The sequence below is a fragment of the Zobellia nedashkovskayae genome (assembly GCF_015330125.1).
GTDB classification, from domain to species: domain Bacteria; phylum Bacteroidota; class Bacteroidia; order Flavobacteriales; family Flavobacteriaceae; genus Zobellia; species Zobellia nedashkovskayae.
This window is the reverse complement of record NZ_JADDXR010000002.1, coordinates 1,845,490-2,076,175: the sequence shown is the minus strand read 5'-3', so window position 1 is coordinate 2,076,175 and position 230,686 is coordinate 1,845,490. Positions and strand designations below refer to the sequence as shown.

The 230,686-nt window shown below is 37.4% G+C and carries 182 protein-coding genes and 3 tRNA genes (2 of these 185 running past the window's edge); 103 read left to right on the top strand and 82 right to left on the bottom strand.

Annotated features, from left to right (window positions below; genetic code table 11):
• The 4 genes from scpA to IWB64_RS08720 all read left to right on the top strand — a co-directional run.
• Positions 1–1,719, top strand: the 3' portion of a protein-coding gene (gene scpA / locus IWB64_RS08735; protein ID WP_194533651.1) for a methylmalonyl-CoA mutase. It extends 393 nt beyond the left edge of the window; only the last 1,719 of its 2,112 coding nucleotides appear in the window; its start codon lies beyond the left edge, outside the window; its stop codon occupies positions 1,717–1,719.
• A gap of 246 nt (positions 1,720–1,965) precedes the next feature.
• Positions 1,966–3,528, top strand: a complete 1,563-nt coding sequence (locus IWB64_RS08730) for a sensor histidine kinase (RefSeq protein WP_194533650.1) — start codon at positions 1,966–1,968, stop codon at positions 3,526–3,528.
• A 4-nt stretch (positions 3,529–3,532) separates the two neighbouring features.
• Positions 3,533–3,928, top strand: coding sequence for a response regulator (locus IWB64_RS08725; RefSeq protein WP_194533649.1), 396 nt, complete (start codon positions 3,533–3,535; stop codon positions 3,926–3,928).
• 164 nt (positions 3,929–4,092) lie between these two features.
• Positions 4,093–4,166 (top strand) — tRNA-Arg (locus IWB64_RS08720).
• Positions 4,167–4,549: 383 nt separating this feature from the next.
• On the opposite strand, the gene IWB64_RS08715 is transcribed toward IWB64_RS08720, so the two are convergent.
• From IWB64_RS08715 to IWB64_RS08675, 9 genes are all read right to left on the bottom strand, one after another.
• Complete coding sequence (locus IWB64_RS08715; RefSeq protein WP_194533648.1) at positions 4,550–5,593, bottom strand: ATP-grasp domain-containing protein; 1,044 nt, start codon at positions 5,591–5,593, stop codon at positions 4,550–4,552.
• A gap of 232 nt (positions 5,594–5,825) precedes the next feature.
• Entirely contained in the window at positions 5,826–6,455 is a 630-nt protein-coding gene (locus IWB64_RS08710; protein WP_194533647.1) for a sugar transferase, read from the bottom strand.
• 87 nt (positions 6,456–6,542) lie between these two features.
• Entirely contained in the window at positions 6,543–7,862 is a 1,320-nt protein-coding gene (locus IWB64_RS08705) for a phenylacetate--CoA ligase family protein (RefSeq protein WP_194533646.1), read from the bottom strand.
• A gap of 104 nt (positions 7,863–7,966) precedes the next feature.
• Positions 7,967–10,138 (bottom strand): xanthine dehydrogenase family protein molybdopterin-binding subunit, encoded by a 2,172-nt coding sequence (locus tag IWB64_RS08700; RefSeq protein WP_194533645.1) that lies wholly within the window; start codon positions 10,136–10,138, stop codon positions 7,967–7,969.
• A 2-nt stretch (positions 10,139–10,140) separates the two neighbouring features.
• The gene (locus IWB64_RS08695) at positions 10,141–10,635 is read right to left on the bottom strand and encodes a (2Fe-2S)-binding protein (protein WP_194533644.1); all 495 of its coding nucleotides are present in this window, start codon (positions 10,633–10,635) and stop codon (positions 10,141–10,143) included.
• Between the two features lie 16 nt (positions 10,636–10,651).
• On the bottom strand, positions 10,652–11,266 hold the full coding sequence (locus IWB64_RS08690) for a hypothetical protein (RefSeq protein WP_194533643.1): 615 nt from the start codon (positions 11,264–11,266) through the stop codon (positions 10,652–10,654).
• Positions 11,267–11,338: 72 nt separating this feature from the next.
• Positions 11,339–12,526, bottom strand: coding sequence for a M20 metallopeptidase family protein (locus tag IWB64_RS08685; protein WP_194533642.1), 1,188 nt, complete (start codon positions 12,524–12,526; stop codon positions 11,339–11,341).
• 59 nt (positions 12,527–12,585) lie between these two features.
• The gene (locus tag IWB64_RS08680; protein WP_194533641.1) at positions 12,586–13,119 is read right to left on the bottom strand and encodes a YceI family protein; all 534 of its coding nucleotides are present in this window, start codon (positions 13,117–13,119) and stop codon (positions 12,586–12,588) included.
• A 68-nt stretch (positions 13,120–13,187) separates the two neighbouring features.
• Positions 13,188–14,249, bottom strand: a complete 1,062-nt coding sequence (locus IWB64_RS08675; protein WP_194533640.1) for a formylglycine-generating enzyme family protein — start codon at positions 14,247–14,249, stop codon at positions 13,188–13,190.
• Between the two features lie 215 nt (positions 14,250–14,464).
• Here IWB64_RS08675 and IWB64_RS08670 point away from each other — a divergent pair, with 215 nt between their 5' ends.
• On the top strand, positions 14,465–15,145 hold the full coding sequence (locus IWB64_RS08670; protein WP_194533639.1) for a head GIN domain-containing protein: 681 nt from the start codon (positions 14,465–14,467) through the stop codon (positions 15,143–15,145).
• A gap of 2 nt (positions 15,146–15,147) precedes the next feature.
• Here the strand turns inward: IWB64_RS08670 and IWB64_RS08665 are convergent, their stop codons facing one another.
• The 7 genes from IWB64_RS08665 to IWB64_RS08635 form a co-directional block, all read right to left on the bottom strand.
• Complete coding sequence (locus IWB64_RS08665; protein WP_194533638.1) at positions 15,148–15,330, bottom strand: CPXCG motif-containing cysteine-rich protein; 183 nt, start codon at positions 15,328–15,330, stop codon at positions 15,148–15,150.
• A gap of 9 nt (positions 15,331–15,339) precedes the next feature.
• A complete protein-coding gene (locus IWB64_RS08660) occupies positions 15,340–16,359 on the bottom strand; it encodes a Gfo/Idh/MocA family protein (RefSeq protein WP_194533637.1) in 1,020 nt (339 codons plus the stop codon).
• A 108-nt stretch (positions 16,360–16,467) separates the two neighbouring features.
• Complete coding sequence (locus IWB64_RS08655) at positions 16,468–17,832, bottom strand: TolC family protein (protein WP_194533636.1); 1,365 nt, start codon at positions 17,830–17,832, stop codon at positions 16,468–16,470.
• A 2-nt stretch (positions 17,833–17,834) separates the two neighbouring features.
• Positions 17,835–21,140 (bottom strand): efflux RND transporter permease subunit, encoded by a 3,306-nt coding sequence (locus tag IWB64_RS08650; protein WP_194533635.1) that lies wholly within the window; start codon positions 21,138–21,140, stop codon positions 17,835–17,837.
• Complete coding sequence (locus IWB64_RS08645; RefSeq protein ID WP_194533634.1) at positions 21,140–22,276, bottom strand: efflux RND transporter periplasmic adaptor subunit; 1,137 nt, start codon at positions 22,274–22,276, stop codon at positions 21,140–21,142. The genes IWB64_RS08650 and IWB64_RS08645 overlap by 1 nt, the downstream gene beginning before the upstream one ends.
• A 174-nt stretch (positions 22,277–22,450) precedes the next feature.
• Entirely contained in the window at positions 22,451–23,320 is an 870-nt protein-coding gene (locus tag IWB64_RS08640) for a leucine-rich repeat domain-containing protein (protein WP_194533633.1), read from the bottom strand.
• Between the two features lie 184 nt (positions 23,321–23,504).
• A complete protein-coding gene (locus IWB64_RS08635) occupies positions 23,505–25,412 on the bottom strand; it encodes an ABC-F family ATP-binding cassette domain-containing protein (RefSeq protein ID WP_194533632.1) in 1,908 nt (635 codons plus the stop codon).
• 136 nt (positions 25,413–25,548) lie between these two features.
• Here IWB64_RS08635 and IWB64_RS08630 point away from each other — a divergent pair, with 136 nt between their 5' ends.
• Positions 25,549–25,965: a DUF983 domain-containing protein gene (locus IWB64_RS08630; RefSeq protein ID WP_194533631.1), complete on the top strand. Its 417-nt coding sequence runs from the start codon at positions 25,549–25,551 to the stop codon at positions 25,963–25,965.
• Here IWB64_RS08630 and IWB64_RS08625 read toward each other — a convergent pair.
• The 9 genes from IWB64_RS08625 to IWB64_RS08585 all read right to left on the bottom strand — a co-directional run bounded on the left by IWB64_RS08625 (position 25,943) and on the right by IWB64_RS08585 (position 38,970).
• Positions 25,943–26,995 (bottom strand): NAD(P)/FAD-dependent oxidoreductase, encoded by a 1,053-nt coding sequence (locus IWB64_RS08625; protein WP_194533630.1) that lies wholly within the window; start codon positions 26,993–26,995, stop codon positions 25,943–25,945. The two genes, IWB64_RS08630 and IWB64_RS08625, sit on opposite strands and share 23 nt — an antisense overlap.
• 91 nt (positions 26,996–27,086) lie before the next feature.
• On the bottom strand, positions 27,087–27,989 hold the full coding sequence (porN, locus tag IWB64_RS08620; protein ID WP_194533629.1) for a type IX secretion system ring subunit PorN/GldN: 903 nt from the start codon (positions 27,987–27,989) through the stop codon (positions 27,087–27,089).
• A 59-nt stretch (positions 27,990–28,048) separates the two neighbouring features.
• Positions 28,049–29,608, bottom strand: coding sequence for a type IX secretion system motor protein PorM/GldM (gene porM / locus IWB64_RS08615; protein ID WP_194533628.1), 1,560 nt, complete (start codon positions 29,606–29,608; stop codon positions 28,049–28,051).
• Between the two features lie 54 nt (positions 29,609–29,662).
• Positions 29,663–30,319: a type IX secretion system motor protein PorL/GldL gene (gene porL / locus IWB64_RS08610; RefSeq protein ID WP_194533627.1), complete on the bottom strand. Its 657-nt coding sequence runs from the start codon at positions 30,317–30,319 to the stop codon at positions 29,663–29,665.
• 259 nt (positions 30,320–30,578) lie between these two features.
• Positions 30,579–31,934 carry a T9SS ring complex lipoprotein PorK/GldK gene (gene porK, locus IWB64_RS08605; protein WP_194533626.1) on the bottom strand — a complete coding sequence of 452 codons (1,356 nt, stop codon included), beginning with the start codon at positions 31,932–31,934 and terminating at the stop codon, positions 30,579–30,581.
• 123 nt (positions 31,935–32,057) lie between these two features.
• Positions 32,058–33,215: a formimidoylglutamase gene (locus IWB64_RS08600; RefSeq protein ID WP_194533625.1), complete on the bottom strand. Its 1,158-nt coding sequence runs from the start codon at positions 33,213–33,215 to the stop codon at positions 32,058–32,060.
• Positions 33,216–33,326: 111 nt separating this feature from the next.
• Entirely contained in the window at positions 33,327–35,840 is a 2,514-nt protein-coding gene (gene topA / locus IWB64_RS08595) for a type I DNA topoisomerase (protein ID WP_194533624.1), read from the bottom strand.
• 121 nt (positions 35,841–35,961) lie between these two features.
• Positions 35,962–37,254, bottom strand: coding sequence for an LVIVD repeat-containing protein (locus IWB64_RS08590; protein WP_194533623.1), 1,293 nt, complete (start codon positions 37,252–37,254; stop codon positions 35,962–35,964).
• Positions 37,255–37,482: 228 nt separating this feature from the next.
• The gene (locus IWB64_RS08585) at positions 37,483–38,970 is read right to left on the bottom strand and encodes an FG-GAP repeat domain-containing protein (RefSeq protein WP_194533622.1); all 1,488 of its coding nucleotides are present in this window, start codon (positions 38,968–38,970) and stop codon (positions 37,483–37,485) included.
• A gap of 197 nt (positions 38,971–39,167) precedes the next feature.
• Between IWB64_RS08585 and miaB the strand changes: the two genes are divergently transcribed.
• From miaB to groL, 7 genes are all read left to right on the top strand, one after another.
• Positions 39,168–40,613, top strand: a complete 1,446-nt coding sequence (gene miaB / locus IWB64_RS08580) for a tRNA (N6-isopentenyl adenosine(37)-C2)-methylthiotransferase MiaB (RefSeq protein ID WP_194533621.1) — start codon at positions 39,168–39,170, stop codon at positions 40,611–40,613.
• Between the two features lie 28 nt (positions 40,614–40,641).
• A complete protein-coding gene (locus tag IWB64_RS08575) occupies positions 40,642–41,910 on the top strand; it encodes a sigma 54-interacting transcriptional regulator (RefSeq protein WP_194533620.1) in 1,269 nt (422 codons plus the stop codon).
• A 58-nt stretch (positions 41,911–41,968) separates the two neighbouring features.
• Positions 41,969–42,487, top strand: a complete 519-nt coding sequence (locus IWB64_RS08570) for an LptE family protein (RefSeq protein ID WP_194533619.1) — start codon at positions 41,969–41,971, stop codon at positions 42,485–42,487.
• A gap of 61 nt (positions 42,488–42,548) precedes the next feature.
• Positions 42,549–43,466: a hypothetical protein gene (locus tag IWB64_RS08565; RefSeq protein ID WP_194533618.1), complete on the top strand. Its 918-nt coding sequence runs from the start codon at positions 42,549–42,551 to the stop codon at positions 43,464–43,466.
• Between the two features lie 7 nt (positions 43,467–43,473).
• Positions 43,474–43,830, top strand: coding sequence for a preprotein translocase subunit SecG (gene secG, locus IWB64_RS08560; protein WP_155598097.1), 357 nt, complete (start codon positions 43,474–43,476; stop codon positions 43,828–43,830).
• Between the two features lie 150 nt (positions 43,831–43,980).
• Positions 43,981–44,259, top strand: coding sequence for a co-chaperone GroES (locus IWB64_RS08555; protein WP_038235730.1), 279 nt, complete (start codon positions 43,981–43,983; stop codon positions 44,257–44,259).
• 102 nt (positions 44,260–44,361) lie between these two features.
• Complete coding sequence (groL, locus tag IWB64_RS08550; RefSeq protein ID WP_194533617.1) at positions 44,362–45,993, top strand: chaperonin GroEL; 1,632 nt, start codon at positions 44,362–44,364, stop codon at positions 45,991–45,993.
• Between the two features lie 422 nt (positions 45,994–46,415).
• Here the strand turns inward: groL and IWB64_RS08545 are convergent, their stop codons facing one another.
• The 3 genes from IWB64_RS08545 to IWB64_RS08535 all read right to left on the bottom strand — a co-directional run bounded on the left by IWB64_RS08545 (position 46,416) and on the right by IWB64_RS08535 (position 49,657).
• Entirely contained in the window at positions 46,416–46,772 is a 357-nt protein-coding gene (locus IWB64_RS08545) for a heavy-metal-associated domain-containing protein (protein ID WP_194533616.1), read from the bottom strand.
• Positions 46,773–46,799: 27 nt separating this feature from the next.
• Positions 46,800–49,070, bottom strand: a complete 2,271-nt coding sequence (locus IWB64_RS08540) for a TonB-dependent receptor (RefSeq protein ID WP_194533615.1) — start codon at positions 49,068–49,070, stop codon at positions 46,800–46,802.
• 173 nt (positions 49,071–49,243) lie between these two features.
• Positions 49,244–49,657: an HYC_CC_PP family protein gene (locus tag IWB64_RS08535; protein ID WP_226975833.1), complete on the bottom strand. Its 414-nt coding sequence runs from the start codon at positions 49,655–49,657 to the stop codon at positions 49,244–49,246.
• Positions 49,658–50,023: 366 nt separating this feature from the next.
• Between IWB64_RS08535 and IWB64_RS08530 the strand changes: the two genes are divergently transcribed.
• The 7 genes from IWB64_RS08530 to rodA all read left to right on the top strand — a co-directional run bounded on the left by IWB64_RS08530 (position 50,024) and on the right by rodA (position 59,097).
• A complete protein-coding gene (locus tag IWB64_RS08530) occupies positions 50,024–51,091 on the top strand; it encodes a hypothetical protein (protein ID WP_194533614.1) in 1,068 nt (355 codons plus the stop codon).
• An 86-nt stretch (positions 51,092–51,177) separates the two neighbouring features.
• Positions 51,178–51,636 carry a GAF domain-containing protein gene (locus IWB64_RS08525; RefSeq protein ID WP_194533613.1) on the top strand — a complete coding sequence of 153 codons (459 nt, stop codon included), beginning with the start codon at positions 51,178–51,180 and terminating at the stop codon, positions 51,634–51,636.
• A gap of 174 nt (positions 51,637–51,810) precedes the next feature.
• Positions 51,811–53,340 (top strand): bifunctional phosphoribosylaminoimidazolecarboxamide formyltransferase/IMP cyclohydrolase, encoded by a 1,530-nt coding sequence (gene purH / locus IWB64_RS08520; RefSeq protein WP_194533612.1) that lies wholly within the window; start codon positions 51,811–51,813, stop codon positions 53,338–53,340.
• Between the two features lie 66 nt (positions 53,341–53,406).
• The gene (locus IWB64_RS08515) at positions 53,407–54,435 is read left to right on the top strand and encodes a rod shape-determining protein (RefSeq protein WP_155598089.1); all 1,029 of its coding nucleotides are present in this window, start codon (positions 53,407–53,409) and stop codon (positions 54,433–54,435) included.
• Between the two features lie 89 nt (positions 54,436–54,524).
• Complete coding sequence (gene mreC, locus IWB64_RS08510; protein WP_194533611.1) at positions 54,525–55,346, top strand: rod shape-determining protein MreC; 822 nt, start codon at positions 54,525–54,527, stop codon at positions 55,344–55,346.
• Positions 55,347–55,890: 544 nt separating this feature from the next.
• Positions 55,891–57,810 (top strand): peptidoglycan D,D-transpeptidase FtsI family protein, encoded by a 1,920-nt coding sequence (locus IWB64_RS08505; protein ID WP_194533610.1) that lies wholly within the window; start codon positions 55,891–55,893, stop codon positions 57,808–57,810.
• Between the two features lie 3 nt (positions 57,811–57,813).
• Positions 57,814–59,097 (top strand): rod shape-determining protein RodA, encoded by a 1,284-nt coding sequence (gene rodA, locus IWB64_RS08500; protein WP_194533609.1) that lies wholly within the window; start codon positions 57,814–57,816, stop codon positions 59,095–59,097.
• 40 nt (positions 59,098–59,137) lie between these two features.
• On the opposite strand, the gene IWB64_RS08495 is transcribed toward rodA, so the two are convergent.
• On the bottom strand, positions 59,138–59,944 hold the full coding sequence (locus IWB64_RS08495; RefSeq protein ID WP_194533608.1) for a DNA/RNA non-specific endonuclease: 807 nt from the start codon (positions 59,942–59,944) through the stop codon (positions 59,138–59,140).
• Positions 59,945–60,188: 244 nt separating this feature from the next.
• Between IWB64_RS08495 and msrB the strand changes: the two genes are divergently transcribed.
• From msrB to IWB64_RS08470, 5 genes are all read left to right on the top strand, one after another.
• Positions 60,189–60,653 (top strand): peptide-methionine (R)-S-oxide reductase MsrB, encoded by a 465-nt coding sequence (msrB, locus tag IWB64_RS08490; RefSeq protein ID WP_194533607.1) that lies wholly within the window; start codon positions 60,189–60,191, stop codon positions 60,651–60,653.
• Positions 60,643–61,200, top strand: a complete 558-nt coding sequence (gene msrA, locus IWB64_RS08485; protein WP_194533606.1) for a peptide-methionine (S)-S-oxide reductase MsrA — start codon at positions 60,643–60,645, stop codon at positions 61,198–61,200. The genes msrB and msrA overlap by 11 nt, the downstream gene beginning before the upstream one ends.
• Positions 61,201–61,306: 106 nt before the next feature.
• Entirely contained in the window at positions 61,307–61,720 is a 414-nt protein-coding gene (locus tag IWB64_RS08480) for a DoxX family protein (RefSeq protein WP_194533605.1), read from the top strand.
• Between the two features lie 120 nt (positions 61,721–61,840).
• Positions 61,841–62,323 carry a peptide-methionine (S)-S-oxide reductase gene (locus IWB64_RS08475; RefSeq protein ID WP_194533604.1) on the top strand — a complete coding sequence of 161 codons (483 nt, stop codon included), beginning with the start codon at positions 61,841–61,843 and terminating at the stop codon, positions 62,321–62,323.
• Between the two features lie 191 nt (positions 62,324–62,514).
• On the top strand, positions 62,515–63,855 hold the full coding sequence (locus IWB64_RS08470) for a polysaccharide lyase family 7 protein (RefSeq protein WP_194533603.1): 1,341 nt from the start codon (positions 62,515–62,517) through the stop codon (positions 63,853–63,855).
• Positions 63,856–64,042: 187 nt separating this feature from the next.
• Here the strand turns inward: IWB64_RS08470 and IWB64_RS08465 are convergent, their stop codons facing one another.
• Complete coding sequence (locus IWB64_RS08465; RefSeq protein WP_194533602.1) at positions 64,043–66,187, bottom strand: carboxy terminal-processing peptidase; 2,145 nt, start codon at positions 66,185–66,187, stop codon at positions 64,043–64,045.
• A 191-nt stretch (positions 66,188–66,378) separates the two neighbouring features.
• Here IWB64_RS08465 and surE point away from each other — a divergent pair, with 191 nt between their 5' ends.
• From surE to IWB64_RS08435, 6 genes are all read left to right on the top strand, one after another.
• Complete coding sequence (gene surE, locus IWB64_RS08460) at positions 66,379–67,155, top strand: 5'/3'-nucleotidase SurE (RefSeq protein ID WP_194533601.1); 777 nt, start codon at positions 66,379–66,381, stop codon at positions 67,153–67,155.
• A 67-nt stretch (positions 67,156–67,222) separates the two neighbouring features.
• Positions 67,223–67,507, top strand: a complete 285-nt coding sequence (locus IWB64_RS08455) for a hypothetical protein (RefSeq protein WP_194535838.1) — start codon at positions 67,223–67,225, stop codon at positions 67,505–67,507.
• 89 nt (positions 67,508–67,596) lie between these two features.
• Positions 67,597–68,715, top strand: a complete 1,119-nt coding sequence (lpxB, locus tag IWB64_RS08450) for a lipid-A-disaccharide synthase (protein WP_194533600.1) — start codon at positions 67,597–67,599, stop codon at positions 68,713–68,715.
• Positions 68,716–68,744: 29 nt separating this feature from the next.
• Entirely contained in the window at positions 68,745–70,595 is a 1,851-nt protein-coding gene (locus IWB64_RS08445) for a DUF885 domain-containing protein (protein WP_194533599.1), read from the top strand.
• Positions 70,596–70,659: 64 nt separating this feature from the next.
• Complete coding sequence (locus IWB64_RS08440; protein ID WP_194533598.1) at positions 70,660–71,208, top strand: C40 family peptidase; 549 nt, start codon at positions 70,660–70,662, stop codon at positions 71,206–71,208.
• A complete protein-coding gene (locus tag IWB64_RS08435; RefSeq protein ID WP_194533597.1) occupies positions 71,209–73,227 on the top strand; it encodes a ComEC/Rec2 family competence protein in 2,019 nt (672 codons plus the stop codon).
• Between the two features lie 21 nt (positions 73,228–73,248).
• Here the strand turns inward: IWB64_RS08435 and IWB64_RS08430 are convergent, their stop codons facing one another.
• Positions 73,249–74,619 (bottom strand): peptide MFS transporter, encoded by a 1,371-nt coding sequence (locus tag IWB64_RS08430; RefSeq protein WP_194533596.1) that lies wholly within the window; start codon positions 74,617–74,619, stop codon positions 73,249–73,251.
• 130 nt (positions 74,620–74,749) lie between these two features.
• The gene (locus IWB64_RS08425; RefSeq protein ID WP_194533595.1) at positions 74,750–76,927 is read right to left on the bottom strand and encodes a S9 family peptidase; all 2,178 of its coding nucleotides are present in this window, start codon (positions 76,925–76,927) and stop codon (positions 74,750–74,752) included.
• Positions 76,928–77,081: 154 nt separating this feature from the next.
• On the opposite strand from IWB64_RS08425, the gene IWB64_RS08420 reads away from it, so the two are divergent.
• Both IWB64_RS08420 and IWB64_RS08415 read left to right on the top strand, forming a co-directional pair.
• Positions 77,082–78,404 carry a hydroxymethylglutaryl-CoA reductase, degradative gene (locus IWB64_RS08420; protein ID WP_194533594.1) on the top strand — a complete coding sequence of 441 codons (1,323 nt, stop codon included), beginning with the start codon at positions 77,082–77,084 and terminating at the stop codon, positions 78,402–78,404.
• Entirely contained in the window at positions 78,401–79,315 is a 915-nt protein-coding gene (locus IWB64_RS08415) for a GYDIA family GHMP kinase (RefSeq protein WP_194533593.1), read from the top strand. The genes IWB64_RS08420 and IWB64_RS08415 overlap by 4 nt, the downstream gene beginning before the upstream one ends.
• Before the next feature lie 54 nt (positions 79,316–79,369).
• On the opposite strand, the gene IWB64_RS08410 is transcribed toward IWB64_RS08415, so the two are convergent.
• The 7 genes from IWB64_RS08410 to IWB64_RS08380 form a co-directional block, all read right to left on the bottom strand.
• Entirely contained in the window at positions 79,370–81,484 is a 2,115-nt protein-coding gene (locus IWB64_RS08410; RefSeq protein WP_194533592.1) for a peptidylprolyl isomerase, read from the bottom strand.
• 70 nt (positions 81,485–81,554) lie between these two features.
• Positions 81,555–82,844, bottom strand: coding sequence for a hemolysin family protein (locus tag IWB64_RS08405; RefSeq protein ID WP_194533591.1), 1,290 nt, complete (start codon positions 82,842–82,844; stop codon positions 81,555–81,557).
• A gap of 2 nt (positions 82,845–82,846) precedes the next feature.
• Entirely contained in the window at positions 82,847–83,050 is a 204-nt protein-coding gene (locus tag IWB64_RS08400; protein WP_194533590.1) for a hypothetical protein, read from the bottom strand.
• Positions 83,043–83,651, bottom strand: a complete 609-nt coding sequence (gene lptC / locus IWB64_RS08395; RefSeq protein ID WP_194533589.1) for an LPS export ABC transporter periplasmic protein LptC — start codon at positions 83,649–83,651, stop codon at positions 83,043–83,045. The genes IWB64_RS08400 and lptC overlap by 8 nt, the downstream gene beginning before the upstream one ends.
• A gap of 4 nt (positions 83,652–83,655) precedes the next feature.
• Positions 83,656–85,029, bottom strand: a complete 1,374-nt coding sequence (locus IWB64_RS08390) for a tetratricopeptide repeat protein (RefSeq protein ID WP_194533588.1) — start codon at positions 85,027–85,029, stop codon at positions 83,656–83,658.
• 240 nt (positions 85,030–85,269) lie between these two features.
• Entirely contained in the window at positions 85,270–86,556 is a 1,287-nt protein-coding gene (locus tag IWB64_RS08385) for a hypothetical protein (protein WP_194533587.1), read from the bottom strand.
• Entirely contained in the window at positions 86,556–87,284 is a 729-nt protein-coding gene (locus IWB64_RS08380; protein WP_194533586.1) for a type III pantothenate kinase, read from the bottom strand. Before IWB64_RS08380 ends, IWB64_RS08385 begins: the two co-directional genes overlap by 1 nt.
• Positions 87,285–87,386: 102 nt before the next feature.
• On the opposite strand from IWB64_RS08380, the gene IWB64_RS08375 reads away from it, so the two are divergent.
• The 8 genes from IWB64_RS08375 to IWB64_RS08340 all read left to right on the top strand — a co-directional run bounded on the left by IWB64_RS08375 (position 87,387) and on the right by IWB64_RS08340 (position 93,471).
• Positions 87,387–87,459 (top strand) — tRNA-Phe (locus tag IWB64_RS08375).
• A gap of 65 nt (positions 87,460–87,524) precedes the next feature.
• Complete coding sequence (locus tag IWB64_RS08370; protein WP_194533585.1) at positions 87,525–88,499, top strand: phosphotransferase; 975 nt, start codon at positions 87,525–87,527, stop codon at positions 88,497–88,499.
• A complete protein-coding gene (locus tag IWB64_RS08365; protein ID WP_194533584.1) occupies positions 88,496–89,800 on the top strand; it encodes an ADP-ribosylglycohydrolase family protein in 1,305 nt (434 codons plus the stop codon). The genes IWB64_RS08370 and IWB64_RS08365 overlap by 4 nt, the downstream gene beginning before the upstream one ends.
• A gap of 67 nt (positions 89,801–89,867) precedes the next feature.
• Positions 89,868–90,365: a rhodanese-like domain-containing protein gene (locus IWB64_RS08360; protein ID WP_194533583.1), complete on the top strand. Its 498-nt coding sequence runs from the start codon at positions 89,868–89,870 to the stop codon at positions 90,363–90,365.
• Positions 90,366–90,428: 63 nt separating this feature from the next.
• Positions 90,429–91,106, top strand: a complete 678-nt coding sequence (locus IWB64_RS08355) for a TIGR04282 family arsenosugar biosynthesis glycosyltransferase (RefSeq protein ID WP_226975832.1) — start codon at positions 90,429–90,431, stop codon at positions 91,104–91,106.
• Positions 91,103–91,918, top strand: coding sequence for a purine-nucleoside phosphorylase (locus IWB64_RS08350; RefSeq protein ID WP_194533582.1), 816 nt, complete (start codon positions 91,103–91,105; stop codon positions 91,916–91,918). The genes IWB64_RS08355 and IWB64_RS08350 overlap by 4 nt, the downstream gene beginning before the upstream one ends.
• A gap of 115 nt (positions 91,919–92,033) precedes the next feature.
• Positions 92,034–92,780: a DUF547 domain-containing protein gene (locus IWB64_RS08345; protein WP_194533581.1), complete on the top strand. Its 747-nt coding sequence runs from the start codon at positions 92,034–92,036 to the stop codon at positions 92,778–92,780.
• Positions 92,767–93,471, top strand: a complete 705-nt coding sequence (locus tag IWB64_RS08340; protein WP_194533580.1) for a TIGR04283 family arsenosugar biosynthesis glycosyltransferase — start codon at positions 92,767–92,769, stop codon at positions 93,469–93,471. Before IWB64_RS08345 ends, IWB64_RS08340 begins: the two co-directional genes overlap by 14 nt.
• Here IWB64_RS08340 and IWB64_RS08335 read toward each other — a convergent pair.
• The 4 genes from IWB64_RS08335 to IWB64_RS08320 all read right to left on the bottom strand — a co-directional run bounded on the left by IWB64_RS08335 (position 93,468) and on the right by IWB64_RS08320 (position 97,556).
• Positions 93,468–94,541 (bottom strand): N-acetylmuramoyl-L-alanine amidase family protein, encoded by a 1,074-nt coding sequence (locus IWB64_RS08335; RefSeq protein ID WP_194533579.1) that lies wholly within the window; start codon positions 94,539–94,541, stop codon positions 93,468–93,470. The genes IWB64_RS08340 and IWB64_RS08335 overlap by 4 nt on opposite strands.
• A 186-nt stretch (positions 94,542–94,727) precedes the next feature.
• A complete protein-coding gene (locus IWB64_RS08330; RefSeq protein ID WP_194533578.1) occupies positions 94,728–95,609 on the bottom strand; it encodes an AraC family transcriptional regulator in 882 nt (293 codons plus the stop codon).
• Between the two features lie 61 nt (positions 95,610–95,670).
• On the bottom strand, positions 95,671–96,714 hold the full coding sequence (locus tag IWB64_RS08325; RefSeq protein ID WP_194533577.1) for a flavin monoamine oxidase family protein: 1,044 nt from the start codon (positions 96,712–96,714) through the stop codon (positions 95,671–95,673).
• 95 nt (positions 96,715–96,809) lie between these two features.
• The gene (locus IWB64_RS08320) at positions 96,810–97,556 is read right to left on the bottom strand and encodes an SDR family NAD(P)-dependent oxidoreductase (protein ID WP_194533576.1); all 747 of its coding nucleotides are present in this window, start codon (positions 97,554–97,556) and stop codon (positions 96,810–96,812) included.
• A 138-nt stretch (positions 97,557–97,694) separates the two neighbouring features.
• Between IWB64_RS08320 and IWB64_RS08315 the strand changes: the two genes are divergently transcribed.
• From IWB64_RS08315 to def, 3 genes are read left to right on the top strand one after another with little or no spacing between them, the layout of a single operon-like run.
• Entirely contained in the window at positions 97,695–98,342 is a 648-nt protein-coding gene (locus IWB64_RS08315; RefSeq protein ID WP_194533575.1) for a VOC family protein, read from the top strand.
• Positions 98,343–98,348: 6 nt separating this feature from the next.
• On the top strand, positions 98,349–99,164 hold the full coding sequence (locus tag IWB64_RS08310) for a DUF6503 family protein (protein WP_226975831.1): 816 nt from the start codon (positions 98,349–98,351) through the stop codon (positions 99,162–99,164).
• 10 nt (positions 99,165–99,174) lie between these two features.
• On the top strand, positions 99,175–99,705 hold the full coding sequence (def, locus tag IWB64_RS08305; protein WP_194533574.1) for a peptide deformylase: 531 nt from the start codon (positions 99,175–99,177) through the stop codon (positions 99,703–99,705).
• Here the strand turns inward: def and IWB64_RS08300 are convergent, their stop codons facing one another.
• From IWB64_RS08300 to IWB64_RS08280, 5 genes are read right to left on the bottom strand one after another with little or no spacing between them, the layout of a single operon-like run.
• Positions 99,706–100,968 carry a POTRA domain-containing protein gene (locus IWB64_RS08300; protein WP_194533573.1) on the bottom strand — a complete coding sequence of 421 codons (1,263 nt, stop codon included), beginning with the start codon at positions 100,966–100,968 and terminating at the stop codon, positions 99,706–99,708.
• 38 nt (positions 100,969–101,006) lie between these two features.
• A complete protein-coding gene (locus IWB64_RS08295) occupies positions 101,007–101,726 on the bottom strand; it encodes a P-loop NTPase family protein (protein ID WP_194533572.1) in 720 nt (239 codons plus the stop codon).
• A 1-nt stretch (position 101,727) separates the two neighbouring features.
• A complete protein-coding gene (locus IWB64_RS08290; RefSeq protein ID WP_194533571.1) occupies positions 101,728–102,729 on the bottom strand; it encodes a glycoside hydrolase family 113 in 1,002 nt (333 codons plus the stop codon).
• A gap of 45 nt (positions 102,730–102,774) precedes the next feature.
• On the bottom strand, positions 102,775–103,665 hold the full coding sequence (locus IWB64_RS08285; RefSeq protein ID WP_194533570.1) for a hypothetical protein: 891 nt from the start codon (positions 103,663–103,665) through the stop codon (positions 102,775–102,777).
• Between the two features lie 30 nt (positions 103,666–103,695).
• Positions 103,696–104,415 (bottom strand): DUF547 domain-containing protein, encoded by a 720-nt coding sequence (locus IWB64_RS08280; protein ID WP_194533569.1) that lies wholly within the window; start codon positions 104,413–104,415, stop codon positions 103,696–103,698.
• A 238-nt stretch (positions 104,416–104,653) separates the two neighbouring features.
• Here IWB64_RS08280 and IWB64_RS08275 point away from each other — a divergent pair, with 238 nt between their 5' ends.
• The 22 genes from IWB64_RS08275 (at position 104,654) to IWB64_RS08170 (ending at position 138,393) form a co-directional block, all read left to right on the top strand.
• Positions 104,654–106,000: an NAD(P)/FAD-dependent oxidoreductase gene (locus tag IWB64_RS08275; RefSeq protein WP_194533568.1), complete on the top strand. Its 1,347-nt coding sequence runs from the start codon at positions 104,654–104,656 to the stop codon at positions 105,998–106,000.
• A gap of 13 nt (positions 106,001–106,013) precedes the next feature.
• Positions 106,014–107,594: a 4Fe-4S binding protein gene (locus IWB64_RS08270; protein ID WP_194533567.1), complete on the top strand. Its 1,581-nt coding sequence runs from the start codon at positions 106,014–106,016 to the stop codon at positions 107,592–107,594.
• A 140-nt stretch (positions 107,595–107,734) separates the two neighbouring features.
• Positions 107,735–108,196 (top strand): toxin-antitoxin system YwqK family antitoxin, encoded by a 462-nt coding sequence (locus tag IWB64_RS08265; RefSeq protein WP_194533566.1) that lies wholly within the window; start codon positions 107,735–107,737, stop codon positions 108,194–108,196.
• Positions 108,196–110,598: an alpha-L-rhamnosidase-related protein gene (locus tag IWB64_RS08260; protein WP_194533565.1), complete on the top strand. Its 2,403-nt coding sequence runs from the start codon at positions 108,196–108,198 to the stop codon at positions 110,596–110,598. The genes IWB64_RS08265 and IWB64_RS08260 overlap by 1 nt, the downstream gene beginning before the upstream one ends.
• 9 nt (positions 110,599–110,607) lie before the next feature.
• Entirely contained in the window at positions 110,608–111,303 is a 696-nt protein-coding gene (locus IWB64_RS08255) for a glycosyltransferase family 2 protein (protein WP_194533564.1), read from the top strand.
• A gap of 3 nt (positions 111,304–111,306) precedes the next feature.
• The gene (locus tag IWB64_RS08250; RefSeq protein WP_194533563.1) at positions 111,307–112,791 is read left to right on the top strand and encodes a cellulose synthase family protein; all 1,485 of its coding nucleotides are present in this window, start codon (positions 111,307–111,309) and stop codon (positions 112,789–112,791) included.
• A 79-nt stretch (positions 112,792–112,870) separates the two neighbouring features.
• Positions 112,871–114,232, top strand: coding sequence for a mannosyltransferase (locus IWB64_RS08245; RefSeq protein WP_194533562.1), 1,362 nt, complete (start codon positions 112,871–112,873; stop codon positions 114,230–114,232).
• A 214-nt stretch (positions 114,233–114,446) separates the two neighbouring features.
• Positions 114,447–115,079 carry a GNAT family N-acetyltransferase gene (locus IWB64_RS08240; protein ID WP_194533561.1) on the top strand — a complete coding sequence of 211 codons (633 nt, stop codon included), beginning with the start codon at positions 114,447–114,449 and terminating at the stop codon, positions 115,077–115,079.
• A 53-nt stretch (positions 115,080–115,132) separates the two neighbouring features.
• A complete protein-coding gene (argG, locus tag IWB64_RS08235) occupies positions 115,133–116,323 on the top strand; it encodes an argininosuccinate synthase (RefSeq protein WP_194533560.1) in 1,191 nt (396 codons plus the stop codon).
• Positions 116,316–117,290, top strand: a complete 975-nt coding sequence (gene argC, locus IWB64_RS08230; protein ID WP_194533559.1) for an N-acetyl-gamma-glutamyl-phosphate reductase — start codon at positions 116,316–116,318, stop codon at positions 117,288–117,290. The genes argG and argC overlap by 8 nt, the downstream gene beginning before the upstream one ends.
• Positions 117,291–117,362: 72 nt before the next feature.
• Positions 117,363–118,163, top strand: coding sequence for a pyrroline-5-carboxylate reductase (proC, locus tag IWB64_RS08225; RefSeq protein WP_194533558.1), 801 nt, complete (start codon positions 117,363–117,365; stop codon positions 118,161–118,163).
• Positions 118,164–118,217: 54 nt separating this feature from the next.
• On the top strand, positions 118,218–119,342 hold the full coding sequence (locus IWB64_RS08220) for an aspartate aminotransferase family protein (protein WP_194535835.1): 1,125 nt from the start codon (positions 118,218–118,220) through the stop codon (positions 119,340–119,342).
• Positions 119,342–120,541, top strand: coding sequence for a glutamate-5-semialdehyde dehydrogenase (locus IWB64_RS08215; protein WP_194533557.1), 1,200 nt, complete (start codon positions 119,342–119,344; stop codon positions 120,539–120,541). The genes IWB64_RS08220 and IWB64_RS08215 overlap by 1 nt, the downstream gene beginning before the upstream one ends.
• A 45-nt stretch (positions 120,542–120,586) precedes the next feature.
• Positions 120,587–121,375 carry a glutamate 5-kinase gene (proB, locus tag IWB64_RS08210; protein WP_194533556.1) on the top strand — a complete coding sequence of 263 codons (789 nt, stop codon included), beginning with the start codon at positions 120,587–120,589 and terminating at the stop codon, positions 121,373–121,375.
• Positions 121,376–121,429: 54 nt separating this feature from the next.
• Positions 121,430–122,365 carry a Rossmann-fold NAD(P)-binding domain-containing protein gene (locus tag IWB64_RS08205; RefSeq protein ID WP_194533555.1) on the top strand — a complete coding sequence of 312 codons (936 nt, stop codon included), beginning with the start codon at positions 121,430–121,432 and terminating at the stop codon, positions 122,363–122,365.
• Between the two features lie 2 nt (positions 122,366–122,367).
• Complete coding sequence (gene argB / locus IWB64_RS08200; RefSeq protein WP_194533554.1) at positions 122,368–123,141, top strand: acetylglutamate kinase; 774 nt, start codon at positions 122,368–122,370, stop codon at positions 123,139–123,141.
• Between the two features lie 2 nt (positions 123,142–123,143).
• Positions 123,144–124,208, top strand: coding sequence for a M20 family metallo-hydrolase (locus IWB64_RS08195; RefSeq protein ID WP_194533553.1), 1,065 nt, complete (start codon positions 123,144–123,146; stop codon positions 124,206–124,208).
• A gap of 76 nt (positions 124,209–124,284) precedes the next feature.
• Entirely contained in the window at positions 124,285–125,565 is a 1,281-nt protein-coding gene (gene argH, locus IWB64_RS08190) for an argininosuccinate lyase (protein WP_194533552.1), read from the top strand.
• 27 nt (positions 125,566–125,592) lie between these two features.
• Positions 125,593–127,197, top strand: a complete 1,605-nt coding sequence (locus IWB64_RS08185; RefSeq protein ID WP_194533551.1) for a M1 family metallopeptidase — start codon at positions 125,593–125,595, stop codon at positions 127,195–127,197.
• Positions 127,198–127,486: 289 nt separating this feature from the next.
• Positions 127,487–128,554: a cadherin domain-containing protein gene (locus IWB64_RS08180; protein WP_194533550.1), complete on the top strand. Its 1,068-nt coding sequence runs from the start codon at positions 127,487–127,489 to the stop codon at positions 128,552–128,554.
• Between the two features lie 82 nt (positions 128,555–128,636).
• Positions 128,637–137,447: a BspA family leucine-rich repeat surface protein gene (locus IWB64_RS08175; protein ID WP_194533549.1), complete on the top strand. Its 8,811-nt coding sequence runs from the start codon at positions 128,637–128,639 to the stop codon at positions 137,445–137,447.
• Positions 137,448–137,451: 4 nt separating this feature from the next.
• Positions 137,452–138,393, top strand: coding sequence for a PorP/SprF family type IX secretion system membrane protein (locus tag IWB64_RS08170; RefSeq protein ID WP_194533548.1), 942 nt, complete (start codon positions 137,452–137,454; stop codon positions 138,391–138,393).
• A gap of 47 nt (positions 138,394–138,440) precedes the next feature.
• On the opposite strand, the gene IWB64_RS08165 is transcribed toward IWB64_RS08170, so the two are convergent.
• The 5 genes from IWB64_RS08165 to IWB64_RS08145 form a co-directional block, all read right to left on the bottom strand.
• Positions 138,441–139,292, bottom strand: coding sequence for a pseudouridine synthase (locus IWB64_RS08165; protein ID WP_194533547.1), 852 nt, complete (start codon positions 139,290–139,292; stop codon positions 138,441–138,443).
• A 25-nt stretch (positions 139,293–139,317) separates the two neighbouring features.
• The gene (locus IWB64_RS08160; RefSeq protein ID WP_194533546.1) at positions 139,318–140,268 is read right to left on the bottom strand and encodes a carbon-nitrogen hydrolase family protein; all 951 of its coding nucleotides are present in this window, start codon (positions 140,266–140,268) and stop codon (positions 139,318–139,320) included.
• Positions 140,268–141,173 (bottom strand): geranylgeranylglycerol-phosphate geranylgeranyltransferase, encoded by a 906-nt coding sequence (locus IWB64_RS08155; protein ID WP_194533545.1) that lies wholly within the window; start codon positions 141,171–141,173, stop codon positions 140,268–140,270. The genes IWB64_RS08160 and IWB64_RS08155 overlap by 1 nt, the downstream gene beginning before the upstream one ends.
• A 12-nt stretch (positions 141,174–141,185) precedes the next feature.
• Positions 141,186–142,124 carry a mevalonate kinase family protein gene (locus IWB64_RS08150; RefSeq protein WP_194533544.1) on the bottom strand — a complete coding sequence of 313 codons (939 nt, stop codon included), beginning with the start codon at positions 142,122–142,124 and terminating at the stop codon, positions 141,186–141,188.
• 283 nt (positions 142,125–142,407) lie between these two features.
• Entirely contained in the window at positions 142,408–143,493 is a 1,086-nt protein-coding gene (locus IWB64_RS08145) for a diphosphomevalonate/mevalonate 3,5-bisphosphate decarboxylase family protein (RefSeq protein WP_194533543.1), read from the bottom strand.
• Positions 143,494–143,585: 92 nt separating this feature from the next.
• On the opposite strand from IWB64_RS08145, the gene IWB64_RS08140 reads away from it, so the two are divergent.
• Positions 143,586–144,062 (top strand): TspO/MBR family protein, encoded by a 477-nt coding sequence (locus IWB64_RS08140; protein WP_194533542.1) that lies wholly within the window; start codon positions 143,586–143,588, stop codon positions 144,060–144,062.
• Positions 144,063–144,067: 5 nt separating this feature from the next.
• Here the strand turns inward: IWB64_RS08140 and IWB64_RS08135 are convergent, their stop codons facing one another.
• From IWB64_RS08135 to IWB64_RS08105, 7 genes are all read right to left on the bottom strand, one after another.
• Entirely contained in the window at positions 144,068–144,607 is a 540-nt protein-coding gene (locus IWB64_RS08135; RefSeq protein ID WP_194533541.1) for a DUF1697 domain-containing protein, read from the bottom strand.
• A complete protein-coding gene (locus IWB64_RS08130) occupies positions 144,608–145,891 on the bottom strand; it encodes a BaiN/RdsA family NAD(P)/FAD-dependent oxidoreductase (protein WP_194533540.1) in 1,284 nt (427 codons plus the stop codon).
• Positions 145,891–146,640, bottom strand: coding sequence for a glycerophosphodiester phosphodiesterase (locus IWB64_RS08125; RefSeq protein ID WP_194533539.1), 750 nt, complete (start codon positions 146,638–146,640; stop codon positions 145,891–145,893). Before IWB64_RS08125 ends, IWB64_RS08130 begins: the two co-directional genes overlap by 1 nt.
• A gap of 6 nt (positions 146,641–146,646) precedes the next feature.
• Positions 146,647–148,425 (bottom strand): alpha-amylase family protein, encoded by a 1,779-nt coding sequence (locus IWB64_RS08120; protein ID WP_194533538.1) that lies wholly within the window; start codon positions 148,423–148,425, stop codon positions 146,647–146,649.
• A gap of 3 nt (positions 148,426–148,428) precedes the next feature.
• Positions 148,429–150,732: a glycoside hydrolase family 65 protein gene (locus IWB64_RS08115; RefSeq protein WP_194533537.1), complete on the bottom strand. Its 2,304-nt coding sequence runs from the start codon at positions 150,730–150,732 to the stop codon at positions 148,429–148,431.
• A 41-nt stretch (positions 150,733–150,773) separates the two neighbouring features.
• Positions 150,774–151,430, bottom strand: coding sequence for a beta-phosphoglucomutase (gene pgmB / locus IWB64_RS08110; RefSeq protein WP_194533536.1), 657 nt, complete (start codon positions 151,428–151,430; stop codon positions 150,774–150,776).
• Between the two features lie 78 nt (positions 151,431–151,508).
• A complete protein-coding gene (locus IWB64_RS08105; protein WP_194533535.1) occupies positions 151,509–152,540 on the bottom strand; it encodes a LacI family DNA-binding transcriptional regulator in 1,032 nt (343 codons plus the stop codon).
• 344 nt (positions 152,541–152,884) lie between these two features.
• Here IWB64_RS08105 and IWB64_RS08100 point away from each other — a divergent pair, with 344 nt between their 5' ends.
• Together IWB64_RS08100 and IWB64_RS08095 are read left to right on the top strand one after the other, a co-directional pair.
• Positions 152,885–155,974, top strand: coding sequence for a SusC/RagA family TonB-linked outer membrane protein (locus IWB64_RS08100; protein WP_194533534.1), 3,090 nt, complete (start codon positions 152,885–152,887; stop codon positions 155,972–155,974).
• Between the two features lie 17 nt (positions 155,975–155,991).
• Positions 155,992–157,605: a RagB/SusD family nutrient uptake outer membrane protein gene (locus IWB64_RS08095; RefSeq protein WP_194533533.1), complete on the top strand. Its 1,614-nt coding sequence runs from the start codon at positions 155,992–155,994 to the stop codon at positions 157,603–157,605.
• A 269-nt stretch (positions 157,606–157,874) separates the two neighbouring features.
• Here the strand turns inward: IWB64_RS08095 and IWB64_RS08090 are convergent, their stop codons facing one another.
• Positions 157,875–159,527: a solute:sodium symporter family transporter gene (locus tag IWB64_RS08090; RefSeq protein ID WP_194533532.1), complete on the bottom strand. Its 1,653-nt coding sequence runs from the start codon at positions 159,525–159,527 to the stop codon at positions 157,875–157,877.
• Positions 159,528–159,697: 170 nt separating this feature from the next.
• Here IWB64_RS08090 and IWB64_RS08085 point away from each other — a divergent pair, with 170 nt between their 5' ends.
• The 6 genes from IWB64_RS08085 to IWB64_RS08060 are packed head-to-tail and all read left to right on the top strand — an operon-like array spanning position 159,698 to position 172,859.
• A complete protein-coding gene (locus tag IWB64_RS08085; RefSeq protein ID WP_194533531.1) occupies positions 159,698–163,021 on the top strand; it encodes a VCBS repeat-containing protein in 3,324 nt (1,107 codons plus the stop codon).
• A gap of 1 nt (position 163,022) precedes the next feature.
• The gene (locus IWB64_RS08080; RefSeq protein WP_194533530.1) at positions 163,023–166,382 is read left to right on the top strand and encodes a VCBS repeat-containing protein; all 3,360 of its coding nucleotides are present in this window, start codon (positions 163,023–163,025) and stop codon (positions 166,380–166,382) included.
• Positions 166,383–169,688 (top strand): VCBS repeat-containing protein, encoded by a 3,306-nt coding sequence (locus IWB64_RS08075; RefSeq protein WP_194533529.1) that lies wholly within the window; start codon positions 166,383–166,385, stop codon positions 169,686–169,688.
• A 7-nt stretch (positions 169,689–169,695) separates the two neighbouring features.
• Entirely contained in the window at positions 169,696–171,048 is a 1,353-nt protein-coding gene (locus tag IWB64_RS08070) for a vanadium-dependent haloperoxidase (protein ID WP_194533528.1), read from the top strand.
• A 5-nt stretch (positions 171,049–171,053) separates the two neighbouring features.
• Entirely contained in the window at positions 171,054–171,959 is a 906-nt protein-coding gene (locus IWB64_RS08065; RefSeq protein WP_194533527.1) for a GyrI-like domain-containing protein, read from the top strand.
• 33 nt (positions 171,960–171,992) lie between these two features.
• Complete coding sequence (locus IWB64_RS08060) at positions 171,993–172,859, top strand: hypothetical protein (RefSeq protein WP_194533526.1); 867 nt, start codon at positions 171,993–171,995, stop codon at positions 172,857–172,859.
• A gap of 16 nt (positions 172,860–172,875) precedes the next feature.
• Here the strand turns inward: IWB64_RS08060 and IWB64_RS08055 are convergent, their stop codons facing one another.
• Positions 172,876–176,628, bottom strand: coding sequence for a metallophosphoesterase (locus IWB64_RS08055; RefSeq protein WP_194533525.1), 3,753 nt, complete (start codon positions 176,626–176,628; stop codon positions 172,876–172,878).
• Between the two features lie 12 nt (positions 176,629–176,640).
• On the opposite strand from IWB64_RS08055, the gene IWB64_RS08050 reads away from it, so the two are divergent.
• Positions 176,641–177,843 (top strand): Pycsar system effector family protein, encoded by a 1,203-nt coding sequence (locus IWB64_RS08050; RefSeq protein WP_194533524.1) that lies wholly within the window; start codon positions 176,641–176,643, stop codon positions 177,841–177,843.
• Here the strand turns inward: IWB64_RS08050 and IWB64_RS08045 are convergent.
• Positions 177,840–180,218: a GAF domain-containing protein gene (locus IWB64_RS08045; protein ID WP_194533523.1), complete on the bottom strand. Its 2,379-nt coding sequence runs from the start codon at positions 180,216–180,218 to the stop codon at positions 177,840–177,842. The genes IWB64_RS08050 and IWB64_RS08045 overlap by 4 nt on opposite strands.
• 115 nt (positions 180,219–180,333) lie before the next feature.
• Here IWB64_RS08045 and IWB64_RS08040 point away from each other — a divergent pair, with 115 nt between their 5' ends.
• From IWB64_RS08040 to IWB64_RS08000, 9 genes are all read left to right on the top strand, one after another.
• On the top strand, positions 180,334–181,236 hold the full coding sequence (locus tag IWB64_RS08040; RefSeq protein ID WP_194533522.1) for a metallophosphoesterase: 903 nt from the start codon (positions 180,334–180,336) through the stop codon (positions 181,234–181,236).
• Positions 181,237–181,281: 45 nt separating this feature from the next.
• Positions 181,282–181,932, top strand: a complete 651-nt coding sequence (locus tag IWB64_RS08035; protein ID WP_194533521.1) for a hypothetical protein — start codon at positions 181,282–181,284, stop codon at positions 181,930–181,932.
• Between the two features lie 99 nt (positions 181,933–182,031).
• Complete coding sequence (locus IWB64_RS08030) at positions 182,032–182,634, top strand: DUF1684 domain-containing protein (RefSeq protein WP_194533520.1); 603 nt, start codon at positions 182,032–182,034, stop codon at positions 182,632–182,634.
• A 190-nt stretch (positions 182,635–182,824) separates the two neighbouring features.
• The gene (locus tag IWB64_RS08025; protein ID WP_194533519.1) at positions 182,825–183,427 is read left to right on the top strand and encodes a TetR/AcrR family transcriptional regulator; all 603 of its coding nucleotides are present in this window, start codon (positions 182,825–182,827) and stop codon (positions 183,425–183,427) included.
• 52 nt (positions 183,428–183,479) lie between these two features.
• Positions 183,480–184,280, top strand: coding sequence for a haloacid dehalogenase type II (locus tag IWB64_RS08020; RefSeq protein ID WP_194533518.1), 801 nt, complete (start codon positions 183,480–183,482; stop codon positions 184,278–184,280).
• Between the two features lie 22 nt (positions 184,281–184,302).
• Positions 184,303–185,037 carry an SDR family oxidoreductase gene (locus IWB64_RS08015; RefSeq protein WP_194533517.1) on the top strand — a complete coding sequence of 245 codons (735 nt, stop codon included), beginning with the start codon at positions 184,303–184,305 and terminating at the stop codon, positions 185,035–185,037.
• Positions 185,038–185,224: 187 nt separating this feature from the next.
• Positions 185,225–186,802 (top strand): amidase, encoded by a 1,578-nt coding sequence (locus IWB64_RS08010; RefSeq protein WP_194533516.1) that lies wholly within the window; start codon positions 185,225–185,227, stop codon positions 186,800–186,802.
• A 34-nt stretch (positions 186,803–186,836) separates the two neighbouring features.
• On the top strand, positions 186,837–187,343 hold the full coding sequence (locus IWB64_RS08005; protein ID WP_194533515.1) for a GNAT family N-acetyltransferase: 507 nt from the start codon (positions 186,837–186,839) through the stop codon (positions 187,341–187,343).
• A 16-nt stretch (positions 187,344–187,359) separates the two neighbouring features.
• Positions 187,360–187,764: an OsmC family protein gene (locus tag IWB64_RS08000; RefSeq protein ID WP_194533514.1), complete on the top strand. Its 405-nt coding sequence runs from the start codon at positions 187,360–187,362 to the stop codon at positions 187,762–187,764.
• Positions 187,765–187,786: 22 nt separating this feature from the next.
• Here the strand turns inward: IWB64_RS08000 and IWB64_RS07995 are convergent, their stop codons facing one another.
• Both IWB64_RS07995 and IWB64_RS07990 read right to left on the bottom strand, forming a co-directional pair.
• On the bottom strand, positions 187,787–190,813 hold the full coding sequence (locus tag IWB64_RS07995; protein ID WP_194533513.1) for a DNA polymerase III subunit alpha: 3,027 nt from the start codon (positions 190,811–190,813) through the stop codon (positions 187,787–187,789).
• Positions 190,814–190,891: 78 nt separating this feature from the next.
• Positions 190,892–192,106 (bottom strand): DNA polymerase Y family protein, encoded by a 1,215-nt coding sequence (locus IWB64_RS07990; RefSeq protein WP_194533512.1) that lies wholly within the window; start codon positions 192,104–192,106, stop codon positions 190,892–190,894.
• 217 nt (positions 192,107–192,323) lie between these two features.
• On the opposite strand from IWB64_RS07990, the gene IWB64_RS07985 reads away from it, so the two are divergent.
• Positions 192,324–193,427 (top strand): acyltransferase family protein, encoded by a 1,104-nt coding sequence (locus IWB64_RS07985; protein WP_194533511.1) that lies wholly within the window; start codon positions 192,324–192,326, stop codon positions 193,425–193,427.
• Positions 193,428–193,552: 125 nt separating this feature from the next.
• On the opposite strand, the gene IWB64_RS07980 is transcribed toward IWB64_RS07985, so the two are convergent.
• The gene (locus IWB64_RS07980; protein WP_226975830.1) at positions 193,553–195,601 is read right to left on the bottom strand and encodes an autotransporter outer membrane beta-barrel domain-containing protein; all 2,049 of its coding nucleotides are present in this window, start codon (positions 195,599–195,601) and stop codon (positions 193,553–193,555) included.
• Positions 195,602–195,649: 48 nt separating this feature from the next.
• Complete coding sequence (locus tag IWB64_RS07975; RefSeq protein WP_194533510.1) at positions 195,650–198,478, bottom strand: TonB-dependent receptor; 2,829 nt, start codon at positions 198,476–198,478, stop codon at positions 195,650–195,652.
• Between the two features lie 178 nt (positions 198,479–198,656).
• Here IWB64_RS07975 and IWB64_RS07970 point away from each other — a divergent pair, with 178 nt between their 5' ends.
• From IWB64_RS07970 to IWB64_RS07930, 9 genes are all read left to right on the top strand, one after another.
• The gene (locus IWB64_RS07970; RefSeq protein WP_194533509.1) at positions 198,657–199,343 is read left to right on the top strand and encodes a response regulator transcription factor; all 687 of its coding nucleotides are present in this window, start codon (positions 198,657–198,659) and stop codon (positions 199,341–199,343) included.
• Positions 199,344–199,454: 111 nt separating this feature from the next.
• Positions 199,455–200,534 carry a sensor histidine kinase gene (locus IWB64_RS07965; protein WP_194533508.1) on the top strand — a complete coding sequence of 360 codons (1,080 nt, stop codon included), beginning with the start codon at positions 199,455–199,457 and terminating at the stop codon, positions 200,532–200,534.
• Between the two features lie 10 nt (positions 200,535–200,544).
• Positions 200,545–201,213, top strand: coding sequence for a tRNA (guanosine(46)-N7)-methyltransferase TrmB (gene trmB / locus IWB64_RS07960; protein WP_194533507.1), 669 nt, complete (start codon positions 200,545–200,547; stop codon positions 201,211–201,213).
• Between the two features lie 3 nt (positions 201,214–201,216).
• Entirely contained in the window at positions 201,217–201,846 is a 630-nt protein-coding gene (locus tag IWB64_RS07955; protein WP_194533506.1) for a LysE family transporter, read from the top strand.
• Positions 201,846–202,181 carry an MGMT family protein gene (locus IWB64_RS07950; protein ID WP_194533505.1) on the top strand — a complete coding sequence of 112 codons (336 nt, stop codon included), beginning with the start codon at positions 201,846–201,848 and terminating at the stop codon, positions 202,179–202,181. Before IWB64_RS07955 ends, IWB64_RS07950 begins: the two co-directional genes overlap by 1 nt.
• Positions 202,182–202,349: 168 nt before the next feature.
• Entirely contained in the window at positions 202,350–203,489 is a 1,140-nt protein-coding gene (locus tag IWB64_RS07945; protein WP_194533504.1) for an Mrp/NBP35 family ATP-binding protein, read from the top strand.
• Between the two features lies 1 nt (position 203,490).
• On the top strand, positions 203,491–203,733 hold the full coding sequence (locus tag IWB64_RS07940) for a NifU family protein (RefSeq protein ID WP_194533503.1): 243 nt from the start codon (positions 203,491–203,493) through the stop codon (positions 203,731–203,733).
• A 70-nt stretch (positions 203,734–203,803) separates the two neighbouring features.
• Entirely contained in the window at positions 203,804–204,862 is a 1,059-nt protein-coding gene (locus IWB64_RS07935; RefSeq protein WP_194533502.1) for an NAD(P)/FAD-dependent oxidoreductase, read from the top strand.
• A gap of 36 nt (positions 204,863–204,898) precedes the next feature.
• On the top strand, positions 204,899–205,228 hold the full coding sequence (locus IWB64_RS07930) for a 2Fe-2S iron-sulfur cluster-binding protein (protein WP_155597974.1): 330 nt from the start codon (positions 204,899–204,901) through the stop codon (positions 205,226–205,228).
• On the opposite strand, the gene IWB64_RS07925 is transcribed toward IWB64_RS07930, so the two are convergent.
• Positions 205,225–206,961, bottom strand: coding sequence for an ABC transporter ATP-binding protein (locus tag IWB64_RS07925; protein ID WP_194533501.1), 1,737 nt, complete (start codon positions 206,959–206,961; stop codon positions 205,225–205,227). The two genes, IWB64_RS07930 and IWB64_RS07925, sit on opposite strands and share 4 nt — an antisense overlap.
• A gap of 119 nt (positions 206,962–207,080) precedes the next feature.
• On the opposite strand from IWB64_RS07925, the gene IWB64_RS07920 reads away from it, so the two are divergent.
• Positions 207,081–209,255 carry an acylase gene (locus tag IWB64_RS07920; RefSeq protein ID WP_194533500.1) on the top strand — a complete coding sequence of 725 codons (2,175 nt, stop codon included), beginning with the start codon at positions 207,081–207,083 and terminating at the stop codon, positions 209,253–209,255.
• 44 nt (positions 209,256–209,299) lie between these two features.
• On the opposite strand, the gene IWB64_RS07915 is transcribed toward IWB64_RS07920, so the two are convergent.
• The 10 genes from IWB64_RS07915 to IWB64_RS07870 form a co-directional block, all read right to left on the bottom strand.
• Positions 209,300–209,959: a hypothetical protein gene (locus IWB64_RS07915; protein WP_194533499.1), complete on the bottom strand. Its 660-nt coding sequence runs from the start codon at positions 209,957–209,959 to the stop codon at positions 209,300–209,302.
• A 58-nt stretch (positions 209,960–210,017) separates the two neighbouring features.
• Positions 210,018–210,755 carry a GDSL-type esterase/lipase family protein gene (locus tag IWB64_RS07910; protein ID WP_194533498.1) on the bottom strand — a complete coding sequence of 246 codons (738 nt, stop codon included), beginning with the start codon at positions 210,753–210,755 and terminating at the stop codon, positions 210,018–210,020.
• A gap of 18 nt (positions 210,756–210,773) precedes the next feature.
• On the bottom strand, positions 210,774–212,090 hold the full coding sequence (locus IWB64_RS07905; protein WP_194533497.1) for a gluconate:H+ symporter: 1,317 nt from the start codon (positions 212,088–212,090) through the stop codon (positions 210,774–210,776).
• 101 nt (positions 212,091–212,191) lie between these two features.
• Positions 212,192–212,599 carry an ACT domain-containing protein gene (locus IWB64_RS07900; protein ID WP_194533496.1) on the bottom strand — a complete coding sequence of 136 codons (408 nt, stop codon included), beginning with the start codon at positions 212,597–212,599 and terminating at the stop codon, positions 212,192–212,194.
• Between the two features lie 222 nt (positions 212,600–212,821).
• On the bottom strand, positions 212,822–213,979 hold the full coding sequence (locus tag IWB64_RS07895; protein ID WP_194533495.1) for a PAS domain-containing sensor histidine kinase: 1,158 nt from the start codon (positions 213,977–213,979) through the stop codon (positions 212,822–212,824).
• A gap of 292 nt (positions 213,980–214,271) precedes the next feature.
• Positions 214,272–214,655: a DUF3037 domain-containing protein gene (locus IWB64_RS07890; RefSeq protein WP_194533494.1), complete on the bottom strand. Its 384-nt coding sequence runs from the start codon at positions 214,653–214,655 to the stop codon at positions 214,272–214,274.
• Positions 214,645–215,424: a HipA family kinase gene (locus tag IWB64_RS07885; protein ID WP_194533493.1), complete on the bottom strand. Its 780-nt coding sequence runs from the start codon at positions 215,422–215,424 to the stop codon at positions 214,645–214,647. The genes IWB64_RS07890 and IWB64_RS07885 overlap by 11 nt, the downstream gene beginning before the upstream one ends.
• 125 nt (positions 215,425–215,549) lie before the next feature.
• Complete coding sequence (locus tag IWB64_RS07880; protein WP_194533492.1) at positions 215,550–216,503, bottom strand: alpha/beta fold hydrolase; 954 nt, start codon at positions 216,501–216,503, stop codon at positions 215,550–215,552.
• A 61-nt stretch (positions 216,504–216,564) separates the two neighbouring features.
• Entirely contained in the window at positions 216,565–217,128 is a 564-nt protein-coding gene (locus IWB64_RS07875) for a TetR/AcrR family transcriptional regulator (RefSeq protein ID WP_194533491.1), read from the bottom strand.
• A 182-nt stretch (positions 217,129–217,310) separates the two neighbouring features.
• Positions 217,311–217,391, bottom strand: a tRNA-Leu gene (locus tag IWB64_RS07870).
• A 147-nt stretch (positions 217,392–217,538) separates the two neighbouring features.
• Here IWB64_RS07870 and IWB64_RS07865 point away from each other — a divergent pair.
• The 3 genes from IWB64_RS07865 (at position 217,539) to pth (ending at position 219,934) form a co-directional block, all read left to right on the top strand.
• Positions 217,539–218,480 carry a ribose-phosphate pyrophosphokinase gene (locus IWB64_RS07865; RefSeq protein ID WP_194533490.1) on the top strand — a complete coding sequence of 314 codons (942 nt, stop codon included), beginning with the start codon at positions 217,539–217,541 and terminating at the stop codon, positions 218,478–218,480.
• A 51-nt stretch (positions 218,481–218,531) separates the two neighbouring features.
• The gene (locus tag IWB64_RS07860; protein WP_194533489.1) at positions 218,532–219,170 is read left to right on the top strand and encodes a 50S ribosomal protein L25/general stress protein Ctc; all 639 of its coding nucleotides are present in this window, start codon (positions 218,532–218,534) and stop codon (positions 219,168–219,170) included.
• 134 nt (positions 219,171–219,304) lie between these two features.
• Positions 219,305–219,934 carry an aminoacyl-tRNA hydrolase gene (gene pth, locus IWB64_RS07855; protein WP_194533488.1) on the top strand — a complete coding sequence of 210 codons (630 nt, stop codon included), beginning with the start codon at positions 219,305–219,307 and terminating at the stop codon, positions 219,932–219,934.
• Here pth and IWB64_RS07850 read toward each other — a convergent pair.
• A complete protein-coding gene (locus IWB64_RS07850; RefSeq protein ID WP_194533487.1) occupies positions 219,921–220,601 on the bottom strand; it encodes a hypothetical protein in 681 nt (226 codons plus the stop codon). The two genes, pth and IWB64_RS07850, sit on opposite strands and share 14 nt — an antisense overlap.
• Positions 220,598–224,407 (bottom strand): reprolysin-like metallopeptidase, encoded by a 3,810-nt coding sequence (locus IWB64_RS07845; protein ID WP_194533486.1) that lies wholly within the window; start codon positions 224,405–224,407, stop codon positions 220,598–220,600. Before IWB64_RS07845 ends, IWB64_RS07850 begins: the two co-directional genes overlap by 4 nt.
• A gap of 53 nt (positions 224,408–224,460) precedes the next feature.
• Here IWB64_RS07845 and IWB64_RS07840 point away from each other — a divergent pair, with 53 nt between their 5' ends.
• A complete protein-coding gene (locus IWB64_RS07840; protein ID WP_194533485.1) occupies positions 224,461–225,387 on the top strand; it encodes a bifunctional riboflavin kinase/FAD synthetase in 927 nt (308 codons plus the stop codon).
• A complete protein-coding gene (locus IWB64_RS07835; protein WP_194533484.1) occupies positions 225,388–226,719 on the top strand; it encodes an HTTM domain-containing protein in 1,332 nt (443 codons plus the stop codon).
• On the opposite strand, the gene IWB64_RS07830 is transcribed toward IWB64_RS07835, so the two are convergent.
• Positions 226,716–227,096 carry a VOC family protein gene (locus IWB64_RS07830; RefSeq protein WP_194533483.1) on the bottom strand — a complete coding sequence of 127 codons (381 nt, stop codon included), beginning with the start codon at positions 227,094–227,096 and terminating at the stop codon, positions 226,716–226,718. The two genes, IWB64_RS07835 and IWB64_RS07830, sit on opposite strands and share 4 nt — an antisense overlap.
• Before the next feature lie 79 nt (positions 227,097–227,175).
• On the opposite strand from IWB64_RS07830, the gene serS reads away from it, so the two are divergent.
• A complete protein-coding gene (gene serS, locus IWB64_RS07825) occupies positions 227,176–228,447 on the top strand; it encodes a serine--tRNA ligase (RefSeq protein ID WP_194533482.1) in 1,272 nt (423 codons plus the stop codon).
• Positions 228,448–228,506: 59 nt separating this feature from the next.
• On the opposite strand, the gene IWB64_RS07820 is transcribed toward serS, so the two are convergent.
• On the bottom strand, positions 228,507–228,818 hold the full coding sequence (locus IWB64_RS07820; RefSeq protein ID WP_194533481.1) for a hypothetical protein: 312 nt from the start codon (positions 228,816–228,818) through the stop codon (positions 228,507–228,509).
• 204 nt (positions 228,819–229,022) lie between these two features.
• Here IWB64_RS07820 and IWB64_RS07815 point away from each other — a divergent pair, with 204 nt between their 5' ends.
• Positions 229,023–230,686, top strand: the 5' portion of a protein-coding gene (locus IWB64_RS07815) for a tetratricopeptide repeat protein (protein WP_194533480.1). The gene runs 121 nt beyond the window's last position; 1,664 of the gene's 1,785 nt are visible here — the first part of the coding sequence; its start codon is at positions 229,023–229,025; its stop codon lies off the right edge, out of view.

The window sequence follows — 230,686 nt, the reverse complement described above, 5'->3', positions numbered from 1 at the left end:
TCTATGACCATGAACGGAGCGGTACTCCCTATTATGGCGTTTTATATTGTTGCTGCAGAAGAACAGGACGTATCGCTTAAAGAATTGACTGGAACCATTCAGAATGATATTCTAAAAGAGTTTATGGTGCGTAACACCTATATCTACCCTCCTGCGCCTTCCATGGATATCATTTCCGATATTTTTAGATATACCAGTAAACACATGCCAAAATTCAACAGTATTAGCATATCTGGTTATCACATGCACGAAGCGGGTGCTTCGGCAGAACTAGAACTGGCGTATACCTTGGCAGACGGACTTGAATATATTAGAACTGGTTTAAAAGCCGGACTTGATATTGATAGCTTTGCGCCACGTCTTTCTTTCTTTTGGGGTATTGGCATGAATCACTTTACAGAAATTGCCAAACTACGTGCTGGTCGCCTTTTATGGGCCAAGTTGGTCAAGCAATTTAATCCAAAGAATAAGAAATCAATGTCCCTCCGTACGCATTGTCAGACTAGTGGCTGGAGCCTTACTGCACAAGACCCGTTCAATAATGTGGCACGTACAACCATAGAAGCACTTTCTGCCGTACTGGGTGGAACTCAAAGTTTACACACAAACGCATTAGATGAAGCCATAGCGTTACCCACAGACTTTTCTGCACGGATAGCCAGAAACACGCAATTATTCCTCAAAGAAGAAACAAAAGTCACCAAAACAGTAGACCCTTGGGCCGGTAGTTTTTATGTGGAAAAGCTAACAGAAAACCTTACTCATAAAGCATGGAAACTTATAGAGGAAGTTGAGGAAATGGGAGGTATGACCAAAGCTATAGAAGCTGGTATACCCAAATTACGAATTGAAGAAACGGCAGCAAAAAAACAGGCTAGAATAGATAGCTGCCAAGATACCGTTGTAGGTGTGAATAAATATCAGACAGAAGAAGATGATGGCCTTCAAATCCTAGAAGTAGATAATAATGCCGTACGTAAAAAGCAGTTGGAGCGTCTAGCGACAATAAAACAAAATCGTGATTCCAAGAAGGTAGCAGAAGCTCTTAGTAAACTTACCGATGCAGCCCATCAAAAAATGGTAGCATCAAAGGACACCACAGCTAAACCATCTCCTTCAGATGAAAATTTATTAGCTTTAGCAGTAGAAGCTGCAAGACATAGGGCTACTCTGGGAGAAATCAGTAGTGCCTTAGAGATTGTCTTTGGCAGGTACAAAGCAAACATTCAATCCATTTCAGGGGTGTATTCAAAAGAAATAAAAGAAGACGAAAGTTTTAAGAAGGCATGTAGGCTTTCAGACCAATTTGCAGAATTAGATGGGAGACGACCCCGTATTCTAATTGCTAAAATGGGACAAGACGGGCATGACCGAGGCGCCAAAGTTATTGCTACAGGCTATGCCGATCTAGGTTTTGATGTTGATATAGGACCACTTTTCCAAACTCCCGCAGAAGTAGCTAAACAAGCTGTAGAGAACGATGTGCACGTTCTTGGAGTTTCCTCTTTGGCTGGGGGCCATAAAACGCTAGTGCCCGAAGTTATCTCAGAGTTAAAGAAATATGGTCGTGATGATATTATGGTCGTAGTAGGAGGTGTTATCCCAAAGCAAGACTATCCTTTTTTGTTTAAAAGTGGCGCAATTGCTGTATTTGGCCCAGGTACAAAGATTACCGAGGCTGCCATTCTCGTTCTAGAAATCTTAATTAACGATGAGTAATCCCAAGCGTTAAAGTAAGTACTTTATTATTTCCCTTTCCGTGTATTGAATACAAACAATGATATTTTATTGTAATAAAACTTACAGAATTATTTGTTTTTGTAATAATAATACTACAAATTTAACATATCTTAAACTATCCTTTCTAGGATTTTAGATTAAATTTAAAGCTATCCTTTCACTTTAAGGAGAATTTTAGACTTACGAAATATTTAAATCGGGGTTTTATTTAGAACAGCATACATAATGGGGAAAAAACTAATAATCACATCCACTATACTCTTCATGATTACGTGTGTGATTATTTGGAATCTCTCTGTTCAACGCATAAAACTTTACCATAAAAATATTACCCTCGTTGAGGAGATAACCGAAAAGAACAAACTTAAAGATGCGGAAACACGCCTATTGGAGCTATATACTATTAGCAAGAAAAATGTAGTCTTTCTTAGAGATTTAATAGAACTAGACCTTAAAACAGGCATCCCACTAGCCATTACTCACAAAAAACTAGCCTATTTCCTTAATGCCGACCCTAATTATTTTCAAGCCAGGTATATAGATTTAAGAGGCATGGAGGTTATACGAGTGGAAAACAAGGACAGTACCGTAGCTAAAACTTATCAATATAAAGGAGACAGAAATTATTTTATAAAAACATTACACTTGAACAAAGGCGATGTTTTTGTTTCCAATATGGATCTCAACATTGAACATGACAAAGTTGAGGTACCACATAGACCCACCGTACGCTTTTTTACTCCAATATATATTGACAATGTGTTACAAGGCGTTGTAGGTCTTAACCTAAACGCCAAGAATTGGCTTGATAGTTTCAAAGGACAAAAAACCACTTTTCTAAACTCCAAAAATGAGGTTTTCTACAGTGGCGGAGACGAAAAACTATACGCACCATCTAAAACTGACCTTACTAAAAAAGACCGTTTTGGCAATGCTCATTACTACCAAAGAAAGATAAGTCTAGAAGGTAACCAAAACTGGACCCTCTTTACAGAACCTAATATTGTTTCCATTCAGAATCAATTAACAGAATACAAAACATCTACCTATAGCACTGCAGTTATTCTTACAATTGGGGTTATGCTATTCCTGAGTATTATTTATTCGCTCTATAAAAAAAATCAATATATAAATTCATTAAACAAAACTATACGAGATAGACTAAATGAACGCAATACTCTTTTAAAGGAAATACATCATAGGGTAAAAAACAATTTACAGGTCATAACAAGCCTCTTAAGTTTACAATCTAGTTTTATAAAAGACGATAAAATAAAAGGCCTTTTTAGATATAGCCAATACCGTATAAACTCTATGGCCATCATTCACGAGATGTTGTATAAATCCAAAGACTTAAGTAAAATAAACTATGGAGACTACGCACGGCGCTTGGCTTCTACCCTAATTTCTTCCATGAAAGGGACGAATAAAAAAATTGATTTAAAAGTGGAGGCAGATGAAATTCATTTAAATCTGGATACCTCCGTGCCCCTTGGGCTCATGGTGAATGAAATTATCACAAATTCTTTAAAATACGGATTCAAAAATATAGATGAAGGACTAATTACCGTCAAGTTTGAAAAATTACAATACCCAAATTTCTTAATGTACATAGGAGATAATGGTAGCGGTTTCTCTGATGAAATAGATTTTAGAAATACCAAATCATTAGGTCTAAAATTGATTCACATGCTAACATTGCAACTAAAAGGAAACATAGAAAAAGATAATACCGAAAGCGGTACACACTATATATTAACGTTTCAAGAAATTGAACAGATATCATAATACTATGAAACTAAAAGTCCTAATAGTAGAAGACAACCTGATTATTCAAATGTTCTTAGAGCACATCATTACCAATGCAGGTAAAACTAAAGTTAAAACTGCTGATAATGGCGAAGATGCCCTAAACATGATAGAACAATATATGCCAGATGTGGTTCTTCTGGACATTGGTCTTTCTGGAGCACTAAATGGTATTGAGACGGCTATGATATTAAAAGAAAAATATAAAACCCCTTTCGTATACATAACTGGAAATTCAGATTACACCACCTTAGAAAATGCAAAAAACACGGAACCTCTTCACATTCTCAGAAAACCTATTGATGAGTACGAACTCAACAAGGAATTTGAAATCATAAGGCAAAAACTATTAAAAGCAAAACTGGAAAATTCTAAATAATTTTAGTTACCGGAAAAAAACTTTCTTTTTTCGCACTGCAAACACTTTCAAACCTAGCGTTCTAAGTTTGCTGAGTTTCTTTTTTTAAATAAAAAGTATATTTTTTGAACTTTTGTGGGTTATTTTTCTAAGAAAATAAACTATCTTTGCACCGCTTTAAAAATGGTGGCATAGCTCAGCTGGATAGAGCACCTGCCTTCTAAGCAGGCGGTCCTAGGTTCGAATCCTAGTGCCATCACTTTAAATAAGTAACCACGCCCCTTTTGGCGTGGTTCTTTGTTTTATGGAAAGATGCAAGACCAACGGTCTTGTAATCTTGGAATAAACCGAAGAACCAGAGCGATAGCTCGTGGTTTATAATTTGCAACATTGAGCCGCCTAGGAAAACCAGAGGTAATCCTAGTGCCATCACTAAAGCTAAAAGGCTTCCAATTTCTTGGAAGCCTTTTTTTATGTCTTTAAATCAGGTCAATTTTAATGGCATAGATTGCAAGCGTTTACCGGTCAACCTTCTTACGCCATTGGCAATTGCCGCTCCAATAATATCTCAAAAATTAAATAGGGGAAGAGTAAAATGTGCAGAGCTTACATTATACGATGCATAAATAATATTTTTTTATTTTACGCTGGAGGGTAGGAATTGAGTTTTTCTTGTTCCACGACTTTAATAATCCTATCATATTTAGAAAATATACAACCTGGTCTATAGTCTATGTATTTTGATATATCCAAATCACCTCGCAACCATGCAAGGTATATAGCAGGTATGTTTACACCGGCCTCGTGCGAAAAGGGATATCCTCCACCAAACCTAGGGTTCATTTCCAAGAAATAAATTTCATTATCCACAACAAAAAAATCACAGTCCATAATTCCAATATGCTTTGTAGACTCTCCCAATTTTTGGGCTATTTCTAAAAATTTATTATCTATGACAGTTATGGCCTTATCGGTTTCTCCTGCACGCATAGCCAACTTTTTTCTTACGAATGCGCTATAGTAATTTCCATTGAAATCATTGAGTATATCCACACCATACTCTTGACCAACTATTTTTTCTTGAAAAATTATCGTATCAACAAAATCATCATCGTGCATATTGGCTATAACCGACCTCTTAATTTTGATTAAAAGCAACTTATAAGCATAGTACAATTCTTCTTCACTACGGACTTCCTCTATACCTATAGAACCAGAGCCCCACCTAGGCTTTAATATAATTGGATAACTCAAAATTTTCTTAGATAAGGCTTCCACTACATCCTCTATCTTTAGAAACGAAAGAGGTGTCTTTATGCTCAAGTCTTTGAAAAAATTATAAGTTTGCCATTTGTCCGCACAGAAGGATATAATGTTTGCTTCGGAAACAACAACCTTGGCCCTATGCGCTTCCAAGAGCTCTTTATTTTCGGACATTAAAAGCAGCTCAAGATCGTTTAGAGGAATAACTAAATCAACATTATAATCTCTTATGACATTATTGAGAACGCTCAAATAATCAGGGTGATATAGAGATGGCATCTTAATTGCTACATCGCCAGCAGCAAGCGCAGGGGCTGTATAATCAGAATCTACAACGATAATTTTACCATTGCCGCCAATTTCTTTTTTGAAATAATCTATCAAATAATTTCTTCTGCCAGCGCAGGTAAATAAAATATTCATAATCTAGTTTTATTTAATACGAAGTTTGGGAATAAAGGGGATGTTTCCGTATATGGAATTCCCCAAAAGAGTTTGATTAATCTAGATTATACTACACTACGTCAAAATTAAACAAGAGTGAAAAAATAAAAATTTTTATTACTAAAGCGTCAATTACTAAATCCTTCTAAATTAAATATTTAGCTAAATTTATTGTAAAAAAAATAAGCCAAAAAAAATAGTCTACACCCTATTATTCTATAGAACTATGTTTTACTTTATCACTTCTATACTCATCTAAACTATCAGGCCCATCGGAAAATTCAACAACCGAACTATCAAAAACTTTGACCAAAGTCTTTAAAAGAATTTTACAGTCAAATAAAAAGCTCATTTTCTCTGTGTACGCTGCATCAAGTTCCAATCTAAGGTCCCAAGATATGCCGTTTCTACCAGAAACTTGGGCAAGACCGGTAATACCAGGTTTTACATCATGCCTCAAATTTTCTCTAGATGAATAATAAGGCAAATACCTTACTCGCAAGGGTCTTGGCCCAACCAAACTCATATCTCCTTTTAGAACATTTATGAGTTGAGGAATTTCATCTAACGATGTTTTTCGCATTAATGCACCTATACGGGTAAGTCTTTTATCATCAGGTAAAAGTTCTCCCTTTAAGTTTTTTTCATCTGACATTGTTTTAAACTTAATTATATAGAAAACCTCCTCCTTCTTTCCGGGTCTGGGTTGATAAAACAAAGGCTCTTGATTCTTACCAAACTTTAAAATACAATATATTACAATAAAGATTAGCGAAAGCAAAACTAACGCAGTAAGAGCAACGCAAAAGTCGAAGAAGGGTTTAATAAAGGTTTTATACATTATTATATTGGATGGGTATTATCATTTAAAATTATCGTCTTAACTCTTAATAAATTAACGCATTTCAATTAAAAATTACTCTTTACATCAGTTACCTTTTTGATAATTATTTATAATTAATCTTCTTTTACCAGATGCAAGCTGTTTTATTTCTTCAACATAAACTATTTCTATGCTTGCATCAGTTCCTAAAAAGGTCTTGAAGTGATTAATAATTATCTCTTCACTTTTCAGACGATTTTCTGTCACCAGCTTTATACGATATTTTGCCCGGTCTTCTTGAACAAATTGAAATTGTTTTATATCAGGATACGATTCCAAGTGATGAATGTTGTAACCGGATATTACAAGACCTTGAGTATTATAAATAATATCCATTTTCCTACCCTCAACCCTTAAAAAAACAGGAGATCCTTTGAAGAAGCCACCATCTTGGGTCATTATGGCAAAATCACCTGTATCATATCGAATAAAAGGGGTGCAATAGTTGAATAAATCAGTAACCACTACCCTACCCAATTCCCCATACTCCACTGGAATATCTTTTTCAGGATGAAGAATTTCAATAAAATAGCTAGCCCAGTTTATCTGTAAACTGTTATTTATTTTAGAGAGTTGTAGTGATAAAATACCATTTTCTTGGTTCGAGTAACGTAAGTACACGTTTGTATTGAAATACTTTATGAGTTTGTCTCTTGTATCATCGCTTAAACCTTCTGCCATGGCAATTATAGATGAAATATTAGTTTCAATAGGTTTTGCACTTACACGCTCAAGATAATTGCAGATTTCCCGCAAGGCTGATGAATAACTTAAAAGCACCTTAGTTGAGGTATCTTTTCTTAGGGTTGTTATAAGTTTTTCTAAATAATTATCAGAGAAATCCGCTACGTTGACCATCTCTATATTGCGCATTCTTCGCGTCAAGTTATTCAACCGATATTTTTCTAACCATTGACGGATATAGTACAGGCGATATCCAATCTTGAAGCCTACTATGCCTTGAAGATAAATAGTATCCGCTCGGTTTCTGATTACTTTATTGCTATTTTGATATACCATGAACGGAGTGCCAGAAGACCCACTAGTAGAAACTTTCTGTTTAGATTTATCTATGTATTCTATAGACTGAAAAGCATCAAAATTGTCCCGGATAATACACTTATCTATTACAGGAAAATCCTCAAGATTCTCAAGGTTTTTATACTCTTTGTAAAACTCCGTAGTATCAGAAGCATGATTTAAAAGCTGTTTTAGAAGATTCGCCCTTCTTTTCTGGGACTCCGGCGTATCATAATTTTCCAATATTTGGGCAATATCCCTATAATGCGCAATAAGTTTACCTCTTTTAAGAGCATCTAATGACCAAAAGATTTTATTTCGGAGTTTCTCGGCAAGCTGCTTCATGATACGTACAATTCCCTGTAATTTTGTAGTTTGAAATATAGGGTTTAAACATTCTAAAAATTAACAAAATCTCTTCTAAAAACTTTAAACGATAGAAATTTAAACTAGGTCAATTTTAATGGCATAGATTGCAGCCGTTTCCCAGTCAATCTGCGTACCGCATTGGCTATCGCAGCTCCTATTGGGCCCAATGGTGGTTCACCAACGGCACCTGGTGTATCTTTACCTTGCAACAATACCACATCAATTTCTCTTGGAGCGTGTTTCATTAAAGCCATTTCATAAGGACCATAAATAGTTGGTGTTAACGAACCATCTACTACTTTCATTTGTTCGAAAAGAACCGCGCTCATTCCCATAATCACACAGCCTTCGCATTGCGCTCTTATTTGGTCTGGGTTTACCGCCAAACCAGGATCTAATACCACAGTTACTTTATGCACGCGTATATTATTATCCTCCACAGAAACCTCAACTACATGCGCACATGGTGTTCCCGCATCTACGGAAGCTGCAAAACCCATTGCTCTCCCATTTTTAACTTCCTCTGAATACCCAGCTTTTTCACCTGCCGTACGCATAACCTCCTTTAACCGTTTCCCAGCCTCATCATCATTAACATGTGCCAAACGGAATTCAATAGCATCCTTACCTGCTTTTAAAGCCATCTCATCAACAAAGCTTTCAATTGCAAAGGTATTAGCCAATAAGCCTAAACTACGCCACCAACTCGTTGCAAAAGGCAAATCTACATGCCAATACACCGAACGATGATTAGGTACTCCCGTATATTGAATAAATGCGCCTCTAATAGCACCTACATCTGCCCCTAAAATAGTAGGAACCACATTTGGCAGCAATGCTGAATTATTACCCACATCACCACTCACAAAATGGTGTTCAAGACCGCTTAACAGTCCTTTTTCATTTAAACTCCCTTTAAGAATATGATGGGTTGGCGGGCGAAACATATCATGTTGAAACTCTTCTTCCCTACTAAAAATATATTTTACCGGTTTCCCAACTGCTTTGGACATTACTGCCGCTTGTACGGCATGTGGCGTATGCAGTCGTCTTCCAAAACCACCGCCTAGATATGTTGGTATTACATTCACCTCTTCTACATCCCACCCTAAGCGGGAGGAAACTTCCTTACGGGTTATACCAACTACCTGAGTAGATATCATAATAGTAGCCTTAGATGCTTCAACGTAAGCGACAACACCGTTAGGTTCTATTTGTGCGTGTGCACCAATAGGACTCCTAAATTCCATCTGTACCTTATCATCACCTTCTAATGCAGCACCTTGTTTTTGAATTATGCTAGAGGTACCATTTCCCACTGTCATCATTGCTACAATCTCATCTTGCTGTAAATTGTCTGGGGTTTCCCATACCACCTCAATAGCCTGTTTGGCATTTTCCGCTTCCATATAAGATTCAGCAACTACACCTACAAAATCATCCTCACTAACAACCTTCACCACTCCGGGCATTTTTTCGGCCTTATCCGTTGTAGCACTTATAAACTTCGCCCCTATTTTTGAAGGCCTCACTACTGCCCCGTACAACATATTAGGCATTTCAGCATCCAGCCCAAACATGGGCGCGCCGTATACTTTATCCGCTAAATCTACTCTTGGCAATGGCTTTCCTACAAAGCGATAACTACTAATGTCCTTAAGAATTGGTTTTTTAGGAATCGTCCAGTCGGTTACTCCTTCTGAGATTTCGACATAAGTGAGGCTTTCGCCATTTGCAGAAACAACACCATCTTTTACCGAAAGCTGAGAAATGGAAACTCCTAATTTATTTGCAGCTTCAATCTTCATCATTTCACGAAAGGTTGCCGCTAATTCACGAAGCGGTTGCCACAATCCAGAAATGGAAGTACTACCCCCTGTGCTAAATTGATCAATATTGCCCGTATCCGTAGTAGCATGAACTACTTTTACATTCTCAAACGGAACATCTAATTCATCTGCAGCCATTTGGGCTATACCCGTAAAGGTACCCTGACCCATTTCTACTTTTGGAGAATGCAGAATAACTACATTATCCTTTCCAAGTTCAAACCACAACATAGGATTATCTGTACTGCCCAAGTATTCTATATCCATTGAATTCACCTTCTTCAAGATGGTTCTTCTAATAGGGTTTCTGAATAAATACGTACCTACGGCAAGTACTCCTAAGGTTCCAAAACCACCACGGACTAAAAATTTTCGTCTTGATAACTTCTTACGCTTCTTTTCTGAGGATTCATTATCTGCCATCACTAAGCTTTTGTTGGTTCGTTCATTGCATTAATAGCATTTTGTTTATCCGCAGCCTTATGGATGGCTTTCCGCATTCTATAATATGTGCCGCATCTACAAACATTTATAATATTATTATCGATATCCTCGTCTGTAGGGTTCGGAATTTTATTCAATAGCGCTGCAGTGGCCATCATAAATCCAGGTTGGCAATACCCACACTGAGGCACTATTTCTTCTAGCCAAGCTTGCTGGACAGGATGCGGATTCTCTGCATCTCCTAAACCTTCAATAGTTGTGACTTCTTTTCCTTCTGCGAATTTCACCGGATAAGAACACGAACGGACTGCCTCTCCGTCTATATGAAGCGTGCAAGCTCCACAGGCGGCTTTACCACAACCAAACTTAGTCCCTTTTAGCCCAAGTATATCACGAATAACCCAAAGCAAAGGGGTGTATTCGTCAGTAAGTTCAATAGCATGAGATTGACCATTGACTATCATTGAAATTTTCATAGTTGACTTTTTTCTATTATTTGGATGGTATGGTGTGACCACTTTCAAACCACGCTTCTACCGCACTGATAAATTCTTCTTTGGATACCGGTGGAAGTTCACGAGGCTCACCTTTAATATTAGCACCAGGCCCCCAGGCCCAAAGTACCAAGTCATCTTCCGTTAAGTGTTTAAGAATTTCCTCGGGAGAACGGCCACCATTACGTTCACCATCCATCATGGATTGTGCGATTTCAAATCTATCAAGCCCTTGCCAGCGCATAGAATGTGGAGCCAGAGACCAATGTGGCGCGCCTGGAGCGCCTGAATACGGATTGTTTTCAGATTGATGACAGGTAGCACATTTAGTAGCTTCAAAACCCACATTATCGTCTCCTCTAGCAATATCAAAGTAATGAGGATGGCTTTCTTCTCCCTGCTTTGGAATATTATCGCTCGGGTGGCAGTTTAAACAACGTGGATGCGTAAGCACGTCCATCATTTTATGGAAGGCAACATCTGATTTTTTTTCGTTTTCTTGTGCATTAACAGGTGCGGAAGTATACGCTGTTTCTATAGGAATATAGATTGAAGCCAATACAAACCCTGCCATCAAAAGAAAGAAAATTAGAAGGTAGTTTTTTATTTTCATAGCTGGAGTAGGCATTTGCCTATACCTATAAAGTTACTGATTAATTAAAGAAGTCAAAATTACCAAGCAGCGTTACCCTAAAAGTGTCTTAATGGCCAACCATGCCATGAGTCCACCACCTATTTCCAAGGCAGATTCATCTATATTGAAAGTAGGTGTATGCAACCCAGATTCAATATTTTTATCAACATTACCAACACCTAACATATAGAAACAGGCCGGATTGGCTTGCGTGTAGTATGCAAAGTCTTCCGCAGCCATCCATTGGTCCAATTCCTCCACATTTTCCGAACCCAAATAATCCTTTGCATAAATTCTTAAGTCCTCTGTTAAAGCAGTATCATTTTTTAAATGCGGGTACCCATGATTGATTTTAAGTTCACAGCTACCTCCCATTGCCTCTGCCATGGTAGTGACCAATTTGTGCAACTTTTCTAAAGCTATTTTCCGCCATTCTTCATCCAGAGTTCTGAACGTTCCTTCAATAGAAACCTCATCAGGAATAACATTGATGGCGCCATTGGCGATTACCTTACCAAAAGAAAGTACGGAAGGCGTTTTTGGATCTGCCATACGACTGACCAATTGTTGAGCGGCAACAATAATATGGGAAGTTATTAAAACTGGGTCTATTATTTTTTCGGGCATAGCGGCATGACCTCCTTTACCTTTGACGGTCAAAAAAAGTTCATCCATACTGGCCATAAATTTTCCTGAACGAAAACCTACCTTACCAACGGGAATATCTGGCCGTACATGTTGCCCCACATGGGGAATGGTTCCTAAAGCGATATACGCTTTTTCCTTCATGACGCTAATAGCTCCACCCGGACTAAGTTCTTCCGCTGGTTGAAATAGCAATTTTACACTACCAGAAAAATTACCTTTTAATTCTACTAAAATTTTAGCGCAGAGCAATAGAGAAGCACTGTGTGCATCATGCCCACAGGCATGCATGACTCCCTCTTTTTTGGAAGCATACGCTATATCATTCTGCTCCTGTATTGGTAATGCATCAATGTCTGAGCGTAAAAGAACCGTTTTACCTTTCTTGTTTCCGTTAATTGTAGCTAAAATCCCTGTTTCTGCAACAGATTCTATATCTGTTATCCCAAGTGACATTAACTGTTCTTTGAGGTATGCACACGTATTGTATTCTTGAAAAGATAATTCTGGGTTTTCGTGCAGATGCCTTCGAACGGCTACAAATTCAGGAGCATATTGTGTGGCAAGACTTTTAATTTTTCGGTAATCATCCATAAAAAAAGAAGGTTTAAAGTCTACTAGCTACCAAAATTGTGATTTAAAAAACTAGTATTCTAATTCTTTGAAAAGACCAAATCAAAATTAACGGTAACCTCATCTCCAACAATAATCTGACCGAACATTGCACTGGGCGGCTCCATCCCATAATCTTGTAACACTAGCTTCTTTTGTCCAGAAATCTTAAGATTTTCAGAGGCATTTTCCATTGTTATTGGGATTTCTACTGTTTTCTCTACGCCTGCAATATTTAACGAACCAACAAAAATAGACTTGTCCTTTATCTCGGTAAGTTTAAAAGTAACCTTTGGATGTTTCTCTTTCTTTAGCGCATCGTACATCTTTTGATCCATTGTTTCGCCCCGCTCACTTTTAATATCCGCAACGGCTACCTCTAAATCTATTTGCTTTGGCGCTGTTCCATCATAATTTAGTGTTGCCGCTACCGTGTTAGCAGTTACGACCCATTCATGCACCGTGGAAGAACCACTTATAGTCAGTTTACTGGTATCCGATAGGGAATAGTTATCCTGTGCTTTCCCTATATAGGTGAAAGCAATTAGAAATAATAATAGCGCTATATTTTTCATATTATCTAAATAGCCCAACTAACTGTTGGCGTTATCAATTTGATTTAAAATTGCCATAAGACCAATTACTATTCGTCCAAAACGGTTTTCCAGAACTTTTTCTGTTCTTCTGAGCTGGGTTGAACTTTAGGGCTCACTAATCTAAAACCTACATAATTGGAATCTGTAAACCACCAAAAGCTTTTTGGAATCTGTGGATCACGTTTTTGTTGCTTTAAACTTGATCCCGTTCTAGCGGAAGAACGTAATTTATCTGCATCATCATCCCACGAGCCTCCTCTAAAAGACCTTGGGTGAATTACCGCTGGTGTCACCCACGGATTCTTGTTTTCCGTTGTAGCATATGCATCTTCCTTATATTCGTCTAAGGTCCACTCTGCAGCATTACCGTGCATATCATACAAACCCCAAGGATTTGGTTTCTTAGAGCCTACTTTAGCATATTTATTTTCTGAATTTTTATAATATACTGCATACGCATCTATTTCAGAAACATCATCTCCAAAACTATAAGCACTATCCGTACCCGCTTTTGCAGCATACTCCCACTCAGCTTCTGTAGGTAATCGGTAAAATTTTCCTGTTACGGTACTCAGCCATTTACAATAGACCAAAGCGGAATATGCAGACATGCTAACCGCAGGAAAACCATCTTTCCCCATTCCATAAGAAGGATCTTCATACGGTGGGCTAGGACGTGTAATGGCGTCTATTTTTATAACTCGGTCGTTATCTAACTTAACGAAAAGTTCTTTGTTCTGTTTAAAGAAAAGTTCAAACAAATCCCAAGTTAATTCATGTTTAGCCATATAAAAGGCATCTAACTCCACATCTTTCTGTGGTCCTTCATCTGCTTTCCTATTGACTTCCGTTTCAGGGCTACCCATTTTAAAAGTTCCTTCAGGAATTAAAACCATATCAAAACTATTGTCGGTTTCAGGAACCGTTTCCGTATAACCGTTCGAAACGTCAGTAGATGCTTCCAAAGGTGTTTTTTTGGCTACTATTTCTTTGGTTGTATCAGCAACGGTTTTCTCTACAGTAGTAACTGATTGTGAAGATTTACAAGATTGGAACACCACCCCAAAGATACAGGCAGCTAAGGTAATTTTGGTTAACTGGGTTTTCATTTAAATAATGCTTTTGCTAAAAATAGTTTTTTTTATTTACAATAAGCAGACTCAACCTTCTTAAAACTACCTTATTTTCAACCCCACAACAACACCTACATCTTTTGTTTAAAAAAGCCACAATAGCAACGACAGCGTTACTTCAGAGATATTAACACTCTAGGGGAATCGTCTAAAATAGCGTATATTTGAAGGAACACTACAAAAATTGAAAGATGAAAAAATTTAAATTTCTAGCCCTTGCCCTATTCATATCTGCAGGCGTTTTAGCACAGAAGGAAAATACAAAAGACTTAGATAAATTTACAGAGCTTAAAGTATATGACCGGATAGTTGTTAGCCTTATTAAAAGCAACGAAAACAAAATTGTTATTACCGGCGATGACAAGGATGAGATAAGTATCTCTAACAAAGATGGTCTCTTAAAAATTAAAATGGAGTTCGGTAATTTTTTAGACGGAGACGAGGCTAAAGCCACCTTATATTACACTGAAGACCTCACTCTAATTGATTCAAACGAGAATGCAAAAATAAAATCTGATGAAACCGTTGAAGGTGATCGCGTTGAAATCAAAACCCAAGAAGGCGGGAAAATCGACTTAAAAATAAACTTTAAAGACCTTTACGCGAAATCTGTGTCTGGTGGAGAAGTAACCCTTACCGGTTCTGCTACAAAGCAAGAAGTCATGGTGAACACCGGAGGTAAAATTTATAACAAACAACTAGACACCAAAGAAACTACAGTGGTGGTTAACGCTGGAGGAAGAGCAGACGTGAACGCCTCAGACAAAGTAGTAGCCAAGGTACGTGCCGGTGGATCTATCTACATTTACGGAAAGCCTAGAAGTATTGAAAAAGATAAAGTCTTTGGAGGAAAAATTAAGGAGATGGATTAAGCTTACTGCTCTATATCACGAGCTTCAAAAGCGACCAGTTCGTTATCTTGAAATTGCGGGGTCACTTCTATAGGATTACAACATACCTCGCAATCCTCAACATAGGTTTGGCTTGAGATTGAAGGATCTATTAACATAGATATTTCTTCCCAGCAATATGGACATTGAAAAAAATGTTCGTACATAATTAAATCTTAAAGCTGAACCTGTTTTTTGTTTCTAGAGGATTCATAAATAGCGTTTATTAGCGCAACGGACTTCCTTGCTTCTTCCCCATTTACCATTGGTTTCTTGTTATATCGAATTGCCTCTACCATATCCTGAAGTACAATTTTATGGTTTTGATGCCCTATTGCAGTCGGGTCAGCTGCTCCGCTTCCTAACGATTCAGTGCTTAACTTAGGTGTCTCCTCATCTCTAATATTCCATGAAGTTATTTTACCTCCTTCCATAATGATGCTTCCCTTTTCTCCATACACCTCAACGCGCTCTGGATATCCAGGATATAAGGCCGTTCCAGCAGTAATAGTGCCTATTGCCCCATTTTTATAATTTATAAGTGCTGCTCCAACATCCTCCCCTTCTATTAAATGAACCCTAGTTTGGACATTAGCAAAGACCGATACTGCTGGACCCATTAGATTCATTAACAGGTCTACAGTATGAATACCTTGATTTATAAAAGCCGCACCACCGTCTAATTTTATTGTACCCCGCCAATTACTTTTTGAATAATAAGCCTCCGACCTGTACCAATTGATACTGGCGTTGCCCATAAGTAACTTACCTAGCTTTCCAGATTTCACAGCTTTTTCTACCTTTCTATAATCTGTACTACACCTATTTTGAAGCACGCATCCTAAAAGGACCCTTTGTTTATCACATAAGGCTATTAACGCATCTATTTTCTCTGTTGTTACTTCTAGAGGCTTTTCACTTAAAACATGCTTGTTAGCCATAGCAGCAGCCTCTATTGCTTCGCTATGTTTTCCGCTTTCATTACAGATGCAAACTAAATCTATTTCCGGAAGTGCTAGAAAAGAACCGTAATCACTGTAGACTGGCAAACCGAATTCAGCTTTAACCTGCTCTACCCTATCTGTAGATTTTGTACAGAGCCCAACAATCCGGACTCCATCCATCTCAGAAAGACATTTTATATAGGTGTGTACTATTGAACCTGTTCCGATGATTCCAACGCCAATATTAGCCATATGATAGTTCTATTTTTACAGAAACTATACTACGAAGAAATTATATGAATGACAAAGAATCACCCATTAAGAACAATCGTTCAATTCAAATTTTTAAATTGATTTTTCTTAGAACTCTACATTCAATAGTTGTCCCGTAAGCTGCAATAATTGAAGTTCTGCCAACTTGGCATCGTACTTGGCCAAATTCTTGTTGGTCTGGGCGTTCAAAAGGTTTATTTGAGCTTGACGAAATTCAATAGACGTAATCCTACCCAATTGAAACTGCTCTTTTGATCTTTCAAAATTGTTTTCATTGGTGAGTACGTTCTGTTCTTGAATCTGATAAATAGTCAATAGATTTTCATAGCTAGCCAAAGCATTAAGAATATCCCTATCCACCTCTATTGCAACTTGCTCTTGCATCAGTTCTTGATTCTCATAGGCAATTTTAGAATTACGTACCAAAGTGGTGGTGGTTCCTCCGTCAAAAAGGTTCCACGTAAGACTAGCTCCCAAACCTAAAGTTAGACTAGATCTATTACTACCAGGAATAACCTGCCCTGGCAAGAACGAATTAGGTGCACTTTGGTTCAAATTCCAACCATACGACCCCGTAAGACCAATTGTTGGTAAGTAGCCAGAACTATTTACCTTAATATCGTATTCATTAATAGCCAAATTACGCTCCGTCTGCAGTATGGTTACGTTATTTTCTTTAGCCTGACCTATGAGTTCATCTAATTGCAACCTAGGCACAAAACGAACAATAGTATCTACCTGAAACTTCTCACTAAGGCTTTGGTTAACTATTACATTTAAATCTCGCTTGGTATTTGCCAGTTGTTGTTTTGTATTCAATAAGTTAATGCTGTCATTAGTAACATCTACCTGTGCGTTTAAAATATCTAGCTTGGTATTCTGACCATATTCAAAAGAATATTCAGCTCTAGTAATACGGTCTGTAGAAATTGCAAGCGCCTCTTTAAATACATTTTCATTCTCGGTAAGTCTAGCTACTTCAAAATATATGCTGAATAACTGCAACAAGGTATTCTCTATAGTTTCCCTGGCCTGAAGCTCTGTAAGTTGATACTGCTCTTTTAGCCTTTTGTAATTATACAACCTACCTAAACCATCAAACAACGTATAATCCAGACTTAACCCTCCGTTGAACGACTGCGACTCCGCATGATCAATTTCTAGGTCTTCCCTAGGTGTCCCGTCCGTATTAAATTGGTCCGGGTAAGCAGTAGTACTGTTCAACTCACTATAATTGGCACCGGCCGTTCCTGTCAAACTAGGTAAATAACCTGAATTGAGCACCCCTTGATTGTTATCGGCAATTTTCACTTGATTACCAGCTACTTTTATTCCAAAGTTATTTTCTAAAGTCAAACGAACTGCCTCTTCTTTTGAAAGACGTTTTTCTTGCGCCGAAATCCCTACCGTGATAAAAAGAAAAATAAAGGCGGCTATAAATTGTTTAATCATTCCTATTCTGGTTTCTTTAGATTGGTGTTGGATGATGTATTGCCCGCTATTTCTGAATCTTTGACTACGTCATGAGCAGCACCGTTCAATACAAGCTTAGGTTTCTCTAGCATTTCACCCTCTTCCTTTTGCTCTTTTATGGCGCGTTCTACTTCTTCCTTGGTAATATCATTACCTGTTTTTAACCATTTAGTGGTCACTTTTATCCTATTACTGAATGCCAAGAATATAGGCAACAATAACAAGGTTAGAACTGTTGCAAAAGCAATTCCGTAGGCAATAGATATAGCCATAGGCTTTAAGAATTGCGCCTGTCTACTTCTTTCCAACAATAGCGGAGCTAAACCTGCAATAGTGGTTATGGACGTCAAAAATATAGCTCTAAAACGAGAACGGCCAGCCTCAAAAATAGCATCGTCAAATTTCATTCCGTCACGCAGGTTTCCATTGAACTTACTAATGAGAACCAGACCATCATTAACCATAATACCTATTAAGGCAATGATACCCAACATAGATAGAATGTTAACTGGGAAACCGTGAATCCAGTGACCCCAAGCAACCGCCGTTAAACTAAACGGCACCAACAAAATAAGTAACAATGGTTGACTGAAACTTCGGAATGTGAATGCGATGGTTATATAAATCAACAATAACACGGTTAATCCTACCACCTTTATAGAACTACTCATTTTGGCAGCCTCTCTGTTCTGACCCTCATAAGATGCGGTAACCGTAGGATATTTAGATTGAATTTCAGGCATTATCACTGTACGGATTTCACTCATGATATCCGTGGCACTTGTAGTTTTCTCATCCTTAATATCAGACGAAACTTGAATCTCACGTTGGCCCTCCAGGTGGTTTATAGCAACGTCTCCTCTTTCGATTATATAACTTGCTATTTCCTTAAAAGGAACTTTGTTTCCGTTTGGGGTTACAATACGCATTTCATCCAAATCCGTAATGGACGAACGGTTTTCTCTATCATACCTTACCCATACTTTAATTTCATCCTGACCTCTCTGAAAACGTTGCGCTTGAGAACCAAAAAATCCTGCTCTTACTTGATTCATTACCGTGCGAAGGTCTAACCCCAATAAATAGGCATTTTCTTTGAGCTCAAGTCTTATTTCCTTAATACCTGCTGGATCATTATCCGCTACATCTTTAAGTAACGCATTATTCTCTAATATTCCCTTAAGTTCCTTTTTTGCAGCTTTAAGTTCTGTAATATTATTTCCTAAAAGAGAAACTGAAACCGGACTACCACCAAAATTCCCTCCAGTACCGTAAATAAGGCTTTCTACACCAATTACCGGGCCCATCAACTCTTGAAGTCTATTGGTAACCATATCGGAACTGATAACATCAGGTCGCTCTTCACCCGGTAAAAGATTTATGTCTAACGAAGCCGCTGCACTACCTGGACCAATTCTTTTGATGGTATTTTCAAAAAGCTTTTTGCCAGTCCCTTTCAAGTACTTATCAGTAAGCTCTTGGTTTACAATGATAGATTTCTCTTCAATTAACGAGATTATAGAATCTGTTACTTTTTCATTAGTTCCATTAGGCATTAACAAATCAACAGAAACTCGGTCACTGGCAACCCGAGGAAAAAATGAAGTCCTAATAATCCCCCCACCTATTGATCCCAAAGTGAGAAAAAAGGCAACTATAAAAAAAGCGAACATTAGCACTTTATAACGTAATCCAAAACGTAAAGCAGGACTGTACGCTTTGTCTCGCATCCAAACCATAAAACGGTCTCCCATTTCGTTTATGACCCTTAATTTAGCAAAAGCTTTACCGATAGTTGTTTTAGGTTTCTTATCTATAGTCTTCAGAGCTTTTGAATGTGCCAAATGCGCTGGTAAAATAATTAGTGCCTCTACCAATGACACCACTAAAGTGAGAATTACAATAACGGACACCTCACTAAAAATATCACCTATTCTTCCATCTAAAAAGAGGAAAATCGAAAATGCCAACAAAGTGGTAATAATCGCCGAAACAATGGGAGGTATCACCTCCATAGTACCATCAATAGCAGCCTGTATCGGCGTTTTTCCTTTTTCGTAATGCTGATAAATATTCTCTGCAATTACAATACCATCATCCACCAGAATACCAATAACGATTATCATACCAAAAAGCGATAATACATTAATGGTTACATCAAAAAATCCTGCAAAAATAAACATCCCCAAAAAGGAAATAGGCAGACCAAAGGCTACCCAAAAGGCAAGACGTGTATTTAAAAACAGTGATAAAAATATAAGTACCAAAATCATACCCACAATGGCATTTTCGGTAAGCAATTGCGTACGTTGGTTAAGTGTGATACTACGGTCACTTACCACATGCAGCTGTATATTATTATGTCTGTGATTAAAATCTTCAATATAGTCTTTTACTTTTTCTGCGGAACCAAGAAGATCTTCAGTATTTGTACTCGTAATAGAAGCACTTACCGAAAGGTTACCATCATAGTAAGAAGCATTAGGTGATTCTTCAAAACGATCGCGGATGACCGCTACATCTTTTAATCGTATGGTACTACCGGAAGGATCAGCCCTAATAACCATATTAGACAACTCATCGCCATAATAAGACCTATTGTTAGCACGTATTAAATACTCTTCGGCATCGGTCTTAATATTACCTCCAGTAACCAATATGTTAGCATTGGCTACCGCCTGAGAAACTTCGCTGAAAGATATATCGTATGCCAGTAAATTATTTTCATTAACAGCTATCTCTATTTCTTCCAAGGGATAACCACTCATTTCTATTTGTGAAATACCTTCTATTGCACGAAGCTCGTTTTCTACTTGTCTGCCTATTTGTTTTAAAGTAGCAAGGGGTATATTCTCACCACTTACCGCAAAAGTTATAGTTTCTCGGACAACTTCTAATTTCGAAACGATCAACGGCTCCATTCCCGTTGGAAATGTAGGCACTCTATCTACCGCATTCTTGACTTCCAAAAGCATAAAGTCGATATCACGCCCTTTTTCGATTTCAACATTTATAACACCACTATTTTCCCTAGCAGTAGACGTAACCCTATCAACGCCTTCAAGACCTTTTAGGTTATCTTCAATCTGAAGTACAATACCTTCTTCTACCTCTTGCGGGGAAGCGCCTGGGTAAGTAATAGCAATTGTTATATTCTTAGAGTCCGTAAGCGGAAAATAGCTGGATTTTAAAGATAATGCTCCAAATATACCGAAAGCCATAAAAGCCAAAACAAAGACGTCTACCGCTACATGATACTTTATAAAATAAGAGATTATATTCCTCATTATTCGGCGGTTTTTATGTTGCTCTCATCAAAAACCTTGACCAGCATTCCAGCATAGGCACCTACCACTGGCTTAGAAACAATAGTAAGTCCGTCGGGTACATTTTTCAGTACCACCTTTCTATCAGAAAAATAAACCGGTTTTACGTCTATTATATCCAAAATGGTGTCACGTACAACAAAAATTTTATTATCCTCAAGTAAAAGGCCTCTGTCTATTTCAATGGCATCTTCTTCTTGCTTAGCATCTAAATTAGCCTCCAAATACATTCCTTCCCTAAGATTTTCGTCTGATACATCTATATAGGCCCTGATTGTCTGGGAAGCCAAATCAACACTCCCGTTTACACGCGCCACTTTTCCTGTATAAGTTTTAGTTCCGTTTAGATTTATTAACTCTACGTTTTCACCAACCTTTAACAGATCACTATATGCTTTACCAATGGCCACTTCCATTTCGTAAACATCTGTATTAATAAACTCACCAAGCTTTTGACCTGATCTTACTAATGTACCCTCTGTAACCAGAGCCTCTGTAAGAATACCACTAAACGGAGCTGAAATTCTATATTTTGACAACCGTTGTTCTAAATTCTTTACATCATAAAAATTGGATAGTATACCACGACCGGAAATAAAATACTTTTCCTTTTCATTAGTCATTTCAGGCAAGGCCGGAGTACTTTTCTCCATATCGAAGTCACTAAGATATTTTTGCCACTTTGGATATATCTCAGGATAATCTAGCCTTAAATCAGGCATTATGGACGTAATTAAATTGTAGAGGTTACTTTTAGCGGATTGAACACTGGCCGCATATTCCGATGCATCTATGCGAATAATAGTTTCGCCTGACTTATATGCCTGTCCAGCTTTAAAGAGTTTGTTACCCTTTCTGAAAACACCTTGAACTTCTGAGTATAATTCTACTCTTTGCTTTGCGCTTAGATTACCGTTTGCTGGAATGATAATAGGAACGTTTCCGTTTTTAACTGTATCTACAAAAACAGTTTTAATAACTTTTTCTGGTTTTGGTCTTAAGGTTTTCTTGCTTTTTACAATTGCCATTGCAGCAAATCCCGCGGCAATAATCAACAAAATACCAAGAACGGATAAGAGGATCTTACGTGTATTCATAAGTTAGGAGGGCATTTGGCCAGTTGGTTGGACTGCAAATCTATTTAATAGTTTAAGCGGCTTTAGTTAAATGTATCTTAAAACTACTTTTTTTGAAATTATCATAAAAAAAGGGATGCATATCTGCATCCCTTCAACCAAATTAACTAATAAATTATGGAAATCTATATTCTATTATTCGTCTTCAAATTTTGTGTCGGCCATTCTAGTTCTGCCGTACTCAACATTTTTGAAATCTATCTTATCTTCTTCTTTATCGTAGTCAAAAACCAAGAATTGCTTTTCGTTTAATGTATGAAGGCTTTTGAAAGAATCAAATTTGTTATTCTGAATCTGTAAAACCTCCAGACTGGCCAATTGACCAAACTCTTCTGGCACCTCACCACCTAATTGATTATTGGCTAGTACAAGTTCCTTTAATTTTGTTAGTCCACCTATTTCAGAAGGAATACTTCCTTCCAACGTGTTTTCAAAAAGACCTAAACTTTCTAACTGCGCTAAACCACCAACAGATTTTGGTATGTTTCCTTTTAAGCTGTTACTGGATAAGTTCAAAACTTTGAGATTTTTAATATCTCCTATACTTTCCGGAATACTTCCTGTAATGAAATTATTAAAAGCAGTAAGTTCCATTAAGCTTTTCATGTTCCCAAGCTCTTGCGGAAGCTCCCCTTTAATACGATTCATTTCAATCTTTAAAATACGAAGTTTAGAAAGTTCTGCTATTTCTTTAGGTAGCTCTCCTGTTATGCCATTAAAAGCTAAATTCAAGGATTCTAGCTTTTCCAGCCCACCAATACTACTTGGAATAACTCCTTGAAGATTATTATTGAAAAGATTGATTTCTACCACACGGTTATTTCTAATCGTAACACCCTCCCATGTACTAACATCGTCTGTTATATCCCAGGATCTTACCCATGAGTCACCATTTGTAGAATTATAAAGCGCCACTAGTGACTCCATCTCTTTGTTTGGAACTTCGGCCAAGACCGTATGCACCGTGATGCAAAAAAGCACTAAAAAACTAAATAGACTTTTCATACAATTGTTTATTTTTTTGGTTGACAGTTTGGGTTTATGCAATTCTTTGAGAATTACCCTACAAAAATAAGCCTAAATCCAGATGAAAAACAAAAAATATCGTTTAACTGCACTATATTGTTGTGAAAACCTAATAATCTGTTGTGAGTAAAAATTCACTACTATAGCTTACACAAAAAAACCATTAGTTTTCTAGTTCTAGGGTAATTTCTTCCCACTTAACCATCATTTGCTCCAACTGCTTTTTCTTCTTTTGATAACCATCAAAGAAGTTAGGAACCTCTATAGTTTTGTCGTAATCCATTAAGAGTTTATGATCTATATCAGCAATTTCCTTTTCCAGTCTAGAAATATCGGCCTCTACAGAGCTAAGTCTATTTTTTAGTGACTTTAACTTCTTCTGCTCTTTAAAATCTGTTGCGCTAGATTTTGGAACGGCGGTTTTCTTTTGTTGTTCCTGCTTTTTTTCGATTGCCCTAAAATCTTCAACTTTACGTTGATCTAAGTAATAATCTATATCACCTAAATATTCTTTAATGACCTTGTCTTTAAACTCATACACCTTATTGGTCAGCCCTTGAAGAAAATCCCTGTCGTGAGAAACAAGAACCAGCGTTCCATCAAAATTCTGTAATGCCTGCTTTAATACATTTTTAGATTGAATGTCCAAGTGGTTGGTTGGCTCATCCATAACCAATACGTTAAAAGGCTGTAAGAGCATTTTGGCAAGAGCTAAACGGTTTCGCTCACCACCGGAAAGTACCTTTACATATTTCTCTACCTCATCTCCTTTAAACAAAAAGGAACCTAGAATATCTCTTACCTTACTCCTGTTCTTCTCATTGGCAGCATCAATCATTGTATCTAAGATAGTTTTACTACCATCAAGATATTCAGCCTGGTTTTGGGCAAAATAACCAATCTGCACGTTGTGCCCCAGCTTCATTTTACCGCCATAGTCAAGATCACCTACCATGATTTTAGCCAATGTAGATTTCCCCTGGCCATTCTGCCCCACAAAAGCCGTCTTACTGTCTCGTTCCAAAAGTAGATTAACACCTTTCAAAACATCTTTTTCACCATAGCTTTTAGAAAGCTCATCTATTTCTGCTATTACTTTACCAGGAGTTATAGACACTGGAAAATGTAAATTCATTACCGCGTTATCATCCTGATCCACCTCAATCCTATCCATCTTATCTAATTTCTTGATAAGGGATTGCGCCATAGAGGCTTTGGAACTTTTGGCGCGGAACTTCTCAATCAAACGTTCTGCTTGTTGAATTTCCTTTTCTTGATTCTTTAGAGCATTCATTTGTTGCTCTTTTATTTCCCCCCTAAGAAGAAGAAACTGTGAATAAGGCTTACCGTAATCGTAGATACGGCCCAAAGAAATCTCTATGGTACGATTGGTAACATTATCCAAAAACATTTTATCGTGAGAAACAATTACAACTGCACCCGTATATCCTCTTAAAAACTGTTCCAACCAAATAATAGATTCAATATCTAAGTGGTTGGTTGGCTCATCCAGTAACAATACATCATTACTTTGCAGTAACAGTTTTGCTAATTCAATCCGCATTCGCCAACCGCCCGAAAATGTATCCGTTTTCTTATCAAAGTCTTCGCGGTTAAAACCAAGACCTAATAATATTTTTTCTGTTTCTCCTTGATAATTGTAACCACCCAGTATTTCATAATGATGGGTTATATCGCTCAAATCTACCATGAGTTGATGATAAATATCACTCTCATAATCCGTTCGCTCTGCTAATTGATGGTTTATATCATCTAATCTAAGCTCTAAAGCCTTTATTTCTACAAAAGCCTGATAAGCCTCTTCCAGTACGGTACGGCCTAAAACAAAATCTATATCCTGACGAAGAAAACCAATTTTAATGTTTTTCTCCATTGCAATTGTGCCCGAATCTATAGGCATGTCTTTGGAAAGCATTTTTAAAAGCGTTGACTTACCCGCTCCGTTTTTTCCGATTAGACCAACCCGATCACCACCATTCAAACGAAAGGATATTTCCTCAAAAAGATATTCTCCGCCAAAAGAAACGGAAAGGTTATGAATGTTCAACATACTTTAAAAAATTCTAGATTCAAATAGGCATCATGCCTAAAAGGTGGTTTACTGTTTGTGAAAAATAACAATATTTTGTAATGATCGTTACGTCCAAAGAAAAGTCAAAATTGTACTTTTACCTAAAGTTTTGCAAATGTTAAAAAAAGGAAACAAACTATACAGCATTTTAACAGGAAGTTGTCCCAAATGTCATGAAGAGAGCATGTATGAAGACAAAAACCCGTATCATTTGGGTAAAATATTCAATATGCACGAGCGCTGTTCTACCTGCGGAACTAAATATAAAATAGAACCCTCGTTTTTTTATGGCGCTATGTATGTTAGTTATGGTGTGGGAATTGCTTTTGCCGTGGCCGCATTTGTTATTAGCTTCTTATTTATTGGTGCCACATTGGTTCACTCATTTATAGCTATTGTGGTTACCATGATTGTTTTCATGCCCTTAATTGTGCGTCTTTCAAGAAACATCTGGATTAACTTTTTTATTCATTATGACCCAAAAGCCGCAGTTAAATATAAGGAAAAGCTTAGCGAAAAAATTTCTGAGTAAACCGGGCTATGTTTAATTCTGGATCTAATGATTCGTTGTTTTCAGCGTAGGCATATAATTGCTCTGACACTGAAGGACCTATTAATACCCCACGGGAACCAAAACCATTAAGCACATACAATTGTTTAAACTTAGGATGTCTGCCTACCAAAGGCTTCCTATCCGTTACAGTTGGCCTCACACCTGCCACCTGACCTACAACCGTAAACTCACACTTAAGTACAGTTCTCAATTTTGCCAAAAGACCTTCTTTTGCACTTTCTGTAGGCAAATTAGTTTTATCATGGTGTTCATAATTGGCACCCACGCGATATATATCATCTCCCTGAGGAATAACAAAAACGGAAGATTTTATGGCTCTTTCTTCTTTTAGTTCAGGAGCTTCAATAAAAAGATACTCTCCTTTGGAGCCTTGCATTGGCAAATAATTGAAAAAAGGATTGGTCTTCAATCCAAACCCCTCGGCAAAAACAATTTGCTTAGCAGAAAAGGAACCATAATCAACTCCATTTTCAGTAAGATGTAAATCATCAAAATCAAAAGTCTCCTCAGACAGCACGTCTTTTTCTTGAAGGTACTTTTTATAAGACAAAACCAGCTTTTTAGTATCAATCCTTCCGGTATGCATAACTTCTCCATATCCGAACGGAGCATCTATACTGCCATTCATATTTGGCTTAATCGTGGTATTTAAGAATACGTCCAAACCTTTTTTATCAGAAGCAACAAACCATTGATTTTGCTCCTCCACAGAATGAAACCGACGATAGACCGGAAGTGCATAATCTAACTTCACATCTAATTTACGCTCTAAATCCGCATAAAAGGACTTAGCTAGCTTAAGTTGTTCTTCTGCCTGCCAGGCCAATGTAAAACGTTTAAGGATAACAGGATTATACAACCCCCCTGCGACGATTGAAGAAGTTTGAGAAGCATCACTTACAACCTTAAAGGTTTTGTTGTTTTTTTCTAATTGTTCACAAAATGAAATACCTGCAAGACCAAGTCCTACGATTAAATAATCTACCATATAGCAAAGGTAGAAAATTGGCAAACAAAAAAACGCCCCGACAAAAATTGTCAGGGCGCTCAATACTATTTGAATTGGAATATTCTAGGGACTAGTAGGCCCACATGTCTTGTTCACGGTCTCTTATGACCTCTTGAATTCTACCGGCTTCTAACAACTGAAACAAGGCATTATCGGTAACATAATCATTTACCTTACGATCGCCATGAACGTTGTCTTCTCTATAGATTACACCATTAAATCTTCTTGCGTTTAACAACATATCAAAAGAGATAGGCTGTGCGGAGTTTCTCTGGTTGAAAACCTTAGCCTCGTGCAAAATCTGGCGTGCATCTGGGTACCATACCCAAAACAGCTCAACATTTGCATCACCTGGATTCATAGATTCATCATCGATAAAGTTAACGTCTGGTGCAACTGGAGCAATACCTAACAAACGATATTTTAATTCTCCTTGGCGTTTATCAAAATACCACATACCTTTTATACGGTATTCTTCGATATCTGCAGCAGAAAGGTCTCTCTTCATCACATACTCAGGAGAAAGTGCTTCACCTGCATTGATCTGTTCGTAACCATAATCTGTAGTATCTACCTTTTGCAACGTACTAGAAAGGTCGCTAAACTTACGCTTATCCGTAAAATAAGAATCTGCATAAACATCTTTTAGCTTACCGTTCTGAATGTTCTTCAAAAGAACATCGTACAATGACCTTCTATCTTTACCTATATCAATGGTGTCAGTAGGATAATATAAGGGAAAGTTTACCCTTTCATCTAAATCAATAACTTCCCAAACGGTCTTAGACCAAAGAATGTCACGATCATCTACATAACCATACTTGAGGGGAGCATCATTGTCCAAAGCTTTTTGAGCTTCGGTCTTAATGCCTATTTCCTCTGGCTTTTTGGCGTTCAAAATGTTCGCCTGAGCCATCATGGAAACTGGCAACAATGTTACTGCACCAATTACTAAAGCATTTTTCCAATTCATCTTTGTAATATTTTAAATTACCGAGCAATCAAAAGATTGCCCGGTTTTACTAGTTGTTATTAGTTTGTAATCTCCACTACAACCGGAGATACTTTCTTCAATTTATAACTCTTGTTATTTGTAATGTAAGCTTGGATATCAAATATCTGAACAGCATCACCTCTTTTAGCTCTCTTAAGGGCTGATTTGGCATTAGCGTTCAATCTACTTCCGTTAACACTTACAGTAGGCTGACCAGGAACTTTAAATTTGAAACCACTAACTTTTAGGTTCAAATCAAAATCAAAGTCTTCTAACATTGCGCCAATAGTAGCAATTTCCATGTTAGATCTTGGCATTTTAGTGCTACCTGTCTGCTTACTTACAGAACCTGAAGGTCTTGGGATATCCTTAATTCTAAATTCAGACTTAGAAGACACACCCTGACCATCTGGCAATGTACCAGAAGCTGTAATAGTAACCGTTCTACCTGTACCAGGATTCATAATGTACTTACTACCGCTTACAGATTTTAAACCTGGAGCACGAGCACTTACTTTGTTATTAGGTATACCTGGTATTGATATAGACATTGGGTTAGATACTCCACGATAAACAACGTTCATCTTATCAGCAGCAATTAAAGCAGCGTTAGGCTTGCTTATAGTTGCAAAACTGTTTTTTACTTCTACTGGAATCTCTTCTCCATCTTGCTTAAAGTACAATGTACCTTCTACAGTATGATCACCAGCAGAACCTGCTCCGATCAACATCTTAACACCACCAGCTTCTAATTTATAATCAGAACCTTCAGAAAGTTTTCTTCCGTCTAATGTTAATTCAGCTTTTACAGGAGTAGAAGAATTATCTGTTTTACTAATGATAATCTTACCATCATACTTCTCACCAGAGTAAAAAGCAGATTTACTAGCCTGCAATGATGTTGCGAAATTCTTAAGCGATACTTGGCTCGTTAATTCACCTTCCAACATTCTTTTAAGAGCGTCTTCTTCTGTAGCTTTTACGTCTGCTTGAAGCGCCGTAAGTTTTGCTAAAGAAGCTATTAAAGGGTAACCTTCATAGTGGTAATTGATCCAATCTTGCTTGCTACCATCTCTCTTTAATTCCTTACCGTTTTCATCACCGGTTGCGAAACGAGACTTTACAGATTCTTTCAAATCTTTTGGTACAATAGCCGCCACTTGTGTGCGGTAATCACTAATTCTACTCATGAATTCCTTTCCACCTTCCGATAGATTGTCTCCTTGAAAGAATTGCTGATCTAAGAAATCAGAATTATCCATTTTTGCATAGTCAGTAGCATCTTCTAAACCTTCTGTCATGCCATTTTTAAGGCCTTCTAGATAGTCATAATACTCTTGTGACATCTGCTTGATTTTCTCAGCATCTTTATAAAGCTTTCCGTATTTTTCGGAATCTTCTCCTGCTTTAGTTTCTAGACCACCTAAGAAAGCTAGGTTACTTTCTGTAGTCTTTTCGTTTGAAGTCTCCATCTTTTCGTTCATAATCCCGAAAGCTGCAAGTACTTCTTTGCTCATGTTTAGCGCCAGCATCGCGATGAAGATCAAATACATTAGATTGACCATCTTCTGACGTGGTGTTGCTTTTCCTCCTGCCATGTTTTTTTAATTAGGTTTGATTAATTAATTGATTTGGGGTTAACTAATCTCTAATTAGTTTCTAGTCATTGCGGTTAACATACCACCGTAAACTCCGTTTAAAGAAGAAAGGTTAGTAGATAAAGATGCCATTTGATCCTTAAGAGCAGATGCATTTTGTACAACTTCTTCATTAACTGAAGCTTGTTTACTAGCACTTTCTAATTGCACTTTATATAAGCTGTTCAAAGACTCCATTTGAGCTGCAGCTTGTACCATTTCATCAGAGTACTTTCTTGTAGACTCCATAGCGTCAACTGTTGGGGCAATACCCTTAGCTGCACCTTCGAAATTACGGATACTAGATCCAAGACTTTCCATTAAGCTAGCATCAACACCGGCTTCTTTTAATAAGTCGTCTAATTTACCAGACAATGAAGCTTCTGCTTCTTTAATTTCTTGAGCTTCGTTGCTTTTTGCAACTCCCATAGAAGCACCACCGGCTAATTCTGGATATACCAAAGACCAATCGTACTCGTCATCTACTGGCTCGAATGCACTAATTGCAAAAATAAGTGCTTCTGTAATAAGACCTATCGCGAGAAGAATACCACCGTTAAGCGGTCCAAGTTCCCAGTGAAGAATCTTAAACAAAGCACCAAGAATTACTACTGATGCTCCAAGGCCGTAGGCCATGTTGAATAATTTTTTTGTTGATTTTGACTGTGCCATAATTTAAGGTTTAATTTAAAAATTAATGTTAATAATAAAGATTTGGTTTACTGTTTGATTTGTTTATCGTCATCTTCTATGGCTAGAAGAATCTGATGGTGTATTTGTATTTGTGTATTTAAAACTTTTACTAAAGTAGTATTCCGACTTGATTTTTGAAATACTACTAATATTGTATTTTTATCTACTGGTTTTCCTGTACTGTAGGCAATACTTTTAGCCAGCTGTGTCATCTTTTAATCTACTCTACTCTTACTTTCTATTGAGTTGAATCTTCTTCACCCATGTAATCCTGAACGGTTCTAAAACCAATGTAACTACGGGCAGAATCTGCATATTCATAATCTCTTGTACTTACCTGCAAAAAGTAAGCCACATCTTTCCAAGAACCACCTCGTATTACTTTTCTAGCATTTGCCCCATCGCCACCGTTAGGGTTCATAGTAGAAACGAATTCGTAAGATGATGGATCATAACTAGAGTTTGTCCATTCAGACACGTTACCGGCCATGTTGTAAAGATTAAAGTCGTTTGGTTCATATGATTTGGCTTCTACAGTATATAAAGCTGCATCTGCTGCATAATCCCCCCTTTGCGGTTTAAAGTTTGCCATAAAGCAACCTGTATCGCTTATTACATAAGGTCCACCCCATGGGTAAGTTCCTCCTTCAATACCTCCTCTGGCAGCATACTCCCATTCAGCTTCTGTTGGTAACCTGAATTGGTTTACAAATTGCTTGCCTTTACTTTTTTGATCATCGTTCTTGAACTTTGTTCTCCAGTTACAGAAAGCTCTTGCCTGCTGCCAAGAAATACCGACTACTGGATATTCACTGTATGCATCATGCCAGAAATAATCATTATGCATTGGTTCATTGTACGAATATTCGAAATCACGAATCCAAACTGTTGTATCAGGATAGATTTCAAGTTCTTCTTGGCGGATAAAATCTTTTCTGCTTCCTGTTCTAGAACGTGCGGCAGCTTCAATATCCATCCAGCTATACTTGTACTTCAATTTTGTAACATCAACAGTACGCTGACCGTTATAAGACTCTTCTTCAGGAATATACAATGAATCCATAACCTCTGTATAGTACTCATCTGGATAATCCGAAATATCCCAAACAAGATCTTGGTCTTTATTCAATCCACGTCCTTCAAAACCAGTCTCGCCCATGCCGGCATAATTATCCAACATGTACTTGTCATAAGCCGAAAGTTTAGTCGTATCCGCATCTTTAAATGCATACTCGCCAATACCTTCATCCTCTGGCCCAAGACCTAATTCGTCTGCCAATATGGCCAATTTTGTTCTAGTTATGGAATCTTGCACCCATTCTACGAACTGGCGATACTCGCTATTCGTAATCTCAGTGTCATCCATGTAGAACGATCTGACCGTTACGGTCTTTGTTGGCGCGTTCAGAGTTTTTGCTTGGTCCTCTTCGGATTTTCCCATGATAAAGGATCCTCTTGGAATGAGTTCCATCCCATGAGGTTTCTCAGGATACCACTTCTTTCCTTGGACCCCAACTAGCTCTCCCTTTGTCTTTGATCCGCAACTGCTGAGCAAAAAAACAAACGCTATAGATGATAACAATAGCTTTTTCATACTTTAGGTTAAATTTCGATTCTGGTTATAAACTGCAAATACTATGATTTAATTCTACACTCTAAAACTGTGATTTAATCAAATTATTGTATCGATAGCAATTATACTATATATTTTTTTTACTCAATTAAAACCTTTTTTATAGGCCTTGAACCACCGCTCAGGAATGTTTTGGTCGCACGCTTCCAAATAGTCCTTTTTAGTGCATGGTAATAACGCCGATGAATTTGATTTAGTATGCGGCGTTAGTATAGAAGGCACCTCTACCCACCACCTATCTGTTAGGTGACTCTTGTGAAAGGTAAGCTCTTCGGTATCTGTGGGTACAATATACTTTGTAAAGTTTTCACTACTCTCAAAAGGCGATTCGTTTCTTCTAAAATTGTAACCTTCGATGAAATACCAAATTATCTGGGCCATCAGCTGGCACGATTGATTGGTATTTTCCATTTCATAGATGCCAAAAATACTCACTTTATCACTAATTCCCGAATATCTTGCTATGGCACATATCTCTCTTCCAGTAAATCCGTTGGGAGAAAAATCATTAGATAATCCAATTTCACTAGCTCTAACTGCTCGAGCATCCATACTTATCATATGTGCATTACGCAGGACTGGTTCGGCTAAAGAAATATCAGAACCCAGCTCACCTAAACGGTAGGCATCAAAAAAGAGGCGCTCCATTAGGTCTATTTCTTCTTGCGCATTAAAATAGCTTTGATACCCTATATTAGAGAAATTGAATAGATTATTGGGCTTATCAGTAATAATCTTGCTCATGTATGAATGTGATGAGATAAGCTCATCATCCATACCAAAGTCAAACCTACTGTCTACCGCAACCAAATTCACCAAGTCTACAATACCGTCAAACGAACGGTAGGCAGGATACGTAATATCTTGAGTTGCACCTATTATAATGGGAATTATTTTCTTTTCAAGAAGTGCCGAGAGTGTATTCTTTACTACAAAATAAGTGTCTTCTACTGTTGCCCCCTCCTCAATATCGCCCATATCGGCCAATTTTGAATTCCAGTTTCCTAGCAATAGCTTATAAAGCTGAATACGAATTGCTGAAACATCTAGCTTTTCCGTCTTCTTTTCAAAAGCGTTTCTAGACTCTTTTACCCCCAAAAGGGCAATGGAAACATTTTCCAGATCAGGAAGACCATCTCTTTTGTTATGTATTCTTGTATGCTTACCCAAAGATTGGGCGGCAAATAGTTCACAGTGAGCCATTACTTTGTCTTCTACTGGAACTAAAAAATCAAATGCCATTTATTCTTAAAGATTATTTATGTTTAAATCATAGAGACGCATATGATGCGCCTCTATTTTCTATCTTATAAAACTATTAATTCATAACCAATACGCACGTACTTAGGACTTTTACTTTTTTGCTTTTGGCTTCGCCTTAGCCTTGGGCTTCGCTTTTGCCTTAGTTTTTTTCTTTGGAGTTTTTTGCTCGATGAGCTTTTTAGCTTCGTCCAAAGATATTTTTGTTGCATCTACAGATTTCGCAATCTCTACCTTAATCTTACCTTTTAAGATATTGTGACGGCCCCACCTAGCTTTTTCGATACGAATACCTTCATCTGGCCAGTTCTGAACAACTTTATCAATCTCTTTCTGCTTTTTAGCCTCAATTAACTCAATAAGATCATCGTTCGAAAGATTATCGAAATCATATTTCTTATTAACATTAATGAACATACCATCCCATTTAATGAACGGTCCAAATCTACCGGTACCTTTAGTTACTTCTTTATCCTCATAGGTGTATATAGGTGCATCTGCCTTTTGTTTTTCCTTTATTAACTCAACCGCACGATCAAAATCTACATCAAAGGCACTTTCACCTTTCTCTAATGAGACAAATTTCTTACCAAAACGTACATAAGGTCCAAACCTACCTACATTAGCTTCTATCTCCTCCCCTTCATAAACCCCTAACTTTCTTGGAAGCTTAAAAAGTTCCATAGCCTCATCATAAGTAATACTGGCCAATGATTGTTCAGGCAATAGACTTGCAAACTTTGGTTTTTCTTCGTCATCAACAGTACCCATCTGAACCATAGGTCCAAAACGACCCAATCTAACGGATACCTGACGGCCTGATTTAGGATCTTCACCTAAAATACGTTCTCCACTAGCACGCTCAGCATTTTCTTGAACATCTAGTACGTTAGGATGAAAGTCTTTATAGAAATCTTTCATCACTTTTTGCCAATCTTCTTCTCCCTCGGCTATCTCATCAAAGTCTCCTTCTACTTTTGCCGTAAAGTTATAATCAAGAATAGTAGCAAAGTGACTTACTAAAAAGTCATTTACAATCATACCTATATCAGTAGGCACAAGCTTACCTTTATCGGAACCTACCATTTCAGAGAGATTTTTTACTTGTACAGCTCCTTCTTCTAAAAGTAATTGCACATAAGCTCTTTCCGTTCCTTCTATAGTACCCTTCTCTACATAACCTCTATTCTGAATAGTAGAAATAGTTGGTGCATATGTAGACGGTCTACCAATACCCAATTCTTCAAGCTTCTTAACCAATGATGCTTCTGTAAAGCGGTACGGTGGTCTTGAAAAACGTTCGGTTGCTGTAATATAATTATTCTGTAATGCCTCACCTACCTTCATAGCCGGAAGCATACCTTCTTGTTCTTCAGCAGTATCTTCTTCATCAAGCCCTTCCATATACACCTTTAAGAAACCATCAAATTTGATGACCTCTCCATTAGCGGTAAACTGTTCTGAATGCGTACTTGTTTGAATTTTAACATTGGTACGCTCCAATTGTGCATCACTCATTTGCGATGCTATGGTACGTTTCCAGATTAATTCATATAATTTGGATTGATCACGCTCAAGCGATGGAGACTGATTTGTAATTTCCGTGGGTCTAATGGCCTCGTGAGCTTCTTGCGCTCCTTTAGCTTTCCCTTTAAATTTACGAACGGTGCTATATTTCTCACCATAGTTATCTATAATAGCATCTTTAGTTGCCGTAATAGCTTCACTAGAAAGGTTAACGCTATCAGTTCTCATATAAGTAATAAGACCTGCTTCGTATAATCTTTGTGCAACTTGCATAGTTCTACCTACTGAAAAATAGAGCTTTCTTGAAGCTTCCTGTTGCAAAGTTGAGGTTGTAAAAGGTGCTGAAGGTGATTTTTTAGCCGGTTTCTTATCTAAATTCCCAACCGAAAAATCTGCTCCTATATTTTTATCCAAAAAGGCCTGGGCCTCTTTTTGCGAAGGAAATGTCTTATTCAGCTTTGCGGTAAACACACTCCCTTCTAAGGTTTTAAAAACTGCTGATATCCTAAAAGATGCTTCTGCAGTAAAACCTTCAATATCACGCTCACGCTCAACAATAAGACGAACAGCAACAGATTGTACCCTACCTGCGGAAAGGCCTGGTTTTATTTTTTTCCATAATACGGGAGAAAGCTCGTACCCCACCAAACGGTCTAAAACCCGTCTTGCCTGTTGGGCATTTACTAAGTTGTAGTTTATTTCACGTGGATTTTCAATCGCTTTCTGAATAGCCGATTTGGTAATGGAGTTAAAAACAATACGTTTAGTCTTGCTTTTATCCAATTTCAAAGTCTCTGCCAAATGCCAAGAAATAGCTTCACCCTCTCTATCTTCATCACTCGCGAGCCATATAGTCTCTGCTTTTTTTGCAAGGTCACCTAGTTTTTTAACGAGGGCCTTCTTGTCTGTATCGACAATATATTTTGGTTCAAAATTATTCTCTACATCTACACCCAGTTCTTTGGAAGGCAAATCTGCGATATGCCCAAAACTAGACTCTACCTTAAAGTCTTTTCCTAAAAACTTTTCTATCGTTTTTGCCTTTGCGGGGGACTCTACTATTACTAAATTCTTAGCCATTCATGGTTTGTTTGATAAAACAAAAGTAATTGAATTTTTTAATTAGAGGCCATACCTTATATAATAGGTATAAAAAAACGCCCATGTTTATCGGGGCGTTTTTAATTCATTTGGCAGTTAGTTACTTTAAACTGAACGTGCTGAGCAAGCTGATATCATTATTTAAATATTTATATTGAAATAGCTCCTTATCTCCTATCATCAGTAATGAGTCCTCAAGAGGTATAACATCATAGGTAATAATATCTTTGAAATGACTTACCAACTTCAAGTCGTTTACATTGGTCTTATCATATACCTTTAAACCATCGTCACCATCACAAACAAAAAGTAAATTATCTTTGAAACCTATCCCATAAGGACCTTCTAACGGATAAAACTTCTCCAGCTCGGGGTTTATCAAGTCCGAAACGTCTACTATATAAAATCCGCTTTCAGTACCACCGCACGAATTTCCACCTCTAAGGGTTACAAAAGCATAATCACCATCTACCACAACAGGGTCGCAGGCCGTACCGTGAATAAACTCTGAAACAAATTCGGGTTTTTCAGGTGATGAAATATCATATATATACATGCCTTGTGTTCCTCCTACAAATAAAATATCACCTTGATTATATATGGTCTCAATAGCACCGTTCGTATAAACGTCCTCAAGAGTCTTAGGATTATCTAAATCTGAAATATCAAATACGCTAATACTAGACCATTCTACCGCATATAAATAATCTTCAACAATTTTAAATCTAGCCAAGGACCCGCCTTGCCCGGTATCACCGCCAGATGTTGATTCCGCAGCACTATCATTGAGTGCTATATCAACATTAGAATCGTTAACCCCATATTTATCCTGAAGTTCTTCTTCTGAAAGACGTTGAGATTTTACTTCCCAACCCACAATAGCCTCTTTGCTAGCGTCAAAATCTCCATAATCATAAAAATCTGCTTGTGGCCAATCTACATCAAAACCAACGGTACACCAGAATTGCTGATAGATAGCGTCTTCTATTCTTTGTACCATTGTTATATTATTGATGTCCGAAATATTCATTATCACCAAATCACCATAACTATCCGCATACAAGCGGTCATTTTTTATAGAAATATCATAATTACCTTCAAGCTTTATGAATGAAATGGCTTCTGGATTTTCCGGATTACTATTATCTATTACATGAAAACCTCTATGCACATCATTAACGAAAATATAATCTTGATACGCATAAATTTTACCGGATTCTACCATGGAAACAGGTTCTGTAACCGCAACGGCCTCCTCCTTAAACTCAAGTAAATTTGTGGTTACAGGAGTTGCTACAAGATATTCATTGCCCTGAAGGTCATCTTTATCATCGTTACAGGAAGAAAAAGTGACTATAGCTGCTATCAACAGTGAACAAAGGTTCTTTTTCATAGTTTGGCTTTTATTTAAAAAACAGTCGATACGCTTACCGACTTATCTACAAATCAGATACACCAACTTAACATACGTTGCGTATGTAAATAGAAAAAACTTATTTATTCGTTGAACTGCCTAACAAAGTTTGCTCCCTTTTAAATATTAAGCCGGTTGAAATTGTTTCAAATATTATGGTATAAGAATCCCAAGACTACAGCTCATTTCTAAGTTCGTTAGAATGTTTTAGTCATTCGTTAAATTTTTGAGTCTCATCCATGATATTTTGTTTTCATCCGATGACATAGATTCTTTTGGACCAAGTTTTATCCCGAAAGCTCCAACAAAAACATCTACATCTCCATCTTTATCATAATCCTCTACATCTATAGTTTGCCAACCAATTTTTGGAGCATTAGCCACACTTGTTGGTTTATACTTATCTGCTCCCTCATTGATCAGCAAAACAATACTTTTAAAATTTTCATCTTTTAGATTTCCAAAATTAGAAACCGTAATAATATCTTTTTTACCATCTAAATTAAAATCTGCCACCCTTATTTTGCTTGCACCGTGGTAAGGATAAAAGTATGATTCCAAAAACCCCCCTTCATTTTGACTCACATAAACACGAACTCCATGATAATTCTTTAATACCTCAGAATAATCTGCGTTATCGCCATTACTAACGACAATATCTAAATCTCCATCATTATTCATATCCACAATTTCAAAATCATTCACTCCAAAAGCTGGATGAAACTGTAGAAGTTTTTTAGAAGTAACCTTATTCCCTTCAAAAGAAAAAGCAAGTAAAGATTCGCTTTCCTGTGTAAACAAGGCTAATAACTCCTCCTTGCCATCATTATCAATATCTACGAATTCAATTTTTATACTACCAGAAAGCTCTTGTATAACATGCCTCTCATAGAATAAATCGCCCTTGTTTTCATACCAAGCCAAGCTACCTACTGTATTTCCAAATTCACAGACTACAACATCTTCAAAACCGTCGCCATTAACATCATTTTGCAAAAAATCTACCGGTCTCCTTAATCCGTCAATAAATATGTTTCCTAATTTCAACACCCCACTCTCTTCGTCTGAGGGATATAAAGAACCTATAGCTAATAAAGATTGTTCCTCTTTGAGAAAAGACATCCTCACGGGTGGGCTTTCTAACTTTTCTTTTTTAATTATTTCTCCATCAACAGTAACTTGTATTAAAGAAGAATTTCTACCATCACCTAAATACAATTTTCTTGTTTTAGAATTATAATCTAGCATGGTAACTATTGAAGAAGGAATACTATCATAAGAAAATGTTTTAATTTTAAATATAGAATTGTCTTTTAATATAGGCTGCTCATAAAGCTCAATTTCCTTGGGCGCTGTTATTTTGTAATACATAACCAACTTTTCCCATTCTTTCTGAGATAATAATGGCTTACTTGGGTAGACATCTCCAGATGAACCTTTTTCATAATATTCAGGACCATGATTAGACATCCCTAATCGCAAACCCATTTCTGGTAATGTTTGAGAAAGCCAAATGTTTGAGGGCAGTAAAGATGGTTCCGGAAACATATGACATGAAGCGCATAGCGTTTTTGCTAACACTTCTCCTTCAGATTGTTTTTGCTTTGGCTCACAGCTTAATAGTGTACAAAGTAAAAAAGCAAGCAACAACCAATTGTAGGGATTCTTATAAACAATCGTAATCTTCAAACTCAAACAAATTAATTATGGTAAATGTAAAGATGATTAAAAATCAAAACATATTGTTTTTATTAAGGTGTTTTGTTTTTTCTTAAACTACTCAAACAGCCAATTTTAGAATTTTTATAAAAACTTTACACCTGTCAATTTGTCATCAGTTTGATTTTAGCGTTATCTTTGCTGCCCGTTAGTTTAGAAAGGTTACAATAGATATGGAGAAAATTATAGACGAGTCCCTTCAGGGTTCTGCCCTGGCACTTAAGAAGAAAAATGCTAATGGCAAGAAGCTTTACATTGAAAGCTATGGCTGCCAAATGAATTTTTCAGATAGTGAAATCGTTGCATCCATCCTAGCCAACGAAGGCTTTGACACAACACAAAATCTTAATGAAGCGGACCTAGTCTTAGTAAACACCTGTTCTATACGGGAGAAAGCTGAACTAACGGTTCGTAAGCGTTTAGAGAAATTCAATGCTATAAAAAGAGACCGTCCTCATATGAAAGTTGGTGTACTTGGCTGTATGGCAGAGCGTTTAAAGCATCAATTTTTAGAAGAAGAAAAAATAGTAGACATGGTCGTAGGCCCAGATGCCTATAAGGATCTGCCCAATTTAATCCAAGAGATAGATGAAGGCCGCAATGCCGTAAATGTTATTCTTTCTAAAGACGAAACCTATGGGGATGTTTCCCCTGTAAGGCTTCACTCTAACGGTGTAACCGCATTTGTTTCTATTACCAGAGGTTGTGATAACATGTGTACGTTCTGCGTGGTCCCTTTTACCAGAGGCCGCGAACGTAGTCGTGATCCACAGTCTATATTGGACGAAGTGCGCGATCTATCCCAAAGAGGTTTCAAGGAAATTACACTTTTAGGCCAAAACGTAGATAGTTATTTATGGTATGGCGGAGGATTGAAGAAAAATTTCGAAAAAGCTACAGATATGCAAAAAGCTACCGCTGTAAACTTTTCGCAATTATTGGAGAGAACAGCCTTAGCCTATCCTAAAATGCGTATTCGTTTTTCAACATCCAATCCACAGGATATGACGTTGGATGTTATCCACACCATGGCCAAACATAAAAATATTTGTAATGCCATTCACCTTCCTGTACAAAGTGGAAGCAATCGTATCTTAAAAGAGATGAATAGGCTCCATACTCGCGAAGAATATTTTGAACTTATTGATAATGCACGTAAAATCCTTCCTGATTGTTCTATTTCGCAGGATATGATTATCGGTTTCCCAACAGAAACAGAACAAGACCATAAAGATACCATGTCCTTAATGGAGTATGTAAAATATGATTTTGGTTATATGTTTACCTATTCTGAAAGACCAGGAACAATGGCCGAGCGTAAAATGGTAGATGATGTTCCCGAAGAAACAAAAAAACGAAGGCTTTCAGAAGTCATCGCCCTCCAAAGACAGCATTGCCAGGAACGCACGCAAAGACACTTAGGTAAGGTTCAAGAGATTTTGATTGAGAGCACTTCAAAAAAATCTGACGAACATTTTATGGGCCGCAACTCGCAAAATACGGTTGCCGTTTTCCCTAGAGAGAATTATAAAGTTGGTGATTTTGTTATGGTACGAATGGATGAATGCACTTCTGCCACCCTAATTGGGGAAGCCGTAGGATATTCAGAAAACAATTAAATACCAACACCCCGAACCACAGAGAACCATGGAAAATATACAAGCCATAAAACAACGATTTGAGATTATTGGCAATGACCCAAAACTCAATCGCGCTATAGAAAAAGCCATTCAGGTAGCCCCTACTGATATTTCTGTTTTAGTAACAGGTGAAAGTGGAGTTGGTAAAGAGGCTATCCCTAAAATAATTCATTCGCTTTCTCACAGAAAGCACGCCAAATACATTGCCGTTAACTGTGGTGCCATTCCAGAAGGTACTATTGATAGTGAACTTTTTGGTCACGAAAAGGGAGCCTTTACAGGCGCTACACAAACTAGAAGCGGTTATTTTGAAGTAGCCGATGGCGGAACTATTTTTCTAGATGAAGTCGGCGAATTACCCCTTACCACACAAGTTAGATTATTAAGGGTACTTGAAAACGGAGAATTTTTAAAAGTAGGATCTTCACAGGTTCAAAAAACCAATGTACGTATTGTAGCGGCAACGAACGTAAATATGTTCGAAGCCATTAAAAAGGAAAAATTTAGAGAAGACCTTTACTATAGATTAAGCACAGTAGAGATTAATATTCCGCCATTGCGCGAAAGACAGGGTGATATTCATTTGCTCTTTAGAAAATTTGCTTCGGATTTTGGACAGAAATACAAAATGCCAACCATCCGTTTGGATGATGATGCTGTAGACTTGTTGCTAAAGTACCGCTGGCCAGGTAACATCCGTCAGTTGAGAAATATTGCCGAACAAGTATCCGTACTTGAAGAAAGTAGAAGTATTTCATGGGCCACCCTTAACGGATACCTGCCAAATTCCAATAATTCCAACCTTCCTGCCGTTGTTGGACAAAAGAAAGCCGAAAGCGATTTCAGCAATGAAAGAGAAATTCTTTATAAGGTTCTTTTTGATATGAAAAGCGACCTTAATGACCTGAAAAAACTCACCTTGGAGCTAATGAAAAACAATGATGGCGAAAAGGTTCAAGAAGAAAATGAAGGCCTCATCAAAAAAATCTATGGTGACAATGGCGAAGAGCTAGAAGACGACTACAGGGACTCTCACGAAGTTCTGCGCTTGCCAGAGCCTAGAGCAGAAATGCCTGCGCCTAAACCCCCAACAGAAGATAAGTATCATTTTGCCGAAGAAATTCAAGAAGAAGAAACCCTATCTTTACAGGATAAGGAAGTTGAGCTCATAAAAAAATCATTAGAGCGCAACCGCGGAAAGAGAAAAGCTGCCGCTGCTGAACTTGGCATTTCAGAACGTACGCTATACCGCAAAATAAAACAATACGATTTGTAGCAGGCTCATACTATTAAATGAAACTGAAACGCCGCAACCTTAAATACATAATAAAATTTTGAAAAAGAACGCATACATAGTTTTTAGTTTAATTTTAGTCCTTACCCTAAACGGCTGTGGCGTTTACAACTTTACAGGAGGTAATGTAGGTACAGCCACTACTTTTACCATCCCTACTTTTCAAAACTACGCCACTCAAAACCCTGGCTCTACTTTTGAACCCGGTCTAGAAAGAGATTTCACTTTAGCGCTGCAAGACCGTATTTTAAACCAGACGACCCTTGACCTGGCTTCATCAAACGGAGATTTACTATATGAAGGTGAAATCGTAGAATACCGTATATCCCCAATGAGCGCAACGGCTGACCAGACCGCTGCCCAAAACCGTTTATCAATGGCGGTAAAAGTAAGGTTCTACAATAAAACCAAAGAAGATGCAGATTTTGAACAACGCTTCTCTTTTTTCTATGATTATCCTGCAAACTCACAACTTTCCTCAGTAAAAACCGAAGCTTTAGAAACAATTTTTGAAAGAATTACCCAAGACATATTTAACGCATCACTAGCGGATTGGTAAGTAGTATTCAGTTATAAAAACAAACCCTAAGAACCAACATACCTATTAGTAACCTTATAAAATGAACGTACAAGATTTTACATACCTCTTACAGCACCCAGATAAAGTGGTCTCCCCTATTCAGACCAAACAATTGGAAGATGTGCTAGAAGAGTATCCGTATTTTCAGGCAGCGCGGGCATTGCAACTAAAGGGACTTAAAAACCTAAATAGTTTTAAATATAACAATGCCTTAAAGGTAACCGCAGCCTATACAACGGATCGCGACGTCCTTTTTGATTTTATTACTTCAGAAGAGTTTTTACAGAATACCATTGCTGATAAAATATCTGGCAAGACGATAGCTTTGGTGGATACTGAAACAATCTCCGAAGAAATTGAGACTACTGCAAATAGTGATAGTTCAACAGAAACTCCAATCCCCCTAACCCCTGCCGATGCAGATAAACTATTAGACCCACAACTCTTTAGATCAAAGGACCCTAAGATTGACGAAGAAATTGCGGAAGCAAAAAGAAAAGCTTCAGAAAATCTAGAGTTGGGAGAACCCCTACCTTTCACCAAGCGAGAAAAATATTCGTTTGCAGAATGGCTGCAACTCACCACATTTAAATCGGTTAACAGAGATGATGAAGAAACACCGACGACAAAACCTGTTGAGGAGCCAGAGGCAATTGCATTTCCTTTAGAAGAAGAGATTTTAAAGAGAAAAAAGTTTGACCTAATTGATAAATTCATTGCAGATAATCCAAAAATCAATCCAAATAAAGACGTTCAAAAGGTTGTGATTGAAACTTCTGTCACCCTAGATAAGAAAGAGCTGATGACAGAAACTTTGGCCAAGGTTTATCTAGAACAGAAAAAGTATAAAAAAGCGATTCAATCTTATAAAATTTTAAGTTTGAAATATCCGGAAAAAAGTGGTTTCTTTGCAGACCGAATAAAAGCGGTAGAAAAGTTACAACAAGATAATAAGTAAAGTAGTTATGAGTACGTTTACCATATTTTTAATCCTCATTGTTATAGTCTGCTTTTTGCTAATCCTAGTCATCATGGTGCAAAATCCTAAAGGTGGCGGGTTATCGTCTTCTTTTGGTGGCGGTGGCAGTCAAATTGTAGGTGGTGTAAAAAAGACAGGTGATTTCCTAGATAAAAGTACTTGGACATTATCCATATTACTAGTAGTTCTTATATTGGCATCTAACGTTGCTCTTAAAGGTAACTTCAGTGACACCGATTCAAAACTTTTAAACGGAGACGGCATTGAGACCGTTGTTCCGGAAACAGTTCCAGAAGCTTTGCCAGAACAGGCACCTGCTCCGGTAAGTACGCCTGCCGAATAGCTTAGAAATTCCAAATAATAACATACAAAAATGCCAGCTTAGTGACAAGCTGGCATTTTTGGTTTAACAATGTGTCAGTTTTCATGTAATGGCATAATTTCTGCCCATTAGGATTCAAGAATATAATTTTTCAAACTAAAAACTAAAAATATGGCAAAAGTGAACATTAAACCATTAGCAGATAGGGTTCTTATCGAGCCTATGGCTGCTGAGACTAAAACAGCATCAGGTCTTTACATTCCAGATACTGCCAAAGAAAAACCTCAACAAGGTAAAATCGTTGCAGTTGGACCAGGCACCAAGGATGAAAAGGTGACAGTTAAAGTTGGCGATACTGTTTTATATGGTAAATACGCAGGCACTGAGCTTAAGCTTGAAGGCGTAGATTATTTAATGATGCGTGAAAGTGACGTTTTAGCTATCATATAGTTTCTTTCACATTCTAGTAACCACTAGAGTTCTTAAAGAAATACATAAGATTAATTTAAAATATTCTCACTTACGTGAGAAAAACAAATACTAATATTTATTATGGCAAAAGATATAAAGTTTGATATCGATGCACGCGACGGCCTAAAAAGAGGTGTCGATGCATTGGCAAATGCGGTAAAAGTAACATTAGGACCTAAGGGTAGAAACGTAATCATCAGCAAGTCTTTTGGTGCTCCACAGGTAACTAAAGATGGTGTAACTGTTGCAAAAGAAATAGAGTTGGCAGACCCTCTAGAAAACATGGGTGCCCAAATGGTTAAAGAAGTTGCTTCTAAGACTAATGACCTTGCAGGTGATGGTACTACTACAGCTACTGTTTTAGCTCAAGCTATCGTTAAAGAAGGTTTGAAGAATGTTGCCGCTGGTGCAAATCCAATGGATTTGAAAAGAGGTATTGATAAAGCTGTAGAAGCAATTGTTGCCAACATAGCAAAGCAATCTAAAAAAGTAGGTGATTCTTCTGAAAAAATTAAGCAAGTAGCTTCTATTTCAGCTAACAATGACGAAACTATTGGTGATTTAATCGCTAAAGCTTTCGGAAAAGTTGGTAAAGAAGGTGTTATCACCGTAGAAGAAGCTAAAGGTACTGACACTTATGTTGATGTTGTAGAAGGTATGCAATTTGACAGAGGTTACCTTTCTCCATATTTTGTTACCGATTCAGAAAAGATGGTATCAGAATTAGAAAGTCCTTATATCTTATTGTTCGATAAGAAGATTTCTTCAATGAAAGACCTTCTTCCTGTATTGGAGCCAGTTGCTCAATCAGGAAAACCACTTTTGATTATTGCCGAGGATGTTGATGGTGAAGCATTAGCTACTTTAGTTGTAAACAAATTAAGAGGTTCTTTAAAAATTGCTGCTGTTAAGGCTCCAGGATTTGGTGACCGTAGAAAAGCAATGTTAGAAGATATCGCTATTTTAACAGGTGGTACTGTTATTTCTGAAGAAAGAGGATTCTCTCTAGACAATACTACTCTAGATATGTTAGGTACTTGTGAAAAAGTACAAATAGACAAAGACAATACTACAATCGTAAATGGTGGTGGTGTTGCAAAAGATATCAAAACAAGAGTTAATCAGATAAAATCTCAAATTGAGACTACTACTTCTGATTATGACAAAGAAAAACTTCAAGAGCGCTTAGCTAAGCTAGCTGGTGGTGTTGCCGTACTTTATGTAGGTGCTGCTTCTGAGGTTGAGATGAAAGAGAAAAAAGACCGTGTAGATGATGCTTTACATGCAACGAGAGCTGCAGTTGAAGAAGGTATCGTTGCTGGTGGAGGTGTTGCATTGGTAAGAGCTAAATCTGTTCTTGCTAAAATAGCTACTGAGAATGAAGATGAAGCAACAGGCTTACAAATCGTAGCCCGCGCCATTGAAGCTCCTTTAAGAACTATAGTGTCTAATGCAGGTGGTGAAGGTTCTGTAGTAATCGCAAAAATCCTGGAAGGTAAAGGTGATTTTGGTTACGATGCAAAATCTGAAACTTATGTTGATATGATGAAAGCTGGTATTATTGATCCTGCTAAAGTAACTAGAGTAGCATTAGAAAATGCTGCATCTGTTGCTGGTATGATCTTAACTACCGAATGTGCTTTAACAGACATTAAAGAGGATACTCCTGCCGGCCCACCAATGGGTGGAGGCGGAATGCCCGGAATGATGTAGTGGCGAGGCGCCACAGCCAATTATTGATTAATTGGTTTGTGCTATCAATATTATAATATTAAACCGCTCTTGAATATCAAGAGCGGTTTTTTTATTCACTTCTACCAACAAAAAAACCATCCTTTTTTAAGAGATGGTTTTCCTGTCCGATGTCTAAATCCTATCGGGTTTACTGACTACTTCTTTTTAGGAGCAGCTTTCGGAGCGGCCTTTTTACCAGCTTTTGCTGATAACGGCTTAGCAGATGATTTACCTGCATTTTTTGCTTGTGCCATAATTTCGAGTATTAAATAAAACTAATCTAAGGTATATCACTTTTTGATTCGTGATATTTTCTTTGGCAAAAAATTAACTAAAATATTTTAAGCCATTTCAACTCAATTAAAATCAGCTTTATTATCCTAATGAAAAACTATTTACTCTTAATGATCAGCACCATCATCTGAATTATCTTCTCTATACCTGCAACAAGGATGAACACTTTCATATGCTTCTTCAGTTGCTTTTAATTCTTTGGTATCGTGACCAACAGCTACAATTGCCGTTTTAATTTTCATTGGGTCGGTTTTACGCTCATCCATAATTACCGCAAGTTGGTGTGTTGGAATGTCCCAAGAAGCATATTTTACACCTTTTACGTTAAGTGCAGCCTTCTCTATTCGTTCTTTACACATAGCACATTTACCGTCAACGTCAAAAGTCATTTTCTTATTCTTTTCCTGAGCAAACGTTACCAAGGTAATCAAGGCCATTGCAATTGATAAAATTGTAGTTTTCATATATCTTATTATTTGTTATTGTTATTGTTATTGAATTTTAATTCTAAAACCTCCGTAGAACATCCGGCCCATGATAGGTGAATATATAACAGTTGTATCAAAATTAGGGCCAAAAGGATTGTCAGCTCCTAAGACTGGATTATCCTGCTGTACGCCTGATAAATTCTCTCCACCTACATAAACTTCAAACGTATTAGAGAACACTTTTGTTATCTGAGCATTCATATGGTTATATGGAGATGATGTAGCCGCTAATTGATATGCTATTGGGTTTGAACTCGTATCCGGCAATCGCTTCTCTCCCACGCTGTGCAACGTATAATCAAACTTCCACTGTGAACCGTTATCCTTAGCTTTGGTCTCATACCCCAAGTTTGCAAAAAACAGATGCTGTGCCTGTAATGGCTTTTGAAGGTTCCCGCTTTGATAATCGGTACTTACATCATACTTCTTGTAGGCAGCGCGCAAATTTAAGCGAGGTAAAGGTTCATAATTTACTTCAACCTGAAAACTCTTCGCTTTACTATCTCCTTCTAGATTATAGAACGAAACTTCTTGTGGGTTTTCCCAATCCACCACTATTTGGTTCTTGAAATCAGTAATATAATAATCTACCGAAATATCACCTTTCCCATTTAGAAAATTAAACCCTTGCAAAAAACTTACACCGTAATTCCATGCATCTTCCGGGTCAAGACCATATACCTCCCCTCCAGAATTCAAGATTTTAATTTCCCGTGCCGAAGCGAACAATTGCTGGTTCTCCGCAAAAATATTGGCCGCGCGCTTGCCTCTGCCAAAAGAGCCTCGCAAACTTCCTTTTTCCCACGGAGTATAACGCATATGGAACCTCGGCGTAACGAACGTGCCTAACCTATTATGATTATCTACGCGAAGCCCCGCAGTAAGACTCACTTTTTCCAAATTCTCATAACTGTATTCAAAAAAAGCACCTACCGAGTGATCTTCCCTAGAATAATCCGTAGCAGTCACCATCTCATCATAACCATCATAGGCAAATGTCAATCCCGTTTTAAACTTGTTACGCGTATCTCCTAGTATGGAGTTGAAAAGTAAATTGGTATAAATGCTTTCATGGGTGATATCATATGTCCTAAAACCAAAATAAGAATCTTGCTTGTGCAGACTATACGCTGTTTGAAAACCAATACTCTGAAACGGAAGCTCAGGAAAGACGTAACCCAACTTTAAAGAAGCATCAAAACGACGGGTGTTGATTTCACTGCCCCATACTTCGGCTTCGCTCGGTATTGGTAGTACTGCTTTATTATCTACTCTATCCATAGCCGGGTTAAAATTGGTCTGGCCTACTTGCTTTTCATCGTTTAAGAATCGGACATTAAAAAAGCTGACCCATCCTTTTTCGGCATCTTGGTACTGCCAACGATTCATTACATTAATCTGATTGCCCAAAGGTGCATCTAGGAACCCGTCTTCATTATCATCTTCTTTCTGGGTTCTTTTATTTCCGTGTATATAAAGACCTGTACTCCACTTATCCGTTAGCTTTTTATTAAAATGTGTATTTAGCTCGTACCTGCCATTTTCGTTGAAATATCCATTTACAAAAACAGCATTATCGGTAAGAGGTTTGACCATTTCGGTATTGATTTGACCCGAAATACTTTCATAACCGTTCACTACACTACCCGCACCTTTCGTAATCTGAATGCTCTCTATCCATGTACCAGGTGTAAATGTTAGTCCGTATGCCTGCGAAGCACCACGAACCATAGGAATATTCTCTTGTGTAATCAACAAATACGGACTGGTCAATCCTAACATCTGTATTTGCTTAGTACCCGTTAACCCATCGGAAAGATTAACATCTATAGCCGGGTTGGTTTCAAAACTTTCGGCCAAATTACAACAAGCCGCCTTTAACAACTCTGCACTGTTTACGGTTACCGAATTCTGCGGACTAAAATAAGCCTTTTGTATAGGATCTCGCTCTTGTTGCACCACCACCTCATCTAATTCGTTAGATGGCTTTAGACTTACACGAATACTTTTAGGTTTATCTATAGTTAGCGTATCTGACTCATAACCCACATAACTAATGATTAATTTATTATATTCCTTTTTAAAGGGAATGGAGAATTTTCCATCCATATCGGATACCACTCCTATTTGGGAGTCCATCCAATACACATTTGCACCTGCAATCCCCATTTTTCCGGAATCTCCATCTTCTATGACTGTTCCTTCTACTTTTTCCTGAGAAAAAGAAAACCAAGGCAGCGCTAAAGAAATCAATACTACTATATATTTATTCATTTTTCTTTGATGAAATTTTATCAATTAACTTTTATCTATCGGCATACTCATATGGAAAACCGAAAACATGAAATAGAAATGAAGGCTGAAGAAAACTATACATTTGCTTCAACAAATTCAGTTTTATAAACCGAGGCCTGTTTCATGTAAAAACAATAAGAAATTGAAAAAAATCAAATCAAAAAAACAGCGTCAAGCAGCTGTATATCTTTGATAATATTAGGAGGAAGATAATGTGTATAATTAGAATTTTTTTCTACTACTGGCTCAAACAAGCCGACAAAGGAGTATATATATGAAGCCAGAAACACTTCCTGGTCCAAATCTAAATCGTTAAAAGATGGCTTAACATCGTTTTGCCCTTTCTTAGCGACCACTTCACTTTTACAGCAAGATTTTTTATCTATAGATGTAGTAGTTTCACTTTCTAAAAGCATGTTAGAACCACAATTTTCTGCTTCACCAAAAAAAGCTACATCTACCAAATGCCCCATACAATAGTGTTTCTCTACTTTCCAAGAGGTGGTAGTTGCCAGAAGCAATACTGCCATGACAAGCGAAACTATTTTATGTAACATATTTTTCATCAAGACAAAATTACATATTAATTATTCAAACAACTAAAACTGAACTCCATCAATACTGTTAAAACGTAAAACCATTGTACAGATTGCTCACTTTGGTCAAGACCTCAAAAAAAATCCGTACAAAAAAAGCAAACCATAAGTTTACCTCAGAATGTAAAGTCCCATGCTTTCAAAAGGGTACTTCAACCATAGAAACACTTGTACAACAGATGTATTCCAAACTCCTCATTTTCAGTTAAAATGCTCGATTTATCCGTTTTTTTTCACCTTTCACATACTTAACACCCCGTTTTTGAGTTATGACATGACGGATTAAACTTACAACACATCCGATTCACTAACCATATTGAACTTAAAATTTTAGTAATGAAAAAAAATATTAGAACAGTAGTAAAATCAGGATTTGCAATTTTTGCACTAGCATTTATGGTATCTAGCTGTAGTAGCGACGATGGCTCCGTGTTTGACACGCCTATAGATGAAGAACAAGACGACACAGATGAAGAAACCGTTGCTACACTTATAATTAACGACAGTGACTCTTCAGGCGACATTTTGTTTGCCGAAGCCTCTGGCGAAGTTAGCACAACAGTACCAGGACGTATCATTTATACATCTACCTCAAATCAAAAGAGGTTATATATTACCCAAAACGTATCTGGCAGTGGTGAAATGCCATTTAACAATTTCAACATAGAAGGTAAAGATCTTACACAAGCTCTAAAAGGTGATGGTTCTGTTGATTTAGATGGAGATACTCAGAAAGCTATTGATTTTACTTTTGAACTTCCTGTTCCAGATATTGATAACGGAGAGATTGTTTACCATTTTTGGACAACAACTGGAAAAGGAGATTTTAGAGATGCTAACAAAAGATTAGCTTTAGGGGTAGGAACTATCACTGTTAAAGTTGGTAACGGAGTTAACGCTGCAGCAGAAGTTCGTTCGTTTACAGATGTTAAACTATTTGCGCCGGCAGCAGACGGCACGACAGAATCATTCTTTTCTTTATTAGACGGAACCGTATACAAAATAAACAAAGGACCGGAATTCAGGGCTTTCTGGGATTTTGGATATTACTATACAACTGAAGCTTATTTTGCCTCAACAGCAACCTATGATGAGTCCTTTGGTTTTGACGTAGAAGGTTTAAAGCCTGGAGCGAGCGAAGAAAATGCTGCTAGCGAGACTTTGAACGAAACTTATTTTCAACTTTCTACAACAAACGGCACTGGTTTTGATGGAATTACTTTGTCAGGTGATTTAGACTTCGTTTCTCAATCAACTTTACAAACAACGGGTGTTTTAGCCGTAGGCGACGTTATTGAGTTCGTAGATAACTATGGTAAAAAAGGCCTTATAAAAATTACAGAAATCCAAGCAGGTTTTGACAACGATGACTATATTGTTTTTGACGTGAAAATCCAGCCTTAATACTATTCATATATCAAAAAGGGATGTCGTTAATTCGGCATCCCTTTTTTTGTTTTCAATAGTTTATTTTTGCATAAAAAATTAGCATGTTTAACGACTTACGAATCAAAACTAGCACTATACTTAACTCCGCCTCTTTAACCGTAGACGAACGCCTTCAGAACCTTTGCGAACTTCTTAAAGAAACTGTACCTCATTATGACTGGGTAGGGTTCTATTTTAAGAACGGAAACAAAGAAGAACTAAAGCTAGGACCATATGCGGGCGCTCCTACCGATCATATTATCATACCTTTCGGAAAAGGAATTTGCGGACAAGTAGCCGTATCTAATCAAAATTTTGTGGTGCCAGATGTAAAGGCGCAAGATAATTACATAGCATGCAGCATTACCGTAAAAGCAGAAATTGTAGTTCCTTTATTTATTGATGGTGAAAACGTAGGCCAGATTGATATTGACTCCAATACTCCTGACCCATTTACTGAAGAAGATGAGCGCTTTTTAGAGTTTGTAAATACCGAAGTCGCCAAAATCTACACCTTTTAATGTAACTTCAAGGACCTTTTTAGTTATCATAATGCCGTTTATCGATGCCGCCCCGTCTTATTTGACACAATCGGTTTAAAACTTTAGCAGTTTTGTTAATAACCTCGCCCATTTTTTCTTTCAAAAAAAGTATTTTTGCATGTCTTTAAAACTTAGTAACTACATCCCATTAAAATGAGCATCAAAAAAGCTTCTTCTGCACTGATTTCCGTATTCCATAAAGATGGATTGGAACCAATCATCAAAAAATTTCAAGAACTTGGTATTACTATCTACTCCACAGGAGGTACCGAAAAATTCATAAAAGACCTTGGTGTTGATGTCGTGCCCGTGGAAGATGTAACTAGTTACCCTTCTATTTTAGGAGGTAGAGTCAAAACGTTGCATCCAAAAGTTTTTGGTGGAATCTTAAACCGACAGGATAATGAAAGTGATGTTGCACAGTTGGAAGAATTTGAAATTCCTCAATTAGACATCGTAATCGTAGACCTCTATCCTTTTGAAAAGACCGTTGCAAGTGGCGCATCGGAACAAGATATTATTGAAAAAATAGACATAGGTGGCATTTCGTTAATTCGTGCAGCAGCAAAAAACTTTAAAGATGTCCTTTGTGTTTCCTCTATGGAAGATTACTCAGACTTTTTAAATGTTATCTCAGAAGGAAATGGTAGCACTAGCCTAGAAGACCGCAAACGTTTTGCTGCAAAATCGTTCAATGTTTCGTCTCACTACGATACGGCTATTTTCAATTATTTCAATAAAAATCATGACATCGCTGCTTTAAAGATAAGCGAGACCAACGGAAAAGTTTTACGTTATGGGGAAAACCCACATCAAAAAGGATTTTTCTTTGGTGATTTTGACGCCATGTTCGACAAATTACATGGCAAAGAGCTTTCATACAACAACCTATTAGATGTTGATGCAGCGGTAAATTTAATGCTCGAATTCAAAAATGACGAACCCACTTTCGCTATTTTAAAACATAATAATGCTTGCGGATTGGCACAACGCAGCACATTGCACCAAGCCTATGTAGATGCATTGGCGGGAGATCCTGTTTCCGCTTTCGGAGGAGTTCTAATCAGCAACAAAAAAATTGACAAAGCAACTGCAGAAGAAATTCATACGTTATTTTGTGAAGTAGTTATTGCACCTAGTTATTCAAGTGATGCCCTAGAAATTTTAAAAGGCAAAAAAAATAGAATTATTTTAATTCAAAATGAAGTCGAAATGCCAGAGATGACGGTTAGAACCTGTCTAAATGGAATATTGCTTCAAGAGAAAGACCACAGAACGGATACTTTAGAGGGTTTACAGTACGTAACTGACACCAGACCGTCAGAACAAGATCTTGAAGATTTAATTTTCGCTTCAAAACTATGTAAGCATACAAAATCTAACACTATCGTTATTGCAAAAAACAAGCAATTATGTGCTAGTGGAACAGGCCAGACCTCTCGTGTAGACGCCCTGAACCAAGCAATTCACAAAGCAAAATCATTTAATTTTGATCTTAAAGGAGCCGTAATGGCGAGCGATGCGTTCTTTCCTTTCCCAGATTGTGTAGAGATAGCCAATAAAAGTGGTATTTCTAGCGTTATACAGCCGGGCGGGTCCATTAAGGACCAATTAAGTATCGATTATTGTAATGAAAATAGCGTATCTATGGTTATGACAGGCACACGTCATTTCAAGCATTAATTTCATTACTTTTGTCGATGAAATACACCCCTTATCAAGCTAGTAACATAACCAAACAGATTACAAATGGGATTTTTTGATTTCTTGACTGAGGAAATCGCCATCGATTTAGGTACGGCGAACACCCTAATCATACACAATGACAAGGTAGTTGTAGATAGTCCATCTATCGTAGCCCGAGATCGTATTTCTGGCAAAATCATCGCCGTTGGTAAAGAAGCCAACATGATGCAGGGTAAAACTCACGAAAATATTAAGACTATCCGTCCCTTAAAAGATGGGGTTATTGCAGATTTTGATGCATCTGAGAAGATGATTAATATGTTCATAAAGAACATTCCTGCTTTAAAGAAAAAATGGTTTCCACCTGCATTGCGCATGGTTATATGTATTCCTTCTGGTATTACAGAAGTAGAAATGCGTGCGGTAAAAGAATCCGCAGAACGTGTAAATGGTAAAGAAGTTTACTTAATTCACGAGCCAATGGCCGCAGCTATAGGTATTGGTCTAGACATCATGCAACCCAAAGGAAACATGATTGTTGACATAGGAGGTGGTACTACAGAAATTGCCGTAATAGCTTTAGGTGGTATTGTTTGCGATAAATCTGTTAAGATTGCAGGTGATGTTTTCACTAACGACATTATTTACTACATGCGTACTCAGCACAACCTATATGTAGGTGAAGCTACCGCAGAAAGCATAAAAATAGAAATAGGTTCTGCCACAGAAGATTTACAGACTCCACCAGATGAAAAATCTGTGCAAGGTCGTGATCTATTGACTGGTAAGCCTAAGCAAGTTCAGATTTCATATCGTGAAATTGCTAAAGCATTGGATAAATCTATACTTCGTGTAGAAGATGCCGTTATGGAGACACTTTCACAGACACCTCCAGAACTAGCTGCCGATATTTATAACACCGGTATTTACTTAGCCGGTGGTGGCTCTATGCTACGTGGACTTGACAGAAGGTTATCACAAAAAACAGACCTACCTGTATACATTGCCGAAGACCCGCTACGAGCAGTAGTTAGAGGTACAGGCATAGCACTTAAAAACTTAGAGCGCTACAAGAGTATCCTTATCAAATAAAACCTAAAGATTTCGGGGCGATTTCAAAAGGTTTTAAACTTTATTTCCATTCGGAATTGCTTCGCAGGTTTCACCAAATCTAATAGTGAATGCAGCAGATCATCAATTTTATCATACGATATAAGAATTTCCTTCTTTATGTCTTTTTGATGATTGTTTCCTTGGGCTTTACGATTCAATCGCATTCGTATCACCAGTCGCGTTTTTTCAATTCTTCCAATTGGATAACAGGTAATATTTTAGAAACCTCCAATGAAGTTTCAACATATTTTGGACTCGATACAGAGAATCAAAAACTTATGCAAGAGAATAAAAACTTGCGCAAGTTACTATTCAACAGAAAAGAATTGGACACCATAGTCTTAGACTCAGTTCAACTAACCTACACTATTACAACTGGTAAAGTCATTAAAAATAGTTTTGCAGATCCACGCAACTACATTACTATAGACCAAGGGAGTAGAGATAGCGTTGCACCGGATATGGGTGTTATTACCAGTAAGGGTATTTTAGGAATTATAGAAAATACTTCCAAAAATTTTGCCACCGTACAGTCTATTTTAAACGAGAAATCCAACATTAACGCCAAGATAAAAAACACCGATCATTTTGGTTCCTTGGTATGGGACACAAAAAGGTATAACGTAGTTCAATTGGTAGATATACCCAGGCTAGTACCACTTACGATTGGTGACACCATTGTAACCGGAGGCATGAGCAGTATTTTTCCCGAAAACATTCCTATTGGCACTATTAGAAAATTTGATCTCAACACCTCTCAAAGTTTTTACACTATAGATGTGGCACTTTTTAATGATATGACCAATATTAAGAACGTCTATATAATAGACAATTCTTATCGCGAAGAAATTTTAAAACTAGAAAAACTAACGGAGACAAATGGTCAGTAATTATTACTTCTTAAATGTCATTCGTTTTATACTATTGGTACTAGTACAGGTACTGGTGTTCAATAAGTTGAATTTTTTCGGCTTCATCAACCCAATGGTTTATATTTTGTTTCTTTATTGGTACCCTATAAAGGAGAATAGAGCAGCATTCATTGGTTTGGGTTTTTTACTAGGGATTGCTATAGATTTCTTTTCGGACACTATGGCAATACATGCGGCATCTACCATTACTATAGCCTACATGAGACCCGCAATAATGAGATTTGTTTTTGGTGTAAACTTTGAATTTCAAAGTTTTAAATTAAGTAATACCACTAGGGTACAACAAATTACATATTTGGCGTTATTAATTATAGTACATCACCTTGTTTTCTTTACCCTGGAAATTTTTAGTTTGGCTAATTTCCTATTAATTTTGAAGAAAGTATTAGCTACGGGCACCGCAACTCTTATTCTTTGCTTATTATTCGGTTCACTTTTCAGTGTCCGTAAAGAGTAGAAAAGCAGAAAAGTATAAACTTCTTAAATTAAAATTTCATCTAAGATGAAAAAGCTGTTATTATCATCCATTATTGTAATCATTGGCATTACGTTTCTCGGCAGACTCTCTTATCTGCAGATATTCAGCTTTTCGCCAGACCAAGTATTGGAAGACCCCGCTATAAAAAGGGTTTATGATTATCCTGAGCGTGGTTATATATATGATAGAAACGGAAAGCTTTTGGTTGGTAATGACCCAGCATATGATGTAATGGTTATTCCGCGTGAGGTTCGTGAATTAGATACTTTAGAGCTCTGTGGACTTCTTAAAATTGATAAGGAAAAATTTAAAAAAGAATTACGAAAAGCTAGAATATATTCCCCAAGGTTACCATCGGTTTTTGTGCCACAGCTCTCCAAAGAAGATTATGCAATGCTTCAGGAGAAAATGCGCCATTATGCTGGTTTCTATATTCAAAAACGCTCTTTACGTTACTATGACACTAATAGTGGCGCTAATGTTTTAGGCTATATTAGTGAAGTAAACGAAAGAGACTTAACCAAAAATCCGTACTATGTTCAAGGTGAACTTACCGGACGTACCGGAGTAGAAAAGGTATATGAAGATATTTTAAGAGGTAGAAAAGGTGTACAGTACATTCAAAAAGATCGTTTCAATAGAGATATTGGTCCTTATAAAAATGGAACTTTGGATACCTTACCTGAACAAGGTTTTGAAATCAATATAACAATTGATAAAGAGCTACAGGAATATGGAGAAAGGCTTATGGTCGGTAAATGGGGCGGCATTGTTGCTATTGAACCTGCTACGGGTGAAATATTATCTATGATTTCCGGCCCCACCTATGACCCATCTCTTTTAGTGGGGAGAAAAAGATCTGCTAATTACAGCAAATTACATTACGACTCTATTTCAAAACCAACGTTTGATAGATCTATTTCTTTTGAAAAAAGTCCAGGATCTCCCTTCAAAACAATTAACGCATTAATTGCATTACAAGAAGGAGCAATCACCCCATCAACAACATTTACATGCCACCACGGTTTTTTTATAGGAAGACATAAAAAAGGCTGCCATTGCGGAGGTGGAACAAGAAACCTGAATAATGGGATATACCTTTCGTGCAATGCCTATTTTGTTGGAGCTTATAAAAAAATATTCGAGCAATTTCCATCCAATAGTGAAGCAATGGACGCTTGGGAAAAACACGTCAAAAGTTTTGGCTTAGGCTCATATTTAGGCTCTGACCTTTATACAGGGAGGCCAGGTAGCGTTCCCAGTACTGATCTCTATAACAAATGGTACGGAGTGGGAGACAAAAGGTGGTCTGCCACCACTACATACTCTAATGCTATTGGCCAAGGAGAAGTAAATGTTACGCCAATTCAATTAGCAAACATGACAGCTGCAATTGCCAATAGAGGCTATTTCTTTACCCCTCATGTTCTTAAAAAAGTAGATGGTAAAAAAATTGATATCCCGGATTTTGTAGAGCCTAAATATACCACCATAGACAAAAGACATTTTGAACCTGTAATTCAGGGTATGGCGGATGTTTACCACAAAGGAACAGCTAGGTACGTACAGATTCCGGATATTGAAATTGCCGGAAAAACAGGTACAGTAGAAAACTACGTTAAAATAGATAGCGTTAGAACTCAGCTAACGGATAACTCAGTTTTTGTAGCCTTTGCCCCTGTAGAAAATCCAAAAATTGCCATTGCAGTATATATTCAAAACGGATATTATGGCTCTAGATATGCAGGCCATATCGCCTCTTTAATGATTGAAAAATACATAAAAAGAGAGATTACCCGTACAGACCTTGAAAAAAGGATGTTAGAGAGAACTTTGGAGCACGAATATGCCAAGCCTTATAGCGGTAAGGAATTTAAAATAAACGAATACGATTGGAGTAAGCATTCGAGCGTATATAAAGCTCAAAATCAATCAGAAGAATAGCATATGACCGGCAAAAGTGTCCTCAAACGTCTTGATTGGCTTACTGTTTTATTCTACGTCCTCTTATTAACTATTGGGTGGGTAAACATCTATTCAAGTACCTTTTCCGAAAGCGATTCTTCCATATTCGATTTTGGGACGTTACACGGCAAACAGCTTTTCTTTATCCTTACCAGCTTTGCATCAATTGTAATACTATTGGCTCTGGAGGCTAACTTTTACGAACGCTTCTCTAGTGTACTCTACATCATATCCATGGTACTGCTACTGGGTCTGTTTGTTTTTGGTAAAACTATTGCAGGTGCTACTTCATGGTACGACTTGGGGTTTTTCAACCTACAACCTTCTGAACTTGCCAAAGTGGCAACAGCCTTGGCATTAGCAAAGTATCTAAGTGATATCCAAACAGATATAAAACGAAATAAAGATCAGCTGTACGCTTTCTTGATTATATTAATACCGGCTATATTAATTATACCACAACCGGATCCGGGTAGTGCGCTGGTTTTCTTCTCCTTAAGTTTTGTGATTTTTAGAGAAGGACTTCCTATTTATTATCTGGGCATAGCCTTTTTCGCTATCATGGTTTTTGTAACTACGTTGATGTTCGGTACTATTTGGATTACAATCAGTATTGCATTAATCTTGATAATTTTCTTTCTTCTAAAAAAGAAAAAATTCCGTGTCCCAGTCATTCCCACTGCAATAGCTGTGGTTCTGACCATTTTATTTTCGCTTTCTGTTGATTTTGTTTTCAACAATGTTTTTGAGCAACGTCACCGAGATCGTTTCAGTCTCTGGTTACGATTAGAGAAAGACCCTGCCAAATTAGATTACATTAGAAAAACTATAGGCTACAACACCTATCAATCGGAAAAAGCTATTGAATCTGGTGGTTTCTTTGGAAAAGGCTTTTTGGAAGGGACCCGAACCAAAGGTGATTTTGTACCCGAGCAACATACGGATTATATTTTTAGTACCGTTGGTGAAGAATGGGGCTTTTTAGGAACCGCAACGGTTGTCTTACTTTTTACTTTTTTATTATTGCGACTGGTCTATCTTTCGGAACGTCAAAAAACAGGATTTGCCCGTATGTACGGTTATGGTGTTATTTCCATACTGCTTGTCCACTACTTTATAAACATTGGTATGGTAATAGGCGTGCTGCCAACAATTGGTATTCCCCTACCCTTCTTTAGTTATGGTGGATCAGGACTCCTATTCTTTACGGCTTTACTATTTATTTTCTTGAAGTTAGATGCAAACCGATTAAAGGAAGGTATTTAAGCCTAGAAATCCATATACTTGGGAAAGCTAAATTTACAGCTTAGAATTTAAAGCTCCAGCTTCCGGTATCAACCTTGCTTTCTAATTGACCCTGTTGTTCTTTAGCGAGTTTCTCAAAAAAATCGATGCCTGTGCGTTTTTCAATCTCATCAACAGGAACACTAAATTGTTTTAAAGGTTTTGAGCTCTGTTTTCCTTCCATCAAAAAAGCTACCATTTTTAAATTATCACCTTTACCCCTAGCTATTATTTTATAATAATACTTAGGTACATCTACGTCTTCATCACCAATCTCCTTTAACCCGTTTTCTAGAACACCAGCTGTGACAACAAAAATTTCACCGTACTGCTTGGCCCACATACGTACCTGCATTTCCAACTCATTCCAAACACCGGCATTAAATTCGCGATTTTGCGGACTTATGTTACTGGTGTAAAAGGTTTCATTGTAAGCTTGCTTGGTAAACCTCCTATCGCCTGCAGGGCACAAATGTCCACGATCATAGCCAGAACCTTTGTAATTCCGCCAATCGGCAGATTTCGTTCTCACTTTTGGATCCTCAATAAAATAAGGACGTTTGCGGTCATCATGAGTTAAATGATCTTTTTTTAAAGTATATGCCACCCATTCTGCTTGTTCAAACGGTTCATTGTAAGAAAGCATAAAGTGGCTATGCTCTACTATTTCCCCTGTTGTAGAACTAGGCATTAAATTACCGGCAACGGAAGTTTTAGGTCCGTTTGCTGTTTGCTGTGAATAAGTATCCGGAGTATAAAAATTCTCGAACAACCAAAAACCTATCGCACAGCAGATGGTCAAAATGGTATAAATTGTTTTTCTTTTCATTGCGTTCAAAAATAGAACAAATTTTAGGTTAAGCCGGACATAGCGGACACACTATTTGTTTTTAAGGTTCAGATATATCCATAACACCATCAAATATAGAAGGCTATCCATTTTGGTGGCCTTTTCTTTTTTACTGTAAGGGAAAGCTAAAAATTTCGACAAATAAGCACACTTCATATAGTGCAATGTATTTATTTTGTATAATCTAATTCATGCAACGAATTAGTTTAAAGAAAGGAAAGCTATGCTTACATGGAAAGAGGTAATCAATTTTAGTATAAAAGGAAATCCAAAACCAGACAGAAGAGTTGAGAAGACAGAAGCCGAATGGCGCGAACTCCTAACTCCTGAACAGTTTAGAATTACAAGAAAGAAAGGTACAGAACAAGCACATACCGGTGCTTTATGTAGTGCACACGACGCAGGAAAGTATAATTGCATCTGTTGTAACACACCGTTATTTGATTCAACTATTAAGTTTGAATCAGGAACTGGTTGGCCCAGTTTCACACAACCTATAAAAGAAAACGCCATTAAGTATCATAAAGATTCATCTTTTGGTATGATACGCGTAGAGGTAATGTGTAACACTTGCGATGCCCACTTGGGACATATTTTCCCTGACGGTCCAGAACCTAGTGGACTTCGCTACTGTATAAATTCAGAATCAATGCAATTACAAAAAGAAAGCATTAAAAATGAGCAATAAAAATTTAGAAACAGCCACCCTTGGTGGTGGATGCTTTTGGTGTATAGAAGCAGTTTTACAAGAATTAAAAGGAGTAGAGAAATTAGTTTCTGGATATACTGGTGGCAACGCACCAGGTAAGCCTACGTATAGAGAAGTATGTTCTGGCTTAACTGGTCATGCAGAAGTAGTACAGGTTACTTTTGACCCTTCAGTAATTTCATATCAAGATTTGTTGATAGTGTTCATGACAAGCCATGACCCCACTTCTCTAAACCGTCAAGGTGGTGATGTGGGTACGCAGTACCGTTCGGTAATTTATTTTCATGACGATACTCAAAAAAAGGTTGCCGAAACTGTAATTAAAGAGCTGGCATCTTACTTTGATGACCCTATTGTTACGGAATTAAGCCCGTTACCTATTTTCTATGATGCAGAAGAGTATCACCAAGACTATTACCGCAACAATACCTCACAGGGGTACTGTAGCGCTGTAATTACACCCAAGTTGGCGAAGCTAAGGAAAATACACGGCGATAAGTTAAAACAGTCACAAACTAGCTCGTAACCAGTTTTAAGCAATTAGTCTACAGGAAACCGTATTTGGTCTGCCTGACTTCAAGAAATGGGTTTTAAGAAAGTAATTTTATCAAACAATCTTAAAACCCAATTCTATGAAAACCACACAACTTTACTATCGTATTGCGCTTACTTTGTTTTCATTGGCTATTATTTACGCCGTAGCCAATTCTTTCTTTAACTACGAGGCCGTAGTTACAAAGTTTGCTGAATTAGGATACCCTTTATATCTAATATTTGTATTAGGAGCTGCACAATTACTGGGATTAACCATTCTTATCTTCAATAAGAGCAATTGGCTCCGCGAATGGGCCTTTGCCGGATTTTTTCTAAACTTTGCATTTGGTATAATAGCACATCTAATGATTAGAGATGGAAACGGAGCGTCTGCCGTATTTTGTATTATAGCGCTTTATGTAACCTACATACAGAACAAAAGACTTAATGAACAACGTAAAATACCTGCAAAAGATATATATACTCAACCTACGCTAAAAACTGTAGCATGATTTGGGCGCTACAGCTTTATTTTTGCGACTTAAAAGACCTGCTATTCCAGCGGGTCTTTTTATTTTTAGAGCAACAGGAAGTATAGCCTGGACATTACGACAAAAGGAAAAATATCTTCTATGGATAAAATAGCTCTAGGCGGAGGTTGTCACTGGTGCACAGAAGCAGTTTTTCAATCTTTAAACGGAGTAAATAAAGTTGAACAGGGCTTTATTTCATCAACAGGAAATCATAGTGCTTTCTCCGAAGCTATTATTGTTCACTTCAACCCAATCGTCATCAGCCTAAAAGAACTTATAGAAATACATTTACATACTCACAAAAGCACATCTAATCATAGTATGCGCAACAAATACCGTTCTGCGGTCTACACCTTTTCGCGAGGTCAAACAACTAAAGTTCATAATATTTTAAAGGAACTACAAGCTAATTTTGATGACCCACTAATTACCACGGTATTCCCTTTTAAGGCTTTTAAATCATCTCAAATAGAGTTCAAAAACTACTATTACTCCAATCCCGAAAAACCGTTCTGCACAAAATATATTGCACCAAAATTAAAGCTTCTGAAAACCCAATTCAACTCATCGTTAAAGCTTTAAAGTACCTCGAAGAATAAACAATTCAGTTTTAAAAAGACAATTGAACATACTGCAAAAAGAAGTACAATTCTTTGTCATTTTGACGAATTTTCTTTCTAAAATTTTGACTTTACTAAAATAAGAGCTAACATTACGCAATTGGTTAACCAAAGTGGATAACCAATAAACCCTAAATTAAATAATGAACTATTATGAAAAAAAATGAATTAATGACCATTGTTTCGGTCACTGGAAATCTTCTTTCGAAGCTATTGCCCGTCTTTCTTTTAGCATATTGCCTTGGCAGTTGCTCAAATGAACAGGTAAACGATAATGAAGAACAAGTACTTACTAAGCTGTCAGCAAATTCAACTAAAATCGGAATATCTTCGGTCTCAGCAAGCACTTCACAATCACCAAACGTATCTGGCAATACGCTAGATGGATCAACTTCCTCCAGATGGTCAGGTTTTGGTGATGGTGCCTCAATTACATATGACCTTGGTAGCTCTGCTAACTTAGATTATGTAAAAATCGCCTTTTATAAGGGAGACTCTAGAAAAACGAAATTTGAGGTGTGGGTTGGCAACTCAACTTCGAACTTAACAAAAATCAAGTCTAAAACAAGCGCTGGGTCTACATCTGATTTTGAAACATTTGACCTGCCTAATACCAATGCTAGATACATAAGAGTAATCGGTAAGGGATATATTCTAAACAGTGGGGGCAGTACCACTTTTTGGAATAGTATTACCAAATTTGAAGCATGGGGTTCGGGTGGTTCCGTAGTTGTACCGCCTACAGGCGGAGATTACCCTGCAGATGTCCTAGGAATTAACAGTAATACATGGAAAATTAATAGTTTCACGGGTAGTCCAGGATCTTCCGCAACTTACTATGATGATATAACTGACGCAAGTGGTATTTCATACAACACCTATTCAGATGACAATTATTTTAATACCGATGGTGAATGGGTATTTTTTAAATGTTACAGAGGTTTGGGTGGTTCGGCAAATTCACAAAATCCAAGGGTCGAACTTCGTGAAATGAATAATGGCAACCTAGCAAGTTGGAGTGGAGATAGCGGTACTCACACTATGGAATGGACTGTTCAAGTCAACCAGCTACCTCAAGATACAGATGGAGATGGCGGAGTATTATGTTTTGGTCAAATACATGGCCCAAGTACTAACTCAGATGGAGTTGAAGTTGATGATGTTGTAAGAGTTCAGTTTATTGGTGATGAGAACCAATCATCCGGATCGGTTAGCTTAAAAATAAGTGGTTATGTTACGGAAAAACAAGGTGGTAGCCAAACCTTTAGCGGATATAGCCTAGATACTACGTACAATTGTAAGTTGGTCTATTCTGGGGGCTACATAGAACTCTATATGAATGGTTCTAGTGTATTTAGAAAAGAAATGGAAGTAGACGATTTATCTGAAAATTACTTTAAAGTCGGCAACTACTTGCAATCTGTTAAAGGAGCTAGTTATACGGGGTCTTATGGTTTGGTTCGCATTAAAAACTTAAGCGTAAACCATAATTAAAAAACTTAATTCTTTTTAAATTTAATTGAGAGGTAGTTGTTTTGAAAACAGCTACCTCTTTTTTAATGACGTCCTATACACCAATATTTTAGTGTTCAAATTTCTAACACCTTAATTTAGCTATAACATTTTTCATAAAAAAAAGCCCTGATACTTTACAGTACCAGGGCTTCTCAATTTAATATTATTATCCTTTTACAGCGGCCAATTTACCGTGTTTTAGACTATTGTTCTTTAAATCTTCAAGAACATTTACAGCTTCTTCAACATAAACATCTTTGGCTAAATTTTTGTGCCATCTGTCACGCTTTTCACGCAATACTGAATCTTTCGTAAACAATTCTTCTTCATACTTCAAGGATTCAAAAGACAATTTAGAATCATATTCGCCTATAGCTTTAAAGTAATCCATTTTTTTCTTGTGCTCTTGTTCATCTGCGCGATAGGCATCATAGTTTAAGGAAATTTCCATTTCATCACTTTCAGACTTCAACCATTTGGCATTCTCCTCAATCAATTTAAGCTGAGCATTTCCAGCCATTCTCTTAGCGCTATTAGCAACAGTTTGCTCATAATCTATATAACCGTCCCATGCCTTATAATCCGCTGGAGAAATTTTATCCCATTTTAAAGGGTTTGCTTGATCTCTTTCACCTAAATCAATATAACTATACTTGTCCGGAACGATTACATCACTCTTCACCCCTTCTAACTGAGTAGAACCACCGTTTATACGGTAAAACTTCTGAGTAGTTAATTTAATAGCTCCCAAGTCACCATGCTCATTGCTTCGTACTATATTATCCAAAGGGATTACATTCTGTACGGTTCCTTTGCCAAAAGTTTGCTTACTTCCAATAACAATTGCTCTCTTATAATCCTGCATAGCAGCAGCCAAAATTTCAGAAGCAGAAGCAGATAATTCATTAACAAGAATTACAAGTGGGCCATCCCATTGAATGCGCTCATCTTTATCATCATAAACATCCTTACCTTTTCCAGAAGAACGTACTTGAACTATTGGGCCATCCTTTATAAAAAGACCTGCCATTTCAACAACGGTCTTTAACGATCCGCCACCATTATCCCTTAAATCTATAATAAGACCTTCGGCTCCTTCTTCTTTTAATCTTTCTACTTCTTTAGCAACATCCGAAGCCGCGTTTCTTTCTGTGTAATCATCAAAATCAACATAGAATTTAGGTAAGTCAATAATACCGAATTTCTCATCGCTCTTGATAATATTTGCTGACTTAGCAAAAGACTCTTCCAACTCAACAACATCTCTTGTAAGTTCTACCGTATCTAAAGATCCGTCTATTTTACGAACTGTAAGTGCAACAACAGTCCCTTTTGGTCCCTTAATTAGTTTAATGGCATCATCTAGGCGCATACCGACAATGTCAATTGGCTCTTCGTCTCCTTGACCCACTTTCATAATTTGATCACCAACTTCTAAACGCGCATCTCTCCATACAGGACCTCCAGAAATAATATCTACAATTTTAGCTCCTTCCGGTTTTTTCTGCAAACGCGCACCAATACCTTCAAATTTTCCAGACATACTGGTATCAAACTTGTCCTTTTCATCCGGAGCAAAATAATACGTATGTGGGTCAAATTCATCTACAATAGTATTTATGTATTGCACAAACCAATCTTTACGTTCAAGATCATTTACAAAATCAAAAAATTCATCTAAAGTCTTCTGTGTAGATTCTCTGGAAGATTTTTCTGCTTCTTTAGGCGTCATTGGTTTTGACTTTTCAGAACCTTCTTTTCCATCACCAGTATCACCTCTTTTAACTCCTTTCATTTTAGAGTCATATGTTCCTAAAGTTGCATATTTTAGTTGTTGTCTCCAACGCTCTTTCAACTCCTTTTTGGAAGCTGCAAAACTCATTTTCTCGTAATCTATATTGATGCTTTCCTTCTTATTGTAATCAAAAGGTTTTTCCAAAACCTCTTTATACATTACTTTAGCATCCTCCATACGTTGTATAAGTCTATCGTATACAAGGTTGAAAAAAGAGATGTCCGTACTTTTGATTTGATCGTCTAATTGAAATTTGTACTGCTCAAATTCATTGATGTCCTCTTCCAAGAAATATCTTTTAGTAGGGTCTAAAACATCAATAAAATCCTCAAAAACACTTACCGAGAAATCATCGTCAATGTTCTTGGGCTCATAATGACCCTTTTCCAGTACATAAGTAATTAAGTCTAAAAGCAGTTTGTCCTTATCATCGGTTTCAAAAGACTGATTGGTAAAACTGCACGAAGCAACCGATATTAGCATTACCAAAAGAGAATAGGCAAGATTCCTTTTCATATATTTTTTTTTCGAAATTTTTAAAATGGCCAATCTTGGGGAAGATTGAGATTTTCATACTTAAAAGTAATGAATTCCCTAAGATACTGAAAAAACCATGCCACCTTTTGAGCTAATACACTAATTTTTTGTTAAACGAACTTAGGTCGTTGTGTTCTGTAAACGTATTTTTGTCCCATAAAGTATTTGGTATGAAAAAACCTTTAATTTTAGTTACGAATGATGATGGAATTACCGCTCCGGGAATACGCGCTCTGATACGGTACATGAAGGAATTAGGCGATGTTGTGGTGGTTGCACCAGACGGTCCACAATCGGGTCAAGGTCATGCCATAACAATAGATAATACATTGTTTGCAAATAAAATTGTGGTGGACGAAAAACACGGTGCCTTAGAGGAACATAGTTGTAGCGGTACACCAGCAGATTGTGTAAAAATGGCTCTCCAAGAATTACTGGACCGTAAACCAGATATTTGTGTAAGCGGGATTAACCATGGATCAAATTCTTCTATAAACGTTATTTATTCTGGAACAATGAGTGCTGCCATTGAGGCCGGTATTGAAGGTATTCCCGCAATTGGCTTCTCTCTTTGTGATTTCTCATGGCATGCCGATTTTGACCAAGCCGCAGAAATAATTAAAAAAATCGTTAGCGAATCTTTAGCTAATGGAATCCCAAAAGGCGTTGTACTGAATGTGAACATTCCAAAAGCTAAAAAAGAAGAAATTAAAGGAATAAAAATCTGCCGACAGGCACGTGCCAACTGGAAAGAGAAATTTGATAAACGGACTAGCCCAGGTGGAAAGGATTACTACTGGCTAACAGGTGAATTTGAATTACTGGACAAAGGAGAAGATACTGATGAATGGGCGTTAGCCAATAATTATGTATCTGTTGTACCTACCCAGTTTGATCTTACTGCACATCATGCAATTCAACAATTGAACGGGTGGCAATTTAAATAGCTTACCATTATTTACCCCAGAAGCATACCTTTGCAAGACCAAATACCATTGAATGAACTTAAAAAACATGAACGTTAAAAAAGAACTTGCCATTGGATTTATAGTCGGGATTATCGCCAACACCATTGGCACCCTGCTCTATATTTTACTATTTTCAGAGTTTGGTATAGCTGACACATTTAAGGCGGCAGTACAACAAGGTCATGTTGGCAGTCTTTTGGCCTTAGGGGCTATTTTAAATCTTGTTGCGTTCTTTGGCTTTTTGCGCATAAGAAGAGACAACAGGGCTAAAGGTGTTCTAATAGCCACACTTCTTACAGCACTGGTAATTCTATACTATAAAATATTTTAAGCTGTAAATTTAACGGAAAGGGACATACGAATCCCCCCCTAACCGAGTTCTCCTTTTAAAGGGCAGGTATAAACTGTATCTAATTTGTAATGAAATACTATATAATAGCAGGCGAAGCATCAGGAGACCTTCACGGTTCCAACCTCATGAAAGCCCTTTTAGCTAAAGACCCTAGTGCAGATATCCATTTTTGGGGAGGTGACCTTATGCAAAATGCAGGGGGCATTTTGGTAAAACATTACAAGGAGATGGCCTTTATGGGCTTTCTAGAAGTACTGATGAATTTGGGCACAATAGCTAAAGCCATTAAATTTTGCAAAGCCGATATTCAGAAGTTTCAGCCGGACGTTATTATTTTTATTGATTACTCTGGCTTTAATCTACGTATTGCCAAATGGGCTAAAGAACAAGGGTTCAAGACCAACTACTATATTTCGCCCCAAATCTGGGCTTCTAGGGAAGGCCGCATTAAAGACATCAAAAGAGATATTGATGCCATGCATGTTATTCTTCCTTTTGAAAAGGATTTTTACGAAAATAAACACAATTACCCTGTTAACTTTGTTGGCCACCCGCTTATTGATGCCATTGAAGATAGAAACCCGGTGGATGAGCAGCAATTCCGAAAGGATAATAATTTGGATTTAGAAAAACCAATTATTGCCCTATTACCGGGAAGCCGGAAGCAAGAGGTCCAGAAAATGCTGACCTTAATGCTATCGGTAGTTAAAGATTTTTCTGAGTATCAATTTGTAATTGCTGGGGCACCTAGTCTTGACCTAGATTTTTACCAACCTTTTCTCAAAAACCCAAACGTAAATTTCATAGCTAATAAAACATACGACCTTTTGAGTATATCTCATGCAGCTTTGGTCACTAGCGGCACTGCCACATTAGAAACTGCTATTTTTAAAGTACCTCAAGTTGTATGTTATAAAGCCAATTGGTTATCCTACCAGATTGCCAAGCGTATTATTACTCTAGAGTACATCTCTCTTGTGAACCTCATTATGAAAAAAGAGGTTGTAAAAGAGCTTATTCAAAACGATTTGACCACCAAGAATCTACGAACCGAGCTGAATAAAATACTTGAAGGACCATCTCGCGAAACACAAATTCAAGCCTACAATGAGCTAGAAAAAAAGTTGGGTGGCAGAGGAGCAAGTGTTAAAGCTGCCGAATTGATTGTTCAAAATGCCGAGTTTTAATAACTTCATTACCAGAAAAATACTTATCCATGAAATACAAAACTAGTTCGGTTCTATTAATTTTTGCTGTCCTACTTACCACTAATTGTAAACAGGAAAACAATAAGACGGAAACAGTATCACTTGAAGAAATGGCAAGTGCCTCCAAATCATTGAACGACTGGTTTCAGAAACAATGGGATGAAGACGTTGCATTATCTCCCATGACACAAACATATTTGGGCGACAAGACCGATTATGACAAATGGGACGATTTATCAAAAAATGCAGAAGAGAAAAAACTAGAACGTAGTAAATCTCGTTTGGCTTTCCTGAAAGACTCTACCTACCTAAATGTTTTAGATGAGCCAACAAAACTTAGCTATAGATTGGCGGTACAACATTTTGAGAATGAAATTGAAGACTACCAATATCGCCTATATACTTATCCTGTAAATCAAATGTTCGGAATTCATTCCCAAGTTCCTTCATTTTTGATAAACATGCATAAAATCACCAATAAAAGTGATGCCGAAGCATATGTCTCAAGATTAAATGGTGTTGGAATATTTTTTGACCAAACAATTGAAGGGTTAAAAGAACGCGAAGCAGCAGGTATAATGCTACCTAAATTTGTTTTTCCAAAAGTATTGGAATCATGCAATAATATATTAAAAGGACAGCCTTTTGAAACTGGCAATAAACAAAGTACGTTACTAAAAGATTTTTCGGAAAAGGTAAACGCTTTAGATATCAAAAAGGAAGAAAAAAACACACTCATACAAAGCGCCGAGAAAGCACTAGTGTCTTCAGTAAAACCTGCTTATGAAAAATTAATATCTTTTTTGCAAGAACAAGCCAAGAGAGCAAATAATGATGATGGTGCTTGGAAATTTCCAAACGGCGAAAAATTCTTCAACAATGCATTGGCTAGAACCACTACGACCAAGATGACTTCGGAAGAAATACATGAGTTGGGTCTTTCTGAAGTAGAACGTATTCATTCTGAAATGGAAGCTATCAAAAACAAGGTAGGTTTTGAAGGAAGTTTACAGGAGTTTTTCACCTTTATGAAAAACGACAAGCAGTTTTATTATCCAGATAGTAAGGAAGGTAGGGATGCTTACATGAAAAAAGCTACTATGATTATAGATAGCATGAAAAGCAGGCTAGATGAGCTTTTTCTAACCAAACCTAAAGCCAAAATGATTGTAAAGGCGGTTGAGCCTTTTAGAGAAAAGGCAGCTGGTAAAGCCTTTTACCAACAACCTGCCATAGATGGCTCTCGACCCGGAACCTATTATGCAAACATGTATGATATTATGGCAATGCCCAATTACCAAATGGAAGCCTTAGCTTATCATGAAGGTATTCCTGGGCATCATATGCAAATTGCTATTGCACAAGAACTGGAAGGCATTCCTATGTTCCGTAAAATGGGTGGCTATACTGCTTATATTGAAGGTTGGGGCCTGTACTCCGAAAAAGTACCCAAGGAAATGGGAATGTATAGCGACCCATATTCTGATTTTGGACGATTGGCCATGGAGCTGTGGCGTGCCTGTAGATTGGTAGTAGATACCGGAATACATTCCAAAAAATGGACACGAGAAAAAGGCATCGATTATTATGTGGAGAATACTCCAAATGCAAAAAGTGATGCCGTAAAAATGGTAGAACGCCATATTGTTATGCCTTCACAAGCTACTGCTTATAAAGTGGGAATGAATAAAATATTAGAGCTTCGGGAAAAGGCAAAAAACGAACTAAACGATAAATTTGATATTCGTGAATTTCACGATATAGTGCTTCTGAACGGTGCTCTACCTTTAAATATCCTAGAAGAATTAGTGAACGCTTGGATAACAGAAACCTCAAAAAAAGTAAATCAGGCGGCCTAATAACCCATATTTTTAAAAGATTATTTAATTAATTTTGAAAAACAAAATCCAATCCCTTCTGCCTGTGCGTAAGATTCTATATTTTATTCTCATTTGCCTAGTTACCAGTTGTGGGTCTTCTAAAAAGAAAACAGCACAAAGGCAACCTCGCAAAATAACAGTGGCGGCTAGAACCGAGACTCCAAAAAGAAAGCGGGTGCCGGTTAGAAAATCCGCTTCTAGCAGGCACTCTAAAGCAGATGACGTTATCCATTCCGCATTAAAATTTTCGGGTGTTAGATATAAGTACGGAGGGACAACTAAAAAAGGAATGGACTGCTCGGGGCTACTTTATGTAGCTTTTGGAGAAAATGACGTTAAACTACCACGTACCTCATACCATATGGCTGAGGAAGGCAAAAACGTTCGTAAGCGGGATGTCGTAAAAGGTGATTTGCTTTTCTTTAAAACCAGCAAACGTAGCAAACGTATTAATCATGTTGGCATGGTTGTTTCTGTGAAAAACGATGAAATTAAATTCGTTCATGCATCCTCGTCGCGAGGGGTAATGGTTTCATCCCTTCGAGAAGGGTATTGGAGTAGTGCATTTATAAAAGCTACTCGAATTCTATAAATGAAGTTACTACGCTTCATACCAATCAAACTTACATTAGTTCTGATTTTGGGTATTATAGCTGGCAATTATTTCAATTTAGACACACGCCTCCTCTTATCGACCTGTCTTGTTCTTCTTTTAATTATAGGTATTTTACGTTTTAGGGATAAAAAGAATGAATCCCCTATTTTTGGTTATTTAGCGATTCTTACAACGTTTTGCATTGGCATTTTAGCTTCATCGCTCTCTCTACCAGAAAACCAAGCCGACCATTATCTTAATCACGATTTTTCTGGCAACCACATCTGGCACATTAAAGTTTCTGAGGCATTGAAACCAACTTCCTTTTCCGATAGGTATGTCGCAAAAATACAGACACTAGACAAAAAATGTTCAGAAGGAAAAATTTTGCTCAGTTTCACGACTGACTCCACCATTCAAAAGCTTGAAGTTGATGACGAATTGGTTTTACACGGCTCTCCTAAGGAGATAAAAGACCCCCTAAACCCGAATCAATTTAACTACAAAGCCTACTTAAAAAATTTAGGGATATCACATCAATTTAGGCTAACCAAAGAAGAATTTATCCTAATTGACCAACCTTCAGTTACCGTATATGGTATGGCCGCAAAGGCGCGAACCCATATCATCACCCAACTTCGAAAAGCTAGTTTTGGAAAAGACGAATTAAGTATCATTCAGGCTTTACTCCTTGGCCAACGTAACGATATCTCAGAAGAGACTTATACAGATTACAAAAATGCTGGTGCCGTTCATATTTTAGCTGTTTCTGGACTCCACATCGGAATTCTTTTATTGTTACTGCAGTTTCTTTTACGACCTATTGAAAGGCTTCCAAAAGGCAAAACGTTAAAACTAGTTTTCATTGTTATTTTGTTATGGGGATTCGCTCTGCTTTCAGGGTTATCGGCATCCGTAGTTCGGGCTGTTACCATGTTTTCTTTTGTGGCCTATAGCATGTATCTGAATCGGCCTAAGAACACATTTAATATTTTAGCTTTATCTATGTTCTTCATCCTGTTGGTCATAAACCCAAACCTTCTTTTTCAAGTAGGTTTTCAAATGAGTTATGCGGCGGTCTTAGCCATAGTTTGGCTCTATCCTCTTTTCCAGAAATTGTGGTTCCCAAAGAACAAAATTGTCCGAAAAATTTGGCAACTACTATCCGTTAGTATAGCTGCACAATTGGGCGTACTACCTATAAGTTTGTTTTATTTCCATCAATTCCCGGGTCTTTTCTTTATTAGTAACTTGCTTATTGTTCCTGCATTGGGAGTTATTCTAGGAATGGGTATTCTAGTAATCTTGCTTGCTTTAATAGATGCTTTACCCAATTTTTTGGTGGTTATCTATGACACTTTAATCGGCTGGATGAATTGGACTATAGGCTGGGTTGCCCAACAGGAAGCTTTTATTTTTAAAAACATCTCTTTTGATGCTATTCAAATGGTACTGGCATATGGAATTCTCTTTTGTTGTGTGATTATATTCACCCGTCCCAACTTTAAAAAAGTTATCGCACTTGCCACTTTAGTTATAGGATTTCAATTATGGGGGATTTATACCGACTATCAAACTTCAGAAAAGAATCTACTATTTCTTGCTCATCAAACTAAAAACACAGTGCTCATACATCAAAACGGAAGAACTGTAGCTGTCACAGCGCACGACACCATGGGTCTAACTAACATAATTGAGGACTACAGCGTTGCTGAGCGAATTTCCAACATCTCCTACTCCACCATTCAGAACAGCTATTTGTGGCAGGATAAGACCGTTTTGGTTATTGATAGTCTTAGTGTATACCCAAATGAAGAAACCCCTGTTGATTATCTCATTCTTACCCAATCTCCCAAACTGAATCTTGAAAGAGCTATTACTACGCTAAAACCAAAATATATTATTGCAGATGGTAGTAACTATACCTCTTATATTAAAAGATGGAAGCAAACCTGTTCAAAAAGAAAACTCCCTTTTCACGCAACTGGCGAAAAGGGAGCTTATTATTTTAATTAAGATTTACTGTATCCTAGCTCCTTATAGAGCATCGGCATTTGTCATTTCTCTTTCGTCATCTTCTGCACCATGGGTTAGGGCTTTTAGTTTTTTGAAAAACACACCAACTAAAAGACCAAATAATATACAGAAAATTGCTATTCCAGTAAATACCTTATACTCACCAAACTGTGATGCAGACTCACCTAAAAGCCCTGCTACTTTATTTCCTAATCCAGTAGTAGCAAAATATAGACCCATCATCAATGAAGCATATTTTGCAGGAGCTAATTTGGTGACAAATGAAAGTGACACTGGTGACAAGCTAAGTTCACCAACAGTATGAAACAAATAAGCCAAAACCAACCAATACATAGCAGATGAACCCGTAGCCTGATATTGTGCAGTTGCAGCTGTCATAAATAAAAATCCTGTACCCATTATTATAAGGCCCATTATCATTTTAAATAATGAAGATGCTTCCTTCCCTTTTAATTTTCGCTTTGCCCAATAGCCCGCAACGGCGGTTCCTAATGTGATAATGAAGAATGCATTAGCAGCCTGAAACCATGATGCCGGTACTTCAAATCCAAGGAACATTCTATCGGTATAATCCTTTGCGTAAATATTCATTAAGCCACCAGCTTGCTCGAAGGCTCCAAAAAATACAATAACCATTAAAAAAGATATAATCAACACGATAACTCTGTCTTTCTCAATTTTTGTCAAAGGTCTTTTCAAAGATTCCCTATCTTCCTCATTTTCCGATTTACCCAAATAATCACCAACCCCATGGAGATATTTTTGACCAAGAATAAATTGAACAAGACCAAATAACATACAGATACCGGCTAGTCCGAATCCATAATGCCAGCCATATACTTCACCCACGTATCCAACTATCAAACTCGAAAGAAATGCACCTACATTTATTCCGATATAAAAAATCGTAAACCCTTTATCTCTTCTTATATCTCCTTTTTTGTATAAGCCTCCGACCATGGTGGAAATATTGGGTTTCAACATACCAACACCAGAAATGATGAATCCTAGACCTGTATAAAATGCCCACATTTCTTCAATTGCCAAAATACTATGACCAATAACAAGAAGAATTGCCCCCACGATAACAGCTTTCTTTTGCCCTAAAATTCTATCAGCTATAATTCCGCCTGGTATAGAAGCCACATAAACCAACATGGTATACCAACCGTAAAGTGCCAGTGCTTCATTATTAGTCCAACCCAAACCAGGATTTACCTCAGAAGTCTGAGTTACTAAGTACAAAACTAATATAGCCCTCATCCCGTAATACGAAAAACGTTCCCACATTTCTGTAAAGAACAGAATGTACAAACCTACCGGGTGCCCGAACAGCTCCTTTTCATGCGGTGCCTTTTCTACTAATGCCATAAACTTCGTTGTTTGTTAAATTGATTTCTATCGAGATTAGCTCAAAAACTGATTAAAGTACTCTTTTTTAATCTGGCTCACCTTCTTGTCTCCAAGAACTTCCTTCACTAATCTTTGTTGTTTTGGTCGTTTACTTTTTTGGCTGCAGAAGGTGCTGGCCCAAGAAATTTGTCATTTTATTAAAAAGGTGCACACGAGTATTGCCACCATAAATCCCGTGGTTTTTATCAGGGTAAATGGCCCAATCAAATTGTTTGTTAGCTTGCACCAATGCTTCTATCATTCGCATTGAATTCTGAACATGAACATTATCATCACCGGAACCGTGAACCAATAAGTAATCACCTTTCAACATTTCAGGATAGTTAAGAGGAGAGTTCTCATCATAACCAGCAGGATTTTCTTCCGGTGTACGTAAAAAACGTTCGGTATAAATGGTATCATAAAAACGCCAAGTTGTAACTGGAGCAACCGCAATGGAGGTTTCAAAAACATCATTCCCTTTAAGAATACAATTTGTTGCCATATGACCACCAAAACTCCATCCCCAAATCCCGGTTCTATTTTCGTCTATATACGGCAGTTTACTCAATTCTTTACCCGCCGCAATTTGGTCTTCAGTTTCATACTTAACCAAGTTCAAATATGTCGATTTTTTAAAATCAGCTCCTTTAAAACCAGTTCCTCTGCCATCTACACAGGCAACGACATAACCTTGAGAAGCTAATTGTTGATGCCAGAAATCTCGAGCATCCAACCAACTATTGGATACGCTCTGTGAACCTGGGCCACTGTATTGATACATCAACAAAGGGTATTTTTTTGAAGCATCAAAATCCTTAGGCTTCACCATAAACATATTTAGCTCATTGCCATTTATGTTGATGGTAGAAAACTCTTTTTCGCTCAGTTCATAACCCTTCAATTTTTCAAGTAAGGCATTATTGTTTTTTATCTCCTTTACCTTTTTACCGCTAAGTGCTTTGTGCAGCATGTATACAGGAGGTGTTTTGGAATTTGAATACGTATGAATGAAATACGTAAAATCTGCACTAAAATCGGCAGCATTGGTTCCTTCATCCGCTACCAAAGCTTTTTTATTCGCTCCGCTACTCTCAATACTATAAACACCACGGTTAATTGAACCATTTTCGGTAGATTGGTAATATACCTTGTCCTCGTTCTGGTCGTAACCGTAGTATTGCGTTACTTCCCAAGAACCTTTTGTTATTTGCGTAATAAGATTACCATCTTGATCGTGAAGGTAAATATGATTGTAACCATCCTTTTCACTTGTCCATATAAAGCTATCGTCTTCTAAGAAGGTAAGGTTATCTGTAATATCTATATACGACTTGTCTTTCTCTTCTAGAAGTATAGATGCCGTATTGCTTTTTGCATCTACAGAGTAAAGCTTTAAATCGTTTTGATGTCTGTTAAGTGTCTGAACACTTAAGTAGTTAGAATTATTCATCCACTTTATTCGCGGAATATAATAGGCATCGTTTAAATCAACTGAAGCAGTACTGCCTGCCTTAACATCATACATATGTAGACTTACCTTAGCATTTGCCTCACCGGCCTTAGGATATTTGAACGTTTCTTGAGTTGGGTATAAATCCGTTCCAAAAACATCCATAGAAAATTCGGGAACATCAGTTTCATCAAAACGTAAGAAAGCAATTTTAGTTCCGTCGGTATTCCAATCAAAAGCACGGACGAATGCAAATTCTTCTTCATATACCCAATCCGTTACCCCGTTTATTATTTTATTTTTTTCACCGTCTGTAGTAAATTGCTTTGTGTCTCCAGAAGTCAAATCAAACAGATATAGATTGTTCTTGGCAACGTAGGCAACCTTTGTTCCGTCAGGAGCAAGTTTAGGTTCTTGAATCTTTGTGTCAGAAACTTTGGTAAGTTTTTTTGTTTTTAAATTGAACACATAAAAAATACCGAGCGTAGAATGTCTGAAAATCGGTTCTAGTTCGGTAGCTAATAATACCTGAGATTCATCATCACTGAATTGGTATGAACTAAAAGTATTAATCTCTGGTAAATCTGCTGAGCTAACAATGCTTTCCACTTTTTTCTGAGTAGCATAATTAAACTTATCAATAGTAGTAACTCCGTTTTCACCTCTATTTAAGATGGTATATTGCTTGCCATTTTTCATGGACCTCAGCGCATCGAGTCTTTCAATTGAAAATTCACCACCATAGACTGCCTCTACTGTAACTTGCTTCTTTTGTGCATAAGAAAACGCCAAAAAGACGAAGACAAAAGAGACGCTTAAAACTATTTTTCGCATAGAATGTTATAAAAAGATTTAAATCGCCCAAGTTTAGTGATTATTTTACAAAGAAATAAACTTTAAATCATAAAAATCCCTTGTTTTATCGCGCTTTATCGCAATCTTAGGTATAAACGATTATCATTATCTTTACTGACCGAAACCAAATGCTATGACCAAGCCCATAGAGGGATTTTCAAAACTGACTAAAAATCAAAAAATAGATTGGCTAACAACACACTACACAGCCGATCCAGAAGCAGCAAAAATTCTATTAAAAAGGTACTGGAACGTTAACGAAGATGTGCAGAAATTGCATGATGAGTTTATAGAAAATACTATAACCAATTATTATCTGCCTCTTGGTATAGCACCCAATTTTTTAATAAACGATAAACTCTATGCCATACCAATGGCTATAGAAGAAAGTTCTGTAGTAGCTGCCGCAAGTAAAGCCGCTAAATTCTGGCTGGATAAAGGAGGATTTAAAACCGAGGTTCTGGGTACTGAAAAAATAGGACAAGTACATTTTATGTACCATGGCAGTAAAGAGCACCTTATGTCTTTCTTTGAGCAAGTACTCTCCAAACTTCTTTCCGATGCCTCTTCCATTACCAAAAACATGGAAAAACGAGGTGGCGGAATCAATAATATAGAATTACGTGACAAAACAGATGCTCTAGACAACTATTACCAATTGCATTGCACCTTTGAGACACTGGATGCCATGGGTGCCAACTTTATAAATTCATGTCTGGAACAATTTGCTAAAACTTTTAAAGCCGAGGCACAATCGTTTTCTATTTTCACAGAGGAAGAAAAGGCAATTGAAATAGTGATGAGTATTCTATCTAATTATGTTCCCAACTGCCTTGTTCGTGCCGAAGTAAGCTGCCCCGTTACAGAATTGAAAAACGGAAACACAGAAACATCACAACAGTTTGCCGAAAAAATGGTGCAAGCAGTAAATATTGCCCAAGTTGAACCGCACAGAGCCGTAACTCACAACAAAGGCATCATGAACGGTATAGATGCCGTTGTATTGGCCACAGGGAACGATTTTAGAGCCATAGAAGCTGGTATACATGCATACGCAGCCAAAGACGGGCAATATACCAGCCTGACCCATGCCACTATAGAAAACGGTATTTTCAGATTCTGGATTGAACTTCCCATGGCACTCGGTACTATAGGCGGACTTACAAGTCTTCATCCTCTTGTAAAACTAGCTATGGAGCTATTAGGAAAACCATCAGCAAAAGAGTTGATGCAGATTGTTGCAGTTGCCGGATTGGCACAGAACTTTGCTGCTGTTCGTTCCTTGGTCACGACAGGTATTCAAGAAGGGCACATGAAAATGCACCTTTTGAACATTTTAAACCAATTGGGAGCTACGGATGAAGAAAAGGAAATCTTGACCCATCATTTTAAAAAGCACCCTGCTACCCACAATGCGGTTGTAGAAGCTTTTGAAAAGCTCAGGAACACCAAATGACAAAAGAATTCTACAGTAACGGAAAATTACTCCTAACAGGCGAATATGCTATACTAGATGGCGCCAAAGGCCTTGCTGTACCCACAAAATATGGTCAATTCCTTAAAATAACAACTAACCAAACTAAAAAACTGGATTGGAAAAGTCTTGATAATGAAGGTGAAACTTGGTTTACGACCTCTCTAAACATTGATAAAATACTAGAAGGCAAAAAAGAAACCTCAGAAGAATCAGTAGACGGAGTTCTTTTTAACCTCCTAAGGGAAGCAAAAAAACTGAATCCTAATTTTTTATCGGGTACAGAAGGTTTCAAAGTTGAGACCAAACTAGATTTTCCTCGAGATTGGGGACTAGGCTCATCATCAACATTTATAAACAATATTGCCCAATGGGCAGAGGTAGATGCTTTCCAACTTTTATGGAATGCTTTTTCAGGAAGTGGTTATGACATTGCATGCGCTCAAAACGATAGTCCCATTCTTTATCAAGTAAAAGACAAAGTTCCAACAGTGACTGCAATAGATTTTAATCCAAAATTCAAGAAATCCCTTTTCTTTATTCACCTTGATAAAAAACAAAATAGCAGAGAAGGTATTGCCCAATATCGGAAAATGGATTTCGACGTTCACAGACTCACAGATAGTATAACAAGATTGACTTTAGAGATAGCAAAAAGCGAAGACTTAGCTACTTTTGAGACATTAATGGAACGCCACGAAATACTTTTGGCCCAAATACTACAAACCAAGACCATTAAACAACAGCTTTTTCCTGACTATCCTGGAATAATTAAAAGTTTAGGTGCTTGGGGAGGAGATTTTGTCCTAGCTACCGGAAATAAACATACACCTGACTATTTTACAAAAAAAGGCTATCATACAGTTATACCCTATTTAGAAATAGTGCTATAAAAAAAGAGCCTTTCATATGAAAGGCTCTTTTTTTATACTCTGTAAAGTTATTTCTTAATAAAAAGAAGCTCTTTTGTCTTCAATTACAGAAGCATCTTTTAATGCTTCATAAACTGCGGTATTAACTCTTGACTCACGAGAACTTTTGACAGAAGTAGCATACATGCTATAATTGTCCAATTTTGGAGCTTCCGTTTTCTTGGTAACCGTTAACTTATAAACCCCTGTATTACCTTCAATAAGGTCAGAAGTTGCACCCTCTTTCATTGCGAATGCCGTTCCTACAACTGCAGGCTCAGAACCAGCTCCAGGAATAGTTGGCGATTTAACTGTTAAAGCAGATGCCGTAGATGCACTTACATTATTATCTTTTGCAAGATCCTCTATAGATTTTCCTTTATTAGCTTCGATGATTTGTGCTGCTTTACGTTCTTTTCTAAGCTTAGGAAGAACAAGTGCAGAAGCATCTTCAACAGACATAAGACCTTCTTGGTAAGTTTTTGTTAACTGAGCTACAGCGTAACCACCTGTTAAGTCAAAACGTTTGATATCACCAACTTTAACATCTTCTTGAAAAGCCCACTGTACAATATTCCTTTGTGCAGATAGACCTGGTAAATTTTCATCAGTTGCTTTTATTTTGTTTACAGGACGAACCAAATACTCATTTTCCTTTGCTAGATCTGAAAATGCCTTACTAGATTCAATAGACTCCATTTCAAACTTGGTAGCATCTGTAAACAACTTGTTGGTTGTTTCTTCAGACGGCTCAATCTCACGAGCTAAAGTAGCTACTTGAACTACATCTTCTTTGTCATCGATTTTTATAATGTGAAAACCAAAATCGGTTTCAACCATACCAACTGTTCCAACTTTATTCGCAAAAGCGAAATCATTAAAAGCAGGTACCATTCTACCTTCTTGGAAATACCCTAAATCACCTCCATTAGGTGCAGAAGGACCATCAGAGTTATCACGTGCCAATTCTACAAACTTTGCATCTTTCTTTTTAGCCTCTGTAAGCAAACGCTTAGCTTCAGCTTCAGCTTCTTCTTTAGTTCTTGTCACATCCGGATTTGCACGTTGCGCTCCAGCATAAGCAATAAGAATATGACTAGCCTTTACGGAACCGTTAGGTTTCCTATCCATCATCTTAGAAACCTTGAAGAAATCTCCGTCTCTATATGGACCGAACATTTCACCAACTTGCAACGTCATTAACGTATCTGCAAACTTAGCAGGCAGTTGTTTTTTAGACTTGTAGATAGTATCAAACTTAATATCTGAATTACGATCCAAAAACGCCATCATGTTGGTAGCAGTTTTAAAACCAGCAATAGTATCGTTCTTATCAGTCTGAGCATTATACTCTACTGTATTGTCCATCAATTTAGTGATAGCCTCTTTTACCGCAGACTCATCTGCCACAGAAGCCTTCTCTTGAAAATAAACAAATTGAATATCCCTAGCAGGCTCTTGCTTGAAATCTTCTTTATGATTATTGATATACGTCTGAATCTCACTTTTAGAAACTGCGATGGTACTATCAGCTATAGAAGTAAACGGAATACGAACATACTTGATGTCGATTTTGTCGTTTGCCAATTTATAGTCTAGCTCACCTTCTTTTAAAGTTGCGCCAACACCCGCTTTTATTAAGTTGAAATAGGTCTGTTGCTTAGCACTTTGAACAATTGCCTGTTCATCTTGCAACCAAAGGTTGTATTGCTCAGGATTATTCATCTTAAGTTCAGCTACAAAGTTCCTAAACTTGTTTTGATCAAATACACCACTTTCATTCTGAAATTGTGGACTCTGAGAGTAAGATGGTATCGTACTTATATAGTTCAAAATTTGATCTTGCTCTATATCCACACCTAAATCTGTAAACTGCTGTCCTAAAACCGCATTACGAACTTCTTGATCGTATACCTGGTTTACTGTTTGCATCGTAGATGCATTGGCAGACCTCCTTGAAGCAACATCCACCTTTTGGCGAAACGCATCTATGGAAATCTCTTCACCATTAATTTCAGCTATACTAGAGCCTACTTTACCATTAACATCTCCGTTAGTAAATACGCCGGAAATAACAAATGCGAATAGGGCCAAGCCTATGATAAGTATTAGAACGGTGGTCCGTTTTCTTATATTCTCTAAAATTGCCATTAATTAGGTTTTTGTTTAATCAGTGTGCGAAATTACCATTTTTCCTTCAATTTATAAAAGGATTGAAAAACTATTCTTTATCAATGATTTGTACTGACACTAAATCGATTTTCGTATTTGAGACTTCAATTATTTTAAACAGGAAATTTTCCACTTGTATTTCTGAATCTTGCTCAGGGATTTCTCCTGTATCATTCACAATCAATCCGCCAAGTGTCTCATACTCTTCACTTTTAGGAAGCTCTAACTTATACATCTCGTTTAAATAATCTACTTCTAAACGAGCAGAAAATTTATATGTATTATCCTCTAACTGTTCTTCTATTAAATCTGTAGTATCATGCTCATCTTCAATCTCACCAAAGAGTTCTTCTACAATATCCTCTACCGTCATGATGCCGGACGTACCACCATACTCATCCAAAACCACAGAAATGCTCTTCCTCTTTTTGGTTAGAACGTTGAGAATATCTTGAATTAACATCGTTTCAGGTACAAATTCTACAGGTAAAAGAATACTCTTAATGGTCTTTGGTTTCTTAAAAAGCTCGTACGAATGCACATAGCCTATAATATTATCTATCGTGTCTTTATAAACAAGAATTTTTGAATACCCAGTTTCCGTAAATAATTTAGCTAAATTTTTAGGGCTCTCCTCAAGCTCTACAGCCATGATTTCTGTTCGTGGAACCATAACCTCACGCGCCTTGACCGCAGCAAATTCTAAAGCATTCTGAAAAATTTGGATTTCAGAATCCACATCATCCTCTTCTTCTACGGCTTCCATTTGTTCCGTAATATAATCCCCTAATTCTATTTTACTAAAAGCGAGTTGCACTTCATCTCCTTCGGTCTTAAAAAACGCTTTTAAAATGGCATCGGACACCCAAATAACGAAGTCTGAAATTACTGAGAACAGAAGGTAAAAAAGATAAGCCGGTACAGCTAAAAACTTAAGCAAAACATTGGAGTAAATCTGAAAAAGAACTTTAGGAAGAAATTCTGCCGTAAAAAGGATGATAAGCGTAGATATGACTGTTTGTGTTACCAAACTGAAATCTCCCAAGACTATATTAAGAAACTCACTATTGGTAGGGACCATGCCCTGAAACCATTCCATGAGTAAATCCCCCATGAAAAGGCCATATATTACCAAAGCAATATTATTGCCAATAAGCATTGTAGCAATGAACTTAGATGGTTTTTTGGTTAGGCGCGTTAACACCTTGGCCAAAAGACCTTCTTGTTTCTTCTCTATTTCTATATGTATTTTATTGGCGGAGATAAATGCAATCTCCATCCCTGAAAAAAAAGCTGAAAACAGCAGGGACAAAACAATAATTAAAATGGGTGTTTCCACAATTATTGTTGATTATCTTGTTTATGCTGTTCAAACTTCTTCCTGTAGTTTCTTCTAAAAAAGAACATACCTATTGAAACTGCGGCGAAGAAAATAAACAAATAGGCAGATTGTCTATCCGTATTCCAATCAGTAAAAATTCTATACAAAGAGAAAAAGGCAACAGCCACGTATAAGTATTCAGTATATTTTAAAATTCTAGTCATTTGATTCTTCTTTAATAGTCATTAGACCATAAGTTTTATGGGCATTGAAGAAACTTAAATCTTTATTGAAATCCATTCCTTCACCATCCATAATAGTCCCATCTTCAGGATTCGTAAATTTAAACTTCTCTTGGGTAAAAATCCAGTTATCATCTTGATCCCAAAATAATTGTGGGGTCTCTAGTTTCTTTCCATCGTGGCTTTCAATAACGACATTTCCTTGTAAATCTATCACATTTGTGGCAGAATAAATAATTCCATAATCGGCCTTAATGATACTCTTTTCCCCAGTTTCATTAAAATAGTGCACCAACAGCCCTTTTGGAAAAGTACGGTAAGGAAACTCTAAATTATTATAATCTTCGTTTAACGGACTTGTCAATACCGCTATTACCCTGGTAGAAGTAGAGTCTTCGCTTTCAAGCATCTCTCTGGCTTCAGTATATGTAGCCGTAAAATTTTCAGCAATCCCCATTGGATATACCAAAGGTGCTTTTTCCTGGCCAGACCTTTCGTAGTTATCCTGACAAGAAAAAAAAAGTATTGCCATGGTGAAAACCATGGCAATACTTTTAAGACTATATCCGTAAGATGAAATCATCTTTCTATAAATTCGGTACTTTTATGCTACCACCTACCCAACAACTAAAGGTTACTGTTTTACCAGCCATACCAGAGTTGAAGATATCTGTTTTAGAAGGTGCTTTAGCAGCGTAACTAGCAGCAGATTGATTAGCAGACCCCTTAACAGCAGGATCTACACGACCAGCCTGACGAGCCATATCTGCAGCTTTCCAATAGATAGCTCTCTTTTCAAAAGGAGTACTACCACAATCGTTAGCACTTGTAGCGTAAAGGTTTGCTATTAATAAATACGCTTTACCGTTTGCTTTATTAGCGCTGATGGCCATTTGAGCATACTTTCTAGCTGTAGACTTACTACCTTTTCTTTTATTGATAACTGCTACTTTATAAGCAATATCAGATTTCTTATATGAATCGGTTTCTAAACTCATTGCCTTGTCAAAATCTGCAAGGGCTCCTTTAGTATCTCCGTTTTTCATTTTTAAAGTACCACCATAAACGTAAGCACTTGCCGATGGATCTAAAGCTAACTGAGCTTCAAACAACTTCTGGAATAAAGGATCATCAGTACATTCTTTGTTGAACATTCTACCTACTGCTCTTTTTACCCAAGTAACATCTCCTTTTTTCTCTTCATAACTTTTTTCGTACAAAGGAATAAGGTTACTACAATCTGCTAAAGCACCAAGCTTAGAATCTACACTACCAGCAATCTTACCGTAAGATTCAGAGTTGGTAGTTGCAATTTTTAAACTTCTTTTTTCTTTAGACGTGATTGTACCAGTAGAATCTTTAGGAAGCAACTGTGTAATTACGCCAGTTAGTTTTTTATTCTCTTCCTCAATTTTATCATTTACGTTATCGTAAACATCAAAAACTTCTTGCAATTCTTTTTTACCACCTTTGTGCAAGTCTACTAAACTTGAAAAATAAAGGTATAAAGCCTTTGGGTTCTTAAAGTTCTTAGGATCGTTCTCAAAAGCAGAACCTAGCATTTCATACAACTCCTCATCAGAAGCCATTTTGTTATCGTACAAAAACAAAGCTTTGTCAATACCAACTACTGCTGGAGAATATTTTTTTGGAAAATACTTTGCGCTGTTATCATACAAAGCCAACATATCTTTTATGTAGCCATCTTTATCAGCACCGGAAGACTTTTCAATTTTGTCTTCCAATATTTTTTCGCCGTAAATAAAATTCGCCCGGTTAATATCTGGACAGTTATCATAGACCATTTTCCAAGGCGTATATGCGGCCTCATAATTTTTAACTTTTGCATGCTCAACATATATAGATAAGTTGGTCATACATTCTTGATTCTGAGCTTGGGCATGACTTACTCCCATAAACCCTAAAAGCATAATCGCCGTGAAGTAAAGTTTTGTTTTCATTTCTTAATTTTTACTTGTTTTTCAAATTACAAATTGCCAATCAAAATCGTGGTTAGTGCCCAGAGTCAATATGGCTCGTTATTATGTTCTAATTTTTGGTTGGGTAATGTACTAATTTTTTATCAAGAGCTCTAAGGGAAATTTAGAAAATGCCTTTTCGAGATTTTTTTTGCGAATTTATTCAATAATCTTTTAATAAATCGGTTAAACCCTAATAAAACCTCAGGTATTTTTTCAATCTTAGTTTATCTTTCTTTTTCTAAACCATTGATCACTTAAAGACAATCCGAGATTAACTTTAAAGTAACTCTCCTCTATTAGATCTGCGGCTGTAGTCCCTTTTTTTCCAACTTCAAAACCTAAGTTAAGATTAGAGAGATTGTTACCCAACGGTAGACCCAATCCAAAAGTTATGCCAAAATTGTTTATATCTTTCTCATTAACATACATTCCGGTCTTTTCTAAGCGTACACCAGCCCTGTAAGTCACTCTCTTGAAATAGCTTCCAAAAGAATTTCTCTCCGGTGTATAAAAACCACCCAATGCCAATGTACTGGCGTCTTTGTAAACCAAATTGTCTATTTCTAAAAAGTCGTTCGAGAAATCGGTAAGCTTTTGAAAACTATACTCAACACCCAAGAACCACTGCATATCTTTACCGTAACCGATACCCAACGTAGTTATTGTAGGTATAGTTATTCCTGTATCCTCTCTGCCCTGAGCTGCTAAATCTACTTCATTTACAAAACGTTCTTGAGTAGGGCTTCCTATAAAAGAACCAATTCTCTGTGTATTTCTTGCCGTAAGATTGGCTTGAGTATTTATGCGTACAGATGTAACCAAAGTGTGCGCCTCATCAATTGCAGGAGAATAACTAAGTGCATAATTAAAATCTACTCCGTTTATTCTAGAGACTCTCTCATCTTTAGAACCTAACAATATACCTTCGTTACTTTGAACTTTAAGCGTTTCAATTCTTCCGAAATTATAATTTGCGGTAACACCAATGCTGAAATCCTTAGCAAATTCATATCCAACGGACATGTAGACTTTATTTACACCACCGTCTCCGGAGTATTGGTTTATTTCTTGAGAACCTTCAGTTCCAACTAAATCTTCAAAATTATAGCCCACAGAAGAATACGGTATAATACCAAAACCTATTCCTAGACCCTTCTTAATACTTAAGCCAATAGAAAGATAATCCAAGTTGGTAACCGCAGTGGTCTGACTCTCTGTATAACTCTTTAAACTAGTTTGTTTGTAAGATAGACCAGCCGTATATGTGGTTATACCAAAATCATCACGGCCTTGAATCCCTAATCCACCGTAAGCAGCTGGGTTTTTAAGGTTAACATGAATACTATCGGCATACATACCTATCCCACCCATCATTTGGTTTTCCGCAGTAGAACCGCTTCTTAACTCTCCTAAACCAAAATATGAATATGGGGAAACTGAACCATCTTGAGCGTACATGCCTGTTGCAAAAAGGCAAATTATGGCAAAACCTATTTTTCTGATCATTAGCGTTTGTTGTATTCCAACAGATAATTTAATCCTACTAGGAGAAATTTGGAGTCCGCAAATATGGTATTTTTTAACCGTTTAGACAAAAATAGCATGTCACCACCTGTTAAAATAACTGTTAAATCTGCAAAACGAGATTTGTATTGATCTATTACACCGTCTATTTCTTGACAGATACCGTTTACTACACCACTATGAATACTGGTTTCTGTAGAGTTTCCGATATAGTCTACTAATTCTTTTGGCGTCAATAACGGTAATTTTGAAGTTTGTTCATGCAATGCCTTGTATCTCATATGCAAACCAGGTGAAATAGCCCCGCCCAAATACTCTCCGTAATCATTTACCATGTCATAAGTGACGCAAGTACCCGCGTCAATGATTAAACTATTTCCTTTAGGGTTATGATAAAATGCCGCCGTTGCCAAAGCAATACGATCAACACCCAAAGATTGTGGCGTTGCATAAGAGTTCTTAAAAGGGGTTTTGCTTGAGGGCGTTAATTCGTGAACTTCGCAGAAAACGGTCAACACTGACATCACTTTTCGGTCCAAATTTCCAACCGAAGCTATGATTCCGCGTTTTATTTTGGGATAATGGTCACAAATTTCTTTTATTTCTCGAGCTACGTTTTGCACGTCTGAATTCTGCCGGAATATGAGGTTATCTCCCTCAAACACCGCTAGTTTCACACAAGTATTACCAGCATCAATTACTAAGTTCATAGATACAAAGATCAAAAAATGTTACTTAAAAAACATCTTTTTTTCGATTTTTGTTTGCATATCATAAATTTGAAATTATATTTGCACCCCGCAAACGGGCATGGTGCCTTAGCTCAGTTGGTAGAGCAATGGACTGAAAATCCATGTGTCCCTGGTTCGATTCCTGGAGGCACCACAAAAAATCCTTACTCACGTAAGGATTTTTTTGTTTTTGGACTTATATTGCATAAAACAATTGTTTTGACCGCAATAGACACCAACACCCCACTAGAGGAACTTCAGAATTATCTACAATCCAAAGAATGGCTACATACGGCAGAAAAACTAACTGCTGTAGAAAAACCGGGTGACGGAAACATGAACGTGGTACTCCGCGTTATAACAGACCAACGTTCTTTTATCTTAAAACAATCCCGCCCATATGTACAGAAGTACCAGCAGATCAAAGCTCCTTTGGACAGGATTACTGTAGAAAAAAAATTCTACCAAGCCGTTAGGGATAATGCTGTTCATGCTCATGTTCCAAAAATTATTGGTTTTGATGCTTCTGAAAATCTGTTGTTGCTAGAAGATTTAGGGAACTGTGAAGACATGACCTATATCTATGACAAACAGTCTATATCAAATGGCCAATTAGACCGTCTTATTTTCATCTTAGGTCTTATTCATCGGAAAAAAGCTCCTAGCAACTTTCCCGAGAATATGGAAATGCGCCAACTTAACCACCAACATGTTTTTGAGCTTCCTTTTTTAGAAGACAACGGATTTCAATTAGACGATATACAACCTGGACTTCAAGAACTTTCGCTTCAGTTTAAAGGAGACAAAAAGATAAAAAAAGTTGTAAAGAAGGTTGGAAAAAAATACTTATCACCCGGAAATACCTTGCTACATGGCGATTATTACCCTGGTAGCTGGATGACGGAAGCAGACAATCTTTACATTATAGATCCGGAATTCGGTTTTGTAGGCTTTCCTGAATTTGACTTGGGTGTTATGGCCGCGCACATCATTATTGCTACAGGCAAGAAAGGCTATATGAAACGTATACATAATGCTTACCAAGGCGACGCTGATTTAAAATTGATGTCCCAAGTGGCCGGCATTGAGATTATGAGACGACTTATTGGACTAGCTCAATTACCTCTTGAACGTTCCTTAAAAGAAAAAAGTAAGCTTTTAAAAAAAGCGCGTAAACTCGTTTTAACTTCATGAAACGGTTAATAGGGTTCTTTCTAATTCTCTTATCCATTGGCTGTAAAGAGACTACAACACCAATAGATATACCTACACCAAATAAAACCAAGTACACTTCAGACACCTTACATCTTTCACAAGAAGTCTATTATGACAAGGTTTTGGGTGCATTGGTTGGTTCTGCCATTGGTGATGCTATGGGCGCTTCTACAGAAATGTGGTCCCGAAAAGACATTCAACTTAAATACGGATATATTACAACATTGACCCCTGCCGTTCGCCAACAATCTCCCGAAGGCACATGGGGTCATAACTTAATTGCCGGCGCTACCACTGACGATACCCGTTGGAAATATGCCATGGTCAAGTACCTATCTCAAAACAAGGGAAACCTCAATGCCTCTAACTTTGCCAATTTTATTACGGAGTACTATGGGTCGCTCACCAAGGCTATAAGTGATAGCGGTTCCGTACCCGACACAGATTTTTTAGATACTCAAATTGAGAAAATAGACTGGATTAAAGAATGGGCCCGTGTAAGTATGGCCTATCAAAAAGATACTGAGACCTACTTAAAAGCCATGAACCGCTTTTATGGAGGTGAAATGTCCTGTGCAGGGCAGTTGTACACACCTATGCTAGGATTGGTTAGCAACACCCCTGAAAAGGCGTATGAACTTGCTTACGAACACACTTTGTTCGACTTGGGATATGCTAAAGATATTTCGGCTTTGGTTTCAGCCATGACGCATATGGCGCTCCGCACCACAAATATGGATTCTATCATGAACACTGTAACTTTTGTAGATCCACTGGGTTACCAAGATAGCAGGTTAGTAGGACGCATTTCATATGACATGGCAGATGCCTCCGTTAAAAAAATACTCGCTTTAAAGCAACTCGCCTTAACTGATACCTTAACGACCCAAGACAGTATTCTTTTTAAAATTCCTAAAGGATTTGAAGGTAATCAACAGGACTGGACACGTCAAGAAATGGCTTATCAATTTTTAGAAGAGCATGAAAAAACTATTCCCTTTCACTCTGGGGAAATCTGGCAAATTCTGATTACCGCACTTCAGTATGGCGAAGGTGATTTTGAACAAACCATGCAATTTATAGTAAACTACGGTCGTGACAATGATACCGTTGCTGCGGTAGCAGGTATGATATTAGGTGCTAAAGACGGCTATTCCAATCTCCCGGTGGTGCTACGCACCCAAGCTTTAAAAGTAAACAAAGAAAATATGGGTATTGACCTAGAAGCCCTGGCTCATGAAATGGTTGCAAAAAACCATATAGAATTGCAACACCCTTAGCCTTTACTTAACAAAGCTCTGCTAATTTAAATAGTATATTTGCTATTGCACTACCAATTACATTCTCATGAAAACCATATTAAGTACCCTCATATTTTTCCTAATAGCCTCTATTTCTTTTTCTCAAAGTAAGATAGACAAGACCCTCAAAAAACTCAACAAAGAATCCGTTGACTATATTCATGTTCAAACACTTGAAAAAGTCTCTAATCCGATTTTATTGGATGCCCGGGAGAAGGAGGAATACGATGTAAGCCATTTAGAAAATGCCATTTGGGTGGGTTATGACACCTTTCAACTGGACTCTGTTATACAAAAAGTCCAAAATAAAAACAGTGAAATAGTCGTTTACTGTTCTATAGGAGTACGTTCTGAAAATATTGGCGAAGAATTAGAAGAAGCAGGCTACACCAATGTCAAAAATCTATATGGAGGTATTTTTGAATGGAAAAACGAAGGATATCCGGTATATGATTCTATAGGAAATACAACGGAACAGGTACATGCCTTTAATAAGCATTGGGGAAAACTACTCACCAGCGGAGAGAAAGTTTATGACAAATAAACGTCTAATACTTTTTACAGAATTTCCTTTTCAATAAATCATAATCATTAAAATCATTATCATTTGAGTATCATATCTCCGCAAGAAAAACAAAAAGATGCCGCAACGGTAAATTATACCAATGTAGCATCAAAGAATCTTTTACTGATCTTTACACGGAATCCGCAATTGGGCAAATGTAAAACCCGATTAGCAGCTACCGTTGGTAACGAAGTAGCTTTGGATATCTATAAATTTTTGCTTGACCATACCGTAAACATCACAGAAAACCTAAATGCAGCTAAACAAGTTTGGTATTCAGAGGAAATTTGGGAAGATGACATTTGGAGCTCAAGCATATTTGACAAAAAACTTCAGCACGGACCAGACTTAGGTGTTCGTATGGCAAAGGCTTTTCTAGACGGATTTGCTTCAGGATTTGAACGGATTATCGTGATAGGAAGTGATATGTACGACCTAAACCAAAAAGACCTGCAAAACGCTTTTTCAGAATTAAAGAAAAACAATTTTGTTATTGGACCTGCGGAAGACGGAGGGTATTACCTTTTAGGTATGAATAGTTTTAAACCAGAGCTCTTTTCTAATAAAGACTGGGGTAATGATACTGTTCTAACCAACACATTAGAAGATTTAAAAAACGAAAAACATCATATTTTAGAAGAGCGAAACGATGTGGATATCTTTGAAGATATTAAAGACATCAAAGCTTTTGAGCCTTATTTAAAACACATTAAAGCATGATACGAAAGCAATTAAACGAATCCGTAGCCTACTTACAAAGCAAAGGGTTTGATAATCCTGAAATTGGTATTGTACTTGGGACTGGCCTAGGAAAACTGGCCGATCAAATAGAGGACGCAATTGAAGCACATTATAACCATATTCCATTCTTTCCGTTAGCAACCGTAGAATTTCACTCCGGAATGCTTATTTATGGCACTTTAGAAGGTAAAAAAACCGTGGTCATGCAAGGACGTTTCCATCTTTATGAAGGATATGATTTTGTGGATATTACCTACCCTATTCGTGTTATGCACCAATTAGGCATTAAAAAATTGTTTATTTCAAACGCTGCTGGGGCCATTAACTTAGATTATAAGGAAGGTGATTTAATGCTCATTGACGACCACATTAACCTTCAAGGGGGATCTCCTTTGGCATTTAAGGGTGTAGCACAATTTGGAGAGCGTTTTACGGATATGTCAGAACCATACGATGCAACCATGTGCAAAGCCTTGATAAACATTGCCAGTAAGGAAAATATAACCTTGCATAAAGGGGTATACGCATCTGTAGTGGGTCCGCAATTGGAAACGAGGGCAGAATACCGCATGCTCAAAATAATTGGCGCAGATGCCGTTGGAATGAGCACAGTGCCGGAAGTTATTGTAGCAAACCACTTGAAGCTGCCCATCATAGCTGTTTCGGTTATCACAGATGAATGTAATCCAGACAACCTAAAACCTGCTGAGATACAACAGATTCTCAAAACCGCAGAAGCAGCAGAACCAAAAATGGTAAAACTATTTAGGGAATTAATAAAGACGCTATAGACTAAGCTACTTGGCCAATATTAAAAATTGGCAGAACCAAAAATGTAAGTTTTTGCATAAATGCACTACTTATCATTAGATTCTATATGCTATGCAATTTAAACTAATGGCTCAAATGACAGTTTTATCTATTTTTTCCTTAGCGGGACTTTTTTCTTTCTTTGGAGGAAAAGAAATGCCGCAACACCAATTCTCAGGCACTTCTCAAAGTGAGGTTTTAGACCACACCGCATGGAACTCCCTTTTAGAAAAATATGTAGACAATACAGGTAATGTTGACTATAAAGGCTTCAACAACGACCAGGCAGCACTTACCTCTTACTTAGAGTATTTAGGAAACACAAGTCCGTCTGATATATGGTCAAAAGAAGAAGCTCTAGCCTATTATATTAATCTCTATAATGCTGCAACGGTACAGTTAATTTTAAATAACTACCCTACTAAAAGCATTAAAGACATTAAAGACCCTTGGGGTCAAGAATGGGTAAAAATTGGCAGCGAAACCTTTTCCTTAGGAGATATAGAGCACAAAATTCTTCGTAAAATGAACGAACCTCGCATTCATTTTGCCATAAACTGTGCTTCTTTCTCCTGTCCGAAGCTATTGAACGAAGCCTATACTTCCGAAAAAATTGAGGAACAATTGCAACAAGCCTCCGAGGACTTTGTAAACGACCCTACCCGAAATATTATTTCCGAAGAAAAATTACAGCTTTCCAACATTTTCAAATGGTATAAAAAAGATTTTACCGACAACGGTAGCCTTATCGATTACATCACAGCCTATAGCCAAAAGGACATAAATCCGAAGGCCGACATTAAATATGTTACATACGACTGGAGTTTGAATGAAAAAAAATAGACCCCAAATAAGTATTGTTATTCCGGTATTGAATGAGGCCAAAGGTATTGCCCAAACAATCAGTTATCTAACCGCGAACAGCTCCCCAGAAAACATCAAGGAAATATTGATTGTAGATGGTGGAAGCGTAGATAATACTACATCTATTGCAGAACATAATGGCGCAAGAGTTATACATTCTGAAAAAGGCAGGGCAAAACAACTAAATTATGGAGCCCAAAAAGCAAAAGGAGTTATTCTTTATTTCCTGCATGCAGATACGTTGCCTCCACATGATTTTGACCAATCCCTCATAGATGCTGTTGAAGAGGGTTTTGAAACTGGTTGTTTTCAAATGAAATTTGACAGCAATAGTCTATTTCTAAGCTTTTTTGCTTGGTTTACGCGGGTCAATCATGAAATATGCAGAGGCGGAGACCAATCTTTGTTCGTCACAAAGCAACTTTTTAATCGCTCAGGTGGTTTTGATGAAGCTTATGTTGTCTATGAGGACAATGAGTTTATTGGAAGATTATATAAAAGTACATTCTTTAAAATCTTGCCACGCCACGTAAAGACATCAGCAAGAAGGTATCAAGAAAGAGGTATGGTAAAACTGCAATATCACTTTGGAATAATGCATTTAAAAAATTACTTGGGTGCTGGTCCAGACCAACTGTACGATTACTACAAGCGGAAGATTTCCGTTTAACGAATAGGCCCTATTTCTCCTAATTTATAGTCTAGCAGTACCCCTTCGCTAATCCATTTTGCCAAAGCTTGTCGGTTTTCTGGCTCAAGAATACGCCTTTGATCTTTCTTATTTTTAATATTCCCCACTTCAATAAAAGTCATTGCTGGGTGTGTCTTTTTTACAAGATACAAAGAAGTCCTATCTTCAAAAGTTCCTGAATAGGTACGGTTAGGTTGGTACTTTTTGTATTTCTTTTGGAAGGTTTTATGTATGCTTTCGGCCAGTTTCTTACCGTTTCTACTCTTCTCATGATGATAGAAAAACACATCTATATTCTGCCCCACACTGCGGCTATCTATATGAGTAACAATCAAACGTTGGAACTTACCTCTGTTTTTCTTGTATAAACTATTTACGATGTCCACACGTTGTTTTAAACGCGCTACTTGGTTTAAAGGAATGGTTTTATTTGGATAGGCAACCTCATCATGATCAATCTCCAAAATACGCTCATCCCTAATCCCGTCATTCTCATCTCTAATTATAATGTACACTTCTGCCCCATGAGCTAATAGCTCTCTGGCCAGACGTAATGTAATATCATAAGCATACTCATCTTCCGCAATAGATTTACCTCCGTATGTGGCCATGGCACCAGGATCTGGACCACCATGTCCGGAAACCAAGTAATAGACCGCACCTTTCAATAATTTACTTTTTGGAAGGACTATTTCATAGTCTTCACCAAAAATGGGATAGACCTTACCTTCTATTTTTTTAATTTCTTTGGTTTTACTTTGAATAGAGTCCACAATAGCTACCGTATCAAGCTCTGTAGATGGAATTCGGTAAGTTCTACCTGCATACAGGTGAATGCTATCTCGTAGATTTTCAATATTCAATGAAATAAAATCATCATAATGATCATAAGGATTCACGCCTTGTTTTCTCAATAAAGAAAGTATACCATCACCTTTTTGGGCAACAACGGTCTGTATCGTATCCTGCGAAAAAGACGATATAGTGAAACCCATTACATAAACTAGAAGGCGCAGTACCTTAAAACGATAAGAAAAACTATAATTCATCAACCAACTTTATCAAAAACCATCATACATCTACTCCAACGGAAAACCGCCTAATTTCAGAAAATCAAAAACAATGCCTAAAATTATTTGAATTCGATGCAAAATTAAAGAACCAAACACTAAAACTACCAGACCTTGAATAATTTAGTTAACGATTTCTTCAACAGTCTACCTTTTATTGACTTTTTAAGTAAACTGACTTTGGCGATAGCTTTTGGGAGACTGCCCTATATGTCTTTTAAAATATTTTACAAAATACGAAGCATCTTCGAACCCCAACCTAAAAGCAATTTCGTTAATCTGCAAAGTAGTAAACCGTACCAGACGCTTAGCCTCCAACATGGTTCTTTGAGAAATAATCTGAGATGGAGATTTCCCTACGATTGCATTTGTAAGTGTAGATAATGTTTTGGGAGAAACGTTCAGAAAATTGGCGTACTCACCAACCGAAAGTCCATCTTTAAAATGCAATTCTACCAGCTCTTTAAACTCAAAAAACTGCCTTTCATAAAGGCTATTGAGTTGAACGGGCCTACTAGCATCACCTTGATGAATGCGCTCCAATTGTATTAAAAAAGATTTCAACAAAAACCGTATGATATCTTCATAACCAAAACGATTACGCTGTTGCAATTCATTTTGAATCAAAGTAATATAAGTAGACGCCGTGGCTACACTATTTTCATCAATGGTGCAACAAGGTTTTTCCAACATATGAAATATGTTGAATTTCAAAAACATATCAATATCTGTATGCTTAAAAAAATTTTCATTAAAATGAATAAGCCAACCTTGAACCTCTTCATTTTCATCAAAAGCATGCACTTGGTCCTTGGTAACAAATAGCACTGTATTCTTCTTAATATCGTACTTTTTAAAATCTACGGCATGTGTGCCGCCTTCATTAAAGAACCATGTAATTTGATAATAACTATGGGAATGGGGCACTGCAGCTAAATCTCCACTTTTTTTTCTGTAGGTATTTAGATCGTACAGCTCAAACTGAAGCTTTCTAGGATGCTCCTTATGCAAATGGTACTGTTCAATTTTGGTTTTCGAATGTTGCATTCGCTTAGCTTGGGACTATTTTATTACCTCTTGGTCGCAAAAAAAATAGTTCACTAACGCATCAACCTAGAAATTTTTTGACTGTATTGATTCCGCTATAAATGGCTCCATCCATATACCCACCATGAATTGTTGAAGTCTCTGCTCCAGAGAACCGTAATTTCCCGCCCATATAACTTTTGCTAAATACAGGGTTACCATAAGACGGACTCATATAAATAGATTTAATAGTTTCGCAAGAAGTATGTTTGTCTTGAGACCAATCTTTTTCTTCGTAAGTAAGGTAATCTAATACTTCAGCTCCAAGATATTTAGATAAATAATCTAAAATACGTTGTTTCCTATTTTCTTCAGACACATCTCTAAGCCCTTCATTTACAAATCCCATAAGCGCAAAATGTGAATTTTGCGCATCATTATGATCGTACAACTCCGTTACGGCACCTACTTGCCCAATAAGCATACCCGAAAAATTCTTAGCTCTCCAAAAAGGCGTCTTGAACGTCAAGCCCACCTTAATGGCATTGCTCATCCACGTATGGGTCTTGTTCATTGTTTCATTTACCTCGGGAGGCAATTCAGGAAAAAAAGAAATGCGAGTAGCTATTAAAGGTGGAATGGTCACAATAACCTTTTTTGCAAAATACGTTTCTTTATTAGTCTCTATCTTTACTCCATTTTCAGTCTCATAAATACCAACAACATTGGTGTTCAAATTTATTTTTTCGGACAAAGGTTTGGCCAAAGCATGAATCAAAGCTTGAGAATTTCCCTTCATACGATAGGCAGATGGCGTATCTGGATCGTTCTCAAAATAATGTTCTGGCGCCATGGTGCTATAGACCAAAACACTCTTCCCTTTATTGTACTGATGATATTTCTCTACGCCAAGTTCATCCAAAAGTGTTATAACTTTTTCATGATGGGTCTGAAACCAAGTAGCACCAAAATCAATACCATCTCTGGTTACAATACGGCCACCAACACGGTCACGGGATTCAAGTATCTTAAAATTGGCTATTCCGCTTTTATTTAAATAAAAAGCGGAAGTAAGCCCAGACAATCCGGCTCCTATAATGATATATTCTGAAGTTTTTTCTGTCATAATTAGAATATGAAATTACATGTTTTGAAGCAATTAAACGCAATTCAGAAATGCAAGCATTTTGAACTGCGTTAAAACTTTGTAAGTATAAACTATTAATTTCTTCCTGACATTACACCACCATCTGTATCCCAAATGGCACCTGTTACCCAAGAAGCTTTATCGGATAGTAAAAAAGAGATGGTATTTGCTACGTCTTCCGGTTTCCCGTATCGTCCAATAGGATGAAAACCATGCAAACCCTGTAAAGCCTTATGCGCCTCTTCCTTTCCTCCAAAAACGCTGTCATAAACAGGAGTTTCGACCACTGCAGGGGACACAGCGTTAACCCTAATATTTGAATCAGCCAGCTCCATGGCCAAATGTTGCGTTAATGAATGTAGCCCCGCCTTTTGCATAGAATATGCAGATGATGGCGTAACTTTTACTGCTTGTTTGGCCCACATAGAACCTACATTAACAATTGAACCGCCACCTGTAGCCGCCATCTTTTTAGCTACGGTTTGAGTTATAAAGAAGAATCCTCTGTTTAAATCCATATATGAATCATAATCTGCCTCACTATGATCTAAAAAAGATTTTGGACCAAAAATCCCTGAAGCATTCACCAAATAATCCAGATTATCCCAACTTTTGATTTTACTGTTCAACTCCTTCAATTGCTTCGCACTTGTAATATCTACTTTATGAGTTATTAAGTTACCCGTTGTTTCTTTTTCAAACACTGCAAGCTTATCTTGGTTCGTACCAACAACATGTACTTCCAAGCCTTCGTCCAAAAGATTTTGAGCCGTTGCTTTTCCAATTCCACTACTGCCACCAATTATCAATGCTCTTTTCATCGTATTATATTTTTTTAGAGTTTTATTAGAACAAAGGTATTTTGGTTCTATGGTCCAGAACGGGAGAATAGAGAGAATCCATGGTAATTTTCGGAAACATATGATGTAACTGCTTACTTTTAAAATATCTTTATCCTAATGAATTCAGGAAATTCTCATCATAGGTTATTAGACCATATTGTTTATACCGTCAGTGATTTAGACTCCGCGGTTATCGTTCTGGAGAAGAAACTAGGTGTTAAGGCCGTTTTTGGAGGGCACCATCCTACTCAAGGCACCAAAAATGCTTTAATAAACTTAGACAACGGTACCTACCTTGAACTTTTGACGGCCGATGAGGCTAATAAAAATATAGCACCACCAAGATGGATGGGCGTAGATATACTTACGCATGACCAAATAACACGCTGGGCATTAAAATCTAACGAGCTTAAAAAAGATGCCATTATAGTAAAACAATACCTTCCAGAAATGGGAAATATTACAGGCGGAAGTCGTAATACGGCAAACGGATCTTTATTAAAATGGGAACTTATACTACCCTTGTCCACGCCAGAAATAGAGCTTGTTCCTTTTATGGTAGACTGGAGCCAAACAGAGACGCACCCGCATGATGCTTTACCTGATATGGGTTGTAAATTGATTGAGCTGTATGGTACGCATCCAAATCCCGACATACTTTATAATACATTCCATAAGTTAGGTGTGCACTTACGAGTAGAACCGAACGAAAAAATTAGTCTGAAAGCTATTATACAAAGCCCAAGAGGGGCTGTAGAAATTTAAACATATATGAAAATCACCTGTTCCCTTATCACGCTATTAGTACTCCTTAGTCTATCTTCTTGCAAATCAAAAGAAAAGGAAAAAGCAGTAGAGAAACCGCTTACTGAAACAACACAGTCCATTAATAAAAATACTCAAAGAGAAGAACCGGACGAAGCAGAATTTTTGGTTCAGCAAGCGATTATTGCACATGGTGGAAACCGTTATAATAACGCCCATTACGGCTTTACCTTTCGTGACAAGGATTATACTTTTAAAAACGATAATAATAAATATATCTATACCGCGTCAATGAAAGAAAAGGGTAATGAAACCATAGACTTTCTTGATAATGGCCAATTATTACGTAGTGTAAACGGAAAACCTGTTTCCCTTTCTCCAAAAGATAATGCCAAGTATACCGAAGCTTTAAACTCTGTTATTTATTTTGCTACTTTGCCCCATAAATTAAATGATAAGGCCGTACACAAAACCTATATCGAGCACACTACGATTAAAGGTATAGATTACAAAGCCATAGAAGTAACTTTTGATCAAAAAGGTGGTGGCACCGATCATGACGATGTGTTTATGTATTGGATCAACGTAAAATCTAAAACCATAGATTATTTAGCTTACAAATACGAAACAAACGATGGTGGTGTACGCTTTAGGAGTTCCTATAACCGTAGAACAATAGATGGTATTATATTTCAAGATTACATTAACTACAAAGCACCTATTGGCACCCCTCTAACAGAACTACCTTCTTTCCTAGAAAAAGGAAAACTAGAAGAGCTTTCTAGAATAGAAACTGAGAACATTGTAAATTTGGCTAAATAAAACAAAAACCATGGCTGTCCTTAAAGTTATAAAAATGGGGAATCCTTTATTAAGAAAGGTATCCGAAGCAGTTACACCTAACGAAATAAAATCAGCCGATTTTCAACAATTTATAGCCGACCTAATTGAAACCATGCGAGAAGAAAGTGGTGCGGGTATCGCGGCCATACAAGTAGGCGTGCTCAAAAGGGTATTTACCATGGAAATGAAAAAGAACGACCGCTATCCGGATAAAGGTTCTTTTGCTCTCACAACAGTCATAAACCCAGAAATAGAACCCTTAAGATCTGAAGAAGTAGAAGGATGGGAAGGTTGCCTATCCATACCAGGAATACGAGGCAGACTAAAACGTTACAAAAAGGTGAAATTAAGCGGATTTGATATAAAAGGAGAAAAGTTCGAAAAGGTTTTGGATGATTTTTCTGCTATTGTTGCCCAACATGAACTGGATCACCTAAACGGGATTTTGTTAATTGACCGGATGCCAAATATGGAAACCTTAACCTTCCAAGAAGAGTATGACACCTACTGGAACGTTTGATCAAAAATATTGACCAATACCAAAAACAAGTCCTCTAGAAGCATCCTTAGTAATACCGTAGCCATAGTCTATTCTAAAAATGGCATTAAAGATGCGCTTGTGCATAAACCTCAACCCTATTCCTGGGTAAATACGAATGTTCTGTTTATCAGAAAAATCACTAAAACCACCCCCCGGATTACGCCAGGAACCTCCGTCTACGAAGATATTGCTCTGTAATACAAACCAATTTTTCTCTATAAGTGTATGGCGGTATTCCGTATTAAACACAATAGCGCCCGTACCTCTATCAATAGTATTACCTACCCCTCGTATATTTAAATTATTATCTACCGTAAAAGGTGCAAAAGGAGTATTTACATTACTTGCCAACCCCACCCGAAGACGGTTTGCCCAATTACCCTTGTCACCAACACGTTTAAAATAAACAAAGTCATTAAAAGCAATTAAAAATTCTGGCAAATTCTCATTTGTACTGCCTACATATTGAAAATTCAAAGTACTTCTGAAGCCGTCTAGAAAATAAAAATAGTACTTGATGTTTTCGTAATTGTAAATCAATTTAAAAAGATGCTTATCTACTTTTAAAGCCCTTGGCACATTGGCATTTGTAGCGCCAGATATGTATCTATAATCTTCCGTAAAAAGACTTCCTCCAAATTCTATTCGGTTTTTAAAGTTGAACTCATGTAAACCCATGACCTCAAAACCACGATTATTATACCTATAATCTGCTGTAGTACCATCAAAAAAGACAGGTTCTTGCGTTGTAAAATCATTATAACTAAAAGATAAACCCGTAGTTCTACTAAATAGATGGGGAGCTCTTACCGCCACTCCAAACGAATTAAAAACATCATATTGATAAAAACCTCCAATGTTTATATCCCTGCCTAAAAAATTAAACTCTTGCAATCCTACCCTAAAAGCAAAAGCATCGTTTGAAGATGAAAAAAGATTGGCAAAAGGAATTAATGTGAAGTTCTCCTCTACGTTGTAGAATACGTTATGTTCGTTAGCTTCTGACGAAAAAACTTGATAATAAGCATGTGATACTGACGGAAGCCTTTGTAAACGGGCAATGTCCTGTTCCAAAAGAACTGAATCCAGTACCATCCCCGGCTTTAAAGCGATTAGCTTTTTTAAGAAGGAGGTCTTAGTGCGTTTAGCTCCCTGAATTTCTATATTTAACACCGTCCCTTCTTGCGCCTGCAAGAACACCCCATTTAATAGTATAATAAACAGTAGTAATCTTCCAATCATACTTTAAGCTAAGGAACTGTAGATATAATATATATGCATTAAAATTCTATTTCAGAAAACAGATTTACCCAGTTATCTTCACTAACACCCATTAAAGTGAAATTATGCTTTTCGTCTATCTTTAATGCAAGAGGGTTCCCTTCAGTAATATTTAGGACCACGTTTTTAAGGTCGTAATACTGAAAACTATTCTCGTAAGTATACGTTCCGGAAATTAAGTTATCCGCAGCATCAGATACCACCTGAAAATAGATTTTAGTATCTGTATATTCTCCATCCTCCCAAGTGAACAAAGGCATACCGGCATCAAAGGAATCAACCTTAACATTCTCTGAAGCATACTCTGTAGGTTTGGTTAAATGTTTTAACCTTATAGGGTTTGAAAGATGCGTTTTTCCTGCTTCTTCAAAACTAACAATGACCCATTTTTCTTCGGAAACGGCCAATTCAAACTTTTTTAAATATCCATTGAAAACGTCGAAAGAAGCAATATCTAAACGATAATATTGATTGTAATCATTTTTAGACACATTAAGGTTTTCGGTTTCATAATACCTAATATTAGACGCTCCCTCTCTGGGATAGAAAAAAACACTTACCAAGTCATCGTTTTCATTACTGGCCGCACATGCAATAACATTATCGACTACAGAAGTTTTGTCCATTAAAGCATCTTTAAGGGTAACATCCTGGTTCTCTAAATCAGATGAGCAGCTCACCGTTATAACCAATAGAATAAAAAAAAGGACTGAACGCATATTAATGGTTTTTATAGACTTCTTTTATTATTTTTTGTGCCGGTTTATTTTGTGGTGTAAATCTATTATCTGCTTCTCCTCCAGATTTCACATGATCTATGAACCACTTCCACACATAACCACCAGCAAACCATTCTTCGTCCCAAAACTCGGTAAAGATGGCTTTTTTGGCATTTACCTGAGCAACTAAATTTACCTCGTCCTCATTTCTATCCACCAGCCAAGGCTTATGAGCCGTATAGTCCATACTTCTATAGCCAAATTCCGTAAACATAACAGGACGACCTGTTTTTTCAGAAAGAGCAGCAATATCTCCCTTCCACCGTTGCCAGCCTTCTCGTAATTGCTCTACCGAAGGGGTCTTTTCTTCCGACAGCGGAAAATACGCATCAATTCCTATATAATCCAAATCTTCCCAAAAAGGAACGCGAGAATATTCGTCCCAATTGGCCGCATAGGTAAGTTTTCCATCATAAACAGTTCGGATTTCCGCAATGAGCTTGTGCCAATATTCTGGCCTATTAATTACAAATTTCTCGAGTTCGGTACCAATACAAAATATTTCGGATTGGGTCTCTTGGGCCATTTTAGCATTGGCCAAAATAAATTTGGAGTAAGAAGCTTCTAGTTTTTTCCAATCCTCTTCGGAATTCATGTGCAAGGTACCGGTAAACTCACCCCGCCAGATCCAAATTTGTGGCTTTACCATGGTCCGGATATTATTTTTATGAAGTAGGCCAATATACTGCATAGCACCTTTATTGGTTTCCCCAAACCATTGGCGTTCCGTATTAAAAACTATTTCAGGAGAAGCTACATCGCGAATAAAACCAAAAGGCATTACTGCCGCGTGGTTTGCATTGACTTCTTTTACGCCATCTATATGCTCTTGAAGCACCTCATTTCTTGAGGCTACAAAGCTTACACCGTTAATTTTTTTCTTATCCTGACTTGAACAGGAAAACTGAAGTAGACACAAAAAAAGGAGTCCTAATCTACGCATGCATCGTTATTAAGACCCCTAAAATACAGTATTTATGATTACTCCTTAAAAAATTGCCCGTAAACCCAAATTAAAGGTTTGTCCAAGACCTGTATTACTTCCTCTTACAAAATTGGTATAAAGCGCTTCTAGGTTTAATGCATTGGTCAACTGGTATTTTGCACCACCGCCAACAGCCGTAAAGTTTTGGGCAAAATCATTACCCAAATCCAAACGCTGAGAATGTTGCGCCAAAGCTAAAACGGTAAATTTAGAGCTAGGGAAGTAACTTAAAAATACACCCGGCGTTAAATTCAAACTATTATTAGCAAAGCTTTCTTCTTTATCGCCAAAACTTAACTCAGAATTCAACTCACTAAACAATTGCCATTTATTTCCTGGAAATGTGTAATCATAGAAAAATCGATTTTGCCATATATATCCTTTCTGGTCCAAGAACACTCCATTCTCAGTTTCATTATCTACCAATGGGATAAAGAAAGAACTCTGAATAGAAAAATTACTAATAGACCTAAAAGGCACAAACTTCACGGATGGTGCTATAGAAGTTAATCCTGAACGCGCTGTACTGCCTTCTCCATCAAACTTAAATACATCTAAAGCATCTCGGTCTCCTATTACATTTGAACGGAACTCAAAAATAGCACCTACGTTCCACCTTTTATCCTCACCAACACCGGTATAAGCTTCTAAAGTAGAAGTAAAAAAAGTTTGCCTAGGCTCCTTACCGTCGCTAAAAGTACTTTCAGTTTGGGTGTACAAATTATTAAACCATTTAATATCTATTTGCCCTTTCCCTATTAATTTGGAAGGTGTGTATTGTTGAATATTACTCTGAGTTGTATTGTCTTGATCTTCTGCATCTTCTTGCGCAAATACTATAGTACTGGCCAAAAGAAGACCTGAAAGAAATAAATTTCTTTTTATTGATATCATAAGTTTTAGTTTAAAAGTTAGGGCTGGTTGTTATTTAATTTCGTTCAACGTCCAGTCATACGGGTAATAAGAAACCTTTGTCCCTTCAGGAAGTTGTTCTGTTTTGTACTTATTTATAAAGTCCACCAAACTTTGTCCGTTTTGAGTAAAATCGCTTTTGTACCACTCAAAAATTTGAGAGATTTTTACCTTATTCTTATTTAATTGGATAAACTGAGGATTATTCAAAGCCAACTTGGTCTGCTTTTCTAATTGGGCATCCAGAGTTTCTGGTTTATACGCTTTACTTATAATAGGAGGACAGCCTAAACCACCACATACCAACACAAAGTGAAAACGGGCTTCTGATGGGAATTTAGCACGTAATAATTTGTTTTCAATATCATTAAGCGTAGTCTTCTTTCCTCCAATTTCATATTTTTCTTTGTCAAAAAAACCATTAACATCTAATGGAGATTTTAGAGGATAGTTCTCCACCACTCCTTTAATTACAAGAAGGTTGTAACTATTAATCCAGAATGCTTGGTACTCGTTTGCGTTGGCTTCCGTTACGTTTATTTTTTTTGCAGCTTCAAGTAGGTTGTCTAAATCTGCTACATTTCCTTTAACTGCGGAATAATTAACACGACCATCTGTTACATTGGTCTTAAAAAAGGCGTCTGCCTTTGTAAAAAAGTCAGCTGTATCTTGTCCAAAAGTCGCTGATATAGTGGTTATCGAAAGAAAAATAACCAAGATTGAAAGTTTCATAATTTGATAGTTTTGTTGTTATCCTTGCCATTTCTGTCGAGACGATTTTAACATCCATACAAAAAAAGAGATTTATTTATTAATTATTTAAAAATTTCACAATCAAGGCCTTACAAGTTCGTTATCCTTTCTAAAACCTTACATAAAACCCAAACATTTAAAATCGTTCTAAATTAGGAAGGGTCATTAAGTTATTACCTTTAAAAACGACAGAACCTGCAACAACCAAATAAAATTTATGGAGCATATAGTTATAATAGGTAACGGAATTTCCGGTGTAACGGCTGCAAGACATATCCGAAAGCTTTCCGATAAAAAGATTACTATCATATCCGCAGAAACTGATTACTTCTTTTCTCGTACGGCCTTAATGTATGTTTACATGGGTCATATGAAATTTGAACACACACAACCTTATGAGAATTGGTTTTGGAAAAAAAACCGAATAGAATTACTCAAAGGCTTTGTTACTGCTGTTGACCATGAAAAGAAAACACTGGTATTGGCGGAGGGGAAAGAATTAGCCTATGACAAGTTAATAATTGCGACAGGTTCAAAACCAAACAAGTTTGGTTGGCCAGGGCAAGACCTAAAAGGTGTTCAGGGCCTTTATTCAAAACAAGACTTAGATAAGATAGAGGCTAACGCCCCTAATAAAGAAGCCTGTAACCGTGCGGTTATAGTAGGTGGTGGACTTATTGGTATTGAGCTTGCCGAGATGCTCCGATCTAGAAAGATTCCCGTAACGTTCTTGGTTCGTGAAAATAGCTTTTGGAACGGTGTTCTACCTTCTGGAGAATCCGAAATGATCAACGAACATATTCTAGAACATCACATCGACTTAAAACTGGAAACTAATCTAGTTGAAATTATAGCCGATGAGAGTGGTAGAGCTAAAGCCATTACCACGGATAAGGGAGAAACTATAGAATGTAATGTAGTAGGCCTTACGGCTGGTGTAACGCCAAACGTAGATTTTCTTAAAGATTCTGGTATTGAATTAGGGAGAGGCGTAAAAGTGAACCGATTTTTAGAAACGAATATAAAAGATATTTATGCCATAGGAGATTGTGCCGAACAGCACGAAGCCATTGGTAACAGAAGACCTATTGAAGCCGTCTGGTATACCGGGCGTATGATGGGCGAGGCATTGGCACAAACTATTTGCGGCAAACCTAGGCAGTATAGTCCTGGGCATTGGTTTAACTCTGCTAAATTTTTAGACATTGAATATCAAACCTATGGTTGGGTTTTTAGTGAAAGATCAAAACAAGAACACGAAAGTCATTTTCATTGGCGTCATGCTTCCGAAAAAATCTGTATTACGGTATCCTACCATAAGGATTCTAAGAAATTCTTAGGTATAAACACTTTTGGTATTCGTATGCGTCATGAGATATTTGACCGCTGGCTCACCGAAGAGCGAGATGTAGATCATGTAATGCAGTATTTAAAAGATGCCAATTTTGACCCAGAATTCTATTCACATTACGAAGAGGAAATCATATCAAAATACAACTCGGTAATGCAAACCAGCTTATCCGTACAGAAAAAAAGTTGGAAACGAATTTTTAGCAAAGCTTAACCAGAAATAAAAAATGAAAGCAATAAAAAACTTAGGTCTAGTCATATTTTTAATAGGACTTGCCGTTTTTGCTGCCGTACCTGTTTTGGGTACCTTCAGTTTAGACCAAAATACTTTTGACGAAATCGTAAAGGAAAAGAACATTAAAAGTGATGTATTTATTCAATCCATACAGGAAAACGTAGTTGACAAAGATTTCAATGGCATGTTAAGCCTATCGCCAACGGTCAGCTCTGCATTGGATGCGGCAAATAGCCAACATAAAAAAAACAAAGAATACAACAAAGTAATCTATACCAGCGGTCATGATATGGCTGCCTTAATTGGTAAGAAGTCCGGTGCAGGGTTTATAGCTCAAAACAAAGGCCTTATGTGGTTCTTAAGTTTTGGCCTTGGTATAATTGGTGCATTAATGTTCATTCTACCCAATGTTATTTTATTAGGTAAAAAAGGAATTAAAAATGACGGCGTTTATCATGATAGCGCCACGAACAGAGGTTGGATAGCCTGGTTGGTGTTCATATTCTTGGTCTCATTTTATTTAATTCTATACTTCAGACCAGAATTTGCAGTGAACTGGACGTTTCTTGTAGATCCAATAAGCGAGAGCCTGAGTGGGAATCCTGCAGGTCATTGGTTTGTATATGGCTTTATGTACTGTACCGTAATGACTGTAATGGCCGTTCGTATGTATATAAAGTACCGCCATAACATGTACCAAGTGGTTCGTACCACATCTGTACTGTTTTTTCAAATTGTTTTTGCATTCCTAATTCCTGAAATAATGGTGCGTTTACAAATGCCATATTATGATTTCAAGAATGCGTTTCCTTTAGACTATGATTTCTTTTTTCAGTGGAATTTAAAAGAATTACTTAATAGTGGCGGCATTGGATTATTCATTTTAGTTTGGGGTGTTGTCCTAACTTTAGTTATTGTACCTGTAATGGTTTATTTCTTTGGAAAAAGATGGTACTGTTCTTGGGTTTGTGGCTGTGGAGGATTGGCCGAAACTTTAGGAGATCCTTATCGCCAACATTCAAGCAAATCATTGTTTTCCTGGAAAGTAGAACGTTGGTTGATACATGGGGTACTGCTCTTTGCTGTTGTCATGACCGGGATGACGCTGTATAGTTTCTTTACTGAATCTAGCACCATATTTGGTATTAAGACCCAGAGTGTACAAAACACCTATAGTTTATTAATTGGGGCCATTTTCGCAGGTGTTATTGGAACAGGGTTCTATCCTATTTTTGGTAACAGAGTATGGTGTAGATTTGGATGCCCATTGGCTGCTTACCTTGGTTTTGTACAACGTTTTAAATCTCGTTTCAGAATTACTACCAATGGCGGACAATGTATTTCTTGTGGTAATTGTTCTACTTATTGCGAACAAGGTATTGATGTACGTGCTTACGCTCAAAAAGGAGAAAACATTGTTCGCTCAAGTTGTGTAGGCTGTGGTGTTTGTTCAGCAGTTTGCCCACGTGGTGTTCTAAAACTGGAAAATGGTCCAGAAGAAGGCCGTATCAATCCTACAGAAGTATTGCTGGGTAATGATGTTGATTTGATGAATTTAGTAAATAAAAAATAGTTGGCATAACCTTTGATTATATTGTCATACACTAAACCTTTACATTTTAGAAAAAAGTGTAAAGGTTTTTTGTTAGTTCTCCTTTCAAAAACCGACAATTTAACTATACAATTCCAACAATGTTTTCGAAACTATTTTTAATGGTGTTATTTGTTCTTTCCGGATTACAACCCGAGGAGAATTCTATATATCATAAAGAATATTATCAAAACGGGATTATCAAAGAAGAAGGTTGGTTAAGAAATGGTGCAAAGGCTAATTTTTGGAAATTCTACCACACCAATGGAAAAGTAGCAGAGAAAGGTTATTACAAAAATAACCAACGTGTGTCTTATTGGTATTTTTACGACAGCTACGGCAAACCCTTACAAGAAGGCCATTATAAGGAGGGCATGAAATCTAATTGGTGGTTGTTCTATGACTCTATGGGGAAAGTAAGCCACAAATGCCAATTGAGTAACGGCAAAAAAAATGGGTACTGCCTAAAGTATGTGAACGAAGAATTGATATCTGCGGAGAAATATCAAAATGGCAAAAAAATTAAGGAATGGTTTAGTTTTAGTAGTTTTAGACGCGAAAACAACTTATCAGACCTTAAATAATGACACGTTCCCCTTTGCTTATCTTTTTACTTCTTTTTTCAATTTCCATATCGGCGCAAGTTGAGCTTAATTACCCTGATGTAAAGTATACCACTCAGAACATTAACGCCAACTGGGTAAGCCACCCCGATATAAGCGGAGGTGAGGACCGAGTAATCTTATTCAGAAACACTTTTAATGTTACTGATGTAAATCAAGATTTAATCATAAACATATCTGCGGACAACCACTATTTCCTTTATGTAAACGGAAAAATAGTAACTCACGGCCCGCAATTAAGTGATATTAAGCATTGGAAGTTCGAAACCCTGAACCTTAAAAAATATCTTCAAAATGGCAAGAACGTTATTGCTGTAAAAGTTATCAACTTTGGAAAGCGACGCTTCTACGGTCTTCAGTCCATTTTTACCAGTGTAATGGTAAACGGCGTAACAGAAAATGCAAAAATATTAACTACCACAGGAAAGGGGGATACTTGGTTATGCTTATTGGACGACTCCTATAAAGCCATAGATGTGAACTGGAGAGGAGGCGGACCAAAATCTATAGTAGGTGGCTTTTATGCCAACAACCCTACAGACTTTATAGACATGAACAAATATCCTAGGGATTGGGAACAACTAGATTTTGATAATTCCACTTGGTCAAGAACCATATTCTTTGAAGGCGCGAGCAGCATGGGTGGCTCAATGGCCTATTTACTTGAACCTCGTAACTTACCTCTACTCACTTGGGAAAAGGAAGCTATTGGAAATGTAGTCAGAAGTACAGAAACTACGCTCCCCACTTTTCCTGCCTCTGGAAAGCTTGAGATTCCAAGTAATAAAATAGCAACTTTTCTAATTGACCAAAAATATGTGACCAATGGTTTTCCTGAACTTATTTTCAGTAAAGGAAAAAATGCCAGCATCAAGATAAAGTATGCCGAAAATTTGTTCGATGAGAATGATGAAAAGGGAGATCGAGATAACATCAAAAATAAGAGGCTCTTAGGCTACTATGATAGTATTGTTTCAAACGGAAAAGACGCTCAGAAATTCATTCCCAATTGGATGCGGACCTTCCGTTTTGTTGAGTTTGAAATAGAAACAAAAGAACAAGAATTGGTTTTAGATAGTTTTATCAATTATCGCTCAAGGACAAACATTGCTTCTTCTGCTAGTTTCACCTCTGACAATGAAATGTATAATAACATTTTTGACATCTGTAAAAGAACGGTAGATATCTGTACGCAAGATTATTTCTTAAGTGATGCCTATTATGAAACTATGCAGTATGTTGGTGACACTAAAATTCATGCGTTGCTCTGGCAGGCAATGAGTGGCAATTTAGACCATACTAAAAATGCCATTGAACAATTTCATCAATCGCGAGATGCAGAGGGCAATATCTTAGGAGCATATCCACTCAGGTCTACCTTTATTTACCCCACGTATTCTTTAGTTTGGGTAGATATGATTTCTGATTATTATAACCTTACTGACGACAAATCTTCTATAGAGCATTATAAAGATGGAATAGTTCACACGTTAGCAGGTTTTGAAAAGAACATGAACGAACTGAATTTGGTGAATGAAACCAAATACAGATATTTCATAGATTGGTATTCAGGACCTAATGACGGCAAAGGAACAGCAACAAAAAATAACGGAAAGAATTCTGCAGTAGTAAGCCTGCACTATGTACATGCGTTACAAAATGCGGCAAAATTATTTGAAGTTATTGGCGATAGCCTTACTGCTGAAAAATACCAAAGCCGAGCAGATGCTATAAAAAAGTCTGTATTTGACCTTTGCTATGACTCAAACAGGCAAGTCTTTGCGGAACGTCCGGACAAAACCATTTATGACCAGCATACCAATATCATGGCCATTCTTACAGATGCTATTGATAAAAATCAACAGAAAGCACTTTTGACAAAAATTTTGAATGATAAAGATTTGCTACAAGCAACCTACTATTATCGTTTCTATTTGTTTCAAGCAATAGAAAAAGTTGGTGCACCTGAACTTTTTGACTTGGCCCAGAAACCTTGGGAATCTATGATTACCGATCATATGACCACAACCTTAGAGCGTTTTGAAAGTAAAAAGAAACCAACACGCTCTGAAGTGCACCCATGGAGTGCCTCCCCAGCCTATTTCTATTTTAATTATTTAGCAGGAATAGAATCGGTTAAAAATAATTTTGAAGAAGTAAGGATTGCTCCCGTTTTTGGTAAGCTTCAATCTATGGATGGATTACTCCCTACTACTAAAGGAAATATTGTTTTCAACCTTAAAAAATCAAAAACTAAGCTTTCGGCAGAAATAACAGTTCCTGAGGAAATGAAGGGCGAACTGGTTTGGAACGGAAAACATATCCCCTTAAAACAAGGAAAAAACAAGTATACTTTAAAATAAGTTTCACCAATGCCACAACCAGACATTAAAGTCATAATTCCTGCATACAATGAGGCAGATTCTATAGCTTCGGTAATCCGCGAAATACCAAAATCGGTCTCCGAAATTATAGTCGTCAATAATAATTCATCTGATAAAACAGCTGAAAATGCCGCAGCGGCAGGAGCTACTGTATTGACCGAAAGCAGAATGGGCTATGGGTATGCCTGTTTAATGGGAATGGACCATATTGCTAAACAATCCAAAGCACCCGATATTGTCGTATTTATTGATGGAGACTATTCCGATTACCCGGAAGAACTTGATAAGATTGTTGCCCCAATACAAAATAAAGAAGTCGATTTTGTAATTGGAGCCCGTGTAAAGCGACTTAGAGAAGATGGCAGTATGACTCCACAGCAAATTTTTGGTAATTGGCTGGCTACTTTTTTAATGAAATTGTTGTTTGGCGCAACATTTACCGATCTTGGTCCGTTTAGGGCTATATCCTATGGTAAGTTGTTAGCACTCAACATGGAGGACAAAACTTATGGGTGGACGGTAGAGATGCAATTGAAGGCTTTAAAGAAAAAGTTGGCATACACCGAAGTACCAGTACGTTACAAAAAAAGAATTGGAGTGTCCAAAGTATCCGGTACCGTAAAAGGTAGTATATTTGCGGGCATCAAAATATTAGGTTGGATTTTTAAATACAGCATAAAATAATATATGGGTTTAATCATTGCTTACATTATTATCGCAATCTATAGTGTAGCACTACTATTGATATTTTTTTATAGTCTAGCGCAACTTAACCTTTTGGTTAATTACCTAGGGTATAAAAGGCGTAACCAAATTGCTCCAAAATTTAATCTTCTAGATCCAAAAGAGATACCTTACGTTACCATACAACTGCCTGTCTATAACGAAGAATATGTTATGGAGCGCTTGTTGGAAAACATTGCAAAAATAGAATACCCTAAGAGCAAACTGGAGATTCAGGTACTTGATGATTCTACAGATGATACGGTACATGAAACTGCCGCACGGGTAAAAGCATTACAAGAAACCGGTCTTGACATTCAACACATATGCCGTGAAAACCGCCAAGGATTTAAAGCAGGTGCCTTAAAGGAAGGTCTAGAGATAGCAAAAGGTGAATTCATAGCTATTTTTGATGCTGATTTTTTACCTTCTAGTGATTGGTTAAAAAAGACCGTTCTTTATTTTAAAGACCCAGAAATTGGTGTTGTACAGACACGATGGGGTCATATTAACCGCGAGTACTCTACATTAACACGTATTCAAGCTTTTGCTTTGGATGCTCACTTTACCCTTGAACAAGTGGGAAGAAATGCCAAAGGGCATTTTATCAACTTTAACGGTACCGCTGGTATTTGGCGTAAAGAATGTATTATAGATGCCGGAAACTGGGAAGGAGACACCCTTACGGAAGACCTAGACCTTAGTTATAGAGCACAATTGAAGAACTGGAAATTCAAGTATCTTGAAGATGTTGAGACACCTGCAGAGCTTCCTGTTGTTATTAGTGCGGCCCGTTCGCAACAATTCCGTTGGAATAAAGGTGGTGCTGAAAACTTTAGAAAAACAGTGGTTAACGTTGTTTCCGCTAAAAACATTTCATTCAAAACTAAATTTCATGGTGTAATGCACCTTTTGAACAGTTCCATGTTCTTATGTGTTTTCTTGGTTGCCCTATTAAGCATTCCGGCCATGTACATAAAGGCTTTATATCCGCAATTAGATATCGTATTTACTTTACTAAGTTTCTTTGTTTTAAGTACTATAATTCTATTTGTCTGCTATTGGTTTACCTATAAAAGTATTCAAGGTAGTAGCTTTGATAATTTCATAGACTATATTAAACTGTTCTTTACGTTCTTTTCAGTGGCATTAGGTTTTTCACTACACAATTCTATTGCTGTTCTTGAAGGTCATATGGGAAAAAGAAGTGAGTTTGTGCGTACGCCTAAATTCAATTTAAACAATCTTACAGACTCTTGGAAGGGCAATAAGTACCTTACCAGGAAATTATCTCCCAACATGATTTTAGAGGCTATTCTTATGATATATTTCCTATTTGGGATGTATAGCGCCATTCCTCTAAATGATTTTGGACTTTTCCCTTTTCACTTTATGCTTTTTATAGGTTTTGGATTTGTTTTCACCAAGTCGCTTACGGCTCGTGCTTAATAAAACGCAGCCATATCCAATAAACACTATCAAGTCATTTAATTTCCTTATTTTTTCGGTAATAAGAACAAACCGTTAAATGCCCAATACACCTGCCACATACTGGAAGCTTCACAAAGTGCCCATACTTATGGCCCTATTGGGTGCTATTCTCTATTATACCTTTGCTTTTCAGTTAGAACGAACAGATTATATAAAGCTGTTAACCCTTTTTGCCGCTTCCTTTTTTCTGTGCTTAAAACTGATACAATTTGAAAAATGGAATTTAAAGTTTCTTTTGGTTGTTGGGGTTATTTTTAGGCTCATTTTCTTGATAACAGAGCCAAACCTCTCACAGGATTATTATCGTTTTATTTGGGATGGACACCTTGTTGGTAATTTCATCAACCCCTATTTAGAAGTACCGAATGATTTAATTGCTCAAAGCGATTTGGTTATACCTAATGCCCACGCGCTTTATGATGGTATGGGAAATCTTAGTGCAAAACACTTTAGCAACTACCCTCCTTTAAATCAGTTACTTTTTGCCATAGCTGCGCTTTTAGGCGGAAAAAGCCTTATGGGCTCGGTACTCGTTATGAGAACCATGATTATCCTGGCAGATATAGGCATCTTGTACTTTGGTAGAAAACTTTTGAAAAATCTTAACCAATCACCGCATCTCATATTTTGGTATTTTCTCAACCCTTTGGTTATCATAGAACTTACTGGAAACCTACATTTTGAAGGTGTCATGCTTTTCTTTTTCGTTTGGTCGCTCTATTTATTGTCCGTTAAAAAATGGACATTAGCAGCCATTCCTTATGCCTTATCTATTTGTGTGAAACTTGTTCCTTTATTGTTTTTACCCCTTTTTCTGAAACATCTAGGCCTCAAAAAAAGTATAACCTTCTATGTTATAATTGGCATTAGTTGTTTACTGATGTTCGCTCCGTTCTACTCTCCCGCATTTATTGCCAACTATTCAGAAACTGTAGGTCTCTGGTTTTCTAACTTTGAGTTTAATGCAGGATTATATAACGCCATTAAATATATTGCTATCCAGTTTGACGGAAAGCCCTGGGAACTTATAAAAACCTACGGAAAAATAACACCTATAGTCACAATTCTATTTGTCCTGCTGTTCACTTTTCTAAGAGACAATCAAAAAATACCAACATTAATTACCTCAATGATGGCCGTACTTACCCTGTACTACTTTATGTCTGCTACCGTACATCCATGGTATATCATCTTTTTGGTGGTATTAGGTGTATTTACCAGATACAAATATGCGGTACTTTGGTCAGCCACTGTGGTTCTCAGCTACTATGCGTATTCGCAGGCCGACTTTAAAGAAAATCTAACCTTAATCACCGTTGAATATATTTCTGTATATGTGTTTTTGATTTACGAAATTTTTAACTCAAAAGAGCAATTTGTTATTTTTCGCAAAAATTAACAACACACCCTTATACTTTCGTCATAATCTTGTACATTTGGCTTTCCATGAAAGGACAAAGACACATATTTAACACTTTGAGCAATCTTGCTCCTGTTCGCCCGGCTTCTCGCCGTCGCCCGTAAGGGTGTATATATTTCATGGGAATAGGTGAGTCCATTTCCGCTAAACGACCAACAATTCATTTTTTTTTACAATTTAAACCCTTTTGGCAATGAATATAATTATTGCTAACAAGTCTCATCTCAAATACGCTCAAATCATTAGTGATACCATTACGGAATCTGCTAAGGTAAGAGGTACCGGCATAGCTAAACGTACACCAGAATATATTCTAAAACGTTTGGAAAATGGTAATGCTGTTATTGCTTTAGATGGCGACAAATTTGCCGGCTTCTGTTATATAGAAGTCTGGGGGCATGAGAAATTCGTAGCGAATTCCGGCCTCATAGTCCACCCTGATTATAGAAATCAAGGATTGGCCAAAAAAATTAAAAAAAGAATCTTCGAGCTTTCGCGAGAGAAATTTCCTGATGCCAAAATATTTGGTATTACTACTGGCTTGGCCGTAATGAAAATGAATTATGAACTTGGTTACAAACCAGTTACATTTTCTGAACTAACTGATGACCCAGAATTTTGGAAAGGTTGTCAGACATGCAAAAACTTTGATATTCTTACGCGTACCGAACGCAAAATGTGCCTTTGTACAGGTATGCTTTACGACTCAGATGCAAAGGAGAAAAAAGTTGAAAAAGTTGAAAAAGAACATATCAACAGTAAAGCTTTCAAAAGACTCAAAAGTATTAAAGAGTCTCTTTTTCTTAAAAAGAAAACAAACGAATAACCTAATAGGTCATTGAATTATTTAATAATGGCCGAGACAATACAATTTTTAAAATGAAAAAATTAGTTTTAGCATACAGCGGCGGATTAGACACTTCCTACTGCGCTAAATACCTATCACAAGAACAAGGTTTTGATGTACATGCAGTAAGCGTAAATACTGGCGGTTTCTCCAAAGAAGAGATTGCTTCTATAAAAGAGAAAGCAATACAATTGGGTGCCAGTTCGTACACTTCTATTGATGCCGTTCAGATTTTTTACGATAAAGTTGTAAAATATCTCATCTTTGGTAATGTTCTAAAAAACAATACATATCCCCTATCTGTTAGTGCAGAACGAATTGTACAAGCTATTGAGATAGTCACTTATGCCAAGAAAATTGGTGCTGATTATATCGCTCATGGTAGTACAGGAGCTGGTAACGACCAAGTGAGATTCGATATGATTTTTCAAATCATCGCTCCAGAGATTGAAATCATTACTCCTATTAGAGACAACAAATTATCTAGAGAAACAGAAATTGCTTACTTAAAAGAGAATGGTGTAGATTATCCTTGGGAAAAAGCCAAATATTCTATAAACAGAGGTCTTTGGGGAACATCTGTTGGTGGTGAAGAAACACTGACTTCTCAAAATGCACTGCCAGACAGTGCATACCCAAGTCAATTACAAGAAAAAGAGCCTACGGATGTAAAGCTAACCTTTGAAAAAGGTGAATTGGTTGCTATTGATGGTATTAAAGATACTCCTGTTGCCAATATAGAAAAGTTAGAAACTATGGCTTCTAAATATGCTATTGGTAGAGATATTCATGTTGGTGATACCATTATTGGTACAAAAGGTAGAGTTGGTTTTGAAGCTGCCGCTGCATTAATTATCATAAAAGCACACCACTTACTAGAAAAGCATACCTTAACCAAATGGCAACAATTCCAAAAAGAACAACAAGGTAACTTCTATGGAATGTTATTACATGAAGGCAACTACCTAGACGCTGTAATGAGAAATATTGAAGCCTTCTTAACAGACACGCAAAAGAATGTTTCTGGTGATGTTTTCCTAAGTCTTTACCCTTTTCAGTTTAGATTAAACGGAATTTCGTCTAAACATGATTTAATGACCGATGCTTTTGGTAGCTACGGTGAAGTGAACAAAGGATGGTCTGCTGATGATGCAAAAGGTTTTATAAAAATACTTTCCAATTCTGGAAAAATATATAACCACGTAAATCAGAACAATGATTAAAGCAGGAATTATTGGCGGTTCTGGTTATACGGGCGGAGAACTCATTAGAATTCTTTTGCATCACCCTGAGGCTGAAATAGATTTTGTTTTCAGTACAACCAGAGCTGGCAAGAAAGTTACAACGGCGCATGCTGATTTATTGGGAACCACTGAAATGGAATTTACAGGAAAAATCAATCCTGATGTAGACGTAGTATTCTTATGTCTAGGTCATGGTAATTCCTCTAAATTCCTACAGGAAAACTCATTCTCTGAAAACACGAAAATAATTGACCTCAGCAACGATTTCAGGTTGCAGGCCGATGCTGTTTTTGAAGGAAGGAAATTTGTTTACGGCCTTCCTGAACTTAAAAAAGAAGAGATAAAGAAGGCTAAATATATTGCCAATCCTGGTTGTTTTGCAACAGCTATTCAATTAGCACTTTTACCTTTAGCCAAAGCGAACAAGTTGGGACATACCGTTCATATCAATGCGGTTACCGGTAGTACTGGTGCAGGAGTTAGTCCTTCCGCTACTTCGCATTTTAGCTGGAGAAACAATAACGTTAGTTGGTACAAACCGTTCACCCATCAACATTTAGGCGAAATAAACGAAAGTCTAAAATCGTTGCAATCAGATTCAGGTGAGTTGTTCTTTCTTCCAACCCGCGGAAACTTTACCCGCGGTATTCTAGCTACAGCTTACACCGAGTATGACGGTACTTTAGAAGAAGCTATTGCTTTATACAAGGAGTTTTATGCGGATGCGCTATTCACACAAGTAGCTGAGGAGCCTATCCACCTAAAACAAATTGTGAATACCAATCAGTGCCATATTCATTTGCATAAGCATGAAAACACGTTGCTTATCACCTCGGCCATAGATAATTTGCTCAAAGGTGCATCAGGACAGGCGGTTCAGAATATGAACCTTATTTTCGGCTTTAAAGAAGGCACAGGCCTTAACCTTAAAGCCGGCGTTTTTTAGCAATTAACAAGAAAACTATTTCCGCAATAAGATTCCATTAGACTTAAAACGGAAACAACCAAAATTTTGAAAATGAAAATAGCCATTATAGGTGCTGGTAACTTAGGACTTTCCATTGCAAAAGGAATTCTGAATTCTAACGGTGCCACAACCATGTACCTTACGAAAAGAAATACTTCTGAAATAGCGGAGTATGAAAAGTATGGTAATGTTACCACCACCTCAGATAACAGAGAGGCCGTTAAAAATTCTGATATTATTATTCTAGCCGTGCAACCTAGTCAACTAGAAAACATTTTAGAAAGCATTAAAGATTTGCTTACTGAAAACCATGTGGTAATTTCTACCATTACAGGGTTCAGTATAGCCAAAATGGAAGCGATTCTGGGCGCGGACTATAATATTATAAGAAGTATGCCCAACACTGCTATTTCAGTTGGTCAATCTATGACCTGTATCTGTAGTAATGAAAAAGGTAAAAAGAAAATTGATTTGGCAAAGGCTATTTTCAATCGCATGGGTCATTCTATGGAAATACCCGAAGGGCAGATGCAAGCTGCAACGGTTATATGTGCCAGTGGCATCGCTTTTTGGATGCGTTTAATACGCGCTACCACCCAAGGTGCTATTCAGTTAGGTTTTGATGCTAAAGAAGCACAGGAATTAGCCATGCACACCTGTAGTGGTGCTGCTAGCTTATTAATTGAATCCGGTAGCCATCCAGAAGCAGAGATTGATAAGGTAACAACCCCAAAAGGCTGTACTATTCAAGGTCTGAACGAAATGGAACATCAAGGACTTAGTTCTTCCCTAATTCAGGGAATTGTAGCCTCCTACGAAAAAATCAGTAGAATTAAAGAGGGTCAGTTGTAAAATTCCTCGCTAATAAAATGTGCCAAAGCTATGATCAGCACAACAACAAAAGTTATGAATTTATTTGATGTTTACCCATTATACGATGTAACCCCAGTCTCGGCAAAGGGAATTGTAGTAACCGATGACAAAGGAATAGATTATTTAGATTTCTACGGAGGACACGCTGTAATCTCTATTGGCCATTCGCACCCACATTACGTAAAACGTCTGACCGACCAGTTGAATAAAATAGGTTTTTACAGTAACTCTGTAAAAAACCCATTGCAGGAGGAACTGGCTACAAAATTAGGTCAGCTTTCAGATTGCGAAGATTACAATTTATTTTTGTGTAATTCAGGAGCGGAAGCGAATGAGAATGCGCTTAAACTAGCTTCTTTCCATACCGGTAAATCTAGGGTTATAGCATTTACCAACGGCTTTCACGGTCGTACTTCTGCTGCGGTTGCCGCAACGGACAATCCAAAGATAAACGCGCCTATTAATTTACAGCAAAAGGTGACTTTTTTACCTTTCAATGACTTACAGGCATTTGAGTCTGAAATAGAAAAAGGCGATGTTTGCGCGGTTATTATAGAAACTATACAAGGTGTAGGTGGTTTGGACGAGCCAACTACTGAGTTTTTTCAAAAAATTGCAGCATTAACTAAAGCCAACGAAGCTTTACTTATTGCAGATGAAGTACAATGTGGTTTTGGTAGAAGCGGTAAATTCTTTGCTTTTCAACATCACAACATACAACCAGATATTATTTCGGTTGCCAAAGGCATGGGCAATGGCTTCCCTGTGGGTGGCATTTTAATCCATGAAGACATCAAAGCTTCCTACGGATTATTAGGCACTACTTTTGGAGGAAATCATTTGGCTTCCGTGGCTACTTTAGCTGTTCTAGAAGTATTGGAAGATGAAAAACTCATTGAAAACGCAGCGCATTTAGAAGGATATTTCAGGGCGTTAGCCGCAGAAATACCACAAATAAAAAAAGTAAAAGGTAGAGGACTAATGTTAGGTCTTGAATTTGATTTTGAGATAGCCGATTTAAGAAAACGATTGATTCACAATCAAAAACTATTTACCGGAGGCGCAAAGGATAAGTATGTATTGCGGGTTCTTCCTGCTTTAAATATTACCGAAGCCTATTTAGATACATTTTTCACCGCCTTAAAAGCAGAATTGTAATGAGCTTACTATTGGACATAAAAAAACGTAACGCTGTACTTTTAGACATGGCGCAACTGTTGCAAAAAGAACGGACTGCTATTCTAGAGGCCAACAAAATAGATATGGACAATTATTTAGGTGATGATATCGCTATGCGTGATCGTCTTAAAGTTGACCAAGGAAAAATAGATGGTATGATTTTGAGCCTGCAACAACTTGCGGCACAAGAAGACCCATTAGGTGTTGAGCGTTTTAGTTTTGAGCACGACAATGGTATGCAGGTGAGTAATAAAACTGCTCCTTTCGGAACAATTCTGATTATTTATGAATCTAGGCCCGATGTTACTATTGAGGCTGCTGGAATTGCTTTTAAATCGGGAAATAAAATACTATTAAAAGGCGGAAAAGAATCGCTGAACAGTAATTTGTTTTTAGTCGATTTATGGCACAAGGCCCTTGAAGCCAACGAAGCCGAAATTGATTGGGTTACCTACCTACAGTTCAACCGAACGGAAACACAGGCTTTTCTTGAAAAACCTACCCAAAAAGTAGACCTTATTGTACCTAGAGGCGGTGAAAGGTTGATTGCTTTTGTAAAACAACATGCTACATGCCCAGTAATTATAAGTGGCCGTGGAAACAATTTCGTTTATGTAGGTGAAGAAGCCGATTTGGAAATGGCCATAGATATCATCATTAATGGTAAAACAACTAAAATATCTGCCTGTAATGCGGTAGATAAAGTTTTAATTTCTTCGGATTTACCCCGTAAACAACAGTTTCTTCAGCATTTAATTCAAGAATTACAGAAGAGCAATGTTGAAATTCTAGCCGATGACGCCATAGCCGGAATGGAAGGAACTAAAGACATAGAAGATGACAATGTTTGGTATGAAGAGTTTTTAGATTACAAAATAGTAATTGGCCAAAGCTCAAGTTTAGAAGATGCCATATCAAAAATAAACACCTACGGTGGTGGCCATTCAGCAGCTATTATTACTGCAAACAATGAAAAGGCCGAGTACTTTATGAACAATGTAGATACTGCAGCAGTTTACCACAATGCTTCCACTCGCTTTACAGATGGAGGTCAATTTGGTTTAGGTGGTGAACTTGCCATCAGCACAGATAAATTGCACCAAAGAGGCCCTATCGGACTTCAGCATTTGGTAACCAATAAGTGGTATGTAAAAGGAAACGGGCAAACAAGAGGGTAAATTTCAAATACTCTTTGGCGCCCCAATGAAGTAAAAGAACACCTAATGAAAAAAAGGATTTTATTAAAAATAGGCTCAAACACCTTAACCAAGGAAACGAATCAGATTTCCCGGGGAAAGATAGAGGATATAGGTAGGCAAATTGCGGTGCTCAAAGACGACTATGAGTTTGTCATCGTAAGCTCTGGAGCCATAGCGGCAGCAAAACAATTTGTTAAACTAGAGCATAACGGAGAAGAGATTAACGTGAAGCAAGCCTTAGCTGCTATTGGACAACCGCATTTAATGCGCATGTTTCAAGAAAGCTTTAGAGAACTTGGCCTTTTTTCAGCACAGTGTCTTTTATCGTACTCAGATTTTGAGAACCCAAAATCCAAAGCCAATATTAAAAATACCATCGATATTTTAGTCGGAAATAATTTCATACCGATTATTAACGAGAACGATACGGTGGCTGCAGATGAGATTCAATTTGGTGATAACGATAAGTTGGCGGCATTGACGGCGGCATTACTTAAAGTAGACCTTTTAATGATTGCCACCAACACAAATGGCATATATACCAAAATTTCAATAGACAACGGGCAACCAGAGACCATTCCCGAAGTACTAGGCGTCTCTAGTTTACAACAAGAAGTTAGCTCGGGCAAATCATCGCACGGTACTGGTGGTATGCAATCCAAAGTTGAAGCTGCAACCATTGCCCAAGAAGCCGGTATTGAAACCTGGATTGTAAACGGCTTGAACGACAGCTTCATTACAGATGCTTTTGCCGGTTCGGGAAAACATACCAAAATAAAAACAAAAGACGGTCACTTTTTAGAAGACCATTGATACAGAACACATCCACAGAAAATAAGTAAGAATAGCCAGAGAAACAGAACACAAATGAAACATTACCTTTCCTTAAAAGACATAGATTCATTGGACAATTGGGTGGAAGAAGCCCGAGACTTAAAAGAAGACCCTAGAAAACATAAAAACCTAGGTTCGGATAAAACTATTGGTTTGCTGTTCTTCAATAACAGTCTTCGTACGCGTTTAAGCACTCAAAAAGCTGCTATGAACCTTGGATTGGACGTTATTGTTATGAACTTTGGAAGTGAAGGTTGGGCTTTAGAATATGCCGACGGTACTGTTATGGACCAAGGTACTTCTGAACACATAAAGGAAGCCGCACAGGTTATTTCCCAGTATTGCGATATTGTTGCTATTAGAGCTTTCGCTGGATTACAGAATAAAGAAGAAGATGAAGCGGAGAAAGTTTTAAACGGTTTTAAAAAATACGCAAGCGTACCCACAGTAAATATGGAAAGCTCGGTAGGTCACCCATTACAGGCCTTGGCCGACGCCATTACTCTGGCCGAACAAAATACAAAAGCGAGACCTAAAGTGGTGCTTTCTTGGGCACCACACCCAAAAGCATTACCGCATGCAGTTGCCAATTCTTTTGTGGAGATGATGCATTTACAAGATGCCGATTTTGTTATTACACATCCTGAAGGATACGAACTTAATCCTGAAATTACGAAAAGCACCACTATTGAATACGACCAGAAAAAGGCTTGTGAAAATGCAGATTTTATTTACGTAAAAAACTGGAGTAGCTATTCCGACTATGGAAAAGTATTGAACCAAGATAAAAATTGGACGATGACCCCAGAAAAAGTGGGTAACGCTAAATTCATGCACTGTCTTCCCGTGCGCAGAAATATGGTTGTTGCAGATGCTGTTTTAGATGGTGACCAATCGCTTGTTATAGAACAGGCAAATAACCGAACCTATGCGGCGCAGATTGTATTGAAAAAAATCCTGGAACAGTAGGCATGAAATTATCCATTATAAAAATAGGCGGAAACGTCATCGAAAATAAAGAAGAACTTTCTAAGTTCCTAAAAGCATTTTCCGAATTGGAAGGCCTTAAAATATTGGTCCATGGCGGAGGAAAACTAGCCACCAAATTGGGAACCAGATTAGGTATTAAATCTAAACTTATTGATGGGCGCCGTATTACCGATGAGGATAGCTTAGGGTTGATTACCATGGTTTACGCCGGACTTGTAAATAAAAATATTGTAGCAGAATTGCAGTCGCATAACTGTAATGCTATTGGATTAAGCGGCGCGGATGGTGATACCATTCAAGCGCATAAAAGACCCGTAAAAGATATTGATTATGGTTACGCAGGAGATGTTGATGGCGTTAGCACAAATACTATTACAAAGCTTTTAGAAGCTGGCCTTACTCCTGTTTTCTGTGCCATGACACATGATGGGAAAGGTCAATTACTAAACACCAATGCAGATACCATTGCTTCCGAACTTGCTATTGGCATGAGCGGAAACTATGAAACTACACTTTACTATTGTTTTGAAAGAAAAGGTGTTCTTATGAATGTGAATGACGATGATTCCGTAGTAAAACATATTGATACCAAATCCTACCAAACCTTGCTGGAACAGAAAATCATTGCTGACGGTATGCTTCCTAAAATGGAAAATTGCTTTCACGCTTTACAAAAAAATGTACATCAGGTGCATATTGGAGATATTAGCATGTTAGACCCTAAATCTACTTTATTCACGACTCTTACCCTATAAAAATGGAACAAGCAGCATTAACGCAAAAAGCGATAGACTTATTAAAAGAACTGATTTCGATTCAATCGTTTTCATCTGAGGAAGACAAAACTGCGGACGCCATTGAAAATTGGTTTACGTCTTTTAATATTCCGTTCAAACGCCACATAAACAACGTTTATGCGGTGAACAAACATTTTGACGAAAGCAAACCTACCCTGCTTTTAAACTCGCATCACGATACGGTAAAACCGAATTCAGCTTATACTAGAGACCCTTTCAACCCGCATATTGAGGATGGAAAATTATACGGTTTAGGTAGTAATGATGCTGGCGGCCCATTGGTTTCATTGATTGCAACTTTTACCCACTATTATGCTGAGGAAAACCTCAATCATAATATTTTAATGGTAGCCTCTATGGAAGAAGAAACTGCCGGTCCAAATAGTTTACGAGGATTATTGGAAATACTTCCTAAAATTGATGTTGCTATTGTTGGTGAACCTACTCTTTTGGATTTGGCTATTGCCGAAAAGGGACTTATTGTTTTTGATGCCGTGATAAAAGGTACACCTTCTCACGCTGCACATCCAAACAATGATAACTCCATTTACAATACCATTGAAGTATTGGAGTGGTTTAAAAATTATACGTTCCCAAAAGTATCGGAAGTTTTAGGTCCGGTTAAGTTGACTGTCACCCAAATTAGCGGCGGTTCACAACATAATGTTGTACCTGCTCAGGTAGATTTGGTTATTGACGTACGTGTAAACGATAAATACACCAATGCAGAAATAGCTGAGTTACTGAAGAAAGAAGCACCTTGCGAATTAAAAGAACGGTCATTACGATTAAATTCTTCGGCAATATCTAAAGACCATCCACTTATAAAATCAGGCATTGCATTGGGAAGAAAAACCTATGGTTCTCCTACACTTTCTGACCAGGCTGCCTTAACTTGCCAATCCCTTAAATTAGGACCTGGCGATAGTACTCGTTCGCATTCTGCTGATGAATATATCTACGTCAAAGAAATTGAAGACGGTATTGATTTGTATATTAAAATATTAAAAGGATTTTTAAAATAGAGATTAGTACAAAGTACTTAGTGTTGAGATGAACTTAATACTAACTACTCAATACTGATTACTAAATACTAAACACATGAAACTCTGGGACAAAGGCTTTAGCACCGATAAAAAAATAGACCATTTTACTGTTGGAAACGACCGCGAACTAGATTTACACTTGGCGAAATATGACGTTAATGCTTCACAGGCACACGCCAAAATGCTAGGTAAAATAGGATTATTGACTGCCAATGAAACGAACGCTTTAGTAAAAGAATTGGATGCCATTGCAGAAACCATTGAAAAAGGCGAGTTTGTAATTGAGGATTCTTTTGAGGATATGCACTCAAAAATAGAATACGTACTTACCGAAAAACTAGGCGATACAGGGAAAAAAATACACACGGCGAGATCAAGAAACGATCAAGTTCTTGTTGCCATGCACCTGTACCTAAAACATGAGCTTTCTGAAATAAAATCAGGAACCAAGGAACTGTTTGATTTGCTATTAGAGCTTTCCGAAAAGCATAAAGACGTATTACTTCCTGGGTATACCCACTTACAAATTGCAATGCCATCTTCTTTCGGACTCTGGTTATCAGCCTATGCTGAAAGTCTTATAGACGATTTATATTTTGTTGATGCTGCTTATAAAGTTGCTGACCAAAATCCGCTTGGTAGTGCTGCGGGTTACGGAAGTTCTTTCCCAATTGACCGTAGTTTCACTACTAAAGAAATGGGTTTTGAGACTTTGAAATACAACGTAGTCGCTGCTCAAATGGGTCGTGGAAAAGTAGAGAAAGCAACCGCATTTGGTATGGCAAATATTGCCGCTACCCTTTCAAAACTGGCCATGGACATCTGTTTGTACATGAGTCAGAATTTCAATTTCTTGTCCTTTCCAGATGAATTGACTACTGGTAGTAGCATTATGCCACACAAGAAAAACCCAGATGTTTTTGAACTAGTACGTGGTAAATGTAACAAGCTACAAAGTATTCCCAATCAGTTGACTTTGGTTATAAACAACCTCCCAAGTGGTTACCACCGTGACTTACAATTGGTGAAAGAAATCATTGTTCCGGCTATTCAGGATATGAAAGCCTGTATTGAGATTCTGACATTCAGCCTAAAGAAAATGAAGGTGAACAAAGGTATATTGGAAGACCCAAAATATGACTATCTGTTTAGTGTAGACACTTTGAACGAACTCGTACAAAACGGAATACCATTTAGAGACGCCTATAAAAAAATGGGACAAGAGATTCAAGAAGGTACTTTTACCCCAAAACGAGATATTCACCATACGCACGAAGGTAGTTTAGGTAATTTGTGTTTGAAGGAAATTAAGGGGAAGATGGACAAGATTTCTTAAATTAGCTAGCATAGAAGGAAACGGTTTATGAAAACACGAGCTCACAACCAGTATTTTATTTTTTTGATTTCATTAGTACTAATTGGGCAAAAGACCAACGCCCAAGATACCTACCAAAGAAATACATCCGCGGATGTGCAGGGTTATGTTTTTGGGCTTACTCTAAATGACGAAACCAACAGCATAAAAGGAGAGGCCGAAATTACAGTCGCCTTTAAAAATGAAGTGAATCCGTTTGCATTAGACCTCATCGCCAAAGGAGATAACTATGGCATGCAGGTGACCCATGTTTTTGAAGGAGACACAGAAGCCAACTATAGCTACGAGCAAAACAAAATAAACATAACGCCATCTTCATCCGAGGAAAAAACAAGAATCTACAAAGTAGTTTATGAAGGTATTCCTGAAAGAGGTCTTGTCATTGACACCACTAAATTTGGCCAACGCTCGTTCTTTGGCGATAACTGGCCTAACTTAGCAAGACACTGGCTTCCTTCTGTAGACCATCCATCAGACAAAGCTACTATTGAATTTAGAATTACAGCTCCCGACCATTACGATGTTGTCGCCACGGGTGAAAAAATTGAAGAAAGTAACCTTGGAAATGATTTAAAACTCACCACCTATAAAGAACCTGCCCCAGTAGCTATGAAAGTGGTCACTATTGGCGTGACGAAATTTGCAAGCACCTTGCTGGACGAGGTGTATGACATTCCCGTTTCGGCATGGGTATACCCAGAAAATAGGTTGGACGGTTTTTCAGATTACGGTGTAGCTACCAAAGTTTTAAAATATTTTATTGATAACATTGGCCCATATTCGTACGCCAAACTTGCTAACATGCAGGCCAAAACCCAATGGGGCGGATTGGAAAACGCAGGTACCATTGCATATTTTGAAAACTCCGTAACCGGAAAAAATGAAGTTGAAGGTTTAATTGCACACGAAATAGCACACCAATGGTTTGGAAATTCCGCCAGTGAAAATGACTGGAATCATGTTTGGCTAAGTGAGGGTTTTGCCACGTACTTTGCCATACTCTATCAAGAAAGTGTCTATGGCAATGACAAACGAAAAGAAGAACTAGAACTTGACCGTAAGCAGATAATTGACTATTATTTGCAAAACCCCTCACCCATTGTAGACCCTTCCATTACTGACCCAATGAAGGTCTTAAGTATTAACACCTACCAAAAAGGAGGTTGGACATTGAACATGCTTCGTCATAAATTAGGTGATGAAGTATTTTGGAAAGGCATACAAGCGTATTACAAAGCTTATCGGGACTCCAATGCAATGTCAGCCGACTTTCAAAAAATAATGGAGGAAATCTCGGGTGAGGACCTTGAAGAGTTCTTTCAGCAATGGCTTTTTACCAAAGGACACCCTGAACTTAAATGGGATTGGAGTTACGCCAAGAAAAATTTGCAAATTAATATTGAGCAACTTCAAAAACAACATGTTTTCAAGTTCCCTATAGAAATTGGTGTAATAAAAGATGGTAAAACCGTCATCTACCAAATGGATATGGAAAACGCTAGAAAGAGCTTAACTATTAAACTGGACTACCAACCGGACGATGTAATTCTAGATCCGGAATCTTGGTTGTTGTTCGAAGAAAAAAGCAACTAATAGAAATCTTCAAGCTTAAAAATTTCACTTCACATTATATCTTTCTCATTTTCCCGATAAACTCGGGAGAATACACGCTGCTTTCTAAACTCGTTTGAAAACTATTTAATTTTCTAAAAATCAATAATATAGCAGCTATTCTGTCTGACAGAAATTTCCAAACTCTCAATTTTAACATACTCGCCATACAAATCATGGTGTTCACAACAAAAATTTCTCGACCATATGCCTATCCTATACTTTTAACAACCTAGTGATATGACCAAATCGATTTCAACCAACCAAACCTATGAAAAAAATTTTCATCCCCCTATTGTCCTTATGGGTAGTTTCCTGTAGTACGGACCTTGAAAATGTTACAGCTGAATCATTTGACGAAACGGCAGAAGAAACCCCTTCTACAGTAGAAAAAACAGAAAACTCCTCTGATGAAAGCACAAATACGTCTCCCGTTTTTAAAACAGGTGTCTATTCAATAAATGAGCATTCGCCATCAGATAGTTCCGTTGGTTTTATAAGCGCTACTGATGATGATAATGACGAGATAACGTATACCCTAGAATCCGATGCGGATATTATCATTAACGAATCTACAGGTGAAATTAAAACGGGAACAAATCTTAAACTCGATTTTGAAACCACAGATTCCTATCCATTTACCGTTTCTGCTTTTGATGGAAAAATAATTGTTGATCAGAGTTTTAATCTTGCGATAAACGATATTGATGAGACCACTATTTTATCCGAAGAACATAAAGAAATAATTACCTACGCCCAACACCTAACTTTCTGGAAAGGTGTTAGCAACACACCGTTGAGCGCTAACCAAAAATGGGGAAGCCCCATGAAAATGTACCTCAATGGAACAATTTCACAGGAGTACAAAACTACCGTTGAAAGTGTAATAACACAGTACAATACCCTATTTACAGACAGTTCCTTTAGTATTTCACTAGTTGAAAACTCAGAAGCAGCAAATGCCAATCTATTTTTTGGAACGAAAGAAGAAGTAGAAACTATTTGGCCGGACATGTATGAAGAAATTAAAGATGGGAATTATGACGGTTTTGCAATGACCCCTTCCGAAAATTCCGTTCTGGTCTCCACACGTATTTGGATTTCGAATCCCTTAGAAGTATTATTAAAGCATGAATTAGGTCATGCTCTTGGTTTTGGTCATTCAGACAAATGCGAAGATGAATTTAGCTTTCTCTGCTCACAAATTAGCGCAGACAATGATTTTCTTCCCGTAGAAAAAGACATCATTCGATTTATGTATAGCTCAAAAATTACTGCTGGGCTCACCGAAAACGAAATGGAAATTATTCTTGCTGATATTATTCTAAACGAGGAGTAATTCTCCAAGTAGCTAAAAAGCTCCAGTCACCAGACTACGTATTTAGACCTCTTTGTAGCCTTAATACCAAAACCAACCTAAAATGACCAAGAACCTACTATCTCTGCTAGTATTATTACTACTTAGCACGGGCGTTTTCTCCCAATCGTTTACTTCTATTTGGAATACAAACAATACTAGTACCGGTTCTTCTGCCATTAATGAAGTTACCATACCCACCAACCCAGCTTACACTAGCTATAATTATTCGGTAGATTGGGGAGATAGCAATACCGATACTGGAGTTACCGGTGACATTACACATTCATACGCAACACCAGGACCTTATACAATTTCTATAAGTGGTGACTTTCCATCAATCTATTTTAATGATACAGGAGATAGACTAAAAATTATTGAAATTTTGAATTGGGGCACTATACAATGGCAAACCATGGAAAATGCTTTCTATGGTTGTGAAAACTTAAATTTTGATGCTATAGATTCACCTGACCTTTCTCAGATTACCTCTCTAAAGCAAATGTTCAGAGGCTGTACCTCATTTAATGGTATAGTAAATAATTGGGACACCAGCACAATTACCGATATATCAGGCATTTTCTATGAAGCCGAAATATTTAATAGGCCATTAGCTAATTGGACAACAAACTCGGTAACAGACATGTCATTTTCTTTTTACAAAGCAGAACTATTCAATGAGCCCTTAGATAGTTGGAATACAGGCGCTGTGACTACAATGTCTAACATGTTTTATTATGCTGAAAAATTCAATCAGAATATCAACAATTGGAATGTGTCTCAAGTAACGGATATGTCCAATTTATTTTACTACGCCAGAGATTTTAATCAGCCTTTGGGTAATTGGGATGTTAGTAAGGTTACTACTATAGCAGGCATGTTTTATGCAACAGACTTTAACTACCCTATAAATAATTGGGTAGTGGACAACGTTACAGATATGTCTTCAACATTTGGTAGTTGTGACTTCAATCTCCCCTTAAACAATTGGAACGTTAGTAAGGTTACAACACTAGCAAGCACTTTTGCAAGTAATAACAACTTTAACCAAGACATAAACATGTGGGATGTGTCTAATGTTACCGACATGAGCAGAACTTTTCGTTGGACAGACGCATTTAATCAACCATTAAATGGTTGGAATGTTAGTAAGGTTACCACTATGTCAGAAATGTTTTATACCACTGATGCATTTAACCAAAACATAAATGGTTGGGATGTTAGCAAGGTAACAAACATGAGTAATATGTTCGGAGGGTGGACAACGTCATACATTACTGTTTTCAACCAACCGCTAGACCAATGGGATGTAAGTGCTGTTACCGATATGAGTGAGATGTTTACAAATTCTAGCTTTAACCAAAGTATTGAAGGTTGGGATGTATCTAGTGTTACCAACATGAATGAGATGTTCTATAACGCTACTGCTTTTAATCAACCTCTTAATAATTGGTCTACAAATTCAGTTACGAATTTATCGGGAATTTTTGGTAAAGCTCCATTATTTAACCAGCCTTTAGATAATTGGGATACATCCTCTGTTACCAACATGAGCGGTATGTTCGCTAGTGCTGGAGTTTTTGATCAAGATTTATCTACTTGGGATATTTCTTCAGTAACCAATATGAGTACAATGCTATCTAATTCCGCGCTTTCACAAGAGAATTATGATGCAACGCTAATTGGTTGGGCAACACAAACTTTTAAAGACAATGTAAGCTTAGGTGCTACCGGTGTAAAATATTGCGATAGTCGATTGGTGCGCCAAGATCTTATCGACAATCATGGCTGGAATATTACTGGTGATATTGTAAACTGTAGTAATGTATTTTGCACAACGATAACAAACCCTACAGCAGGAGATACCAACGTACCCGCAAATTCAAACATTCATTGGGCCGCAGCACCGAACGCCACGGGTTATTATATTGACCTTGAAGTCGAAAGAGCTGGAGTCAGAAGTTTTGTTAATATCAATGGTTCACCTGCAGATAATTATGATGTTGGTAACGTACAAATTTTAACTTTTAGTAATGAGTTTATTCCTGGTGATATTGTTTTCATCACAATTACCCCTTATAATGCAGAAGGACCTGCAGTTGGTTGCGAAGAATTTACTTTTACAACGGTTCCATCATGGGTAAATAGCCTCGATGCCTACAAGATTACAATTGATACTAGACTTGGATCAGCTTCCGGTCTTGATCAATACAATTTCAGAATACAAAGAAATACTTCATTTACGTATAACTATTCAATTGATTGGGGTGATAGTGAATACAACAATAATGTTACAAATGATATTACCCACATTTACAACACTCCTGGAATTTATACTATAGCGATTATTGGCGATTTTCCTGCTCCCTACTTCTCAAGTGGCGATGATGACGAAGTAATTTCTATTGATCAGTGGGGTACTCATGTGTACCAATCTATGAAAAAGGCGTGTAGCGGTTGTGAAAACATGATTTACAATGCTACAGACGTTCCAAACCTCTCACAAGTAACAGATATGTCCGAAGCTTTCGCGGAAGCATCATTGTTTAACGGCAATATAGATAATTGGGATGTTAGTAATGTGACTAATATGTCAGCAATGTTTGAAAGAGCCGAACTTTTCAACCAACCTTTAAATTCTTGGGATGTTAGCAACGTAACAAATATGTACAGAATGTTTGATGGTTTTGTACGGTACATGGATTTTAATCAACCACTAAATAACTGGGATGTAAGTAAGGTCACCAACATGGGGCTAATGTTTAGAAGAACCGAATTTTTTAATCAACCCTTGAATAACTGGAATGTTAGTAACGTTACTGACATGAAGTATATGTTTAACGGTACAACTTCCTTCGATCAAAACTTAAATGATTGGAATGTTAGTAATGTCACCGATATGAGTTATATGTTCAGCCAAGCCACTGCTTTTAATAGTCCGCTTGATAACTGGGATGTTGCAAAAGTCACGAATATGAATTCTATGTTCTCACGTTCAACAGCATTTAATCAAGCTATTGATATTTGGGATGTATCTTCTGTTACAACCATGATAAGTATGTTTGAAAGCGCAGAAAATTTTAACCAACCTCTAAACGGATGGAATGTCAGCGCAGTAACAAATATGGCCTCTATGTTCAAAAATTCTTTTTTGTTCAACCAACCCATTGCCAACTGGAATGTTTCTCGTGTGACCAGCATGCATTCTATGTTTAACGATGCTCAAGAATTTAATCAACCTTTGCAAAACTGGGATGTAAACTCCGTTGTAAGCATGCAATCTATGTTTGAATCAGCGGAAGCTTTTAACCAACCCTTAGATCAATGGAATGTTAGTGCAGTGGCCGACATGACTTCTATGTTTGAAAGTGCTTTATTATTTAATCAACCTTTAAATTCATGGGATGTTTCATCGGTTACCTTAATGCCTTCAATGTTCAAAGGCGCAGCGGCATTCAATGATATTATAGGCAATTGGAATGTTGGCTCTGTAACCAATATGAAATCCATGTTTGAAGATGCATCTGTATTTGATCAAGCTATTCAAAATTGGGCTACTGGAGAGGTACTTAACATGGAAGACATGTTTAAAGGTGCGTCAGCTTTTAATCAGTCCATTGATTCTTGGGATGTTTCTTATGTGCAAACGATGGAATCTATGTTCGAAGATGCCGTTGCCTATGACCAAACTATGAATTCATGGAATGTGGCCTCTGTAACTACTATGGAAGATATGTTCAATGGAGCCATTGCTTTCAATGGAATTATTGAAGCATGGAACGTAAGAGATGTTACCACCATGGAAGAGATGTTTCGTGATGCAACGACTTTTAATCAAAGTTTAAATAAATGGCGTCTTTCTGGTGTTAGCAATATGGACTATATGTTCTATGGAGCTTCATCATATAACCAACCAATGGATTTATGGAATTTAGGTAATGTAACTATGCGTTCTACTTTCTATAATGCTACAGCATTAAATCAAAATTTAGCCGAATGGGATGTGAGTGGAGTTACCGATATGCGAGACATGTTGGATAACACCGCATTGATTAGAGAAAACTATGATAACACATTAATTGCTTGGTCAGAACAAACCTTGACAAGTGGTATAACACTTGGCGCAGAAGGTCTTCCTTATTGCGATGCGCAAGAAGAAAGACAAGCCATGATAGATAATTTTGGTTGGATATTTAGTTTAGATGTTCGCGATTGCCCTATTCCGGAATGTACACTACTAGCATCACCATTAAATGGAGATTTAGACGTACCGGTAAATACAAATATAACATGGGAACCTGCACTTTTTGCGCAAGGGTATCGTTTAACTGTTGGCACTACAACTGGCGGTACTGATGTTGTAAATAATGCAACTATAACCAATGAAACATCATATGAATTTGCATCTGATTTTAATACAGGAGATGTTGTCTTCGTAACTATAATTCCTTTTAATGATGAAGGAGATGCAGTTGGCCCTTGTACCGAGGAAAGCTTCACCATATCTAACGACCTTGCTACTATACCCGAATGTACAAATCTTACACAACCTACGCTTCCCGCAACTGATGTACTGGTAACTAGTGATTTAAGCTGGAACCCTATTTCAAACGCAGACGGTTACAAATTAACTGTTGGTACGTCAACAGGAGCAAATGATATACTTAACGCTGAAGATGTTGGTAATATAACCACTTATGAATTTACTACAAGCCTACCTGAAGATAGCGATATATTCGTAACCATTACCCCATACAATGATGAGGGAGATGCAAATGCATGTACTGAAGAATTTTTCCATACAGAGTTAATTCCTGTACCACCAAGTTGTACCAGTTTAACAGCACCGTTAAATGGCGCAAATGATGTTCCTATTGACACCCAACTAAGCTGGACACCAGTAACAAATGCTACCGGTTATTTAGTAATTGTAGGCACAACGTCTGGCGGAATTGAAGTAGTAAATAATGCCGATGTAGTAGGTGTTACAAATTATGTTATTCCAGGAGATTTACAGGAAAGTAGATTACACTACGTTACTATAATTCCTTATAATGATGAAGGTGATGCTACAGGCTGTATTGAAGAAACGTTTACAACAGGAGACTCTACAAGTCCTCCAAGTTGTACTGTACTAACAGCACCAGCAGATTTAGCAACAGAAGTATCACCTGCCACTAATCTAACATGGGCTGAAGTTAGTTCGGCTACCGGATATACGTTAAACGTAGGGACTACTACTGGAGGCACAGATGTTTTTTCCGCAGATGTAAATAATGTAACTACTTATGATTTACTAGCAGACCTTCCTGAAAGTACTCTTATTTATGTAACAGTCATTCCGTATAATGATAATGGGAATGCCATAAGTCCTTGTACCGAGGTAAGTTTCACTACTGACGGACCGCCATCATGTACTACCTTAATGACTCCTGCAAACGGAGCTACGAATATCGCAGTTGATACAAATATTGAGTGGAACGCTAGTACCAATACAGATGGTTATAAGTTGACCGTTACGGCAAGTAGTAGCACAGCAAATAACTTAACAGACTTTGACGTTACTTCAGGAACAACTCACACTTTTTCAAATGACTTTGAAAGAGGCGAAACTCTTACTATAACCATTGTACCTTATAATTCAGTTGGTGATGCAACCGGACCATGTACTTCGGAAAGCTTTACTATAATTCCACCTCCCGTACCCGCTTGTACAACACTAACAACTCCTGCAAACAGCAGCGTAAATATTGCGGTTGACACTAATTTGGAATGGAATGCTAGCACAGGCGCAGATGGCTACAAACTAACCGTTTTAGCTAGCAGTAGTACTGCTAACAACATAACCGATTTTGATGTTACATCAGGAACCACTCATAATTTTACTAATGGCTTCGAGCAAGGTGAGACTGTCTCAGTTACGATCGTTCCTTATAATGATCAAGGTGATGCTATTGGATGTACTTCAGAAAGCTTTACAATTAAACCTGTTCCGTCATGTACAACACTTAGCTCTCCAATAAATACTGCTATTGATATTGCCGTTGATGCTGATATTATATGGAACTCTATTCCAGAAGCAACAGGATACAAGTTGACGGCTATCGCAAGCAGTAGTACAGCAAATAACTTAACGGATTTTGATGTTACCGCTGGCACAACGCATTCTTTTGCCAATGATTTTGAGCAAGGTGAAACGGTTACCGTAACCATTACACCTTACAACGAAGTGGGTGATGCTATTGGGTGTTCGTCAGAAAGCTTTACAATTAAACCCGTACCTACATGTACTAACTTAACTTTACCTATTGATGGCGCTATTGATGTAGCAGCAGATTCTAATATTGAATGGGCTACAGTTGCTGATGCCACTGGGTACAAATTAACTGTTTCCGCTAACAGCAGTACAGCTAATAATTTAACTGACTATAATATAACCTCGGGAACAACATATAATTTCCCTAATGACTTTAAACATGGTGAAGTAGTTACAATAACTTTAGTTCCTTTCAATGAAGTTGGTGATGCTTTAGGGTGTACTTCTGAAAGTTTCACAATTAGCCCCCCTCCATGTACCTCACTTAACACTCCTGCAAACGGAGCTACTGATATTCCTGTGAATACAGCTATTGAATGGAATGCAAGTACAGATGCAGAAGGTTATAAAATCACGGTTTTAGCTAGCAGTAGTACTGCTAACAACATAACAGATTTTGATGTTACATCAGGAACAACTTATAGTTTTACTAACGAATTTGAACAAGGTGAGACCGTCTCTGTTACCATCGTTCCTTATAATGATCAAGGCAGTGCTGTTGGATGTACTTTGGAAAGCTTTACCGTTAAGCCTGTTCCATCATGTACAACACTAAGCTTGCCTATAAATACTGCCGTTGACATTGCTGTTGATGCGGATATTACCTGGAACTCTATTCCAGAGGCAACAGGATACAAGTTGACGGTTATCGCAAGCAGTAGTACAGCAAATAACTTAACGGGTTTTGACGTTACCGCTGGTACAACGCATTCTTTTGCCAATGATTTTGAGCAAGGTGAAACGGTTACCGTAACCATTACACCTTACAACGAAGTGGGTGATGCTATTGGGTGTTCGTCGGAAAGCTTTACAATTAAACCCGTACCTACATGTACTAACTTAACTTTACCTATTGATGGCAGCATTGATGTAGCGGTAGACACAAATATTGAATGGGCTACAATTGCCGAAGCCAACGGATACAAATTAACTGTTTCCGCTAGCAGCAGTACAGCTAACAATGTTACCGATTTAGTATTATCTACAGGTAATAGCTACGATTTTCCTGCCAATTTTGAACAGGGAGAAACAGTTACCGTAACACTAGTTTCTTACAATGAAGTAGGTGATGCTATTGGGTGTTCTTCAGAAAGCTTTACCATTAAACCAGTGCCTTTATGCACCAATTTAGTTTCCCCCACGACAAATGCTATTGATGTACCAGTAGATACTAATATTGAATGGACTCCAATTACTGATGCTACTGGCTACAAATTAACGGTAACTGGAAGCAATAGCACGGCCAATAATTTAACCGCCTTCAATATAACATCTGGTACATCTTATGACTTTACAAATGACTTTGAACAATCTGAAACAGTTACCGTAACTGTTACTCCTTACAACGAAGTGGGCGATGCCCTTGGATGTTCTTCAGAGAGTTTTACAATTAAATCGGTTCCCTTATGCACCAATTTGACCTCCCCTGCCAATAGTGATATTGTTGCGGAGGTCAGTGAATTAAGATGGAATGAAATTGTAGATGCAGATGGCTATAAGTTGACAATTAATGCTGGAAGTACAACATCTAACAACCAAACTGATTTAATCGTTACTGGAACTACCCATGTTTTTCAAAATGATTTTAACCAAGGTGAAGTTGTTACGGTAACCATTACCCCATACAATGAGGTTGGTGATGCTCTTGGATGTACGTCCGAAAGTTTTACCATAAGACCCATACCACCTTGCACCAACTTGTCGTCTCCATTAAACAATGCCACCGAAGTTTCAATTATATCGGATATTTCTTGGAATGAAAGTCTTGATGCTGATGGATACCGAATTTCTGTAGGTACTTCAGCCAACGGAACTGATATTGTGAATAATGAAGATGTTGCATCGCTAACCAGCTATACTTTTGGAAATGACCTTCCTTCTGAAACACTAATATTTGTAACCATAGTACCATACAACACCTCTGGCGATGCCTTTGAATGTACTTCAGATAGTTTTAAGACCGAGGTGATTATTCCAGAATGTACTTCAATTACAAGTCCTTTTAACGGAGAAAGCGAGGTTGCCTTAGAAAGTACTATTACTTGGAACGAAGTAGAAAAAACAGACGGTTATCGTATTTCTATTGGAACAACTTCTGGAGGAACTGACATAGTTAACAATCAGGATGTTGGTCCATTAACCAGTTATATGCATAATGGAGAGTTTCCGTTTGGAACGGAAATTTATGTAAACATTACCGCATACAATAGTAAGGGAGATGCTGTAACATGTGAGGAACAAACATTTACAACACTTATACCAGAAGATGAGACTAAATACGGCTTCTCTCCTGATGGTGATGGTATTAATGAATATTGGCATATAGAAAATATAAATTATTACCCTGAAAATATGGTTACCATCTATAACCGCTGGGGTGATGCCGTTTTTAAAATAGAAAATTATAATAATGGTTCAGAAGTCTTTAGAGGTGATGCCAACCTTAAAACCAAAATGGGAGCCGGTCAATTACCATCAGGCACCTACTTCTTTCACATTGAAATTGAAGGAGAAACCATTCTTAAGAAAACCAAAGGATACGTAGTAATCAAGCGCTAAACCAATGAAAATAAATCAGAAAATTGGCAAGTTAGCACTAGGTGTTTTATTGTCACTCTTATCATATAATTCAAGTTTCGGTCAGCAAACTGCTGTTTTTCCGGAATACAATTTCAACCCGTTTGTAATCAATTCCGCCTACGCAGGTTTATTACCAAATACTGAAGTTACAATAACAAATACAGGTTTCAGTTCCTTTGAGGGCAGTCCCAAAAATTTTAGTCTTAGTTTTCATTCTCCCTTTAGTGTAGGAAGACAAGAAGGCAAGATAGGAATTGGCGCAGGTTTAATTAGGGATGAAATTGGAGTTACAACTTCTACCAGTGCTTTCATGGCCTATTCATATAAAATATTCTTTGATTTTGAAGACGATCGCCCCTATTGGCAAATTTACCAACCAGGCACTTTGTCTTTTGGTATAACAGCAGGGGTTCAAAAATATCAAGATAATTTGTTAGAACTAGGTATTGCAGACGACCCAAATTTTAGCCAAAATATTAACGCAACCATACCAACTATTGGCATTGGATTTCTATTTAATCACGCACGCTTTTATGCCGGAGTTTCATCACCAAATGTATTAGGAGACCGTTTAGCATCAAATGACGACCTAAAACTCGAAAGCCCCATATATGGTTATTTCGGTTATCGTTTTTATAATAATCGTTTTGAAGATTTTATGCTAAAACCGAGTATTCTACTTAAAACTGAAAAAGGTGCCCCCTTACAAGTAGACACAAACATTTCTATAAGTTTTAAAAACCGCTTTGAACTAGGTGCAGGATATCGAAGCAATTCATCCGTAAACTTATTAGCAGGCCTCTATCTTATTAAAAACTTTCGTTTAATATACCATTACAATATGGCATTAAAAGATTCACCAGTTGGTAACACGCACGGTATTATGCTTAGTTATCGCTTTGGCAAAGGATATCAATCCAACTAAAAGTCAATGAAAATAAAATCTAGCTTACTAAACTCCGAAAGGAGCTTTTATTTAATCATACCCAAATTAACCACTTCTTGTTCTGTTAAGTAACGCCAGTGTCCTCTAGGCAAATCTTTTTTGGTAAGACCTGCATAAACTACGCGATCTAATTTTACGATTTCATAACCCAATGTTTCAAAGATACGTTGTACGATATTGGTTCGTGTACTGAAGATTTCCATACCCACTTGGTTTTTGGGTGCTTTATCTACAAAACTAACGTCCTGTACCTTAATTACGTTTTCATCTACCAAAATACCTTCTTGAATCTTTTTCAAGTCGGCACTACGTAAAGGCTTGCTTAGTTCAATATGAAATATCTTTCTAAGACCGTTTTTAGGGCTGTTAAGACGTTTAGTTAAGTCACCATCATTGGTGAACAACAAAAGCCCTGTAGTATCTTTACTCAATTTACCAACTGGTAGAAGTTCCGTTTTAGTTGCTTTGGAAATTAAACCCAGAGCGGTACGTCTACCGTGCTCGTTACGAGCTGCAGTTGTGAAGTCTTTTGGTTTGTTAAGTAAAACGTATTCTTTCTTTATAGGATTCAGCAAACGACCGTCAAATTTAACCTGATCGGTAAGCTTCACTTTATAACCCATTTCAATTACAGGCTTTCCGTTTACGGTAACACTACCTGCGGAAATATAGATATCAGCTTCTCTACGTGAACAAACACCTGAATTAGCCACATACTTGTTCAAGCGAATCAAGTTGGGATCTGATGGTTTCTTAGGTTGCTGTTGTTCTGTATTCTTCTTTACAGGTGAATTTCCTCGCGCGTAACTTTTCTTGCGAAAAGTACCACCTTGCCTGCCTGAAGCTCTCTTATCATCGTTGGAATCTGATCTACCCATGTCTATAATTTATGCAAAGGTAACTTTAATCTTTGAACTCTACAGTAGATTGTCGTTCCCTATTTACGGTAAGCTTAGTAACATCTGGTCTTGAATAGTGCCCAACGGGATCAAAATTCTGACGTTCCTCGTAAACCCTGTTAAAATCTAGGTTATGATACAGTATTCCTTCTCTATCTAACACAGGCTCAACCAACCACTCACCATCCGGACCGGCAATACATGAACCACCATTAGCCATAACAGCAGGTGCTTTTTTCAAAATTTCGGCTAAATGTGGTGTGGTTTTAGGAAAATCTTCTGTTTTCATCAATGAAGAAACTGAAATTACAAAGCTCCGAGATTCACGTGCAATAAAACGGGTAATATCTCTTGTATTGTGATCACTACCTGGCCAAACGGCAATATGTAAATTTTCCCCTAAACCGTAAAGCGCGGTTCTTGGTAAGGGCATCCAATTCTCCCAACAATTTAGTCCACCAACGGTGAATTCTTTTAGCGGATGAACTTGAAGTCCGTTTCCATCACCTGGTGACCAAGTCAGGCGTTCGTCATAAGTGGGTTGTAGCTTACGGTGCACCGATTTAATTTCTCCGCTTGCATCAATATATACCAAAGAGCAATACAAACTATGCCCTCCCCTATTCTGAGCTCTTTCTATAATGCCCAAATAAATCGCAATCTTATTTTCTTTAGCCAATTTACACACTGAGTCCAATTCACCTAATTCAATTTGAATTGCGTTACGAGCGTAGTGAGCATGTAATTCTTTATTAACCTTCGTATCCCATGCAGCGCCATCCGTCAATGCCAACCAGAATGGGTAACCGGGTAAAAGGGCTTCTCCAAAAACAACAAGCTCCGCTTTTTCATTTGCAGCTTCCTGAATGGTGGCCTCTATCTTTTTAAGTGTTGCCCCTTTATCTATCCAAACCGGCGAAATCTGCGCCAAGGCCACTTTTAATATATTCTCCATTATAAAATTCTATTTAAAACCAAGCCTACATCTATCAACAAAATGCTAAAAACCCCTACGATAATAATTAGTTTAAGAATGTTGTGTAACCAGACGTACTCTTTTTTTGATTTCGATTTAAAAAGTAAAACCAGAAATAGAATAAGAAGGACCACACTTGCCATAAAGTAGTAATTCATATATCCCACATCAAACCTAAGTATTAACAAAAGCGAAGGAATCAACGTTAATACAATTAATATGGAAATGAGAATTTTTGATACTCTACCACCGTATAAAATGGGTATGGTCTTATAATTCTGCACTAAATCTCCTTTTAGATTTTCTAGGTCCTTTATCATCTCGCGCGCCAGTATCAGAAGAAACAAGAACATGGCATGAACGAATATTACATTTTCAAAATTTTTGTAATACACAAAGACGGCAAAAAACGGTGCAATTGCCAAAGTTGCCGAAACAAAATTCCCAATAAACGGTAAACGTTTTAGCTTATGTGAGTAAATCCAAATACCAAAAATATAGGCCGAAAAGAAAAACACTGCTTTAAACGATACGTAGCTAGCTGCAATGACCGCTAAAAAATTGAGAATAAAGTATGTGGTAAGTTTAAACTGTTGCCCTACGAAGCGATCAATCATACTCTTCCTGGGCTTGTTTATCAGATCTTTTTCTGCATCATAAAAATTATTGATGATATAACCGCTTGCGATAACCAAAGCTGAAGAAACCACGATAATGAAAAGATTAAGATCAAAAACGACCTCTCTTACCGGTAGCTGGTGAGCCAAAATATAGATGGACGCCAGATATTGCGCCAAAACAACCATTAGAATATTGTAGCCGCGAACAACAGAAAAAAGACTGAATACCTTTAACAGTAAAAGTCTATTTTTTCTACCAAACATGTATATGAGATTTTAGAAGTTGTAAACCACTTCCAAATTGTAGTCTTTCAGCGCTTTTTTAGCTTTATCCAAGTCTTCTGCAAAACCTAGAATGTAGCCACCACCACCAGAACCACAAAGTTTTAGATAGTAATCATTGGTTTCAATACCATTTTTCCATAAATCATGGAACTTTACAGGTATCATAGGTTTAAAATTATCAAGTACTACGTGAGATAATTGTTTTAGGTTACCGAAAAGTGATTTTACGTTACCACTAACAAAGTCTTCTACGCAAGCATCCGTATGTTTAATGAACTGGTCCTTAAGCATGTTACGGAAACCCTCTTGCTTCATTTTCTCCATGAAAATCTGAACCATAGGAGCAGTTTCACCAGTAGAACCACTATCTAACAAGAATACCGCACCTTTACCTTCTGGGTTTTGGGTTGGGATACTGGTAGACTCTATATTATCTTTTGAATTGATAAGAATAGGAATACTTAAATAGCTATTTAAAGGATCAAGACCTGAAGATTTTCCGTGAAAAAAAGACTCCATTTTACCGAAAATCTCTTTTAGTGTCAATAATTTCTCTCGGGTCAAGTTCTCTAGAACTGTAATTTTATCTTGTGCATACTTATCGTAAATAGCTGCTACAAGGGCACCACTACTACCAACACCGTAACCTTGCGGAATAGAACTATCAAAGTACATACCACCGGTAACGTCTGCTTTCAAAGCATCAAAATCAAAAGAAACTAAATCAGGGCTATTTTTATGTAATTTCTCTAGATAACCTACAAATTCACGAAGGCTAGCATTGGATTTCATGGCAGTTTCAGACGGATTTTCATCGGTCTTTAAAGCTCCCTTGAAAAAGTTATACGGAATAGAAAGACCTTTAGAGTCTTTAATAATTCCATATTCTCCAAAGAGAAGTATTTTTGAATAAAATAACGGTCCTTTCATTATCTAGTTGATTAGATATGGCGCAAAAATACAAAATATACCATTGATGGTTATACAATTCTGCTCCACAACACGATTAACGCTACAATTTTATCTATTAAAGCCCTTAACCCTGCTGTAATAAGTCGGAATTAAGAGGTAATTCTTACTCGACACTAGCTCAATTGGTTATCAGCTTCTTATAAAGATATGCTATATATACGTTTTTTCAAGCGCTACGGATCAAAACGGCATATTCTTCTTGAAGCATTAACGGTGTTCATTGCGTTTAATTATGAAGTTTCTAGTTTATTTTTTGTGCGCCCTTTCCTACATGGTCGTTTATAAATTGTCTGTTTTGGCAAAATTGAGCCAATTCATCTTTAATGAACCGCTCTACCTCTACTTTTTCGTTTTCAGGATAGAGCACATGAACGTTCGCCCCAGCATCTAGGGTAAAGCAAACATGGGTTTTAGAAGTTTCTCTGAATGCCCATATTTTATTGATGATTTCAAGTGTATTTGGTTTCATAAGAATAAAATAGGGCCGGCTGGTCATCATTATAGCATGAAGCGTTAATGCCTCACTTTCTACGATTCCTATAAATTCATCAATATCTCCTGTTTCAAAAATGGATTGCAGTTTTGACAGGTTTTCATGCGCCTGATTAAAACGTTGATCCGCAAAAGGGTGACCGTGCATAAGGTCATGTCCTACCGTACTGCTAACTTGCTTTTGACCTTTATCAACCAAAAGAATGGTATCACAATAGTTTTGAAAAATAGGATGCACTTTATGAGGATATTCTACTCCATACAAATCAGAACTTGAATCAATTTCAGCATGTTCACCCCATTGCACCAAACTACCTTTTATACTACGAGCCGCACTGCCGGAACCTAATCGTGCTAAAAAGGAAGCTTTCTGATTGAAAAACTCCGTAGTCATAGTCGGATTTAAGTTTCGCTCTATCTCCATAAGACAAAGTGCCAACGCACTCATACCAGATGCCGAAGAAGCAATACCGCTACTGTGCGGAAATGAATTAGAAGTTTCAATCTCAAAATGATATTCCTTTAAAAAAGGAAGGTATTGGTAAATCCGTTCAAAAAAGGTCTTTATTTTTGGTTTGAACCCTTCTTCCTTTTTTCCATCTAATGCAACATCAAATGAAAAAATAGCACTTGGCGTATCTAATTTTGTATACGAAAGTGTAGTTACAGTGGCACATTCACTTAACGTAAAACTGATGGATGGATTGGCAGGAATCTGATTTTCTTTCTTCCCCCAATATTTCACCAAAGCAATATTGCTTGGAGATTTGTAAGTCATTTTTCCAGATGAAACGGACTTTGTGTAAGGAGAAGGAATAAATTCTTTTTCGGTCATCGCGAAATATTTTGTGCAAAGATAGTTTTTACCAAGATTGTGATGGCAGTCAATAGAATAAATCACTATTTTAGGGGTAAACACTAATCATTTTGAAAAAGAAAGCCCTTTATATAGCATACGCCGTAAGTATTTGCCTGGCCATTGGCTTTCTGTCTAGTTTTGCGACACAAAGCTCAGTAAACGATTGGTTCACTACGCTTAACAAACCTAGTTTTAACCCTCCCAGCTGGCTGTTCGCTCCTGTTTGGACGGTTCTTTATATTATGATGGGCGTAGCCGCAGGCATTGTTTGGGCAAAGGGTCTTCATCACCTTTGGGTGCAAACAGCGCTTTATCATTTTGGGTTTCAATTGATGCTCAATGCCTCTTGGAGCCTAGTTTTCTTTGGATTAAAAGAACCGTTTTTGGCACTTTTAATAATTATTACCCTAGTCATTGTTTTATCCATTACCATAAAAAGGTTCAAAGTAGTGAGTACAACCGCTGCATGGTTGTTAGTGCCCTACCTGTTATGGGTTTGTTTTGCTACGGCTCTAAACTATAAGCTTTGGGAACTGAACTACTAATTATTTTAAGAAGACATGTCTAGCAACTTTACCATCGTATTATAATTGCGTGTTGTGGCTTCTACTTTCAGTTTTCTTTCAATAAGGTTATTATTCAATTTTGCTTTTCCGTAGCCTATTTTACAAAGTAAATAAACGCAATCATCGGTTATTTTAAAATCCTCAGTGGCATACTTTTCTGAATGAAACGCCTTTACAAGTTCTCTTTCTGCTGGATTTTTCAGCAATACAAAATACACTTGTTTCTTCTTAATGGCATCTGAATCCGTATAAGGGTTGCTTTTGAAAATTACCTCAAGTTCAGTTTTGGTCTTCACAAGAACAGGTACTTCAAAGCCAAAGGCACTTTTGATATTTTCTTTGATTGAAGCTTCTAAAATGGCTGTCTTATCTTCTTTACTTTGAAAAACCACATTACCACTTTGAATATAGGTCTTTACGCTGTTAAGCCCCATATCCGTTAACATGGCCCGTAAGTCAGCCATGGGTATTTTGTTTTTACCACTAACATTTATTCCCCTTAAAAGGGCTATATATGTTTTCATCTAAAAGCTTTTTGCAATTGCTTGAGCAGCAATATAACCACCGGTCCATGCATTTTGAAAATTGAACCCTCCCGTTATAGCATCTACGTCTATAATCTCTCCGGCAAAATACATACCCGGTAACTTTTTACTCTCGTAAGTCTTGAAATTAACCTCTTTTAAATCAATACCGCCAGCCGTTACAAACTCTTCCTTAAACGTACTCTTACCATCAATTTTAAGTTGGCATTCCGTAAGTTGCCTTGCTAATTTTTCTAATTGATTCTTGGTAACATCTGCCCACTTATCAGTTTCTGAAATATCGGAAGCCCTTACAAGATTTGTCCACAAACGGCGAGGTACTTCTACCGCTTTGGTCCGTAGCACCGTTTTTTTAGCCTCTATATCCTTGATTTCCATTAACAGTCCAAAGAGACCGTCAAAGCTATATTCGGGCAACCAATTCACACGAATTTTAAATCGGTATTCCATTCCGCTTAGCAATCGTGCTCCCCATGCAGATAACTTTAAAATTGCCGGCCCGCTCAAACCCCAATGGGTAATAAGCAGTGGCCCATCTGAAGTTAGCACAGCAGATTTAGAACTATTACTCTTTAATTTTGTGGTTACTTTTGATTGGTATATTTGGTTCTCGAACACCTCAACTTCTGCCATAGTACTTACGCCGGGTATCCCAGAAATCCTTTCATCTTTGCAATTAAAAGTAAACAATGAAGGTACAGCAGGCACCAATGAATGACCCAACTTCTCTAAGAGCTTCCATATTTTGGGGTTGCTACCCGTAGCTACTACCACTTTTTTACATTGGTACGCATGTTTTATTGTTGTAATCTGCCAACCTGTTTCCGTGTCTTCTAAAGGAATAGACTCAATTTTAGAAACCGCACTATGCTTTAGTATTTTTATGCCCAAGCGGTTTGCTTCCTCCAAAAAACAATCAATTATAGTCTGGGAAGAATCCGATTCAGGAAACATACGGCCGTCCGGTTCAATTTTTAGGGTTATTCCTCTTTCCTCAAAGAAACCGACTGTATCACCACTACAATAGGTATGAAAAGGACCTAAAAGTTCCTTTTCTCCTCTGGGATAGTTTTTAGTTAATTCTTTGGGATCAAATTCTGCGTGGGTTACGTTACAACGGCCTCCGCCAGAAACTTTTACCTTACCTAGAACATCTTTACCGCGTTCTAGAATTGCTATTTTAAGATTCGGCTTTGCCTCTGCAATATGAATTGCTGTATAAAACCCTGCTGCTCCACCACCTATTATTATGACATCAAACATTAATTTACGCGTTCAGGATAATTGGTAATGATACCGTCTACACCAAATCTCTTCATATGTAGAATATCTTGTGGTTCGTTCACTGTCCAAGGATAAATTTTAAAACCTGCTTCCTTTATTTTCAGGTTGTTCTCTGCTGTAAGTTTTTTAAAACTTGGATTGATAGCTTCTGCATTTAACTCTTTACCAACTTCTAGCGCATCTAGTGGGTCTTCCTCAATTAGGATAGCAATACGAACATCTGGATTTAGCTTGCGCATGTCTCGCAATTCATCCCATTCAAAACTGGAAATGATAATATCGTTTAACCTCCACTTTCCTTCTTTCACATCGGCTTCAATCATTCTATTTACATCCGTTGCCGTGTTTCTTCCTTTCAACTCAATATTCAATTGCGTCTTTCCTCCCATGACATCCAAAACTTCCTGAAGCGTTGGAATTTTATGTCCACCTTTAACCGTCAAAGCTGTCAATTCGCTAAGGGTGTAGCTTTCTATTTCACCTTTTCCATCCGTCAAACGCTCTACGTTGTCATCATGAAAAACTACAATTTCTCCGCTTTTAATTTTAAAAACATCGATTTCTAGCATATCTACACTCAATTCCATAGCCTTTTCAATAGAGGCGATAGTGTTTTCGGTTTCATGCCCCATGGCACCACGGTGACCAATTACTAGGGGTTTATTATTCTCCATACAACTTGATACTACTAAAACACAAAAGATAGTCAGAATATACAACTTACTCATGACAAACTATTTTACGACGAAAATAAAAGACTCAAGTGGATTTATATCGATTCGCACTTGAGCAAAACCATTTTCTACTTTCAAAGTTTTCTCAACCCCATAAAGTGCATCGGTTATAGTATGTTCTCCATTAGACAATTGCCATTCACGAACGATGTTTTCAGGAAGCTTCAATTCAAAACCGAACCAGTCATTCGCATCAAAATTAGAGATAACGATTAATTTCTCATTTTCGGACCAACGTACATAAGAAAGCACATGATGGTTATAATATTCCGTATGGTCTTTATTATAAAAATGAATGTCTTGATAAGCTCCCATTAATGCTTCACTATTGACCGTAAAAGTCAATAAACGCTGATAGAAATCACGTAATTCAGCTTCATTTTCAGAAAGCTGACCGCCGTCAAATTTCTTATTATTTAACCACCGTTGATGATGTGGAACACCTATATAATCAAAAATAGAGGTACGGGTAGGACCTCCAAAACCAGCTTTTTCTGCTGCCGGCTCACCCACTTCCTGACCAAAATAAATCATAACCGGAGCAGTAGTCATCGTTGCAGAAACCACCATAGCAGGTTTTCCCTTTTTGGCATCACCAGCAAAATCTGGGGAAGCAATACGCTGCTCATCATGATTTTCCAAGAAATGTAACAAGTGATGTTCAATATCTTTTGTCCCACCTTTTATTACCGGTATATGATCGGTCCAGCCATTGCCTTGCATGATACCTTTTAAAGAATCGTACATCTCTACCTTGTCATATAGGTAGTCCATTTTACCTCTAAAAATATAATTACGGTATTCATGAGGGTTGTACACCTCAGCCATTAAAAAGGCCTCGGGATTTTTCATTTTAATATTAGAGTTCATATAACTCCAAAATTCTACCGGTACCATTTCGGCCATATCGTAACGGAATCCATCTACCCCCATATCAATCCAATAAAGGGCTATATCTTTAAATTTTATCCAGGAATTGGGAACAGAACGTTCTTGCCAAAATTCATAATGAGCTTTATAGTCCTTTCCTCCAAAATCATCTGGGAGTACTTCAAAATCATACGAGCCATCCGGTCTTACACCGTAATTTATTTTTACGGTTTCGTACCAATCGTTAAAATCCGGTTTTGCCAAACGCGACCCATTCCCTGTCCACTTTGCGGGGTTTTCAGAAAATTCATGGTCTACGCCTTCGTGATTCTCTCCTCCTAACGGCAAATAACCACCACGCCATTCAGGAACCTGAAAAGGAGTGTTAGGAATGTAATAGAAATTATTATCTCGATTGTATTCTACCGATGTATCATCAGAGGCCCCAAAAGGCTCCGTACCTTCAGGTGTAGACCCACCCTCATACTTGCGTGCCACATGATTTGGCACGATATCAATAATCAATTTAAGACCTGCTTTATGCGTGCGGCTAATTAAGTTTTTAAACTCTTTTAACCTGTTTTCTGGATTCTTCGCCAAATCAGGATTTACATTATAATAGTCCTTTACGGCGTAGGGCGAACCTGCTCTACCCTTTACAACATCTGGGTCGTCATTGGAAATACCGTATGCCGTGTAATCGTTTATTACAGCATGATGAGGCACACCGGTATACCATATATGAGTAACACCCAAGTTTTTTATTTCCTCTAAGGCTTTCTTTGAAAAATCCGCAAACTTTCCTACTCCGTTCTCCCCAATAGTACCCCAAGGTTTATTAGTTGTGTTTGTATTACCAAACAATCTTGTAAAAACGTGGTATACGACCTTCTTTTTATTTTGATCCATGTTTTAAACTACTTTAACCTTGTTGGGTTCCAAAACAATTCGCTCTCCTTTTAAGCGAATTGACATATCTTCTTGACCATTCAATAGAAGCTCTGTACTATCTTTTTTCACGGTTACTTTAAGAATGCGACCTCTAAAGTTGATTTTAAATGAATAGGCTTTCCATTGTTCCGGTATTTTTGGCTCAAAAGAAAGTTTATCATCTACAACTCTCATTCCCCCAAAACCTTCAACAATACTCATCCAAGTACCTGCCATAGATGTGATGTGCAAGCCTTCTTCTACCTCCCTGTTATAATCATCCAAATCTAATCTAGACGTTCTAAGATAGAAAGTGTAGGCCTGTTGCATGCGATTAAGCTTTGCAGCTTGAATACTATGCACGCACGGCGATAATGATGATTCGTGAACCGTAAAAGGTTCATAAAAATCGAAATGCTTTTCTAGCTCCTCTTCTGAAAAGTGGTCTTCAAAGAAATAGAAGCATTGAAGTACATCTGCTTGCTTAATATATGGCGAACGCAAAATACGGTCCCAACTCCATTTTTGATTGATAGGTCTTTGTGCCTTTGGAAGTTCACTAACCGTAACCAATTGCTTATCTAAAAAACCATCTTGCTGCAAAAAGACACCCTTATCTTCTGAATAAGGAAAGTACATATTGTCAGCTACCTTTGCCCATTGACCAACCTCTGCATCGGTAAGTTTAGTTTTACCGATAATGCGATTATAATCTTCATTATATCCGTCATCTACTTTCTGCAGTTGCTCTATGGCAAAATCAATACACCACTTGGCCAAATAGTTCGTATAATAGTTATTGTTAACGTTGTTTTCATATTCATTGGGCCCTGTTACACCCAAGATCACATATTTATTTTTAAGGGCCGAGAAGTTGGCTCTTTGATGCCAGAAACGAGCAATACCAATAAGAACTTCAAGACCCATTTCAGGAATATATGAGTAGTCTCCCGTAAAACGATAGTAGTTATAAATAGCGAAAGCTATAGCTCCGTTACGGTGTATTTCTTCAAAAGTAATTTCCCATTCATTATGACACTCCTCACCATTCATAGTTACCATTGGATAAAGGGCCGCACCGTTAGAAAAGCCTAATTTCTGAGCATTTTCGATAGCCTTTTCCAGATGATTATATCTATATTTTAATAAACTACGAGCAACATTTTGGTCCTTAGTAGCCATGTAAAAAGGAATACAATAGGCTTCAGTATCCCAATAGGTGCTACCGCCATACTTCTCCCCTGTAAAACCTTTTGGACCTATATTTAAATGGGAATCTTTACCTAGATAGGTTTGGTTAAGCTGAAAAATATTAAACCGAATACCTTGCTGCGCTTTTATATCGCCCTCAATGGTGATGTCACTCATCTCCCATATTTTGGCCCAAGCCTGTTTTTGTTTATCCAACAGCGCTTCAAACCCTAAATTGAAAGCTTTAGTTAATGACTTTTTAGAAGCTTCTACCAATGCGGAAGCTTTATGATTCCGAGAAACCACATATCCTCCAAATTTATGAAGTGCCAAAGTTTCACCTTTCTTAATCGCTTTTACATATTCGTGTGCAACACGTAATTCTGCAATTTGTTCCACTGGTTTACTATCCAATGCATTACCATTAAGAAACAACCTGCTTTCCATAAAAGTGCAGGTCTCAAAATTGGTTTTCATGGTATGCGCTTCAATAAAAGCTTGATTAGCTTCTGAAGTAACGGAAGTGGTGTTCCAGAACTTATCGTCCCAGTTAGAATCTTCATTGGTAATACCACTATCTAGGTAAGGAACAAATTTTATTTCTGCATCACCGCTCTCAGCTGTAATCTCATAATTGATTGCTCCTACCTCATCTAAATCAAGAGATAAAAATCGGGTTACTTTTACTGAAATTTTTGCTTCATTTGGTAAAACAGCAGTAAAAATACGTTGGTACCAGCCTTCTTTCATATTAAGCTCCCGGCTGAATCTTTCTACTTTTTTACAAGTATTCAAATCCAGAACCTCTCCATCTATATAAATATCAACACCAATCCAATTAGGTGCGTTTAAAACCTTTGCAAAATACTCTGGATAGCCATTTTTCCACCAGCCAACACGTGTTTTATCAGGATAATAAACCCCAGCTATATAACTCCCCTGAAAAGTTTCACCTGAATACTGTTCTTCAAAATTGGCACGTTGCCCCATGGCGCCGTTACCAATACTGAAAATACTTTCGGATGACTTGACCAATTCCTTATCAAATCCCTCTTCGATTATTGACCAAGGGTCTGCTTTTATATACTCTTGCATTTCATTTAAAATTTAGGGTAAAACAGTTAGCTAACTTAAACTTACTCAGAAATTAAGTCTGAAAGGAACTCAATACTCATTTCGGAAAAATCCTTAAAATTGTACTTGGCTTCTGAAAGAATATCTGGATGCCCAATACCTATACTCAACATTTTAGCATTATTTGCTGCTTGTATTCCCGCTACTGCATCCTCAAAAACAAGACATTTTTCAGGTGCTGTTTTCAATTTTCTAGCGGCAATTAAAAATACTTCTGGGTCTGGCTTTGCTTTTGTCACATCATTACCGTCTACAATGGCATCAAAATAAGACAATAGGTGTACTTTTTCTAGAATAGGTCTCGCATTTTTACTAGCCGAACCTAAAGCAATAGGAATATTTCTTTCCTTTAGAAAATTGAGAACCTTTGGCACATCCGGAAGAATTTCCGACTCATCCATCTTTTCTATATATTCTAGATAGTCCTCATTTTTCTCAATCATCCACTTATCAAATTGTTCTTGGGTTGCCGTAATGCCTCCGATGTCCAATAGAATCTCTAGACATCTTTTACGGCTTACCCCCTTAAACAGTTCATTTTGCTCTTTTGTAAATTCAAAACCAAGCTCATTGGCCAGTTTTCTCCAAGCTAAATAATGATATTTTGCGGTATCCACAATAACACCGTCCAAGTCAAATATAAATGCTGATATACTCATATAATTTCCACTTATTAAATTCTAAATAGGTTAACCGTTACGAATTGAATCTAGTACAATATCAAACCTGTCTTCACTCTATTTGTTTATGGTTGACCCTCGTTCTATAAGAGTCGCCTCAATAATTTCAGTGCTATACACTTCCTCTTCGTGAAAACCAATTTCAGTTTCAAGTTTTTCTACCAGCATTTTAGCTGCAATCTCTCCCATTCGCTCCCCATGTTGTGCAACGGTAGTTAACGTAGGTGTTGAATATCTAGATAACAGGCCATCTGTGAAACCGATTACCGAAATATCTTCCGGAACCCTTAAACCCTTCTTTTGCGACATGGCCATTAAAAGAACAGCAAAGATTTCGTTCACACAAAGCGCACCATCAAATCCTACATTTTTTACAAAGTCTTCTATATAGGACTCCTCAATACCTTTAAATGGCAAAACCAAGGTTAGTTTTTCATCATAATCTATATCATGGTCTTTCAATGCTCTTTTATAGCCTTCCGCCCTCTTTTCACTTACATTAAAATAGCTTTCCGTAGTAACCAGTGCAATTCTTTTTCTGCCTTCGGCTATCATTTTTGTAGTTGCCTCATAAGCAATTTGCTCGTCGTTCATTACTACTTTGTCGCATTCAATTTCATCTATTACTCGATCAAATAAAACCAATGGAAAACCTTGTTCCATCACTTCTTTTAAATGGCTGAAATCATTCTTTTGTTGCGTTTCGGCAGAAACGGACATTATAAAACCGTCAATACTTCCATTCGCTAAAAGCTCCATATTGAACACTTCTTTTTCATAAGACTCGTCAGAAACACATACCACCACATTATAACCATGTTCATTGGCATATTTCTCAATACCCCTAAAAACAGTCGTAAAAAAATGATGAACAATATCCGGAATGACGACTCCTATATTTTTAGTCCTTCTATTTTTAAGGCTAAGGGCTATATTATTAGGCCTATAATTGTAAAGTTTGGCAAAGGCTTGTACCTTTTGTTTGGTGTCCGTACTTATCTCATCGCTGTCTTTTAACGATTTTGAAACCGTAGAGATAGACACGCCTAATTCTCGTGCAATTTGTTTTAGAGTAATCTTTCGCTTCAAATCTTATGACTTTTGGGTAGTGAAATTAAACTTTAATATGGGCAAATGATAACCTTCTATAATTTTTAACAATCTTAACTATTCATCATCAGATTTCGACCATTTTTCAATTGGAAAGAAATCTGTATATTTGGAATTAGATACCGTCTCCCCATTTTCAGCCACATTTTTTATTGATTCAATATTAATTCGATATAATTTTTAATAGTATCGAATTTTATGAAAGTTATTAACACGAAACCGTTTTCGTAGTTTTAGCTTGTGGCAATTAGCAGGTATTAACATCGATTTTGTATACATTTAACATTATATTATAATTTAACTCAACTTAAAACAATTCATTTATGAAGATTATGCTACTAAAAAACCTGGTTATGGTTGCGGCTTTTCTAAGCTTTGGCATAGCACAGGCTCAGGATGTATCGGGAACCGTTTCCGACGCCAGTGGCCCTTTGCCGGGAGCAAGTGTTGTTATTAAAGGCACAACTACTGGAGCACAAACGGATTTTGATGGGAACTACGCAATAAGCGGCGTGCCCGAAGATGCTACATTAATATTTAGCTACATTGGCTATGCTTCTCAAGAAGTACCGGTTAATGGTCAATCTACACTTAACATTACCTTACAAGAAGACGCTCAAGCTTTGGATGAGGTTGTTATTATAGGTTATGGCTCAACTACTATAAAGGATGCTACGGGATCAGTTACCGCAGTAAAGGCCGAAGATTTCAACGGAGGTGTTATAGCGTCTCCTGAACAACTAATACAAGGTAAAAGTGCTGGGGTACAGATTTCACAATCAAGTGGAGAACCTGGAGCTGGCGTTAATATTCGTATTAGAGGAGCAAATTCAATTCGTTCTAACAACAATCCATTATTTGTAGTTGATGGTGTTCCGCTTTCAGGGGAATCCACTACTCCAAGCGGTGGAGATATTGTTAACGGAGGAAATGCAACAAAAAACCCTCTAAGCTTTATAAACCCTAGTGATATTGAAAGTATCTCTATATTGAAAGATGCTTCTGCAACAGCAATCTACGGATCAAGGGGTGCAAATGGTGTGGTTATCGTAACCACTAAAAGTGGAAAAGCAGGTGCAGGAGGAAACTGGGAATTCAACTCAACATTTAGTGTTTCTTCACCAGCAGACGAATACGACTTGTTTGATGGACCTGAATTTATTTCTAGATCAGCAAGCTTACGATCTCAAGAAATTGCAGACGGCTTAGATTTTGGACAAAATACAGATTGGCAGGATTACATTACTAGAAATACTGCTTCTCAGAACCAAAACTTAGCTTATAGCAATAACTACGGTAGTGGAAACGTAAGAGCTACTTTTTCTTATGGAAAGCAATTTGGTGTAATTCAAAAATCTTCACAAGAAAGAATTACAGGTAGAGTAAACATAGCTCAAAGATTTTTAGATGATAAATTAAGAATTAATTTTCAATCTACCCTTTCTAGAGTAAATGATGAAGCTCCGCCAATTAGTGGTGCTTCAGGATCAAGTGGAAACTTAATTGGTGCAGCTTATGCAGCTAACCCAACTTGGCCTTCAAGTAGTACATTTAGTATAGATGGAAATCTTGTAAATCCAGCAAACTACTTAGCCAACTGGCAATCGGAAACGCATACTGATAGGTTTTTAACCAACCTTTCGGCGGAATATGACCTTACAGAAGAACTTACCGCAAAGATATCAGTTGGTTATGACAGATCAGATGCGCAAGCAATTACAGTCATATCTCCGGGAGTAAGAAATTTTGATAGAGTTGTTGATAATGGTCAAGCAGCATTCAACACGCTAGAAGCCACCAGCAAATTGTTGGAAGCTACTTTGAATTACAAAAAAGAGTTTACAAACTCATCAATAGATGCTATTGTAGGTTTCACTTTTCAAGATTTTCAGAGACAAGGTATAAACTCTCAAGGCTGGGGAACATCCCTTAACAACCTTGATAGAATAGGTCAAGAGTTAAAGCAATCTATATATGACTTACGTTATTCTATAAATACTCCTTACCAACAGTTTGGGTATGATGCCGATGACAGTTTCGTAAACTCGCTAAACCCTTTTAATGATGCTGGCACTTTAGGAACAAAATCAAATTCTTTTCGATCAGCATGGGGTGATGCTTTTGATAATACGGATGAGTTGCAGTCGTTTTTCGGTAGAATCAACTACTCTTTGAACAGCAAATATTTATTTACCGTAACACTTAGAGCTGATGGTTCTTCAAGATTTGGTACGAACAACAAATACGGCTACTTCCCTTCTGGTGCATTTGCATGGCAATTAGGTGATGAAGACTTCATTGGGGATGCATTCTCTACTCTTAAACTTAGAGTAAGTGCTGGTTCAACAGGTAATCAAGAAGGTTTAGGTTACGCCAACTATCTAAAAAGAGTTCGTTATAGCAAACCTACTATAGATAATGACGGCAGTATAAACAGACCCGGTACAGAAACGGTTGCTGTACAAAATTCAGATTTAAAATGGGAATCTACTACAGATTACAACTTAGGTATAGATTTTGGATTTGCAGATGACCGTTTTAATGGATCAATAGATTTATATAGAAGAGAGACTAAGGATTTATTATTTAGACAGCCTGCGGCGGCACCAGCTTTTGACCCTTTTAAATTTACTAACTTAGAAGATGGTACTTTAATAAACCAAGGTGTTGAGCTTGGTCTAAATTACGATTTCATCCAATCGGATGATGTTACCTTTTCTACATCTTTCAATATAGCCTACAATGACAACACCGTAGAAGGATTAAAAGGAGCTACTGCAGATTTTGGTGTATTGAACGGTCCTGGGCTTACAGGTGCATTTGCACAACGTCTTGGTGAAGGAAGATCGCTTTTTTCATACTACATGGCTACTTATTCTGAAGATGCAGATGGTAATCCAAATTTCAATGCAGATGACAAGGATTTTGTAGATGAAGATGCTGTACCGGATATTACTACAGGTTTAGCACTAAATTTGACAGTCAAAAACTGGGATGTATCAGCATTTTTTACAGGACAATTCGGATTCTCTGTATATAATAATACAGCAAATGCATTCTTAAACGCTGCAGCTTTTCAAACCTCTAGAAATGTAACTCCAGAAGCTCTTGAGCTTCAATCATCAGAAGTTTCTACACTATATTTAGAAAAAGGTGATTTCGTTCGTATGCAAAATGCGAGTATTGGGTACAATGTACCACTAAGTGGAAAAGGAGCTCTAAACAGCCTAAGATTATCACTTACCGGTCAAAACTTATTTTTGATTACCGATTATAGTGGCTTAGACCCAGAAGTTTCATCATCGACTTCTTCAGATGGGGATTTTACAGGAGGAATACCGAGTCAAGGTATAGATTATACTTCTTTCCCAAGACCTCGAACATTCACCTTAGGAATAAATGCTAGATTCTAAATTAAAAAAAAAGAGCAATGATAAAATATATTAAAAATACATCGAAGATTCTGATACTTCCGGCCTTGGCCCTATCAGTACTATCCTCATGTAGCGACCTTGAGGTTGAAGAAACGGACTCTTTATTGGTTACCAATTTTGAGGGAATACAAACCGCGGAAGAAGCTGCAAGTTCTGTTACTGCTATGTACAACCAGATTAATGGATACATTGGTGACCAAGCTAACTTATTTGCTTTGAGCGAAGTGACCACCGACGAACTTTTAGTTCCTACTAGAGGTTCTGACTGGGGAGACAACGGAATTTGGAGACAATTACACCAACACACTTGGACACCTGACCATCAGTATATTACAACCGTTTGGAATCAATGGAACGAGCTACAACTTACTGCTAGTGAAGTGCTAGATTCTAGATCAGCTTCATCTGAAGCATCAAGAGCTGATGCCGCATTCCTTAGAGCTTTGGGTATGTATGTAATTTTAGATAATTACGGTCAAGTTCCTTATAGAGATACAACTGCAGACCCATTAGACGATCCTGCTGTTTTAACAGGTAACGAAGCTGTTGATTTTATAGTAGCAGATTTAGAGACAGCTATTTCAACACTACCTGCGACCGCCCCAGATGGCGAAACCGTAGCAGCTTCTAAATCAGCTGCCAGATACTTATTAGCAAAGGTTCTATTAAACAAACATATATTCAATGGCACAAGAACAGCTGAAGCCGCAGACATGAATAGAATAGTTTCTTTAGTAGATGAAATTAGCGGTGATGGTTTTGGATTGGTCGCTGGATATTTTGACATATTTAAAGCAGACACAGACCAAGAAACTATTTTTTGGGTAAAGACTTCTGTTGGTAATAGAATCTGGAACGGTCTTCACTACAACCTTACAACACCTGATCAAGCCGGTGGATGGAATGGCTTTAGTACTTTAGCTGAATTTTATGATATATTTGAAGGTGACGCAAATTCTAACTTAGAAGGTGGTGACCAAGAAGAAAGAAGAGGCTTTGTTCCTTCAGCTGGAAAACCTGCTGGAATTGATGGAACTACCGATAAAGATGCAGACGGTCTAGCTGATGGATCTAATATTGGTTTTGGCTTCTTAATAGGCCAGCAGTTTGCTCCTAATGGAGACGAACTTACGGACAGAGGCACATCTCCTTTAAACTTTACAAGAGATTTCACTAATTCAACTAACGGCGAAAAAAGTTTAATTGAAAATAGCGAAGTAACCGGTATTCGCGTAATAAAGTATCACCCACAATATGGTGAATTTGCTGAGCATGAAATATTTTTCAGATACTCTGATGCCCATTTAATGAAAGCAGAAGCTATCATGCGTAGTGGTGGAGACCCAACAGTTTTGGTTAACGAACTACGTGTTTTGAGAGGAGCTGATCCTTTGGCTGCAGTTACCGAGCAAGACTTATTAGACGAAAGAGGTAGAGAGCTGTATGCTGAATTTTGGAGAAGAAATGATATGATTAGATTTGGTCAATATACTAAAGACTGGGAGTTTAAAGATCCTTCTGCTATAGGCGACACCAACAAACAATTGTTTCCTATACCTGCAACACAAATTATATTGAACCCTAACCTAGTTCAGAACCCAGGTTACTAGAAATTAAATTTAAGTGTTTAAAACAGCCCTGACATTAACTTGTCAGGGCTGTTTTTTTGATTACAGTATGAACACTTATCTCTAACCGTATGCATAGGGAATGACACAATACTGTGCCCACAGTGGATGCCGCTTTTCCGTTTTTGGTTAAGTGTCAAGTCTATTGAGTTTTACCATAGCCTCTTAGTTATAAAACAACGTGATACCAAAAGGAAAGCCCCTTCTGATGATTTATCAGAAGGGGCTTTTATGTATTAGTGAGTTTAAGTCTACTTTGCAAAGTATACATACAATGCAATCACTATAAAACAGATAACAATACCTACTTGCTTCACGTACTTGTAAGGTTCTATAGATACTTGTTTTGTATACTCAAGTTCAAATGGTACTTCGTTCGGTCTTATTTTACCTATAATTAACATAATTGATGCGTTGACCACAAATAAAATGGCCATTACATGTATGAAGTGCGGATATGCTTCTGCCTTCACTAATGCCAATGCTTCAGGGTCAGTCAAACCTGCTGCGGCAGCTTCTTCCAGAGCACCATCAACAAATAAAGGCTGTAAATAGAACTGACTGAAACAGTACAGTACAACACCGGCAATAATACCGATTTTAGCGGCAATTGCAGGAACACGTTTGGTAAGATACCCCACTACGATTATAGTAAATATTGGAATGGTATAAATACCGTTTAACTCCTGTAAATAGGCAAAGAGACTACCTGCATTAGATATTAGTGGCGCAATAAGCATAGCCCCAACAGCTAAAACAATACCAAAAATCTTACCATACTTCACTACCGTTTGCTCAGTAGCTTCTGGGTTTATATGCTGCTTGTAAACATCCAAGCCGAACAAAGTAACAGAACTGTTCAATACACTATTGAAGGAGCTTAAAATTGCTCCAAAAAGTACAGCTACAAAAAAGCCAACTAAATATTTAGGCAATACTGCATTTACCAAAGCTGGATACGCCTGATCAGGCATTTCTAATCCGCCTTGAAAATAATGAAAAGCAATAATACCAGGAAGCACTACAATTAACGGCCCTAAAATCTTAATAAAAGAAGCTAGCAACAAACCCTTCTGCCCTTCGGCCAAGTTTTTGGCACCTAAAGCTCTTTGTATTATTTGTTGGTTCGTACCCCAATAGAATAAGTTAATCAACATCATACCTGTAAACAGAGTAGAAAATGGCACACTGTTCGTAATTTCTCCCGTAGAATCAAATTTATCAGGATTAGCTTGATAAAGAACATCTAATCCTCCAAAAACACTTCCATCACCAATGGCCATAAGTCCAAAAATAGGTATCAACAGTCCACCTATCAGAAGCCCAACAGCGTTTATCGTATCAGAAACAGCAACAGCCTTCAATCCACCGAATACGGCATATATAGAACCAATGATACCAATACCCCATATACTCATGTTTAAGGCCGTACTATCAGAGACACCTAACATAGTGGGTAAATCAAACATGGTACTGATTGCAAGCGCTCCAGAGTAGAGAATAGTTGGCAACAACACCACTACATAACCAGTAAGAAACAAAACCGAGGTAAGGGTTTTTGTTGTAACGTCATATCTATCCTTAAGGAACTGGGGAACCGTTGTTATTCCTCCTTTTAAATACCTAGGCAGCAAGAAAATAGCGGTAACCACCATAGCGATAGCAGCAAGTGTTTCCCAAGCCATCACAACAATACCTTCTGTATATGATTGTCCGTTAAGACCAACAATCTGTTCCGTAGAAAGGTTCGTCAACAACAAGGATCCTGCAATTACACCTGCAGTAAGACTTCTTCCTCCTAAAAAATACCCATCAGAAGAATTCTCATCTGTTGATCGTGTTGCAAAATAAGATATTATGGCCACCAGAGCGGTAAAGCCTACAAAAGACAAAATTCCTATCATTATGTGTTGGTTTGATATTTCGGCTAAATATATTGGATTATTTGCGAAAAACTTAAGGATTTACTGACAATATATTCAATATCACATATGACAATCAAATAAGATGAAATTTCACAGTCCTGTAATTTTCTATACCTCTGAGCATTGGTTATCTTGCAGGTGATTTTGACATGAAAAAAGTATTGGGTTTTATTTGGGTTTGGGCACTGTCCTTTTTAATGAATTCCTGCTCAGAAGAAAAGCAGGAAACCCCTGTCTTATTTCAAAAAATTGAAGCCTCAGAAACGGGAATATACTTTAAAAATTCTCTTAAAAATACTCCTGAACTTAATATTCTTAACTACCTCTACTACTATAACGGAGCTGGTGTTGCCGCAGCTGATTTTAATAACGACGGACTAGTAGATCTTTATTTTACAGCCAATGAAGGTGCAGACCATTTTTATATAAACAAGGGCAACTTAAAGTTCAAGGAAACAAGTTTAAAATCAGGCCTGAATAATACTGAAGGTTGGACTACCGGCGTAACCCACGTAGACATAAACAATGACGGCCTTCTAGATTTATACGTTTGCAAAGTAAGTAACTATAAGCATCTGAAAGGTTCTAATTTACTTTATATAAATCAAGGCAACGACAAAGATAAAAACCCCATTTTTAAGGAAGAATCAAAAAAATACGGTCTTGACTTTTCAGGATTTTCAACACAGGCTGCATTTTTTGATTATGACTTGGATGGTGATTTGGATCTATTTCTTCTCAATCACTCAGTGCACCCTAACAGAACCTATGGTAAGGGGGATAAAAGAAAGAAAGAAAATCCGTTATCGGGTGACCGACTTTATAAAAATGAAAACGGGAAGTTTATTAATGTTTCTACTGAAGCTAAAATTTTTCAAGGTGAGATTGGATATGGCCTTGGAATAGGCATAAGTGACGTTAACAATGACGGTTACCCAGACATTTATGTGGGTAATGACTTTTTTGAAAACGATTACCTCTACATCAATCAAAAAGATGGAACTTTTGAAGACATAATCTCAACTAATTCCAATAAATTAGGGCATACCTCCCACTTCTCAATGGGCAACGATTTGGCTGATATTAATAATGATGGCCTTACTGACATTGTTTCGTTAGACATGCTTCCAGAAAATCTTGAAACGTACAAAACATCTGGCCTAGAATTCCCCTACCCAACCTATCAAAACTATTTGCGCAACGGCTACGCACCACAATACATGCAGAATACACTTCACTTAAATCTGGGTAATAACAACTTTGGTGAAATAGCCCATCTTGCAGGTATTTCTGCCACCGAATGGTCTTGGGGAGCATTGCTGGCAGATTATGACAACGATGGATTGAAAGACCTTTTTGTTTCTAACGGTATTAAAGGCGCTACCAATGACATGGACTTCATAAACTTCATTGCTAACGACAATATTCAAAAACGTATTGAACAAGGCATGACCAAAGAAGATATGGCTTTTATTAACGAAATGCCAAAGAAAAAGGTGCCTAACTATTTTTTTAAGAATAAGGGCGATTTAACTTTTGAAAACGTATCAAAATCATGGTCTAGTGGAGAAGATAGCTATAGTAACGGCAGTATTTACGCGGATCTGGACAATGATGGTGATTTAGATATTGTGGTAAATAACGTTGGCCAAGAAGCTTTTGTTCTGGAAAATACTAGTAATTACACCACTGAAAACCATTTCCTAAAAATCGATTTTAAAGGAAGTAAAAATAACCCACTTGGAATTGGAGCTAAAGTCATTGCCTATGGTAACAACACAGCTTTAAGTGCTGAAAATTTTGTAACACGAGGTTACTTATCGGCTGTATCTCCACAACTACATTTGGGTATTGGTAAAGATTCAGTTTTGGATTCGCTAACAGTTATCTGGCCTGGCGGAAGATTTCAAATATTTAAAAAACTGGGTACTAATCAAAAATTGACTATCAACTTTTCAGAGGCTAGCGGTAATTTTTATGAAAAATCAGAAGAATTTACTCCCTCCATATTAAACAATGTGCCAGATTTTCTTGGTTTTTTCCATAAAGATAGCCCGACTCTTGAATTCAACCGAAGTCCGTTGATTCCTTTTGCGAATACTAATGAAGGCCCTAATCTTTCGGTTACCGATATTAATGCAGATGGTTTAGAGGATATTTTAATTGGTGGAGCAAAAGGCCAAGCTTCCGCTTTATTCGTTCAGCAACAAGAAGGAAATTTTTCACCACAACAAACTGCCCTTTTTGAAGAAGATGCTATAAATGAAGATGTATCTCAAGTCTTTTTTGATGCTGATGGAGACGGTGACCACGATTTAATTGTAGTTAGCGGGGGGAACGAATTTAAATCAGGCAAAGCATTGCAACCTCGTTTTTACAGAAATGAAACTGGGCTATTTAAAAAAGAAGATCAGCAGTTTACCAGCGTATATATAAATGCATCAAAAGTAGGCGCTGTAGATTTTGATAATGATGGTGATGAAGATATTATAATTACTTCCGATCAAGTTCCGCATCAATTTGGTGTTACACCTTTGCAATATATTTTTGAAAACGACGGTACTGGAAATTTTGCAGACGTATCCGAAACTGTCGGCAAGGCTTTCCGAGAAATAGGCAATGTAAAAGAGTTTGTCTGGAAAGATTTAAATGGCAATGGCTTTCAAGATCTCATTGTAGTAGGCCATTGGATGCCTATAACCATTTTTTACAATGATGGAAAATCATTACAACTTCAAGATAACCCCACATTGAAAAATACAAATGGATGGTGGAATACGATTGTTACCGATGATTTTGACAATGATGGCGATATTGATTTTGTTGTCGGAAACTGGGGTCTTAACAGCAAGTTTAACGCATCTTTATCTGAACCAATTACACTCTATAATGCTGATTTTGACAATAACGGAAACATGGACCCTATTGTCACTCATTTTCAACAACATAAAGAAACTCCGTTTGCCTCAAAAGACGAATTAGTCAAACAACTGCCTTATTTGAATAAACAATTCTTATCGTACAAAGACTTTGCCCAAGCTTCTATTTCTAACCTGTTCTCAAAAGAGAAATTGACAAAATCTAGCCAAAAAAAGGTCTATGAATTGCGAAGTTCATTTTACGAAAACGATGGAGTTGGTAATTTTACTATAAAACCACTTCCAGCTATTGCACAAGCTTCCACAATTCATGATATTGCAGTAGAAGACTTTGACAATGATGGATTTAAAGACCTTTTAATAGTAGGTAACACAATTGAAATCAGCACGCAATTGGGAAGAATGGATGCTTCACATGGTCTAATTTTACGCAATACCAAAGAGGGCGGTTTTGAGCGTTTAAGCAACCAAAAATTTGATGTTGCAGGTTCAGCAAGAAACATTGCTAAAATTAATGTAAAAAACAAAGAGTTCTATGTCATTGGAATGAACAATGACGTCCCCATTTTCTTATCAAAAAAAAGTAACGAATAGTATGCAATCAATAACCAACAAGGATTTTAATGGCTCCGTTTGGGCGTTTGTTTTTATGATAGCCCTTATGGTTTCATGCAACTCTGAAAATAAGGAAGAAACTCCTGAAACCCCAAAAAAAGAAACTCTTTTCAGTATGCTTTCTGCAGATGAAACGGGTATTGATTTTATCAATTCTGTTAAGAATGAAAAGAATTTCAACATTTTTAAATACCGTAATTTTTACAACGGAGGAGGCGTAGCCATTGGAGACATTAATAATGATGGCTTGGCAGACATTTACCTTTCGGCCAATATGGGCCCAAATAAACTCTACCTGAATAAAGGCAATTTTAAATTTGAGGATATTTCTAAAAAAGCGGGCGTTGTAGGTAACAAACCGTGGTCTACAGGAGTAGTAATGGCTGATATTAATGCTGACGGATTTTTAGATATCTACGTAAGTAATGCCGGAAACATGGAAGGCAACAACCATGATAACGACCTTTATATAAATAACGGAGACCTCACTTTTACTGAAAAAGCAAAGGAATTCAATCTTGCAGAAACAGGTTTTTCAACACACGCTTCCTTTTTTGATTATGATAAAGATGGAGATTTAGATGCCTACATCTTGAATAATAGTAATATTCCTGTTAGTAGTTTGGGCTATGCGGAGCAACGCAGCGTTCGTGCACAAGATTGGGAAGGCGTGCCTCATATTTTTAGAGGAGTAGGCGATATGCTTTTACGTAATGACAACGGTAAATTTACTGACGTAAGCGAAAAGGCAGGTATTTATGGTAGCCTAATAGGATTTGGGCTTGGTGTTATGGTAAGTGATATTAACGGAGATCTTTGGCCGGATATCTACGTTTCCAACGATTTTTATGAGCGGGATTACCTCTACATCAATCAAAAGGATGGCACTTTTAAAGAAGAAATAAAAGAGTGGACCTCTCATTTATCCCTCTCTGCAATGGGTATAGATATGGCAGACATTAACAATGATGGTAATGCAGATATCTTTATTACCGATATGCTCCCAGAGGGAGACCAACGCGTAAAATCTGTTATGGAGTTTGAAGGCTACAATATTTTCAGGTTAAAACAGAGTAAAGATTTTTATCAGCAGTACATTCAAAACACCTTGCAATTAAACAATGGAAACGGTTCTTTTTCTGAAATCGCCTATCATAGCGGCGTGGCAAAAACGGACTGGAGTTGGGCAGGACTTCTTTTTGACATGGATAATGACGGACTTCGCGATATTTATATCACTAATGGTGTAAACCATGACCTTACCGACCTTGATTTCGTAGATTTCTTTGCTAATGAGATTATCCAAAAAATGGCTTTAACCGGTAAAAAAGAATCCATAGATTCTATTATCAATAAAATGCCAATTGCTCCGCAACCAAACTATGCCTATCGCAACAACGGCGATATTACTTTTGATAATGCCGCCGTTGACTGGGGTTTTGAAATACCCAGCCTATCTAACGGTGCGGCTTATGGCGACCTTGATAATGACGGTGATTTAGATTTAGTAGTTAATAACGTAAACATGCAGTCGTTCATTTATAAGAACAGGACTAATGAATTGACCGACAATCATTATATAAAATTAAAATTTGAAGGTCAAGGCCAGAACCCATTTGCGGTGGGAGCCAGTATTAAAATGTACTACAAAGACCAAATCGTTTTGCAAGAACTGATTCCCTCACGAGGCTTTCAATCTTCCGTAGATTATGTGATGGATATTGGTCTGGGCGAGACCACAACTGTAGATTCTTTACGGGTTATTTGGCCTGATGATTATACACAGAAATTAGAGAATGTTTCCGCTGACCAGCTTTTGATTTTAAAAAGATCAGATGCCATAGAAAAATACGTTCCACAAAAGCAATCGAATAAAAAGACATTGCTAACCGAAATTACTAGCCAAAAATTGGCCTCACATAAAGAAGACACCTATCAAGATTTTGATTATGAGGGGTTAATTTCTAAGCTCATATCGCAAGAAGGTCCTGCTTTGGCAGTAGGCGATATAAATGGCGATGGCAATGAAGATATCTTCCTTGGAGGAGCAGACGGCCAAGCCGGCATATTATATACGCATTCAGGAAACGGGAAACTGACGAAAAAACCATTGAACTTTGATATCGATTTTGAAGATACCGCAGCGGCATTTTTTGATTCGGATGGTGATGGTGACCAAGATTTAGTTGTTGGTACTGGCGGTAACCAAATCAACCAAGAAAACACCTATAAACCGCGATTGTATCTTAATGATGGTAAAGGTAATTTCAGTAAATCTGAAGAAGAGCTGCCTTCGGCCTTTAAAAACATTTCAGTTATTTCACCTTACGATTTTGATCAGGATGGAGATATTGATTTATTTGTAGGTTCTAGAAGTGTTGTAGGTACTTACGGTGTTGACCCTGATCACCTATTTTTAGAAAACCAAGGAAGCGGGAAGTTTATAAATGCAACCGAAAGGCTGGCATACGACCTGAAAGATGCAGGCATGATTACTGATGCCGTTTGGGCCGATATAGATGGAGATGATAGGAAAGACTTACTTACGGTATCTGAATGGGGACGACCTGATATCTATAGAAATTCAGGTAGGCGCTTGAGTCGGCTTCCTTCCACGCTTGATAGCTTATACGGTTGGTGGAATACGGTAGAAGCTGTGGATTTAGATAATGATGGCGATATGGACTTGGTATTGGGTAACCAAGGCACAAACGTTCCTTATGAAGCCGATAAAGAACATCCTATGAAATTATGGATCAATGATTATGACAACAATGGAACGTTGGAACAGATCACTACTCGTGGGTTTGACGGAAAGGATTATCCCATCCATCAAAAAAAGGAACTGACCGGGCAAATTGTATCGTTAAAGAAGCAAAGCTTAAAAGCTTCCGAGTATGCTAAAAAGACAATAAACGAACTCTTCCCTAAAGAAATATTTGATCGTAGTATTGTTAAGGTAGCCAATACAATGTCATCCGTAATTGCCATAAATGAAGGTGGCGGCAAATTCACTATTAAAAAACTACCTGCGCGCGTTCAACTTTCTTGCGTTTGTGGTATTAGTTGTGCCGATGTCAATAAAGACGGAAACCTAGATTTAATTATGGCCGGAAACAATTTTGAATTTAAACCTCAATATTCACGTTTGGATGGCAGCTACGGGAACGTTCTTCTAGGTGATGGAAATCTCAACTTTAAATGGCAAGATTATAATACCAGTGGATTTTTTATTAAAAATGAGGTCAAACACCTGAAACAATTTAAAGACAAAAACGGCAAAATCTATCTCATTGCAGCCATAAATAATAGCGCACCAAAAATTTATGCAATAGACTAAATGCCCATACAAAAGCAACAACTTCAAAGAAAAAATATACTACCTGTGCATTTTAAATACACCCATATTTGTCTTTCCCTTGTGCTTATAATCTTTACCGCTTGCGGTGATAAGCAAGGCTCACTTTTTACCAATCCTCCTGCTTCAGAAACAGGTATCACGTTTAAGAATACCCTTACTGAAACCAATGACCTAAATATTTTAGACTACCTCTATTTCTATAATGGCGGTGGTGTGGCTATTGGAGATATAGATAATGATGGGCTACCTGATATTTTCTTTTCTGGTAATCAAGTGAAGAACAAATTGTACCGCAACAAAGGTAACCTTCAATTTGAAGATATTAGCAAGACTGCTGGCATTGAAGGCAACAGTACATGGAATACAGGCTCAGTCATGGGCGACGTAAACGGAGACGGGCTTTTGGATATCTATGTTTGTGCCGTAGTGGGCATTAACGGTTTTAACGGTTATAACGAACTGTTTTTGAACAATGGTGATGGATCATTTACCGAAAGTGCAACCAAATACGGACTTGATTTTGATTCGTACAGTTCTAATGCGGCATTTCTGGATTTTGATATGGATGGGGATTTAGATATGTACCTCCTGAACCATGCCGTGCACACCCAAGAATCTTTTGGAAAAGCAGACTTACGCCTGAAACGCAACTATCAAACAGGAGACAAACTACTTCGTAACGATGGAGACAAGTTTACGGATGTAAGCGAGGCCGCAGGCATTTACGGAGGTGTGAATGGATACGGATTAGGATTGGCAGTTTCCGATTTTAACCAAGACGGTTATCCTGATATTTACGTAGGTAATGATTTTCATGAAGATGATTATTATTATCTAAATAATGGCGACGGTACTTTCACCGAGAGCTCAAAGCAGTTTTTTGGTCATACCTCCCGCTTTTCCATGGGTAATGATGTTGCGGACATTAACCATGACGGTTGGCCAGATTTGATTTCTTTAGATATGCTACCGCAGGATGAAAACGTACTAAAATCCTCTGAAGGGGATGATAATGTGCAAACCCAAAGATTACGCACAGAACGGTATGGCTACGGATATCAGTTTACTAGAAACATGCTGAACATTAATCAGCAAATCAGCACTTATCTAGAAACGGCACTTATGAGCGGTGTAGCTGCTACAGATTGGAGCTGGAGCGCTCTTTTTGGCGATTATGACCAAGATGGCGAACAAGACTTGTTCATATCTAACGGTATACCTAAAAGGCCTAACGACCTTGATTTTATCAATTTTGTGAGTAGTGAGCAGATTCAAAATAAGATGAACAACACCAAGCTTATGGATCAGCAAGCTTTAGACAAAATGCCGACTGGAAATATCCATAATTACGTTTTTAAAGGTTCTGACGTTTTGATTTTTAAAGACCAATCTGGCCAATGGATGTCAAAAGACACCTTAGTTTCTGGAGCTACGGCCATGGGCGACCTTGATAATGATGGGGACTTAGATTTGGTAACAAACAACCTTAATGGTACCGCTTCACTCTACATCAACAAAACAGATAGTAAATCAAACTATCTCAAATTAAAAATTCAATACAAAAATAAAAACACATTTGGCTTAGGAACCAAGGCCTTCTCCTATGCAAAAGGCAAATTACAATATAAAGAACTGTATACGGTTAGAGGTTTTCAGGCTTCTTCGGAACCAATAATTCATTTTGGATATGGAGAAATAACTCAAGTAGACTCCATAAAAGTGGTTTGGCCCGATGGCTCTTATCAGACACTTAGAGATGTCGCTACTAACCAAACGGTGATTGTAAAGCCAGAGAATACAGCAAAGTTTGACTATACTAGTTTGCTGCCCCATCAAAAACCAATATTTGAAAAGACCGAAAACAATTTAGGGATTAATTTTAGTCACGTTGAGGATAATTACACGGATTTCAATCGTCAAAAACTTATTCCTTATCAGATATCAGACCGCGGGCCTGCCACTGCCATCGGTGATTTAAATGGAGACGGTAAGGACGATATTTTCTTTGGAGGGTCAAAATACATTCCTTCACAAATCTATATACAAAATGATTCTGCATTCGTACCATTTCATATTGCTCAAATAACTAAAGATTCTATAAAGGAAGACGTATCAGCAGTAATTTCGGATTTTAACTCGGATGGGAAAAATGACTTAGTTATTGGTGCAGGTGGAGGTGATTTTTATAATAAAATGGCAGCCTTACTAGACTCGTATTATATACAAAGCAATAATGGATTTGACACAGCTACCCTACCAGAAAGCTTTCAAAACACATCCGTTTTAGCTCCCTATGATTTTGATGGAGATGGAGACCTTGATTTGTTCGTTGGCGGTCAAGCTATTTCAAATGACTTCGGAAAAGTCCCTGAATCAGTTTTACTCATAAACGACAACGGTACTTTTACAAATAAAAACGAGAAATCGCTTACCAGTTTAGGTATGGTCACCGATGCCATTTGGACCGATTTCGATAATGACGGCACAAAAGACCTCATCGTGATTGGTGAATGGATGTCACCCACTTTTTTCAAGAATACTAAAGGCAAACTGAGCAAGGTTAATATGATACAAAAAGACCTAAACGGACTCTGGCAAAGCATAGTTCCTTTTGATATAGATAATGATGGGGATACAGATTACTTACTGGGTAATTGGGGCACAAATACCAAGTTTAAAGCATCTGCGGAACATCCTATGAAAATGTACTACGGCGATTTTGATAAAAACAGACAAACCGAGACTATAACTACTATTGAGAAAGAAGGTAAATACTATCCAATAGAAGGCTTGGATGGACTTTCATCTCAACTGGTTTTTCTTAAAAAGAAGTTCAACACTTATGCTTCTTTCGCTGGTTCCTCAATAGAACAAATACTAGACAAGGATGTCTTAGAAAAAGCGGAAATTCTAGAAGTTCAGGAATTGCGTTCGGGATATTTAAAAAATGAAAACGGTGATTTTAGTTTTGTGCCTTTTCAAAACGAACTGCAAGTTTCACCCATTATGACTATGCTCTCTTATGATTTTGATGGTGACGGAAAAGAAGAGGTTCTGACTGCTGGAAACTATTTTGGTGTTAAACCTTATCACGGGAGGTTCGATTCTTTTGGAGGAGCCTTGGTTAAAGGTGAAAATAATGTAATTTTAAGCGCTCAAATAGGTCTAGACCTTAGCCAAAAATCAGTCAGACATTTAAATATTCTTGACCTAAAAGGAGAAAAATACCTCTTGGTAACTTTAAATAATGCCAGTGCACAGGTCTACCTACTGAAAAGAAAATAGAGAACAAATGAACAAAATTATTACCGTATTACTATCGCTTATTTTTGCGATTTCGTGTAAAGCTCCACAAAAAGAAGAACCTATAACCATTACCCCAGAAGATCTTGATGCTTCTATAAACCAGGTAACGGATATTATGATTCACGATATATTTTCCCCTCCTGTAGCCAGTAGAATTTTTGCTTATCCAAATATTGCTGCTTATGAAATCGTTGCTATGGCAGACGATAATTACACCTCTTTAGCAGGGCAACTTAATGGCCTTACAGCCATTCCTTCGCCAGACACTACTAATACTGTAAACTATGACCTTGCCGCCATGGTGGCCCATATGGAGCTTAGTAAGAAATTAATCTTTTCAGAAGATCGTATGGAAATGCTCCGTGATAGCCTCTATACAATTTGGGAAGGTAAGAACCCTGTTCTGTTTACCAGCTCAAAAGAATACGGCATGCAAGTAGCAGACCATATAGCTGCTTGGATGAAAGAAGACAACTATGCACAAACACGGACGATGCCAAAATTCACGGTAGATGCAGATGATGAAACAAGATGGCAGCCTACACCTCCTGCTTATATGGACGGTATTGAACCTCATTGGAATAAAATCAGGACTTTTGTAATTGATTCCGCTTCTCAATTTATGCCAATTCCGCCACCAGCGTTTTCACTTGAAGAGGACTCCCCTTTTTATAAAGAACTTAAAGAAGTTTACGATATCAGTAATAGAATTACCGAAGAAGGTGATGCTTCCGAAGAAATCCAGATTGCCCAGTTTTGGGATTGTAACCCTTATGTTTCAGTTACACGTGGCCATTTGATGTTCGCTACCAAAAAAATTACCCCAGGTGCACACTGGATGGGTATAGCAAAAATAGCAGCACGTAAAACTAAAAGTGATTTCCGCAAATCTTTATACGCTTACACCAAAGCGTCCATTGCAATGGCAGATGCTTTTATCAGTTGTTGGGACGAGAAATACCGAAGTAACCTTATTCGCCCAGAAACTTTGATTAATCAACATATAGACGATAGCTGGAAGCCGGTTTTGCAGACACCACCATTTCCAGAATATACAAGTGGACATAGTGTTGTATCAGGAGCTGCATCAGTTGCGTTAACAGATGTATTTGGTGATGACTTTGCTTTTGATGATGATACCGAAATACCTTACGGACTACCTATTCGTAGTTTCACCTCTTTTAAACAAGCAGCAGACGAAGCAGCAATTAGCCGTATGTACGGTGGTATTCACTACCGTGCTGCTGTAGAAGTAGGTGTAAAGCAAGGAAGGGACCTTGGTAAGTTTGTAGTTGACAACCTTAACATGGCAACAAATAACGCAACAGCTCAAAACTAAGGTTCATGACCAAAAAATCTGTGCTAGTTGTATCCGCTCTATTGGTAGTGGGGTTAATTTGGTATCTCTTTATTATGCCTCAGGATTATGTGGTTCGGTTTCGCACGAAGGCATCATCTGGAACGGTTAACCAGATTGTCAAATTTTGGGCGAGCCAAAAAGGTAATGCCAATTTTCAAGAGCAAAAGAGCTTATCGGATTTTACTAATACAATTATTTTAAACGATACGACCCTTTCTTTCAATTGGAAAATTGTCCCACTGAACGATTCCATTTCGCAAGTAAAAGTGTATGTTACGGATAGCGAGAATAGCTTAAAAAACAGAATACTTCTCCCCTTTTCCGATACTGATTTTGAAAAACGTTCAAAAAGCACTGTAAAAGAAGTTTACTCCCTTCTAAAAAGCCATCTTTCTAATTTTAAAACAACAATTATTGGCGAAGCCGTTATTCCTAAAAAGTACTGTGCCTGTATTCCTTTAAAAAATACGCAATTGGAAAAAGTAAAAGGAATGATGGAACACTACTCGCGGTTAAGTGGTTTAATGGCTAAAAACAGTATTGAACTTGATGGACGACCTCTAGTAGAAGTAGAGCAATGGAACACACGAAATGATAGCATTGCCTACAACTTTTGTTTTCCTATAATTAAAACAGATAGCCTTCCTCAAGCCGAAGAACTTATCTATAAAGAAATTCAAGAGAGAAAAGCCATCAAAGCGGTATATAATGGTAATTACTTAACTTCTGACCGTGCCTGGTACGCATTGCTTGATTACGCTGATAAAAACGAAATTAAAGTTACAAAAGAGCCTTTGGAAATCTTTCACACCAATCCGAATATGGGTGGAAATGAATTAGAATGGGAAGCCGAAATTTTTATGCCGATACAAGTACAAAAATCGGAATAGAACTTACCTTTGTATTCATTAAAACGCATCCCAATGAAATCAATAGCAAAAATAATTTCTCTTAAAGTTGTAGTACTGTTTCTTTTCTATAGCTGTGCTAATCACGGTCAACTAACCTATGTGACCAAACTACCAAAAAGCCTTAAAGAGAATTCCGGCATAGCTACTTACACAAAGGATTCTGCTTGGTTTATAGAAGATAGTGGTAATGATGATGTCATTACCCAAGTAGATTATGAAGGAAACGTCTTAAGGGAACTAAAAGTAAAAAACGCCAAAAACCACGACTGGGAAGACCTTACTGAAGACAAAAAAGGTAGTTTATATATTGGTGATTTTGGTAATAATGAAATTGATCGAAAAAACCTTGTTATTTATAAACTGCCCAACCCAGAATTAGAAAGCGGAGATCACATCACTGCAGAAAAAATAACTTTTAAATATCCGCAACAAAAGCATTTCCCTCCTAAAAAGAGCGAACGACTTTACGATGCGGAAGCTTTTTTTCACTACAATAATTACCTCTATATTTTCACTAAAAACAGAACAAGACCTTTTACTGGTGTTTCTCTTGTTTATAGAGTTCCTGATACCCCAGGAGATTATGATGCAGAGTATCTGGGCAAGATGACCATGTGTGATGATTGGGATACCTGTAGAATTTCTTCCGCTGATATTTCTCCAGATGGAAAAACCGTGGTTCTATTGAGCACTGGAAAAATTTGGACCATTACTGATTTTGACTTGGAGAATTTACCGGAAAGTAACCGAACAGAGATTGATTTATTGGTCCGCACTCAGTTAGAATCCATTAGTTTTTTAGACAACAACACACTTCTACTTTCTGATGAGGAAACAAAAAGAGAAGGTAGAGACCTTTACGAATATGTGCTTAAATAGGTTTTTCTCCTAGCCGTTAAAACCCAAAACCTAGTCCAAAAGAAAAGCGAAGTCCGTCATCACTATTAAAAAGTGCTAAACGTGCCGTAACAATATCTGCTCCGTTTAGGAAAAAACCACCTCCGTAAGAGGTATGCCAATCTTTGGAATTTTCTTTTGGCAACCAAACTCTACCATAATCAAAACCACCATAAAGCCCCATGGCCAATGGTAGTAATTGCGTCTTTATTTTTCTAAGACTATAGCGGATGTCCGTATTCTGATAATACGATTTTTTACCGGTAAACCTTTGGTTTCTAAAACCCCTTAACCCATCTAAACCACCTATACTAGCTCCTTGATAAAATTCGTAATCATCGCCAATATTAAAATGTGCTTTCCATTTTGTTGCCAAAACCAATCTACCGCTAGGTATCAATTTATAATCAAAACTTAAGCTTGGTATGATGTATCCAAAAGCATTCCCGTTCTCTGTACTTCTTTTATATCCTGTTAAGAGAGAAGTAGACATACCCATAGTTGGGAATGCCGCATTGTCCGAATTGGCATATGAATATTCCGCATCAACACCTACAAACCTATTTACAGTTTCCTCACCATTGGCCTGGTAATAGGTATTAATGAATCTATCATCACTTTCTTCTACCTCAATAGACTCGTACGAAACACCTGCTTTAAATTTTGCGCCTAAATCTCCTCGCCAAACCAAAGCGGGCGCAAACTTAAGCGTCTGCAAACGCACTCGGTTATAATCCAAACCTAAATCGTCATCAAAATTATCGGTACTATTCCCAAAATCGAAGAAATTAATAGCGAAGTTCGGACTCGTAAAACGGGCTCCAAAATGCAAGTTCCAATTTTCAAAAATATGAGCAAACTCACCGCTATACCCTAATTCAAAACCACTGGTTGCAAAATAATATGAAGCATCTAGCTTATGCTGTTGTGTAAAAGGATTTTGTCTAAAACCGTTAAAAGTATAGATATCACTGAATCCTATTTTAACCCCATCATCTGGGTTATAACCAATAGTTGGAATAATTTGATTCACCGAGTTTCGTATTTGCAAAGGCAAGTAGTTATTGGTGTTGTAGTCGTCCGTTAGTTTTAACTTAGCTCCACTAAGTTCTTCTATGGTGTTCTTTTTAGTTTTATAATCATAAATGGCAATATTACCACCTTCATTTACCCTATAGATATCATTATTCTGCCCTCCTACCAAACGCATCTTAATGGCACTTCTTTCATCTCCGTTTACTTCAAAAATATCATCATCATCCAAACCGTACACCCATACTTCTTTAGTACTACTTTTATTAAAAACCTTTTTAAAGAACAGTTTCTCCCTTTCGCCTTTTATATTTCTATATACTTTAACCTCGGTTTCCCTATCATTTAAGATATTCACCTCAAACCAATCATCTTTATCCGTACCTACAACTACCGCGTACTTATTTAAAACTCCGTAATAAATTCGGGCAGTTTCTTCAATATTGGCTGCTCTAGCCAAGAGTATACTCTTTATTTCATCTACCGTCTCATCCCTAACTTCTTCAGGAAAATGCATAAATGCTTTGTCAATAACTTCGGAAGTAAGATTCTCACGAATAAATTTGGCCTGTTCTTGCCATTCTTGTGGTGTGGTCTGCGTTAAAAGAGCCATATCCAGCACATAGGTTTTTGGTGAAGAATTGAAGCCTTTTACATTTCTTATGTCTTCATTAAAACCTTCCATTAAACGTAAGCCGGGTATAATTCTCGTGGCCAAGTTCATAAAGAAGCCATCCCCATGTTTTGAATAGACCATATCGCGATCTCTTGGTACGGGTTGGTATAGTATTTTGTCATTTTCTTTATCCTCAAACTCCGCCCATCTCCATTGATCTACATGACGGTCCCAATCTCCCATGACCATATCAAAAAGTCTTGCTCTTAAATACATTTCAGAATCTACAGAGTACTTCTCGTCATCACGTAAATCTTCAAGCATGCTATCCGTACTCTTTAGTTCATTGGAATAACCAAAGCTCTCTAAGTCTCCGTGACCATCTCCTGCGTGCTCTTCTATCATATAAAGTTCATCCCCAAAAGATTGGTTGTACTCCTTTAACGCTGGTTGCTTTGGCACGTAGTATAGAACCGGATTAGTATGATATAGACCCACTGCATCAGATAAAACTCCAGTTGTAAAAGGCCCATATGGGTTAGAGCCGGTATAAAAATCAAGAAGAAGATTTTCTGTGTAGGTGTTCTCAAAATCACCCATTACAAATTGATCTTGAAAAGCCATAGCCTGTAAATACAGTTCCGCATCTTTATGAAGGGCTCGCATGACAAATTCTTTACCATCCTTATCCCTTAATCGTAATGATTTGGACTGATGCCCACCTCCTTTGTGAACCGGAACCAAACCTCCCATAAGGGTATCTAAATTTACCGTTGGAGCTTCTACTTTTGTTGCATAATATTTACGATAACGCTCGCCCCACAGAAATTTAAAAAATCCGCTTTTATCCACATCATCTTCCGAATAAATCGAAGCTTTTACCGTAGCCGGAAATGTATCAGGATACTTATCCTCAGAGAACGTCCTGTTTGGAGGTAAAACCTGAGACGTATACAAAAACTCTTCGTTTTTATTAGCATCCACTCCAAAGAAACGCACTTGTGATGAACCATCTGTATACACCTCTAAAGTGGCGTAACCTCTTTCTCCTGTTGAAAACTTACTGCCGTTCAATAAATTTGTTGCTCCCGTCTTAGCACCGGACCCACTTACGATTTGTGGTGTATTTTCTTCTACTATATATTGAAGTGTATGCTCATGTCCTGAAGCCAATACCACTTTTTCTGAATACTGAGCCAAAGTCAACAAACGCTTTTTTAGCTCAGTATACCTCTTGTTGGTCATATCTTCTATAGACGCACCAGTTGTTCTCCTCAAAACATTTATAAAGCTTCCAAGAATAGGCAACGGCCCTATTTTCCCTTTGGGGTAGAAATGCGACTTAAACGTATATTGCCCACCATGCGTTCCATAACTGAACATTGGGTGGTGCATAGCTATGACCGTAGTTTTTTGTCTATTATCTTTAATTTTATCCTCAAGCTCCAACCAGAATTTATCTCTGGTCTTAATATCACACTTGTCATTCATATCTGGGCGCTTGTTCCAATTGGTCAAGTACCACTCCGTATCTATTGCTATAATAGTTACATCATCATTTACCTCTATTGTTTCTATAGGACAACCATCTTCGGGAAAAAAAACATCTTTACTATCTAACTTTTCCTGAATGTAATCTTGTTCTCGCTCTAGACCTACCAATCCTTCCGTATACCAATCATGATTGCCTGGTATAAAAATGGGCTTCCCTTTAAAATCTGCCAAAGTCTTTAATTGGGCATCCAAATCATTTTTTGCCAAAATATAGGCAGCAGTAGAATCTATAGGATCAGGAAGACCTGCAGGATAAATATTATCCCCTAAAAATAGTGCAGTACTGTTCTTATCCGCTTTGTCTAATTTATCTTTAAAAATTTTAAGCGCGTCGTTCATTCCATCCATAGGAGATAAACCCGCATCTCCTATAAGATAAAACGTGTGTGAAACTTCTTTTGTAGTAGGAACATCTATTTTACCTTCTTCGTTTGCATACTTTGTTTTAAAGGTAGCACAACCTGAAAACAGAGCCAACAATGCTACTAGTGCAAAATGTTTACGAAATAGAACACTATTCACTCTCAATATTTTGTAATTTGGAACCATAAATAATTTTTCATGCCGGATTTACTATCGAAAACCGAAGAATTTGCAATTAACCTGCTAGTCAAAGAATTAGATACCAACTATTTGTATCATAATCTTAGGCATACCCAGCGAGTTGTCAAAAGTACTAAAGAATTGCTTGATTATTATAACTTAAACGCCATTGATAGTGACGCAATAACACTTGCTGCGTGGCTTCATGACACGGGTTATACAAAAGGCTCAGAAAATCACGAGGAAAGCAGCTGTGTTATAGCAAAGGAATTTCTTACCAAGCAAAATTGCGAACCACTAACTATTGAAACGGTCTGCAGTCTGATTATGGCTACCAAACGAGGCTATGAACCTCAAAACTTGATGGAAGAAATCATGAGAGATGCTGATTCCTCTCACTTGGCACGATCTAGTTATCCCGAGACCTGTGAAATGTTGCGAGAAGAATTGCAGCTATTAGGCATTGCCGAAATTTCAACTAAGGAATGGCGCCGGACCAACATTAAAATGTTCCAAACAGAACATCGTTTTTATACGGACTATGCCTTAAAAAACTGGCAAGAAGGAAAAGACAATAACCTTAAAAAATTAGTAAAGCGGGACAAGAAACAAAAGAAGACTCGTAAAAAAGAAGAATTAAAAATTCAGCTTAAAAACCAAAGCCCAGAGAGAGGTATACAGACCATGTTCCGCGTTACCATGCGAAATCACTTAAAACTGAGTGACATTGCAGATACCAAGGCAAACATTCTTTTGTCTGTAAATGCGATTATCATTTCTTTAATGCTTTCCAATCTTATTCCTAAGTTAGATAATCCATCAAACGATTATTTGGTGATTCCTGCAGGTATTTTTGTTCTCTTTAGTGTAGCCTCTATGATCATGTCCGTATTGGCAACAAGACCTAATGTTACTAGTGGTGAGTTTTCCAAAGATGATGTCATTAAAAAGAAAGTGAACCTATTGTTTTTTGGCAACTTTCATAAAATGAAACTTGAGGATTACGAATGGGCCATTCAAGAATTGATTAAAGACCAAAAATACGTGTACGATTCCTTAACGAAAGACCTCTACTTTTTAGGTCTAGTATTAGATAGAAAGTACAAACTATTACGTTGGACGTATACCGTCTTTATGATTGGAATGACGTTATCTGTAATTGCATTTTTTGTAGCCCTAAAATTCTACGGCCCAGAAAGAATCATTGAATTACCTACCTAAGCCTTTAATTCATTCATAAGATCTTCGTACGTGTACGTCTTTTCCTGGTTGTTATCTTTAGTTTTGTAAAGAATGTCTGCCCGTATAGCTTTTAGTCCGCTTACGCCTTGTAGTCCCTCTAATTCAACAATCTCTACCTTACCGGTAAAGTAGCCTTTAGAGCGAAGAAAAGTAATGTATCTGAGGTACTCTAGCTCATCTTTTTTCTGAGAATAGACAATGACCATTTTACCAGCCTGCGTTAAACGCTCATCGGTTCCTTTTATATAAGATTTATCTATACGTTTCTTGATAATTTCATATCGCGCATTGTACGTGCCGTCTACATCAAAACGCTTTTCATCCATTCTAAAACGGATTGAAAGTGACGTACTATAAACCAAAACTAATGAAGCCACGTCTAAAGGCACAGCTAATTTAGGCTTTAAAGCATAATGTGCATTTTCCATCTCGCACATAACCTGTAACTGCCACAAGCGAAGGTTATTGAGATAGAGCATATCAAATTCTTGATCACCTACAATCTCATTACCAATGTACATGTTGTGCTCAACACCATCCGTCTTATACCGCTCAAAGTAATGCGGAAACATACCTTGCGCATTCTTTTGCTTCTTATCGATCAACGAAGCCAATCTCATATTGATTCGCGTAACACTTTCGTCATAATTACGTCTGTGATCATAATAGGAATCTGTTCCCATATCTACGGAAGACTCATAAGAAAGAATCAAATTATTCAACTCATTATCAGATTTTTTCAAATGAGAGAACACAGGATTTATTTCATCCATTACAAAATTAAAAATAGCTTGCTCGCTGTTAGTGTGCAGGCTTTCTTTAATGCTGTCCATATGATTATTCACCCTGAACATCAACTCTTCATAAATAGGTAACTTACTATGCTGCCATGCAGTTTCAAGCACTTTATTTATAGTAGAAAGTTGAATCATCAAGTCGCGCTGAATTGCAGTGTTACGTGCCTGAGATGAATCTTTAATATCTATTTGACCATATAACGGGTACACATTTTTAAAGACAATTTCCTTAAAAGTAGCACTCCTACCTTCTGAATTATCCTTAACAAAACGTTTGGCTTCTTGCTCAAAACGCCAGTATACGGAATCGTGAACCGATGTACATTCATTTTGAATAACTGCATCAATCAGGTTACTTTCCTCTGCTTTAGTTCGTAATACTGCCGATACAATAAAAGGCATTACGTCTTCTAATTTATTGGCATTCACACTATTCAATACATTGGGCTCATATGCTACAAGCTCCAATACACCTAAAAGACCACCATTATCTGCAATAGGCGCCAGAATAGCACTTTTTATACCTTTTTCCCTAAGACCATCATAGAGAGCCATTCCTCCAGAAATATCGTAATGACGATCTACATCTGAAATAGCAAAATAATTATTCTGATCTAATAATCTGCTGTATGAACTTTTACATAAGGCTGTTGTACAATGTAGAGCGTCTTTATCTCCCAAAAGAAAACTCTCCATACCATTTGCAAAAACTTTTTCAAAACGATTCTCTTTAGGATTATACTCCACAAAGCCCACCTTAATATCTGGTGAATTGAAGAAAGATCTAAAAGTTTCCTGCAAATCGCTCATGAAATTATCACTGCTGCGCTTGTCATTAGCAATCAGGCTAGATTTTATTTCTGAGATAGAATGTTCTGCAGTTACATCAAACATATTGGAAATGACAAAACCTTTTGACACAAAACTATGTGGCGGAATTTTTTCCTTCCAAAGCTCTATATTATCAAAATTATCTAGCAATTCATCAACATCTTTCTGGGTAAGCTCCTTTGCCGTATCTGTAGGCAAAATTTCCATGAAATCTGCATTGTACAAGATTCTATAATGACGCATTACGCCATTCTTATCGGGAAGATCATAAAAAAATGGTCTCTTAAAATCAAAATTGAAACCATAGTGAAAATTAAGAATTACCGTACACGCCACAATGTACATTTGGTGCTCAGGTAGATTCCGCATTTGTGGAATAAAATTCTCACCACCTGCATCTTTCAATATTCTTTTAAACCGCTTAGAGGAATTAAAGATTACATCATTATAAGGTAAAGAAGCGGTCTTTATCTCATTATTGGTTACAACCTGTGGGAAGATATCTTGTAAAATGAAATGAATAATGTTCTTATGCTTTTTAAGTAAAGAAACATCATTAAAACCATCACGAAGTTCAGGATACGGTTCTGCTGCCTTTAAAATACGCTGCGCCTTCTCCGCCTCAGTGAAATTGTCACTTTTAGCCATGACATCATACTGCTCCATAAGCTTATTAAAGCTTATTAGCTGGGTAATTGGTAAATCTGCTTCGTAGTTTTTCTCCATTCTCATCTCATCAGTCTTAAATACCCTCTTAAAGTTACAAAATAAAATGTTGTATTGTTAAGGCAATCTTTATGCCCTTCAACGCTTTTTTTAGATATTTATGCAAATTTACGATATGTCGTCCAATACAAGGTTATCCAAAGCGTACCAAACTGCCAAAACGGTACCTTTTGACGATGAATCGAAATTTATCCTCTTTAGTGACTGCCACAGGGGTGACAATAGTTTTGCCGATGACTTCGCAAACAACCGAAATATCTACTTTCATGCCCTAAATTTCTATTATAAAAATGGGTTTGATTATTGCGAAATAGGCGATGGCGACGAGCTTTGGGAAAACCGATTTTTTGAATCTATTTTTCAGGCCCACAAGAATGTTTATGAGCTTTTGCGAAAATATCATTTAGGTCGCAGACTTCATATGATATGGGGAAACCATGACATGGTCTATAAAGACCCAGATTATGTAAAAAAGAATCTAAGCAGCTATTTTGAACCTATAGACGGGGAATCTAAAGAACTTTTTGAAGGCATTACCTATCATGAGGGTATTATACTGCAGCATAAAAATACCGAACAAAAAATTTTCCTGACCCACGGCCATCAGGCAGATTGGTGGAACTATACCTTTTGGCGCTGGAGCCGCTTTTTAGTGCGTGCACTATGGAAACCACTACAGGTGTGGGGCATTGCAGATCCTACTAGTCCGGCTAAGAACTATAAGGAACTTATAAAAATAGAACGCCGTATTAAAAAGTGGATACTAAAAAACAACCTTTTAATCACCATAGTTGGTCATACCCACCGGCCACGCTTTCCCGAGCCCGGAGACATTCCCTTTTTTAATGATGGTAGCTGTGTTCATCCACGAAGCATAACCGGTATTGAAATTGAGAAAGGAAGTATTTCACTTATAAAATGGCAAATATCTACCACAGATGATGGCACACTTCGTGTAGTACGTGTTTTACTGGAAGGTCCTCAAAAGTTGACGGACTACCAAAAAACAAAAAGTTAGAAGAATACGTATCTTTACCGCACCATTAACTAATAATTACATTACATGTTTAAGAAAACACTATTTATTGCCCTTACAGCGCTTGTACTGACTTCATGTTGGAAAGACAAAAGCCCCGAAGACCTTATTCGCTTAAAAGACAAATTCAAAAGTCAAGTATCTACTTTTGAAAGCAAAAAAGAAACTGCCAATAAGAATGTAAACAAAGGCTTAGAATCTCTAAGCGCACTAAAAGCTGCTTTAGAGGATACTAAAAATGAGGATAAAGAATTTGCTAAAGTATATGGCGATTGGGAAAAAGTAGACCGTCGTGTAAATAATCTTAACAAAGAATATGAAGACTTAAAAGAAAAAGCCTCCAATCTTTTTACTGCTATGGAAAAACAGACCAATAGCCTTAGCGACGAAACCAGCAAAAAAACGCTTTTGAGTGCCATTCAAAAAGCGCGTACGAAGTATAACGGCACATTGACCAATACATCAAAAGCAATAGATAAATTGAAACTCTTACACGGTGATGCCGTAGAAGTAGTAAAAGCCCTAGAAGTAGCTGCCGCCCTTAATTCTTTTGATAATATTAATGACCAAATGAAAAGCATAGAAGGCCGTGTCGAAGGTATTATGCAAGAATTAAATGTTGCCGTGGTAGAAAGCAAGAAGCTTTACGAACAGAAGATTACGGAGCTTGGAGAGTAATTTAGTATACCGTGAGGCGTATATTTAATAAAACAATAAATGAAAACCCTTACTTAAAGGGGTTTTTATATCTTAGTTTGGCGAAGTAAATAAATCCACATGAAAACAACAATTGCCTTGGTTCTGCTACTTACAAACACCATGTTGTTTGCACAAAACAAGTCCCATACAGAAGAAATCAAAGCATTTCAAGAGGAATTAAATACAGAATTCAAAAACCCTGAAAAGTCGCCTTTAAGCAGAAGGGAACAGAAGAAATTTACGGGCCATGACTTTTATCCCATAAATGAAACATTCCGCGTGGAGGCAAAATTCACAAGGATTCTAGACCCATTGCCGTTTCAAATGAAAACAACAACTAATAGAACTCCTACCTATGAAAAATATGGGGAAGTTGTTTTTGAGATAGAAGGCAAACAACGCAAATTAACCATCTACCAAAGCCATCGTCTACGGCAAACTGAAGAATTTAAGGATTATTTATTCCTTCCGTTTACAGATCAGACCAACGGAGAGGAAACTTATGGTGGCGGAAGATATATTGATCTAAGAATTCCGGAGTCAGACCAAATTACTATCGACTTCAATAAGGCTTACAACCCCTACTGCGCTTACAACAATTATAGCTCCTGCCCTATTCCGCCAAAGGAAAATGACCTTGATGTAAAAATTGAAGCCGGAGTGAAAGCAGTGAAAAAATAGTCCCTATTTCAACTATAGCCAGAAATAGATTTATTAAGGTCTAAATGCTACACGAATATGTGTTGTTTATAAAAGAGCTGACTCAAACAGCACAACTATTACAGGATTGCAGAGAGCAACCTAAATGCAAAAGATGTTGACATTAAGTTAAAAACATTCAACATGGTATTTTTTTGAATACCTTTACTAAATGCAACAAGAGCTAAAGTCTGAACTTACGAAACAAATCATTGTTGATAAGGCATTTAAGATTTTTTACGAGAATGGTTTTAAGACTACAAGTATTGATAAAGTGATGAAAGCTACCAAGCTTACAAAAGGAGCATTCTACCATCATTATAAAAACAAGAAAGAATTAGGCTTAGCTGTTATTGCCCTAAAAGTTGAAAAGCGAGTTTGCGACAGTATGATTTTACCACTATATGGCGATGGAAATCCACTTAAGATTTTGGAAAAAACTTTTATACACCGCTTAAAATCCTTTTCGTTCTATGATAAGCAACATGGTTGCCCCATGAATAATTTCATTAATGAAATAGGTGATTTTGAAGTAACCTATCAAATAGCTTTAAAAAGTATTGTTGAAAAATGGAAATCGGCCTTAATTCTCTTAATTGAAAGAGGTCAAAGAGAGAACACTATCCACAAAAATATTTCTAGCCAAGCCGTAGCAGTGTATTTAATAAGTGCATTTGAAGGCATACGGGGCATCAGAAAACTTTACAATGATGATTCAATTCTAGACGAATATTTATCAGGACTCACCTTGTACCTAACACAAATAGAAGCTTAATTTTTTTACCCCAAAACATACCTATAAGAATGTTTTTAAATATTACTAATTTATGAAGAACAACAGAAGAGATTTTATTAGAAAAACAACTGTACTTGGTTTAGCTGGCGCAACAATACCCCAGTTCGGTAATGCAGCAAATAAGTCTGCAGAGCCATTTATTACAGGCAGTGAAATTAGACCTAAGGTGCTATTTTTTGACGTAAACGAAACCCTACTTGACCTAACAGCCATGAAAGAGAGTGTTGGAGCTGTATTAGGAAACCGCAGTGATCTTTTACCTTTATGGTTTACTACTATGCTTCAATACTCTTTAGTTACTACCGTAGGAAGACAATACAATGACTTTGGAATTATTGGTGCAGCGGCCTTACAAATAGTAGCAGCCAACAACGGCATTACATTAACTGAAGACAAAGCAAGAGAAGCGATTTTAGGTCCTATTCGTTCCTTACCTGCCCATCCAGATGTAAAACCTGCGCTTCAACAATTAAAAGATGCCGGGTATAAATTGGTGTCCTTTACCAATTCTTCAAACAAAGGTGTTGAGACTCAATTTACCAATGCCGGTTTGCTTGATTATTTTGATGAACGCTTGAGCATTGAAGATATGGGTAAATTTAAACCAGATGCAGATGCCTATGATTGGGCCGCAAGAAAAATGGGAATACGGCCCAACGAATGTATGTTGGTTGCTGCCCATGGTTGGGATATTGCAGGTGCTCTTTGGGCTAACTGGAGAGGCGCATTTGTCAGTAGACCTGGCGCACAATTATATCCGTTGGCTCCCAATCCTGAAATTATTGAGCCAAACTTAACTCCCATAGCTCAAAAGTTGATTGCCCTAAAATAAACAAAATAACATATTGACTATTATGAAACTAGAAAGCAAAGTAATCATCGTAACGGGAGCCTCAAGAGGCATAGGAAAAGAAATTGCAATTTTGTTGGCCAAAAATGGAGCTAAAGTAATTGTCAACCACTCGAACAGTGAAGATGAAGCCAAAGACACCGTAAAAACTATACATAGCAACGGTGGCAATGCCATTGCAGTAAAAGCTGATGTGAGTAACGAAATTCAAGTAACCCAATTGTTTGACAAAGCCATTGAAACTTATGGTAAGGTTGATGTGTTGATCAATAATGCGGGCGTTATGATTTCAAAAAAATTAAAAGACAATACGCAAGAAGATTTTAGCAAACAATTCGATATTAACGTAAAAGGCGTTTTTAATACCCTAAAAGAAGCAGATGCCAAGCTGGCCGATAATGGTATTATCATTAATATATCATCAAGTACCGTTAAACTCATGTTTCCTACCTACGCACTTTACTCGGCTTCCAAAGCAGCGGTAGAGCAAATGACTCGTGTTTTCTCAAAAGAAATAGGTAGAGGTATTTCTGTAAATGCTCTTGCACCAGGCGCTACTGAAACAGATTTGTTCATGAAAGGAAAATCGCAAGAAACCATTGACAAACTAAGTTCTATGAACGCCTTCAACCGATTGGCAAAACCTATAGATATTGCACGAGTTGCGTTATTTCTAGCGAGTGATGATTCTAAATGGATTTCAGGCCAAGTTATAGGTGCAAATGGAGCATTGGTATAAATTATACTGTGTATTAAGTAAAAAACTATCCAAAAATAAATCAACCTAATAATTTTAGTATCCTATTCTGAAATTCATAAAGGAACTTTTGGTTTATTATTTAACTTAGGGTCATCTCGTTAATCTGTAACGAGATGACCTTTTTTTATGCGCAGAGCATCCGAAACTATTTATACAAAACCCGAATATGATAAAAACTAAAGTTTTCTGTTTACTGGTAGTATTAACATTAGGTCTCTATAGTTGTAAAGAACAAAAGACCACACAAACAGACAATCAAGCTATAGAGCTATCTGAATTAACCGTTTCAGATATTCACAAGGCATATGAAGAAGGTTCTTTTAATAGTGAACAATTGGTTCTGGCATATACACAAAGAATCAAAGATTTTGACGGCACCATAAATGCGATCACCATACTAAATCCGCAAGCGCTTCAGGTTGCTGAAGCCCTTGATAAGGAATATAAGGAGACTGGCATTTTACGCCCCTTACACGGAATTCCAATAATTGTAAAAGACAATATTAACACTGCTGGTCTTCCAACAACAGCTGGCTCATTGGCTTTAAAAGATTTCATACCTGAGGAAGATGCGTTTATAATTAAAAAGCTTGTTGAAGCCGGTGCCATAATTATTGCCAAATCTAACATGGCAGAATGGGCCTTTAGCCCCATGCATACAGAAAGTTCAACAGCCGGAACTACAAGAAATCCATATAATACAGATTACGTTCCCGCGGGATCAAGTGGTGGAACAGGTGCATCCATTGCTTCTAATTTTGGCACTATCGGCCTGGGTACAGATACCGGGAATTCTATTCGCGGACCTTCTTCTCATAATTCATTAGTAGGATTCCGAACTACATTGGGATTAGTCAGTAGAAGTGCCATTGTTCCGCTTTATTTAAGAAATGATGTGGTTGGCCCTATGTGCAGAACCGTTGAAGATGCCACCAAAGTATTAGAAATTATTGCTGGGTATGATTCAGATGACCCGCTTACCAAAAACTCAGAAGGCAAAATACCTACTAGTTACACTCAGTTCCTTAAAAAGGATGCACTTGTTGGCGCTAGAATTGGTGTCCTAAGAGAATTAAGTGACAATGACCCTGACCCCGAAATTAAAACGTTGTTTGAACAATCACTTTCAGAACTGGATTCTCTTGGCGCTACTGTTGTGGATTCTGTAGTTGTACCCGGTTTCGCTAGTTTGAAAGAAAACCAGTGGTGCGCTCCATTTCGGGAAGATGTTGAAGGCTTTTTGGCCAGCTACGTAAAAAATGATTCTATAAAAACCATTGAAGATATTATTAAAGCAGGAAGTACTTCTGAATTTGCAAAAGAAAGATTATTAAGAAATGCCGAGCATACCGGCAGATGGGAAGATTCAGAAATTCCTTGTTTAGATGCCTACACAGATACCCGTAGGGTTGCTTTTCGCGAAGCCATAGAAAATGTAATGGATTCTTTAGAACTAGACGCAATAGTGTATCCTTCTTGGAACAATCCTCCTGCAAGAATTGACCACTTCCAAGAAGAATATTTAGGAGATAATAATCAAATTATTAGTCCGCATACCGGTCAACCAGCCTTTACGGTTCCTATGGGTTTTACGGCCAAAAACTTACCAGCCGGACTTCAATTCTTGGGTAGAATGTATGATGAACCCATATTAATAGGCTTGGCATATTCTTACGAACAAGGAACAAAACACAGAAAAACACCTAACTTGCAAAAGGCCCCTACTAACGGAAAACTAGATTAATTGAAATGCAAGTCAGTTTAAATATTCAATGTGCATGGTAGAATTAAAAAACTATCAAACGGATATTACCGAACAGTTTACTGAATTCAGAAACAACCCCATTATTTTTGATAATGGTTATGATAAAGTTCTTAATCCGTTTACTTTAAAGGATGCCGAAGAGTTTATAGCTATTCAACTTAAAAAGAGTCCTGCGGAAAGAAAATTAATCTATTGGAAAGGTGTTTTTGTTGGCGAAATAGGAATAGATATTAAAAAAGATGTTTTTAGATTAAGTGCCGAAATGGGATATTTTATAGGTGAGCCTTTCTGGGGTAATGGAATTGCCACCAAGGCCATAGCATTAATGACCGATTATGCTTTCAGTACTTTTGATATCGTAAGAATAGAAGCTGGCGTTTTTGAATTCAACAAACCCTCTATGCGTGTTCTGGAAAAGAATGATTTTACTTTAGAAAGCATTAAAAGAAATGCAGCATTCAAAAACAATAAAATAATAGATGATTACCTTTGGGTTAAGTTGAAGAAAGGGGTTAAATAACATTAGTATTCAAGTTATGGAATATTCGATAGCATCACGTTCATCTTCAAAAGCTAATGCTTTAATAGACATTAAGCAATCTGAAATTAGTTTTGGAATTACCCCAGAAACAGAGGATAGTTTACCAAACCCAGCCGAATTATTTTTAGGGTCATTCTCTTCTTGTATTCTTAAAAACGTGGAGCGTTTTTCTATTTTGATGAATTTTGAGTATACCACTGCTGAGATTTTGGTAAGAGCCACGCGTTTAGAGAAACCTCCAAGAATGGATAATATCAATTACGTTCTGAAAGTATACAGTCAAGACGAAAGCCTAAATATTGACTTATTAAAAAAGAACATTGAAAAGTTTGGAACCATATATAATACGGTTAAACTATCTTGCTCTATAAAGGGTGAAGTTCAAAAAGTATCAGAATAAAAAGTAATCTGATTCTCCCTCTTTATAAAATTCGGTTTGCTTTAGCTTCTGCTTTCTTGTTCTCAAACACTTTTGTGCTGGTTTTCATATCTGCATATCTTGGGTCTTGCACATAATCTTGCTTTTGCATTTTTATAACTTCAATACTTAAAAAACCAAATTCGCTCACCACCTTACCGTAAAACCGATAAATACCTTTACCTCTAAAGTTATATTTAGCGGCTACCGGCGGAAAAAGAACGGTATCAAAAACCTGTCCGTGTTGATCTACCAAAGTGGCAAAATACATACGTTTCCCATTATGCGTACTGGTATTTTTAACCGTTACCAAGTACCCATAAATATCTATATGATGACCAAGATACTTTTCAAGGTCTTTACTGCCTCTGCTATTTTTAGGTGGCTCTATCAATAATTCAAATGGGCTGCACAAACAAAAACCCAACAGCTCCAATTGCGTAAAGGCCATTTCCAAATGAGTGGTATACAACTCTGGAATCTTAAAATCTTGATGTTTGGGCGGGAAGAGTTTGGGATGGTCTACTTTCTTTCCCTTACTGAGAAAAAAATAAGCTTTCCATAGCAACTCATGTTTGTTGATTGCCGTAAATCGAAATGCATTTATACGAATAAGCACATCTACCTGTTCTACCGAAATAAGGACACGGTCTAAAAAATCTTCCAAAGACAAAAAAGAACCGTTGCCAGCGCGCTCTTTTAAAATGCGTTCCACTACTCTACTTTCTAATTCCCGTAAAAACCCAAAACCTATAAAAACATCGGTTCCATAGATAGCATTTGCATAATGGCTCCTATTAACACACGGCGGATGTACGGTGCCACCCAACATACGTACCTCGTGTACATAAAATTCAGGACGATAAAATCCGCCACCATTGTTAAGTACAGCCACCATATATTCCAATGGGAAATATGCCCGTAAAAACAGCGTCTGATAACTTTCTACAGCGTACGAAGCAGAATGTCCTTTGGCAAAAGCATACCCGGCAAAACTTGCAATCTGTTCCCATATTTCAAAAATAACGTCATCACTTTCGCCTTTTCGTCTGCAGTTGTCTATAAACTTATCTTTTACTTTCTGAAACTCTTCTCGTGACCTAAATTTTCCGCTCATTCCGCGACGTAATACATCGGCTTCGCCCAAATCCAAATCGGCAAAATGATGAGCCACCTTTATAACGTCTTCTTGGTAGACCATAACACCATAAGTCTCCGGCATAATGCTTAGCAAAACAGGATGTGCTTTTTCTTCCGTCCTACCCGGATTCCGATGTCTTAAAATATACTCGCGCATCATTCCGCTTTTGGCTACCCCAGGTCTAATAATAGAACTGGCAGCGACCAAACCCAAATAATTATCGACCTCTAATTTCTTTAAAAGCATACGCATGGCAGGAGATTCCACATAAAAACACCCCATACATTGCGCGGTCTTTACCAAGGTATTAACCGACTCGTCAGTCTTTATTTTTTTGATATTATGAATATCAAACGTGTCCTTTTTTTCAGGTTGATTATACGCTATAATATCTAGCGCCTCCCGTATTTTGGCGAGTCCGCGCTGCCCAAGAATATCAAATTTGAACAATCCTACGTCTTCCGCTATCACCATATCAAACTGTACGGTCGGAAACCCTTTGGGAGGCATATGCGTAGCAGAGAAATAATGCAATGGTTTTTCACTAATTAAAATACCTCCGGCATGTATACTCAGGTAGTTGGGCATATCTTTAATGAGGCGACCATACTTTAGTACCAAACGCGAAACCTCATCTATCCTAGAAAGGTCCAATCTGCCCTCACAAAGCAAATCTATTTCACTTTTTGGAAGACCAAATACTTTACCCAATTCCCTAATAACACCTCTTTCTTTAAAAGTCACATAGGTACCCAATAAGGCCACATTTTTAAATCGCTCAAAAATATATTTGGTCATTTCTGGCCGATCCCGATGGGAGAAATCGATATCAAAATCTGGCGGATTAGCACGATATAAATTAATGAACCGCTCAAAATACAAATCGAGCTCCATAGGGTCCACATCCGTTATACGAAGCAGATATGCTACAATACTATTAGCACCACTACCACGGCCTACATAGAAAAAGCCTTGTTTACGTGCATGAGAAACAATATCCCAATTCAGCAAAAAGTAGGACACAAATCCCATGCTTTTAATAAGCGTTAACTCTTTGCTCACACGATCCAATATATCCTGATCAACCGTTTCATATCTATAAGGCAAACCTTCTTTGCAAAGCTTTTCCAAAAGCACCTCATCTTCTTCTTTACTATCTAAATAGGTTTTTTGATTTTGAGGAGACCTATCAACTGAAAAATCAAAAGAAATGGAACAGGCGTTCATTAAGCGTTCTGTGTTCTCAAGAATAAAAGGATATTCAGAAAAGACCGTAGCTAGGTTTTGAATCGGGAACATTTTTTCTTCCTCGTTGCCCTCTTCGGTCTTATCTAGTTTGCTCAACAAGCAATTATTATCAATAGCCCGTAATAACCTATGCGCATTAAAATCACCTTTATTACGAAACGTAACCGGTTGTTGAACTACCAGCTTATCCTTTAAATTCAAGATTTTTGAAAAGGGTAATCGCCTTAAATCAGAAATAGATATTCCAATAAATTCATTTTCGGTAAAAATGGACATGTTGTTCTCAACTACCTTTTCAAAAGGATATACAACATAGGCATGTTCAAACTTGGGAGCTGCCACGGGTATTTCCTTTTTTTCATGTAAGTACCTAGACAGGAAATTATTGAGCTCCAGATACCCTTCATTATTTTTTGCAATACCTACAAAGCACTGATTTACCCCATTTCTAAAATCGAGACCTAATATAGGCCTGACATTATATTCCGGAGCCTTTCTGACAAAATTAAGCGCAGCAGAAGTATTATTAATATCTGTCAAAACCACCTGTGTTACATGATTGGCCTGTGCCAAATGCAAGAGTTCGGTCTCTGAAAAAGTACCGTAGCGCAGACTGTAATATGTATGGCAGTTTAAATACAAATTGATTAGTGGTTAATGGTTAAAAAAAATGGTGTTCGATTCTTTGAGCTGAAAAATCTTTAGAATTATAATCGGTAGTTATTGTTTCCTATGAGCCAACACAACAGGAGGGCGACCATCAAACGGATTCTGCATTCGCCCAATACTACGTGCTCCCATAGCCGAAGCCCTAATGACACTTTTATCGCCATATCTATTCCTAATTCTATCCATAGCATCATATAAGTTTAGCGCCTCTTCCGTATCATCAAAAAGATTAATCTGATAGTTCCCCCCCACCAAATGGCTAAAGCGAATACCGATTAAACGCACCAACAATCTGCGGTTATATAGTGTTTTGAACAGGTCCAGTATTTTGGGAATCAGAATATGGTCTCCACTGGTATAGGGTATGCGCAACTGTTTTGAATAGGTATTGAAATCTGAGTATCTAATCTTTACCGCAATGCAAGCTGTAAGCTTTTCACCACGCCGCAATTGGTAGGCTAAATTTTCTGTCATAGCAATGAGAATGCCCCGTAGCATGGTTACATCTATAGTATCCTTATCGAACGTGCGCTCTGTAGAAATAGATTTCCGTTCACAGAAAGGTATTACCGGGGTATTATCTAGTCCGTTGGCGCGTTTCCAAATAACCGCACCGTTTTTCCCTAGTACATTCCGCATGACCTCTATGGGCATTTCTTGAACAGTATGTATTTTACGAAGTCCCAAATTCCGAAGGGTCTGATACGTTTTGTCGCCCACCATTGGTATTTTCTTTATGGATAAGGGTGCTAGGAAAGGTTTCTCAAATCCGTAATCTATTTTTAGTTGATTACTAGGTTTTGCTTCGCCCGTAGCCACCTTAGAAACCACCTTATTTGCCGATAGCCCAAAGGAAATAGGTAATCCCGTTTCTCTAATAATGCGCTGCCGCAACTCTGAAGCATATTTATAAGAGCCAAAAAAGCGGTCCATTCCGGTGAGATCCGCATAGAATTCATCTATACTGGATTTTTCAAAAAGAGGTACCTGCTCTTGTATGATTTCCGTTACAACATCTGAGTGTTTACTATAGGTTCCCGCATTACCTCTTATTGCAATAGCTTCCGGGCAAAGTTCTTTTGCCATTTTCATGGGCATACCGGAATGCACACCATAACCTCGGGTTTCATAGCTACAGGCAGCCACTACGCCCCTATCGCTAAGTCCGCCAACAAGTAGAGGCTTGTTCACCAAATCTCTATTGATGAGCCGCTCTACGGATACATAAAATGTATCCAAATCTAGATGTAAAATGGTTTTTTCCATAACTGTCGCAAAACAACAACGCTAAATTATGGAATATTTCCTGTTATTTGGATTATATCCAAAAACTAGTGTGTTAAATTTTGAGATGCGAGGATTGGGGTGAGTTAATACTCTGTCTGAACACATATTCCCTTCAAAGGAATTTATGAAAATAGCGATTTGTTTGGAAAGATCACAAGAGCGCTTAACTTAGAGGGCAACTAAAAAGTAACCGACCATGAAAAGATTCAAAGCACTCGATGTATTTCGGGGATTGACCATTTGCCTAATGATTATCGTAAATACGCCCGGAGACTGGAGCATGACCTTTTCACCCTTGCTACATGCCAATTGGCATGGATTTACCCCTACCGATTTGGTTTTTCCTTCATTTCTGTTTGCGGTTGGTAATGCATTTGCTTTCGTCAAAGCCAAGTGGGCCGACAAACCATTATCCGAAGTTTTCAAAAAAGTAGGTAAGCGTTCGTTAATTATATTTTTAATCGGATACAGTATGTATTGGTTTCCATTTGTTTCTTGGACAGAAACCGGAGATCTTGCAGCCGTTCCTATTAGTGAAACAAGAATACTTGGCGTTCTACAACGCATAGCCCTTTGTTACTTTATTGGTGCCGTTATGATATATTTTCTAACCAATAAACAACTGATTATAGCTTCGGTAGTGATACTCCTAGGGTACTGGGGTGTACTGAGTGCTTTTGGCGATTATACTTTAGAAGGAAACTTTGCAAGAACAGTAGACCACATTTTTTTAGGAGATAACCATGTATATATGGGCAACGGCATACCGTTTGACCCTGAAGGCTTATTGAGCACCTTACCATCTATTTGTAACGTTTTGGGTGGTTATCTTATAGGTAAATACATCATAGATAGTGTTATTAGCTACGAGAAATTGGCTAAGATGTTGCTTGTTGGAGCTGGTTTATTAGTTGTTTCTTATCTATGGGATCTTGGTTTTCCAGTAAACAAAAAATTATGGACAAGCTCATTTGTAACACTTACTGTTGGTCTTGATATTATTGTGCTATCTGTATTAATCTACACCATAGAATTCTTAAAAAAACCTATCAATTATAATTTCTTTGAGGTTTTTGGAAAGAATCCGCTTTTCATCTATCTACTATCGGAATATGTGGCTATTGGAGCGCTTTTTATTCGTGTGAATGGAGAGCAAAGTCTTTATAGCTATGTGTACGAAAAAGGATTTAGTTGGATAGGCCCCTACTTTGGGTCATTTGCCTTCGCCATTGTTTTCATGCTCTTTTGCTGGAGTTTTGGCCTTTGGTTGGATAAGAAAAAGATTTATATTAAGGTATAGATTATTAAAAACACTATAGTATAACCCATTTATATGCGGTCCCAGTTAAAATCCTATTTCAAATAAGAAAACAACAAAGCCCGCTAATGCGGGCTTTGATAATTATATGAATGCTCTTTTGTAGCTTATTTAGTAGCCCAATCAAAAATTGCAACATCAACAGCAGTACCGTTGAAAACATCATCTTCAGCAGTAGTAAGAGCTGTTTCATCAACAATTACGTTTGCAAGAGGTCCTGCATCCTTCATATCAACGTTAGTATCGTAACCTGTAAGGCTAACGTTAGTTAAAGTTGCACCAGAAGTCGCTTTAAATTGAAGTGCCGTACCACCAACAGTTGAAACAGCTGTAAAGTCAATCAATTTTGGGTTGCCATTTGCCTTATCTGCTTCAACAGCAGTAGAAAATCCTTCTTTACTATGAACAACATAAGAAGTAGTTACTGTACCGTTCCAACCTTCTGTCCAGTCAATAGAATCATCTTGGTTGTTCTCAAAGTAAAGGTTAGAAGCAGAGACCGTTCCACCAAAGAACTCAACACCGTCATCATCACCATCGATCATGGCAACATTGTCAATAGTAGTTCCAGAACCTACAGCGTAAAGTGTAAGACCGTTGTACTGAGACTCAGCATTGATTTGTGCTCCGGCATTCTCAATAATTAAATAGCTTATCTCCCCTGAATTATCTTCATCATCGGTTCCACCATATTCAAAGTTGCTTACTTCTGCAGTAGCATTTACACCAGCAGTAGTAGTAGCATCTCCTAAAATAACAAGTCCACCCCAATCACCAGGGTTACCGTTTGTAGAAGTCATAACAACCGGGGCAGCTTCAGTACCCTCAACCATAATCATAGCTCCTTTTTGAACAACGATAAAAGTTTCAGTCTCATCACCAGACTCAACCTGAGCACTGATTTTAGTTCCAGCAGGAATAGTTAGCGTAGCACCAGACTCAACACTTAAGCTTGTAGTTAAAAGATAGCTAATAGAAGCGTCCAATGTAAGGTCGCTAGTTATGTTTCCTGTTAGAATACTACTTCCACCTACAACGGCATCTGCATTAACCCAGTCAAATATGGCAACATCAACAGTTGCATTAGCATTATAGCTGTTTTCTGGATCACCGTCTTCACCTTCGATAATTACATTGGCCAAAGGACCATCATCTTTCATATCTATTGAAGTATCGTAACCGCTTAAAGAAAGACCAGTGATCGTAGCACCAGAAGTAGCTTTGAACTGTAAAGCAGTACCACCAACAGTTGAAACAGCAGTAAAGTTTATCAACTTAGGGTTACCATTATCCTTATCTGCTTCAACAGCAGTAGAGAAACCTTCTTCTGTATGTAAAACATATGCGTTTGTAACCGTACCGTTCCAACCTTCTGTCCAGTCAATAGAATCATCTTGGTTGTTCTCAAAGTAAAGGTTGGATGCTGAAACCGTTCCACCAAAGAACTCAACACCATCATCCTCACCATCTATCATTGCAACATTGTCAATAGTTGTTCCAGAACCTACAGCATAAAGTGTAAGACCGTTGTACTGAGACTCAGCATTAATTTGTGCACCAGCGTGCTTAATGATCAAGTATGTAATAGAACCTGAGTTATCATCATCAGCAGAACCACCATATTTAAAGTTACTTACCTCAGCAGTTGCATCTACACCAGCTGTTGTAGTAGCATCTCCCAAAATAACAAGTCCACCCCACTCACCTGGCTGGCCACCTGTAGATTGCATTGTTACCGGCGCAGCAGCTGTACCTTGAACATCAATCTCACCACCTTTCTGAACAACGATAAAAGTTTCAGTTTCATCACCAGACTCAACTGTAGCGTTAATTACCGTTCCTGCAGGAATAATTAATTTACCACCAGCTTCAATACTATAGCTTTTTTCTAAATCATAGGTCTTGGTAGCATCTAGAGTTCTCTCTTCTGTTAATGTTCCCGTTAGAGTAGTTCCTTCTTCAGTTGCCTCACATGCTGCACAAGCACCACCACAGTCAATACCCGTTTCATCACCGTTCTGAATTCCATCGGTACAAGTAGGTACAGTTGCATCAGGTCCATCGTCCGGAGCATTGTCATCGCTACTACAACTTGCAAAGGTAATGGCGGCTACCATTGCCAAAACTTTTACAAAGTTTCTCGTTTTCAATTTCATAATTAACATTTTAAAGATTAAAGATTTGATTATTTATTTAGATAATAATTAAAATTTATAGCTAAGACCTAGGCTAATATCCATACCAGTAGTATAAGAAAGCACAGTCTGTTCTGTTTCAATTTCAGTAACTGGGTTGCGCACCAGCTGGGTTTGTTCAATTTTTGGGTTTAAAAGGTTTTGACCCGTAAGGCTAATCTTTAAATGCTCCCCTATCTCTTTACTTATAAGGGCGTTTAGAACAACAAATCCTTTTTCTACAACTGCATCATCATAAAAAATATCTCGGTTGGTCTGATCTGTAGGTACTCCTAAAGAATAAATTTTATCGGAAGCGTAATTGGCTGTAAGTGAAGCTGCAAAAGGATTTTCAGTAGCGGCCTCAAAATTTAGACTTGTATTAAAAATCCAATCAGATGCACCCTGCAGGTCAGACTCCGTAATTCCTTTATATTGAAAACTTCTTACGAGTGTACCGTTTTCGTTATATATTTCCTTAAGATCCTGTTGGTGCCACATGCGTGTTACGTTAAGAACCATATTAAGGTCATATCCAGATTCTGAACCGTCGTCATCATTAAATATTGGCTTCACCAAGTCTAACTTTGTTTCGGCTTCAAGACCAAAAATTTCAGCTTTCTCACCAGAGTTGAAATAAGAGAAAATACCGGCAGAGCCTGTTTCCCTAACTCTGTTTATTGGATCGGAAATATCTTTATAGAAAGCAGCAACAGAAACCAATTGACCAGCAGAAGGGAAATACTCCCATTTAAGATCAAGGTTGATATCTTTAGAAGCTATTAAATCTGGGTTACCACGGCTAATCTGCCCTGTAGGCGACACATAACTGAATGGTGCAATTTCCTTGAACTCAGGTAATGTAATCGTACGGCTAACTGCTAAACGTAATGCATGAAGCTCATTTAAAGTATACTTAATATTTAAACTAGGATAGAAATTACTATAATCTTGATTACTTTCTCCTGTTCTAGGTGAAAGGTTACCAATGTCATAGGTTACATTTATCTCATCATTTTGGTATCGGATACCAGCGTCAAAATTCCATTTATCAAGTCCCACGTTAAAAGCAAAGAATGCGGCCTTTGAATCTAAAGTACCTAAGTACAAATCTTTTCTTTCCCCATTTGCGTTAGACCCTAAAAGGTTAATTTCTAAAAGACCAGCATCAAAATTAGATTGACGGAAGATACTACCCAAGTTATCAATAGAAGGTGGGTTTATAGTATTGGTACTTTGCTCTTCTACACCAACAAACTCTGAACTAAAATCTCTTTCTTTATTTCTATAAGAAACCCCAAAATTCATCTTAAAGGTTCTTGTCTCCTCATCTATGATTTTTAGCTCATCTTTGATATAACCACTATACTCTATGTCTTCAATATTCTGGCTAGATTTACGCTGTTGGAAACCTCCGTTTCTACCCAATTGCACAAAAGTACCGTCTGGATCAAAGTTTACTTCGTTACGAATACGGTTAGGTTCATCTGCTTTTAAGAAGTTGTAACCACCTGCCCAATGCAATGTATTCTTCTCCCCAAGTTGGTGTCTACCTATTAATTGGGTCACAAATAATCTTGTTTGTTTAGTGTTCTGATCTCTTATGAACTGAAACAATCCTTCAGATTCTGCAGTTTCTTCAAAAATAGTAGCCTCACCATTACGGCCTCCTTCAAAGACAGACTCATCTAATTTGTTTACGAAAAAAGTACTGGACTTAATTTTGTTTTTCTCATTGGCCAAATAGGTAATATCTAAAAGACCCGTGTTCACGATTTTCTTACGGAAAGTAGTTGCATCCGTAATCGTGTCATCAATAAAGTTTGAACGATACTGTCTAAACAAACCTTCTCTATGTTCAAAAGAACGGGAATGTGATGCACTAAGAAAAACAGAAAGTTTATCTGCAAATTTTTTACCGGCTGCAATAGACATGGAATAGTCCATTGGGTTCTCCTGTTGCAATGTGTTCCAACCCTGACCAGTTATTAACTCTTGAGTGCTAAGGTTTTGATCGTAAAACCCAAAATCCGTATTTTTTGAATTTGGTGATACTTTAAAGTTATCGTAGACTCCGCTTTTTGATACATTTGAGTTAAGCCCTCCTGAAACACCAATTGCAAGTTCACTTGAACCTGCAAGCTCTCTAGAAGTAATATTAACCGCACCAGAAGCCTCATCTGCAGAACCATCAACAGCAAAGGTTTTACTGATACTTACATTCTGAAGAACACGTGTTGGAAAAAGTGAAAGATTAATGTTCTTCTTATCAATATCATCAGAAGGAATTGGCAGACCGTTTAAGGTTGTAGAAAGGTATCTATCACCTAAACCTCTTACGAATACATCTCCAGAAGCTTCACTAGTGGTAACACCAGATATTTTGGTAGTAGCAGTGGCAGCATCGGACACCCCAATTTTAGCAAGCTCAATAGCTCCTATACTTTCTTTTATCTCTGTCGCTTTCTTTTGATCAAGCAAAAGAGCTGTTTCAGAATCTTTACGAGCAGTAGTGGTAACCACAACTTCATCTAGAGAAACACCTTCCGAGGCGCTCATAGGTACGTTAATAGTCGTTACTTTTCCCGCTTCAACTATTACATCAGGAATATCTACCGTCTCATATCCTAAATAACTATAGGATACTATATAAGTGCCTGGCTCAAGTCCGGCAATTTCATAAAGTCCATCAAAATCAGAAGTAGTTCCAATAGTTGTACCTTTAATGACTACATTGGCAAAAGGCAGGGGATCATCATTCAACTCTTTGTCTGTAAGTGTACCTACTATGCTTCCCGTATCTTGGGCGCTGAGTTGAAAAGAAAAAAACAAAAGGGCAATAGAATATATTAGTCTCATTATCTAGTTTTATAACGCCGCAAATAACGCTACGTGAAGTAAAAGTCGGGTTATGTACATGTTAAACCTTTATTGCAATAAGGTTAGGTTAATGTTACTATATTAAATCAACGTTAAGAGACCTTGGTATGTCGGGAATATATTTACTTTTGACAGAATTAACCATCTTTACAGACCTATGAAAAAGAAAGACATTAAGATATTACTTGTTGACGATGAGCCAGATATACTAGAAATAGTGGGCTACAATCTTACTAACGAGGGCTACCAGGTCTTTACCGCTAAGAACGGAGTTGAGGGTGTTGCCATGGCAAAGAAAAAGCAGCCACACCTAATTATCTTGGATGTAATGATGCCTGAGATGGATGGTATAGAAGCTTGTGAAACTATTCGTAGCACAGCGGGTCTTGAAAATTCTATCATTACCTTCCTTACCGCTCGTGGTGAAGATTATTCCCAAGTGGCCGGTTTTGATGCAGGTGCCGATGATTATATTACAAAACCGATCAGACCAAAAGTTTTGGTAAGTAAGGTGAAAGCCCTATTAAGAAGGTTAAAAGAAGATAACGCCCAACAAGAAGACATTGTACAGGTTGGTAATATCGTTATCAATAGAGAAGAGTACAAAATTGTAAATGACGGGGTAGAGATTGTTTTACCAAGAAAGGAGTTTGAACTTCTGTCTCTACTCACTTCAAAACCAAGCAAGGTATTTAAGAGGGAAGTTATTCTAGATAGAGTTTGGGGTAATGAGGTAGTTGTTGGTGGTCGTACCATTGATGTTCACATTAGAAAACTACGCGAAAAAATTGGCGAAGAGCATTTTAAGACCGTAAAAGGGGTTGGGTATAAGTTCGTTCTTTAATTAAGTCTCCACATTAATTCAGTTATACGTCATTTTTATAGTAATTTTGCGGCGTGAGTTGCCCTATAATGATGTATAACTGCTCTTTGACGAAAATAAAACAAGTTTCTTATGGCTGCTGCTAAGCTAAGAAGGTCATATCGCTTTGCGTTAAGGTCTTCCTTAATGGTAACCGCTGTATTTATTTCGCTTTTGGTATTGTTCTTATACCTTTTTGGCAAACTAGACTGGACGGTTATAATAATTTCCGTACTGGTGTTGTTTCCTATTGCATTTATAGTAACCCAAATACGAATAGAAAAGTTCATCTATCGCCGTATAAAGAAAATTTACGATGATGTTGCTATGCTAGAGACATCATCACTTAACGCTGGGCCTATTACCACGGACATGAAAACCCTAACGGAAGAAATAGGGAAATTCGCAAAAGATAAACGTGTAGAAATAGACACCCTAAAGATCAGGGAAGAATACCGAAAAGACTTTCTAGGTAACGTATCTCACGAGCTTAAAACGCCACTTTTTACTGTACAGGGTTACATAGAAACGTTGTTAGACGGAGCTATGGACGACAAAAATGTACGCCGAAAGTATTTACAACGTGCTAGCAAAGGTGTAGACCGCCTTATTTACATTGTTAAAGATCTTGACCTCATCACTAAATTAGAAGTAGGCGACCTGAATCTAAAAAGAGAGTCTTTTGACATTATTGAACTTATTCAAAATGTCTTTGATCTTTTGGAAATGAAATCGGCTAAAAAGAAAATCATACTTACTTTTGACATGGAGTATGTAGAGCCAATTATGGTAAATGCCGATAAAGAAAAAATACAACAGGTATTGACTAACTTTCTCGTGAACTCTATAAAATACGGACATACCAACGGTACTACCGAGGTAAGCGTAGAAAACCTGATTAAGAATAAGGTTATTGTACGAGTTACCGATAATGGCGAAGGAATCCCTAAGCAACATATACCAAGACTGTTCGAACGTTTTTACAGAGTAGATAAAAGTGGTAGCCGTAGCGAAGGTGGTTCTGGTCTTGGCCTTGCCATTGTAAAGCATATTGTTGAAGCCCATGGCGAAAAGATATATGTAGAAAGCGAAATAGGCGTGGGTTCTGAATTTTCCTTTACTTTAGAAAAAGCAGAAACCAAAAATTCTGTCAAAACCTTATCTGAAATTTAATTTTATATCATTGGGAAGCAAAAACAAACTAAAGCGGTTTAAAGAAAACGAATCTTTTTCTAATGTCATCCAACCTAAACGGGAAGACGTAAAACAAGGGTTTGAGCAAAAAGGTAAGTGGAAAGACTTTTTTGGCAACAACAATCCTATTGTCTTAGAACTAGGATGTGGAAAAGGAGAATATACCATTGGCCTTGCTAAACAAGACCCAAATAAAAATTTTATAGGTATTGATATTAAAGGGGCTCGTTTATGGAGAGGTGCAAAAACCGCTTTAGAGGATAACCTTAAAAATGTGGCTTTTCTAAGAACACAAATTGAACTGGTAGATGAACTTTTTGATGAAAATGAGATTTCAGAAATCTGGATTACCTTTCCTGACCCACAAATAAAGTATCAGCGTACAAAACACCGAATGACTAACGAAAACTTCTTAAATAAGTACAAGAAAGTTTTACACCCTGATGGTCTTATGCACCTAAAAACAGATAGCGAGTTTATGCACGGCTATACTTTAGGGCTTTTACAAGGGTTAGGTTTGGAAATAAATTATGCCAACCACGATGTATATAAAAACGAAGGCAGTCCCAAGGAAGTATTAGAACTTCAGACTTTCTACGAAAAACAGTATCTTGAAAGAGGTAAGCCCATTACCTATATCCAATTCAAGGTTAACTAATCCATGCAGCATCTTTTGATTCTTTTTTTTGCTACGTTCTCGGCAGCTTTCATGGCTACCGTACCTCCGGGGCTTCTAAACATGAACGCCGCAAAGGTTAGTGTAGAAAAAGGCAAATTAAACGGTATAATTTTTAGTCTGGGAGTGGCCGTTATGGTTATTCTTCAGGCTACAATTGCTGTGTATATATCAAAATTTCTTCATAAAAATCCTGAGGTAGTTGATGTACTACTCAAAATTGCAGTTGTAGTTTTTGCTTTTTTTATGGTATATTTTTTCATAGCTGCAGGACGAAATAAAAAGAAGGTAAAAAAGATTGTTAAGGTCAGCAAGAAGAATAGTTTCTTTAAAGGCATACTTCTGGCGGGATTAAACCTTTTGACCATACCCTATTACAGTGGGCTTAATATTATGTGGAATGCATCAGGTTGGATCAAGTTTGAGGTTTGGGATATTCTGGTCTTTATATTCGCTGCAGGTTCAGGTACTTTTACAGTACTTTATATGTACACGGTATATTTTAATAAATTAGAGAATAAATCCAATCGTTTTTCTAAGAATAGTAATTACATCCTTAGCGGACTAATGTTGGTATTATTGACAATAACCGTTTTTAGAATAGCCTATCGCTAATGAATCCCGAGAACAAAAATTTCTTTCAAAAAGTGTACGAAGTGGCCAAGCTCATACCTGAGGGCAGAGTTACCTCATATGGTGCCATAGCGAAATATCTAGGCGCTGCCCGAAGCGCTAGAATGGTAGGCTGGGCAATGAACGGAGCAGGAAATATGCCCGAAATACCTGCTCACAGAGTGGTGAATAAAATTGGATTACTTACCGGAAAGCATCATTTTGATGGCACCAACCTGATGCAACAACTACTAGAAAACGAGGGTATTACCATAAAAGAAAATCAGATCATAGATTTTGAAAAACACTTTTGGGACCCTTTTAAAGAACTAGGGTAATCCTTTTTTTTCTAAAAAATATAATTTTAGTCTAAAAAACACTTCTTCTGAATACTATTTTACGGCTATTTATCAATAATACCTATTAAGACATACCACTTTTCAATGTCATCTCTTTACCCTCTCGACGCTATGGCGTATCTTTGTTCTTTAGAATGATTTTATATAATGAAGATTGATAAAAAAGAAGTTTTAAGAGCACTAGAGAATATTACCGTACCTGGCGAAGGACAGAATATGGTAGAAAGTGGTGCCGTTAAGAATATACAGATTTTTGGTGATGAGGTTGAGGTAGATATTACCATCAGCAACCCAAGCTTACAGGCTAGAAAAAAGACCGAGGTCGAAATTCTGAAAATCATACACCGGGAGGTATATGAAAAGGCCAAGATAAAAATCAACATTAAAGTTGATGCTCCTGCAAAGCCAAAAACCAACGAAATAAAAGGAAAACCTTTACCGGGTATCCAAAACATAATTGCCGTTGCTTCAGGCAAAGGTGGTGTTGGAAAATCTACGGTTACTGCAAATTTAGCCGTTACCCTAGCCAAAATGGGCTTTAAGGTAGGAATTTTAGATGCAGATATTTACGGGCCTTCTATTCCTATTATGTTTGATGTTCCTATGGAAAAACCATTGGCCGTAAATGTTGATGGGAAATCTAAAATGAAGCCAGTAGAGAGCTATGGCGTAAAGCTACTTTCCATTGGGTTTTTCACTCAACCAGATCAAGCAGTTATTTGGCGTGGACCTATGGCCGCAAAAGCACTGAATCAAATGATTTTTGATGCACACTGGGGAGAATTGGATTTTATGTTGCTTGACCTTCCTCCGGGAACTGGTGATATTCACTTAAGTATCATGCAAGCTATGCCTATTACCGGTGCAGTAGTGGTTAGTACCCCACAGAATGTTGCTTTGGCAGATGCTAGAAAAGGAGTTGCAATGTTCCAGCAAGAATCCATAAATGTTCCTGTATTGGGAATCGTGGAAAATATGGCTTATTTTACTCCTGATGAGCTTCCAGATAATAAGTACTATATTTTTGGTAAAGAAGGTGCAAAAAATCTTTCCGAAGATTTAAAAGTACCTTTTTTAGGTGAGGTTCCTTTAGTACAAAGTATACGAGAAGCTGGTGATATTGGAAGACCAGCTGCTATGCAAACGGCTACACCAGTTGAATTGGCGTTTGAAGAGATAACAAAAAATGTAGTGCGAGAAGTTGTGGGTAGAAATAAAAATCTTCCCCCTACCGAAGCAATTAAGATAACAACTATGGCGGGTTGTTCTGTCGTTAAGAAAAAATAATATGACATCTGAAGAATTAAAACAGAATGTAGAAAAAGCGCTAGAAGAGATTCGTCCGTTTTTACAGAGTGATGGAGGAGATATTTCTTTGGTTTCCATAGATGACGAGAAGTCCGTAAAGGTGAAGTTAGAAGGAGCATGTGTTGGATGTAGCGTTAATCAAATGACTTTAAAAAGTGGTGTTGAAATGACTATAAAAAAATACGCTCCACAAATTGAAGAGGTGATTAATATTGGTGCATAATACACTGATTTTAATCATATTCTTATCAATTTTTTAATTCTAATTTTGTCCGAATTTTAATGTAAACCCGATGATCAAAACAGATATATTGATTATTGGAGCTGGCCCAACAGGGCTTTTTGCCGTTTTTGAGGCAGGCCTTCTACAGCTCAAATGTCATTTAATAGACGCGCTACCACAATCTGGTGGTCAATGTTCCGAAATTTATCCTAAAAAACCAATTTACGATATACCAGGTTTTCCCGAGGTATTGGCAGGCGATTTGGTGACTAATTTAATGGAACAAATAAAACCTTTTGAACCTGGGTTTACCTTAGGCGAAAGAGCGCAGACCATAGAAAAACTAGAAGACGGTACATTTATAGTAACGACCAACAAAGGAACCAAGCACCATGCCCCTATTGTAGCTATTGCAGGTGGATTGGGTAGTTTTGAACCTCGTAAACCGTTACTTGAAAATCTCAATAAATACGAAGACAATGGCGTTGCCTATATCATAAAAGACCCTGAGGTCTACCGTGATAAAAGAGTGGTTATAGCTGGTGGTGGTGATTCTGCTTTGGATTGGAGTATATTTTTAGCAGATGTAGCTTCGCAGGTTACTTTGGTTCACCGTAGAAGTGAATTTAGAGGTGCACTAGACTCCGTAGAAAAAGTACAACACCTTAAGAACGCAGGTAAAATTAATTTAGTTACTCCTGGTGAAATTGTGGGACTCCAAGGTGAGAAAACCCTAGAGGCCGTTACTATTAGAAAAACAACAAATCCTGATGAGGATGTTATCTTGGAAGTTGATAATTTTGTTCCGCTTTTTGGGCTTTCTCCCAAATTAGGACCAATTGCAGATTGGGGGCTTGATATTGAGAAAAATGCCATTAAAGTAGACACATTCGATTATCAAACTAATGTACCAGGTATTTATGCTATTGGCGATGTTAATACCTATCCTGGAAAATTAAAGTTGATTCTTTGTGGGTTTCATGAAGCAACGTTAATGTGCCAAAGTGCTTATCAGCGTATTTATCCTGATAAGAAATATGTAATGAAATATACTACTGTAGGGGGCGTAACCGGTTTTGACGGTAGTAAGAAAGAAGCACCAAAGGCAGTTGTAAAGTCTATTGATTAAAAGTGACTAAAGGCCAAATTATAATTAAGTATCCTAATGACCGACATTAAAATAAAAATTACCGACCGAGATGGTGTTGCCCATGAGGTAGATGCCCCAACTGATATGAATATGAATCTTATGGAAGTAGTTCGCTCATACGAATTAGCTCCTGAGGGTACTATTGGTATTTGTGGCGGAATGGCTATGTGCGCTTCTTGCCAGTGCTATGTTACTTCAGACCACAATCTTCCTGAGAAATCAGATGATGAAGATGCTATGTTGGCCGAAGCTTTTGATGTCAAGGACAACAGCCGTTTGGGTTGTCAAATTCACATGACCCCAGATTTAGACGGATTAGAAGTAGAACTAGCTCCGGAGAGTTAGATTCTTGCCTGATAGGTAAATAAATTGAAGTACCTGCCTTCTTTGGCAATAAGCTCATCGTGGGTACCTTGTTCAGCAATTTTTCCGTTTTCAATAACCAAAATCTGATTTGCTTTTCGGATGGTGCTCAATCTGTGTGCTATTACAAAAGTGGTACGACCTTCTGTTAAGGCCGCTAAACTCTTTTGAATCAAAGCTTCGCTTTCCGTATCCAAATTAGATGTAGCCTCATCTAGAATTAAAATTTTAGGATCTGCCAAAACAGCTCGTGCAATAGCAATACGTTGGCGTTGACCACCGGAAAGTTTAACGCCCCGCTCCCCTATCAAAGTATCCAATCCATCTTCAAACCTATCCGTAAATTCATTTACGTAAGCAGCTTTTACCGATTGCTGCAATTGTTCTTCCGTAGCATTAGGTCGCGGGAATAGAATGTTCTCACGTATAGTGCCCTCAAAAAGAAAATCATCTTGTAAGACCACTCCAAGGTGCTGCCTAAAACTGTTTAGGTTAACTTTTGCTACATCCTTACCGTCTATGGTAATCTTACCCGACTGAGGATTTAAAAAAGTAGCTGCCAACCCGGCTATGGTAGATTTTCCAGAACCGGAACTACCCACCAAAGCAACTACGTTACCAGATTTTACTTCAAAATTAATATTATGAAGCACTTCTTTATCTTCCTCATAAGCAAAGGATACATCATCAAAAACAATATCACCTTTAATATCGTCCAGAACTATGGTCCGGTTTTCTTCATCAGATTCCGGAACCATATTCATAAGTTCTTCGGTACGATCCAAACCAGCCAAGGCTTCTGTTAACTGACTACCAATATTACTCATCTGAACAATAGGTGCGACCATCAACCCTAATAAAAAGGTAAAGGTTAAGAATTCACCTATCGTAAGCTCATCCATCATTATCTTATAACCACCTATGCCCATAATTCCCGTTGTGGCAATACCCAAAAGGAAGGTAGACGAACTAGTCATGAAAGCAGTGGCAGTTAAACTCTTTTTTACATTTTGAAAAAGACGATCAACCCCTTTTTCAAATATTTTATTTTCTTGTTCCTCGGCATTAAAGCCTTTGATTACACGCACTCCGCCTAAAGTTTCGGTAAGACGTCCTGTTACCTCTGCATTTATTTTTCCCCTATTTCTAAAAATGGGTCTAATGATTTTAAATGCCTTAAGCGCAATCAATGCAAAAATGGCCAGAGGCACTAATGTGAAGATTGTCATTGTCCAACTAATCCGCAAAAGCAATATAAGTGAAACCACCGCGGTAATAGTACCACCAACAAGTTGTACCAGACCTGTGCCGATTAGGTTACGTACCCCTTCTACATCACTCATTATACGGGACACCAAAGCTCCAGATTTTGCATTATCAAAAAAGCTAATAGGTAACGATAGTACTTTTTTCTGTACCTGAGCCCTAAGTTCAGAGATTAGAAACTGTGCCTGAACGCTCAATATTTTCGTCAATAGAAACGAAGTGACGGATTGCACTAGTATAGCCAGGGCAACTGCACCTACAAGTAATTTTAAAAAATCTATATCCTTATTTGGTATAATATCGTCCATCAAATATTTGAGGGATAAAGGCGCCACAAAACTTGCTGCTTTACTAATTACTATAAGGAGGAGTCCAATAAATACAAGGTTTCTTCTTGGCCATATAATGGTCTTAAACGCGGTAAGCATACTAACTTTTTTCTCGGCCATAATAATGATTAAATGAAGCCTGCAAGGTACACAAAACGAAAAAAACAAGCAGGTTATCCCGTAAGTTGGTTCGATTTATTTGGAGTTTGGTAGTATATTGTAAGTATAAATAGAGCCTTATGAAATATGTAGTACTAATAAGTTACTTCTTCCTTTTTTCCTGTAGCGCACAACAGAAAAACATAGAGGTAGAAAAATGGAAGACTCATACTGCAAATGTTGAGATTATAAGAGATGATTTTGGAGTACCTCACATCTATGGAAAGACAGATGCCGATGCAGTCTTTGGGTTATTATACGCACAATGTGAAGATGATTTTAACCGTGTAGAGCAAAATTATATTTGGGCAACAGGAAGACTGGCAGAAGTAGACGGTGAAGATGCGCTGTATAGTGATCTACGTGCAAAACTGTTCATGACCGAAGAAGAGGCTAAAGCTAACTATGAAAAAAGCCCCGCTTGGCTAAAAGAATTATGTGATGCCTTTGCCAACGGAGTCAATTACTATTTATACACACACCCGGAAGTAACACCAAAATTATTGACACATTTTGAACCTTGGATGCCAATGTATTTTAGCGAAGGGTCTATTGGCGGAGATATTGAACGAATTTCAACAAAGAAAATAGCTGCTTTTTATGAAAGCGATATGGAGCTGCCAGAAGCTGAAATACTTCAAATGAAAAAGGAAAAAGAGATTGAAGAACCGCAAGGGTCAAACGGTATTGCTATTTCAGGAAAACTGACACAGTCCGGAAATCCGTTGTTATTAATCAATCCGCATACTTCATTTTATTTTAGAGGGGAGGTTCACGTAGTTTCTGAGGAAGGATTAAATGCTTATGGAGCGGTAACTTGGGGGCAGTTTTTTGTGTATCAAGGATTTAATGAAAATACCGGTTGGATGCATACATCTACTTACACGGATGTAATGGATGAATTCAAGGAAACAATTGTTAAGAATGATGACCATTTGTTCTATCAATATGGAGAAGAATTACGACCTATTGAATCTTCTGAAATAATGTTGAAATATCTTGATGGCGATGAACTGAAAGAAAAAAAATATCCGACATATAGAACCCACCACGGACCAATAACGCATGTTGCCGATGGTCAATGGACAGCTTCCGCTATGATGTGGGAGCCAGTAAAAGCTTTGGAACAATCTTTTATACGTACCAAACAAAAAGGCTATAAAGGATTTCATGATATGATGGATATCCGCACCAATTCTAGCAATAATACGGTGTATGCAGATGCCGAGGGAAACATTGCCTATTTCCATGGTAATTTTGTACCTAAGCGAGATGTTCAGTTTAATTATGCGGAGCCAGTTGATGGTAGTAATCCAAAGACCGATTGGCAGGGATTACATACGGTAGATGAAAATATTTTAGTATTGAATCCAGAAAATGGGTGGATACAAAATTGCAATTCCACTCCCTATACCTCTGCTCTGGGGTTCAGTCCAAAGAAAGAGGATTACCCCTATTACATGTCCAGAGACCAAGAGAATTTTAGAGGAGTTCATGCTATTGAATTATTGAAAGATAGAAAAGGATATACTATAGACAGTTTAATTCAACTGGCACACGACCCTTTTTTGCCGGCTTTTCAAGCATTGATTCCAGGCTTAGTTAAAGCTTACAATTCTCACGATGATAAAAACCCGAAATTAAAGGAACCCATTTCCATTCTTAAAAATTGGGATTACACTACAGGAGAAAATCAAGTGGCCATGACGCTGGCTCATTACTACGGCACTGCTATGGGCAAAAGGGCAAAACACCCAGAAGGGATTAGCGATATGGAACGAATGACCTATTTTGGGACCCATACGGAAGAGAGTTTAAAGATATTTGAAGAAGTAATAGAAGACCTAACGGCCGACTTTGGAACATGGAAAATACCGTGGGGAGAAGTAAATAGATATCAGCGAACTACGGGAGATATAGTGCAGCATTTCAACGATTCTAAACCAAGTATTCCTATAGGATTTGCGTCTGGAAGATGGGGCGCTTTAGCTGCATACGGTGCTCGTTACACCACAGAAGGGGCAAAAAAAATCTACGGAACACGTGGAAATAGTTTTGTAGCGGTTGTGGAATTTGGTGATAAAGTAAAGGCTAAAAGTATATTGGCAGGTGGACAAAGCGGAGACCCAAGTTCCCCTCATTTTAACGACCAGATTGAAAGATATAAAAATATGGATTGGAAAGATGTTCCTTTCTACTATGAAGATGTAGTCAAAAGAGCTAAAGAGAAATATGTACCTGGTAAAAGAGATTAGTTCTTTTAAGCAACCCACTGTATAAATAGAGAAAATACTGAATTTTAGTCTTCTTCTTTTGTTATAATCAAAGTAGCTTTTGAACCTTCAGAAAGTAACCATTTGGTGGCATAGATAATTTCTCCTTTGTCATCATAGACGTTTACCTGAGCGGTATTAGGCGCATACGCACCAACATTAAGTGCTTCAAAATCTATACGATTGAATCCTTTTTTTAAATCAACGTTTACCCCTTTAAAAGAGCTTGTTAAAAGAATATTAGTGTCAACCACGTCACCATTCACATAAATTTTTACACGGTCCCCATCAACGTTTTCGTGATCACGACACATAATACCAACGAATTTTCCGTTGTTTTTAACGTCGCCCAAGTACATGTCCGCAAAGTGTTGTTTAGAACCTTCTTCAGGTTGTCTTGGCCCTACTTTAGGATCAATTTTCATACCGGCACCTGCCTGAACAAGTTCGCGGTCATCAATCATTTTTACAGGATTACGCTTAGCAATATCAAAATCTACCTGAGGTTGATCTTCTACTACAGACGGAATGTTTAAAGAAGTACCTTGATCAGGCTCAGCATTATCATCAATCTTATTCGCCGTTTCTATTTTCAACTCTTTCTTTTGAGGAATATCAGTCTGTGCCATCCCCGAAAAGGAAAACAGCATCATAGCGAACAACAGTACCGAATAGTTTTTGGTCATCGAATAAAAAATCAGGATAAAGATAACAAATACCCTGCCATGGGGACTTAAGGCAATGTTAAAACGATAAATTACCAAAAATCGTATCGGCAATCAATCTATGACCGTTCTTATTTGGATGAACTGGATCCTTATCATAGCACTCCTTTTGATTTTTAAAAAGAGGTTTGCGAATGTTTATCTCGGCATTCGCATAAGGATGCTGCATTTCTAAAATGATATCCGTAAACTTTTCCAATACTTCCTTATCATATTTTGGATACGGATTTTTATAGCTATACGAAGCAGTGTTCTGATTTTCCAAATGCCGCTCGGCCAATGGCGGTGGCGTTAATAAAATGGTCTTAATATCTCTCTGACGCATTTTTTCAAGGAACGAATAGACCCCTATTTTAAAGCTTCTAAATAATTCCTCTGAAGGTTTTCCATAAATTCCGTCATTGATACCGTAGCAGAAAAGTGCCACATCTATTGGGTTTTTGTCAAGAATTTCATCTAGGCGCTCAAAAAGGTAAGGCCTTGGGCCAGGATGGTCTTCTTCTGTGAGTCCACTTACGGTTTCACTACTTTTACCAAAGTTGATAAACTTAATATTGAGTTCCGGTTTTTCTTTATTGAACTTCTCTTGTAGCATTTCAACATAGCCATTATAACCTGAGTAGGTGATGCTATCTCCAAAACAACCTACTACTTGATTTTTCTTTAATTCGAATTTGGAATGGTCAAAACACCCTATTAAACTAGTACCTACTGCGGCAAGAGCCGTTCGGTTTATGAATTGTCTTCTCTTCATCATCGTGCAACAATCTATAATTTATATGAAAATATCTAAAACAAGAACGCCAATAAGGCCCATAACACCAACGGTAGTTTCCATTACTGTCCATGTTTTTAAAGTATCCTTTACCGATAGATTAAAATATTCTTTATAAAGCCAGAACCCACTATCGTTAACATGTGACAGCATTAAACTTCCAGAACCAATGGCCAAAACCATTAGCTCCGGGCTAACATCTGTATTAGCAATTAAAGGCAACACTATACCGGCGGCCGTAAGACCCGCAACCGTTGCTGAACCTACACACACCCTAATGACTGTAGCAATAAGCCAAGCCAATATTAAAGGGGAAACCGTAGAACCTTTAAGCATATCACCAATATAGTCACTTACACCGCTATCTATAAGCACTTGTTTTAAAGCACCGGCTCCTGCTATAATAAGAAGTACCATGGTAATACCCGAAACTGCACTCGCTACGGAGTCCATTACATCTTTCATTTTTTTGCCCCTTGCCAATCCTAATGTATAAATAGCCACTAAAACCGATATAAGCATAGCCATTACAGGATTCCCTAAAATATCGGTTGCTTTTCTAATCGGGTTTTCTTCGGGAAGTACCAATGCAATTACAGAGGCTAGAGCAATGAGAATAACCGGTAGTAAGGCCGTAAGAATACTAGTAGCCGTACTTGGCATTTCATCATCTGTCAAAATTCTCGGGTTTAAAAATTCTTTTAAAGGTGTTGCTTCTACATTTTTAATGGAACGTGCCAAAAGAGGACCCGCAACAATTATGGCAGGGATAGCCACAAGAATACCATACAATAACGTTTTCCCTATATCAGCATTAAAAATAACAGCGATACCTGTAGGGGCCGGATGCGGAGGAAGGTACCCATGCGTTACCGAAAGGGATGCCAACATGGGTAGACCCACATAAATTAATGGAAGCCTAGTAGCTGCAGCCACGGTGAATACCAACGGAATTAAAATAACAAAACCTACCGTATAGAACATAGGTATACCCACAATGAAACCAGTAAGAACTACGGCCCATTGAATATATTTCTTCCCGAATTTCTCTATCATTTGCGTAGTAATACGCTGCGCCGCACCACTATCTGCTACGAGCTTTCCCAGCATTGCACCAAGTCCAAGAATTAGGATCAAATAACCTAAAGTATTACCTATTCCTGATTGTATGGACTTGGTAACGGTTTCAAAATCCATTCCTTCGGCAACACCTACCAATAGGGAGACGATGATAAAAGCAATGAAAGCATTAAGTTTGAAGCGGGCTATTAAAATAAAAAGAATGAAAATTCCGGCAATAACAATGGCAAGTGGCATGGGCTAGATTGGTGTTGAGACTTCTAAGATACTAAAATTGATGACAATTAAAAGTTATGAAGAAACCTTCTAAAAAGTCATTTTTAAAATGATGAATGAAGCTATCTTTCTGAATAACTTTCAGACAATTGCTTTAAGACCGTTACGGCTTTTTCCGCATTTTTATGGTCTATAAAAATATGATCGTGGTAATACGCGGCAACCACATTACAACTAATATTGTTTTTTGCCAGCTCTGAAGAAAATAGGGCCGTGAGTCCTACTCCTTCTAAAGAAGAATGGATTTCTAAAGTTATCCAAGAAGCAACATATTCATACGGAAGACGTAAAGCATCAGCTTTTTGTTTTGCTATTATAACAGTTGTTCCCTCCTGCTCTTTGAACTCACAAAGGGTATCAGCTCTAGAAATTTGGTTTGCATCCGTTAAGGTTATAAATACATATTCGCCTTCATTCAATTTTGGGGTCATACCCTTTATCATTTCCGCTAAGTTCTTCTCTCCTGCCATTTTGCTATACTTTAAACCCCTATCTCTTTTTTAAATATTTTCTGTTAAAAATTTCACCTGAGGGTTGTCACACTTGGGTTATCTTCTTTAACAACCAAATTCTAAAACTACATTGGTTTAATTTCTTGGACAAGCTTGTTATAAGAAAATACAGTACAGATAAAAGCCAAAAAAAAAGAGAAGACTCACTAGAATCTTCCCTTTTTAAATTATAATTTCAGTTTAATTTCGAGCTAAATTAAAATTGGGCTTTGTATTATTATTCAGAGGTATTGTAAACTTAAAATCACTACCCTTATCCAAAGTGCTTTCTGCCCAAATTTCTCCGCCAAGTTTTTCTACAAACTCTTTACAGAGCACTAACCCAAAACCAGAGCCTTTTTCACTTGCCGTACCAACACGGGCCATATTGGTGTTTACACAAAACAATTTATCGCAGATATCCGGACTCATACCCACTCCATTATCGGAAACAGTTACTTCTAAATGGGTTTCATTCTGTGTTGTTAAAACATTAATACTTCCTCCTGGCTTAGTAAACTTAATAGAGTTTGAGACAAGATTACGGATTATTGTTTTTATTATTTTATGATCAGAACATACCTGAATAGTATCGCTTTCTACATAGTTCAGTTCTATATTTTTAGTTCTCGCAATTGCTTTTGACAGTTCTAACGTCTGGCTAACTACCTTGTTAACATCTACTTTTTCCGATTTAAAATCTAGTTGTCCTGTTTGAGATTTTGACCAGTTCAAAAGGTTGTCCAGTAAAGTCAGGGTGTTTTGGGTTGTTTTATTAATCAATTCCAAATATTCCTCAGATTGTCCTACATCATTCCTTTTAACCGAATCACCCAACAAATCTGACAATAAAGTAATATTATTGAAAGGGCTTCTTAAATCATGTGCAATTATAGACAGTAATCTGTCTTTAGTCGCAAGCACTTCTTTTAATTGAGTCTCACTTTCGTGTAAATTTTCCTCTGCTTTTTTCTGATCTGTGATATCCCGTACCACACAAATCAGAAATTTATCCCCATTTTCATCAATAAAACGTGATTTTCGAGTTGATAAAATATGTGTTTCACCTCCTCTTACTGTCATCTCTTCCTCATTGATGTTTTCTATACCATCTGCCAAGACTTGCCAATCAATCTTAAGAAAAGATTCTCGTTCTTCTGGTGTAACTTCTTCCGCAAGAGTTTTACCTATCATTTCCTCACGTGGAAGCCCCATCATTTTACAAAAAGCATCGTTAACCAATACCATTTTGCTTTCTGCATCTTTTACAAAAACAGAATCACCCATGTTGTTAAGAACAGTTTGAGTGTAAAAATTGTCTTTATCTAAATGATTATTCGGGCTAGTTGGTAGGCTCATTTTAGGTTTTATGGTTAAAAAATAAAATTGGGGACAAGGCCATTAATTACTACTATGAAGAATAGCTCTGGGTCTATTGCTTCTATTTCTGTGAGGGTGCAGAAATCTGATATTCAACAAAAAACAGTCCTTAAATTTAACCTTTATTTCCGAAAAACAGAGGTAATTGCTGACAATTTAACCAGAAGAACTTCTGGATTTTAACAAGACATGGGGACCGCTCCAAAATAAGAGACTAATTTATTTCTATATTAATGAAGCAAAGAAGAAAAAAATTCACATAGAATATAACTTAAAGCACATGTTTTTCAAAGAGGCTATCCAATTCTTCCTGAGGGTCAAAACAGAGACCCGGATGCGGTTTTGAGCTTTGTATAATTGTACTTCTAGACGCTGTAAGCCAACGGAACCTTGATGGCAAATCTAGCTTTCCAATAGCTCCACTTTTTGGTTCACCTGTACAAACCAACTCCCAAGCTTTTAGATACGCTTCAATAGCTTCAGCATCTATTTCAGGCGAGAATGCTTTTATCCGTGTCTTATCAATCATAAATCTCATGCGCAGATATTTTTTCCTTTTAGAGAATACGATAGCACCTACGTTTATAAACTCTTCTCGCTCAACCTTCGGTACAAGCCTAATAATGGCAAATTCATAAGTAACTCTATCTTGCATCCTGAGCTTCTTTAACCAATACCTCTAGTTTTGCCAACCGGGTATTCAAAAATTCTTTATAAGCTGAACGCATCTCTTTTGGGGATAATGGCTCTGATTCACTTAAAAGCCAATCTTCGGGTATTTTAGATACTATTTCTGCAATAATAGTTTCGTCTATTTGCGCTCTTATTTCTGCTGCTGCCTTTGGCAACTCAGTAGCACGTTCCAAAAGCACATGGTCTTTAATAGCCGGAAAAGTTCTTTCTAAATGCGTTTGCCAAGTTTCCCAATTATGGTGGAAATAAAAACTAGACCCATGATCAATTAGCCAAAGTTCTTTATGCCAATTGAGAAGGTTGGTATTCTTTGCTGTACGATCTATATTACTTATCATACTATCTAGAAGCACTACTTTTGAAGCCGTAAAAGGGTCTGCAATAGAAACCAACGGGTCATAAACAATTGATCCCGACAGAAAATGCAAGCCAAGATTGAGACCAACACTAAATTTCAGTAAATCTTGAATTTCTTCGTCAGGTTCCGTCTTACTAAAACTATCGTCTAAATTCATAAAAACGATTTCAGGCACCTGAAGACCCATAGCCCGTGCAAGTTCGGCACCTATAAGTTCTGCAATCAAAGCTTTCTTACCTTGGCCTGCCCCTCTAAACTTTATAACATACAGAAATTCATCATCCGCTTTTACGAGACCCGGAAGGGAACCTCCTTCTCGTAAAGGCTTTATGTACTGAACCACATCTACAGTTCTAATTTCAATTGCATTCATGATTGCTAAGGTAGTGAAAGTTGTATTTTACTATCAAGTACTTTTTTAGAGTTATTCATCAAGTAATTTTACAATGCAAAAAGCCCCTTTTTAATAGGCTTTTATTATTATATATTGAAAACTAACTACTTTTTAATCTCCCTCAAAAAACTTCTCATTTTTGGGATAATCTTATCCGCATCCTCCTCTAAGGCAAAATGACCGGTATCATAAATATTGTAATCAATATTTTTTACGTCTTTTTTGAAGGCTATGGCACCACTTTCAGGAAAGAAAGCATCGTTCTTTCCCCAAACAATTAATAGCGGAGGTTGATTATCCCTCAAATATTGTTGCCATTTTGGATACAATTTTATGTTATTCCGATAGTCATAGAATAAATTTAAATTCATAGCATGGGCATTGGGGCGAGACATTCGTAAATAATCCAAATTCCAAGTATCGGGATTTACATTTTCCGGGTTTCTCGTTCCATGTGTATATTGCCACTTTAGGCCATCCAAAGAAAAAGCATGCAATAGAGCCTCTTCTGTCTGCTTATTTCTATTCGCCCACATAGATTTGGTTTCCTTCCAAGCCGCTCCCAATCCTTCTTCATAGGCATTACCATTTTGATTAATAATGGCTGTAATCCTTTCCGGATGAGCTGTTGCGATTCTAAATCCTACAGGAGCTCCGTAATCTTGAATCATTAATGCATAAGAGGTGATTTTCTTTTTTTCTAGAAAAGCATCTATTGTTGCTGCCAGATTATCAAAAGTGTATTCGTATTCACTTGCATCAGAAAAATCACTATTACCAAATCCTGGATAATCTGGTGCTACTAAATGAAACTCGTCCGATAATTGATTTAATACCTTTCTATATTGATGGGAAGAAGTTGGAAAACCGTGGAGCAAAACTATAGTCTGGTTTTGAGGATCACCTGCTTCTCTGTATGCAATGTTTACTCCGTTAACCTCAAGGGTTCGATACTTAATAGTTGTCATATTTTCATTTGATATTTCTATATCAGGTGATGTTGCTCCAAATGTGAATAGAGGGACAATGGTCAAAGCGTATAAAATTAAATTTTTCATAGTTTTAATATTAGTAATCATTAATTACCTAATGTTCGGTAAAATTGATTGGTAAATTTTTTTATTTGTTTAAATATCTTAATTCAATATCCTTTAATGTTTGATCAAATATGCTCAAATCATTTAATCCTTTAGTCACAACAAGACTTCCTTGGATTTCCAATAAAGTTTTTATCGCATATTGCTGCGCTAATGTATCTGACAATCCTAAAGCTTTACCTAAACTTTTGAAAGCCTCTACCCATTCTATCATTCCACTTTCAATTTGCTTTCCGAACAATTCTAAACCAGAGCCTAATGAGAAAGCCCTCAGAATACATGCGTCCTTCCCTCCAGTATATATGTACCTAATGTTATCCAATCCGTTAGCTAATCTTTGAACAGGAGAAATACTTTCGTCCCGCAAAGAACTAAAAACCTTTTTCTCCGCCCTTTTACCAAGATGATTCATAACAGCCACGGCCATACCTTGCTTTCCATCTGGAAAGCGATGATACAGACTAGCCTTTTTTAAACCAGTTTTTTCTGCGAGGTCAGAAAGACTTGCTCCGTCATAACCCTTAGACCTAAAAACGTCAACTAGGTTTGCTACAATATCTTTATCTAATACTTTCTGTGGTCTCATAGAACAAATGTAATAATTATTTATTAATTACCAAACGTTCGGTAAATTACTTTTATTCTTTCAACTGTAATTAATTCCTGTTATCATGCATCATGATATAGTTCCATTCCCCTTTCCAATGTGACATTTTTGGGCATAAAAAAAGCTGAGAATATGTCTCAGCTTTTTTCTTTTTAACTCTGTACTCGAGGCGGGAATCGAACCCGCACTCCAAAGGAACTGGATTTTGAATCCAGCGCGTCTACCAGTTCCGCCACTCGAGCATTAAATCGGACTGCAAAAGTAAAATTTTTTTTGTTCCAAACACAAAAAATAACAACATTTATCCTTTAGCAACACAAATAAATTTCTAAATTTGCACCTCGCTAACAAAACGACTTGTCAATAAACTAATTAACAATACGTTACCCATGGCTTACCAAGTTCCCGAACCTAAAATTTTCGCCTGTACCCAGAGTACTGAGTTGGCAAAAAAAATTGCCAAGTTTTACGGTGCCGAATTAGGCAACGTACTCTTCTCTAGATACAGTGATGGTGAATTCCAACCATCGTTCGAAGAATCGGTACGAGGAGCTCGTATTTTCATTATAGGTTCTACGAACCCAAGTTCAGAACATTTAATGGAAATGTTATTAATGCTAGATGCAGCCAAACGGGCGTCTGCAAGACATATAACGGCCGTAATGCCTTATTTTGGTTGGGCTAGACAAGATAGAAAAGACAAACCTAGAGTACCAATTGCAGCTAAGTTAATTGCAAAAATGCTTGAAGCAGCTGGTGCAACAAGAATAATTACAATGGATTTGCATGCAGATCAGATACAGGGTTTTTTCGAAAAACCTGTTGATCATTTGTTCGCATCTACCATGTTTTTGCCTTATCTAAAGAAATTAAATTTAGATAATCTTACCATTGCATCACCAGATATGGGTGGTTCTAAAAGAGCCTATGCCTATTCAAAAGCATTGGGCTGTGATGTGGTTATCTGTTACAAACAACGGGCAAAGGCAAACATAATATCGCATATGGAGCTAATTGGCGATGTACAGGGTAAAAATGTGGTTTTAGTAGATGACATGGTAGATACCGCTGGAACATTGACAAAAGCTGCCGATTTAATGATGGAAAGAGGTGCCTTGAGTGTAAGGGCTATTACAACACACGCCCTTTTATCCGGTGACGCTTATGAGAAAATAGAGAAATCACAATTGATGGAATTAATCGTTACAGATTCTATTCCTTCCAAGAGAGATTCAAACAAAGTAAAAGTATTGAGCTGTGCGGAGCTTTTTGCAGACGTAATGCACAGAGTACATCATAATACTTCTATTGCATCAAAATTTTTAATGTAGCCGCTTAAACAGGCTACCCCAGTTAAGAGTATTAATTTTTTAAATCATATAATGAAGTCAATTAAAATTAAAGGATCAGAAAGAGAAAGCGTGGGCAAAAAGGCAACTAAAGCTCTACGTAATGCTGGACAGGTTCCTTGCGTGGTATACGGAGGGGAGAAACCATTACACTTTTCAGCAGAAGAGTTAGCGTTCAGAGATTTAGTTTACACCCCAGCCGCACACACCGTAGAGGTTGACTTAGGTCATGGTAAGGTAAGAGCGATTATGCAAGACATTCAGTTTCACCCAGTGACTGATAAAATTTTGCACATCGATTTCTATCAACTTTTTGATGACAAAGAAGTTACCATGAACATTCCAGTTCGTTTAGAAGGTAACGCTCCTGGTGTTAGAGCTGGTGGTCGTTTACTTTTCAGAAAGAGAAAACTTGCCATTAAAGCACTTCCAGACAATTTGCCAGATTATTTTGATGTTGATATATCGAAATTAAAAATTGGTGATAACATTACTGTTGAGTCTTTATTGAAAGATGAATTTTCCATCTTACACCCTGATACAACCGTTGTTGTTCAAGTTAAAACTCAGCGTACAGCAGTGGCCGTTGATGAAGACGAAGATGGCGAAGGAGAAGAAGGAGCAGAAGGTGCAGAAGCAGCAGTTGCTGAAGGCGAAGCAAGCCAAGAATAAATTTCAGTTGAAGTTTTATAAAAAGCGCCCTAATTTAGGGCGCTTTTGTATTTTTACAACTCAAAATTGCAGTATGCATTTATTTTAGAATATAATCGTGCGAAAGAATACAAACATTCTAAAAACAACGCATTATGTTTCAATTTCTAAAATCAATTTTCAACAAGAACAAAAGTGTTCTAGAAGAAACCAATAACATGAAAAAATACCTGATCATTGGTCTAGGAAATATAGGTAATGAGTATTCAGAAACTCGTCATAATATTGGGTTTAAAGTTTTAGACGCCCTTGCGAAAGCATTGGATTTTTCTTTTGAGACCGTAAAATTAGGTGACATAGGTGTTTTCAAAATAAAAGGACGAAGTGTACTTTGTTTAAAACCGTCTACTTACATGAACCTCAGCGGCAAGGCATTAAAGTATTGGATGGATAAAGAGAATATCCCTTTGGAAAACGTTCTAGTAATTACAGATGATATTAACTTGGAGTTTGGGTCACTGCGTTTGAAAACAAAAGGAAGCAATGGAGGCCATAATGGCCTTAAAGACATTCAGAACGTTCTACAGACCACAAACTACAACCGCCTTAGATTTGGTGTAGGAGCAGATTTTGGCAAAGGAAGACAGGTTGAATATGTGTTAGGTGAATGGAGTGAAACAGAAAGAGATGCGCTAAAAGAACGTTTCGAGAAAACCACTGAACTGGTTCAATCTTTTGTTTTGGCCGGTGTTGCGCGAACCATGAATCAATTTAACGGGTCTTAAATTCTGAAACCGTACTGGTAGAGATATTTCCTTCCTCATCAGTAGTTACTACTTTCCAAAAGTAAACTTCATCAGTAGCCACTTCTACTATTAACTCGCTCACCCCTGCATCTGTAGTTTTCAATAATGTTGTAGGCGGATTTTCATTAGAAAGGTATATTCCATAACTTTCTATATCATTATCTAAATCTTTACCGACCCACGTTAAACTTATTTCGTTATTTACATCTCTAAAAGCCGTAGAACCCTGTACCGGAAAAGTTAATTCTGCGGGAAAAGGCACATGACTAATTTCGGATCCCGGATTGTAGAACAACCAAGAATCACTACTAACAGATGCTGTTGTTTCTGAATTCTCGGACACTACTACCCATGAAAATGGTGTACCCTTGGTCAATGACAGCGTTTCTACAGTGCCAGATGTATTTCTGTATTGAACCGTTCCTGTATTCAAATTGGTAACTTGTAACTCATAAACTTCGGTATGATCGGCAGCATTCCAATTGAACCGAACAATGCTACTATTATCTCCATCACTTTGTACCGGTGTACATTCAGAATTTTTAGCCGGAGCCACCAAACTTACCTTTCCTGGCGTATTTGACGAGTCTTTTTTACAACCCGAAAAGAGCACCAAACCCAATACTATAAAAGTTAGTATTCTCATCGTTTTATCACTTTAACCGTTCCTTCAATGGTTTCTCCTTTAACTTTCACAATATAAATACCTGATTGTAATGACGTGAAATCTAAATCTATTCCCCCGCCTCTAGGTGTGCCCTCTTCCGTTTTCACCAAGGCTCCACTTATAGTAAAGATATCAATTCTTACTTTTTCAGTAGATGTCCCTAACACAACTCTTGTATACGTATCAAATGGGTTAGGAAACACTATTGGATCACTGCCCACAAAGAAACTATCTTCATGAACACCCTGACATGAAAGCCCGGTAGATACACGTAATGTATTACCTCCCGATTGAAGGTCTAATGTTATCTCTGACTTATCCGTCAATACGGTTTTTCCATTTAGTTCTACTGTATACGCGTCTGCTCCTTCCATAGAAAGAATAATCTGCTTTCCATCTGCAGAAATAGAAGAGGTAACGCCCAGAGGATCAGGCTGAGATACGATTACTTGCGCACAGAATTCTTCATAATCAGCCTCAGCGCCAGAAGCGTTTACACACAGGGTATATACACCAGAGGTTAAACTTGAAAGAGAGAAAACATTGGTAAATGTATTGGTAACATCAGTATTATTCCCTGTGATAGAGATTGTATAATCCAAAGGCAGCAAAGTACTTATGGTTATTATGCCGTCATCATTGTTCCTACAAGATTCACTCTGTACAGTAATTTCAAAATTATCAGCAGCAAAGCGGTACACCTCACAACCAGATGAATCTACTTCGGCACCCTCAGGAGTATTCAAACAAAGGTCATCTCCATCATCAAAAACACCATCATTATCAACATCTGGCCTAAATTCGCCTTCTACACAAATATCCAAAGAGAATTCGTTGATAACACCACCATCTCTAGCGGCGTTATCAATAACTGTTAAGGTCCATTCTCCCAATACAGATTCTCCGTTAAAAGAACTTAGTGAACCAAGCGGCTTTACAGTTCCACTTATTGCAGTGTTAGCTGTAGCACCACACATAAAGTTAGGGGCATCATCGTCAAAAGTTGCATCTATATTCTCAAGATCTCCACATGAACTGGAAATTAACGGAACTACCGTATTATTGGGCGATGTAAGAGTTATTACTAAATCTTCTAGATATTCATGGTCAATATTTAATTTCACATTAATACCGTCTACTTTCAAATCTTCAAAGAAGGTTATTTTTGAAGTTACCGTAGTTCTCTCTGCGGCACTAATTTCCAAAGGAAGGTCTCTCGCACGCTTATTAGTACAGTCTACTTGGATTGTACTAAACTTACGGATAATACTGAATTCTCCTTCTCCACAAACATTTATAGGTTTCACACGCCAGTAATAGTCGGTCTGGTTACCCAGTTCAGTAGGCACATAACTATTTGTTGTAACAGTAGCTAATTCCACTAAGTTGGCAAAAGCATCATCAGTAGCAATATGTACTTCATATGAAGTATAAGAAATATCATCTTCCCATTGTAAAAGCTCCGTTGTTGCAGCATCAACTAAATTATCTGCTGGTGCTAACAACTCAACCGCAGGGAAATCTGTATCATATATTTTTAAGTCTATAGTAATCTCCTTTGAAACACTTGGCGAAACTGCCATAACATTTAATGAATAAGCACCTTCTATAACATTTTCCGTATTCTCCAGCAACATATCTATTCTTGTTCCATCCACAGATACGGTATCTGGCATAAAAGTAATTCCTAAATTTTCCGGTGCATCTGTCACTGTAAAAACAACCTCTTCGTCAAAATCTAAATACGCTTCGTAAATAAAAGGAATAATAAGATCATCAAAATGACATGCTTCATATTCTAGCTCTGAAAAATTCATCACAAACTGTGAAGCTTCAATACTAAAATCTGTTGAATTTACAGCATAATAGACATTATCGGATGCCTTGACCATAATGCGAGCCTTCTCAGCGGCAACTCCTGGAACCACAACTTTATGAGACCCGTCATTGTCTACTCCCGAAGCTAAGGGAACCGTAAAAGTCACACCTCCATCAACAGAAAGTATAATTTCCACATTTTTAGTTGCAATAGGCAATATATCCGTTCCTGCAACATCCCAATCTATTTGCATTATTTCACCGGCCACATAAGTTTCTGCAACCGCTTGTGAGGTAACCTGAAAAGGACCTGCACTATTAACAACGGCAATATTCGTTAGTTCCGACACTACTTGTCCTCCTCCCGGTGCATTGTCCCTTACGGAGAATGCAAAATTCATATCTCTCTCAACATCTGACACTGTTTCCCAAGCAGAACCTCTAGTAGGAAAGGTCTGGGTTAAATTACCTATAACCACTTGTGAGAGCATTGGAAAATATCTTATAGGAGCTAAACTTGGTAGTCTAGACCTGAAATTTGCTCCGCTAGCATTATTGGGGCCAAAAGAGGCTTGGGTAACAACACCATTATCTATCTGCTCCCATGTATAGGTAAGAACATCCCCTACATCAGGGTCGGTAGCAATACCTTCTAATACAAAAGCAGTAGATTTTGGAATGACGTAATCTTCTAAATCAGTAACTACTGGTGGATTATTTGTAATACCTACTACCTCTCCACAAGTTTTAGTCTCTAGATTTTCTATAATTTGTTTTATACTGATGTAATGAAAATAATCATCTCCTCTAGCAGCCACATCATTTACGTCTGTTATACCTGCGTAACCCATAATAGTAGAACCGCTACCAGGTTCTACCTGAACTAAGGTTCCCTCAAACTCGTAAGACCAAGTATGGTTTGCCCCCAATTGATGCCCCATTTCGTGAGCTACAAAATCTAAATCGAATTTATCTCCCTTTGGAACTTGACTTGAAGAATACGCACTTCCTTTTCTATTGGTCACACAGACAGCACCTATAAAACCGGCATTACCGCCGTTTTCACCTTTATGAAAAACATGCCCAATATCGTAATTTGTTTCTCCTATCTCACTAGTGAGTGTAGCTTGGGCCTGGCCGCCTAACAAACTCAAACTTACCGTGGTTTGATTGGGATCAGAACTTTTATAAGGGTCTGTAGCAGCATTGGTATAAATAATTTTATCCGTGTCAGCAACAAGTTCAAGACGAACAGCTAAATCTGTTTCAAAAACCTCATTAATTCTGGTTATAGTGGCGTTGATCGCTGCCAATGCATCTACAACCGTACCTCCATGATATTCAGTATATTCAGCAGTAGCAGAAACTGCTAATCTATATTTCCGGAGTACACGCCCGTCAAGAGGTTTGGCCGTTAGGTTAGCCCCAGCAGATAATACCTTTTCTTGAGTGCTACAGATAAAATCTTCTTCATCTGCGGCCTTAGCACTTCTAGAGTATACAATATATTTATCGTCATCTACCTTTTCTATAAAGCTACTTTCATCTTTATTGGCGGACACAATCATGGCCTGCACATCTTTCTGAGAAATACTGAATCTTATACGATTCTCTCTATTATTTACGGCTTGACCAGAAAAAGATTTTATTTCAGGGTATTTTTTTGAAAGAGCTTCAGACAAAACAGGCGTTTCTTTCACGCTATATGCAACCATTTTTCCGCTTGAATTTGGAAAATAGACAATTCTTGAAGTACTTTTAGAGATAGTTGAAGATTTTAAATCTTCCTTAAAACGTTTCTCCTGTAAGGCAAAAACTTTTCCACCTTCTGCACTCAATTCCTGCGAAACTCTCTTGTAAGAAGATTTATTCATGGAAGAGCTTTCCCAGTATTCACTCTGTGCCGAGGCGTAAAAGGAAAGAAATGCTATGGTAATTGAAAAAACAAGACGTAATTTTGTAACCATCAAGGGGGTTTAGAAACAAAATCAAATATAAGTCTTTTTATTATTTTTAACAGGTGGTAACAGTCCAAAGCATTTCCAAATACGATAAACGGCATCCGACTGCCATTACCATAGGCACTTTTGATGGTGTTCACATAGGTCATCGCAAAATACTGGAGCGTTTGATTAATAATGCCACTTCTCTAAATCTTAAATCTACTGTATTGACCTTTTTTCCGCATCCGCGTATGGTTTTACAAAAAGATGCGGACATAAAACTGCTAAGTACCATTGAAGAAAAGACGAAAATTCTAGAAGGTTTAGGATTGGATCAATTAATCATTCATCCTTTTACGCAAGAATTTTCTCGACTTTCAGCCACTGAATTCGTTAGAGACAACTTAGTGAACCAGTTGCAAACAAAAAAAATAATCATTGGTTATGACCATCGTTTTGGCAGAAACCGAAATGCCAACATTACAGATTTAAGAGCCTTTGGTAGCACCTTTAATTTTGAAGTCGAAGAAATATCGGCTCAAGAAATAAATGAAGTATCAGTCAGTTCTACCAAAATCCGTAAAGCCCTTCAAGAAGGTGATATTGCCACTGCAAATGCTTACCTCGGTTACAATTACATGCTTACGGGCACTATTCAAAAAGGAAAAGGCCTGGGCAGACAAATTGGTTTTCCTACAGCAAACCTATATATTGCAGAGTCGTATAAGTTAATACCTAAAAATGGTGTTTACGTTGTAAAAAGCGAGCTCTCAGGAAGTACTATTTACGGCATGATGAATATTGGCTATAACCCTACCGTTGCCGGAAAAGAAAAGACCATTGAAATCAACTTTTTTGATTTTAACCAAGACCTTTACGGTCAGAAACTACAGATAGATATTTTACATCGTATACGCGACGAGCATAAATTTGAATCTGTGGAGGCACTAAAAAAACAGTTAGAAAAAGACAAACAAACCTCGCTCGCTCTAATCTCAGAATAAATGCTGAATCGTTTTTTATTTTCGAAAATCGATAATTCACAACTGATTATTTTCCGTATTTTTTTTGGCATCCTTGTTTCCCTAGAATGCTATGGCGCCATTTTAACAGGATGGGTCAGAAGAACACTCATTGAACCTAAGTTTACTTTCAATTTTATTGGTTTTGACTGGCTTCAGCCATTACCTGGATTTGGTATGTACTATTATTTCTTTGTAATGGGCACACTAGGTATCCTAATAGCCCTTGGTTATAAATACCGCTTTGCTATAATTTCGTTCTCCTTAATGTGGACAGGTGTGTATCTGATGCAAAAAACATCGTACAACAATCATTATTATCTTTTAATACTTATTTCGCTCATTATGTGCTTTTTACCAGCACAAAAAAGCCACTCCTTAGATGTAAAGAACAATCCAACTATAAAGAGCGACAGCATGTTCGCTTATGTAAAATGGATTATAATTTTTCAACTCCTCATTGTCTATACCTACGCATCTATTGCTAAGCTCTATGGAGATTGGTTTGACTTAGGTATTATTCGCATTCTGATGCTCAGCAAAGCTGGCTACCCCATTATTGGAGGTCTTTTACAAGAACCGATTATTCATAGAATCATAGGTATTTCCGGCATTCTATTTGATTTATTGATTGTACCCGCTCTACTCTGGAAGCCCACTCGGAAAATTGCTTTTTTCGCATCAATATTTTTTCACTTATTCAACTCCATTATATTTCAAATTGGGATATTTCCTTATTTATCCTTGGCATTCACGGTATTCTTTTTTGAGCCCAAAACTATCCGTCATATCTTTTTTAAAAAGAAAAAACCCTTCCTTTTGCAAAATGTTGAAATTCCATCATATAAAAATATTTTATACATATTAGGAGGTATGTATTTTCTGATACAACTCACTTTACCTATCAGACATCATTTTATTAAAGATGATGTTCTATGGACGGAAGAAGGCCACAGACTTAGTTGGCGAATGATGTTACGTAGCCGTACGGGAAAGCTGAAATTTCAGGTAGTGAACACAGAAAATGGTGAAACGACTATAATCAAGACCAAAGAATACCTATCCAGAAAGCAACGAAGAAGAATAGCAGGTTACCCAGATTTTATTTGGCAATTCGCACAAAGGCTCAAAAAGGAATATGCTGAAAAAGGCCAGTATATAGAGGTATATGCAAAGAACTCTAAAGTTAGCATAAACGGAAAACCTTACCGCCCATTTATAGATCCAAAAGTAGATTTAGCCAGTGTAAAATGGAATTACTTTTGGCATAATGAATGGATATTCCCTTCCCCTACAGAAGAAAAAAACCCTTAGAATTTTATTGGCCGTTCGCAAAGTTGTAATGGCATTCCCCATGGATCACGAAGCATGACCAAATGCGTGCCGTCTTCTCTTTTCACCTCTTCCACAAACGTGGCCCCTTCTGTCATAAGTCTTTGTTTATCGGCCTCCGCATCATCAGAAACAAAAGCTATATGAAAAGTTGCAGGCTGGCGTTCCTTAAAATTACTTAAAGGCTCTTCCTCTTTTTGATATAACTCCATTATTACCCTATCTGTAGAATCTGCCAAAAAAGTCATGAAAGGCGCCTTTTCTTTGGCAACTACTACTTTAAGACCCAAATGGGTCACAAACCAGTCCACTCTTTTCTTTATATCCGCAACGTTCAGTGCAAAATGTTCAAAAACCATAAAATAATAAGATTATAACAGTAGTAAATGTATTGGTTTTTAATCATTAGTTTAAATTTGCAGACTAAATTTAAGAGTAATGTTACAGCTACAGGTCGTTCGAGACAAAAAAGACGACATCATAAACGCACTAAAAAAGCGAAATATAGATGCCGCACCCTTAATTAATGAAGTATTGGAATTGGATGAAAAAAGACGTTCAACTCAAACTTCCTTGGACGAAATCTTAGCGGAAAGCAATAAGCTTTCCAAAGAAATAGGAATGCTCTATAAAAGTGGAAAAGCTCAAGAAGCCAATGTGCTAAAGGAGAAAACGGGAACTTTAAAGGAAGATTCAAAAAAGCTGGGTGAAGAACTCAACACTATTTCCGAAGACCTTCAAAAAATCCTTTACCAGATACCTAACGTACCGCACGAATCAGTACCTGCAGGTAGTACTGATGAGGATAATGAAGAGATATTTAAAGAAGGTGAAATTCCTACTTTAATTACAGATGCCCTTCCTCACTGGGAATTGGCAAAAAAATATGACATCATAGATTTTGAATTAGGTGTAAAAATTGCCGGTGCGGGTTTTCCTGTTTACAAAGGAAAAGGTGCTCGTTTGCAACGCGCTCTAATTTCTTATTTTTTGGATAAAAATACAGAAGCCGGTTATACAGAAATGCAAGTTCCGCATTTGGTAAACGAAGCATCTGGTTTTGGAACAGGACAATTGCCGGACAAAGAAGGACAGATGTATCACGTAGGCGAAGATGATTTATATCTTATTCCTACGGCAGAAGTACCTGTAACCAACATTTTTCGTGACACCATAGTAGCTGAAAGTGATTTTCCTATTCGCTACACAGCTTACACACCTTGTTTTAGAAGGGAGGCTGGCAGCTACGGAGCTCATGTACGTGGCCTAAACCGTTTGCACCAGTTTGATAAAGTTGAAATAGTACGCGTAGAAAATCCTGCTAATTCATATAAAGCTTTAGACGGCATGGTAGAACATGTAAAAAATATCCTTAGAGAGCTAAAACTGCCTTACCGCATCCTTAGACTTTGTGGAGGCGACTTAGGTTTTACCGCTGCAATCACTTTTGATTTTGAAGTGTTTTCTACGGCACAAGACCGATGGTTGGAAATTAGTTCTGTATCAAATTTTGAAACATACCAAGCCAACAGATTAAAACTCCGCTACAAAGATGAAAACGGAAAGAGTCAATTGGCACACACGCTAAACGGAAGCTCTTTGGCTTTACCACGAGTTTTAGCAGGCATCTTAGAAAATTACCAAACTGCCGATGGTATTGAGATTCCCGAGGTATTGAGACCTTATTGTGGATTTGACCGCATAGATTAAACACAAGCTCAAGAAAATAAAATCGGCCGGAAGCAGAAATGCTCTGGCCGATTTACAATTTACATCTCTCCTTCACCTACTTCTTCTCCTGAAGCATATACCACATAGCTTTTATTGGTAGTATTGAATGTTACGCGAATTGGTTTTTCATTTCTAACCAAATCTAAAAAATCACTATACCTATCTATAGGCTGATTACCCACTCCTGTTTTTATACCTTCATTATAAGTGTTCTCAGCAAGGGTTCCATCCCTAAAAATCAGATATAACCTATATCCATCTGCACAATACAAATTAATTCTACCCGAATTGTCTCCATTCGGATAAAGAAACGCCGCATAGCGCTCACAGTTTTTTATAAACGTTGCCATCTTTATATGTATTTAAATTAAACAATTAAAAATCTGATTATAAATGTATTACACGTAAATCAAGACTAAATATGATATTGTACGAACGGTTTACAATTCTGTATAAAATGAAACAAATGTGTTCTGAAGTCCATTTATCCCCAAATTATAGTCCCCTTAACAGATTCTTTTCCGGAGCTGCCGTAAATTTGTTAAATTTCAAGTATGAAGGTTTTCCTTAATATCGCCATTCTTCTGATTACATTTTCTACTGTGGCCCAGGACGACTTCTTGGCAAAACAGTACTTCAACGACGGTGATTTTGAAAAAGCTGTAGTTTATTATGAAAAATTAGTAGATAAAAATCCACGTAGAACAGATTATACAGAAGCCCTTACGGCTACTTATCAGCAATTGGAGCGTTATACGGATGCAGAAAATTTACTGTTAGAAAAAATTAAGGACACCAATGTTTACCCTACGCTTCTCATAGAAATGGGGTATAATTACAGGTTACAGAACCAACTGGAAAAAGCGCAAGAATATTACCAAAAAGCAATTTCTCAAATTGAAAAAAACCCCAATTATGGCTATGGTATTGGTTCTCGTTTCCAAAACTATGCCCTGTTGGACGAAGCCTTAACAGCTTACACCAAAGCAATGGAACTGAATCCTCAACTGGATTTCAATTACCAAATGGCCCGCATTTATGGTGAGCAAGGTAATATTGAGAAGATGTATGTTTCTTACTTGACACTCATTAGTGAAGGCAAAACATCAAAATCTAAAGTCCTCCGGAATATTGATGAGTTTATTACTGCCGATCCGGAGAACGATAATAATATCAAACTAAAAAAATTACTATTACAAAATGCACAAAAGAATCCTGAAATTCTTTGGAACGAGCTTCTAAGCTGGCTTTTTGTGCAACAGAAGCAATATGGTAGTGCCTTTAGACAAGAAAAGGCTATCTACAAGCGTGTTGAGGGAGCCAATACACAACGCTTGAACACTCTTGGAAATTTAGCCTTTGTTGAAAAAGAGACCGAAACCGCTCAAGATATTTATCAATATATAGCAGACAATAGTGGCGATGCCGTGACTAAGCTAAATGCTCAATTAAACCTAATAGATATTCAGCTTTTAGAACCTACGGAAAAAGACCTACAGGACGTACAAAAACAATTTGAAGAGCTGATTGATATACATGGATTCAGGTCACAAACATTACAATTGCAAGTGGCCTACTCCAATTTTTTAGCGTTCAAAAACGAAAATCCTGAAAAGGCTATTCAAATTCTAAAGCAAAGTTTAGAGCTTCCGTTAAATGAGCGCGGCAAAGCTTTTGTAAAATTGGCATTAGGAGATATCTTAGTCTATGACAAACGGTTTAATGAAGCACTCATCTATTTCTCGCAAATACAACAAAATCTAAAAAATGATGTCTTAGGGCAAAATGCACGGTATAAAGTGGCGCAGACCAGTTTCTACAAAGGTGATTTTGATTGGGCGCTCACACAGTTAAAAGTTTTACGTAGCTCAACCTCCCAGCTTATTGCCAATGATGCCATGCAATTAAGCTTGTTAATATCAGATAATTCATTGGAAGATTCTACCCAAACAGCACTAAAAAAATACGCCCGAGCAGATCTCTTGGCCTATCAAAATAAAACAAAAGAGGCCATAACAGAGCTTGATGATATTCTTCAAAATCACAAAGGCGAAAAAATAGAAGACGAAGCCCTTTTAAAACAAGGTCAGCTTTTTGAACTTACTAATGATTACGAAGCTGCAGAATACAACTATCAAAAAATAACCGAGTTTTATGCCAATGGAATATTGGCCGATGATGCTCATTTTGCACTTGCCGAGCTCTATAGAAACAAAAT

Coding starts and splice junctions, on each gene's coding strand:
- argG (WP_194533560.1), top strand. CDS start 115,133: ATGAAAAAATTAGTTTTAGCATACAGCGGCGGATTAGACACTTCCTAC.
- IWB64_RS08030 (WP_194533520.1), top strand. CDS start 182,032: ATGAAAACAACAATTGCCTTGGTTCTGCTACTTACAAACACCATGTTG.
- IWB64_RS08265 (WP_194533566.1), top strand. CDS start 107,735: ATGGTGTTATTTGTTCTTTCCGGATTACAACCCGAGGAGAATTCTATA.
- groL (WP_194533617.1), top strand. CDS start 44,362: ATGGCAAAAGATATAAAGTTTGATATCGATGCACGCGACGGCCTAAAA.
- IWB64_RS08290 (WP_194533571.1), bottom strand. CDS start 102,729: ATGCGTAGATTAGGACTCCTTTTTTTGTGTCTACTTCAGTTTTCCTGT.
- IWB64_RS08100 (WP_194533534.1), top strand. CDS start 152,885: ATGAAGATTATGCTACTAAAAAACCTGGTTATGGTTGCGGCTTTTCTA.
- IWB64_RS08180 (WP_194533550.1), top strand. CDS start 127,487: ATGAAAAAAATTTTCATCCCCCTATTGTCCTTATGGGTAGTTTCCTGT.
- IWB64_RS08515 (WP_155598089.1), top strand. CDS start 53,407: ATGGGATTTTTTGATTTCTTGACTGAGGAAATCGCCATCGATTTAGGT.
- IWB64_RS07940 (WP_194533503.1), top strand. CDS start 203,491: ATGACATCTGAAGAATTAAAACAGAATGTAGAAAAAGCGCTAGAAGAG.
- IWB64_RS08315 (WP_194533575.1), top strand. CDS start 97,695: ATGAATTCAGGAAATTCTCATCATAGGTTATTAGACCATATTGTTTAT.
- argC (WP_194533559.1), top strand. CDS start 116,316: ATGATTAAAGCAGGAATTATTGGCGGTTCTGGTTATACGGGCGGAGAA.
- IWB64_RS08465 (WP_194533602.1), bottom strand. CDS start 66,187: ATGAAAAGGAATCTTGCCTATTCTCTTTTGGTAATGCTAATATCGGTT.
- surE (WP_194533601.1), top strand. CDS start 66,379: ATGAAAAAACCTTTAATTTTAGTTACGAATGATGATGGAATTACCGCT.
- IWB64_RS08215 (WP_194533557.1), top strand. CDS start 119,342: ATGAGCTTACTATTGGACATAAAAAAACGTAACGCTGTACTTTTAGAC.
- msrA (WP_194533606.1), top strand. CDS start 60,643: ATGAGCAATAAAAATTTAGAAACAGCCACCCTTGGTGGTGGATGCTTT.
- IWB64_RS07930 (WP_155597974.1), top strand. CDS start 204,899: ATGACCGACATTAAAATAAAAATTACCGACCGAGATGGTGTTGCCCAT.
- IWB64_RS08185 (WP_194533551.1), top strand. CDS start 125,593: ATGAAAACACGAGCTCACAACCAGTATTTTATTTTTTTGATTTCATTA.
- lptC (WP_194533589.1), bottom strand. CDS start 83,651: ATGATTTCATCTTACGGATATAGTCTTAAAAGTATTGCCATGGTTTTC.
- IWB64_RS07860 (WP_194533489.1), top strand. CDS start 218,532: ATGAAGTCAATTAAAATTAAAGGATCAGAAAGAGAAAGCGTGGGCAAA.
- IWB64_RS07820 (WP_194533481.1), bottom strand. CDS start 228,818: ATGGCAACGTTTATAAAAAACTGTGAGCGCTATGCGGCGTTTCTTTAT.
- IWB64_RS08195 (WP_194533553.1), top strand. CDS start 123,144: ATGGAACAAGCAGCATTAACGCAAAAAGCGATAGACTTATTAAAAGAA.
- IWB64_RS08240 (WP_194533561.1), top strand. CDS start 114,447: ATGAATATAATTATTGCTAACAAGTCTCATCTCAAATACGCTCAAATC.
- IWB64_RS08325 (WP_194533577.1), bottom strand. CDS start 96,714: ATGACAGAAAAAACTTCAGAATATATCATTATAGGAGCCGGATTGTCT.
- argH (WP_194533552.1), top strand. CDS start 124,285: ATGAAACTCTGGGACAAAGGCTTTAGCACCGATAAAAAAATAGACCAT.
- proB (WP_194533556.1), top strand. CDS start 120,587: ATGAAAAAAAGGATTTTATTAAAAATAGGCTCAAACACCTTAACCAAG.
- IWB64_RS08530 (WP_194533614.1), top strand. CDS start 50,024: ATGAAAAAAAATATTAGAACAGTAGTAAAATCAGGATTTGCAATTTTT.
- IWB64_RS07965 (WP_194533508.1), top strand. CDS start 199,455: ATGGCTGCTGCTAAGCTAAGAAGGTCATATCGCTTTGCGTTAAGGTCT.
- IWB64_RS08340 (WP_194533580.1), top strand. CDS start 92,767: ATGAAAAAAAATAGACCCCAAATAAGTATTGTTATTCCGGTATTGAAT.
- IWB64_RS08220 (WP_194535835.1), top strand. CDS start 118,218: ATGAATTTATTTGATGTTTACCCATTATACGATGTAACCCCAGTCTCG.
- IWB64_RS08345 (WP_194533581.1), top strand. CDS start 92,034: ATGACAGTTTTATCTATTTTTTCCTTAGCGGGACTTTTTTCTTTCTTT.
- IWB64_RS08065 (WP_194533527.1), top strand. CDS start 171,054: ATGACCAAAAAATCTGTGCTAGTTGTATCCGCTCTATTGGTAGTGGGG.
- topA (WP_194533624.1), bottom strand. CDS start 35,840: ATGGCTAAGAATTTAGTAATAGTAGAGTCCCCCGCAAAGGCAAAAACG.
- IWB64_RS08410 (WP_194533592.1), bottom strand. CDS start 81,484: ATGGCAATTTTAGAGAATATAAGAAAACGGACCACCGTTCTAATACTT.
- IWB64_RS08390 (WP_194533588.1), bottom strand. CDS start 85,029: ATGAAAACAAAACTTTACTTCACGGCGATTATGCTTTTAGGGTTTATG.
- IWB64_RS08725 (WP_194533649.1), top strand. CDS start 3,533: ATGAAACTAAAAGTCCTAATAGTAGAAGACAACCTGATTATTCAAATG.
- porK (WP_194533626.1), bottom strand. CDS start 31,934: ATGAAAAAGCTATTGTTATCATCTATAGCGTTTGTTTTTTTGCTCAGC.
- serS (WP_194533482.1), top strand. CDS start 227,176: ATGTTACAGCTACAGGTCGTTCGAGACAAAAAAGACGACATCATAAAC.
- IWB64_RS08280 (WP_194533569.1), bottom strand. CDS start 104,415: ATGAAACTTTCAATCTTGGTTATTTTTCTTTCGATAACCACTATATCA.
- IWB64_RS08575 (WP_194533620.1), top strand. CDS start 40,642: ATGGAAAATATACAAGCCATAAAACAACGATTTGAGATTATTGGCAAT.
- rodA (WP_194533609.1), top strand. CDS start 57,814: ATGACCGGCAAAAGTGTCCTCAAACGTCTTGATTGGCTTACTGTTTTA.
- IWB64_RS07830 (WP_194533483.1), bottom strand. CDS start 227,096: ATGGTTTTTGAACATTTTGCACTGAACGTTGCGGATATAAAGAAAAGA.
- IWB64_RS08300 (WP_194533573.1), bottom strand. CDS start 100,968: ATGATTGGAAGATTACTACTGTTTATTATACTATTAAATGGGGTGTTC.
- IWB64_RS08645 (WP_194533634.1), bottom strand. CDS start 22,276: ATGAATACACGTAAGATCCTCTTATCCGTTCTTGGTATTTTGTTGATT.
- IWB64_RS08640 (WP_194533633.1), bottom strand. CDS start 23,320: ATGAAAAGTCTATTTAGTTTTTTAGTGCTTTTTTGCATCACGGTGCAT.
- IWB64_RS07905 (WP_194533497.1), bottom strand. CDS start 212,090: ATGCCACTTGCCATTGTTATTGCCGGAATTTTCATTCTTTTTATTTTA.
- miaB (WP_194533621.1), top strand. CDS start 39,168: ATGGAGAAAATTATAGACGAGTCCCTTCAGGGTTCTGCCCTGGCACTT.
- IWB64_RS08010 (WP_194533516.1), top strand. CDS start 185,225: ATGATAAAAACTAAAGTTTTCTGTTTACTGGTAGTATTAACATTAGGT.
- IWB64_RS08420 (WP_194533594.1), top strand. CDS start 77,082: ATGACCAAGCCCATAGAGGGATTTTCAAAACTGACTAAAAATCAAAAA.
- IWB64_RS08425 (WP_194533595.1), bottom strand. CDS start 76,927: ATGCGAAAAATAGTTTTAAGCGTCTCTTTTGTCTTCGTCTTTTTGGCG.
- IWB64_RS08455 (WP_194535838.1), top strand. CDS start 67,223: ATGAACGTTAAAAAAGAACTTGCCATTGGATTTATAGTCGGGATTATC.
- porL (WP_194533627.1), bottom strand. CDS start 30,319: ATGGCACAGTCAAAATCAACAAAAAAATTATTCAACATGGCCTACGGC.
- IWB64_RS08535 (WP_226975833.1), bottom strand. CDS start 49,657: ATGAAAAATATGTTACATAAAATAGTTTCGCTTGTCATGGCAGTATTG.
- IWB64_RS07920 (WP_194533500.1), top strand. CDS start 207,081: ATGAAATATGTAGTACTAATAAGTTACTTCTTCCTTTTTTCCTGTAGC.
- IWB64_RS07950 (WP_194533505.1), top strand. CDS start 201,846: ATGAATCCCGAGAACAAAAATTTCTTTCAAAAAGTGTACGAAGTGGCC.
- IWB64_RS08080 (WP_194533530.1), top strand. CDS start 163,023: ATGCAATCAATAACCAACAAGGATTTTAATGGCTCCGTTTGGGCGTTT.
- IWB64_RS08710 (WP_194533647.1), bottom strand. CDS start 6,455: ATGTATAAAACCTTTATTAAACCCTTCTTCGACTTTTGCGTTGCTCTT.
- IWB64_RS08665 (WP_194533638.1), bottom strand. CDS start 15,330: ATGTACGAACATTTTTTTCAATGTCCATATTGCTGGGAAGAAATATCT.
- IWB64_RS08070 (WP_194533528.1), top strand. CDS start 169,696: ATGAACAAAATTATTACCGTATTACTATCGCTTATTTTTGCGATTTCG.
- IWB64_RS07990 (WP_194533512.1), bottom strand. CDS start 192,106: ATGGAAAAAACCATTTTACATCTAGATTTGGATACATTTTATGTATCC.
- IWB64_RS08555 (WP_038235730.1), top strand. CDS start 43,981: ATGGCAAAAGTGAACATTAAACCATTAGCAGATAGGGTTCTTATCGAG.
- IWB64_RS08705 (WP_194533646.1), bottom strand. CDS start 7,862: ATGAAGCAGCTTGCCGAGAAACTCCGAAATAAAATCTTTTGGTCATTA.
- IWB64_RS08335 (WP_194533579.1), bottom strand. CDS start 94,541: ATGAATTATAGTTTTTCTTATCGTTTTAAGGTACTGCGCCTTCTAGTT.
- IWB64_RS08295 (WP_194533572.1), bottom strand. CDS start 101,726: ATGCGTTCAGTCCTTTTTTTTATTCTATTGGTTATAACGGTGAGCTGC.
- IWB64_RS08160 (WP_194533546.1), bottom strand. CDS start 140,268: ATGGAGAATATATTAAAAGTGGCCTTGGCGCAGATTTCGCCGGTTTGG.
- IWB64_RS08635 (WP_194533632.1), bottom strand. CDS start 25,412: ATGTTGAACATTCATAACCTTTCCGTTTCTTTTGGCGGAGAATATCTT.
- IWB64_RS08470 (WP_194533603.1), top strand. CDS start 62,515: ATGAAAAAAAATGAATTAATGACCATTGTTTCGGTCACTGGAAATCTT.
- IWB64_RS08025 (WP_194533519.1), top strand. CDS start 182,825: ATGCAACAAGAGCTAAAGTCTGAACTTACGAAACAAATCATTGTTGAT.
- IWB64_RS08255 (WP_194533564.1), top strand. CDS start 110,608: ATGCCACAACCAGACATTAAAGTCATAATTCCTGCATACAATGAGGCA.
- IWB64_RS08330 (WP_194533578.1), bottom strand. CDS start 95,609: ATGCAACATTCGAAAACCAAAATTGAACAGTACCATTTGCATAAGGAG.
- IWB64_RS08480 (WP_194533605.1), top strand. CDS start 61,307: ATGAAAACCACACAACTTTACTATCGTATTGCGCTTACTTTGTTTTCA.
- IWB64_RS08165 (WP_194533547.1), bottom strand. CDS start 139,292: ATGGGTAGATCAGATTCCAACGATGATAAGAGAGCTTCAGGCAGGCAA.
- IWB64_RS08475 (WP_194533604.1), top strand. CDS start 61,841: ATGGATAAAATAGCTCTAGGCGGAGGTTGTCACTGGTGCACAGAAGCA.
- IWB64_RS08275 (WP_194533568.1), top strand. CDS start 104,654: ATGGAGCATATAGTTATAATAGGTAACGGAATTTCCGGTGTAACGGCT.
- IWB64_RS08075 (WP_194533529.1), top strand. CDS start 166,383: ATGCCCATACAAAAGCAACAACTTCAAAGAAAAAATATACTACCTGTG.
- IWB64_RS08060 (WP_194533526.1), top strand. CDS start 171,993: ATGAAATCAATAGCAAAAATAATTTCTCTTAAAGTTGTAGTACTGTTT.
- IWB64_RS08035 (WP_194533521.1), top strand. CDS start 181,282: ATGTTTAAGAAAACACTATTTATTGCCCTTACAGCGCTTGTACTGACT.
- IWB64_RS08650 (WP_194533635.1), bottom strand. CDS start 21,140: ATGAGGAATATAATCTCTTATTTTATAAAGTATCATGTAGCGGTAGAC.
- IWB64_RS08670 (WP_194533639.1), top strand. CDS start 14,465: ATGAAAAAATTTAAATTTCTAGCCCTTGCCCTATTCATATCTGCAGGC.
- IWB64_RS07845 (WP_194533486.1), bottom strand. CDS start 224,407: ATGGTTACAAAATTACGTCTTGTTTTTTCAATTACCATAGCATTTCTT.
- IWB64_RS08130 (WP_194533540.1), bottom strand. CDS start 145,891: ATGTTTGATGTCATAATAATAGGTGGTGGAGCAGCAGGGTTTTATACA.
- IWB64_RS07975 (WP_194533510.1), bottom strand. CDS start 198,478: ATGAGACTAATATATTCTATTGCCCTTTTGTTTTTTTCTTTTCAACTC.
- IWB64_RS08090 (WP_194533532.1), bottom strand. CDS start 159,527: ATGATAGGAATTTTGTCTTTTGTAGGCTTTACCGCTCTGGTGGCCATA.
- IWB64_RS08155 (WP_194533545.1), bottom strand. CDS start 141,173: ATGTTTGGTAGAAAAAATAGACTTTTACTGTTAAAGGTATTCAGTCTT.
- IWB64_RS07970 (WP_194533509.1), top strand. CDS start 198,657: ATGAAAAAGAAAGACATTAAGATATTACTTGTTGACGATGAGCCAGAT.
- IWB64_RS07890 (WP_194533494.1), bottom strand. CDS start 214,655: ATGCAAGATAGAGTTACTTATGAATTTGCCATTATTAGGCTTGTACCG.
- IWB64_RS08350 (WP_194533582.1), top strand. CDS start 91,103: ATGATACGAAAGCAATTAAACGAATCCGTAGCCTACTTACAAAGCAAA.
- IWB64_RS08050 (WP_194533524.1), top strand. CDS start 176,641: ATGCCGGATTTACTATCGAAAACCGAAGAATTTGCAATTAACCTGCTA.
- IWB64_RS08170 (WP_194533548.1), top strand. CDS start 137,452: ATGAAAATAAATCAGAAAATTGGCAAGTTAGCACTAGGTGTTTTATTG.
- IWB64_RS08285 (WP_194533570.1), bottom strand. CDS start 103,665: ATGATATCAATAAAAAGAAATTTATTTCTTTCAGGTCTTCTTTTGGCC.
- mreC (WP_194533611.1), top strand. CDS start 54,525: ATGCAGCAGATCATCAATTTTATCATACGATATAAGAATTTCCTTCTT.
- IWB64_RS08320 (WP_194533576.1), bottom strand. CDS start 97,556: ATGAAAAGAGCATTGATAATTGGTGGCAGTAGTGGAATTGGAAAAGCA.
- IWB64_RS08730 (WP_194533650.1), top strand. CDS start 1,966: ATGGGGAAAAAACTAATAATCACATCCACTATACTCTTCATGATTACG.
- IWB64_RS08015 (WP_194533517.1), top strand. CDS start 184,303: ATGAAACTAGAAAGCAAAGTAATCATCGTAACGGGAGCCTCAAGAGGC.
- IWB64_RS08715 (WP_194533648.1), bottom strand. CDS start 5,593: ATGAATATTTTATTTACCTGCGCTGGCAGAAGAAATTATTTGATAGAT.
- IWB64_RS08310 (WP_226975831.1), top strand. CDS start 98,349: ATGAAAATCACCTGTTCCCTTATCACGCTATTAGTACTCCTTAGTCTA.
- IWB64_RS08660 (WP_194533637.1), bottom strand. CDS start 16,359: ATGGCTAATATTGGCGTTGGAATCATCGGAACAGGTTCAATAGTACAC.
- IWB64_RS07885 (WP_194533493.1), bottom strand. CDS start 215,424: ATGAATGCAATTGAAATTAGAACTGTAGATGTGGTTCAGTACATAAAG.
- IWB64_RS08695 (WP_194533644.1), bottom strand. CDS start 10,635: ATGAAAATTTCAATGATAGTCAATGGTCAATCTCATGCTATTGAACTT.
- IWB64_RS07865 (WP_194533490.1), top strand. CDS start 217,539: ATGGCTTACCAAGTTCCCGAACCTAAAATTTTCGCCTGTACCCAGAGT.
- IWB64_RS08700 (WP_194533645.1), bottom strand. CDS start 10,138: ATGGCAGATAATGAATCCTCAGAAAAGAAGCGTAAGAAGTTATCAAGA.
- IWB64_RS07935 (WP_194533502.1), top strand. CDS start 203,804: ATGATCAAAACAGATATATTGATTATTGGAGCTGGCCCAACAGGGCTT.
- IWB64_RS08120 (WP_194533538.1), bottom strand. CDS start 148,425: ATGGATCAAAATAAAAAGAAGGTCGTATACCACGTTTTTACAAGATTG.
- IWB64_RS08365 (WP_194533584.1), top strand. CDS start 88,496: ATGAAACGGTTAATAGGGTTCTTTCTAATTCTCTTATCCATTGGCTGT.
- IWB64_RS08175 (WP_194533549.1), top strand. CDS start 128,637: ATGACCAAGAACCTACTATCTCTGCTAGTATTATTACTACTTAGCACG.
- IWB64_RS08095 (WP_194533533.1), top strand. CDS start 155,992: ATGATAAAATATATTAAAAATACATCGAAGATTCTGATACTTCCGGCC.
- IWB64_RS07915 (WP_194533499.1), bottom strand. CDS start 209,959: ATGACCAAAAACTATTCGGTACTGTTGTTCGCTATGATGCTGTTTTCC.
- IWB64_RS08145 (WP_194533543.1), bottom strand. CDS start 143,493: ATGACCGAAAAAGAATTTATTCCTTCTCCTTACACAAAGTCCGTTTCA.
- IWB64_RS08680 (WP_194533641.1), bottom strand. CDS start 13,119: ATGAAAAATATAGCGCTATTATTATTTCTAATTGCTTTCACCTATATA.
- IWB64_RS08115 (WP_194533537.1), bottom strand. CDS start 150,732: ATGCAAGAGTATATAAAAGCAGACCCTTGGTCAATAATCGAAGAGGGA.
- IWB64_RS07980 (WP_226975830.1), bottom strand. CDS start 195,601: ATGAAATTGAAAACGAGAAACTTTGTAAAAGTTTTGGCAATGGTAGCC.
- IWB64_RS08270 (WP_194533567.1), top strand. CDS start 106,014: ATGAAAGCAATAAAAAACTTAGGTCTAGTCATATTTTTAATAGGACTT.
- IWB64_RS08005 (WP_194533515.1), top strand. CDS start 186,837: ATGGTAGAATTAAAAAACTATCAAACGGATATTACCGAACAGTTTACT.
- IWB64_RS08565 (WP_194533618.1), top strand. CDS start 42,549: ATGAACGTACAAGATTTTACATACCTCTTACAGCACCCAGATAAAGTG.
- porN (WP_194533629.1), bottom strand. CDS start 27,989: ATGAATTGGAAAAATGCTTTAGTAATTGGTGCAGTAACATTGTTGCCA.
- IWB64_RS08690 (WP_194533643.1), bottom strand. CDS start 11,266: ATGAAAATAAAAAACTACCTTCTAATTTTCTTTCTTTTGATGGCAGGG.
- IWB64_RS08360 (WP_194533583.1), top strand. CDS start 89,868: ATGAAAACCATATTAAGTACCCTCATATTTTTCCTAATAGCCTCTATT.
- IWB64_RS08430 (WP_194533596.1), bottom strand. CDS start 74,619: ATGGCATTAGTAGAAAAGGCACCGCATGAAAAGGAGCTGTTCGGGCAC.
- IWB64_RS07880 (WP_194533492.1), bottom strand. CDS start 216,503: ATGAAAAATTTAATTTTATACGCTTTGACCATTGTCCCTCTATTCACA.
- IWB64_RS08260 (WP_194533565.1), top strand. CDS start 108,196: ATGACACGTTCCCCTTTGCTTATCTTTTTACTTCTTTTTTCAATTTCC.
- secG (WP_155598097.1), top strand. CDS start 43,474: ATGAGTACGTTTACCATATTTTTAATCCTCATTGTTATAGTCTGCTTT.
- IWB64_RS07900 (WP_194533496.1), bottom strand. CDS start 212,599: ATGGCAGGAGAGAAGAACTTAGCGGAAATGATAAAGGGTATGACCCCA.
- pgmB (WP_194533536.1), bottom strand. CDS start 151,430: ATGAGTATATCAGCATTTATATTTGACTTGGACGGTGTTATTGTGGAT.
- IWB64_RS08125 (WP_194533539.1), bottom strand. CDS start 146,640: ATGAGTAAGTTGTATATTCTGACTATCTTTTGTGTTTTAGTAGTATCA.
- IWB64_RS08625 (WP_194533630.1), bottom strand. CDS start 26,995: ATGGTAGATTATTTAATCGTAGGACTTGGTCTTGCAGGTATTTCATTT.
- IWB64_RS08245 (WP_194533562.1), top strand. CDS start 112,871: ATGCCCAATACACCTGCCACATACTGGAAGCTTCACAAAGTGCCCATA.
- IWB64_RS08675 (WP_194533640.1), bottom strand. CDS start 14,249: ATGAAAACCCAGTTAACCAAAATTACCTTAGCTGCCTGTATCTTTGGG.
- IWB64_RS08590 (WP_194533623.1), bottom strand. CDS start 37,254: ATGAAAAAGAACCTTTGTTCACTGTTGATAGCAGCTATAGTCACTTTT.
- msrB (WP_194533607.1), top strand. CDS start 60,189: ATGCTTACATGGAAAGAGGTAATCAATTTTAGTATAAAAGGAAATCCA.
- IWB64_RS08445 (WP_194533599.1), top strand. CDS start 68,745: ATGAAATACAAAACTAGTTCGGTTCTATTAATTTTTGCTGTCCTACTT.
- IWB64_RS08540 (WP_194533615.1), bottom strand. CDS start 49,070: ATGAATAAATATATAGTAGTATTGATTTCTTTAGCGCTGCCTTGGTTT.
- IWB64_RS08135 (WP_194533541.1), bottom strand. CDS start 144,607: ATGAAAACATATATAGCCCTTTTAAGGGGAATAAATGTTAGTGGTAAA.
- porM (WP_194533628.1), bottom strand. CDS start 29,608: ATGGCAGGAGGAAAAGCAACACCACGTCAGAAGATGGTCAATCTAATG.
- IWB64_RS07985 (WP_194533511.1), top strand. CDS start 192,324: ATGAAAAGATTCAAAGCACTCGATGTATTTCGGGGATTGACCATTTGC.
- IWB64_RS08045 (WP_194533523.1), bottom strand. CDS start 180,218: ATGGAGAAAAACTACGAAGCAGATTTACCAATTACCCAGCTAATAAGC.
- IWB64_RS07835 (WP_194533484.1), top strand. CDS start 225,388: ATGCTGAATCGTTTTTTATTTTCGAAAATCGATAATTCACAACTGATT.
- IWB64_RS08545 (WP_194533616.1), bottom strand. CDS start 46,772: ATGAAAACTACAATTTTATCAATTGCAATGGCCTTGATTACCTTGGTA.
- lpxB (WP_194533600.1), top strand. CDS start 67,597: ATGAAATACTATATAATAGCAGGCGAAGCATCAGGAGACCTTCACGGT.
- IWB64_RS08415 (WP_194533593.1), top strand. CDS start 78,401: ATGACAAAAGAATTCTACAGTAACGGAAAATTACTCCTAACAGGCGAA.
- IWB64_RS07955 (WP_194533506.1), top strand. CDS start 201,217: ATGCAGCATCTTTTGATTCTTTTTTTTGCTACGTTCTCGGCAGCTTTC.
- IWB64_RS08685 (WP_194533642.1), bottom strand. CDS start 12,526: ATGGATGATTACCGAAAAATTAAAAGTCTTGCCACACAATATGCTCCT.
- IWB64_RS08385 (WP_194533587.1), bottom strand. CDS start 86,556: ATGATCAGAAAAATAGGTTTTGCCATAATTTGCCTTTTTGCAACAGGC.
- IWB64_RS08380 (WP_194533586.1), bottom strand. CDS start 87,284: ATGAACTTAGTAATTGATGCTGGTAATACTTGTGTGAAACTAGCGGTG.
- IWB64_RS08655 (WP_194533636.1), bottom strand. CDS start 17,832: ATGATTAAACAATTTATAGCCGCCTTTATTTTTCTTTTTATCACGGTA.
- IWB64_RS07910 (WP_194533498.1), bottom strand. CDS start 210,755: ATGATGAAGAGAAGACAATTCATAAACCGAACGGCTCTTGCCGCAGTA.
- IWB64_RS08600 (WP_194533625.1), bottom strand. CDS start 33,215: ATGGCATTTGATTTTTTAGTTCCAGTAGAAGACAAAGTAATGGCTCAC.
- IWB64_RS07945 (WP_194533504.1), top strand. CDS start 202,350: ATGAAGATTGATAAAAAAGAAGTTTTAAGAGCACTAGAGAATATTACC.
- purH (WP_194533612.1), top strand. CDS start 51,811: ATGAGCATCAAAAAAGCTTCTTCTGCACTGATTTCCGTATTCCATAAA.
- IWB64_RS08205 (WP_194533555.1), top strand. CDS start 121,430: ATGAAACATTACCTTTCCTTAAAAGACATAGATTCATTGGACAATTGG.
- IWB64_RS08040 (WP_194533522.1), top strand. CDS start 180,334: ATGTCGTCCAATACAAGGTTATCCAAAGCGTACCAAACTGCCAAAACG.
- argB (WP_194533554.1), top strand. CDS start 122,368: ATGAAATTATCCATTATAAAAATAGGCGGAAACGTCATCGAAAATAAA.
- IWB64_RS08435 (WP_194533597.1), top strand. CDS start 71,209: ATGAAGTTACTACGCTTCATACCAATCAAACTTACATTAGTTCTGATT.
- IWB64_RS08020 (WP_194533518.1), top strand. CDS start 183,480: ATGAAGAACAACAGAAGAGATTTTATTAGAAAAACAACTGTACTTGGT.
- IWB64_RS07850 (WP_194533487.1), bottom strand. CDS start 220,601: ATGAGAATACTAACTTTTATAGTATTGGGTTTGGTGCTCTTTTCGGGT.
- IWB64_RS07875 (WP_194533491.1), bottom strand. CDS start 217,128: ATGAGACCACAGAAAGTATTAGATAAAGATATTGTAGCAAACCTAGTT.
- proC (WP_194533558.1), top strand. CDS start 117,363: ATGAAAATAGCCATTATAGGTGCTGGTAACTTAGGACTTTCCATTGCA.
- IWB64_RS08495 (WP_194533608.1), bottom strand. CDS start 59,944: ATGAAAAGAAAAACAATTTATACCATTTTGACCATCTGCTGTGCGATA.
- IWB64_RS07925 (WP_194533501.1), bottom strand. CDS start 206,961: ATGGCCGAGAAAAAAGTTAGTATGCTTACCGCGTTTAAGACCATTATA.
- IWB64_RS08505 (WP_194533610.1), top strand. CDS start 55,891: ATGAAAAAGCTGTTATTATCATCCATTATTGTAATCATTGGCATTACG.
- IWB64_RS08055 (WP_194533525.1), bottom strand. CDS start 176,628: ATGGTTCCAAATTACAAAATATTGAGAGTGAATAGTGTTCTATTTCGT.
- IWB64_RS08085 (WP_194533531.1), top strand. CDS start 159,698: ATGAAAAAAGTATTGGGTTTTATTTGGGTTTGGGCACTGTCCTTTTTA.
- IWB64_RS08150 (WP_194533544.1), bottom strand. CDS start 142,124: ATGAAAGGACCGTTATTTTATTCAAAAATACTTCTCTTTGGAGAATAT.
- pth (WP_194533488.1), top strand. CDS start 219,305: ATGTTTCAATTTCTAAAATCAATTTTCAACAAGAACAAAAGTGTTCTA.
- IWB64_RS07895 (WP_194533495.1), bottom strand. CDS start 213,979: ATGAGCCTACCAACTAGCCCGAATAATCATTTAGATAAAGACAATTTT.
- def (WP_194533574.1), top strand. CDS start 99,175: ATGGCTGTCCTTAAAGTTATAAAAATGGGGAATCCTTTATTAAGAAAG.
- IWB64_RS08000 (WP_194533514.1), top strand. CDS start 187,360: ATGGAATATTCGATAGCATCACGTTCATCTTCAAAAGCTAATGCTTTA.
- IWB64_RS08250 (WP_194533563.1), top strand. CDS start 111,307: ATGGGTTTAATCATTGCTTACATTATTATCGCAATCTATAGTGTAGCA.
- IWB64_RS08525 (WP_194533613.1), top strand. CDS start 51,178: ATGTTTAACGACTTACGAATCAAAACTAGCACTATACTTAACTCCGCC.
- IWB64_RS08630 (WP_194533631.1), top strand. CDS start 25,549: ATGTTAAAAAAAGGAAACAAACTATACAGCATTTTAACAGGAAGTTGT.
- IWB64_RS08400 (WP_194533590.1), bottom strand. CDS start 83,050: ATGACTAGAATTTTAAAATATACTGAATACTTATACGTGGCTGTTGCC.